203 protein-coding genes and 1 other RNA gene (1 of these 204 running past the window's edge) are annotated in these 229,178 nt (G+C 64.8%); 92 read left to right on the top strand and 112 right to left on the bottom strand.

Features of this window, described 5'->3' with window-relative positions:
• Positions 1 to 538 carry the 3' portion of an AEC family transporter gene (locus tag DOM41_RS04985; protein WP_110685735.1) on the top strand. Its footprint begins 383 nt before the window's first position, so only the last 538 of its 921 coding nucleotides appear in the window; its start codon lies off the left edge, out of view; its stop codon occupies positions 536 to 538.
• Positions 539 to 797: 259 nt separating this feature from the next.
• Here DOM41_RS04985 and DOM41_RS04980 read toward each other — a convergent pair whose 3' ends face one another.
• Entirely contained in the window at positions 798 to 1,754 is a 957-nt protein-coding gene (locus DOM41_RS04980; protein WP_110685734.1) for a LysR substrate-binding domain-containing protein, read from the bottom strand.
• An 84-nt stretch (positions 1,755 to 1,838) separates the two neighbouring features.
• On the opposite strand from DOM41_RS04980, the gene DOM41_RS04975 reads away from it, so the two are divergent.
• Positions 1,839 to 2,759: a DMT family transporter gene (locus tag DOM41_RS04975; protein ID WP_110685733.1), complete on the top strand. Its 921-nt coding sequence runs from the start codon at positions 1,839 to 1,841 to the stop codon at positions 2,757 to 2,759.
• A 68-nt stretch (positions 2,760 to 2,827) separates the two neighbouring features.
• On the opposite strand, the gene trmB is transcribed toward DOM41_RS04975, so the two are convergent.
• The 4 genes from trmB to DOM41_RS04955 form a co-directional block, all read right to left on the bottom strand.
• Positions 2,828 to 3,622 (bottom strand): tRNA (guanosine(46)-N7)-methyltransferase TrmB, encoded by a 795-nt coding sequence (gene trmB / locus DOM41_RS04970; RefSeq protein ID WP_110685732.1) that lies wholly within the window; start codon positions 3,620 to 3,622, stop codon positions 2,828 to 2,830.
• A 61-nt stretch (positions 3,623 to 3,683) separates the two neighbouring features.
• Positions 3,684 to 4,481, bottom strand: a complete 798-nt coding sequence (locus DOM41_RS04965; RefSeq protein WP_110685731.1) for a thiazole synthase — start codon at positions 4,479 to 4,481, stop codon at positions 3,684 to 3,686.
• 56 nt (positions 4,482 to 4,537) lie between these two features.
• Positions 4,538 to 4,738 carry a sulfur carrier protein ThiS gene (gene thiS / locus DOM41_RS04960; RefSeq protein WP_110685730.1) on the bottom strand — a complete coding sequence of 67 codons (201 nt, stop codon included), beginning with the start codon at positions 4,736 to 4,738 and terminating at the stop codon, positions 4,538 to 4,540.
• Positions 4,739 to 4,808: 70 nt separating this feature from the next.
• Positions 4,809 to 6,317 carry an alanine/glycine:cation symporter family protein gene (locus DOM41_RS04955; protein WP_110685729.1) on the bottom strand — a complete coding sequence of 503 codons (1,509 nt, stop codon included), beginning with the start codon at positions 6,315 to 6,317 and terminating at the stop codon, positions 4,809 to 4,811.
• 205 nt (positions 6,318 to 6,522) lie between these two features.
• Here DOM41_RS04955 and DOM41_RS04950 point away from each other — a divergent pair, with 205 nt between their 5' ends.
• Complete coding sequence (locus tag DOM41_RS04950) at positions 6,523 to 6,942, top strand: DUF423 domain-containing protein (RefSeq protein WP_110685728.1); 420 nt, start codon at positions 6,523 to 6,525, stop codon at positions 6,940 to 6,942.
• A 23-nt stretch (positions 6,943 to 6,965) separates the two neighbouring features.
• On the opposite strand, the gene DOM41_RS04945 is transcribed toward DOM41_RS04950, so the two are convergent.
• The 3 genes from DOM41_RS04945 to DOM41_RS17365 form a co-directional block, all read right to left on the bottom strand.
• A complete protein-coding gene (locus tag DOM41_RS04945; RefSeq protein ID WP_110685727.1) occupies positions 6,966 to 7,382 on the bottom strand; it encodes a PaaI family thioesterase in 417 nt (138 codons plus the stop codon).
• Between the two features lie 236 nt (positions 7,383 to 7,618).
• Complete coding sequence (locus tag DOM41_RS04940; RefSeq protein WP_110685726.1) at positions 7,619 to 9,799, bottom strand: malate synthase G; 2,181 nt, start codon at positions 9,797 to 9,799, stop codon at positions 7,619 to 7,621.
• 187 nt (positions 9,800 to 9,986) lie between these two features.
• On the bottom strand, positions 9,987 to 10,130 hold the full coding sequence (locus DOM41_RS17365) for a hypothetical protein (protein ID WP_157956839.1): 144 nt from the start codon (positions 10,128 to 10,130) through the stop codon (positions 9,987 to 9,989).
• Between DOM41_RS17365 and DOM41_RS04935 the strand changes: the two genes are divergently transcribed.
• From DOM41_RS04935 to DOM41_RS04925, 3 genes are read left to right on the top strand one after another with little or no spacing between them, the layout of a single operon-like run.
• A complete protein-coding gene (locus DOM41_RS04935; RefSeq protein WP_110685725.1) occupies positions 10,129 to 11,139 on the top strand; it encodes an alpha/beta hydrolase in 1,011 nt (336 codons plus the stop codon). The genes DOM41_RS17365 and DOM41_RS04935 overlap by 2 nt on opposite strands.
• The gene (locus DOM41_RS04930; protein ID WP_110685724.1) at positions 11,136 to 11,633 is read left to right on the top strand and encodes a hypothetical protein; all 498 of its coding nucleotides are present in this window, start codon (positions 11,136 to 11,138) and stop codon (positions 11,631 to 11,633) included. Before DOM41_RS04935 ends, DOM41_RS04930 begins: the two co-directional genes overlap by 4 nt.
• A 57-nt stretch (positions 11,634 to 11,690) precedes the next feature.
• Entirely contained in the window at positions 11,691 to 12,800 is a 1,110-nt protein-coding gene (locus tag DOM41_RS04925) for an aminotransferase class I/II-fold pyridoxal phosphate-dependent enzyme (protein ID WP_110685723.1), read from the top strand.
• Between the two features lie 15 nt (positions 12,801 to 12,815).
• On the opposite strand, the gene DOM41_RS04920 is transcribed toward DOM41_RS04925, so the two are convergent.
• Complete coding sequence (locus DOM41_RS04920) at positions 12,816 to 14,336, bottom strand: YifB family Mg chelatase-like AAA ATPase (RefSeq protein ID WP_110685722.1); 1,521 nt, start codon at positions 14,334 to 14,336, stop codon at positions 12,816 to 12,818.
• Between the two features lie 109 nt (positions 14,337 to 14,445).
• A complete protein-coding gene (locus DOM41_RS04915; protein WP_110685721.1) occupies positions 14,446 to 14,775 on the bottom strand; it encodes an accessory factor UbiK family protein in 330 nt (109 codons plus the stop codon).
• Between the two features lie 250 nt (positions 14,776 to 15,025).
• On the opposite strand from DOM41_RS04915, the gene DOM41_RS04910 reads away from it, so the two are divergent.
• The 3 genes from DOM41_RS04910 to glnK all read left to right on the top strand — a co-directional run bounded on the left by DOM41_RS04910 (position 15,026) and on the right by glnK (position 17,172).
• A complete protein-coding gene (locus DOM41_RS04910; RefSeq protein WP_110685720.1) occupies positions 15,026 to 15,364 on the top strand; it encodes a P-II family nitrogen regulator in 339 nt (112 codons plus the stop codon).
• A gap of 25 nt (positions 15,365 to 15,389) precedes the next feature.
• Entirely contained in the window at positions 15,390 to 16,640 is a 1,251-nt protein-coding gene (locus DOM41_RS04905) for an ammonium transporter (protein ID WP_110685719.1), read from the top strand.
• 193 nt (positions 16,641 to 16,833) lie between these two features.
• Positions 16,834 to 17,172: a P-II family nitrogen regulator gene (gene glnK / locus DOM41_RS04900; protein WP_110685718.1), complete on the top strand. Its 339-nt coding sequence runs from the start codon at positions 16,834 to 16,836 to the stop codon at positions 17,170 to 17,172.
• A 115-nt stretch (positions 17,173 to 17,287) separates the two neighbouring features.
• Here glnK and DOM41_RS04895 read toward each other — a convergent pair whose 3' ends face one another.
• On the bottom strand, positions 17,288 to 18,064 hold the full coding sequence (locus DOM41_RS04895) for a ferredoxin--NADP reductase (protein ID WP_110685717.1): 777 nt from the start codon (positions 18,062 to 18,064) through the stop codon (positions 17,288 to 17,290).
• A gap of 150 nt (positions 18,065 to 18,214) precedes the next feature.
• On the opposite strand from DOM41_RS04895, the gene DOM41_RS04890 reads away from it, so the two are divergent.
• Positions 18,215 to 19,141, top strand: a complete 927-nt coding sequence (locus DOM41_RS04890) for a LysR family transcriptional regulator (protein ID WP_110685716.1) — start codon at positions 18,215 to 18,217, stop codon at positions 19,139 to 19,141.
• A gap of 15 nt (positions 19,142 to 19,156) precedes the next feature.
• Here DOM41_RS04890 and DOM41_RS04885 read toward each other — a convergent pair whose 3' ends face one another.
• From DOM41_RS04885 to hemE, 10 genes are all read right to left on the bottom strand, one after another.
• Positions 19,157 to 20,980, bottom strand: coding sequence for a methyl-accepting chemotaxis protein (locus DOM41_RS04885; protein ID WP_110685715.1), 1,824 nt, complete (start codon positions 20,978 to 20,980; stop codon positions 19,157 to 19,159).
• 270 nt (positions 20,981 to 21,250) lie between these two features.
• Positions 21,251 to 23,074: a methyl-accepting chemotaxis protein gene (locus DOM41_RS04880; protein WP_110685714.1), complete on the bottom strand. Its 1,824-nt coding sequence runs from the start codon at positions 23,072 to 23,074 to the stop codon at positions 21,251 to 21,253.
• Between the two features lie 96 nt (positions 23,075 to 23,170).
• Complete coding sequence (locus DOM41_RS04875) at positions 23,171 to 23,593, bottom strand: baeRF12 domain-containing protein (protein WP_110685713.1); 423 nt, start codon at positions 23,591 to 23,593, stop codon at positions 23,171 to 23,173.
• A 117-nt stretch (positions 23,594 to 23,710) separates the two neighbouring features.
• Positions 23,711 to 24,439, bottom strand: coding sequence for an amino acid ABC transporter ATP-binding protein (locus DOM41_RS04870; protein ID WP_110685848.1), 729 nt, complete (start codon positions 24,437 to 24,439; stop codon positions 23,711 to 23,713).
• Between the two features lie 106 nt (positions 24,440 to 24,545).
• Entirely contained in the window at positions 24,546 to 25,658 is a 1,113-nt protein-coding gene (locus DOM41_RS04865; RefSeq protein ID WP_188112360.1) for an amino acid ABC transporter permease, read from the bottom strand.
• A 1-nt stretch (position 25,659) separates the two neighbouring features.
• Positions 25,660 to 26,850 carry an amino acid ABC transporter permease gene (locus DOM41_RS04860; RefSeq protein WP_110685712.1) on the bottom strand — a complete coding sequence of 397 codons (1,191 nt, stop codon included), beginning with the start codon at positions 26,848 to 26,850 and terminating at the stop codon, positions 25,660 to 25,662.
• Between the two features lie 116 nt (positions 26,851 to 26,966).
• Positions 26,967 to 27,995 (bottom strand): amino acid ABC transporter substrate-binding protein, encoded by a 1,029-nt coding sequence (locus DOM41_RS04855; RefSeq protein WP_110685711.1) that lies wholly within the window; start codon positions 27,993 to 27,995, stop codon positions 26,967 to 26,969.
• A gap of 315 nt (positions 27,996 to 28,310) precedes the next feature.
• Positions 28,311 to 28,670, bottom strand: coding sequence for a VanZ family protein (locus DOM41_RS04850; RefSeq protein WP_110685710.1), 360 nt, complete (start codon positions 28,668 to 28,670; stop codon positions 28,311 to 28,313).
• On the bottom strand, positions 28,667 to 29,182 hold the full coding sequence (locus DOM41_RS04845; RefSeq protein ID WP_110685709.1) for a thiol-disulfide oxidoreductase DCC family protein: 516 nt from the start codon (positions 29,180 to 29,182) through the stop codon (positions 28,667 to 28,669). The genes DOM41_RS04850 and DOM41_RS04845 overlap by 4 nt, the downstream gene beginning before the upstream one ends.
• A complete protein-coding gene (gene hemE, locus DOM41_RS04840) occupies positions 29,154 to 30,269 on the bottom strand; it encodes a uroporphyrinogen decarboxylase (protein ID WP_110685708.1) in 1,116 nt (371 codons plus the stop codon). Before hemE ends, DOM41_RS04845 begins: the two co-directional genes overlap by 29 nt.
• 178 nt (positions 30,270 to 30,447) lie before the next feature.
• Between hemE and ribA the strand changes: the two genes are divergently transcribed.
• The 7 genes from ribA to DOM41_RS04805 all read left to right on the top strand — a co-directional run bounded on the left by ribA (position 30,448) and on the right by DOM41_RS04805 (position 40,861).
• Positions 30,448 to 31,083 carry a GTP cyclohydrolase II gene (gene ribA, locus DOM41_RS04835; protein WP_110685846.1) on the top strand — a complete coding sequence of 212 codons (636 nt, stop codon included), beginning with the start codon at positions 30,448 to 30,450 and terminating at the stop codon, positions 31,081 to 31,083.
• Between the two features lie 221 nt (positions 31,084 to 31,304).
• On the top strand, positions 31,305 to 32,033 hold the full coding sequence (trhA, locus tag DOM41_RS04830) for a PAQR family membrane homeostasis protein TrhA (protein WP_110685707.1): 729 nt from the start codon (positions 31,305 to 31,307) through the stop codon (positions 32,031 to 32,033).
• A 200-nt stretch (positions 32,034 to 32,233) separates the two neighbouring features.
• The gene (locus tag DOM41_RS04825) at positions 32,234 to 34,090 is read left to right on the top strand and encodes an ABC transporter ATP-binding protein (protein WP_110685706.1); all 1,857 of its coding nucleotides are present in this window, start codon (positions 32,234 to 32,236) and stop codon (positions 34,088 to 34,090) included.
• Positions 34,087 to 35,931 carry a sensor histidine kinase gene (locus DOM41_RS04820; RefSeq protein WP_110685705.1) on the top strand — a complete coding sequence of 615 codons (1,845 nt, stop codon included), beginning with the start codon at positions 34,087 to 34,089 and terminating at the stop codon, positions 35,929 to 35,931. The genes DOM41_RS04825 and DOM41_RS04820 overlap by 4 nt, the downstream gene beginning before the upstream one ends.
• Positions 35,924 to 37,321 carry a sigma-54-dependent transcriptional regulator gene (locus DOM41_RS04815; RefSeq protein ID WP_110685704.1) on the top strand — a complete coding sequence of 466 codons (1,398 nt, stop codon included), beginning with the start codon at positions 35,924 to 35,926 and terminating at the stop codon, positions 37,319 to 37,321. Before DOM41_RS04820 ends, DOM41_RS04815 begins: the two co-directional genes overlap by 8 nt.
• A 231-nt stretch (positions 37,322 to 37,552) precedes the next feature.
• A complete protein-coding gene (locus DOM41_RS04810) occupies positions 37,553 to 38,551 on the top strand; it encodes a TAXI family TRAP transporter solute-binding subunit (protein WP_110685703.1) in 999 nt (332 codons plus the stop codon).
• A gap of 126 nt (positions 38,552 to 38,677) precedes the next feature.
• A complete protein-coding gene (locus tag DOM41_RS04805; RefSeq protein ID WP_110685702.1) occupies positions 38,678 to 40,861 on the top strand; it encodes a TRAP transporter permease in 2,184 nt (727 codons plus the stop codon).
• Between the two features lie 55 nt (positions 40,862 to 40,916).
• On the opposite strand, the gene DOM41_RS04800 is transcribed toward DOM41_RS04805, so the two are convergent.
• The 3 genes from DOM41_RS04800 to DOM41_RS04790 all read right to left on the bottom strand — a co-directional run bounded on the left by DOM41_RS04800 (position 40,917) and on the right by DOM41_RS04790 (position 42,176).
• Positions 40,917 to 41,405, bottom strand: coding sequence for a DUF421 domain-containing protein (locus DOM41_RS04800; protein ID WP_110685701.1), 489 nt, complete (start codon positions 41,403 to 41,405; stop codon positions 40,917 to 40,919).
• 124 nt (positions 41,406 to 41,529) lie between these two features.
• Positions 41,530 to 41,862 (bottom strand): DMT family transporter, encoded by a 333-nt coding sequence (locus tag DOM41_RS04795; protein WP_245391744.1) that lies wholly within the window; start codon positions 41,860 to 41,862, stop codon positions 41,530 to 41,532.
• A complete protein-coding gene (locus tag DOM41_RS04790) occupies positions 41,859 to 42,176 on the bottom strand; it encodes a DMT family transporter (RefSeq protein WP_223160929.1) in 318 nt (105 codons plus the stop codon). Before DOM41_RS04790 ends, DOM41_RS04795 begins: the two co-directional genes overlap by 4 nt.
• A 125-nt stretch (positions 42,177 to 42,301) precedes the next feature.
• On the opposite strand from DOM41_RS04790, the gene DOM41_RS04785 reads away from it, so the two are divergent.
• Positions 42,302 to 42,904 carry a TetR/AcrR family transcriptional regulator gene (locus DOM41_RS04785; RefSeq protein ID WP_157956838.1) on the top strand — a complete coding sequence of 201 codons (603 nt, stop codon included), beginning with the start codon at positions 42,302 to 42,304 and terminating at the stop codon, positions 42,902 to 42,904.
• On the opposite strand, the gene DOM41_RS04780 is transcribed toward DOM41_RS04785, so the two are convergent.
• The 5 genes from DOM41_RS04780 to DOM41_RS04760 form a co-directional block, all read right to left on the bottom strand.
• Positions 42,811 to 43,473, bottom strand: coding sequence for a methyltransferase domain-containing protein (locus DOM41_RS04780; RefSeq protein WP_110685698.1), 663 nt, complete (start codon positions 43,471 to 43,473; stop codon positions 42,811 to 42,813). The two genes, DOM41_RS04785 and DOM41_RS04780, sit on opposite strands and share 94 nt — an antisense overlap.
• Positions 43,474 to 43,639: 166 nt before the next feature.
• Positions 43,640 to 44,413 carry a co-chaperone DjlA gene (gene djlA / locus DOM41_RS04775; protein ID WP_110685697.1) on the bottom strand — a complete coding sequence of 258 codons (774 nt, stop codon included), beginning with the start codon at positions 44,411 to 44,413 and terminating at the stop codon, positions 43,640 to 43,642.
• 34 nt (positions 44,414 to 44,447) lie between these two features.
• Positions 44,448 to 46,433, bottom strand: a complete 1,986-nt coding sequence (gene dxs, locus DOM41_RS04770; RefSeq protein ID WP_188112359.1) for a 1-deoxy-D-xylulose-5-phosphate synthase — start codon at positions 46,431 to 46,433, stop codon at positions 44,448 to 44,450.
• 17 nt (positions 46,434 to 46,450) lie between these two features.
• On the bottom strand, positions 46,451 to 47,422 hold the full coding sequence (gene ispA / locus DOM41_RS04765) for a (2E,6E)-farnesyl diphosphate synthase (protein WP_245391743.1): 972 nt from the start codon (positions 47,420 to 47,422) through the stop codon (positions 46,451 to 46,453).
• Complete coding sequence (locus DOM41_RS04760) at positions 47,382 to 47,681, bottom strand: exodeoxyribonuclease VII small subunit (RefSeq protein WP_110685694.1); 300 nt, start codon at positions 47,679 to 47,681, stop codon at positions 47,382 to 47,384. Before DOM41_RS04760 ends, ispA begins: the two co-directional genes overlap by 41 nt.
• A 435-nt stretch (positions 47,682 to 48,116) precedes the next feature.
• Between DOM41_RS04760 and DOM41_RS04755 the strand changes: the two genes are divergently transcribed.
• Positions 48,117 to 49,283 (top strand): zinc-dependent alcohol dehydrogenase, encoded by a 1,167-nt coding sequence (locus DOM41_RS04755; protein ID WP_110685844.1) that lies wholly within the window; start codon positions 48,117 to 48,119, stop codon positions 49,281 to 49,283.
• 233 nt (positions 49,284 to 49,516) lie between these two features.
• Positions 49,517 to 50,767 (top strand): phosphoglycerate dehydrogenase, encoded by a 1,251-nt coding sequence (serA, locus tag DOM41_RS04750; protein ID WP_110685693.1) that lies wholly within the window; start codon positions 49,517 to 49,519, stop codon positions 50,765 to 50,767.
• Positions 50,768 to 50,916: 149 nt separating this feature from the next.
• On the opposite strand, the gene hexR is transcribed toward serA, so the two are convergent.
• On the bottom strand, positions 50,917 to 51,777 hold the full coding sequence (gene hexR, locus DOM41_RS04745) for a transcriptional regulator HexR (RefSeq protein ID WP_110685692.1): 861 nt from the start codon (positions 51,775 to 51,777) through the stop codon (positions 50,917 to 50,919).
• A gap of 249 nt (positions 51,778 to 52,026) precedes the next feature.
• Between hexR and DOM41_RS04740 the strand changes: the two genes are divergently transcribed.
• On the top strand, positions 52,027 to 52,215 hold the full coding sequence (locus DOM41_RS04740; protein WP_110685691.1) for a PA3496 family putative envelope integrity protein: 189 nt from the start codon (positions 52,027 to 52,029) through the stop codon (positions 52,213 to 52,215).
• A gap of 175 nt (positions 52,216 to 52,390) precedes the next feature.
• Here DOM41_RS04740 and DOM41_RS04735 read toward each other — a convergent pair whose 3' ends face one another.
• The 8 genes from DOM41_RS04735 to pdxY form a co-directional block, all read right to left on the bottom strand.
• A complete protein-coding gene (locus tag DOM41_RS04735) occupies positions 52,391 to 53,737 on the bottom strand; it encodes a sodium-dependent transporter (RefSeq protein WP_110685690.1) in 1,347 nt (448 codons plus the stop codon).
• A gap of 455 nt (positions 53,738 to 54,192) precedes the next feature.
• Positions 54,193 to 54,738: a hypothetical protein gene (locus DOM41_RS04730; protein ID WP_110685689.1), complete on the bottom strand. Its 546-nt coding sequence runs from the start codon at positions 54,736 to 54,738 to the stop codon at positions 54,193 to 54,195.
• A gap of 353 nt (positions 54,739 to 55,091) precedes the next feature.
• The gene (locus DOM41_RS17360) at positions 55,092 to 55,607 is read right to left on the bottom strand and encodes a hypothetical protein (RefSeq protein WP_157956837.1); all 516 of its coding nucleotides are present in this window, start codon (positions 55,605 to 55,607) and stop codon (positions 55,092 to 55,094) included.
• A 270-nt stretch (positions 55,608 to 55,877) separates the two neighbouring features.
• Positions 55,878 to 56,192, bottom strand: coding sequence for a TM2 domain-containing protein (locus DOM41_RS04720; RefSeq protein ID WP_110685687.1), 315 nt, complete (start codon positions 56,190 to 56,192; stop codon positions 55,878 to 55,880).
• 26 nt (positions 56,193 to 56,218) lie between these two features.
• Complete coding sequence (locus DOM41_RS04715; protein WP_110685686.1) at positions 56,219 to 57,145, bottom strand: DUF4339 domain-containing protein; 927 nt, start codon at positions 57,143 to 57,145, stop codon at positions 56,219 to 56,221.
• A 51-nt stretch (positions 57,146 to 57,196) separates the two neighbouring features.
• Complete coding sequence (locus tag DOM41_RS04710; RefSeq protein WP_110685685.1) at positions 57,197 to 57,505, bottom strand: hypothetical protein; 309 nt, start codon at positions 57,503 to 57,505, stop codon at positions 57,197 to 57,199.
• A 921-nt stretch (positions 57,506 to 58,426) separates the two neighbouring features.
• Positions 58,427 to 59,299 carry a DUF72 domain-containing protein gene (locus tag DOM41_RS04705; RefSeq protein WP_110685684.1) on the bottom strand — a complete coding sequence of 291 codons (873 nt, stop codon included), beginning with the start codon at positions 59,297 to 59,299 and terminating at the stop codon, positions 58,427 to 58,429.
• A gap of 5 nt (positions 59,300 to 59,304) precedes the next feature.
• Complete coding sequence (pdxY, locus tag DOM41_RS04700) at positions 59,305 to 60,177, bottom strand: pyridoxal kinase PdxY (RefSeq protein ID WP_110685683.1); 873 nt, start codon at positions 60,175 to 60,177, stop codon at positions 59,305 to 59,307.
• A gap of 201 nt (positions 60,178 to 60,378) precedes the next feature.
• On the opposite strand from pdxY, the gene mltA reads away from it, so the two are divergent.
• A complete protein-coding gene (mltA, locus tag DOM41_RS04695) occupies positions 60,379 to 61,509 on the top strand; it encodes a murein transglycosylase A (protein WP_110685682.1) in 1,131 nt (376 codons plus the stop codon).
• Positions 61,510 to 61,590: 81 nt separating this feature from the next.
• Here the strand turns inward: mltA and DOM41_RS04690 are convergent, their stop codons facing one another.
• The gene (locus tag DOM41_RS04690; protein ID WP_110685681.1) at positions 61,591 to 62,136 is read right to left on the bottom strand and encodes an HdeD family acid-resistance protein; all 546 of its coding nucleotides are present in this window, start codon (positions 62,134 to 62,136) and stop codon (positions 61,591 to 61,593) included.
• Between the two features lie 202 nt (positions 62,137 to 62,338).
• On the opposite strand from DOM41_RS04690, the gene DOM41_RS04685 reads away from it, so the two are divergent.
• From DOM41_RS04685 to DOM41_RS04670, 4 genes are all read left to right on the top strand, one after another.
• Positions 62,339 to 63,256 carry an oxidoreductase gene (locus DOM41_RS04685; RefSeq protein WP_110685680.1) on the top strand — a complete coding sequence of 306 codons (918 nt, stop codon included), beginning with the start codon at positions 62,339 to 62,341 and terminating at the stop codon, positions 63,254 to 63,256.
• A gap of 113 nt (positions 63,257 to 63,369) precedes the next feature.
• Positions 63,370 to 64,287, top strand: a complete 918-nt coding sequence (locus DOM41_RS04680) for a metal ABC transporter solute-binding protein, Zn/Mn family (protein ID WP_110685679.1) — start codon at positions 63,370 to 63,372, stop codon at positions 64,285 to 64,287.
• Positions 64,280 to 65,086 carry a metal ABC transporter ATP-binding protein gene (locus DOM41_RS04675; RefSeq protein WP_157956836.1) on the top strand — a complete coding sequence of 269 codons (807 nt, stop codon included), beginning with the start codon at positions 64,280 to 64,282 and terminating at the stop codon, positions 65,084 to 65,086. Before DOM41_RS04680 ends, DOM41_RS04675 begins: the two co-directional genes overlap by 8 nt.
• Positions 65,087 to 65,175: 89 nt before the next feature.
• Complete coding sequence (locus DOM41_RS04670) at positions 65,176 to 65,973, top strand: metal ABC transporter permease (RefSeq protein WP_110685677.1); 798 nt, start codon at positions 65,176 to 65,178, stop codon at positions 65,971 to 65,973.
• Positions 65,974 to 66,002: 29 nt separating this feature from the next.
• On the opposite strand, the gene DOM41_RS04665 is transcribed toward DOM41_RS04670, so the two are convergent.
• From DOM41_RS04665 to DOM41_RS04655, 3 genes are all read right to left on the bottom strand, one after another.
• Positions 66,003 to 67,082 (bottom strand): GlxA family transcriptional regulator, encoded by a 1,080-nt coding sequence (locus DOM41_RS04665; protein WP_110685676.1) that lies wholly within the window; start codon positions 67,080 to 67,082, stop codon positions 66,003 to 66,005.
• Between the two features lie 281 nt (positions 67,083 to 67,363).
• Positions 67,364 to 69,220: a glutamine--fructose-6-phosphate transaminase (isomerizing) gene (glmS, locus tag DOM41_RS04660; RefSeq protein WP_110685675.1), complete on the bottom strand. Its 1,857-nt coding sequence runs from the start codon at positions 69,218 to 69,220 to the stop codon at positions 67,364 to 67,366.
• Positions 69,221 to 69,243: 23 nt separating this feature from the next.
• Positions 69,244 to 70,029, bottom strand: a complete 786-nt coding sequence (locus DOM41_RS04655; protein WP_110685674.1) for a DeoR/GlpR family DNA-binding transcription regulator — start codon at positions 70,027 to 70,029, stop codon at positions 69,244 to 69,246.
• Between the two features lie 172 nt (positions 70,030 to 70,201).
• Between DOM41_RS04655 and argE the strand changes: the two genes are divergently transcribed.
• Positions 70,202 to 71,350 carry an acetylornithine deacetylase gene (gene argE / locus DOM41_RS04650; protein WP_110685673.1) on the top strand — a complete coding sequence of 383 codons (1,149 nt, stop codon included), beginning with the start codon at positions 70,202 to 70,204 and terminating at the stop codon, positions 71,348 to 71,350.
• On the top strand, positions 71,347 to 72,447 hold the full coding sequence (locus tag DOM41_RS04645) for a DUF1615 domain-containing protein (protein ID WP_110685672.1): 1,101 nt from the start codon (positions 71,347 to 71,349) through the stop codon (positions 72,445 to 72,447). Before argE ends, DOM41_RS04645 begins: the two co-directional genes overlap by 4 nt.
• 15 nt (positions 72,448 to 72,462) lie before the next feature.
• Here DOM41_RS04645 and DOM41_RS04640 read toward each other — a convergent pair whose 3' ends face one another.
• Positions 72,463 to 73,380, bottom strand: coding sequence for an NADP-dependent oxidoreductase (locus DOM41_RS04640; RefSeq protein WP_110685671.1), 918 nt, complete (start codon positions 73,378 to 73,380; stop codon positions 72,463 to 72,465).
• A 95-nt stretch (positions 73,381 to 73,475) separates the two neighbouring features.
• Here DOM41_RS04640 and DOM41_RS04635 point away from each other — a divergent pair, with 95 nt between their 5' ends.
• The gene (locus DOM41_RS04635; RefSeq protein ID WP_110685670.1) at positions 73,476 to 74,237 is read left to right on the top strand and encodes an AraC family transcriptional regulator; all 762 of its coding nucleotides are present in this window, start codon (positions 73,476 to 73,478) and stop codon (positions 74,235 to 74,237) included.
• 67 nt (positions 74,238 to 74,304) lie between these two features.
• On the opposite strand, the gene glmU is transcribed toward DOM41_RS04635, so the two are convergent.
• The 18 genes from glmU to erpA form a co-directional block, all read right to left on the bottom strand.
• Entirely contained in the window at positions 74,305 to 75,684 is a 1,380-nt protein-coding gene (glmU, locus tag DOM41_RS04630; protein ID WP_110685669.1) for a bifunctional UDP-N-acetylglucosamine diphosphorylase/glucosamine-1-phosphate N-acetyltransferase GlmU, read from the bottom strand.
• A 227-nt stretch (positions 75,685 to 75,911) separates the two neighbouring features.
• Positions 75,912 to 76,337 (bottom strand): F0F1 ATP synthase subunit epsilon, encoded by a 426-nt coding sequence (locus DOM41_RS04625; protein WP_110685668.1) that lies wholly within the window; start codon positions 76,335 to 76,337, stop codon positions 75,912 to 75,914.
• A gap of 27 nt (positions 76,338 to 76,364) precedes the next feature.
• Complete coding sequence (atpD, locus tag DOM41_RS04620) at positions 76,365 to 77,744, bottom strand: F0F1 ATP synthase subunit beta (RefSeq protein ID WP_110685667.1); 1,380 nt, start codon at positions 77,742 to 77,744, stop codon at positions 76,365 to 76,367.
• A gap of 80 nt (positions 77,745 to 77,824) precedes the next feature.
• A complete protein-coding gene (gene atpG / locus DOM41_RS04615; protein ID WP_110685666.1) occupies positions 77,825 to 78,703 on the bottom strand; it encodes a F0F1 ATP synthase subunit gamma in 879 nt (292 codons plus the stop codon).
• Between the two features lie 74 nt (positions 78,704 to 78,777).
• The gene (atpA, locus tag DOM41_RS04610; protein WP_110685665.1) at positions 78,778 to 80,322 is read right to left on the bottom strand and encodes a F0F1 ATP synthase subunit alpha; all 1,545 of its coding nucleotides are present in this window, start codon (positions 80,320 to 80,322) and stop codon (positions 78,778 to 78,780) included.
• Positions 80,323 to 80,338: 16 nt separating this feature from the next.
• Entirely contained in the window at positions 80,339 to 80,881 is a 543-nt protein-coding gene (locus DOM41_RS04605) for a F0F1 ATP synthase subunit delta (RefSeq protein ID WP_110685664.1), read from the bottom strand.
• Positions 80,882 to 80,892: 11 nt separating this feature from the next.
• Positions 80,893 to 81,363 (bottom strand): F0F1 ATP synthase subunit B, encoded by a 471-nt coding sequence (locus DOM41_RS04600; protein WP_110685663.1) that lies wholly within the window; start codon positions 81,361 to 81,363, stop codon positions 80,893 to 80,895.
• Between the two features lie 68 nt (positions 81,364 to 81,431).
• Positions 81,432 to 81,680, bottom strand: a complete 249-nt coding sequence (gene atpE / locus DOM41_RS04595; RefSeq protein ID WP_011508579.1) for a F0F1 ATP synthase subunit C — start codon at positions 81,678 to 81,680, stop codon at positions 81,432 to 81,434.
• Positions 81,681 to 81,753: 73 nt separating this feature from the next.
• On the bottom strand, positions 81,754 to 82,620 hold the full coding sequence (gene atpB, locus DOM41_RS04590) for a F0F1 ATP synthase subunit A (protein WP_110685662.1): 867 nt from the start codon (positions 82,618 to 82,620) through the stop codon (positions 81,754 to 81,756).
• Between the two features lie 3 nt (positions 82,621 to 82,623).
• On the bottom strand, positions 82,624 to 82,977 hold the full coding sequence (locus tag DOM41_RS04585; protein ID WP_245391742.1) for an ATP synthase subunit I: 354 nt from the start codon (positions 82,975 to 82,977) through the stop codon (positions 82,624 to 82,626).
• Between the two features lie 255 nt (positions 82,978 to 83,232).
• On the bottom strand, positions 83,233 to 84,162 hold the full coding sequence (locus tag DOM41_RS04580) for a ParB/RepB/Spo0J family partition protein (RefSeq protein WP_110685660.1): 930 nt from the start codon (positions 84,160 to 84,162) through the stop codon (positions 83,233 to 83,235).
• Positions 84,163 to 84,257: 95 nt separating this feature from the next.
• A complete protein-coding gene (locus tag DOM41_RS04575; RefSeq protein ID WP_110685659.1) occupies positions 84,258 to 85,025 on the bottom strand; it encodes a ParA family protein in 768 nt (255 codons plus the stop codon).
• Positions 85,026 to 85,112: 87 nt separating this feature from the next.
• Complete coding sequence (rsmG, locus tag DOM41_RS04570) at positions 85,113 to 85,745, bottom strand: 16S rRNA (guanine(527)-N(7))-methyltransferase RsmG (RefSeq protein WP_110685658.1); 633 nt, start codon at positions 85,743 to 85,745, stop codon at positions 85,113 to 85,115.
• Positions 85,742 to 87,637, bottom strand: coding sequence for a tRNA uridine-5-carboxymethylaminomethyl(34) synthesis enzyme MnmG (mnmG, locus tag DOM41_RS04565; protein WP_110685657.1), 1,896 nt, complete (start codon positions 87,635 to 87,637; stop codon positions 85,742 to 85,744). The genes rsmG and mnmG overlap by 4 nt, the downstream gene beginning before the upstream one ends.
• 800 nt (positions 87,638 to 88,437) lie before the next feature.
• Complete coding sequence (locus DOM41_RS04560) at positions 88,438 to 89,199, bottom strand: amino acid ABC transporter ATP-binding protein (protein WP_110685656.1); 762 nt, start codon at positions 89,197 to 89,199, stop codon at positions 88,438 to 88,440.
• Positions 89,196 to 89,864 carry an amino acid ABC transporter permease gene (locus tag DOM41_RS04555; RefSeq protein ID WP_110685655.1) on the bottom strand — a complete coding sequence of 223 codons (669 nt, stop codon included), beginning with the start codon at positions 89,862 to 89,864 and terminating at the stop codon, positions 89,196 to 89,198. The genes DOM41_RS04560 and DOM41_RS04555 overlap by 4 nt, the downstream gene beginning before the upstream one ends.
• A 101-nt stretch (positions 89,865 to 89,965) precedes the next feature.
• Positions 89,966 to 90,754, bottom strand: coding sequence for a transporter substrate-binding domain-containing protein (locus DOM41_RS04550; RefSeq protein ID WP_110685654.1), 789 nt, complete (start codon positions 90,752 to 90,754; stop codon positions 89,966 to 89,968).
• A gap of 99 nt (positions 90,755 to 90,853) precedes the next feature.
• On the bottom strand, positions 90,854 to 91,207 hold the full coding sequence (erpA, locus tag DOM41_RS04545; RefSeq protein ID WP_110685653.1) for an iron-sulfur cluster insertion protein ErpA: 354 nt from the start codon (positions 91,205 to 91,207) through the stop codon (positions 90,854 to 90,856).
• A 274-nt stretch (positions 91,208 to 91,481) separates the two neighbouring features.
• Here erpA and DOM41_RS04540 point away from each other — a divergent pair, with 274 nt between their 5' ends.
• Genes DOM41_RS04540 through DOM41_RS04520 form a run of 5 tightly spaced genes read left to right on the top strand, consistent with a single transcriptional unit; the run spans position 91,482 to position 97,688 of the window.
• Entirely contained in the window at positions 91,482 to 93,206 is a 1,725-nt protein-coding gene (locus tag DOM41_RS04540) for a chloride channel protein (RefSeq protein WP_110685652.1), read from the top strand.
• A gap of 57 nt (positions 93,207 to 93,263) precedes the next feature.
• Positions 93,264 to 94,088 carry a bifunctional hydroxymethylpyrimidine kinase/phosphomethylpyrimidine kinase gene (gene thiD / locus DOM41_RS04535; RefSeq protein ID WP_110685651.1) on the top strand — a complete coding sequence of 275 codons (825 nt, stop codon included), beginning with the start codon at positions 93,264 to 93,266 and terminating at the stop codon, positions 94,086 to 94,088.
• Between the two features lie 2 nt (positions 94,089 to 94,090).
• Positions 94,091 to 94,780, top strand: a complete 690-nt coding sequence (thiE, locus tag DOM41_RS04530; RefSeq protein ID WP_110685650.1) for a thiamine phosphate synthase — start codon at positions 94,091 to 94,093, stop codon at positions 94,778 to 94,780.
• 10 nt (positions 94,781 to 94,790) lie between these two features.
• Positions 94,791 to 96,074, top strand: a complete 1,284-nt coding sequence (hemL, locus tag DOM41_RS04525; RefSeq protein WP_110685649.1) for a glutamate-1-semialdehyde 2,1-aminomutase — start codon at positions 94,791 to 94,793, stop codon at positions 96,072 to 96,074.
• A gap of 51 nt (positions 96,075 to 96,125) precedes the next feature.
• Positions 96,126 to 97,688 (top strand): bifunctional aminoglycoside phosphotransferase/ATP-binding protein, encoded by a 1,563-nt coding sequence (locus DOM41_RS04520; RefSeq protein ID WP_110685648.1) that lies wholly within the window; start codon positions 96,126 to 96,128, stop codon positions 97,686 to 97,688.
• A gap of 301 nt (positions 97,689 to 97,989) precedes the next feature.
• Here the strand turns inward: DOM41_RS04520 and DOM41_RS04515 are convergent, their stop codons facing one another.
• Complete coding sequence (locus DOM41_RS04515) at positions 97,990 to 98,664, bottom strand: LuxR C-terminal-related transcriptional regulator (RefSeq protein ID WP_110685647.1); 675 nt, start codon at positions 98,662 to 98,664, stop codon at positions 97,990 to 97,992.
• 432 nt (positions 98,665 to 99,096) lie between these two features.
• Here DOM41_RS04515 and rdgB point away from each other — a divergent pair, with 432 nt between their 5' ends.
• The 4 genes from rdgB (at position 99,097) to DOM41_RS04495 (ending at position 102,691) form a co-directional block, all read left to right on the top strand.
• Entirely contained in the window at positions 99,097 to 99,711 is a 615-nt protein-coding gene (rdgB, locus tag DOM41_RS04510; RefSeq protein WP_110685646.1) for an RdgB/HAM1 family non-canonical purine NTP pyrophosphatase, read from the top strand.
• A gap of 8 nt (positions 99,712 to 99,719) precedes the next feature.
• The gene (hemW, locus tag DOM41_RS04505) at positions 99,720 to 100,925 is read left to right on the top strand and encodes a radical SAM family heme chaperone HemW (RefSeq protein ID WP_110685843.1); all 1,206 of its coding nucleotides are present in this window, start codon (positions 99,720 to 99,722) and stop codon (positions 100,923 to 100,925) included.
• Positions 100,926 to 100,994: 69 nt separating this feature from the next.
• Positions 100,995 to 101,693: a YiaD family glycine zipper/OmpA-like lipoprotein gene (locus DOM41_RS04500; protein ID WP_245391741.1), complete on the top strand. Its 699-nt coding sequence runs from the start codon at positions 100,995 to 100,997 to the stop codon at positions 101,691 to 101,693.
• A gap of 146 nt (positions 101,694 to 101,839) precedes the next feature.
• Positions 101,840 to 102,691 carry a 23S rRNA (adenine(2030)-N(6))-methyltransferase RlmJ gene (locus DOM41_RS04495; protein ID WP_110685645.1) on the top strand — a complete coding sequence of 284 codons (852 nt, stop codon included), beginning with the start codon at positions 101,840 to 101,842 and terminating at the stop codon, positions 102,689 to 102,691.
• A 47-nt stretch (positions 102,692 to 102,738) separates the two neighbouring features.
• Here DOM41_RS04495 and ggpS read toward each other — a convergent pair whose 3' ends face one another.
• The 8 genes from ggpS to rpmH all read right to left on the bottom strand — a co-directional run bounded on the left by ggpS (position 102,739) and on the right by rpmH (position 112,517).
• Positions 102,739 to 105,030 (bottom strand): glucosylglycerol-phosphate synthase, encoded by a 2,292-nt coding sequence (gene ggpS, locus DOM41_RS04490; protein WP_110685644.1) that lies wholly within the window; start codon positions 105,028 to 105,030, stop codon positions 102,739 to 102,741.
• A 111-nt stretch (positions 105,031 to 105,141) separates the two neighbouring features.
• Positions 105,142 to 106,437 (bottom strand): MFS transporter, encoded by a 1,296-nt coding sequence (locus DOM41_RS04485; protein WP_188112356.1) that lies wholly within the window; start codon positions 106,435 to 106,437, stop codon positions 105,142 to 105,144.
• A gap of 176 nt (positions 106,438 to 106,613) precedes the next feature.
• Positions 106,614 to 107,708 (bottom strand): lipoate-protein ligase small subunit, encoded by a 1,095-nt coding sequence (gene lplB, locus DOM41_RS04480; protein WP_110685643.1) that lies wholly within the window; start codon positions 107,706 to 107,708, stop codon positions 106,614 to 106,616.
• Between the two features lie 76 nt (positions 107,709 to 107,784).
• Complete coding sequence (locus tag DOM41_RS04475; protein ID WP_245391740.1) at positions 107,785 to 108,684, bottom strand: PhzF family phenazine biosynthesis protein; 900 nt, start codon at positions 108,682 to 108,684, stop codon at positions 107,785 to 107,787.
• 27 nt (positions 108,685 to 108,711) lie between these two features.
• Complete coding sequence (mnmE, locus tag DOM41_RS04470) at positions 108,712 to 110,082, bottom strand: tRNA uridine-5-carboxymethylaminomethyl(34) synthesis GTPase MnmE (protein WP_110685642.1); 1,371 nt, start codon at positions 110,080 to 110,082, stop codon at positions 108,712 to 108,714.
• Positions 110,083 to 110,198: 116 nt separating this feature from the next.
• Positions 110,199 to 111,884 carry a membrane protein insertase YidC gene (gene yidC / locus DOM41_RS04465; RefSeq protein ID WP_110685641.1) on the bottom strand — a complete coding sequence of 562 codons (1,686 nt, stop codon included), beginning with the start codon at positions 111,882 to 111,884 and terminating at the stop codon, positions 110,199 to 110,201.
• 130 nt (positions 111,885 to 112,014) lie between these two features.
• On the bottom strand, positions 112,015 to 112,371 hold the full coding sequence (rnpA, locus tag DOM41_RS04460) for a ribonuclease P protein component (protein WP_110669651.1): 357 nt from the start codon (positions 112,369 to 112,371) through the stop codon (positions 112,015 to 112,017).
• Between the two features lie 11 nt (positions 112,372 to 112,382).
• Complete coding sequence (rpmH, locus tag DOM41_RS04455; RefSeq protein ID WP_104005388.1) at positions 112,383 to 112,517, bottom strand: 50S ribosomal protein L34; 135 nt, start codon at positions 112,515 to 112,517, stop codon at positions 112,383 to 112,385.
• Positions 112,518 to 113,200: 683 nt separating this feature from the next.
• Here rpmH and dnaA point away from each other — a divergent pair.
• From dnaA to DOM41_RS04410, 9 genes are all read left to right on the top strand, one after another.
• Complete coding sequence (dnaA, locus tag DOM41_RS04450) at positions 113,201 to 114,703, top strand: chromosomal replication initiator protein DnaA (protein WP_110685640.1); 1,503 nt, start codon at positions 113,201 to 113,203, stop codon at positions 114,701 to 114,703.
• 142 nt (positions 114,704 to 114,845) lie between these two features.
• Positions 114,846 to 115,949, top strand: a complete 1,104-nt coding sequence (gene dnaN, locus DOM41_RS04445) for a DNA polymerase III subunit beta (protein WP_110685639.1) — start codon at positions 114,846 to 114,848, stop codon at positions 115,947 to 115,949.
• Between the two features lie 284 nt (positions 115,950 to 116,233).
• Entirely contained in the window at positions 116,234 to 117,319 is a 1,086-nt protein-coding gene (gene recF / locus DOM41_RS04440; protein ID WP_110685638.1) for a DNA replication/repair protein RecF, read from the top strand.
• 19 nt (positions 117,320 to 117,338) lie between these two features.
• Positions 117,339 to 119,753 carry a DNA topoisomerase (ATP-hydrolyzing) subunit B gene (gene gyrB, locus DOM41_RS04435; RefSeq protein WP_110685637.1) on the top strand — a complete coding sequence of 805 codons (2,415 nt, stop codon included), beginning with the start codon at positions 117,339 to 117,341 and terminating at the stop codon, positions 119,751 to 119,753.
• Positions 119,754 to 119,856: 103 nt separating this feature from the next.
• Entirely contained in the window at positions 119,857 to 120,408 is a 552-nt protein-coding gene (locus tag DOM41_RS04430) for a YgjV family protein (protein WP_110685636.1), read from the top strand.
• Positions 120,409 to 121,092: 684 nt separating this feature from the next.
• On the top strand, positions 121,093 to 122,373 hold the full coding sequence (locus tag DOM41_RS04425; RefSeq protein ID WP_110685839.1) for an ABC transporter substrate-binding protein: 1,281 nt from the start codon (positions 121,093 to 121,095) through the stop codon (positions 122,371 to 122,373).
• A gap of 63 nt (positions 122,374 to 122,436) precedes the next feature.
• Positions 122,437 to 123,342, top strand: a complete 906-nt coding sequence (locus DOM41_RS04420) for a carbohydrate ABC transporter permease (RefSeq protein WP_110685635.1) — start codon at positions 122,437 to 122,439, stop codon at positions 123,340 to 123,342.
• Complete coding sequence (locus tag DOM41_RS04415; RefSeq protein WP_110685634.1) at positions 123,339 to 124,214, top strand: carbohydrate ABC transporter permease; 876 nt, start codon at positions 123,339 to 123,341, stop codon at positions 124,212 to 124,214. The genes DOM41_RS04420 and DOM41_RS04415 overlap by 4 nt, the downstream gene beginning before the upstream one ends.
• 7 nt (positions 124,215 to 124,221) lie before the next feature.
• Positions 124,222 to 125,385: an ABC transporter ATP-binding protein gene (locus DOM41_RS04410; RefSeq protein ID WP_110685633.1), complete on the top strand. Its 1,164-nt coding sequence runs from the start codon at positions 124,222 to 124,224 to the stop codon at positions 125,383 to 125,385.
• A gap of 35 nt (positions 125,386 to 125,420) precedes the next feature.
• Here DOM41_RS04410 and DOM41_RS04405 read toward each other — a convergent pair whose 3' ends face one another.
• Positions 125,421 to 126,875: an aminotransferase-like domain-containing protein gene (locus DOM41_RS04405; protein WP_245391739.1), complete on the bottom strand. Its 1,455-nt coding sequence runs from the start codon at positions 126,873 to 126,875 to the stop codon at positions 125,421 to 125,423.
• A gap of 172 nt (positions 126,876 to 127,047) precedes the next feature.
• On the opposite strand from DOM41_RS04405, the gene DOM41_RS04400 reads away from it, so the two are divergent.
• Both DOM41_RS04400 and gabT read left to right on the top strand, forming a co-directional pair.
• Positions 127,048 to 128,469, top strand: a complete 1,422-nt coding sequence (locus tag DOM41_RS04400) for an APC family permease (RefSeq protein WP_110685632.1) — start codon at positions 127,048 to 127,050, stop codon at positions 128,467 to 128,469.
• A gap of 131 nt (positions 128,470 to 128,600) precedes the next feature.
• Positions 128,601 to 129,872, top strand: coding sequence for a 4-aminobutyrate--2-oxoglutarate transaminase (gene gabT, locus DOM41_RS04395; protein ID WP_110685631.1), 1,272 nt, complete (start codon positions 128,601 to 128,603; stop codon positions 129,870 to 129,872).
• 156 nt (positions 129,873 to 130,028) lie between these two features.
• On the opposite strand, the gene DOM41_RS04390 is transcribed toward gabT, so the two are convergent.
• Complete coding sequence (locus DOM41_RS04390) at positions 130,029 to 130,502, bottom strand: GNAT family N-acetyltransferase (RefSeq protein WP_110685630.1); 474 nt, start codon at positions 130,500 to 130,502, stop codon at positions 130,029 to 130,031.
• Positions 130,503 to 130,656: 154 nt separating this feature from the next.
• Here DOM41_RS04390 and DOM41_RS04385 point away from each other — a divergent pair, with 154 nt between their 5' ends.
• Positions 130,657 to 131,646 (top strand): threo-3-hydroxy-L-aspartate ammonia-lyase, encoded by a 990-nt coding sequence (locus DOM41_RS04385; RefSeq protein WP_110685837.1) that lies wholly within the window; start codon positions 130,657 to 130,659, stop codon positions 131,644 to 131,646.
• Positions 131,647 to 131,736: 90 nt separating this feature from the next.
• Here DOM41_RS04385 and DOM41_RS04380 read toward each other — a convergent pair whose 3' ends face one another.
• Together DOM41_RS04380 and exaC are read right to left on the bottom strand one after the other, a co-directional pair.
• Entirely contained in the window at positions 131,737 to 132,033 is a 297-nt protein-coding gene (locus DOM41_RS04380) for a hypothetical protein (RefSeq protein ID WP_110685629.1), read from the bottom strand.
• Positions 132,034 to 132,138: 105 nt separating this feature from the next.
• Positions 132,139 to 133,659 carry an acetaldehyde dehydrogenase ExaC gene (exaC, locus tag DOM41_RS04375; RefSeq protein ID WP_110685628.1) on the bottom strand — a complete coding sequence of 507 codons (1,521 nt, stop codon included), beginning with the start codon at positions 133,657 to 133,659 and terminating at the stop codon, positions 132,139 to 132,141.
• Positions 133,660 to 133,849: 190 nt separating this feature from the next.
• Here exaC and DOM41_RS04370 point away from each other — a divergent pair, with 190 nt between their 5' ends.
• Complete coding sequence (locus DOM41_RS04370) at positions 133,850 to 134,278, top strand: hypothetical protein (RefSeq protein WP_110685627.1); 429 nt, start codon at positions 133,850 to 133,852, stop codon at positions 134,276 to 134,278.
• 278 nt (positions 134,279 to 134,556) lie between these two features.
• Here DOM41_RS04370 and DOM41_RS04365 read toward each other — a convergent pair whose 3' ends face one another.
• From DOM41_RS04365 to glyQ, 4 genes are all read right to left on the bottom strand, one after another.
• Positions 134,557 to 136,647 (bottom strand): AsmA family protein, encoded by a 2,091-nt coding sequence (locus DOM41_RS04365; RefSeq protein WP_110685626.1) that lies wholly within the window; start codon positions 136,645 to 136,647, stop codon positions 134,557 to 134,559.
• A 148-nt stretch (positions 136,648 to 136,795) separates the two neighbouring features.
• Positions 136,796 to 137,350, bottom strand: coding sequence for a D-glycero-beta-D-manno-heptose 1,7-bisphosphate 7-phosphatase (gene gmhB / locus DOM41_RS04360; protein ID WP_342588144.1), 555 nt, complete (start codon positions 137,348 to 137,350; stop codon positions 136,796 to 136,798).
• Positions 137,351 to 137,954: 604 nt separating this feature from the next.
• Positions 137,955 to 140,021 (bottom strand): glycine--tRNA ligase subunit beta, encoded by a 2,067-nt coding sequence (gene glyS / locus DOM41_RS04355; protein WP_110685625.1) that lies wholly within the window; start codon positions 140,019 to 140,021, stop codon positions 137,955 to 137,957.
• 2 nt (positions 140,022 to 140,023) lie between these two features.
• Positions 140,024 to 140,986, bottom strand: coding sequence for a glycine--tRNA ligase subunit alpha (gene glyQ / locus DOM41_RS04350; RefSeq protein WP_110685835.1), 963 nt, complete (start codon positions 140,984 to 140,986; stop codon positions 140,024 to 140,026).
• Between the two features lie 167 nt (positions 140,987 to 141,153).
• Between glyQ and rfaD the strand changes: the two genes are divergently transcribed.
• Complete coding sequence (gene rfaD / locus DOM41_RS04345; RefSeq protein ID WP_110685624.1) at positions 141,154 to 142,128, top strand: ADP-glyceromanno-heptose 6-epimerase; 975 nt, start codon at positions 141,154 to 141,156, stop codon at positions 142,126 to 142,128.
• Positions 142,121 to 143,137 carry a lipopolysaccharide heptosyltransferase II gene (waaF, locus tag DOM41_RS04340; protein ID WP_110685623.1) on the top strand — a complete coding sequence of 339 codons (1,017 nt, stop codon included), beginning with the start codon at positions 142,121 to 142,123 and terminating at the stop codon, positions 143,135 to 143,137. The genes rfaD and waaF overlap by 8 nt, the downstream gene beginning before the upstream one ends.
• Before the next feature lie 66 nt (positions 143,138 to 143,203).
• Here the strand turns inward: waaF and DOM41_RS04335 are convergent, their stop codons facing one another.
• A complete protein-coding gene (locus tag DOM41_RS04335) occupies positions 143,204 to 143,893 on the bottom strand; it encodes a polysaccharide pyruvyl transferase family protein (protein WP_110685622.1) in 690 nt (229 codons plus the stop codon).
• A 327-nt stretch (positions 143,894 to 144,220) separates the two neighbouring features.
• The gene (locus tag DOM41_RS04330; RefSeq protein ID WP_110685621.1) at positions 144,221 to 145,177 is read right to left on the bottom strand and encodes a glycosyltransferase family 8 protein; all 957 of its coding nucleotides are present in this window, start codon (positions 145,175 to 145,177) and stop codon (positions 144,221 to 144,223) included.
• A gap of 84 nt (positions 145,178 to 145,261) precedes the next feature.
• Between DOM41_RS04330 and DOM41_RS04325 the strand changes: the two genes are divergently transcribed.
• Together DOM41_RS04325 and DOM41_RS04320 are read left to right on the top strand one after the other, a co-directional pair.
• Entirely contained in the window at positions 145,262 to 146,428 is a 1,167-nt protein-coding gene (locus DOM41_RS04325) for a glycosyltransferase (RefSeq protein WP_110685620.1), read from the top strand.
• Positions 146,429 to 146,573: 145 nt separating this feature from the next.
• On the top strand, positions 146,574 to 147,509 hold the full coding sequence (locus DOM41_RS04320; protein ID WP_245391738.1) for a hypothetical protein: 936 nt from the start codon (positions 146,574 to 146,576) through the stop codon (positions 147,507 to 147,509).
• 24 nt (positions 147,510 to 147,533) lie between these two features.
• On the opposite strand, the gene DOM41_RS04315 is transcribed toward DOM41_RS04320, so the two are convergent.
• From DOM41_RS04315 to DOM41_RS04295, 5 genes are all read right to left on the bottom strand, one after another.
• A complete protein-coding gene (locus tag DOM41_RS04315) occupies positions 147,534 to 149,096 on the bottom strand; it encodes a sulfatase-like hydrolase/transferase (RefSeq protein ID WP_110685619.1) in 1,563 nt (520 codons plus the stop codon).
• A 156-nt stretch (positions 149,097 to 149,252) separates the two neighbouring features.
• Positions 149,253 to 150,347, bottom strand: coding sequence for a D-alanine--D-alanine ligase (gene ddlA / locus DOM41_RS04310; RefSeq protein WP_110685618.1), 1,095 nt, complete (start codon positions 150,345 to 150,347; stop codon positions 149,253 to 149,255).
• Positions 150,348 to 150,474: 127 nt separating this feature from the next.
• Entirely contained in the window at positions 150,475 to 151,587 is a 1,113-nt protein-coding gene (locus DOM41_RS04305) for a glycosyltransferase family 4 protein (RefSeq protein WP_245391737.1), read from the bottom strand.
• Between the two features lie 2 nt (positions 151,588 to 151,589).
• Positions 151,590 to 152,378: a glycosyltransferase family 2 protein gene (locus DOM41_RS04300; RefSeq protein ID WP_110685617.1), complete on the bottom strand. Its 789-nt coding sequence runs from the start codon at positions 152,376 to 152,378 to the stop codon at positions 151,590 to 151,592.
• A gap of 83 nt (positions 152,379 to 152,461) precedes the next feature.
• A complete protein-coding gene (locus DOM41_RS04295; protein ID WP_110685616.1) occupies positions 152,462 to 153,193 on the bottom strand; it encodes a 3-deoxy-D-manno-octulosonic acid kinase in 732 nt (243 codons plus the stop codon).
• Between the two features lie 211 nt (positions 153,194 to 153,404).
• Here DOM41_RS04295 and DOM41_RS04290 point away from each other — a divergent pair, with 211 nt between their 5' ends.
• Entirely contained in the window at positions 153,405 to 154,547 is a 1,143-nt protein-coding gene (locus DOM41_RS04290; RefSeq protein ID WP_245391736.1) for a glycosyltransferase family 4 protein, read from the top strand.
• 27 nt (positions 154,548 to 154,574) lie between these two features.
• Here the strand turns inward: DOM41_RS04290 and DOM41_RS04285 are convergent, their stop codons facing one another.
• Positions 154,575 to 155,249, bottom strand: coding sequence for a glycosyltransferase family 25 protein (locus tag DOM41_RS04285; RefSeq protein WP_110685614.1), 675 nt, complete (start codon positions 155,247 to 155,249; stop codon positions 154,575 to 154,577).
• A gap of 745 nt (positions 155,250 to 155,994) precedes the next feature.
• Here DOM41_RS04285 and DOM41_RS04280 point away from each other — a divergent pair.
• From DOM41_RS04280 to waaA, 3 genes are read left to right on the top strand one after another with little or no spacing between them, the layout of a single operon-like run.
• Entirely contained in the window at positions 155,995 to 157,107 is a 1,113-nt protein-coding gene (locus DOM41_RS04280) for a glycosyltransferase family 9 protein (RefSeq protein ID WP_110685613.1), read from the top strand.
• Positions 157,104 to 158,534, top strand: coding sequence for a bifunctional D-glycero-beta-D-manno-heptose-7-phosphate kinase/D-glycero-beta-D-manno-heptose 1-phosphate adenylyltransferase HldE (hldE, locus tag DOM41_RS04275; protein WP_110685612.1), 1,431 nt, complete (start codon positions 157,104 to 157,106; stop codon positions 158,532 to 158,534). The genes DOM41_RS04280 and hldE overlap by 4 nt, the downstream gene beginning before the upstream one ends.
• A 6-nt stretch (positions 158,535 to 158,540) precedes the next feature.
• Positions 158,541 to 159,824 (top strand): lipid IV(A) 3-deoxy-D-manno-octulosonic acid transferase, encoded by a 1,284-nt coding sequence (gene waaA / locus DOM41_RS04270; RefSeq protein WP_110685611.1) that lies wholly within the window; start codon positions 158,541 to 158,543, stop codon positions 159,822 to 159,824.
• A 192-nt stretch (positions 159,825 to 160,016) separates the two neighbouring features.
• Here the strand turns inward: waaA and DOM41_RS04265 are convergent, their stop codons facing one another.
• Positions 160,017 to 160,925, bottom strand: a complete 909-nt coding sequence (locus DOM41_RS04265; protein WP_223160932.1) for a histone deacetylase family protein — start codon at positions 160,923 to 160,925, stop codon at positions 160,017 to 160,019.
• Positions 160,926 to 161,066: 141 nt separating this feature from the next.
• Here DOM41_RS04265 and DOM41_RS04260 point away from each other — a divergent pair, with 141 nt between their 5' ends.
• Positions 161,067 to 162,062, top strand: a complete 996-nt coding sequence (locus tag DOM41_RS04260) for a 2-hydroxyacid dehydrogenase (RefSeq protein WP_110685609.1) — start codon at positions 161,067 to 161,069, stop codon at positions 162,060 to 162,062.
• Positions 162,063 to 162,161: 99 nt separating this feature from the next.
• On the opposite strand, the gene DOM41_RS04255 is transcribed toward DOM41_RS04260, so the two are convergent.
• The 3 genes from DOM41_RS04255 to rpiA all read right to left on the bottom strand — a co-directional run bounded on the left by DOM41_RS04255 (position 162,162) and on the right by rpiA (position 163,903).
• A complete protein-coding gene (locus tag DOM41_RS04255) occupies positions 162,162 to 162,584 on the bottom strand; it encodes a GFA family protein (RefSeq protein WP_110685608.1) in 423 nt (140 codons plus the stop codon).
• 78 nt (positions 162,585 to 162,662) lie between these two features.
• Positions 162,663 to 163,103 carry a CBS domain-containing protein gene (locus tag DOM41_RS04250; RefSeq protein WP_110685607.1) on the bottom strand — a complete coding sequence of 147 codons (441 nt, stop codon included), beginning with the start codon at positions 163,101 to 163,103 and terminating at the stop codon, positions 162,663 to 162,665.
• A 128-nt stretch (positions 163,104 to 163,231) separates the two neighbouring features.
• The gene (gene rpiA, locus DOM41_RS04245; RefSeq protein ID WP_110685606.1) at positions 163,232 to 163,903 is read right to left on the bottom strand and encodes a ribose-5-phosphate isomerase RpiA; all 672 of its coding nucleotides are present in this window, start codon (positions 163,901 to 163,903) and stop codon (positions 163,232 to 163,234) included.
• A gap of 173 nt (positions 163,904 to 164,076) precedes the next feature.
• On the opposite strand from rpiA, the gene ilvA reads away from it, so the two are divergent.
• The gene (gene ilvA, locus DOM41_RS04240; protein WP_110685605.1) at positions 164,077 to 165,594 is read left to right on the top strand and encodes a threonine ammonia-lyase, biosynthetic; all 1,518 of its coding nucleotides are present in this window, start codon (positions 164,077 to 164,079) and stop codon (positions 165,592 to 165,594) included.
• 496 nt (positions 165,595 to 166,090) lie between these two features.
• Here ilvA and DOM41_RS04235 read toward each other — a convergent pair whose 3' ends face one another.
• The 3 genes from DOM41_RS04235 to DOM41_RS04225 form a co-directional block, all read right to left on the bottom strand.
• A complete protein-coding gene (locus DOM41_RS04235; RefSeq protein ID WP_110685604.1) occupies positions 166,091 to 166,699 on the bottom strand; it encodes a 5-formyltetrahydrofolate cyclo-ligase in 609 nt (202 codons plus the stop codon).
• A gap of 62 nt (positions 166,700 to 166,761) precedes the next feature.
• Positions 166,762 to 166,945, bottom strand: a non-coding RNA gene (ssrS, locus tag DOM41_RS04230) — 6S RNA.
• A 72-nt stretch (positions 166,946 to 167,017) separates the two neighbouring features.
• Positions 167,018 to 167,326, bottom strand: a complete 309-nt coding sequence (locus DOM41_RS04225) for a cell division protein ZapA (RefSeq protein WP_110685603.1) — start codon at positions 167,324 to 167,326, stop codon at positions 167,018 to 167,020.
• A gap of 235 nt (positions 167,327 to 167,561) precedes the next feature.
• Here DOM41_RS04225 and DOM41_RS04220 point away from each other — a divergent pair, with 235 nt between their 5' ends.
• From DOM41_RS04220 to DOM41_RS04205, 4 genes are all read left to right on the top strand, one after another.
• A complete protein-coding gene (locus tag DOM41_RS04220; RefSeq protein WP_110685602.1) occupies positions 167,562 to 168,170 on the top strand; it encodes a UPF0149 family protein in 609 nt (202 codons plus the stop codon).
• Between the two features lie 56 nt (positions 168,171 to 168,226).
• A complete protein-coding gene (pepP, locus tag DOM41_RS04215; RefSeq protein WP_110685601.1) occupies positions 168,227 to 169,594 on the top strand; it encodes a Xaa-Pro aminopeptidase in 1,368 nt (455 codons plus the stop codon).
• Positions 169,595 to 169,672: 78 nt separating this feature from the next.
• Positions 169,673 to 170,899, top strand: a complete 1,227-nt coding sequence (gene ubiH / locus DOM41_RS04210) for a 2-octaprenyl-6-methoxyphenyl hydroxylase (RefSeq protein ID WP_110685600.1) — start codon at positions 169,673 to 169,675, stop codon at positions 170,897 to 170,899.
• A gap of 157 nt (positions 170,900 to 171,056) precedes the next feature.
• The gene (locus DOM41_RS04205) at positions 171,057 to 172,337 is read left to right on the top strand and encodes a UbiH/UbiF/VisC/COQ6 family ubiquinone biosynthesis hydroxylase (protein ID WP_110685599.1); all 1,281 of its coding nucleotides are present in this window, start codon (positions 171,057 to 171,059) and stop codon (positions 172,335 to 172,337) included.
• Positions 172,338 to 172,465: 128 nt separating this feature from the next.
• On the opposite strand, the gene DOM41_RS04200 is transcribed toward DOM41_RS04205, so the two are convergent.
• The 3 genes from DOM41_RS04200 to gpmI all read right to left on the bottom strand — a co-directional run bounded on the left by DOM41_RS04200 (position 172,466) and on the right by gpmI (position 176,860).
• On the bottom strand, positions 172,466 to 173,725 hold the full coding sequence (locus tag DOM41_RS04200) for a S41 family peptidase (RefSeq protein ID WP_223160931.1): 1,260 nt from the start codon (positions 173,723 to 173,725) through the stop codon (positions 172,466 to 172,468).
• A gap of 351 nt (positions 173,726 to 174,076) precedes the next feature.
• A complete protein-coding gene (locus DOM41_RS04195) occupies positions 174,077 to 175,237 on the bottom strand; it encodes a murein hydrolase activator EnvC family protein (RefSeq protein ID WP_245391735.1) in 1,161 nt (386 codons plus the stop codon).
• A 36-nt stretch (positions 175,238 to 175,273) separates the two neighbouring features.
• On the bottom strand, positions 175,274 to 176,860 hold the full coding sequence (gene gpmI / locus DOM41_RS04190; RefSeq protein WP_110685597.1) for a 2,3-bisphosphoglycerate-independent phosphoglycerate mutase: 1,587 nt from the start codon (positions 176,858 to 176,860) through the stop codon (positions 175,274 to 175,276).
• A 393-nt stretch (positions 176,861 to 177,253) separates the two neighbouring features.
• Between gpmI and DOM41_RS04185 the strand changes: the two genes are divergently transcribed.
• The 3 genes from DOM41_RS04185 (at position 177,254) to DOM41_RS04175 (ending at position 179,019) form a co-directional block, all read left to right on the top strand.
• A complete protein-coding gene (locus DOM41_RS04185) occupies positions 177,254 to 177,676 on the top strand; it encodes a rhodanese-like domain-containing protein (protein ID WP_110685596.1) in 423 nt (140 codons plus the stop codon).
• An 84-nt stretch (positions 177,677 to 177,760) separates the two neighbouring features.
• Positions 177,761 to 178,255: a protein-export chaperone SecB gene (secB, locus tag DOM41_RS04180; protein WP_110685595.1), complete on the top strand. Its 495-nt coding sequence runs from the start codon at positions 177,761 to 177,763 to the stop codon at positions 178,253 to 178,255.
• Between the two features lie 38 nt (positions 178,256 to 178,293).
• Positions 178,294 to 179,019, top strand: coding sequence for a 16S rRNA (uracil(1498)-N(3))-methyltransferase (locus DOM41_RS04175; RefSeq protein ID WP_110685594.1), 726 nt, complete (start codon positions 178,294 to 178,296; stop codon positions 179,017 to 179,019).
• A gap of 115 nt (positions 179,020 to 179,134) precedes the next feature.
• Here DOM41_RS04175 and DOM41_RS04170 read toward each other — a convergent pair whose 3' ends face one another.
• Together DOM41_RS04170 and DOM41_RS04165 are read right to left on the bottom strand one after the other, a co-directional pair.
• Entirely contained in the window at positions 179,135 to 180,268 is a 1,134-nt protein-coding gene (locus tag DOM41_RS04170) for an alkene reductase (protein ID WP_110685593.1), read from the bottom strand.
• 149 nt (positions 180,269 to 180,417) lie between these two features.
• On the bottom strand, positions 180,418 to 181,185 hold the full coding sequence (locus DOM41_RS04165) for a glucose 1-dehydrogenase (protein WP_110685592.1): 768 nt from the start codon (positions 181,183 to 181,185) through the stop codon (positions 180,418 to 180,420).
• Between the two features lie 234 nt (positions 181,186 to 181,419).
• Between DOM41_RS04165 and DOM41_RS04160 the strand changes: the two genes are divergently transcribed.
• The 5 genes from DOM41_RS04160 to ruvX all read left to right on the top strand — a co-directional run bounded on the left by DOM41_RS04160 (position 181,420) and on the right by ruvX (position 187,417).
• Positions 181,420 to 182,997 carry an FMN-binding glutamate synthase family protein gene (locus tag DOM41_RS04160; protein ID WP_110685591.1) on the top strand — a complete coding sequence of 526 codons (1,578 nt, stop codon included), beginning with the start codon at positions 181,420 to 181,422 and terminating at the stop codon, positions 182,995 to 182,997.
• Between the two features lie 48 nt (positions 182,998 to 183,045).
• Positions 183,046 to 185,199: a prolyl oligopeptidase family serine peptidase gene (locus DOM41_RS04155; protein ID WP_110685590.1), complete on the top strand. Its 2,154-nt coding sequence runs from the start codon at positions 183,046 to 183,048 to the stop codon at positions 185,197 to 185,199.
• A 107-nt stretch (positions 185,200 to 185,306) separates the two neighbouring features.
• Positions 185,307 to 186,263 carry a glutathione synthase gene (gshB, locus tag DOM41_RS04150; protein WP_110685589.1) on the top strand — a complete coding sequence of 319 codons (957 nt, stop codon included), beginning with the start codon at positions 185,307 to 185,309 and terminating at the stop codon, positions 186,261 to 186,263.
• Positions 186,264 to 186,392: 129 nt separating this feature from the next.
• Entirely contained in the window at positions 186,393 to 186,962 is a 570-nt protein-coding gene (locus DOM41_RS04145) for a YqgE/AlgH family protein (RefSeq protein ID WP_110685588.1), read from the top strand.
• Positions 186,962 to 187,417, top strand: a complete 456-nt coding sequence (gene ruvX / locus DOM41_RS04140) for a Holliday junction resolvase RuvX (RefSeq protein ID WP_110685587.1) — start codon at positions 186,962 to 186,964, stop codon at positions 187,415 to 187,417. Before DOM41_RS04145 ends, ruvX begins: the two co-directional genes overlap by 1 nt.
• A 30-nt stretch (positions 187,418 to 187,447) precedes the next feature.
• On the opposite strand, the gene pyrB is transcribed toward ruvX, so the two are convergent.
• Positions 187,448 to 188,479 (bottom strand): aspartate carbamoyltransferase, encoded by a 1,032-nt coding sequence (pyrB, locus tag DOM41_RS04135; protein WP_110685586.1) that lies wholly within the window; start codon positions 188,477 to 188,479, stop codon positions 187,448 to 187,450.
• A gap of 342 nt (positions 188,480 to 188,821) precedes the next feature.
• On the opposite strand from pyrB, the gene DOM41_RS04130 reads away from it, so the two are divergent.
• A complete protein-coding gene (locus DOM41_RS04130) occupies positions 188,822 to 189,676 on the top strand; it encodes an SDR family oxidoreductase (protein WP_110685585.1) in 855 nt (284 codons plus the stop codon).
• Positions 189,677 to 189,718: 42 nt separating this feature from the next.
• Here the strand turns inward: DOM41_RS04130 and DOM41_RS04125 are convergent, their stop codons facing one another.
• Entirely contained in the window at positions 189,719 to 190,576 is an 858-nt protein-coding gene (locus DOM41_RS04125) for an IclR family transcriptional regulator (RefSeq protein WP_245391734.1), read from the bottom strand.
• Positions 190,577 to 191,118: 542 nt separating this feature from the next.
• Positions 191,119 to 191,916, bottom strand: a complete 798-nt coding sequence (locus tag DOM41_RS04120; protein WP_110685583.1) for an SDR family NAD(P)-dependent oxidoreductase — start codon at positions 191,914 to 191,916, stop codon at positions 191,119 to 191,121.
• Between the two features lie 267 nt (positions 191,917 to 192,183).
• Between DOM41_RS04120 and DOM41_RS04115 the strand changes: the two genes are divergently transcribed.
• The 11 genes from DOM41_RS04115 (at position 192,184) to DOM41_RS04065 (ending at position 207,531) form a co-directional block, all read left to right on the top strand.
• A complete protein-coding gene (locus DOM41_RS04115) occupies positions 192,184 to 194,241 on the top strand; it encodes a TonB-dependent receptor family protein (RefSeq protein ID WP_110685582.1) in 2,058 nt (685 codons plus the stop codon).
• Positions 194,242 to 194,298: 57 nt separating this feature from the next.
• The gene (locus DOM41_RS04110) at positions 194,299 to 194,478 is read left to right on the top strand and encodes a hypothetical protein (protein WP_110685581.1); all 180 of its coding nucleotides are present in this window, start codon (positions 194,299 to 194,301) and stop codon (positions 194,476 to 194,478) included.
• A gap of 209 nt (positions 194,479 to 194,687) precedes the next feature.
• A complete protein-coding gene (gene imuA, locus DOM41_RS04105) occupies positions 194,688 to 195,401 on the top strand; it encodes a translesion DNA synthesis-associated protein ImuA (RefSeq protein ID WP_110685580.1) in 714 nt (237 codons plus the stop codon).
• A gap of 4 nt (positions 195,402 to 195,405) precedes the next feature.
• Positions 195,406 to 196,848 (top strand): Y-family DNA polymerase, encoded by a 1,443-nt coding sequence (locus tag DOM41_RS04100; protein ID WP_110685579.1) that lies wholly within the window; start codon positions 195,406 to 195,408, stop codon positions 196,846 to 196,848.
• A complete protein-coding gene (locus tag DOM41_RS04095) occupies positions 196,845 to 200,144 on the top strand; it encodes an error-prone DNA polymerase (RefSeq protein WP_110685578.1) in 3,300 nt (1,099 codons plus the stop codon). The genes DOM41_RS04100 and DOM41_RS04095 overlap by 4 nt, the downstream gene beginning before the upstream one ends.
• A 336-nt stretch (positions 200,145 to 200,480) precedes the next feature.
• Positions 200,481 to 201,152, top strand: coding sequence for a ZapG family protein (locus DOM41_RS04090; RefSeq protein WP_110685577.1), 672 nt, complete (start codon positions 200,481 to 200,483; stop codon positions 201,150 to 201,152).
• A 231-nt stretch (positions 201,153 to 201,383) separates the two neighbouring features.
• Positions 201,384 to 203,603: a DNA helicase II gene (uvrD, locus tag DOM41_RS04085; RefSeq protein ID WP_110685576.1), complete on the top strand. Its 2,220-nt coding sequence runs from the start codon at positions 201,384 to 201,386 to the stop codon at positions 203,601 to 203,603.
• A gap of 151 nt (positions 203,604 to 203,754) precedes the next feature.
• Entirely contained in the window at positions 203,755 to 204,489 is a 735-nt protein-coding gene (gene phoU, locus DOM41_RS04080) for a phosphate signaling complex protein PhoU (protein ID WP_110685575.1), read from the top strand.
• Positions 204,490 to 204,597: 108 nt separating this feature from the next.
• Positions 204,598 to 205,347 (top strand): sulfate transporter CysZ, encoded by a 750-nt coding sequence (gene cysZ, locus DOM41_RS04075; protein ID WP_110685574.1) that lies wholly within the window; start codon positions 204,598 to 204,600, stop codon positions 205,345 to 205,347.
• A 284-nt stretch (positions 205,348 to 205,631) separates the two neighbouring features.
• On the top strand, positions 205,632 to 206,243 hold the full coding sequence (locus DOM41_RS04070; RefSeq protein ID WP_110685573.1) for a superoxide dismutase: 612 nt from the start codon (positions 205,632 to 205,634) through the stop codon (positions 206,241 to 206,243).
• A gap of 223 nt (positions 206,244 to 206,466) precedes the next feature.
• Positions 206,467 to 207,531 (top strand): siderophore-interacting protein, encoded by a 1,065-nt coding sequence (locus DOM41_RS04065; protein ID WP_110685572.1) that lies wholly within the window; start codon positions 206,467 to 206,469, stop codon positions 207,529 to 207,531.
• Positions 207,532 to 207,629: 98 nt separating this feature from the next.
• Here DOM41_RS04065 and DOM41_RS04060 read toward each other — a convergent pair whose 3' ends face one another.
• The 6 genes from DOM41_RS04060 to DOM41_RS04035 all read right to left on the bottom strand — a co-directional run bounded on the left by DOM41_RS04060 (position 207,630) and on the right by DOM41_RS04035 (position 214,500).
• Positions 207,630 to 208,460, bottom strand: a complete 831-nt coding sequence (locus DOM41_RS04060; RefSeq protein ID WP_110685571.1) for a M23 family metallopeptidase — start codon at positions 208,458 to 208,460, stop codon at positions 207,630 to 207,632.
• A 179-nt stretch (positions 208,461 to 208,639) separates the two neighbouring features.
• Positions 208,640 to 210,331: a methyl-accepting chemotaxis protein gene (locus tag DOM41_RS17860; protein ID WP_280951213.1), complete on the bottom strand. Its 1,692-nt coding sequence runs from the start codon at positions 210,329 to 210,331 to the stop codon at positions 208,640 to 208,642.
• Positions 210,332 to 210,580: 249 nt separating this feature from the next.
• Positions 210,581 to 211,978: a phosphate regulon sensor histidine kinase PhoR gene (gene phoR / locus DOM41_RS04050; RefSeq protein ID WP_110685830.1), complete on the bottom strand. Its 1,398-nt coding sequence runs from the start codon at positions 211,976 to 211,978 to the stop codon at positions 210,581 to 210,583.
• Between the two features lie 7 nt (positions 211,979 to 211,985).
• Positions 211,986 to 212,675: a phosphate regulon transcriptional regulator PhoB gene (gene phoB / locus DOM41_RS04045; protein WP_110685570.1), complete on the bottom strand. Its 690-nt coding sequence runs from the start codon at positions 212,673 to 212,675 to the stop codon at positions 211,986 to 211,988.
• A 160-nt stretch (positions 212,676 to 212,835) separates the two neighbouring features.
• Positions 212,836 to 213,732 (bottom strand): 4-hydroxybenzoate octaprenyltransferase, encoded by an 897-nt coding sequence (gene ubiA, locus DOM41_RS04040; RefSeq protein WP_110685569.1) that lies wholly within the window; start codon positions 213,730 to 213,732, stop codon positions 212,836 to 212,838.
• 198 nt (positions 213,733 to 213,930) lie between these two features.
• The gene (locus tag DOM41_RS04035; protein WP_245391733.1) at positions 213,931 to 214,500 is read right to left on the bottom strand and encodes a chorismate--pyruvate lyase family protein; all 570 of its coding nucleotides are present in this window, start codon (positions 214,498 to 214,500) and stop codon (positions 213,931 to 213,933) included.
• 318 nt (positions 214,501 to 214,818) lie between these two features.
• Between DOM41_RS04035 and DOM41_RS04030 the strand changes: the two genes are divergently transcribed.
• The 3 genes from DOM41_RS04030 (at position 214,819) to DOM41_RS04020 (ending at position 216,946) form a co-directional block, all read left to right on the top strand.
• The gene (locus DOM41_RS04030; RefSeq protein ID WP_245391751.1) at positions 214,819 to 215,970 is read left to right on the top strand and encodes an NAD(P)/FAD-dependent oxidoreductase; all 1,152 of its coding nucleotides are present in this window, start codon (positions 214,819 to 214,821) and stop codon (positions 215,968 to 215,970) included.
• A 161-nt stretch (positions 215,971 to 216,131) separates the two neighbouring features.
• A complete protein-coding gene (locus DOM41_RS04025; RefSeq protein ID WP_110685567.1) occupies positions 216,132 to 216,410 on the top strand; it encodes an HU family DNA-binding protein in 279 nt (92 codons plus the stop codon).
• Positions 216,411 to 216,589: 179 nt separating this feature from the next.
• Positions 216,590 to 216,946 (top strand): hypothetical protein, encoded by a 357-nt coding sequence (locus DOM41_RS04020; protein ID WP_110685566.1) that lies wholly within the window; start codon positions 216,590 to 216,592, stop codon positions 216,944 to 216,946.
• 32 nt (positions 216,947 to 216,978) lie between these two features.
• Here DOM41_RS04020 and DOM41_RS04015 read toward each other — a convergent pair whose 3' ends face one another.
• From DOM41_RS04015 to trpB, 3 genes are all read right to left on the bottom strand, one after another.
• Positions 216,979 to 217,686: a pirin family protein gene (locus DOM41_RS04015; RefSeq protein ID WP_110685565.1), complete on the bottom strand. Its 708-nt coding sequence runs from the start codon at positions 217,684 to 217,686 to the stop codon at positions 216,979 to 216,981.
• Positions 217,687 to 217,809: 123 nt separating this feature from the next.
• Positions 217,810 to 218,703: a tryptophan synthase subunit alpha gene (trpA, locus tag DOM41_RS04010; RefSeq protein ID WP_110685564.1), complete on the bottom strand. Its 894-nt coding sequence runs from the start codon at positions 218,701 to 218,703 to the stop codon at positions 217,810 to 217,812.
• Positions 218,700 to 219,944 carry a tryptophan synthase subunit beta gene (gene trpB / locus DOM41_RS04005; RefSeq protein WP_223160926.1) on the bottom strand — a complete coding sequence of 415 codons (1,245 nt, stop codon included), beginning with the start codon at positions 219,942 to 219,944 and terminating at the stop codon, positions 218,700 to 218,702. Before trpB ends, trpA begins: the two co-directional genes overlap by 4 nt.
• Positions 219,945 to 220,084: 140 nt before the next feature.
• Between trpB and DOM41_RS04000 the strand changes: the two genes are divergently transcribed.
• Positions 220,085 to 220,975 (top strand): LysR family transcriptional regulator, encoded by an 891-nt coding sequence (locus DOM41_RS04000; protein WP_110685562.1) that lies wholly within the window; start codon positions 220,085 to 220,087, stop codon positions 220,973 to 220,975.
• Positions 220,976 to 220,992: 17 nt separating this feature from the next.
• Here the strand turns inward: DOM41_RS04000 and DOM41_RS03995 are convergent, their stop codons facing one another.
• Together DOM41_RS03995 and DOM41_RS03990 are read right to left on the bottom strand one after the other, a co-directional pair.
• A complete protein-coding gene (locus DOM41_RS03995) occupies positions 220,993 to 221,907 on the bottom strand; it encodes an oxygenase MpaB family protein (protein WP_110685561.1) in 915 nt (304 codons plus the stop codon).
• Positions 221,904 to 223,055: an Lnb N-terminal periplasmic domain-containing protein gene (locus DOM41_RS03990; RefSeq protein ID WP_110685560.1), complete on the bottom strand. Its 1,152-nt coding sequence runs from the start codon at positions 223,053 to 223,055 to the stop codon at positions 221,904 to 221,906. The genes DOM41_RS03995 and DOM41_RS03990 overlap by 4 nt, the downstream gene beginning before the upstream one ends.
• 324 nt (positions 223,056 to 223,379) lie before the next feature.
• On the opposite strand from DOM41_RS03990, the gene yccS reads away from it, so the two are divergent.
• The 3 genes from yccS to DOM41_RS03975 form a co-directional block, all read left to right on the top strand.
• Positions 223,380 to 225,596 (top strand): YccS family putative transporter, encoded by a 2,217-nt coding sequence (gene yccS, locus DOM41_RS03985; RefSeq protein WP_245391750.1) that lies wholly within the window; start codon positions 223,380 to 223,382, stop codon positions 225,594 to 225,596.
• Between the two features lie 109 nt (positions 225,597 to 225,705).
• Positions 225,706 to 226,611, top strand: coding sequence for a DUF4123 domain-containing protein (locus DOM41_RS03980; RefSeq protein ID WP_110685558.1), 906 nt, complete (start codon positions 225,706 to 225,708; stop codon positions 226,609 to 226,611).
• A partial coding sequence (locus DOM41_RS03975; RefSeq protein ID WP_223160925.1) for a T6SS effector BTH_I2691 family protein occupies positions 226,608 to 229,178 on the top strand: 2,571 nt, incomplete at its 3' end. The genes DOM41_RS03980 and DOM41_RS03975, both read left to right, overlap by 4 nt.

Genomic DNA, 229,178 nt, shown 5'->3' with positions numbered 1-229,178 from the left:
CGTGGCGCTGATGGTCCCGCTGGCCAACGTGCTCTGCGTGCTGGCCTTTATCGCCTCCGGCACGCTGGGCCGGGCGGGGCTTGGCCGCAGCGCCCTGGCGCTGGCACGTAACCCGCTGATTCTGGCCTGCCTCCTCGGCGTCGCGCTTAACGTCACGGGCCTGGGACTTCCCGGCTGGAGCGCCGGCGCGATCGGTCTGCTCGGCGGTGCGGCGCTGCCGCTGGGGCTGATCGCCGTGGGGGTCGCGCTGCGTCCGCAGGCGCTACTGCGCGCGGGCCGCGCCTTCTGGGTATCGAGCGCGCTCAAACTGCTGGCGACGCCGCTGATCGCCGCGGGGCTCGCCAGTCTCGTTGGCCTGGAAGGGGTGAACCGCGACGTGGCGCTGCTCTTCGCGGCCCTGCCGACGGCGACCTCGGCCTACATTCTGGCGCGTCAGCTCGGTGGGGACGCCTCGCTGATGGCAGCCATCATCACCGGTCAGACACTGCTGGCCGGACTCACGCTGCCGCTCTGGCTTCCGCTACTCGGTGTGGGATGAGGGCGGAATGCAACGCGGCACAGATGCGAATAAAAAATATTCTCGTTTCGCTTGCAAAGCTAAATGAGAATGATTACTTTTAAGACGTGGCGTCGCCAAACGCCACTAACCACAGCAGCGAATGTCAGGTTCCTGCCATGGTTATCTCCTCATCAAGCTAGTCACGGTCCTTAGTGCCGCCCTGCCCAGGGCGGCTTTTTTTCGTCTCGCCGACGCCGCTTTCCGCCGCCGGCAACACTGCGCCCGTGTCGCCCCTCCCTCAGCGACGCGATGCGCCCGGCTTCATTCCGCCACGACCGTTACCATGGCGCTCGCTGAGCGAATCGGTCTGCCACGGGCCACGCCCCAGCAGCCGCTCACGCAATAGCGTGGCCAGCGCTTCGACCGCGGAGCGCGACGTCGCGTCGATAGCGCGGGCGAAGTGCAGCCGAGCCTCGCACTGGCGAAGCGGTGGCATGTCATCGGCCTCACCCAGCGAACGCATCGCCGTGGTCAGACGCTCGCGGTCGATCACACCAATCGCCATGCCGGCTTCGATCGCTTTCTCCACGGCGTGAATGCTGGTGCTGGTGAAGAGCGCGCGCCATGGTCGCTGCTCCGCCTCCAGTGCATCGATCGCCAGTTGCCGATAGGGACACTCCATCGGGTGCACGGCGAGCGGCAGGATGGGGTCGAGATGCAGCACGCCATAGCTGGGGGCGGCCCAGACCGGCTCCGGATGCCACAGCGTCTCGCCGTGGGCCAGCCCTTCGGCACCGTCGAGCACAATGGCCAGATCGACCTGCTGACGCTTGAGCGCGCGTGCCAGACGTCCGCTGGTGTCGGTGGTGACGTCGAGCAGAACGCCGGGGTAGCGCGCCATGAACTGCGGCAGGGTATCGTCGAGCAGCTCGCGGGCGTAGTCCTCGGGAATACCGAGGCGCACCCGTCCGCTTAGACGCTCGCCATTGAACCGACTGACCAGCGTATCGTGAACCCGCATCAGCTCCCGCGCCTCGCGCTGCAGGATCTCCCCACTCGGCGTCAGCGTCACGCCTCGCGGGCCGCGCTCGAACAGCCGCGACTCGAGCTCCGTCTCGAGACGCTTGATCTGCATGCTGATGGCGCTGAGCGTGCGGTGACGAATCTCCGCCGCTGCGGCCAGCGACCCGGACTGCGCCACCACTTCGAAGGTTCTGAGCAGCTCGAGATCCAGCGTTGCGCCGCCTTCAATCATATTGAACCCCTCATTAATATTTATTCGATTTATTGAACGCTCCCTCAGGACCAGACTCAAGCCCTAACGAGAGGGAGGTTCAACATGCGTACCCCAATGTCCACCGTCGGGCTCATGGTCGGTTTCGTAATCTGCTGGAGCTCGGGATTCATCGGCAGCCGGCTGGCGAGCGATGCGCCCATGGCCGCGCTCGACCTGTTCACTTGGCGATTTCTGCTGGCGACCGCCATTGCACTAACGGTCTGTCTGGCGTGTCGAGTGCGCGGCGTGAGTCTTTACGCCGTGGTGCTCGAGATGGGCGTGGGGGCGCTGACGATGGGGGGATATCTGCTTGGGGTACTGCTCGCGGTGGACGCTGGCGTCAGCACCGGCGCCACGGCTCTGATCACCGCCCAGCAACCGCTGCTGGCGGCGGCCATCGCGACAATCTGCCTGCGCGAACGAATTGGCCTGCTGGGCTGGGCGGGACTGGCGGTCGCCGCTGGCGGCGTCGCACTCTGCGTGGTCGGTGACTGGCGCAGTGCCGGCGGCGCGGCAGCGTGGGCGTATGCGCTGCCGCTGCTGTCGGTGGTCAGCGTGACGCTCGGCAGCGTGCTCGCCTCTCGCTTTCCGTCCGGGCTCAGCATGGCGCCCTCGCTCACCGCCCAGCTCGGCGCAGCCAGCCTCGTCTTTCTTGCCGCCGCCGGCATCGGTGGCGACCTGAGCTGGCCGACGGGCATGACGCTTGCCGACACCAAGACGCTCGGCTGGCTGGTCGTGCTCTCCAGCTTCGGCGGCTACGGCTTCTTCACCGCCTGCCTGCGTCGCGTCGGCTTGACCACCGTCTCCAGCGCCATCTTCCTGACGCCGCCGGTGACGCTGCTATGGGCAATGTGGATGTTCGGCGAGCCGGTCGCCATGCTTCAGATGGGCGGTATCGCCCTGGCGATGCTTGGGGTGGCGGCGTCGCTGCTGGCCCGCAACCCGGAGACGCGCCATCAGATTCAGGACGCGGTCACGCCCTGAGCCGGCTGGGAGGGGCGCACCGGGCTGTCACCAGACGCCGATGCGCGCCGCCGGTACGGTCTAGCCCGTTAGACGCGGCGGAAAATCAGATCCCACACCCCGTGGCCGAGTTTCTCGCCACGGGTCTCGAACTTGGTCAGCGGGCGAAACTCGGGGCGTGCAACGAACGGTGCCGTCTCAACGGGGGCGGTGTTGACCAACCCCGGCGCCTCGGCCATCACCTCGGCCATGTGCTCGGCGTAGGCCTCCCAGTCGGTCGCCATGTGCAGCGTGCCGCCGGGCTTGAGCCGAGTGCGCACCAGCTCGACGAACGGTAGCTGCACGATCCGGCGCTTGTGGTGCTTCTTCTTCGGCCACGGGTCGGGGAAGAAGAGCTGCAGGGTGTCGAGACTCGCCGCCGGCAGGCAGTCCGCCAGCACCGCCAGCGCATCTTCTCGATAGACACGCAGGTTGGTCAGCCCGCGCTTGTCCGCTTCGTCCAGCAGCTTTCCCACGCCCGGCGCGTGGACTTCGATACCGATGAAGTCGGTCTCGGGATTCGCCTCGGCCTGCGCGATCAGCGACTGGCCCATGCCGAAACCGATTTCGACCACGCGCGGCGCCTGACGGCCGAAAAGCGCGTCGAGATCCTGCAGGCCCTGGTCGAGCGTTAGCCCCAGCCGTGGCCAGACCTCGCTCAGCCCGCGCTCCTGCGCGGCCGTCATTCGCCCCGCGCGCAGCACGTAGCTCTTGATACCGCGATGCGGCTTGGCCGTCTCGGCGGTGGCGTCGACGCTGTCCGGCGTGACGTCATCGTTCGTCGGTGCGTCGACATCGGTATCGACGCTGCGGGGACGGTTGTCGGGGGTCGAGTTGTCAGTCATGCGGTGGCTGCGTGGCGCTCTTGTCGATAAGGGGGAGGTCGCCGCCGTCGCGGCGACCGCGTCAGGCGTTGATACGCCCGGCGAAGGGGGAGGATGGCGAGGCGCTGGCACGGCGCGGCATACGCTCGGCGAGAAAGGCCTCGCGGCCCGCTTCGATCGCCTTGCGCATGGCGCTTGCCATCAGCACCGGCTGCTTGGCATGGGCGATGGCGGAGTTCATCAGCACGCCATCGCAACCCATCTCCATGGCGAGCGCCGCATCCGAGGCCGTGCCGATACCGGCATCCACCAGCACCGGCACCTCGGCATGCTCGAGGATCAGCGCGAGTGTGGCCGGATTGAGCAGGCCATTGCCGGAGCCGATCAACGAGCCCAGCGGCATCACCGCACAGCAGCCGCGCTTCTCGAGCTCCTTGGCGACGATCGGGTCGTCGCTGGTGTAGACCATGACGTCGAAACCGTCATTGACCAGCGTTTCCGCGGCCGCCAGCGTCTCGGTGACGTTGGGATAGAGTGTCTTTTCGTCGCCGAGCACCTCGAGCTTGACGAGGTTATGGCCATCGAGCAGCTCCCGCGCCAGCCGGCAGGTGCGCACCGCATCCTTGGCGGTGTAGCAGCCCGCCGTATTCGGCAGCAGGGTGTAGCGCGACGGCGGAATCGCATCGAGCAGGTTGGCCTCGTCCGGGTTCTGGCCGAGATTGGTGCGGCGCACGGCGAAGGTGACGACGTCGGCGCCGCTCGCCTCGATGGCAGTGGCCGTCTCGTCGAAATCGCGATACTTGCCGGTGCCGACGAGCAGGCGCGAGGCAAAGCGGCGGCCGGCAACGATCAGCGGCGAATCATGGGGGGCAGATGACATGGAAGAGTCTCCAGACGGCAGCGATAAATGGCGAGGTCGGCGAGGCGATGCGTCGCTCAGCCGCCGCCGATGGCATGAACCACTTCCACGCGATCGCCGTCGCTGAGCGGCGTCTCGGCGTGAAGGCTGCGCGGCACGATCTCCTCGTTGACCTCGATGGCGATCCGGCGCCCGCCGAGCCCCAGCGACTCGATCAGGGTGGCAAGCGTCGCCTCGGGCTCCAGGCGGTGCGGTTCACCGTTGAGCTGAATCTGCATGATGGCTCCGTCGCGGGACTGCGGCGCGTTACCACAGTTAACGCGCCGCATTGTAATCCCTCAGCGCGGCTCAGGCATCCTTGCGCGACTTGGCAGGCTCTTGTGGCTCGCTCTCTCTGGGCGGCCAGACGTCGGCGTCGACCTGCTCGGGACGTTTGAGCACGCCCTTGGGATCGAAGACCGGCTCGCGGATGCCGTCCCGGCGCTGACGCTCGTAGTCCTTGAGCACGCGCAGCGCGATCGGGCAGAGCAGCAGGATCGCAAAGAGGTTGGTGGTCGCCATCAGCCCCATCGCCAGATCCGCGAAGTCCCACACGAACGAGAGCTGTGCGACCGAACCGATCATCACCATCGCCAGCACGGCGATGCGCAGCACCGCGACCGCGAGCTTGGCGCGACGCTGGAACAGATACTCGATATTGATCTGCGAAAACGAGAAGTTGGCGATGATCGAGGTGAAGGCGAACAGGAAGATGGCAATCGCGATAAAGATCTCACCGAAGCTGCCCAGGTGATCGACCATCGCATCCTGGGTGAGCTGGATGCCCACGATGTCCTGACCCGGCGAGTCGCTCATCAGGCGCTCGTAGACCCCGGAGAGCAGGATCACCACCGCGGTGCAGCTACAGATCACCAGGGTATCGATGAAGACGCCGAAGGACTGCACCAGCCCCTGTGCCGCCGGATGCTTGACGTCCGCCTGGGCGGCGGCGTTCGGCGCCGACCCCATGCCCGCCTCGTTGGAGAACAGTCCGCGCTTGATGCCGTTCTCCATGGCGATCTTGATCGAATAGCCGACTGCACCGCCGACGGCCGGACCGAAGCCGAAAGCGCTCTTGACGATCAGCGCGAGCATCGCCGGCACCTCGGAGAGGTTCATGAACAGCACCCACAGCGCCACCAGCAGATAGCCGATCGCCATCACCGGGACGATCTTCTCGGCGGTGCGCGCCACCGACTTCAGCCCGCCGTAGATGACCAGCGCGGCCATTACCACCAGCACCAGACCGGTGACCCAATGGGGGATCGAGAACGCTTTATCCATCCCCTGGGCGATGGTGTTGGACTGGGCACCGTTGAAGGCGAGGCCGTAGGCGATGAGCAGAAAGACGGCGAACAGGGCACTCATCCAGCGAAAGCCGAGCGCCCGCTCGATGTAGTAGGCCGGTCCGCCACGGAAGACGCCGTCCTCGTTACGCTTCTTGTAGGTCTGCGCCAGCGTCGACTCGATGAATGCCGTCGAGAAGCCGACCAGCGCCGTCATCCACATCCAGAAGATCGCCCCGGGCCCGCCGACCCATAGCGCCAGCGCCACGCCGGCGAGGTTACCCGTCCCCACCCTGGCGGCCAGCGAGGTGGCGAACGCCTGGAAGCCGCTGACGCCGTTGCCGGAACCGCGACTGGTGAAAGTGACTCGTGCCATGTGACTAAAGAGCCGAAACTGCATGCCGCGAGTGAGAATGGTGAATAGGATGCCGGCACCCAGCAGCAGGTAGACCAGGATGTAGGTCCAGACGAAATCGCTGACGGGAGTCATGACCGAGTAGGCCGCGTCGCGGAGTGTAGTGATGAATTCCATCTTGGGATCCTTATGGAGGGCGATGACACCGACGCCGGCCCGACGCGTGGGGCGGGCGACTGCCGGGGCGGTTTTTACGCGCTAGACTGTCGGGCGTCAAATGCCGTCATGGCGCGGCTTGCAGCGACGAGCCTCCCTACCTAGGAAGTCCTGGGACGAAAGTCCTGGCGCTTCGAAAGAATAGACCGATTGGAGCGGTATCGACATGCATCGAAGGTGGCGCGAGACGCAAATCTCAGGCCTCGCCCTGGCCGTGAGCGGATTGATGGTGGTAGCGGCGGGCGCTTTTGGCGCCCACGCGCTGAGCGGCCGGGTGTCGCCGGCGTCGCTCGAGGTCTTCCAGACCGGGGTGCGCTATCAGGCATGGCACACGCTGGCGGCACTCGGCGTGTTCGCCTGGCGTCAGCAACGGGCGCTGCGCGGCCAGCTGGTCACGCTGGCGTTCTGGTTCGCCGGCATGGTGCTTTTCAGCGGTTCGCTCTATGCGCTGACCTTCGGCGCGCCTCGCCTGCTGGGCGTGGTGACCCCCGTGGGCGGGCTCTGCCTGATGGTGGGCTGGGTGATGCTCGGGGTCAGCGCCTGGCGCCAACGGCCGGCGGCGCAAGCGGCGCCGCCAGACGCCTGAACAGGGGGGCGCGGTGAGCCGCGTCAGTCATCGCGATCCGGCAGCACGTAGGTCGCGGTGACCAGCGCCACCGGCTCGTCGTCGCCGGTGGAGAAGAGCTGGACTTCACCGACGGCAAGACGCCGCCCGAGCTTCAACAGCCGGGCATTGGCGATCAGGTCGCGGTCTCCCCGCGCCCGACGCAGGAAGTGGCAGTTGATGCTGCTGGTGACCGCCATCGCTTCCGGGCCGATCTCGGCGAGGATCGCGACGTAGAGGCAGACGTCCGCCAGCCCCATGACGCAGGGCCCGGAGACGCTGGCGCCGGGGCGCAGGTGCTCGTCCTCGATGGCCAGGCTCATGGTGGCCCGTCGATGATCCACCGCCTCGATGGTGCCCTGACGGTGCGGGAAGACATCATCGAGAAAGTCCTCGATCTCGGCGGCGGTCATCACGGTCATCGGACTCTCCCGAGCGGCTCGGCAGGCGGGCGACCGAGCGAAGTGGCAGTGGATCAGCAGGGTGGAAACTGGCGCTAACGATAGCCCAAGCGCTCGAGGAGTCCCAGTCAGCCAACCCCGTGACGCCGCCGTCAGGGTGTCCGGCGGATGCGCCTCCCGATGTCTGCGCGTCCGGAGACGCAAAAAAGCCAGCGGACGGGCCGCTGGCTTTCACGTTTGACGCCGACTCCCCGGCCTCAGTGCCTGGCTTTTTCCACCGCCCGCCAGTGATGCAGCAGCGGCTCGGTGTAGCCGGCGGGCTGTTCGCGCCCCTTGAAGATCAAATCCGATGCGGCCTGGAAGGCGCTGGAGTCGTCCAGACGGGTGTGCATTGGCGTGTAGCCGGGGTCCTTGGCGTTCTGCTCGTCGACGACTCGGGCCATGCGCGCGAGCGTCTCCCGCACGCGGGCCTCGTCGACCACGCCGTGATGCAGCCAGTTGGCGATGTGCTGACTGGAGATACGCAGCGTGGCGCGATCCTCCATCAGCCCGACATCGTGGATGTCGGGCACCTTTGAGCAGCCGACGCCGTGCTCCACCCAGCGCACCACGTAGCCGAGAATGCCCTGGCAGTTATTGTCGAGCTCCTGCTGGATCGCCGCGTCGTCCCACTGCGCGTCGGGATCGACCGGCACGCTCAGCAGCGCGTCGAGCAGATCGCTCTCGCCCTTGGCTTCGAGCTCGCGCTGGACCGCTTCGACGTCGATCTGGTGATAGTGCAGCGCATGCAGCACGGCCGCCGTGGGCGACGGCACCCAGGCGGTATTGGCGCCCGCCTTGGGGTGCCCGACCTTCTGCTCGAGCATCGCGGCCATCAGGTCCGGCATCGCCCACATGCCCTTGCCGATCTGGGCCCGGCCACGCAGCCCGCAGGCCAGCCCCACCTGCACGTTATTGCGCTCGTAGGCATCGATCCAGGCGGCGCCCTTCATGTCGCCCTTGCGCAGCATGGGGCCGGCGTTCATGGCGCTATGCATCTCGTCGCCGGTGCGATCGAGAAACCCGGTGTTGATGAACGCCACCCTCGCGGCAGCGGCGGCGATACAGGCCTTTAGGTTGATCGAGGTGCGCCGCTCCTCGTCCATGATGCCCATCTTCAGCGTGTTCTCGGCCAGCCCCAGCAGCTGTTCGACCCCGGTGAAAAGCGCGTTGGCGAAGGCGACCTCCTGCGGCCCGTGCATCTTGGGTTTGACGATGTAGACCGAGCCGGTCCGCGAGTTGCCGCTGAAGTCCGGGTCCTCGCGCTTGAGGTCATGAATCGCGATCAGCGACGTCATCACCGCGTCGAGTATCCCCTCGGGAATCTCGTTGCCCTCGCCGTCGAGAATCGCCGGGGTGGTCATCAGGTGTCCGACGTTTCGCACGAACATCAGCGAGCGCCCGGGAAGTTGCAGAGTGCCGCCGTCGGGCTGGGTGTAGACACGGTCCGGATTGAGCCGTCGGGTGGTGACCTTGCCCCCCTTGTCGATCGACTCCTCGAGATCGCCCTTCATCAGGCCCAGCCAGTTGCGATAGATCAGCGTCTTGTCGTCGGCATCCACTGCCGCCACGGAGTCCTCGCAGTCCATGATGGTGGTGATCGCCGCCTCGACCAGCACGTCCTTGATGCCGGCGCTATCCGTCTTGCCGATGGCGTCGGCGGTGTCGAACTGGATCTCCAGATGCAGATCGTGATGCGACAGCAGCACGGCGTCCGGGGCCTGGGCGTCGCCCTGAAAACCGATGAAACGATCCGGGTTCTCGAGCCCGCTCTCGCGACCGCTCTCGAGCGTCACCCGAAGCCGGCCGTCGCTGATGCGGTAGGCCTTTGCCTCGGTGTGGGACCCCTCCGCCAGCGGGGCCGCGCGATCCAGCACCTGGCGGGCGTAGGCGATCACCTTCGCACCGCGCTGGGGATTGTACTCACGCCCTTTCTCGGCGCCGTCCGCTTCGCTGATCGCATCGGTCCCGTAGAGCGCGTCATACAGGCTGCCCCAGCGCGCATTGGCGGCGTTGAGGGCATAGCGCGCGTTGCTCACCGGGACGACCAGCTGCGGACCGGCCTGCCGGGCGATCTCGGCATCGACCTGGGTCGTGGTGGCGGCCACCGACGTCGGCTGGGGCTCGAGATAACCGATCTTTTCGAGAAAGGCGCGATAGGCGCCCATGTCGCGGATCTCGCCGGGGTGCTCACGATGCCAGCCATCGAGCTCGTCCTGCAGGCGCTCGCGCTCGGCCAGCAGCTCACGATTGCGCGGTGCCAGCTCGTGGACCAGGGCATCGAATCCCTGCCAGAACGTCTCGGACGCGATGCCGGTACCGGGCAACGCCTCGCTATCGATGAAGCGCTCGAGTACTCGGGCGACCTGCAGTCGGTGATGCGTCACACGCTGCGTCATGTCAGCCTCCTGTGCGGGCACGCTGGCCCTAAACGATCAGAGGGGTCCGCCACTGCCGGCGTGGCACGTGGGACAGACCGAAATGGGTGCGCCAGTGGCGCGTCGCGACGCGGCCAGGGAGGGGCCGCGTAACAATAAAACGTCGGACAAACGGCCCGCTATGGAAATCGTTTCCAGAGAGTTGACCTCAGGCCAGATAGTAGGCGTCGAGGCCCGCGATGTCGTGTTCGACCTTGGTCCATGGCGCTGTTCCACCGCAGGACCGGTAGTCAGCCACATGGCCTTGGGACGGCGCGGCGGGTAGCATGGAGATCTCAGGAGATTCGCCCATGCTCGACGTTTCGCGATTGAAGTCCCTCGGCCCGGTTCGGCGCGTCGAGCCCCCTGCCGACCCCGTGCTGCTGGCCTACCTCGACCACTACCAGTTGACCCGCCACTGGCAGGAGAACATCACGCTCTACGCCGGATTTCTGGAAGGGCGTGGTGACGGCGAGCGTCGTTTCGATCTCTGGACGCAGGTGTGGGCGCCCGCCGAGCCCCGGGGCACGATTTTCGTGGTCCACGGCTACTTCGACCATCTCGGTCTCTACGGTCACCTGCTCGAGCGGCTGCTGTCACTCGGCTGGCAGGTGGTGATGTGGGACCTGCCCGGCCACGGGCTCTCGAGTGGCGCGCGGGCGAGCATCGACGACTTTACCGACTACGTGCTCTGCTTCAACGACATCGAGCAGAAGATCGCGGCCCTGGGGCTGGCGCCCCGGCCGTGGCTGGCCGTCGGTCAAAGCACCGGCGGCTCGATCGTCGCCACGGATGCACTGGACCGCGGTGATGCCGCCCCCTGGGAAGGCCTTGTCTTGCTCGCACCGCTGGTGCGCCCCTGGGGCTGGAACCAGTCGCGCTGGCTGCACAGCCTGGCGAGCCCGTTCGTCTCGAGCATCGCGAGAAAGTACCGTGCCAATACCACCAACGTGGCTTTCTCCGACTTTCTGCGTCTGCACGACCCGCTGCAGGATGACCGTCTGGCGGTGGCCTGGGTCACCGCGATGCGCCGCTGGATGCCCCGGCTGCTCAAGCGCCCCCCCAGCGAGCTACCGGTGCTGATTGTGCAGGGAGAGCAGGATCTGACCGTCGACTGGAGCTTCAACCTGAAGGCGCTCAAGCGCAAGTTTCCCCGTGTCGAGATCGTGCGCCACCCGCTGGCGCGCCACCATCTGGTCAATGAGGCCGACGATATCCGCACCGAGCTGTTCGACGCGCTGTCACGCTTTCTGGTCGATTTTGCGGCCACGCACCCCAGTCACCCGCCCCGAGGCGATGACGAGGGAATGCCGCCGCCATGATACGAGGACTACTCGTATCGCTGATGCTGACGATGCTGGCCGGCTGTGCCGGAATCGCCGCGCCGCCGCCCTCGCCGCGTCAGGCGTTGAGCGATCTCGCCGAAAGCGCCGCCAGTGGATTGCTCGCCGAGCCACCCTGGCCCGCCGCGCGCACCCACGACACGGTGGTTCTGCTGCGCCCGGCCAAGGTGGACGCCGATCTGCCGATCAGCGGCGAGGCGCTCAACGAAGCGCTGGGGCGTGCGCTGCTTGCCCGCGAGACGTCGCCGCACGTGCTCGACTGGGCGCCGCGCGGCGAATGGCAAGCGAGTCCCGATCAGTGGGTCCTCCAGGCCACCCTCAGCGCCAACGCCCCGCCGCTTCGCCTCAGTGATCGCACGCTGCAGCCCTACCGTCTGCGCTTCGTGCTCTCCCAGGCCAGCGACACGGAGACGCACTGGCAGTGGCAGGCCAGCGGTGCGCTCGATCTCGACGCGCTGCCCGCACCTCGCTAGCGACGGCGCCGATTGCTCCCCTTTCGTTTCAGACTTTGCCATTCAGGACCCATCACCATGCCCCGCTTCGCTCGTCATCTCGAGAACCAGGACGGCCCCCACAACCCATTTCCCGGCGTCAGCGCACTGGAGCGCAAGCTCGGCCACTCGCTGCCTCACCGCATCGGCTCCAACGAGGGGCTGGACATGCCCCACCGGGCGCTGGCCGCACGCTTCGGCGACGACGTCGTGACACTTGCCCGCGCCTACGGGGACGCCGAAGCGTGGGCCCCCCGTCAGCGTCTCGGTGACACCCTTGCCGTCGCCCCCGAATCGATCGTGATCGATGCCGGCGCCGATAGCCTGATGGCCCTCTGCCTGCGCACGCTCTGCGACCCGGAGAGCCGCGTCATCGTCAGTGCCGGCACCTATCCCACCTTCAGCTACTTCGTGCACGCCGAGGGGCTGCGAATGGTCGAAGTGGCCTACGCCAGCGATGCCGACGCGCTCGCCCCCGACCTCGCCGCCCTGGCCGCGGCGGCCCGACGCGAAGACGCGCGGGCGGTCTATCTGGCCAACCCCGACAATCCGAGTGGCTATCTGCACAGCGATGCCGACGTGCTCGCGCTTCGCGATGCGCTGCCCGAGGGGTGCACGCTGATCCTGGACGAGGCCTATCACGACTTTCGCGACGACGCCTGGACGCCGGCGGCCAATGGCGTCTGGCCCGGCGTGATTCGACTGCGCACGTTCTCCAAGGCGCATGGCCTGGCCGGGCTTCGTATCGGCTACGCGATTGCCGAGCCGGAAACCGTCGCCATGATGATGAAGGCGCGCATCCACTACGCGGTGTCGTCACTGGCGCTGGCGGCGGCAATAACGGTGCTCGACCACCCCGACGAGACCCGGGAGCACGTCGCCGCCGTGGTGGCGCGGCGCGAGGCACTCGCTGGGCTGCTGATCGAACACGGCGGCGACGTTCTGGCGAGCACGACCAACTTCGTCGCGCTCCGCCTGCCGAGCGCGGAACGCGCCGCCCAGTTGCACGCCGCGCTGCTGGCCGAGGGGACGCTGATTCATCGACCGGCTCACCCGGCGCTGGGCCACGTGCTGCGGATCAGTGCACTGGATGACGCCCTGACACCGGGCCGGCTGGAGACACTGACGCAAGCGCTTCGCCTCGACTGAGCGAGGCATCGCCGGTTACGCCCCGGCGGGCCCTCGGGCATTGAGCATGCGGTCGAGCTGGCGATAGCCGATGGCTTCCATCAGGTGCGCCTTGCTCACGCGGCTCTCGCCGCCGAGATCGGCCAGCGTGAGCGCAACGCGCAGCACCCGGTGGTAGGCGCGAGCGGAGAGATTGAGGCGATCGAGCACCTCCGCGAACCAGTGACGCTCGTCGGCGCTCAGGGCGCAGGCGGCTTCGAGCGCCGGCCCCGGGAGATGGGCGTTGAGGGCGCCGCGGGCGGTCTGACGCTCGCGGGCGGCAAGGACTCGCTCACGTACCGTGGCCGAATCCTCCCCGGGCGTGCGGTCGGTCAGCTGGGTCGCCGGCAGCGCCGGGACTTCGACCTGAAGATCGATACGATCGAGCAGCGGCCCGGAGAGGCGCGATTGGTAGCGCTGAATCTGTGCCGGCGTGCAGTGGCAGCGCTGGCGTGGATCGCCAAGATGACCACAGGGGCAGGGATTCATGGCTGCCACGAGCTGAAAGCGGGCGGGGAAACGGCGCTGATGGTTGGCGCGAGAGATCAGAATCTGCGCGGACTCCATCGGCTCGCGCAGCACCTCGAGCACGTGGCGGTCGAACTCCGGCAGCTCGTCGAGAAAGAGCACGCCCTCGTGCGCCAGCGAGATCTCTCCCGGACGCGGCTTCGAACCGCCGCCGACCAGCGCCACGCTGCTGGAGGTATGATGGGGATTGCGAAACGGACGCTGCCCCCAGCGGTCCATGATGGAGAGCCCGCAGACCGACCGCACCGCGGCGACTTCCAGCGATTCGTTTCGTGTCAGCGGCGGCAGAACGCCGGCCAGACGGCTCGCAAGCATCGTCTTGCCGGTACCGGGCGGGCCGGCGAAGAGCAGGTTGTGGCCTCCGGCAGCGGCAACCTCGAGCGCCCGCCGCGCCTGATGCTGCCCCTTGACGTCCGCCATGTCAGGCTGCGGCGGCGGCGTGGTCAGGCGTGCGCCGAACTGGTGCGCAGAAAGTCGCTTCCGCCCCAGTAGATGCGCCACCACCTCGAGTAGATGCCCCACGGCGAACACCTCGACGCCATCCGCCAGCGCGGCTTCATCGGCATTGGCCGACGGCACCATCAGGGCGCGGGCCTCGTCTCTCACGGCCAGCGCCGTGGGCAGGACACCGGTGACGCTCCGCAGGCTGCCGTCCAGGGCGAGTTCGCCAACTACCTCGAGGCGTTCGGCAGCCTCCGCCGGGACCTGGCCGGACGCCATGAGAATGCCGAGGGCAATCGGCAGATCGAAGCGCCCGCCATCCTTGGGTAGATCGGCGGGCGCGAGATTGAGCGTGATGCGCCGGGATGGGAATTCGAAACCGGCGTTGATCAGCGCGCTGCGCACGCGCTCCCGGCTCTCCTTGACGGCGGTTTCGGGCAGCCCGACCAGCGTCAGGCCCGGCAGACCGTTGCTGAGATGGACCTCGATCGTTACCTCTGGCGCTTCGAGCCCGAGACTCGCTCGCGTCCGCACGATTGCCAGCGTCATGCCGCCTCCCATTGATCGTCAGCCTGCGCAACTACCACAGGCGGTGCGGGCATGGGCCCGCCTCCAGTGACTGTCGATTAACGGGTTATCGTCTCGACGGCTTCGAGCTTTAGCGCGGCGTTTCCGGGGTGCCGTTAGAGGAGCCATCCAGATCGTCCTGCGCGGGCGTCGGCGGCGCCGGCTGGCCGGCACGCTCGCTCTCGATGGTATTTTCCATCGCAGAGACCTGCTCTTCGAGCGCTTCGACGCGCTCGCGGGTGCGTTGCAGCACCTCCATCATGATGTCGAAGTCCTCGCGGGAGACGATCTCCATACGCTCCATCGCGCCACGCAGCACACCCTGAACGTTGCGCTGTATGTCAGCGGGCGCACCGGAAGCCCCCTGCAGACGATCCCCGAGCTGCTTGGCCAGACGTTCGAATCGATCCTGTGCCGACATCGCTGTTCTCTCCATGAAAAAGGTCTCTCAATAGCATACGCAATGTGCGGTTATCACGCTTGCGCTCAAAAAGTGCACGCTCTTTGGCCGCCTCACTACTTTGGTGCATAAGCCGATCAAGGGTGTCGCGCCGCCGTGAAGCAATCCCGCGATTTATCGCATAAATAACTGAATAATAAAGATAAAAACTCCAGTGGCACGGCATCTGCCTGTGCTTGGTGGTGCAGGTCGATCAAGGGAGACGCTAGGGATGAAACTCATCACCGCTATTATCAAACCCTTCAAGCTCGATGACGTGCGTGAAGCGCTCGCCGACAACGGCGTTCAGGGCATCACGGTCACCGAAGTGAAAGGGTTCGGCCGTCAGAAAGGCCATACCGAGCTCTATCGTGGCGCGGAATACGTCGTCGATTTTCTACCCAAGGTGAAAATCGAAGTCGCCGTCGCGGAAGATCGTGTCGACGGCGTGCTGGACGCGATTCGCAACGCCGCCAACAGCGGGAAGATCGGCGACGGCAAGCTGTTCGTCACGCCGCTCGAAGACGTCATCCGGATCCGGACCGGGGAACGCGGGGCCGACGCCGTTTGACGGCGCGGAACGAGGAGACACAAGAATGAACGATCAAGTAGTGCAACTTTCCTATGCGCTCGACACCTTCTACTTCCTGGTGTCGGGCGTTCTGGTGATGTGGATGGCGGCCGGGTTCGCCATGCTCGAGGCGGGACTGGTTCGCGCCAAGAACACCACCGAAATCCTGACCAAGAACGTGGTGCTGTTCGCGATCGCGAGCCTGGTCTACCTCCTGTTCAGCTACCACCTGATGTATTCGAGCGATGCCGGCGGGATCTTCCCGAACTTCGGCTTCCTGCTGGGTGGCGAAAACAGCGTCGACGATGTCATGGGCAGCGGTGGTGACATCTACTACTCAGCGCGTGCCGACTTCTTCTTCCAGGTCGTGTTCGTCGCCACGGCGATGTCCATCGTCTCCGGTGCGGTCGCAGAGCGCATGAAGCTCTGGTCGTTCCTGATCTTCGCCGTGGTCATGACCGGTCTGATCTACCCGGTTTCCGGCTACTGGACCTGGGGCGGCGGCTGGCTCGCCGAGGCAGGGTTCTCCGACTACGCCGGTTCCGGCATCGTGCACCTGGCCGGGGCGGCTGCAGCGTTGGCAGGCGTGATCGTGCTGGGTCCGCGCAAGGGCAAGTACGGCAAGAACGGCGCGATCTACGCCATTCCCGGCGCCAACCTGCCGCTGGCCGCCCTGGGCACCTTCATCCTGTGGATGGGCTGGTTCGGCTTCAACGGCGGCTCGGAGCTGATGGTCTCCAACGTCGATTCCGCCAATAACGTGGCTCAGGTTCTGGTCAACACCAACTCGGCCGCTGCCGGCGGTGTCATCGCGGCGCTGATCCTCGCCAAGATCTGGTTCCGCAAGGCGGACCTCACCATGGCGCTCAACGGGGCCATTGCCGGACTGGTCGCGATCACCGCCGATCCGCTCTCGCCCTCCGGCTTGAGCGCGGCAATCATCGGCATGATCGGTGGCCTGCTGGTCGTCGCTGCCATCGTCCTGCTCGACAAGCTCAAGCTCGACGACCCAGTCGGTGCGATCTCCGCGCACGGTGTCGCCGGTATCTGGGGCGTGCTCGCCGTGCCGCTGAACAACGCTGACGCCTCCTTCGGCCCGCAGCTTCTGGGCATCGTCGCGATCTTCGCCTGGGTCTTCCTCGCAAGCCTTGTGGTGTGGCTGATCATCAAGGCGATCATGGGCGTGCGAGTGACCGAAGAAGAAGAATACGAAGGGGTCGATATTGCCGAATGCGGCATGGAGGCCTATCCCGAATTCTACGTCGGCAAGAAATGAACCGACGAACCGAGTGAGCTGGCGTGCTCCCCTGGCCCCTTCGGGGGCCTTTTTTATTCCTCGAATTGGCGATGTATGCTTACACTGAGGGTCACCCGAGAGTCATCGACTATTCCCTACCATGACTCAGGCGGTAGCGACATCAGCGCGACAGCGCACCGCTACTTGTCCACCGCACGCGAGGAAACATTTCATGAAACTGGTTACCGCCATCATCAAGCCGTTCAAGCTGGACGACGTGCGCGAGTCGTTGTCGGAGATTGGCGTTCAAGGTGTCACTGTCACCGAGGTCAAGGGTTTCGGCCGCCAGAAGGGCCACACCGAACTCTACCGCGGTGCCGAATACGTGGTCGATTTCCTGCCCAAGATCAAACTGGAAGTCGCCGTTGACGACCAGATGAGCGATCAGGTCATCGAGGCGATCACCAAGGTCGCCAATACCGGCAAGATCGGTGACGGCAAGATCTTCGTCTCGCCGCTGGAGCAGGTGGTGCGGATTCGTACCGGCGAAACCGACAAGGACGCCGTGTAACGCTCACGGTGGCACTCTCGGCGTTTATCTCACGCCATTGAAAAAGCCCTCGTCGNNCGACGAGGGCTTTTTTCGGGTTGCCGGCGCCGTGGCGGCCGGAACCCTCACATGCCGTTCACTTCTCGACGAAGGCACGCTCGATGACGTAGTCACCGGGCTCGCCCATGCGCGGAGAGATCGCAAAACCCAGCTCGTCAAGCAGGCCGCTGGTCTCATCGAGCATGGCGGGACTGCCGCAGATCATCGCGCGATCCTGCTTCGGGTCCAGCGGCGGCAGACCGGTATCCTCGAACAGCTTGCCGCTGCGGATATGGTCGGTCAGACGTCCGGTCGTGTGGAACGCTTCACGGGTGACGGTCGGGTAGTAGACCAGCTTCTCGCGAATCTCGTCGCCGAGATATTCGTGCGCCGGCAGCTCCTCGGAGATGAAATCGGCGTAGGCGAGTTCGCTGACGCTGCGCACCCCATGAATCAGGACCACCTTCTCGAATCGCTCGTAGACTTCCGGGTCCTGAATCAGGCTCAGAAACGGCGCAAGCCCCGTGCCGGTCGAGAGCATGTAGAGATTGCGGCCGGGCAGCAGGTCGTCGCAGACCAGGGTTCCGGTAGGCTTGCGGCTGACCATGATTTGATCGCCCACTTTCAGGTGCTGCAAGCGGGAGGTCAGCGGGCCGTCCTGTACCTTGATGCTGAAAAATTCGAGGTGGTCTTCATAGTTGGGGCTTGCCACGGAGTAGGCGCGCACCAGCGGCTTGCCTTCGACCTCGAGCCCGATCATCACGAACTGGCCGTTCTTGAACCGCAGGCTTCTCTCACGCGTGGTGCGAAAGCTGAAAAGGGTATCGTTCCAGTGATGAACGCTGAGAACCTCTTCCAACGCGAACTTGCTCATGAAGCCTCCTGTTGACCTATCGGACTCGAATATCGAAACGCTATAAATCGGCGGTTGAATAGATTAACCAATTATATGAAGCCTCCGACCGTTCCGTTAAGTGGATTGTTTGAATAAGCTTTATCGATTCCATCGATATGAGTCGTCGCCATGCGCTACACCTTTCGCCAGCTCGAGGTCTTTGTCGCCATCGCTCAACATCAGAGCGTGTCCCAGGCCGCCAGATCACTCGCCATGTCCCAGTCCGCCACCAGTGCCGCCCTCGCCGAGCTGGAGCGACAGTTCGACTGCCAGCTACTCGATCGCCTCGGCAAGCGGCTCAAGCTCAACGCGCTTGGCTTTCAGCTGCTGCCCAAGGCGGTCGCCCTTCTCGATCGCGGCGAAGAGATCGAAGAGCTGCTCAAGGGGCAACAGGGGATCGGGTCGCTCGACGTAGGGGCCACGCTCACCATCGGCAACTATCTGGCCACACTGCTGATCGGGGATTTCATGCAGCGTCATCCCGAGAGCCGGGTGCGACTGCAGGTGGGCAACACCGCCTCCATCGTCGAACGAGTGGCGCTGCACGAGCTCGATCTCGGATTGATCGAGGGCGACTGTCAGCATGACGCCATCGTCGTGCAGCCTTGGATCGAGGATGACCTCAGCGTGTTCTGCTCACCGCGCCATCCACTGGCGCGTGAAGGGAGCGCGGACGCTGAGCGCCTGCTGCGTGAGGCTTGGATCATGCGGGAGGAAGGTTCGGGCACCCGGCGGACGCTGGAACATGCGATGCGCCATCGCCGCGGGCGGTTCAACATTCTGTTGGAGCTCGAGCACACGGAAGGTATCAAGCGCGCGGTGGAGTCGGGGCTGGGAATCGGCTGTATCTCGAAGCTGGCGCTGCGCGACGCCGTCCGCCGCGGCAGCCTGGTCGCCATCGCCACGCCAGAGCTCGACCTGACGCGGCGATTCAACTTCATCTGGCACCGCCAGAAATACCTGACCACGGCGATGCGCGAGTTCCTGCGGCTCTGCCGGGAGATGACCGCTGCCATCCAGCGAACCGACGAAATCCACTTGCCGACGATCCCCTGACCGTCGGCCGGCGCGTTACCCCAGGCGCGGGCTGTCGCTCTCGACGAGCTTGAAGCGACCGACAACATCCGCCAGATGGAACGCCTGATCGCGCAGATGCTCGGACGAGACCGTCGACTGCTCGACCATCGCCGCGCTCTGCTGTGTGGCGCGGTCGAGCTCGCTCACCGCCTGATTGACCTGCTCCACGCCCTGGCTCTGTTCCGACGCGGCAACGCTGATCTCGCCGAGCGTCGACGAGACCTGCGAGATCGCCTCGACGATCTCCTGCATGCTGCCCCCCGCCGTGCGCATCATCTCTGCGCCCTCTCGGGTCTGGGAGATGGAGCCGTCGATCAGCGACTTGATGTCGGCCGCGGCGCTGGACGCGCGACCGGCCAGCGAGCGCACTTCGCTGGCAACGACCGCGAACCCGCGACCCTCTTCACCGGCGCGAGCCGCCTCAACCGAGGCGTTGAGCGCCAGCAGGTTGGTCTGGAAGGCGATGTCGTCAATCATCTGCACGATTCCCGAGATCTGCTCAGTCCGGTCATTGAGCGACTCGACCGAGGAGAGCGCCTGCGTCATCACCGTGCCACCGTGCTCGGCTTTCTGCACCGCATCCCGGGCGAGGGCGTCGGTCTGACTCGCAGACTCCGCCGTGTTGCCCGCCGTGCCGGAGATCTGCTCCATGGCGCTGGAGGTCTCCTGCAGGCTGCTCGCCGAGGTCTCGGTCTGATGCGCCAGCGTCTGGCTCGCCTTGGCGATCTCGTCAGAGGCCTGTTTGACGCTATCGCTGGTGCGCCGCGCTTCCAGCAGAACGTCACTGATCGTGGCGACAAAGGCATTAAAGGCACCACCGATCTGGGCGATCTCGTCTCGCCCCTCCACCGCCAGCCGCTGGGTCAGGTCGCCGCCGCCCGAGGCGATGTCCTGCATCGCCGTGCGAGCCCTGTCGAGCCGACGGAAGCCGGGCGACACAAGCAGCCACAGCAGCAGCGCGGAGATCGCACCGGCCAGCACCAGGGCCACCAGCGTCGCCTTGAGCAGGCTGTTGGCCCCCGCATCGGCCTCGGCACGATCGAGGGCGATGACCAGCCGCCAGTCCATACCGGGAATCTCGACGCCCCGCAGCAGCACGTCGCGGCCATCGACCGACGCCCCGATCAGACGATCCTCGGTCATCATGCGCTGACGAAACGGCGCATCGAGGTTCGGATCGAGACTCGTGGTCGGCTCCAGGGCCAGCGCGGGGTCGCGATAAGCGACGATGTCGCCGTCGGCATCGATCAGAAACGCAAAACTGTGGGGTGTCGGCCGAACCGAGAGCACGTTGGCGATGACATCATCGAGGGGAAGGTCAGCACCAGCGACGGCAACGGTGCGTCCGTTATCGACGATCGGCGTGGAGAAGGTGACCACCAGCTGGCCGGTGACCATGTCCAGATAGGGAGCGCTCAGCACGGTCTCGCCGGCATCCGCCGCCGCTCCGTACCAGGGCCGAGATGTCGGGTCGTAACCCGCAGGTGGGACCCAGTCGTCATTGGTGATCAGATCGCGGTCGGCTGTCGCCACGTAGACCTGACCGAAGTCGCCGGCGCGGCCAGTCTGGCGAAGCGAATCGACCAAATGATCACTGCCGAAGGCGGGCTTCACCGCTTCCACCAACGTCCGCTTGGATGCGGCCCAGTCCCGGATCGCCGTCACGTGACCCTTGGCGACCGACTGAATCATTTCGTTGTTGGCTTCGGTCTGCTGGCGACTGATCGACCAGTAGTTGAAGCCGCCGGTTGCCATCAGGGCAGCCAGAATCATGGCAACGCAGATCGCCATGATTCGGGTTTTGAAGGAGTGAAGCATGCGTGCGCTCGCCGTCGGGAAAATTGAAATCCCTTTAACGGCGAGCGAGCACCCAGACTTTAAGTTTACTTAATTTTTTAACTCTCAGATGCTCAATGCGGGGCAAGCCAGCCAAGCCCACCGGGGGTCGCGATCTGCCTGGCCTGGAACGGGCGCATCATCAACCCGCCCACTGACCCTGGCGATGCGCGGCAGCCATGTCGAGTGATGACCGGCGCCATACCCCACACCGAGGGTCACTGCCGACGATCGTGACCATCGGCAGGCGCGTTACACCAGGCGCGGGTTGTCGCTCTCGACGAGCTTGAAGCGACCAACCAGATCCGCCAGATGGAACGCCTGATCGCGCAGATGCTCGGACGAGACCGTCGACTGCTCGACCATCGCCGCGCTTTGCTGTGTGGCGCGGTCGAGCTCGCTCACCGCCTGATTGACCTGCTCCACACCCTGGCTCTGCTCGGCCGCGGCAACGCTGATCTCGCCCAGCGTCGAGGAGACCTGAGAGATCGCCTCGACGATCTCCTGCATGCTGCCCCCCGCGGTGCGCATCATCTCTGCGCCCTCTCGCGTCTGCGAGATGGAGCCGTCGATCAGCGACTTGATGTCGGACGCGGCGCTGGACGCGCGACCGGCCAGCGAGCGCACTTCGCTGGCGACGACCGCAAATCCGCGACCCTCTTCACCAGCGCGGGCCGCCTCGACCGAGGCGTTAAGCGCCAGCAGATTGGTCTGGAAGGCGATGTCATCGATCATCTGCACGATCCCCGAGATCTGCTCGGTCCGATCGTTGAGCGACTCGACGGAGGAGAGCGCCTGCGTCATCACCGTGCCGCCATGCTCGGCCTTCTTGACCGCTTCCCGAGCGAGCGCGTCGGTCTGACTCGCAGACTCCGCCGTGTTACCCGCCGTGCCGGAGATCTGTTCCATGGCGCTGGAAGTCTCCTGCAGGCTGCTCGCCGACGTCTCGGTCTGGCGCGACAGGGTCTGACTCGCCTTGGCGATTTCGTCGGACGCCTGTTTGACGCCGTCGCTGGTCCGCCGCGCTTCCAGCAGGACATCACTGATCGTCGCGACAAACGCATTGAAAGCCTCACCAATCTGGGCGATCTCGTCCCGCCCTTCGACCGCCAGTCGCTGGGTCAGATCGCCATCGCCCGAAGCGATATCCTGCATCGCCGTGCGAGCCCTGTCGAGCCGACGGAAGCCGGGCGACACAAGCAGCCACAGCAGCACGGCGGAGATCGCGCCAGCCAACACCAGCGCCACCAGCGTCGCTTTCAGCAGACTGCTGGCGCCCTCGTTGACTTCGGCGCTATCGAGGGCGATCACTAGCCGCCAGTCAATGCCGGGAATCTCGACACCCTGGAGCAGCACGTCGCGGCCGCGAATCGTCGCCTTGATCAGACGATCGCCATCCATGACATTCTGCAGCCACTGCGCATCCAGGCTGGGGTCGAGACTCGTGGTCGGCTCCAGGGCCAGTCCGGGGTCGCGGTCGGCGACGATCTTGCCGTCGGCGTCGATCAGGAAGGCAAAGCTGTGGGGCGTCGGCTGGACCGACAGGACGTTGGCTGTCACGTCATCGAGGGGGACATCGCCGCCGGCCACGGCAACGGTTTGACCATTATCGACGATCGGCGTGGAGAAGGAGACCACCAGCGATTCGGTCACCATGTCCATGTAGGGCGCACTGACCGTGGTTTCACCGGCGTCTGCCGGTGTGCGATACCAGGGGCGCACGGTGGGATCATAGTCTTCCGGCGGGACCCAATCGTCGTTGGTGATCATGCGACGATCGGCGGTGCCAACGTACACCTGGCTGAAATTGCCGGCTCGCGCCGTCTGGCGCAGGGCCGCAACCAGTCGGTCGCCGCCGACGGCAGGCTCGACCGCTTCGATCAAATCTCGCTTGGCCGCCGCCCAGTCCTGAATGGCGGTCACATGGCCCTTGGCGACCGATTCGACCAGTTCGTTATTGGCTTCGACCTGCTGACGACTGATCGACCAATAGTTGAAGCCACCGGTCGCCATCAGGGCAGCAAGGATCATGGCGACGCAGATCGCCATGATTCGGGTCTTGAAGGAGTCAAGCATGCGGGAACTCGCCGTCGGGGAATCGAACCCCGTTTAACGGCCAGCCCGCCGCTAGACTTTAGTTACCCGAGTGCTTGGTCGAGGCCGGAAAGCGGTTCAGGACCAGCCAAGCTTTTTGGCGATTTCGTCTTCGCTTGCCTTCGACACATCCTTGTCGAGCGTCTTGGTCACCAGCGCCTGCGTCGGTTTGTCCAGCTTATCGCGCAGTTCGCCGAGAAACTGCGGCGCGGCGATCAGGATGAACGCCTCGACGTTGTGCTTGGTGCGGGCATCACGCAGGTACTCGGCCACCTCCTTGGCAAAGAAAGACTCGTGCTTGTCCGAGGTGGCGCTATCGTCACCGGTCTGGCGCTGACTGGCGCCGGAGGTCGCTTCACCCTTGCCGCCGGTACGCAGGTCACCGGTGTGCAGGCGAGATTCCGAGTGCGTGAGCGCCTCGATTTCGCGCAGCGCATTCGCTTCGCGTACGAAGATACGTGCCCGAGCGGCATCGGCAGCAACAACGTAGGTTTTTTCCATGATCTGTCTCCTCTCCTTGGATCGATCGTGCCGAGACGTCTGTCTCGGCGCGGACTGCCACCCAAGCGTGGTCGACAGAGGGCCGTTGCTCAAGGCGATCGCCGCCAGACCAGCGAATCAGTGCCCCAGAATCTGACTCAGGAAGAGCTTGGTCCGGTCCGAGCGTGGGTTGTTGAAGAACTCGGCCGGCGGCGCCTGCTCGATAATCTGGCCCTGGTCCATGAAGATGACGCGGTCCGCCACAGTCTTGGCAAAACCCATCTCGTGGGTCACGCAGAGCATCGTCATGCCTTCCTGAGCAAGCTCGATCATGACGTCGAGCACTTCCTTGATCATCTCCGGGTCGAGCGCCGACGTCGGTTCGTCGAACAGCATCACCTCGGGGCGCATGCAGAGCGCCCGGGCGATCGCCACGCGCTGCTGCTGGCCGCCGGAGAGCTGCCCCGGATACTTGCGCGCCTGATCGGCGATCTGCACGCGCTCGAGATACTCGAATGCGGTCTTCTCCGCTTCCGCCCGAGGCTTCTTCTGCACCCATATCTGAGACAGACAGCAGTTCTCCAGCACCGTGAGGTGCGGAAACAGATTGAAGTGCTGAAACACCATGCCGACGTTACGACGGATCTGCTCGATCCGCTTGATGTCGCGGGTCATCTCGATGCCGTTGACGGTGATCGCCCCCTGCTGGTGAGCCTCCAGATGGTTCATGCAGCGAATCAACGTCGACTTGCCCGACCCGGAAGGCCCGCAGATGACGATGCGTTCGCCCTTGGCGACGGTGAGGTCGATATCACGCAGGACGTGGAAGTCGCCGTACCACTTGTTGAGCTGCTCGATCTCGATCATCGGCTTGGCGTCATCGCCGGTGCGGGTATCGGACGCAGTGGCTTCGTTCATCACTCGTTTTCCCCAATCCATTGTTGTTGAAGGCCAGTCGGCGTTGCTGTCCGCATCATGTCCGGTAACTCGTGTTGAGGCGACGCTCGATGTACTGGCTGTAGCGCGACATGGCAAAACAGAAGACCCAGAACATCAGCGCCGCGAAGACGTAGCCTTCGGTGGAGAAGCCCAGCCAGTTGGCATCGGTGAGCCCGGCCCGAATGATCGCGAGCAGGTCGAACAGGCCGATGATCAGCACCAGCGAGGTGTCCTTGAACAGCGCGATGAAGGTGTTGACGATCCCCGGAATGACGAGCTTCAGCGCCTGCGGCAGGATGATCAGCCCAGTGCGCTGCCAGTACCCCAGCCCCAGCGCCTGGCCCGCCTCGTTCTGGCCTCGGCCGATCGCCTGTAGCCCGCCTCGGATCACCTCGGCCATGTAGGCGCTCCAGAAGAACATGATACCGATCAGCGCTCGCAGCAGCTTGTCGAACTCGACGTTGCCGGGAACGAACAGCGGCAGCATGACCGAGGCCATGAACAGCACCGTGATCAGCGGTACGCCGCGCCAGAACTCGATGAAGATGACGCTGACCGCCTTGACGAACGGCATCTTGGAGCGCCGGCCCAGCGCCAGCAGCACACCGAGCGGCAGCGAACCGACGATGCCCACGGTCGCGATCACAAGCGTCAGCATCAGCCCGCCCCAGGCACGCGTGGGGACGGACTCGAGCCCGAAATAACCGCCGCTGAGCAGAATCCAGGCGACGACGGGAAAGCCTACCAGCGCGAACAGTCCCACCCAGCGCTTGTAGGGCAGCCGGGGGATGGCGAGCCACGCCACGAGTATCGCCATCATCGCGAAGACGATATCCACTCGCCAGCGCGCCGCTTCGGGGTAGAAGCCGTAAACGATGGATTCGAAACGCGCCGAGATGAAGACCCAGCACGCGCCGTCTCCGGTGCAGTCGGCACGGGTCGAACCGAGAAAGTCGGCATCGAACAGCGTCCATTTCAGAAACGGCCAGAGACACCACGCCAGAAAGCCGATCACGACCACCGAGACAACGCTGTTGACGGGCCCGTTGAAGAGGTTGGCGCGCAGCCATCCCACCACGCCACGCCGCTGATCCGGCGCCTGGCGGGCAGCGATCATGTCGGTGCGATAAGCGGATTGATCGTTCATCTCATCGCTCCTTCATCAGCGTGCGGGCGTTGTAGAGATTCATCAGAAACGACACCGTCAGACTGATGACCAGGTAGACCGCCATGGTCATGGCGATGATCTCGATCGCCTGGCCGGTCTGGTTGAGCGTGGTACCCGCGAAGACAGCAACGATGTCGGGATAGCCAATCGCCGTCGCCAGTGACGAGTTTTTGATCAAGTTCAGATACTGGCTGGTCATCTGCGGCACAATCACGCGCATCGCTTGAGGAATTACGATCTTGCGCAGGGTAATCGCCCCCGGCAGGCTCAGTGAACGTGCGGCTTCGGTCTGCCCCTGGGAAACCGAGAGAATGCCCGAGCGGACGATCTCGGCGATGAAGGACGCCGTATAGATCGATAGCGCCAGCCACAGGGCGACCAGTTCCGGCAGGATGTTCACGCCGCCGCGGAAGTTAAAGCCCGCCATCTCGGGAATCGTCCACTCCAGCGGCGCCCCCGTGAGCAGAAAGGCTGCCAGCGGTACGCCGACGATGACGCCGGCGCCGATCCAGTAGACGGGCAGCGCCTGGCCGGTGCGACTCTGACGCCGCTTGGCCCAGACCGCGAATGCCACGGTTGCGATCACCGCGAACAGCAGCGCCCACATCGTGGCGGTGAATCCCGGCAGTGGCTGCGGATCCGGCATCACCACGCCACGGACGTTGAAGAAGAAAGCGTCGAACAACGACAGACTCTGTCGCGGCGACGGTAGCGCCCGCAGCACGGCGTAGTACCAGAACAGAATCTGAACCAGCAGCGGGATATTGCGAAAGGTCTCGACGTAGACGGTCGCCAGTCGCGCCAGTAGCCAATTGGGCGACAGCCGCGCGATCCCGATCAGAAACCCGAGAAGGGTTGCCAGCACGATCCCCATCGCCGACACCAGCAGGGTATTCAGCAGCCCGATGACAAAGGTTCGTCCATAGCTCGAGTTGCTGGTGTAGTCGATCAGCGTCTGGGGGATGGAGAAACCGGCACGTCGGTCGAGGAAATCGAAACCGGTCTTGATGCCCCGGGCATCCAGGTTGGCCAGCGTGTTGTGGACGAGAAAGCCGATGAAGACCGCCAGTGCCACGAAGAGCACGAACTGAACGATCAACGCACGTACCGTGGGATTTCGCCACAGCGGGCCATGGCCTCGCCGCAGTAGAGAAGAGGATGGACGCAGCATAGAGGTGTCTATCTTGCCTATCGTGTCGCTCTCGACCCGAGCATTGAGAAGCACTGTGCCCCGGGCTTACCGGGGCACAGTGTTGCGATAACAGCTAACGCCTGGCGAAAAACGCCTCAGCGAACCGGCGGTGCGTACTGGATACCACCATCGCTCCACAGCGCGTTGATACCGCGGTCGATGCCCAGCGGGGAGTCGGCGCCCACGTTGCGATCGTAGACCTCCGCGTAGTTACCCACCTGCTTGACGATGTTGTAGGCCCAGTCACTGTCCAGACCCATCTGCTCTCCGTAGTTGCCGTCCTGACCCAGCAGGCGAGCGACATTCGGGTTCGGCGGGTTGTCGCGCATCTCGTCGACATTGTCCTGAGTCACACCCATTTCTTCGGCATTGATCATGGCGAAGAGTGTCCACTTGACGACGTTGAACCACTGGCTGTCACCCTGGCGAACCACCGGGCCCAACGGCTCCTTGGAGATACGCTCGGGCAGAATCATGGCACTGTCCGGTTCGTCGAGCTGGAGCCGCAGGGCTGCGAGCTGAGACGAGTCGGACGTCAGCACGTCACAGCGGCCGCTGCCGAAGCCCTGAGCCGTCTGGTCAGGGGTGTCGAAAGTGACTAGCTGATAGTCGAGGTCATTCGCGGGGAAGTAGTCGGCGATGTTCAGCTCGTGCGTCGTGCCGGACTGAATGCAGATCGTGGCACCGTTGAGCTCGTCCAGGCTGCTGACGCCCAGATCCTTGCTCACCATGAACGCCTGACCGTCGTAGAAGGTGACGCCGGTGAAGTTCAGGCCCAGGGAATTATCTCGGGTCGCGGTCCAGGTGGTGTTGCGCGACAGCACGTCGACCTCACCGGACTGCAAGGCCGTGAAACGCTCCTTGGCGGTCAGCGGCGTAAACGCAACCGACTCGGCATCGCCAAGCGTGGCGGCGGCAACGGCGCGGCAGAAATCCGCGTCGATACCCGACCACCGACCGTCTTCGTCCGGCGCGGAAAAACCGGTCAATCCGGCGTTGACCCCACAGCGGATCTCGCCGCTGTTACCGATGTCGTCCAGTGTGGCAGCACTTGCCTGGGTGGCCGCGACGGCGCCGAGGGCGACGACGGACAGTAGCGACAGGCTTTTATTCTTGTGATGCATAGTGAACTCCACTCCCTTGCGTGGTTTTAGTGTGCATACAGAGCATGCTCACAGGGTCATAGCAAAGTCCATTCCACATCTGTCTTACTTGCGCTAAAAACTTGTTTTTCAAGAGCTATTCTTGGAGTGTGCGTCTGGCGAACGAGTCGATCTTTCGAGCAAGGCGCCTCATTTCAAGGCAATTTCACCAGCTGAAGCTCGACACGCACCAAAACAGGGCGCCCAGAAACGACGCGATCAACGACTGTGCGAGGGGGGCGGCATGAAGCGTGCCGTCTCGGCCACTTCAGGACAAAGCGGGTCGCGAGAGCCGTATCAACAAGACGCTAGGCGTCGGCGGTAGAGCCCTCGAATCAACATCGCGAAGAGCGTCCCAGCGACGGCACCCAACGAATTGGCGAGAATATCTGCCCAGTCGCCGCCGCTGCGCCCCGGCACTGCGAGCTGCGCGTACTCGACAGCGATACCATAGAGGATGGCGAGACCCACCGCCCAGCGAGGGCGAAGACCGGTCAGACTCAGCCCCATGGCGAGTCCGCCGTAGCCGACGAAGTGGTTGAACTTGTCCCATGGCAGGTCACTCGGCAGGCTGCTGCCCGGGGTCAGGCTGCCCCAGGTGATCGCAAGCGCCCAACCCAGCGTGAGGGCAACGGCAATTAGACGTCCTCGTTTCAAGCCGGCGCTCCATCCGCGAGCGAGGCCGGCAGTCCGAGACGCTGGCAGTGCGTCTCGCCGAGCCGGTCGATCCAGCGTGGGTGCGACTCGAGCCGGTCATCGTCACTGGGGGCAAGCCGACTGCGGTGGCGCCCGACGAAACGATAGACACCGTCGCGCAGCGGGCGAGGCACCTGCTGCATCCGGGCGAGCGCTCCCCAGCTACCGTCGAGGCGTTCGCAAAGTCGCCACAGCGCCTCGCTGTCACGATGACAGCACCCCGCCGTCACATAGCGAATGCTGTCGCCGAGGCTCGGGTCGAAGGTGAAATGTCGGCCCAGTCGCTCGCCGAGGGGCGTCTCCAGCCCGGCGATGGTAAGCCGGCTGTCGCGGCGCTCCCGCGCCAGAAACCAGCGAACCGAGCGCCGGCAGAAGGGGCAGCCGGCGTCGAAGAGCAGCAGCCCGTCGACGCCGGCACTCCTCGGTTCAGCGTTGGTGCTCGACTCAACGATGGTAGGCCGGGCTGAGTTCATGGAGCGCCTCCATGAAGGCGGTCACGTGGTCGGGGTCGGTGAACTGGCTGATCCCATGCCCAAGATTGAAGACGTGGCCGTCGCCCGGGCCGAAGCTCTCCAGCAGGCGGGCGACCTCGCTGCGGATCGCCTTGGGCGGGGCAAACAGCACGTTGGGGTCGAGATTACCCTGAATGGCCACCTGCTCGCCGACCCGACGACGCGCATCGCCAAGTTCCGTGGTCCAGTCGATGCCCACCGCGTCGCAGCCGCTGTCGGCGATCGTTTCCAGCCACTGACCGCCATTCTTGGTGAACAGAATCACCGGCACCCGGCGGCCGTCATGGTCGCGAATCAGCCCACCGACGATGCGCTGCATGTAGCTGAGCGAGAACGCCTGATACGCCGGTGTCGACAGCGCCCCGCCCCAGGTATCGAAGATCTGCACGACCTGCGCGCCGGCACGAATCTGCGCGTTGAGATAGTCGGTCACCGAGGTGGCGAGTACACCCAGCAAGGTGTGCAGGGTCTGCGGGTCGCCGTAGAGCATCGACTTGATGTGGCGGAAATCCTTGCTCGAGCCGCCTTCGACCATGTAGGTCGCAAGCGTCCAGGGGCTCCCCGAGAACCCGATCAGCGGCACCCTACCATTCAGCTCGTGGCGGATGGTACGCACCGCGTTCATGACGTAATCCAGATCGCGCTCGGCGTCCGGTGCCTTGATCGCAGCGACGTCGGCGGCGGTGCGCAGCGGCTTGCGAAACTTCGGCCCCTCACCGGTCTCGAAATAGAGCCCGAGCCCCATCGCATCCGGAATGGTGAGGATATCGGAGAAGAGAATCGCCGCATCCAGCGGGAAGCGCTCCAGCGGCTGAAGCGTAACGTCGCAGGCGAAATCCCGGTTGCGGCAGAGGTCCATGAAGCTGCCGGCCTCGGCGCGCACCGCGCGATACTCCGGCAGATAGCGGCCGGCCTGACGCATCATCCAGACCGGTGTGCGGTCGACGGGCTGGCGCGCGAGGGCGCGCAACAGACGGTCGTTATGCAGCGTCGAGCTTGCCGGCGTGTCGGCGGACGTCTGCGGCGCGGGGTCGTTGAAAGAGGTCATGACGGCCTTCGGGTTACGAGATTTGGCTTCAGTGTAACGGATGGCGCGGCGAGCCTGATACGTTCGATGGGCAACCCTGATACGTTCGATCGGCAACCCTGATATAATGCCCGCCCTCTTTGAACCCCCCGTCCGCTGCGCGCTGGTGGACGGTAGCAGTCCGTCTCGCGAGGTCATCGTGTCCATCCGCTTCATTGCCGCATCGCAACTGCCCACACCCTGGGCGACGTTCATGCTGCACGGCTTCCAGGAAGAGACCACCGGCAAGGAGCACGTCGTGCTCACGCTCGGCGACGTCACCACGGAGGAGCCTGTGCTGGCCCGCGTGCACTCCGAGTGCCTGACCGGCGACGCGCTTTTCTCGATGCGCTGCGACTGCGGTTATCAGCTGCAGGAAGCGCTCAAGCGAATCGCCGACGAGGGGCGCGGCGCCCTGCTCTATCTGCGTCAGGAAGGTCGCGGTATCGGCCTGCTCAACAAGATTCGCGCTTACGCGCTTCAGGACGAGGGCGCGGATACGGTCGAGGCCAACGAGCAACTCGGCTTTAACGCCGACCAGCGTCGCTACGACATCTGTGTACCGATGCTCGAGCATCTTGGCATCGGCTCGCTGAAGCTGATGACCAACAACCCGCGCAAGGTCGAAGCGCTCGTCCAGGATGGGGTGAACATTCGCGAACGCCTGGCGATCACCACCGGCCGCAACCCCTTCAACGAGCACTATCTGACCACCAAGGTCGGCAAGCTCGGCCACATGATGCAGCTCGACGATTTTACGCCCGCTAGCGACGTCGATATCGAGCGCGACGCCTGACATCGAGTGATCGGCCGCCCCGTTTGGCGGCCTCGCTTGCCGGTCGCCCCGCCTGCTGTCTCGGCGTCGTGTCATGCGCGCGTCATCCCTGGCACTCAAAATGAACCCTGACCCCCACTTTGGGTCATAATGGATAGGACCTGCCCCTCGGGCCGCCAGGCTTCAGGGTGTCGCAGGGCTGCTACCGCCGTGTCGCCGCCACTCCGGGAGGTTGCAAGACCATGACCGAACCCCGCACTGCTTCACTCGCCCTGCCGAATCCCACGCACGATGCCGTTGGCGACGCCGCCCCGGCGGCCGATTTCGGCGAATTCTCGCTGCACGAGGAGTGGCTTCATAGCCTGAGCCATGGTGTCGGCGCGGCGCTGAGTCTGATTGGCATGATCGTGTTGATCGCGCTGGCCTCGCTCGCCGCTCAGGTCGACCCCTGGAAGGTCGTCGGCGTCTCCCTCTACGGCCTCTGTCTCGTCACGCTCTACACCGCCTCGACGCTCTACCACGGCTTTCGCCTTCCGCGACTCAAGCGACTGTTCCAGACCTTCGATCACTGCGCGATCTATCTGCTGATCGCCGGCACCTACACGCCGTTTCTGCTGGTCAACCTGCGCGGCACGACCGGTTGGCTGCTGTTTGGCGTGATCTGGGGGCTCGCCGCCAGCGGGATCGCACTGCGCCTGATCTGGCCGCGACGCTTCCACGTACTTCGGGTCATCGTCTATATCGTCATGGGCTGGTTGATCCTGCTCGCCGCTGAGGATGTCGCCGCGAGACTGCCTCCTGCCGGCTTCTGGCTGCTGGTCGCCGGCGGCATCATCTATACCGTGGGCGTGCTCTTCTACGCCGTGCGCGCGATCCCCTTCAACCACGCCATCTGGCATCTGTTCGTGATCGGCGGCAGCGTCTGCCACTTCTTCGCCGTCTACACGGCGGTGCTGCCGTTTCAGGCCTGATCCTCGCCCGCTTGCGCCAGCGCACTCGCACTGGCGGTCTCAGCCCTCCCCGAGACGGTCGCCGCCGTCTCGCGGTCGCCTCCGGCTCCTCTCACGCGTGACGGCTTGCCGGGCGCGTCTGCCGCGCTATGCTCGGTAGGCTCGCTGACCAACCGACGTTGGCCTGAGCCCCTCTTACCTCGCCGTCAGACAGGATTGCCATGTTTCGCTGGTTCGAACAACGCCTCGACCCCTTCCCTGCTGCCGAGCCCGTGCAGCCACCGAACACGCTGATCGCCTTCTGCCTGCACTACACCAAGGGCGCCTGGCCCTATCTGCTGGCAGCCACGGCGATGATGGCGCTGATCGCGGGCATCGAGGTGTGGATGTTCGGCTTTCTCGGCAATATCGTCGACTGGCTCTCCGAGCAGAACCGGGAGACCTTTGTGTCCGATCAGGGCTGGAAACTCGCCGGCATGGCGCTGGTGATCCTGGTGCTGCTGCCGGGCATGGTCTGGCTGCACTCGCTGTTCCAGCACCAGTCGCTGATGGGCAACTTCCCCATGCGCATTCGCTGGCAGGCGCACCGCTATCTGCTGCGCCAGTCGATGCATTTCTATCAGGAGGAGATGGCCGGACGCATTGCCACCAAGGTGATGCAGACATCGCTGGCCGTGCGCGAATGCGTCATCCAGCTGTTCGACGTTCTCAACTACGTCAGCGTCTACTTCCTGGGGACGCTGATTCTGGTGGGCAGTGCGGACTGGCGCCTGGCACTGCCGCTGGTGGCCTGGCTCGTGGGCTATCTGCTGCTGCTGCGGGTGTTCGTGCCGATCATGCGCCGCGTCTCCAAGACCCAGGCGGATGCGCGCTCGCAGATGACCGGACGTATCGTCGACAGCTACAGCAACATCCAGACGGTAAAGCTATTCTCCCACGCCAGTCGCGAAGCGGCCTTCGCCAAGTCGGGGATGAGCGGCTTTCTGACCACGGTCTATCGTCAGATGCGACTGGTCACGGCGCTCGAGGGGTCGCTCTACCTGCTCAACGCGCTGATGCTGTTCGCGGTCGGCTGGCTGTCGCTCTATCTCTGGCTTGCGCAGGCGGTGAGCGTCGGAGCGGTGGCGGTGGCGCTGGGGCTGGTGATGCGGCTGTGGGGGATGTCGCAGTGGATCATGTGGGAAGTGTCGAGACTGTTCGAGAACATCGGCACGGTGCAGGACGGAATGGCAACGCTATCGCTGCCACGCACGATCGACGATGCCTCGAATGCGCCGCCATTGACGGTAACCCAGGGCGAGATCGTCTTCGATCACATCCGCTTTCATTACGGCAAGGGTGGCGGCGTCATCGACGATCTGTCGCTGACGCTCAAGCCCGGCGAGAAGATCGGCCTGATCGGTCCCTCCGGGGCGGGCAAGTCCACGCTGGTCAATCTGCTGCTGCGCTTCCATGACCTGGAGGGCGGCGCGATCCGCATCGACGGCCAGAATATCGCCGAAGTCACCCAGGAGAGCCTGCGCGCCAGTATCGGCATGGTCACCCAGGACACCGCGTTGCTGCATCGCTCGGTGCGCGACAACCTGCTCTACGGTCGCCCGGATGCGAGCGACGAGATGGCCTGGGCGGCGGCCGAGGAAGCGCACGTGGCGGGCTTCGTCGAGTCGCTGCGCGACGCCGACGGTCAGACCGGACTCGAAGCCCATGTCGGCGAGCGCGGCGTGAAACTCTCCGGCGGCCAGCGCCAGCGCCTTGCCATCGCTCGGGTGATGCTCAAGGATGCGCCGATCCTGATTCTCGACGAGGCGACCTCGGCGCTCGACTCCGACGTCGAGGCTGCCATTCAGGAGAATTTCGACCGGCTGATGGCGGGCAAGACGGTGATTGCCATTGCCCACCGGCTCTCGACCATCGCGGCGATGGATCGCCTGGTCGTCATGGAGCGCGGGCGAATCGTCGAGCAGGGCACCCACGCCGAGCTGATCCGTCTCGAGGGCGTCTATGCCAGGCTCTGGCGCCGCCAGTCCGGTGGCTTTCTGGAAGCCGATCAGCGTGCCCCGGCGGCCGTCGTGCCATGAAAGCCGTACTGGCGGCCGGCGTGCTGATCGGCGGCCTGGCCCTGACTGCCTGGCAGGGCGCACTGTTCGCCCGTGATCAGGCGCTGGAGGGCCTCATCCATAGCGCCGGCAACGACCTGCGCCTGTCGCAGGCCAATCTCACCGGCTATCTGACCCGCCACGACTATCTCCCTCACCTGCTCGCCACCCGCGAAAGCGTCCGCCGGTTCCTGGCCCAGGCGCCGGCCGAACGCGATGCGACACCGCTCAACCGGCTGCTCGACCGCACGCGTGCCCGAGCCGGCGTCTACGACGTCTATCTGCTGAACCGTAGCGGCACCACCATTGCCGCCAGCAACTGGCAGCGCCCCGACAGCTTTCTCGGCCACAACTTCGCCTTTCGCGGCTACTACCGACAGGCGATCAATGGCCGTGGCGGTCGCTTCCACGCCCTGGGCACCCAGTCCGGCGCTCGCGGCTACTATTTCTCCGCCCCGGTATGGGACGCCGACAGCGGCCTCGACTCCACCCCCGACGGCGTCATGGTGGTCAAGGTCGGCCTCGATGCCATCGAGCAGGAGTGGCAGCGCCTCAACGCCCGCCTGCTGGTCACCGACATCAACGGGATCGTCTTCATGGCCAGCGATCCGGCGCTGCGCCTGACCGCGCTGCGCCCGCTGTCGGAGAGCGCCCGGCGCGGGCTGCGCGCGACTCGCCGCTACGCCAGTGAACCGCTGCCGGATCTGGGCATCGAGATCACGCAGTCGCTGGCCGGGGGAGCCCTCCTGATCCGGCTGGCGGGTGATGAGTACCTGAGCCTGTCGCAGCCGATGCCACGGTTCAACTGGAGCCTGCGGATTCTCAAGCCACTGACACCGGTGACGCGTGCCCAGTGGCTCGGTGCCCTGATCGCCGGCGGCGCCTGGATGCTTCTGGCGCTGGGCGGGGGCATCGGTTGGCAGCGGGTGCGTCTTCGTCGCGAGCGCGAACGCTTTGCCGAACGCGAGCGCAACACGCTGGCGCGAACCCGCGACGAGCTCGAACGCCACGTCGCGGAACGGACTCAAGAGTTGCTGGCCTCCAATCACCATCTCTCGCAGGAGATCGAAGAGCGCAAGCGCGCCGAAGAGAGCCTGCGCCAGACTCGCGACGAGCTGGTGCAGGCCGCCCGCCTGGCGGTGCTCGGCCAGTTGGCGGCGAGCATCAACCATGAGCTCAACCAGCCGCTGACGGCCATTCGGGCGTATGCGGACAATGCCCGTATTCTGCTCGACCGAGGCCGGCCGGCGGACGCGACCGCCAATCTGGTCCAGATCTCGGAGCTGATCGAACGCATGGCCGCCATTAGCGCGCAGCTGCGCCAGTTTTCTCGCCAGGGCAGCGAGCGACTGACCCAGGTCTCGGTCGAGGAGTGCTTCGACTACGCGCTGCGCCTGTTCCACTCTCGCTGGGCCGATGGCAATCTCGCCATCGACAAGGACTGGGACTCGCAGCAGCTCTGGGTGCATGCCGACCCGGTCCGGCTCGAGCAGGTGTTGGTCAACCTGATCGGCAACGCGCTGCAGGCGATGGAAGGGACCGAGTCGGCCCGCCTCGAACTGAGCGCGAGACAGACGGACGACTGGGTCACCCTGAGCGTCGCCGACAATGGCCCGGGTCTCTCGGCGGAGGGGCTATCGCACCTCTTCGAGCCTTTCTACACGACACGACCCGCCGGCCAGGGGTTGGGGTTGGGGCTCTCGATCTCGCAACGCATCGTCACCGACCTCGGGGGCCGCCTGGAAGCCCGTAACCGCGAGGTGGGCGGCGCCCTCTTCCTGATTCACCTGCCAGCCATCCGTGGAGCGACCGCTCATGAATGACCGCTCGGAGACACCGGTACTCATCGTCGATGACGAACCGCACATGCGTTTCACGACCGGCCAGACGCTGGAGCTCGCCGGCTACCAGCCGATGCCGGTAGCCAGCGCCGAGGAGGCGCTCGCGCTGCTGGGCAAGGACTTCGCCGGTGTCCTGATCAGCGATATCCGCATGCCCGGCATGGACGGCATGGCCCTGCTGCGCGAGGTGCACGGCCGCGACCCCGAGCTGCCCGTCATCCTGATTACAGGCCATGGCGATGTCTCCACGGCCGTCACGGCGATGCGCGACGGCGCCTGGGACTTTCTCGAGAAGCCCTTCGCCGGAGAGCAACTGGTGGAGGTCGTGCGGCGGGCCATCGAGACCCGCCGGCTGGCGCTGGAGAACCGTCATCTGCGCGCCGAGCTGGAGGCTCAGCAGTCGGCACCGGGGCCACGCCTGGTCGGGCGCACCGAGGCCATCGCCCGACTCGCCACCATGGTCTCGCGGATCAGCCAGGTCGAGGCCGATGTCCTGCTTTTCGGCGAGACAGGGGCCGGCAAGGATCTGATCGCCCGCGCCATCCACGAGCGCAGCCGGCGCAGCGGCGCTCCCTTTGTCGCCATCAACTGCGGTGCGGTACCGGAGAGCATGATCGAGTCCGAACTCTTCGGCCACGAGAAAGGCGCCTTCACTGGCGCCGTGGAGCGGCGCATCGGCAAGTTCGAGTACGCCCAGGGTGGCACGGTCTTTCTGGATGAGATCGAGTCGATGCCGATCAGCCTGCAGGTCCGCCTGCTGCGGGTCCTGCAGGAGCGGGCCATCGAGCGGCTCGGCTCCAACCGCGCGGTCGCACTCGATATCCGAGTCATCGCGGCAACCAAGGTGGACCTGAAAGCCGCCGCCGAGGCCGGTCAGTTCCGAGAGGATCTCTATTACCGGCTCAACGTGGTCACCCTTCCCATTCCGCCGCTGCGCGAGCGCCGCGAGGACATCCCGCTGCTGTTTCAGCACTTCGCGGTGGTCGCCGCGACCCGCAGCGGCCAGGAGGCCCCGCCACTCGACGGCGCCGGTCTGTCGGCACTCCTCGCCCACGACTGGCCGGGCAACGTCCGCGAGCTGCGCAATCTGGCCGAGCGCTACGTCCTGATCGGCAGCGCCTGGGACTATCGTCTGGAGGCGTTGATGGACGACAGCGACGATACCCGCGGCGACATGGCGCTTTCTCAGCAGGTAGAGATGTTCGAGAAGAGTCTGATCGATCAGGCGCTGAGCCGCAGCCGGGGGCGCATGAACGACGCCTGCGAACGGCTGGGTGTGCCACGCAAGACGCTCTACGACAAGCTCAAGAAGTATGGTCTGCGGGCCGAGACCTATCGCCGCCGAGAGGACGATACTGCCGAGGGCACCTGATGAGCGCCTGCCGCCGGTGTGCGGATTCCCACACACCGGATGGTGGCGGGCGTGCGGGTAACCGCCATTTGATCCGCCCTCGGCTTGTGACCAAAGTTTAACGCCAAATCAGCAACTTACTGAAATAACACACAATCGCAGGAAGTGGCGCACGGCTTGCCATGACTTCGGTGTAGGACGCGTCGGTTCGGATTCGACGCGCCCGCTATCCCCGACACCGGAGCACGCACCATGCCACAGCTTTCACGCACGACTCTCGCGCTCAGCGTTGCCACCACGCTGGCCACCGTTTCCGTGGTCACCCAGGCAGCCGAGGAGAGCGATCGCAGCGACTGGCCGGACAGCATCACCGTCGCCACGGCCAGCCAGGGCGGCACCTACTACGTCTACGGCTCCGGCTGGGCCAACCTGATCGCCGACGAATTGGGCATCTCCGGCGGCGGCGAGATCACCGGTGGGCCGACCCAGAACATGGCGCTCGTTCACACCGGCGACGTGGCCCTGGGGCTGACCACCATGGGCCCGGCAGCACAGGCATTGAATGGCGAAAGCCCGCTGGCACCCGGCATGGCGATGGACAACGTCTGTGCGCTGTTCCCCATGTACGAGACCCCCTTCTCGATCGCCGCGCTCTCCAGTAGCGGCATCACCTCGATTTCGGAGATCCCTGACGGCGCCCGCATCGGCTTCGGCCCCGCCGCCTCGACCTCGGACACCTATTTCCCGGCCATTCTCGAAACGCTGGGCGTCGACTTCGAGCGTCGCAACGGCGGCTGGTCGGACCTCGGCGGACAGCTGCAGGATGGCCTGATCGACGTGGTGGCCTTCGCCGCCGGGATCCCGATTCCTGCCGTCAGCCAGCTGGAAGTGCAGACCGACGTCAACATCATCGAGTTCACCGAAGACGAGCAGCAGCAGGTGATCGATGCCTTCCCGGTATCGTCGTTCAGCATCCCCGCCGACACCTACAGCACGCTGGACGCCGACGCCCGCGCGGTCTCCATGTGGAACTTCACCATCGCCAACTGTGACCTGCCGGAGAGCTTCGTCTACCAGATCACCAAGCTGAGTCTGGAGAACAACGATCGCATGCGCGATATCCATCGCAGCGCCGCCAACAGCGTACCGGAGAACCTCGAGTACAACACCGTACTGCCTTTCCACCCGGGCGCGGTGCGCTGGTACGAGGAGAATGGCTACGAGATCGACCCGTCCCTGATCCACGAGTAATTGACCGCCGCCCCTGCGGGGCGGCGCCGATATCGACTGCCCGCGGCCCCCCTACCGTCCCCTCGAGCTCCCGCTATCGGGGCTCGGGATCGGCGGCCTGCCGCGGGCTGAACAAGGAAGCGCGCCATGACGCAAGACACCGCCCCGCGGCATGACAAGCCGCACGCCGAGGACGAATTGATCATCGCCAAGGGCGTTGACGAGGATGTCGTCGAGCCCGGCCGTCGTCTCTTCTCGGGTTGGAAGTGGTGGTTATTCGCCGGCCTGGCGGTGGCCTACACCAGCTTCCACCTGATCACCCTGAATCTCTATCCGATCGAGACCTGGACGTTTCGCATCCTGCACGTCTGCGGCGCCTTGATTCTCGGTTTCGGGCTCTACACCGGAGCGCAATTCGTCGACGAGACGCGTCGCGCGTCGCCGCGCTGGCTGGACGGTGTGGCGGCGCTACTGCTGCTGCCCGCCGGCTACGCCCTGCTACAGGTCTTCCTGATGCGCCAGACGATGGCCGCCGGTGCCATGCGCATCGAGCCGGTCGTCGAGACCTGGCACTTCGGTGCTCCGCTGCTCGTCGCCACCGCGGGGGCCATCCTGCTCTCCTGGTGCATCCGTCGTACGCGCGAGATCCTGCCGCTCACCGAGCTGGTACTGATGGTGGCCGCTGCCGCCGCCTCCAGCTACCTGCTGTTGATGTTCAACTCGCCGATGCGCGCGGCGACCGGCACCGCCTTCGCGCCGATCGGCATCTCCTGGGCGGCGATCGCCGGCTCGCTGCTGATTCTCGAACTGACCCGGCGGGTCGCCGGCCTGGCGCTGGTCGTGATCTCGGGCGTGTTCATCGCCTATGTCTTCATCGGCCCATGGCTGCCGGGCTTTCTCGGCTACCCGGGGCTCTCGCTCAACCGCTTCTTCAGTCAGGTCTACACCGATGCCGGGGTGTTGGGACCGACCACTGCCGTCTCCTCGACGTACATCATCCTGTTCATCATCTTCGCGGCCTTCCTGCAGGCCTCCAAGGTCGGCGACTACTTCGTCAACTTCGCCTTCGCCGCCGCCGGGCGGGCCCGGGGCGGTCCGGCCAAGGTGTCGATCTTCGCCTCCGGCCTGATGGGCATGATCAACGGCACCAGCGCCGGTAACGTGGTCTCCACCGGCTCGCTGACGATCCCGCTGATGAAGAAGGTCGGCTACCCCGCCCGCAGCGCCGGTGCCATCGAGGCCGCCGCCTCGACCGGCGGCCAGATCATGCCGCCGATCATGGGCGCAGGCGCGTTCATCATGGCCGAGATTACCGGCATTCCCTACACCGAGATCGCGATTGCCGCAGTGATCCCGGCGATCCTCTACTTCGCGTCGGTCTATTTCATGGTCGACTTCGAAGCCGCGCGCAAGGGGATGCGCGGCATGCGCAAGGAGGAGATCCCGCGCTTCTCGGCTCTCGTCAAACAGGTCTACCTGTTCGCCCCGATCATCATCCTGATCGTGGCCCTGTTCATGGGCTATTCGGTGATTCGTGCCGGCACGCTGGCCACCGCCGCTGCCGCCATCGTCAGCTGGCTCTCGCCGCACAAGATGGGGCCGGTGGCGATCCTGCGCGCGCTGCAGCTCGGTGGGACGATGTCGATTCAGATCATCGCTGTCTGTGCCTGCGCGGGGCTGATCGTCGGTGTCATCGGCTTGACCGGTGTCGGCGCGCGCTTCTCGTCGCTGCTGCTGGGCATGGCGGGTGTCAGTCAGCTGCTGGCGCTGTTCTTCGCCATGCTGATCAGCATTCTACTGGGGATGGGCATGCCGACCACCGCCGCCTACGCCGTGGCCGCCTCGGTCGTCGCCCCGGGGCTGATCGGCATCGGTATCCAGCCGCTGGTGGCACACTTCTTCGTCTTCTATTTCGCGGTCGTCTCGGCCATCACGCCGCCGGTGGCGCTCGCCTCCTACGCCGCGGCGGGCATTTCCGGCGACAACGCCATGGGCACCTCGGTGGCCTCGTTCAAGATCGGCCTGGCCGCCTTCATCGTGCCGTTCATGTTCTTCTATAGCCCGGCGATGCTGATGGAGGGGAGCTGGCTGCAGATCCTGCGCGTGGGTGTCACCGCCACGGTGGGTATCGTGCTGCTCTCCGCGACGGTCCAGGCATGGTTCTTCGGGCCGGCGGGGCTGTGGCAGCGAGTCGTCATGTTCATCGGCGCCATGTGCATGATCTACGGCGGGATCTACTCCGACCTGGCCGGGGCGGTCATCGTGATCCTGCTGATCATGATTCAGCGGCGTGGCGACAACAGCGGCAAGCCGAGGGTTGCCGCGCCGTGACCATAGCGGGGCCGGTGCCAATCGGCCCCGCTCCGCCCCCCCGCGACGTGGCGCGCTATCGCGCCACGCCCAGCAGGGCAGAATTGCTGTCGCCAGACTCGGGGATCACGCTGAAGGTGCCGTCGGTCTCCAGCACCACCGCATGCACGGTCTCCACGTCGGCAATGCCGTTCTCGCGAATCGCGGCGCGTATCTCTGCCTCCACCACGCGCTCTCGACGCATCGCTTCGCCGCGAAAGACCCCCGCCTCGAGCAGCAGCGTCGGTTGCGACTTGACCAGATTCTTGACGCTTGGCGAGCGCACCGACGTGTAGGTGATCGCGAACTGCAGCGCAACGATCAGCACGAACGCCGTGATGCTCTGGGCGAGCGAGACGTCGGTGGAGATCAATGCCGTCGAGAGCGTCGAACCGAGAGCGATGGTGACGACGAAGTCGAAAGCGTTCCACTTCGACAGCGTGCGCTTGCCCGATAGCCGGATCACGACGATCAATGCCAGGAAACTAAGACAACCGATGATGAGCGTATGCACGATGGGATGCATGAGCGGGCTCCGGAGATCGGAAAGATCATGCGGCGTCCGATGGATTACCGGAACATCGCCGCCGCGCGAGGGTTGAGCGTAGGTGCTGACGGCGCCACTGGCGAACCGGCAGACGGGACTCGCCTCAGCTCGAGAGCTTCAGGCCGATGACGGCGGCGACGATCATCGCGACGAAGGCGAGTCGCAGCGGGCGCCGCGATTCACCCCAGGCCAGCATGCCCATCAGCGTGCTGCCAAGGGTGCCGATGCCGGTGAAGACCGCATAGGCCACGCCCATGTCGATCGAGCGCATGGCGATCGACAGCAGCCCCAACGAGCCACCAAACCCGCACACCAGCAGAGCCAGCCCCCACGTACGCTGACCGCGATGCAGTCGTTCGAACCCGGCAACGCCAACGATCTCGAACACCCCGGAGACGATCAGCAACAACCAGTGAAGCGTGGACGTCTCCATCATTCGCTCACCTGCTGGAGTCCGATCACACCGGCGAGCAGGATCGACAGAAAGCCCAGAACAGGCCAGTGGAACGGCACGCCGAACACGACCCAGTCGGCGACCGCCGTGCCGGCGGCACCGAGTCCGACGAAGACCGTGTAGACCGTGCTGACCGGTAGATAGCGAACCGCACGGGAGGCAAGCCACAGGCTGCCTACCGCCAGCACGATCGTCGCCATCCACTCGAGCGGAGTCCCCGCATGCTTGAGCCCCGTCGCCCAACCCACTTCGGCAAGGCCCGCGATCGGTAGAATGAACCACTGTGGCTGCAGCATTACCCACTCCACTGACTAATAGACTAACCAATAGACTAACCAATAGACTAACTAACGGTCGTTAGTTTATTTGTCAGGCGTTTTGTTGGCAAGCTAGGCGGCTCGTCACCCCAAGAGAGTGCTCATTGAATACCCGCAACCGCCTGAAACAGATCGGCCTGTCCCTCTTCGCTCGGCATGGCTACGAAGGCACAAGCCTTGCGCGCATTGCCGACGCGGCCGAGATCAAGAAGCCGTCGATCTACAATCATTTCGAGAGCAAGGCGGCACTGTTTCTGGAACTCGCCGCCGATGCCGACGCCGACATGATTGCGCTGATGGACGAAAGCCTCGCCGAGCAGGCAAAGGCGTCGTTCGAGCAACGGCTGCGCCACCTGCTGCACCACTGTGCGACGTTCGCTTACCGCGAACATCAAGGCGTGTTCTACAAGCGTTTTCTGCTCTTCCCCCCGCAGGAACTCGCCGACGAGGCGAGCCAGATCATGCTGGCGGGTGAGCGCCGTATCGATCAGCGCCTGTCTGCGCTGCTGGCCGAGGGCCGAGCGGCGGGCGCCGTGCGGCAGGATCTCACTGAGGCGGACTTTCTCGCCGCCTTCTACTGCGTGATCGATGGGCTGCTGTCGGAGACCTTTCTTTATCCGCCGGCGGAACTCGCGCGGCGCTTTTCCGGCGTCTGGTCGGTGTTCTGGGCCGGCGTGGCGTCCTCTTCCGGCCGGCGCCAGGCCTGATAGCAGTGCTGGTTACGCTCAAGCGCAACCAGTGAGTGCGCCCCGAGGCCCGGCACCGGCACCGCCTCGAGCCCCTCGAGTGCCGCGATCGTGTCGGGGGCGCAGCCGTTGCGCGGTGCGATGTCGTTCCAGCCAAGCAGGAACAATCCGCCCGGCTTGAGACATCTGACGGCCCCGGCGAAGGCCGCCTCGACGGCACAGGCGTCGTCCAGTCCCCACCCGAGCACCCCGTTACACACGATGGCATCCAGCGACCCCGGCGCCACGTGCTGACGAATCTCCACCATATTGGCCACGAGATGCCGCTCGCCACCGAACGCCGCCTTGGCGGGATCGATCTCCATGGTGAGGACGTGAGTCCGTGGCAGTAAACGCGGGTAGTGTCGCGTATACCAGGCGCAGCCGACGAGCAGCGCCGATGACACGGCCGGGTCACGGTCCAGTGTCGGCAGGATCACGTCCTCCAGCAGACGCCGATCCCCCCAGCGATAGCGCAGTATCCAGCCGGTTCGATCCAGGGTACTCAGAACACGCGCGGCAGTGCGGTAGAGCTCAGCCTTGGCGAGCATGCGGTGACATCCTTGTGGCAACGAGTCATGTCGGCAATCCCTTCAATCTAAGACTTTCCCTCGCCGACAGCCAATAGACGCCACCATGAAAAAAACCGCCGGCGATAGCGTCGCCGGCGGCTTTCCAGTGAGGCATCCGCCACGGCAGCAGCCGCGACGCGGCCGCTCAGACCTCGCCGGCGCGGCGCTTGCGAATCAGCTCGTAGGCATTGCTGATCTCGCTGGTGCGCTCCTTGGCCATCTCGCGCATGCTCTCTGGCAACCCCTTGCCGGCGAGCTTGTCGGGATGGTTTTCGCTCATCAGCTTACGGTAGGCGCGCTTGAGCTCGGCGTCGGTGGCCTCTTCCGAGACCCCCAGCACACGATAGGCATCCTCCAGCGACTGACCGCTGCTCGCCTGGCTACCGCCGGCCTGATGTCCACCACGCAGCATCGCTTCGATCTGATCGATCTCGGCCTCGGAGAAGCCGAGCCCGCGCGCCACACGCAGCAGCACTTTGTGCTCGGCCGGATGCATCTGACCGTCGGCGGCAATCGCCGCCAGCTGGACCTGAAGGAAGACCTGCAGCAGCGCACGCTGACCGCCGGTCACCTGGCGAACCTTCGCCACCTCGGCATCGAGGTCGAAGTCCGCTTCCTTGCCGCGATTGAACGCGGCCTTGGCCCGCTCCCGCTGCTCGGCGCTGAGTTGCATGCGGTCGAACAGCGTCTGGGCGGTACGAATCTCGTCTTCGGTGATGTGGCCGTCAACCTTGCACACACACCCCATCACCGCGAAGGTCGATTCGAGCAGCTGATGCTGGATATTGACCACCTTGCCCAGCAGCGACGCCCGCAGCTTTTTGGTGATCCACCAGCCGACGCCCGCACCAATGAGAAGCCCCGGCAGCTTGCCGATGAGATAGCCAATGAAGGCGCCAACCGCAATCAGAAACAGCATGGATAAGTCCGTTATTCGTTATTCAGAAGGTTCGTTATTCAGCAGCCGCATCGGCCGCGGCCAGACGCTGGCGAATCGCGGCCTCGATACCCTCGGCATCGAGCCCGCAGTCGCGCAGCAGCTCCGCCGGCTTGCCGTGCTCAACGAAGGCATCCGGGATACCGAGGTTGAGCAGGGGAATCTCGACGCCCGCCGCGGCCAGCACTTCATTGACACCGCTGCCGGCACCGCCGGAGACGACGTTCTCCTCGAGCGTCACCACCAGATCGTGGTCGCGGGCGGCGCGCAGGATGGCTTCACTATCGAGCGGCTTCACCGAGCGCATGTTGATGTGGGTCGCGTCGAGACGTTCGGCGACGTCGGCGGCCGGCACGTTGAGGCTGCCGAAGGCGAGTAGCGCCACGCTGGGGCCTGCGCGCTCGCCGACCTCGCTACCGCGACGTTGCCGTCGGCTCTCGGCACGGCCAATGGGGATGCGCGCCTCCAGATCGGTGGGAATCTCGCTGCCCGGCCCCGTCCCGCGCGGGTAGCGCACCGCCGCAGGACCGGCGTGGTGGTAGGCCGTCGAGAGCATCGCCCGGCACTCCGCCTCGTCCGCCGGCGCCAGAATGACCAGGCCCGGCACGCAGCGCAGAAACGAGAGATCCATGGCGCCGTGGTGCGTCGGGCCGTCTTCGCCCACGAGCCCGGCGCGGTCGATGGCGAAGGTGACGTCAAGATGCTGCACGGCAACGTCGTGAATCAGCTGATCGTAGCCGCGCTGCAGGAAGGTCGAGTAGATCGCCACCACCGGCTTCATGCCCTCGCAGGCCATGCCCGCGGCAAGCGTTACCGCGTGCTGCTCGGCAATTGCGACGTCGAAGTAGCGCTCCGGATACGTCTGCGAGAAACGCACCAGGTCGGAGCCTTCGCGCATCGCTGGGGTGATGCCGATCAGCCGTGAATCCGCCGCCGCCATGTCGCAGAGCCAGTCACCGAAGACATTGCAGTACTTGCGCGGCTTCGGCCGAGACACCTCGCTGTTGGGCTGGGGTGTAGCTGCCGGCGCGGAGACGGCATCGACCTTGGGCGCGGGCGGCGGTGTCTTTTCGAGCTTGGTGATCGCATGAAAGCCGATCGGGTCGGACTCCGCCGGCCGAAACCCCCGTCCCTTGCGCGTGCGCACGTGGAGAAACTGCGGCCCTTCCTGGTCGCGCAGCGCCTCGAGTGCCTGATTGAGCGCGCCGAGGTCGTGACCGTCGATGGGACCGATGTAGTTGAACCCCATCTCCTCGAACAGCGTCGCCGGGCTGATCATCCCTTTGACGTGCTCTTCGGTGCGGCGGGCAAACTCGAGTGCGCCCGGCAGATGCGACAGTACCCGCTTGGAGTTTTCACGCATCGCCGCGTAGGGCTTGCTGGTGAGAATCCGGGTCAGATAACTCGCCATACCGCCAACGTTTTCGGAGATCGACATCTCGTTGTCGTTGAGCACCACCAGCAGATTGGCGTTGACGTGGCCGGCGTGGGCCAGCGCCTCGAACGCCATGCCGGCGGTCAGTGCGCCGTCGCCGATCACCGCGCAGACACGACGCTTTTCGCCCTTCGCGCGGGCGCCGAGCGCCATGCCGAGTGCGGCCGAAATCGAGGTGCTGGAGTGGCCAACGCCGAAGGTGTCGAACGCCGACTCCTCGCGCCGCGGAAAGGCAGCAAGCCCCCCGTACTGTCGAATGCCCAGCAGCGCCTCACGCCGACCGGTCAGGATCTTGTGCGGATAGGCCTGGTGGCCGACGTCCCACACGAGCCGGTCGTGGGGGGTCTCGAGGGCGCGGTGCAGCGCAACGGTCAGCTCGACCACGCCGAGACCGGCCCCGAAATGGCCACCGCTGACCCCCACGCTGTAGAGCAGATAGGCGCGCAGCTCGTCGGCGACCTCGCGCAGCTGGGACAGGGATAGCTCCCGCAGCCCTTCCGGGGTCTCGAGCGTGTCGAGCCGCGGCGTCAGCGGGCGCTGGGTGGGAATCTCATCGAACAACTTCATAGACATGTCGTTACCGGTCAGTGATCGCGATCGATCATGTATCTCGCCAGCGCTGCCAGCGCCGTGCCGCGCTCGCCCAGAATGTCGAGCGCCTCGAGAGCTTCGGTCAGCAGCGCCTGAGCGCGCTCGCGCGCCGGCTCCAGGCCCAGTAGCGCAGGATAGGTCGGCTTGTCGCGCTGGGCATCGGCGCCGGAGGCCTTGCCCAGCGTCTGCGTATCGCCGGTGACATCGAGCACGTCGTCCTGAATCTGGAACGCCAGGCCGATGGCGGCAGCGTAGCGGTCAAGCGCGCTGACCCGGGGGTCGCTCTCGTCCACCGCCACCAGCGCCCCGAGCCTCACCGCAGCGCGAATCAGCGCGCCGGTTTTGTGCTGATGCATGCGCTGCAGCGACGCCAGGTCCATCCGCGAGCCCACTGCGCCAAGGTCGATCGCCTGGCCGGCCGCCATGCCATCGCGGCCGGCGGCACGGGCGAGCGTGGTGATCAGGGCACCGAGGCGCGGATGCGGCGAGGCCGCTACCACCTCGAAAGCAAGCGTTTGCAGGGCATCGCCGGCGAGAATGGCCGAGGGCTCGTCAAAGGCGCGATGCACGGTAGGCCGGCCCCGCCGCAGATCGTCGTCGTCCATCGCTGGCAGGTCGTCGTGAACCAGCGAATAGGCGTGGATCATTTCCACCGCAGCCGCGGGCGCGTCGAGCGCATCATCGTCCCCGCCCAGCGCCTGGCCGGCGAGATAGACGAGAATCGGCCGCAGCCGCTTGCCGGTGCCGAGGACACCGTAGCGCATGGCGTCGTCAAGAGAGGCACAGGCGCCATCCTGGCGGTCGAGCCAGCCGGCGAGCACCCGTTCGGCGCGTTCGCGTGCCGCATCGATCGCCTGCGACGACAGGCCGACGTCGCCTGGTGTGCTGGCTGAAGGATTCGCGCGGGCGAACTCCTGCGTGGCGTCACTGCCCATTCCCGGCCCCCCGGTCAGGCTGCGGGGCATCGAAGGCGACTTCCTCGAGGCCGCCATCGGCCTGCTCGAGCAGCGCCTGCACCTTTAGTTCGGCGCCGTCGAGACGCCGCTGGGCGTCACGAGTCAGTCGAATGCCACGCTCGAAGGCCTCGAGGGATGCCTCGAGACTGAGTTCGCCGGATTCTAGCCGGCTAACCAGACCCTCGAGCTGGGAAAGCGTGGCGGCGAAATCCTGCGGCGGGTCGCGGTCGGCCTGAGTCGCTGGCCGGTCGGCGCTGTTGTCGGACATAGGGCTCTCGTGTCGTCGCTCTCGCCAAACCGAGCCGGCATCGAGAGCTGTCGTCTGGGCGAGGCGGCCATGCCGCACGCCGGTTTGCGTTTGACCGATGAGTATACACCGCTGCCCCCCGGGGTCGTCTGCCCTTGCCCGCCCATTCTCGCCGGGCTCGCTGGCTGACGAGCGCTGACGGCGTAAGCGATGTCGTCTGCGCGTTAACACAGATTAATAAATCTTGTTTTTAGCGTCTTTTAACCGCTTATTCGACGCTGATCGCAACCTTTATCTGGCAGGCGCGCCAACAGCCTTCTACTTTCATGGAGTCTGCCCGAGATCGGCATGAGAAGCATCGCGATTTTCCGACGCATTACGGGCAGCACAACGTCAATGATTTCGTCACGGCGCGAGCCGGTCGGGGCGATCACGACAACGATCAAGGAGATGATCTTGAAAGCACTCGTTTATCACGGCGCCGAGGACGTACGCGTCGATAACGTTGACGAACCCCAGCTCCAAGCGGACGACGACATCATTCTGCGCGTCACCGCAACGGCGATCTGCGGCTCGGACCTGCACCTCTACCGGGGCGCCATGCCCGCCACCGAACCCGGTGACATATTCGGCCACGAGTTCATGGGCGTCGTCGAGGAGGCCGGTTCAGCGGTCACCAGCGTGAAGAAGGGCGACCGCGTCGTGGTGCCGTTCGTCATCGCCTGCGGCAGCTGTTTCTTCTGTCAGCACGCGCTCTACGCCGCCTGCGAGACCACCAATCCCGATGACGGCGGTGCCCTGAACAAGAAGTCGATTCCCGCCCCGGCGGCACTCTTCGGCTTCTCGCACATGTACGGTGGCGTCCCCGGCGGCCAGGCGGAGTATGTCCGCGTGCCCCAGGCCAACGCCGGCCCCTACGCGATCCCCGAGGGCTTATCGGACGAAAAGGTCCTGTTTATGTCCGACATCTTGCCGACGGGCTATCAGGCAGTGCTCAACGCGGGCGTTCAGAAGGGCTCCAGCGTGGCGATCTTCGGTGCCGGCCCGGTCGGTCTGCTGACGGCGGCCTGTGCCCGCATGGAGGGCGCCGAGCGCATCATCATGATCGACAACCAGCCCTATCGCCTGGATTTCGCCAAGCAGACCTACGGTGTCGAGACGCTCAACTTCGACGAGGTCGAGGACGTCGCCGACGCCATCATCCAGATGACCGACGGCTACCGTGGTGTGGACGCAGTGATCGATGCCGTGGGCTATGAGTCCAAGGGCCACGGCGGCAAGCTGCCGTCGATGGATCGCTTCGAGGTGCAGAGCAGCGACATCGCTCTACACCAGTGCCTGGCAGCGGTGCGCCGGGGCGGCAACGTCAGCATTCCGGGCGTTTACGCCGGCGCAGTGGATGGCTTCCTGATCGGAGACTTCTTCGACAAGGGTCTGACCATGAAAGGCGGCCAGACGCACGTGCACCATTACCTGCCGACGTTGCTCCAAGCGATTCAGGACGGCACGCTCGCGCCGGAATCGATCATCAGCCACCGCATGAAGCTCGAGGATGCAGCCAAGGGCTACCAGATGTTCGACGCCAAGACGGACGACTGCCGCAAGATCGTGCTGACCCCCTGAGCCAGCAGCTCATCGCGCCTCGGGTGACCGGGGCGCGCCTGCCTTATCGACACCGCCCCTTCATGGCTATGGGCGTCGTTTTCGTCTCGAAACGCGACGCCTGTGATACGCTATGCCCCCCTTGAGACCGCTACCGCCGCGGCCCTAGCGACGGCTCAGCCGGTCCTCTACCCCTGCAGCGAGACTCGCTGCGTCACTGTCGCGCCAAGCCGATGAAGAAAGGTTGATCCCCAATGGCCAAGACGTCTCTGGACAAGAGCAAGATCAAATTCCTGTTGCTCGAGGGCATTCATCAGTCCGCCGTGGATTCGCTGTTGAACGCGGGCTACACCAATATCGAAACGCTCTCGACGTCGCTGACGGAAGAGGCGCTGATCGAGAAGATCCGTGACGTTCACTTCATCGGCCTGCGCTCGCGGACCCAGCTCACCGAACGGGTCTTCGCCGCCGCCGAGAAACTGACCGCGGTAGGTTGCTTCTGCATCGGCACCAACCAGGTCGACCTCGACGCCGCGCTCAAACGCGCCATCCCGGTCTTCAACGCGCCCTTCTCCAACACTCGCTCGGTGGCCGAACTGGTACTGGCCGAGACCATCATGCTGCTGCGCGGCATCCCGGAAAAGAATGCTCGCGCCCATCAGGGCGGCTGGCTGAAGTCGGCCAAGAACTCCCACGAGGCCCGCGGCAAGACTCTGGGTATCGTCGGCTACGGCAGCATCGGCGCGCAGCTCTCGGTACTTGCCGAGGGGCTTGGCTTCGACGTCCTCTACTACGACGTGGTGACCAAGCTCGCCATGGGTAACGCCCGCCAGGTGGGGAGCCTCGAGGAGCTGCTGGCCCGCGCCGACGTGGTCACGCTGCACGTGCCGGATCTGGCCTCGACGCGCTGGATGATCGGCGCCGAACAGATCGCGCTGATGAAACAGGGCGGTATTCTGATCAACGCCTCCCGCGGTTCGGTGGTCGATATCGACCCGCTGGCGGAGGCGCTCAAGAGCGGCAAGCTGCTGGGCGCGGCAGTGGACGTCTTCCCGGTCGAACCCAAGGGCGCAGACGAAGAATTCGCCTCGCCGCTACGCGGGCTGGAGAACGTCATCCTGACCCCGCACATCGGTGGCTCTACGCTGGAAGCCCAGGAGAACATCGGCGTCGAAGTCGCCGAGAAGCTGGTGACCTACTCCGACAACGGCACCACCATCACCTCGGTCAATTTCCCCGAGGTCGCACTGCCCTCGCACCCCGACAAGCATCGTCTGCTGCACATTCACGAGAACGTGCCCGGGGTGCTCTCCGAGATCAATCGGGTACTGTCGGAAAACGATATCAACATTGCCGGTCAGTTCCTGCAGACCAACGATCAGGTGGGCTACGTGGTTATCGACGTCGACAAGGGCTACGGCGACAAGGCACTGGAAGCGCTCAAGCAGGTCAACCACACCCTGCGCCTGCGGGTGCTCTACTCCGAGACCGACTACCGCGCCTGACGGCCGGTCATGGCGGCGAGACCCTGCGCGGGGTCTTGCCGCCGGTCTCGCAGAAAGCGGTCGGGTCTCGGTCTCGATCGCGCTCAAAAAAGGCCACCCGGCNNGCCGGGTGGCCTTTTGTCGTGATCCGCAGGCGGCAAGCCAACGCCTCAGGGCGTGGCACTACCGGATACGCGCAGCGCGCCGAGGCTTTTCTTGATCGCCTTGAGCTGTCCGCTGATCTGGGGGCCGCGGTTCTTGGCGACGCCCACCGCAAGAACGTCGATGGTCAGCAGGTGCGCGATCCGCGAGGTCATCGGAATATAGATCTCGGTATCTTCCTGGACGTCTACCGGCAGCGTCAGCGTCACTTCGCGGGAGAGCGGTGACTCGCTGGGGCAGAGACCGATCACCGTGGCGCCGGCCTTGACCGCCGTCTTGGCGCTGGAGACCAGCGCCCGCGTGCGCCCGGTCTGGGAAATCGCCACCACGACATCGCCCTTCTTGAGCGTTGCGGCGGACATCGCCTGCATGTGCGGATCGCTGTGGGCGGCAGACTGAATCTGCAGGCGAAAGAACTTGTGCTGAGCGTCGGCGGCAACGATCCCCGAGGCGCCGTAGCCGTAGAACTCTACCCGGTTGGCGACCACCAGTGCGGCGATCGCCTGCCCGAGGGCATCGTTGTCGAGTCGATCACGCACCTGGGTGAGGGTGTCGATCGTGCTATCGAAAATGCCATGGGAAAACGCCGAGACACTCTCGCCATCGTTGAGACTGAACTGAGCGTACTGACTTCCCTTGGCCATCATCTGCGCCAGTTTGAGCTTGAACTCCTGGAAACCGGCCATGTTCATCGCCCGACAGAAGCGGATCACCGTCGGCTCGCTGACCTGGGCCTCGCTGGCCAGATCGGTGATGCGCATCAGGATCACCTCCTCCGGATGACGCAGCACGAAGCGCGCCACCTTCTGCTCGGAGCGGCGAAGCTGGTCCATGTGCACGCGAAGTTCATCAAAAAGCGAATGACTCATGACGGATTCTCGGGTTTCGGCATCTCGGATCTCACGCTGGGTTGCTGCCTATCGTGGCGCCGATTATGCCCGACTCCCGTCGCCGCGGACACGCACGCCCCGCCAGGCAGCGCGAAAAGCCCGATTGTGGCCGCGTCGACATCGAGCACATGCCACTTTCGTCGGGAGATTCACACACCTGTAAAGCCGGATATAGTATCAAGGCCGGTATCCACCCAATGGAACCGAGCCTGCCGGGAGATTCCATCAATGAACTCGATTGACGATCTTCACACGCTGAAAAGCGAAATCTTCGACATCTTCATGCATCTCGAAGCCGACGCGCACGAGCAGCGCAAGCGTCGCGCCGCCGTGCGCTATCTCAAGGCCCGACGGGGCATCGAACGTCGTCAGGAGACCCGCAAACTCTCCGACGAGATTGCCGAGCTGCCGAACTGAGGCCGCTCTGATTGTCGTGAACCGCGGCCGGCTCGCATGGCGGTAACCGAATGAGTTGCGGCTGGCATGACAAAAACGGCCGCCCCGGATCGCTCCGGCGCGGCCGCTTCTCGGTGGTGTGGTACGAGCGCCGCTATAGCTCGGCTCGCCCGCAGGACACCGGTCTAGACGCGTCTCACAGGCTGGAGACGAACACCACGATCACGCCGATCGGTGCGACAAAGCGGGAAACGATTCGCCAGATCATCTCGCCGGTGCCGCCGAGTGCCAGCTCTTGGTTGACGCCCTCACTCTTCACGAACCAGCCAACGAAGACGATCGCGCCGAGGCCGGTCAGCGGCAACATGAACTTGGCGGTCAGCGTATCGAGCAGATCGAACACGCCAAGCCCGAACGGGGTGAAGCCTGACCAGAGGTTGAACGACAGCAGCGCCGCGATGCCCAGCGCCCAGGCAGCCAGTGCCGCCACCAGCGCCGCACCGATTCGCGGTAGCGGCGTACGCTCCTCGAGGAACTCGGTGACCGGCTCCAGCAGCGAGATCGCCGAAGTCAGCGCGGCGATGGTCAACAGCGCGAAGAACAGCGTGCCGAAGAGCATGCCGGCGGGCATATCCGCAAAGGCGACCGGAAGCGTCGCGAAGATCAGCCCCGGGCCGGAGCCAGCATCCTGCCCGTTGGCGAAGACCACCGGGAAGATCGCCATGCCGGCAGCCAGCGCGATCACCGTATCCAGGATCACCACGGTGCGCGCGGTCTTGATCAGATCGACGTCCTGACCGAGATAGGAGCCGTAGGCCATCATGATCCCCATGCCCAGCGACAGCGTGAAGAACGCATGCCCCAGAGCGGCCAGCACCACACTGCCATTGAGCTTGCTCCAGTCCGGCGAGAACATGAAGTCGGCCGCCTGACCGAAGCCGGTGGTGGTCGTGCCATAACCGATCAGCACCACCAGCGCGACGATCAGCAGCGGCATCAGCCACTTGGCAGCGCGCTCGAGCCCGCCTTTGACACCGCAGGCGACGATGGCGAAGGTCACGATCATGAACAGCGTGTGCCAGCCGAAGAGCGTCCAAGGCTGCTCGAGCAACGCCCCAAAGTAGTCGCCGAGGGCCACGCCCGCCGATTCACCGACCCCGCCGGTCGCCGAGCCCCAGGTGTAATTGAGCGACCAGCCGCCCACCACACTGTAGAAAGACAGAATCAGAAACGAGCCCAGCACCCCGGCAAGCCCCACCAGTGCCCACGCCGGTGAGCGCCCCTCATCGCGACTGACCTTGAGCATCGAATTGATCGGGTTGGACTGCCCACGGCGGCCCACCAACCACTCGGAGACCAGGATCGGCAGGCCGATCAGCGCGATGCAGCAGAGATAGACCAGCACGAACACCGCGCCGCCGCTCTCGCCCACCATGTAGGGAAACTTCCAGATATTGCCCAGCCCCACCGCCGAGCCGGTCGCGGCCAGCACGAATGCCGTGCGCGATGACCACTGCGCGTGGGTATGCGTCTTGTTCGCCATTGATTCACCGTCACTATCGCTATTGTCGGAGACTGCAAAAGGCGAGAAGCATCGCCTCCCGCACCTTGCCTGCGTTGTTTTCCGCGCCGGATTATAACGACTCATCCCCCCAGGTTCCGCGCCATGGAGCGAAAAAGCCGTCACCTCGAAAAATCCCGCTATCGATTTCGCGTGCGGCAAACGATCCCACTACCTCAGCGTTTCTGAGCAGCCGTTATTGTCTTATCCGGACTGCTGGATATTGCCTCGCTATGGCGTCGTTGCTGTCAGTCCCGTCGCTCGGCAGGCTTCGTGACCGATCGATGGCCCCAGCGCCACCCATCGAGCGAGTCGGTTGTCGACAGACCGTATTGGGCTCGACGGCGTGACGGGCAACGGCGCCAAGGATTCGCCGCAGGAACGGCTCGACAGGCAACGCCCGCCTCCCCACGCCTCGGGGGCAAGCGGGACAAGGCTCAAGGCGTCAGACGGGTGTGCAACGTCGTGGCTAGCGCAACGAACGCGCTTGCCGCCTCTCTTGTCGGTTCGTGCGCGGTCGCATGCGCCACATCGTTTCTCAGACGACGTAGCTCATGATAGAGCGTCACCTGCGGCTGATCGATCAGCCCTGCACGGACCAGCGGTTCCGGTAGCCGAGCGACAGCTACGTGATCCTGACCAGGCTCTCCTTGCTGCTGCGATCGCACGGCTGCGCGAGCCGCCTGTTCCAGCTGAGTCCAGGATTCCAGAATGGCCGTTCGAGGGTGGCGTTTGGCCAGTGTCGTGAGAAACCCGACGTCATCATCTGCCCGCCCCCCAGCAGCGGTGCGGTGCATGGGGAGCAGTGATCGTAACTGCTCCAGGTCGTGTTCCAGCTCCGCCTCGAAAGGGCCCGCCCGCAGCTTCTTAATAAAGGTGCCGAACTGCAGGATCTGATCCCTGAAAAGCAGCGCGAGGATCAGTGCAAACACCGGCCAGGCCAACGACCGGACAAGACTCGAAATGAAGGTCAGCGAATCCATTGTCGATACTCGATTGCTCAAACGAAGCCGGGGGTCCTGCCCGCGTGCGAGCAGCCAGGGGTTAGATTGGCGGAACCGGTAGGAAATTTCGAGCCGTTGGCCCGTTGACTCTCGATTCACTCGAACAACAGCATCGCCCATGATCCGAATCGCCGCTGAGGCGCAGGGCGCTCAGGGCCAATCGCTCACCCCATTCAACGTGGCTATGGAGTGGAATCAGCGGACTGGAAAACGATCCCGCCCCGGATAGGGAGGTGACCTACGGGGTGTGGATAAAACAGTGAGAGGGACTGAGATCGCTTCGCTCGGCCAGCGCGGGCCTGGCCCGCGCCGAGAGTGAGCCGAGTGGACGTTTATTGTCCGTAGCAGGAGAGTTTTCCAAGGGCGTCTGAAAGACCGACCAGGGAGAAAGTATCAATCAGCCGTTCGCCATCGAGCGGATCGATCGCTTCCAGTCGGATCTCACTGCCGGCTTTCGCTTCTTCGGTGAACTGGTCGACGCGGTTCATCCGAATGTAGGACGCTTCATTGCCGACAAGGAGCCGCCAGTACATCTGATCGGACGCTTCCTGCTCGTCGATTCGATAGCGAACGAGAATGTCGTCATCGTCATCGCCGCCATAATAGGTACCGTGCGTATAGATAACGTTGAGGCCATCGCTCATGCATTCCCAGGATAGGCTCGCGTCTCTATCAGAGCTCTCCGTAGGGGTAGAGACAGCGCTTCGATCCGAATCATCGAAGTCGTCGTGATTTTCGAAATAGCTGAAATCACTCTGCTTCGACGTTTTTGCAACGGTGCTGCAACCACTCAACACGATGGCGATGGAGACGGCGGCAACGGCGATAGTTGCGTTCCTGACGATCACTTTGACTTCCCCTATATCAAGGCTGACACCCAATTCGGCGGACGATTCTGCGCGCCATACTTTACGACAATGGCTGGCAAGTTACGACGCTTCGCTGGCCTCGTGAGACGCCGTTAGCCTGGGTGATTATCCAAGCCGTCGACGCGCCGGCCTGATGGCCAGGCCTGCGTGCCGATTCCCAACGAGATCGTTCAGCCGAAACACCGCGCCGCCTATTATGACGCAATGGCCCACTCGAGGACTCCGTAGTGCAAGCTTTCGTCGGCTCGACTACTTGAACCAGTCCTGCTCGAAGGATCCGTTGTGAAGGCGATAAAGCGAGAGTCCGTACTTCAATTCCCTGCCCTGGCTGTCTTTCATCATGCCCTTCTGCTTGCCCAGTGAGTAGAGGAAGGCATCGACAAGCAGGATCGTGGCATCGATGAACCACCAAAGACCGAGCCCCCCGATCGTTATCACCTTGAAGAGCGCGGACTTCCATTTCCCCAGATAAAACCGATCAAGCCCCAAAAACCCGAACCCCATGGAGAGAATCAGGGCAAGGATTCGATTTTTCTGCGGGCCTTGAATATCACTGTTTTCCATTTTTTAACTCTTGGTGAATAGAAAAGTCAGCCCTCGCGGGACCGTAGTTCGACTTCGACACCGCCGTCTACACGGGTAACGCGGTAATCGATCGGCACATCGGGGCCATGGGACGTGGCAACGACCGCCTGACATGAGCGAACCGTTTCCGTTTCCCCCACCTCTTCGACGTCCACGATGTCAGTGGCTTTCGGGCTGGGCATGTAGGTCGAATAGCCATTGGCATAGGGATTGCCATACTCGCCGGCGATCGCATTCTGAAGCGACCGGGACATGGCGCCGTAAGGATTGCTGCTTTGGGCGACTGCCTCATCGAAGAGCGCTTTATTGGTCTCGGTGACCATCGGGCTCGAGCAGGCCGGCAGCGGACGAGAGGACGGCAAGAAGTAGCCGCCATCGACGATACCGAAGACGACGACGCCATAAAGCACCGAGGAAACCAACCACATCCAGAAGAAACGAACGCCTCGCCTGAGCTTGTGCGCCCTGACCGCCAGATAGACCGGGATGACCCAAAACCAGTAGAGGGGTGCCCTGCTGCGGCCGCTGTCTCGGATGCTCAAGGCATCCACCAGCGCAATCAGCGAGTAGACGATCGGCACCGCAAACAGGTAGCCATCGTCAAACACGACAGGGCTATAGTTGTATATCAGCGCGCTATCGATGAATAAGAAAGCGAGCGGGAAGAGTGCCAGTACCCAAGCCAGGGTGTCGCTGACGGGCTGGGGCTGATGTCTCTCTCTTGCCTCATCCGTTAGATAGTCCCCGAGCGCCGTGTCACTCAGCGGCTTTGTCGCGGCATCTTCCGGCCAGCTGGTGTTCCAGACTGCCGTATCCGCGCCAATGTCTCGATCCATGATCGCAACGATCATGCGTTCTTTGGACAAGGGCCCACGGACGTTGCCGCCATCCTGGTAATACCAGTGGTCGTTGAAAGGATCAGATTGCGACACGACGTCTCCTTGCGGCGATACGAGCGCACCCACCGGGTGGCGCCTATGTCATCAGGACTCGAATTTTTCCTGAGCTCGCTGATCCTGTTTCGATTGGCTCATGAGACGTTTCGCACCGAAGACGGCAACGAGCCCACCGGGGACGAAAAGGATCGAACCAACGATCATCAGAATGGGACCCATTCGCCCCTTACGATCGCTGAGGGCAAGGAGAAAACCCACGATCGTCGCCGCCAGGGAAGCAGCCGTCAGCGAGAGGAAGACAGTCGCGGCCGTACCGGATAGATCTTGAGTCACGTTGAAGGCGACGGCCGCCGCTAACAGCACGTTAAGAATGACGCCAGCAGTGGCAAGTCCCATGAAAGAGTCCCCGAGTCGCTTATTTTAAAGTGATGGCTTGAAAAGGAAGCGCGGGAGATTAAGCGATGAATTTTATTTATTCAACCGACTGTCGAGCGGGCGTCGAGGGCACTTTTTGCGTTAGACGACGGCCGTTGGCAGGGCAGTTGAGAGTCGAGTCGGACACGTTCAATATTTGACTTGCGCGCCGTCAAGGCACGATTCACGGGCGCTGCGCGCGCTCACTGGCCCGCTAGAGGCCGTCGTGCCGGTCCCTCCTGCCCGGTGGAATTCCGAGACGATGGCAAGTTTTAACCCAAACTTCATTTAGCGTTTTCCTATAATAATTACTTATCGATACAAAAATTTTAATTCGACTACTTTTCGCTCGAAAGGCGTGCTGGGGTGACTGACGACGACAGGCGGCGCCCCCTTATCCAGTAACCCAACAATGGCTGGCAATCTTCATTGAGGCGCAACGCCCACTGTCATTTCTGATCGTCACGGCAGACTGTCGAATAGCTACTGCCTGACGGTCAGCGACACGCTTCAGTCTCGGTACGCCCGCAGGGGATACTTGAGACGCTGACGAAGAACGCTTGAAAGAAACGCTAGAGAGAAACGCCCGAGAGACTGGCAGGCGCGCTCGCGGTCGATCCGCGTTCTTTCGCAACCTCGGAGGCAGGCAGCCTCGTCGACACCTGAGAGGAATGACACGCCTGGCAGGTCAGTGCACGGGGCGGTCGCCGTTGGCATCGGCCTGTCGACGCGATCGTCGTAACCCGCTTGCGTTTTCAGAACCTGATTTCGCCGACTCGTGACGCCAGGTTCCCACTCTTTGATGCGAGTGGATCGCCCCAGAGGTCGGTTGAAGCCAAGCTGATCATGCCTTTCGGGGTCTCGGGCATGAGATGAATTATCAACAGCCTGATTCAGCAATACCTAAAACAGCGATTCCTGTCGTTCGCCCGCGAACTCCCCGAGTGGCGGTAATTCAACGCGCTCGGCGAGCTGGCGATACAGGTTTCGGGCGAGTTGTGGTGCCTCTCGATTGTCCGGCGTATGCACAAAGAGAAAAGGGGTTTTCCCCTGTTTTATCCACAGGGTAAGGCGTTCTATCCACGGCTCGAAACGGACTTGATTAATGGCCTCGTCGAAGTGGCCGATGAAGCGAACGACAGGGTTGACCGCCGTGGAGAGCACGTGTAACGGGACTTTGGGCTTTTCTCCCTGAGCTGCTGCAAGCTTTTTGTCAAGCCCTGCGGCCGTGGAGAAAAGGGCACGCACGTCGAGCAAAACGCGATTCGCCTCTTGACTTATCAACAAGCGGTTAAATCCCTGTTCGGCGCCCCCTTTGAGGAAGAATTCAGGGGCTCGCACCTCGACCCCGCAGGGGATACCACTAGGCCAGCGAGAGAGCAGATGCTCCAGCGCAGGCAGCTCGGCATGGCCGAAATCCCGAGGTAGCTGGACCATCAGTGGGCCAAGACGGTCATGCAGGGGCGCTAGACGCTGGATGAAGTGAGTGAACGCCTCATCGGTGCCGCGCAGACGTTGGCGATGGGTCAGCTCGCCAGGCAGCTTGAAGCAGAATCGGAAGCTGGCAGGGGCCTGCGCCGCCCAGGCAGCGACGGTGTCGACGCTGGGTGGGCCACTGTAGAAGGTGGTGTTGCCCTCCACCGCATTAAAGATGCCGGCATAGTCGGTCAGGCTCGCATCGCCATGGGCGGGGAGCAGGGTGCCGCGCCAGTCGCTGTTGGCCCACATCGCCATGCCAAGGTAGAGCGGCGGTGCGGGCGCGTCGTTCAGCGTCATCGGTGTCAGCGAACCTTCTCGGCGTGCAGCGTCACCGTCGGAGAGACGATATCCTGCTGGGCGGCGATCATGGCAAGCTCCCGCGTGCCGGCGCGGCGGGTGTGCTCGAACAGCATGTGTACGGCAGCCGCGGTCTGCTCCAGCGCACGGGCAGGGCCTTCGTCGGTGACCCCGGCGCGCAGACTGTGGGCAAGAAACATCGCCGCCGTGAAATCGCCGGCCCCGTTGGGTGGAATGACGAAATCCACCCGGGGCGTGGCGATCCGCCAGCTGCCGGCGGGCGCATCGACCAGCATGCCGATGTGCTCGTCCTCGTCACCCTCGAGTTCGAGGGAGGTCACCAGCACGACCTTTGGTCCCTTGGCACGCAGCGCGCGGGTGGCGGCTAGGGCGTCGTCGAGCGTTTTCACCTCGCGCCCGGCGAGAAAGCCGAGTTCGAACTGGTTAGGCGTGACGATGTCCGCCCGCGAGACGGCGTGATCGCGCATCCATTCAGGAATGCCCTCGCGCACGAAGAAACCGCGGCCAATGTCACCCATTACCGGATCGCAGCAGTAGAGCGCTTCGGGATTTGCCTGCTTGACGCGGTCGACGCTGTCCAGCACGGCCCGGCCAATCCCTTCGTCACCCATATAGCCGGAGAGCACGGCGTTGACGCCGCTGAGCCCGACCAGCGATTCGACGCCGTCGAGCACGTTCTGCAGATGTTCCGGACTGAAGACGTCGCCGGTAAAGGCGCCGTAGCCGGTGTGGTTGGAGAACTGAACGGTATTGATCGCAGTGACTTCGAGCCCCAGACGCTGGAGCGGAAACACGGCGGCGCGATTGCCGACGTAGCCATAGGCGACGTGGCTCTGGATGGAAATAACGTGGGTCATGGAGCGCTCCTGCCGCGAAACGGAAAGCGCCCAGTGTAATGCGCAGGCCGCAGAACTTGCAGCGGGAGTTGGCCGGCAGGGTGACTCGACGCCACCCCACGGCGGGGATATCCTCGCGCAAGCTGACTTCTCGCTTCACGCTCTCTTATCGGACAACTGCCGCGCCCCGGTGCCGGCCGTGTTTTCAAGGATCGACACTCCATGCTCTCAGCCGGGCGGCCTTTCGCGTTCGTTTTCTCCCCTCAGCGGCTCTCTGTTCTGCTCATGGCTCTGCTGACGCTGCTCGTTGCCGGTTGCTCGAGCGCCCCCCGCGCCCCTTCTGTTTCAGGTACCGAGGCGGAAAGACGCGTTGAACAGCCTGCCCGCGAGACGAGCTGGCACCAGCTGCCCGGCTGGAGTCAGGATCAGCCGATGGCGGCATGGAGCGCCTTTCGCGAGAGCTGTTCACGGCTCGAGCGCAAGCCGCTCTGGCGTGAGGTCTGTGCTGATGCCCGCCGCGTCGACCCGCTCAACGCCGGCGCCATCCAACGCTTCTTCGAGAGCCGCTTCGTTCCCTATCAGGTCACCAACGACGACGGCAGCGCCACGGGGCTGATCACCGGTTACTACGAACCGATTCTGCGCGGTTCTCGCGTGCGCGGCGGCCCTTACCAGACACCACTCTATCGCTATCCTCGCTACTGGAAACGTCATACGCACGTGGGCCCTACCCGCGCGGCGCTGATGCAAAGCGGCGATCTCGATGGCACCGAGCTCGTGTGGGTCGACGACCCGGTGGAAGCGGCCTATCTACAGATTCAGGGATCCGGACGTATCGAGATGGCCGACGGCAGCACCATGCGGGTCGCCTACGCCGGTACCAACAACCAGCCGTTCGAGTCCTTTGCCAGGCGCCTGATCGAGCGCGGCGAAATCACGCCCGCCGAAGCCACCCTCGCCGGCGTGAGGGACTGGGCCCGCCACCATCCCAATCAGGTGGAGTCGATGCTCAACGTCAATCCGCGCATGGTGTTCTTCCGCGAGCTGACCGGTAGCGAAGCGCTCGCCGACACCAGCGGCCCGGTGGGCGCACTCGGCGTGCCGCTGACCTCGGAACGCAGCATCGCCGTGGATCCCAGCGAGATTCCACTGGGCGCACCGGTATTCCTCTCCACGACCCAGCCGCTATCCGACCAACCCCTGCAGCGGCTGATGGTGGCACAGGACACCGGTAGCGCGGTGAAGGGCGCCGTGCGGGCGGACTTCTACTGGGGACACGGCGATGCCGCCGGCGAAGCGGCGAGCCGGATGAAGCAGCGCGGCAAGATGTGGGTCCTGATGCCAAAGCCGTAGCCGTCGCGCCTCGCTCGATACCGGCGCCCGCTGGGGGCGTCGGCCGCTCTCATGCGACAGCGCCGGCGCACCCAACCCGCCTCAGGCCGCCGCGAAGCGCTTTTTGACGCGAAGCGCGGCAACGATCTGAATGATCCCATAGAGCAGCGCCACGATGCCGATCCACAGGGCGGTGGCGACCAGGCCGCTGAGCGGGCTTACCACCAGCAGGATACCCAGCAGCAGCGCCAGCACGCCGCTGAGTACGGTCCAGCCCTCGCCCGGCACGCCGCGCCGAAGGCGCAGCCCCAGCAGCAGCCGGTAGACCCCGGCGATGATCAACCAGAGCCCGACCAGTACCAGCAGCGCACTGGCCAGCGAGAGCGGGTCGAAAAGCGCCAGCAGACCGAAAAGCAGTGATATCACGCCATAAGCCAGCAACCAGCGTCGCCCCGCGCCCTGGTACGTCGTCGCGACCATGTAGAGCGTTGCCACGCCTTCTGCCAGCGCCAGTAGCCCCATGATCCAGGTGAGGGCGGCGATCGCCCCCAGGGGGCGGAAGATCGCGATCAACCCGAAGATGACGGCGATCACACCCAACGCCGCCAGAATGCCCCAACTGCGCCCAATCAGACTTCTCGTTGCCATTCGTCGCTCCCGCGCTGGCGGCTCGGCTATCCTGTGTTCGTAACGCGCCACCCCAAGCGGCTGCCGCCCCAGTCAGCGCGTCTCTTCGTCCTTCACCATAGACAGGGATGCCGTCATTTACCCGGGGCTGGGTGATCGATCACCGATGTCGCGCTGCCCGGCGGCGTCGATAGTTTTCCTGACCGAACCAAGGAGCGACTCGATGTCGGATGCATCCTCCCACCTCTCGCGTGCCCCGCTGGCCGTCGTCACCGGCGCCACTGCCGGGCTGGGATTCGAGACCGCGAAGGGACTCGTCGAGGCGGGTTACCGTGTGATCCTGGCGGCACGCAGTCCCGAGAAGGGCGAGATCGCCTGTCAGTCGATTCGACAGCATCACGCCGATGCCGACGTCCACTTCGCGCTACTGAATCTCGACAGCCTCTCATCCGTGCGCGCTTTCGCCGAGGCGCTTCGTCGGGAGGAGTCTTCGCTCGACCGACTGATCAATAACGCCGGTATCATGGCGCTACCGCAGCGCGAGCTCACGGAAGACGGCATCGAGCGTCAGTTCGGGGTCAACTTTCTGAGCCACTTTCTGCTCACCAGCCTGCTGATGCCGCTGCTCGAGGCGGCTGACGCGCCCCGCGTCGTGCAGTTGTCGAGCCTTGCTCACCGCAGCGCCAGCATCCACTTCGATGATCTCGACGGCGGTCGTCATTACGGCGCCTGGCGAGCCTACCGCCAGTCCAAACTGGCCATGTTGCTGTTCGCGCAGGCGCTCGCCCGGCGCAGCGATGCCAACGGCTGGAACGTGCTCAGCGTAGCGGCCCACCCCGGGCTTTCACGCACCGCGCTCTTCGATACCGGGGTCAAGAGCCGGGCGCTGATGGGAAAGGCATTCAAGCTGGTGATGCCGCTGATCAGCCAGACCGCGGCCGCCGGCGCCCGTCCGACGCTGCACGCTGCCCTGAGCGATGAGGCCGAAAGCGGCGATTACTTCGGCCCGGATGGCTTTAGTGAGACCACTGGCAAGCCCAGGCGCGCCCATCGCAGCAAGGCTGCGCAGGATCGCGCGGTAGAGGATCGTCTATGGGACGTGGCTTGCGAGCTGACCGGTGCGGTCTGGCCGACGCCTTAGCGGCACCCCACGCATCGGGCGATGAACGAGACCAGGCCATGCGGGGCTACCTCGCCTCCCTCTTAGATGTTATGTTATAGCATATTATACTTTCCCTGCACTGGATCCCGCTCATGCCTCCTCTTCGCGCCCGCGCCCTGCTCTCCCGACTGCCCGCCTTCGGGCTCCTGCTGGCTGCTGTCACGGTCGCTCAACCGGCCTCGGCGGCCATCGATGCCGTGGCGGCCGAGAGCAGCTACGGCAGCATGATCGAGACCATCGGCGGTGATCACGTCGACGTGGTGTCGCTGCTGAACAGCCCCGACGTCAATCCGCACGCCTTTCGTGCCGATCCCCAGATTGCCCGCCAGCTCCAGAACGCCGATCTCGTGGTCCTCAATGGCCTCGGCTTCGATGGCTGGATGGAGCCGCTGCTCGACAGCACCGCCAGCGAAGACCGCCGGATAGTGCGGGCCAGTGACGCCGGCAGCCACCTGGTCATGGCCGACGAGAATCCACACGTGTTCTATTCACCGCGAATCATGCTGACGACGGCGAGCCGCGTGGCCTCCGCACTCGCCGCCATCGATCCGGAGAATGCCGAGGACTATCGCGCCAATCTGGCGACGTTCCAGCGCCAGCTGGCACCGGTCTACGCCGCCGTTCAGGCATTGATCGCGGACTACCCCGATCTCAGCGTGACCGCGACCGTGCCGGTCTACAGCTACATGATCGCGCTGCTGGGCTACGAGAACCGGTTTCATGACATCCAGTTCGCCTCGATGGGCAACCATCAGCCGAGCGCCCGGCAGGTGGCGACCTTCACCCAGGCACTCGAATCCCGCAAGGTGGACCTGCTGATCTACAACCAGCAGGTCCACAACCGGCTCACCGAGAGTCAGGTGGACACCGCCCGGCAGGCGGGACTGCCGGTGGTCGGCGTCAGCGCGATTCCGCTGAACGGGGAGGACTACGCCGAGTGGCAGATCCGTCAGCTCGAGTCGATCCACGAGGCGCTGGACGACGCCAAGGTCGATGCCGAACGTGGCTGACAACACGACAGTGCCGGCGGTGGAAGCACGCGACATCGCCGCCGGCAAGGGCAGCGATCCGGCCTTCTCAGCGCTGTCGTTTCGGATTGAGCCGGGCAGTTTCACGGCGCTGGTCGGCCCCAACGGGGCGGGCAAGACGACGCTGTTCGAGTCCATCCTCGGTCTGATCGCTCCGCACAGTGGCGAGCTGCGGGTACTCGGTGACAAGCCTTGCCGAATGCGGCGACAGACCGCCTACGTGCCGCAGGCTGCGGGCATCGCGCATGACGATGCGCTGATCGGCCGGGAGTTCGTCTGCGCGGCGTGCAACGCCCACCGGCTCGGCGTCGCACTGCCGCGTGCCCGGCGCCGGGCACGCGAGGCGGTCAACGCCGCGCTCGACACCGTCGGGGCCAGGGATCTCGCCGAGCGGCGGCTCTCGACGCTCTCCGGCGGTCAGCGCCAGCGGCTGCTCATTGCACAGGCGCTGGTCGAACAGCCGCGCCTGATCCTGCTCGACGAGCCTCTCTCTCAACTCGACCCCGCGGCTCGCGACTGGATCGTGACCGTGGCGAGGCGTCTCACCGAGCGCGGCATCGCGGTGATCTTCAGCACCCACGACATCAATCCCGTGCTCGGTGCCTGCGACCGTGTGCTCTACCTGGCACAAGGACGCGGGCGGATCGGCAGCGTCGACGAGATCATCTGCGAACGAACGCTGAGTGAGCTCTACGCCACGCCGATGCGGGTCATTCGTGACAGCGGAAGGCGCTTTGTCTTCGAAGGCGGCCAGAGCCGGGCACTGGCGGAGGCCGGCTAGGGCTTCGCGCCGCCCTGTCCTTTTACGCTCACTTCATTTCACGCTTTCAGCCGGCCGTGTCGCTGCCGGTGTCACGTTGGGTGTCGATCATGCCCGAATTTCTGCAGTTCGCTTTCATGCGGCACGCTTTCGCTGCCACCACCGTCATTGCGCTGATGGGGGCGCTCGTCGGCTATTTCGTCGTCCTCCGTCGCCAGGCCTTTGCCTCCCACGCGCTGAGCAACATCGGGTTTGCCGGCGCCGCCGGCGCGTCGCTGATCGGCGCCGACCCCATGCTGGGCCTGCTCGCTTTCGTGATAGGCGCGGCGCTGGTGATGGCACTGGCGGGACGCGAGATGGGCGAGCGCGATATCAGCGTGGGCATGATCCTGATGTTCTCGCTGGGGCTCGGCGCGCTGTTCATCAATCTCTACAGCGCCAACGCCAATGCCGCCATCGGTATTCTTTTCGGTAGCGTCTTCGGCATCGATGCCGACCAGATCCGCTGGATCATCGTCGTCTCCCTGGTGCTGCTCGGCGCCCTCGCCGCGATCTTTCGACCGCTGCGTTTCGCCAGTCTCAACCCCGAAGCGGCGCGCGCGCGCGGCATCCCGGTGAGGGCAATCGACACGCTCTTTCTGCTATTGGTGGGGGCAGCGGCCGCGGTGGCGGTACCCGTCATCGGCTCGCTGTTGAGCTTCGCCATCTTCATCGGCCCCGCCGCCGCGGCGCAGGCCTGGTGTCCACGAGTCGGCGCGGGTCTCGTGCTCACTGCCGGACTCGCGCTCACTCAGTCGCTGGGCGGGCTAGTGCTCTCCTACTACGCCAACCTGCCGGCGTCGTCATGCATCGGTGCACTGAGTTTCGGCTGCTATGCGCTGAGCCGGCTGACCCGACGTCTCGCCTGAGGCGATGAACCCGCGTCATCAAGGCGTGTTCACTGCGTCGAGGCGAGACCGATAGCGGCGTCTTGATCGTGTGCCGACGGTTTGCCGGCCTGGCGGCGACGAAACTCGCCGGGGGTGATGTGGAAGAACTCGCGGAAGCAGTTGCGAAAGTGGGTGATGCTGATGAAGCCGCTGGCAATGGCGACGTCCGTCGCCGTGCGGTTGGTCTGCTGCAGTAGCTGGCGCGCGTGGGTCAGCCGCAACTCGAGGTAGTAGCGCGCCGGGCCGACATCGACGTGCTGACGAAACAGCCGCTCCAGCTGGCGCCGCGACACGCCGGCGCGCTGTGCGATCGCCTCGACCTCCATCGGCTCCTCGATATGGTTGTGCATCACCGAAAGCGCGGCTTTCAAAGGGTTGGGCAGCGTCGGATTGCAGTCGATGGAGACCACGGAGACATCGAGCAGCTCCTGCGACTTGTCGCAGCTCAAGACTTCGTCGATGGCATCCGCCAGACCGCTCTCGCTGTCGTGGCGGATCAGGTCAAGCATCATGCTCAGCGAGCTGTTGGCGCCGGCACAGGTGACCCGGCGCGGCTCGACGACGTAGGAGCGGTGCGAGAGTCCCACCCCCGGGAAGAGCTCGGCCAGCGTCGCGCGGGAGTCGGGATGAATCGCGCAGTCGTGGCCGTCGAGCAGGCCGGCTTCGGCCAGAAAGAAAGCACCGTTCCAGAGCCCGCCCAGAATCGCTCCCTTGGCATCGGCGCTGCGCAGCTTGTGCCGAAGCACCGGTGTCGTCGCGAGCGGCACGCGAAAGCCACCACAGACCACCAGTATGTCGTGGCCGCTGGCATCGAGATCGGCAAGCGAGCAGTCGGTGGAGATGGCAATGCCCAGATCGCTGGTGACCAGCGCCCCGGAGGACCCGACCACGCTGACGTCGTAGCGTGGCGACGGCGCCATCAGGTTGGCGGTCACCAGCGCATCGGCGGCGCCGGTAAAGGCCATCAGCGAGAAATTGTCGAGCAGCACGAACGCCGCCCGACGCACGCCCACCTGGCCGCTCGGGGAGCGCTGTCGCAGGTGAGTCATGTTCTTGTGCTTCAGAACACTGGCAAAGGAGTCTCGCACGGCTTCTCTCACGGCAGCGCCAACGCGGGTCGGAGACGGTTCGGGCTCGCGTGGGCGACCCCCGCGAGCAGCGTCATTCCCATGTGCCATCAGGTCAATAGTGCTCCGGCCTGAAGATCGCATTCACTACAGAAGACGTCGCATTCGGCTATGGAGCGGGCAACACCCACAGATGACCGGGTCGCCTCGCGTCACGGCACCAGCCGGGCGTCAGCCGATCGCCCACTGCAGCGTTACCCAACCTCCTGTTTCACGCTCACCCATCCCTGACTCGCCCCCGCTTACTCGACAGTGACACTCTTGGCCAGGTTGCGCGGCTGATCGACGTCAGTGCCCTTGAGTACGGCGACATGATAGGAGAGCAGCTGCAGCGGCAGCGTGTAGACGATGGGCGCGAGGAACTCGTCCACCGCCGGCACGTGGAGTACGCGCAGACTGTCGGCGGCGGTCAACGCCACGCCCTCGTCGGCGAAGACGAAAAGCTCGCCGCCGCGGGCACGGACTTCCTGCAGGTTGGATTTCAGCTTTTCCAGCAGCTCGTCGTTGGGGGCGACGGCGATCACCGGCATATCGGCATCGACCAGCGCCAGCGGGCCATGCTTGAGCTCGCCGGCGGGATAGGCCTCGGCGTGGATGTAGGAGATCTCCTTCAGCTTGAGCGCGCCTTCCAGTGCGATCGGGTACTGCGTACCACGCCCCAGGAACAGCGCGTGATGCTTCTCGGCGAAGGCCTCCGACAGCGCGGCGATGGGACCATCCATGGCCAGCGCCTGATCGAGCACGCCCGGCAGCCCCCGCAGCGCCTGCACGAGCGCCGCCTCACGCTCGTCGCCGCGTGAGCGCCGCAGCGCGAGCGTCAGCAACATCAGCGCGACGAGCTGGGTGGTGAAGGCCTTGGTAGAAGCCACGCCGATCTCCGGCCCGGCCTGGGTCATCAGCGACAGATCAGACTCCCGCGTCAGCGAGCTACCCGGCACGTTGCAGATGGCCAGCGTCGCCAGATAGCCCTGGCCATCCTGCTCGGTGAGGTCGTCGGCGCGGCTTGTCGCATAGCGCAGCGCCGCCAGCGTGTCGGCGGTCTCGCCGGACTGCGAGAGTGTCACGAAGAGCGTGTTCTCCGGTACCACGACGTCTCGGTAGCGATACTCGGAGGCGACCTCGACCGTGGTCGGAATCCCGGCGAGTTTCTCCAGCCAGTAGCGCGCCACCATACCGGCGTGATAGCTGGTGCCGCAGGCGATGATGTGCACCTGTTTGACCCGCTCGAACAGCGCCCTGGCGCCGACGCCGAAGCTGCTCTCCAGCACGTGGCTGCCGCTCAGTCGGCCCTCCAGCGTGGCGGCGATCACTGCCGGCTGCTCGTGAATCTCCTTGAGCATGAAGTGCCGGTAGTCGCCGCGACTGGCGGCGCTGTCGCCATGCTCATAGACCTGCACGTCACGCGCGGCCGGCTCGCCGTCAGCGGTCAACACCTCGATGCCGTGACGCGCCGACAGGCGCACCACGTCACCCTCCCGCAGGTAGACGAAGCGGTCGGTGACCTGCAGCAGCGCCAGCGTGTCGGAGGCGAGGAAGTTCTCGTCGATCCCCACGCCCACCACCAGCGGGCTCCCCTTGCGCGCGCCGACGATCTCCCGCGGGGCGTCGACGTGCATCACCGCCAGCGCATAGGCGCCGTCGATTCTGGCCAGAACCGACTGCACGGCCGCCAGCAGATCGTGGCATGTGGCGAAGGCGCGATCGATCAGATGAGCAACGACTTCGGTATCGGTTTCGGACTCGAATACCACGCCGTCGCTCTCGAGCTCACGCTTGAGCGGTTCGAAATTCTCGATGATGCCGTTGTGAACGATCGCGACACGATCGCCTGCAAGGTGAGGGTGAGCGTTCACCTCGGAGGGCTTGCCGTGGGTCGCCCAGCGAGTGTGGGCGATGCCGATGCTACCGGTCAGGGAGCGCTCGGCGAGTTTCTCCTCGAGCGCGGCGACCTTGCCCTGTGCCCGCTGGCGCATCAGCGCGCCGCTCTCCATCACTGCCATGCCGGCGCTGTCGTAACCGCGATATTCGAGACGCTTCAGCCCTTCCAGCAGGATGCCCTGCACGTTGCGCGCAGCCAGCGCGGCGACGATTCCACACATGATCGATGTCCTTGAAGAGAAGATTAGCTATCGATATCGCAGGCCGGCTCGGGCGCGACGACGACCTGAGTGCCCTGCGCTTCGATGGCCGCGGCGGACGCCCCCTCGAGGCGCCAGTCGGTAACCAGCGTATCGATGCGTGCCCACGGCAGTTCCAGATTGGGAATGCGGCGGCCGATCTTGTCGGCCTCCAGCATGACCACCACTTCGCGGGCGACCTCGGCCATGACTCGGGTCAGCCCGAAGAGTTCGTTGTAGGTGGTGGTACCGCGTTCGAGATCGATGCCGTCGGCGCCGACGAAGAGCTGATCGAAGTCATAGGCGCGCAGCACCTGCTCGGCGACCTGACCCTGAAAGGACTCCGAGTGCGGGTCCCAGGTCCCCCCGGTCATCAGCAGCGCCGGTTCGGACTCCAGCTCACGCAGCGCAGCGGCCACCGCCAGCGAGTTGGTCATCACCACCAGTCCGCGCAGGCCGCCCAGCTCGCCGATCAGCGCGGCGGTGGTCGTGCCGCTGTCGACGATGATCCGGTTATGCTCGCGGATGCGTGCCCGCGCCGTCCGAGCGATCGCCTGCTTGAAGGGCGAGAGCGTCTGGGCCGGCTCGCCGAGCATCTCCTGGGGCAGTGGCGCGGCCCCGCCGTGGCGACGCAGCAGCAGACCGCTTCGCTCCAGCGTGTTGAGGTCCTTGCGCACCGTGACCTCGGAGATGGCGAAACGGCTCGCCAGCGCCTCCACCGGCGTCTCGCCGCGGGCGTTGACGTAGGCGAGAATGGCATGGCGACGCTGAGCGGTATCGCGCTTGGGCATGTTTCGAACGACGCCTTTTTGATTTCGAACCGAAAGATAAACGAAACATATCGGAACCTAATTGGGTGAATTCGTCAAGACTGGTGGCGAAACCCGCCGGGCGGTGGTCTCCGCGGCAGGAGCTGGGCATCATGGTTCGCCTACCCAACAATCACAATTGAAGAGATATCGCATGACCAGTCAGGAGATCCTCGGCAAGCTGATCGGCTTCGCTACCGTCAGCCGCGACTCCAACCTCGCACTGATCGAATTCGTGCGTGACACCCTCGCAAGCCATGGCGTCGACAGCGAACTGATCCTCAACGAGGACGGCAGCAAGGCCAACCTGTGGGCGACGATAGGCCCCAGTGATCGCGGCGGCGTCGTCCTCTCCGGACATACTGACGTGGTGCCGGTAGAGGGCCAGCCGTGGACCGTGCCAGCGTTCGACATGACCGAGCGCGATGGCAAGCTCTATGGTCGCGGCAGCGCGGACATGAAGGGCTACATCGCCTGCGTGCTGGCGGCGGTTCCGCACTTCGTCGAGGCGGATCTGAAGACGCCGATCCATCTGGCCTTCTCGTATGACGAAGAAGTCGGCTGCCTCGGCGTGCGGTCGATCCTCTCGATGCTGGAAGGCAAGCCGTACCGACCGCTCGCCTGCGTGATCGGCGAACCCACCGAGCTCCAGCCGGTGCTGGGGCACAAGGGCAAGCTGGGCGTGCGCTGCCACGTGCATGGCGCGCCATGCCACTCGGCCTTCGCGCCGGAAGGCGTCAACGCCATCGAAACGGCGGCGAAGATGATCACCCGACTCACCGAGATCGGCGATCGACTGGCGCATCCGTCACGCCGCGACGAGCGCTTCTATCCGCCGTTCTCGACCGTGCAGACCGGCGTGATCGAAGGCGGCCGGGCGCTCAACATCGTGCCGTCGGAGTGTCGCTTCGACTGGGAAGTGCGCTCGCTGCCGGGCTTCGACGCCAATGAGGTCGAGCGCGAGATGCGCGACTACGCCGACCAGGAGCTCATCCCTAAAATGCGCGCCGTCGAACCCGACACCGACATCGTCTTCGAGTCGCTGCAGGCCTACCCGGGGCTGACCACCGAGGAGAACAGCGACGTCGCTCGGCTGATCGCCACGCTCAGTGATCGCGAGGATTTCGGCACTGTGGCCTACGGCACCGAGGGCGGGCTCTTCCACGAGGCCGGCATTCCCACCGTCGTCTGCGGGCCGGGCTGCATGGACCAGGGGCACAAGCCGGACGAATTCATCGCCATCGATCAGCTCGAGCGCTGCGATGCCATGATGAAACGGCTGGCGGCGCATCTGAGCACATGAGGCAATACTCGCGCCTTCCCGGCCATCGCTTTGCGCCGGCACTCGGGCTGATACTGCTGGCCGGGTGCAGCACCCAGGCGCCGCAGCCGGGCTTCGAACAGCGCCCGGCGAGCGTGACGCAGGAACTCGTCTCGCTGATCCCCGAAAGCGCCAGCGATCGCGACGGCTGGGCGACGGATATCACCGTGGCCTTCTCGGCGCAGAATCTCCCGGCAACGCGGGAGAACCTCTGCGCGGTGCTGGCAGTAGTCGAGCAGGAGTCGACCTACAGCGGCGATCCGGTGGTCCCGGGCCTGTCCCGGATCGCACGGGGGGAGATCGAGCGGCGCGCCGAGGCCCTGCACGTGCCGAACTTCCTGGTACAGGCGGGCCTGAATCTGGAATCGCCCACCGGCGAAACCTACAACGAGCGGCTCAACGCGCTGACCACCGAGCGCGAGATGAGCGAGATCTTCGAGGATTTCATCGACATGGCGCCGCTGGGTCGCGAACTCTTCGGCAGCCTCAACCCGGTAGAGACCGGCGGGCCAATGCAGGTGAGCGTCGACTTCGCCGAGGCGCACGCCGAGAACTACCCCTACCCGATCGATGACTCGGTACGCCACGAGGTGTTCACGCGTCGCGGTGGGCTCTACTTCGGCATCGCGCATCTGCTCGGCTACCCCGCCCATTACGAGGCGCCTATCTATCGCTTCGCGGACTTCAACGCCGGCTGGTATGCCAGTCGTAACGCCGCGTTCCAGGCCGCAGTGACCCAGCTTTCCGGCATTCCGCTGGCGCTCGACGGCGACCTGATCATTCCCGGCTCGCGTCAGGCCGGGCAGACCGAGCTGGCGGTACGCACGCTAAAAGGTCGGCTGGGCATGGACGACGGCGAGATTCGCGATGCGCTGGAAGAAGAGGATTCCCTCGAATTCGAGCAGACCGCGCTCTATGAGAAAGTCCGCTCACTGGCGGAACAGCAGGAAAAACAGCCCATCCCCTACGCTCGCCTGCCGGGGATCAAGCTCGAAAGCCCCAAGATCACCCGCAACCTGACCACGGCATGGTTCGCCAAGCGGGTCGACGACCGCTATCGGCAGTGTCTGGCGCGCTGATCGCCTTCAGGCGCATCAATCATTGACCTGCAAAACGACCTTACCGCTCGCGCGTCCGCTCTCCAAATGTTCGAGCGCCGCTTTGACTTCCATGAAAGGGAAAACGCTCTCGATACGCGGCTCCAGCTTCCCGACTTCGACAAGATCGACAATGGAGCCGAGCTGAGCGGCGTTGGGTTTACAGGTCGCGCGCGCTGAATGGATACCGTCATGCTCACCCTCACCGTCGAGAAACGCGACGATCGTGACCACGAAACCACCTTTCTTGACGGTTTTGAACGCACGCTGGAACACCTCCCCGCCAACCGTATCGAAGACGATATCCGAATTGGCAACCACGTTTTCGAACGGTTGTTTCGTATGGTCGACGAAGACGTCGGCACCAAGGCTCCTCACGTACTTTTCATTCTTGCTTGAAGCCATGGCAGTCACATGAACGCCACGCGCTTTTGCGATCTGTATGGCAAGCGATCCGACACCACCGGAACCATTGGTGATAAATAGGCGCTGACCCTCCACAAGGCCAGCGACGTCGAACATAGCCTGCCATGCCGTGAGTGCACCAAGCGGCAGAGCTGCCGATGAGACAAAATCCAACGTTGAGGGTTTACGTGCCAGCAATGAGGCGTTGCATCGCGCATATTCAGCGAACCCACCAGTGCCAATGATGCCAAAGACGGCATCACCTTCAAAAAAACCTGTCACACCTTCGCCAATGGCGGCCACAGTACCAGCGATTTCACCGCCGAGATGGATTGGAAGTGTCATTCCCATACGCTGACCCGCGCCATTACGAATCTTCCAGTCCACAGGGTTCACACCTGCTGCGTGAATCTTGACTAACACCTCTCCGCTGTCGGGCTTAGGGCAATCAATATCGGCGATCTGGATCACGTCGTTGTCGCCGTACTCATCGATGACAACCGATTTCATCGAGACTCACTCCTTTGCGTCGAACCATTGTCTGCTGAATTATAATCACGCTTATTTACGACGTGACGCCAAACGGCATCGAGGAAACGCCCTTCATGTCACACTCTCAATTTGCCATCACACGGGTGACGAAACGCCAAGGGGCTACTCTGCCCATGCACGCGCATGATGAGGCGCAGCTGACTTTCGCGTTTTCGGGAATGGTTCAGGTAGCCACGGCAGATGGTGTGTGGTTGGTTCCACAAAATCTCGCCGCTTGGATACCGCCAGGCGTACCACACCGTCTGGAGGCGTTAACGGATGCGGAATTGTGGCTAGTACACTGGCAGTCCGCAGCACTGCAATATTGGAGGCCGGCAATATCTCTCGAGCGCGCTTTCGCTCTACGAGTCACACCACTGCTGGGCTCGCTGCTCGACAACGCTGTCTCCAGCGATACGCACCCTGAAAAGATCGAACTGCTCGTCCGGCTCATGCTTCACGAACTCATAGCCATGCCCGACGCACCGACCTTTCTCCCGTTACCCGCCTCACGCGTGGGACAGCGGGTAGCCGAAATTGCGCTTGCCGATCATCGTAATCTCATGACGCTCGAAGCACTGGCAGCGCAAGGCGCTACTTCGGTACGAACGATTAGCAGGCTGTTTCCTGCAGAAACCGGGCTCACACTCAAAGCATGGCGCCAGCGCGCAAGGATCGTGCGAGCCATGCAATGGCTCGCCAAAGGGGAGACGATCGCGAATGTCGCGACGAGAGTCGGTTTTTCCAGCACCGCGGCTTTTTCCTACGCCTTCAGGAAAGTCAGCGGAATGACTCCGACGACGTTTCTCGGCAAGAGAGTGCACGAAGGCAGTTGACCTCATTTGACACGCGAAATTCGTCCGATGGGGCCACATGGCCTGTAACCGTCGTCGCAACAACTAATCAGGAATCGGGATTTTTTACCGGCCGCTGCCAGCCCTGCTTGACGACCTGACGACTCCGCCCAATCGCCAGTTCATCCTCCTCCACTTCACGCGTGATCGTCGAACCCGCGGCGATAGTCGCGCCATTGCCGATGGTGACCGGGGCGACCAGCGAGCTGTTAGAGCCGACGAAGACGTTCTCGCCGATCTGCGTGCGGTGCTTGTTGGCGCCGTCATAGTTGCAGGTGATGGTGCCGGCGCCGACATTGGTGCCGGCGCCGATCTCGGCATCTCCCAGATAGGTGAGGTGGCCCGCCTTGACGCCGTCGGCGAGGCGAGCGTTCTTGGTCTCGACGAAGTTGCCCACGTGCGCCCGCGCGCCGAGCCGAGTCCCCGGACGCAACCGGGCAAAGGGACCACAGTCGCTCTCTTCGCCCATCTCGACCCCCTCGAGGTGGCTGTTGGCCTTGATCACCGCGCCACGCCGGATGACGCTGTCCTTGATCACGCAGTTCGGGCCGATAACCACGTCATCCTCGAGGGTTACCTGGCCCTCCAGGATGACGTTGATGTCGATGTGGATGTCGCGGCCCACGGTCACGTCACCGCGCAGATCGAAGCGTGCCGGGTCGGCGAGGCCAACCCCGGCGCTCATCAGGTGCTCCGCTTGGCGCCGCTGGTAGGCGCGTTCGAGCGCCGCGAGCTGACGGCGGTCATTGACCCCCTCCACCTCGACGGGCGAGCTCGGCTGGCTCGCCCTGACCTCGACGCCATCCGCCGCGGCCATGGCGATCACATCGGTGAGGTAATACTCGGCCTGGGCGTTGTCGGACGAGAGCGCGGGCAACCAGCGTGTCAGCTGGGCGCTGGTCATCGCCATGATGCCGGTATTGCACTCGCGGATATCGCGTTGCGCGGCATCGGCATCCTTGTGCTCGACGATGGCGGTGACCGCCTGCCTGTCGTCGCGAACGATCCGGCCATAGCCGGTGGGATCCTCCAGCGTCACCGTCAGCAGCGCCATGTGCTGCTCGTCCACCTGATCGAGCAGCGTCTGCAGGGTTCGGGTCTGAATCAGCGGCACGTCGCCGTAGAGCACCAGCACCTTGTCATCGCCAAGCCCGCCGAGCGTCTGCGCCACGGCGTGGCCGGTGCCCTTCTGTTCACGCTGCTCGCAGAACGACAGCGCCGAGCCACCGTCCGCCATAGCCAGCGCATCGCGTACGCTATCGCCGCCGTGACCAATGACCACGTGGACGTGGGCGTCATCCAGCGACAGCGCCGTATCGACGACATGACGAACCAGGGGGCGTCCGGCGAGCGGATGCAGCACTTTGGGGGTCTTGGAGCGCATACGGGTTCCCTGGCCGGCGGCCAGGATGACGACGTCCAGTGACATGACGGGGGTCCTTGAGTCGAACGTTGAGAGTTAGCGCTCGCACCGAGGCAGTGCTTCACGGAAGAGCGTTCGCAAGAGGCAGAGCCTAACGTGACGCGGTGCCGGCGAACAGTCGGCCACCGGGCCACCGCGTGAGATAGACGTGCATGAAAAAGGCGGCTCCTAAGAGCCGCCTTGATCGGGTCCTGCCGAACGCCGCAACCGCTGGCGACCGTCGAAGACGTGCGTCAGCCGCGGCCGCCCTTGCGACGTAGCTGCTGTAGCGTCCGCAGCTGGGCGGTGGCTTCGGCAAGCTCTGCCGCGGCACGGGTGTAGTCGAGCTCGGACTGCTTCTCGTTGAGCGAGGCCAGCGCATGCTGACGGGCCTGCTCGGCTTCCGCTTCGTCCAGGTCACTGGCTCGGGTGGCGGTGTCCGCCAGTACCGAGACCAGTTCCGGCTGCACTTCGAGGAAGCCGCCGGTGACGTAGTAGAGCTCTTCTTCACCGTTTTCCTGAACCACGCGCACCGGACCGGGCTTGAGCTCGGTCAGTAGTGGCGCGTGACCGCGCAGGATACCCAGATCGCCGGCCACGCCGGCAGCGGTTAGCTGCTCGACGCTGCCCGAGAAGATCTCCTTCTCGGCACTGACGATGTCACACTGAAATGTGGCCATAGCGATATCTCCCGGGAGTCTGCAGGCTTACTTCATGCTCTTGGCTTTCTCGATGGCTTCATCGATGGTGCCGACCATGTAGAAGGCCTGTTCCGGCATGTCGTCGTGATCGCCGTTGAGAATTCCCTGGAACCCACGGATGGTCTCTTTGAGCGACACGTACTTGCCGGGTGCGCCGGTGAAGATCTCGGCAACGAAGAACGGCTGCGACAGGAAACGCTGAATCTTACGCGCCCGCGATACCGCCAGCTTGTCTTCGTCGGACAGCTCGTCCATCCCCAGAATGGCGATGATGTCCTTAAGCTCCTTGTAGCGCTGCAGCACGTTCTGCACGCCGCGGGCGACGTTGTAGTGCTCATCGCCGACGACCAGCGGGTCGAGCTGACGCGACGTGGAGTCGAGCGGGTCGACAGCGGGGTAGATACCCAGCTCGGCGATCGAGCGTGCCAGCGTCACGGTGGAGTCTAGGTGCGCGAAGGTCGTTGCCGGCGACGGATCGGTCAGGTCATCCGCGGGCACGTAGACGGCCTGCACGGAGGTGATCGAGCCGGTCTTGGTCGAGGTGATGCGCTCCTGAAGGGCGCCCATCTCTTCGGCCAGCGTCGGCTGGTAACCCACCGCGGACGGCATACGTCCCAGCAGTGCCGACACTTCGGTACCTGCCAGCGTGTAGCGGTAGATGTTGTCGACGAACAGCAGCACGTCGCGGCCTTCGTCACGGAAGTTCTCGGCGATGGTCAGGCCGGTCAGTGCGACGCGCAGACGGTTACCCGGCGGCTCGTTCATCTGACCGTAGACGAGCGCGACCTTGTCGAGAACGTTCGACTCCTGCATCTCGTGATAGAAGTCGTTACCTTCACGCGTACGCTCACCGACACCGGCGAACACGGAGTAGCCGCTGTGTTCGGTGGCGATGTTACGGATCAGCTCCATCATGTTGACGGTCTTGCCGACACCGGCGCCGCCGAACAGGCCGACCTTACCGCCCTTGGCGAACGGGCAGACCAGGTCGATGACCTTGATGCCTGTCTCCAGCAGTTCGCTGGAAGCGGATTGCTCGGCGTAGGTCGGTGCCTGACGGTGGATCGGCATCCGCTCGACGTCTTCGCCGATATCACCGGCTTCGTCGATCGGCTGACCGAGCACGTTCATGATACGGCCCAGCGTCTGCGTACCGACCGGCACGGAGATCGGCGCCTGGGTGTTGACCACCTCGATGCCGCGCTGAAGACCTTCACTGGAGCCCATGACGATGGCGCGTACTACGCCGTCGCCGAGCTGCTGCTGTACTTCGAGAACGGCCTCTTTGCCGGAGACCGTCAGCGCGTCGTAGACCTTGGGCACATCGTCCCGCGGGAACTCTACGTCAACCACCGCGCCGATGATTTGTACGATACGTCCGCTCATAGTGGTTCCTCGTAAACCTGCAAATGAAACCTGTTGGCCAAGCCGTACTCGAGGGCGCCGCCACGCAGGCGGCGCCGTCGTCATACCGCCGCGGCACCACCGACGATTTCCGAGATTTCCTGGGTAATAGCCGCCTGACGCGCCTTGTTGTACACCAGTTGGAGATCATCGATGAGATTGCCGGCGTTGTCGGTCGCGTTCTTCATCGCGATCATGCGCGCGGCCTGCTCGCAGGCCGCGTTCTCGACCACGGCCTGATACACCTGGGACTCGACGTAGCGAACCAGCAGGTGATCGAGCAGGGTCTTGGCGTCCGGCTCATACAGGTAGTCCCAGTTGCCGGGACTGGTTTGTTCGTCACCCTCGGTGTCGTCCTCGACCGCTTCGAGCGGCAGGAGCTGACGCACCACGGGCTTTTGCGTCATGGTGTTGACGAATTCGTTGTACACCACGTAAAGCCGATCGAGACTGCCATCGTCGAACGCGTCGAGCATGACCTTCACGCTACCGACCAGATCCTGGGCTTCCGGCGCATCGCCGAGCCCTTTCTTGGCCGCCATGAGGTTACCGCCCTGCTTCTGGAAGAAGCCGGCCGCCTTGCTGCCGATCGCCGCAAAGTCGGCGCCCACGCCCTGGTCATGCCACTCTTTGGCGTGACGCACCACGGACTTGAACAGATTGACGTTCAGCCCGCCCGCCAGACCGCGGTCGCTGGAGACCACGATATAGCCGACGCGCTTGACCTCACGCTCGACCATATAGTCGTGGCGATATTCCGGGTTGGCCTTGGCGACGTGACCGACCACTCGGCGAATCAGCTTGGCATAGGGCTGGCTGGCCGCCATGCGCTCCTGTGCCCGACGCATTTTCGACGCAGCGACCATTTCCATGGCGCTGGTGATTTTCTGCGTGTTCTTGATGCTCCCGATCTGGGATTTGATCTCTTTTGCAGCTGCCATCGCGGATCACCTGATTCCTGTCGCTCAGCTGGCCGGGGCGGCCCGGGTATCCGGGGATATCCGGGCCGCGCCGCTTACCAGGTCTGAGTGGACTTGAACGACTCGAGACCCGACTTGAGACCTTTCTGGATCTCGTCGTCGTAGCCGCCGCTTGAGTTGATCTTGTCGAGCAGGTCGGCGTGCTCGGACTTCATGTAGTCCTGCAGCGCGCGCTCGAAGTCCAGTACCTTGTCGACCGGCACGTCGTCCAGGAAGCCTTCGTTGGCGGCGTAGAGCGTGAGCGCCATCTGAGCCACGGACATCGGCGAGTACTGCTTCTGCTTCATCAGCTCGGTCACGCGCTGGCCGTGCTCGAGCTGCTTGCGAGTCGCTTCGTCGAGATCGGAGGCGAACTGCGAGAACGCCGCCAGCTCGCGATACTGCGCGAGTGCCAGACGCACGCCGCCACCCAGCTTCTTGATGATCTTGGTCTGCGCCGAGCCACCGACACGCGAGACCGAGAGGCCTGCGTTGATCGCCGGACGAATACCAGAGTTGAACAGCCCCGTCTCGAGGAAGATCTGACCGTCGGTGATCGAGATCACGTTGGTCGGCACGAACGCGGAGACGTCGCCGCCCTGAGTCTCGATGATCGGCAGTGCGGTCAGCGAGCCGGTCTTGCCCTTCACTTCGCCGTTGGTCAACTTCTCGACGTAGTCGGCGTTGACGCGCGCGGCGCGCTCGAGCAGACGCGAGTGGAGATAGAAGACATCACCCGGATAGGCTTCACGGCCCGGCGGGCGACGCAGCAGCAGCGAGATCTGACGGTAGGCGACGGCCTGCTTGGAGAGGTCGTCGTAGACGATCAGCGCGTCTTCGCCACGGTCACGGAAGTATTCGCCCATGGTGCAACCGGCATACGGCGCCAGATACTGCATGGCGGCCGGGTCGGCAGCGCCGGCGGCGACCACGATGGTGTGATCCATCGCGCCGTGCTCTTCGAGCTTGCGCACCACGTTGGCGATGGTCGACTGCTTCTGACCGATCGCGACGTAGATACAGGTGATGCCGGTATCTTTCTGGTTGATGATCGCGTCGATCGCCACGGCGGACTTACCGATCTGGCGGTCACCGATGATCAGCTCGCGCTGACCGCGGCCGATCGGCACCATCGCGTCGATCGACTTGAGACCGGTCTGCACCGGCTGATCGACGGACTGACGCGTGATGACGCCCGGCGCCACCTTTTCGATCGCGTCGGTCATCTTGGTGTCGATGTCGCCCTTGCCGTCGATCGGGTTGCCGAGTGCGTCGACCACACGACCGATCAGTTCGGGGCCCACCGGCACTTCGAGGATGCGACCGGTGCACTGCGCGGTCATGCCCTCTTCGAGCTCGAGGTAGTCGCCGAGTACCACGGCGCCAACGCTATCGCGCTCGAGGTTGAGCGCCATCCCGAAGACGCCACCGGGGAACTCGATCATCTCGCCCAGCATCGCGTCGGCCAGGCCGTGGATACGAACGATGCCGTCAGCGACGCTGACGACGGTGCCCTGATTACGGGCTTCGGAGGCGACATCCAGCTTTTCGATACGCTGCTTGATGATGTCGCTGATCTCGGAAGGATTCAGTTGCTGCATGCCATGTCCCTCGAACTCAAGCGGTGAGCGCTTCGCGCAGACGCTGCAATCGACCGCGTACCGAGCCGTCGATGACGGTATCGCCGGTACGCAGGATCACGCCGCCTAGCAGCTCGCGGTCCACTTGAGTGGTAATGGAGATTTCACGATTCAGACGCTTTTTCAGAGCTTCGGCGAGGACGTTCTGCTGCCCATCGTCCAGTTCGTAGGCGGAAACGATAGTGACATCGACCCGCCTCTCTTCCTGGGCGCGCAGACTCTCGAACTCGTCGAGAATGTCCGGCAGCGCGGCGAGACGCCCCTTGTCACCGACCAGGCGCAGAAAATTGCTCACGCCCTCGTCAAAGGATTCCTCGCCACAGATGTCCAGTAGCAGCCGTGTCTTCTCTTCGGCCGTCAGCCGAGGATTGTTCAAGACACGCTCTCCAACCTCGCTGTTGCCGGCTACCTGGGCAGCCAGCGACAGACTCTGCGACCACGCTTGTAGCGCCTGATGATCGCGCGCGAACTCGAACGCCGCCTTGGCGTAGGGTCGAGCGACGGTAGACGATTCAGCCATGGTGCGCCTCCTTAGAGCTCGGCAGCGAGCTTGTCGACGAGTTCACGATGCTTCGACTCGTCGATGGAGGACTCCAGGATTCGCTCGGCGCCGGCCACGGCCAGCAGAGCGACCTGGGAACGCAGCTCTTCCTTCGCGCGGTTGATCTCCTGATCGATTTCGCTGCGAGCGCTTTCGATGATGCGCTCGCCTTCCACCCGCGCATTGTCGCGGGCTTCTTCGACGATCTGATTGGCTCGCTTATTCGCCTGTTCGAGGATCTGCTGCGCCTGCTCTTTGCTTTCCCGCAGGGTCTCTTCGGCCTTTTCCTGGGCCACTTCGAGATCACGGGTCGCACGGCTAGCGGCATCAAGACCGTCGGCAATCTTCTTTTGTCGTTCCTGCAGCGCCTGCATGACCGGCGGCCATACATACTTCATGCAGAACCAGACGAAGACCGCAAAGGCAATGGCCTGACCAATCAGTGTAAGGTTCAGATTCACGCCAGCACCTCTCGCGTCACAAGTTTGGGGTTAGAGTCACCGGGGCCCTATCGGCCAGAACGGTGGCGTTAACCGACAAACGGATTGGCGAAGGTGAAGAACAGAGCGATACCCACACCGATCATGGTCACGGCGTCGAGCAGGCCGGCGACGATGAACATCTTGACCTGCAGCTGCGGAATCATCTCCGGCTGGCGCGCAGCGCCTTCCAGGAACTTACCACCAAGGATACCGAAACCGATGGCCGTACCGAGGGCACCAAGGCCGATCAGCAGAGAAACGGCGATCGCGGTCATGCCCAGAACTTGTGCTTCCATGATTGTCTCCAGTTTTCAGTCGAGTCGTGCTCGGTCGAGTTTTACAAGGGTTAGGGGTTGAAGGGAACGCGTCTCAATGCTGCTCTTCTGTCGCCATGCTGAGATAGACGATGGTGAGCATCATGAAGATGAATGCCTGAAGCGTAATGATCAGGATATGGAACACCGCCCACGGGAAGTGCAGGGGCAGCTGCCACAGACCCACCATGGCGATCAGGATGAAGATCAGCTCGCCGGCGTAAAGGTTACCGAAGAGTCGCAACGCCAGAGAGACCGGTTTGGCTAACAGGGTGACGAGTTCGAGCAGTAAATTGACCGGAATCAGTAGAATCTGGGCAAGCTTGTTGGGCGTATTGAACGGGTGCAGCGTGAGCTCGGCGATGAACCCCGAGAAGCCCTTGCTGCGGATAGAGTAGAACAGGATCAGCCCGAAGACCGACAGCGACATGCCGAGCGTGGCATTGATATCGGTGGTCGGTACGACCTTGAAGTAGACGTGTGCCGGATCGGCACCGAACCAGGCGCCCACTTTCTGCGCCAGCATCGGCAGAAAGTCCACCGGCACCAGATCCATGATGTTCATCAGGAAGATCCAGCAGAAGATCGTCAGCGACAGCGGCGCAACCAGGCGGCTCTTGCCGTGGAAGGTCTCGCGGACGGAACCGTCGACGAACTCCACCATCATTTCGACGAAATTCTGCAGCCCCGTGGGCACCCCCGTCGAGACGCGCTTGGCGACATGCCGAAACAGGGCGAGAAACAGCACGCCCAGGCCGATCGACCACAGCATGGTGTCGACATGGATTGCCCAGAAGCCCATTGCCGAGGCTTCTGCGGAGGAGTGCGCCAGCGACCAGCCATGCTCCGGATGCAGACCGAACGTCATGTTCTGCAGGTGGTGCTGAATGTACTCCGTGCTCGTCGGGTTGTTGCCAGCCATGGTTCAGCCTCGAGTTTGAATGCGTGACGGACGACTCAGGAGCCACGGCCCTAGCCACTGCACCAGCAGTGTCACGACATATGCGCCAAAGAAGAAAGCGGGGTTTGAGGGGGGCACCACCACGAATACCAGCGTGAACGATGCCGCCGTCAAACCGAACTTGCCGGCCTCGGCTTTATAGAAGCTGTTGACGATGTTTCTGGCCTGCGCCGCCCCTTGGTAGCGGAAGGCGCGCCAGGCAAAGAAGGCTGTGGGCACGGCGGCGACGAGTCCGCCAGTCAGTACGGAAAATGCCGGGCCCAAACCCGCGATAACGCCAGCGATCAGTGACAGCCCTGCCACGACGCCGGTTTGCATCAGAATCAGTGCCGCAATTCGCGGTCGGGGTAGCTTGGCCGGTGCCGCTGGTTGCATGGCGTCGGTCTCGCCTCGGATCCTGAATACGTGTTGTTGTCGTCATGCTCGGCGTGAGCCGATAAATCTCGGCGGATTATAGAGAAGCGGTCATGCTGCTTCAACCGGACCTGCACCGATCTGAGGCATCTTGTGGGAAAACAGCGCGTGAAAAGTGCGTATTTTCCATTAACCCGCTAAACACTTTGCCCATCGCACTCAGCGAATGTGCCCGAGGATACCATCCAATTCGTCGAGACTGGTGTAGCGGATAGTCACACGTCCCTTGCCGGAGCTGTTGTGGTGAATCTTGACCGGCGCCCCGAGCAGATCGGCAAGGCGGTTCTCGAGCCGTCCGACGTCCGCGGGCTGGCGCTTGTCATCTCGCTTTGTCTCGCCGCTGGTGATCTGTTTCACCAGCGCTTCCGTCTGGCGTACCGTGAGATCGCGCGCCACAACCTCGTGGGCCGCGTGGCGCTGTTTGGCGGCGGGCAGCACGAGCAGCGCACGGGCGTGGCCCATGTCGAGATCCCCGCGCTCCAGCAGCGTCTGCACGTGAGGATCGAGCGCCAGCAGTCGTAGCAGATTGGCAACCTGGGCCCGCGAGCGGCCCACGGCGTCCGCGACCTGCTGCTGCGTCAGCTCGAACTCTTCGAGCAGACGCTTGAGCGCCATGGCCTCTTCGACCGGATTGAGGTTCTCGCGCTGAATGTTCTCGATCAGCGCCAACGCCAGCGCCACTTCATCGCTGACCTCTCGCACCACCGCGGGGATGGTCTCGCACTCGGCGAGCTGCGACGCGCGCCAGCGGCGCTCACCGGCGATGATTTCGTAGCGGTCCTTGCCGGTCTGGCGCACCACGATCGGCTGCATGACGCCCTGCGCGCGAATCGAGTCGGCGAGTTCCTCGAGCGCTTCGGGCTGAATGTCACGACGAGGCTGATACTTGCCACGACTCAGCTGGCGCAGCGGTAGGTACGCCAGGCGATCGCCAGGCGCCTCGGCGACAGGCGCCTGCGCGCTCTGCGTGGCAGGCTCGGCATCGGGCGTCGCTGAGGCATCGCCCGGCGACAGCGTATCGCGGCGACGAGCGCTAGAACCGATCAGGGCATCGAGACCGCGTCCCAGAGGGCGTTTACGCGTCGTCATGACTTATTCCTCGCAGCGATCGTTGTCTGGTTGATGAAACGCGAACGCTTCGACCGTGCGGATCGAAGCGTCGTTAACGAGTCGTCGGTCGAGCGTCAGAGCTCGAGACGGCGAATCAACTCCTTGGCCAGTACGCGGTGCGCCTGGCTGCCACGAGACAAACGGGCATACTTGGTGACCGGTACGCCGTGGCTCGGCGCCTCGGCGACGCGCACGTTACGCGGGATGGTGGTCTTGAGCAACGCCTCGCCGAAGTACTGCCCCAACTGCTTGCTGACATCGCGGGTCAGACTGTTGCGCGAGTCGAACATGGTGCGAACGATGCCGAAGATCTCGAGCGTCGGATTCACGCTCTCCTGGATCTGCTCGACGGTATCGAGCAGCGCGGAGAGGCCTTCCAGGGCGTAGAACTCGCACTGAACCGGAATCAGCACACCGTGGGCCGCGGTCAATGCGTTGACGGTCAGCATGTTGAGCGAGGGAGGACAGTCGATCACCACCACGTCGTAATCCACGGCGACGCTCTGGATCGCCGACTGCAGGACGCGTTCGCGCCCGTCACGGGAAAGCAGGTCGACTTCGGCAGCGGTCAGATCGCCGTTGCCCGGCAGCAGCGCGTAGCCGGCGACCGCACAGTCGACGATCGTCTCGCTGGCCGTGCGCTCACCCAGCAGGACCTCGAGCACGCTGGAATCGAGCGCGTGCTTGTCGACACCGCTGCCCATGGTGGCATGCCCCTGGGGATCGAGATCCACCAGCAGCACCCGGCGATCCAGTGCTGCCAGACAGGCGGCGAGGTTGACTGCCGTGGTGGTCTTGCCCACGCCGCCTTTCTGGTTGGTCAGGGCGATGATTCTGGTCACTGGCGACTCCCTAGGTCGAAACTGGATCGCGGAGATCGTCGCTGAACCTGCCGCTGTGGCCGTCGGCCATATCGATAGTGTTGGTGCTTAGGCCGCCGCGGTGGCGAGCGTCAGCAGTTGGCGCTCGGCGCCGTCCAACCCCGGTACCTCGAGCGTACGCTGCTGTCGGATGCGCACATCCGCCGGCAATCCGTCACGCTCCTGCGTGTCCAGCGCGCCTTTCATGGCAAGCCACTCGCCACCGGCTGACAGTAACGGCCGCGTCAGGGTGACGAAATCGCCCAGCGAGGCGAAGGCTCGCGAAATGATCTGATCGAAGGTGCCCTCGAATGCCTCCACCCGGGTCTGCGCACAATGCACGTTGTCGAGCCCGAGCTCCATCACGGCCTGGCGCTGAAAGCGAACCTTCTTGCCGTTGCTGTCGAGCAGCGTGACGGTGAGCGAGGGATCAAGGATGGCCAGCACCAGTCCGGGAAAGCCGGGCCCGGCGCCGACATCCAGTAGCGTCGGGCCGTGGACCGATGCCGCGGCGCTGGCGCTGTCGAGCAGATGCCGCGAAACCATCGCCTCGGGGTCACGCACTGCGGTGAGGTTATAGGCGCGATTCCACTTGTGCAACAGCGCCAGAAGCGCCAGCAGGCGCTGGCGCTGGGTGCTGTCGACAGCGATATCGAGCGCGGCGAGGCCACGGTCCAGCAGGCTTTCACAGGCCGGGGTCATGCGTTCATCGCCTGGCGGTCGTCGAGCAAGCGACGTTTCTTGAGGTGGATCAGCAGAATCGAGACCGCCGCCGGTGTTACCCCGGAGATGCGCCCGGCCTGCCCCAGCGTTTGCGGACGCGCGTCGGCAAGCTTCTGGCGGATTTCATGGGAGAGCCCGTCGACGGCGGCGTAGTCGATAGACTCGGGCAGCGCGGTCGACTCGTGGCGGCGCAGCCGCTCGATCTCCTCGTACTGGCGCGCGATATAGCCTGCGTACTTGGCTTCGATCTGCACCTGCTCGGCGACCGTCTCGTCATCGACCGGCTCGCCCTTGAGCGAGGCCACATCGGCATAGCGAAGCTCCGGACGCTTGAGCAGATCCATCAGGTTGTACTCGTGAGCCAAGGGCTGCCCGAGGGTGTCCGCCAGCTGCTCGGCGGCCGGCGAACCGGGCTGAACCCAGGTCGTCCGAAGACGCTCGCTCTCCTGCTCGATGCGCTCGCGCTTGGCCTCGAACGCCGCAAAACGTGCGTCGTCGACGAGTCCCAACTCGCGGCCAACCGGGGTCAGGCGCAGATCGGCGTTGTCCTCGCGCAGCAGCAGCCGGTATTCGGCACGAGAGGTGAACATCCGGTAGGGCTCCTGAGTGCCCATGCTGATCAGATCATCCACCAGCACCCCGAGGTAGGCTTCGTCGCGACGCGGCCACCAGGCCGCTTCGCCACGAGCGCGGCGGGCCGCGTTGATACCGGCCAGAAGCCCTTGCGCCCCGGCTTCTTCATACCCCGTCGTACCGTTGATCTGCCCGGCAAAAAACAGGTTGTGGATAAATTTTGTTTCCAGCGAGTGCTTGAGATCCCTGGGATCGAAGAAATCGTACTCGATGGCGTAGCCCGGACGCGTGATGGTCGCGTTCTCGAGCCCCGCGATCGAGCGCACGACCTGCAGCTGCACGTCAAAAGGCAGCGAGGTCGAAATACCGTTGGGGTAGAGCTCGTGGGTGTCGAGGCCCTCGGGCTCGATGAAGATCTGGTGGCTCGCCTTGTCCGCAAACCGGTGGACCTTGTCCTCGATCGACGGGCAGTAGCGCGGGCCGACACCCCCGATCACACCGGAGTACATCGGTGAGCGATCGAGGTTGGCGAAGATGATGTCGTGCGTCCGGGCGTTGGTATGCGCGATGAAACAGTCGACCTGCCGCGGATGCTGTTCGCGGGAACCGAGATAGGACATCACCGGCAGCGGCGTATCCCCAGGCTGACGTTCGAGCTGAGAGAAATCCACGCTCTTGGCATCGATCCGAGGCGGCGTCCCGGTCTTGAGCCGATCGACCCGGAACGGCAGGGCACGAAGTCGCTGAGCGAGGGCATTGGCAGGCGGATCGCCGGCACGGCCACCGGCATGGTTGTCCAGCCCGATGTGGATAACCCCACCGAGGAAGGTACCTGTGCACAGCACCACGGTGTCCGCCATGAAGCGGATGCCGGTCTGGGTCAGCGCCCCGGTGACGGTGTCCCCCTCGACGATCAAATCGTCGACGCCCTGCTGGAACAGCGTGAGATTGGGCTGATTTTCCAGCAGGTGACGGATGGCTGCCTTGTAGCGAACGCGATCCGCCTGGGCCCGAGTGGCACGAACTGCCGGGCCCTTGCGGGAGTTGAGCACGCGGAACTGGATGCCGGCGAGATCCGTAGCCGTTGCCATGGCACCGCCGAGCGCATCGATCTCCTTGACCAGATGACTCTTGCCGATGCCGCCAATGGCCGGATTGCAGGACATCTGGCCCAGCGTCTCGATGTTGTGAGTCAGCAGCAGGGTCTTGGCACCGCTGCGAGCGGCAGCCAGTGCGGCTTCGGTGCCGGCATGTCCGCCACCGATAACGATGACCTCAAAACGGTCAGGGTACTCCACGTCTCACCTCGTTGAACGCGTTTCGAAGCGTTCGACAGCGAATGAATCTCGACGATCGTCGGGGCGCCAGGGTCTGCCCTTGGCCGGCGGCGATCACTGCGACAGGGCGGGTCGACAACTCGATCCGATATCGCAAGGGCCGAACAGTATAAACGTCCTGTGGGTAACCGTCAGGGGTTTTCCACACTCGGTCGCCTTGGGTCTCAGCCAGTCATCAGTACCAATATTAAATAAAAAGAAAAATATAAAAGAAGTTCTGTAATGGTAATGACTATTGGGGTGGATAGTTTCTGTGGATATGTCAAAAAACCGAATGAAATTCAGCTTTTTGGGCTGTTATTCGATGGAGTTGAAAGCTCTGGCGAGGCTGACGACAAGCGGTCTGGATCCTGTGGATGAAAGCGCTTGTTGTCCACAGTCCTGATTCCGCACGGGTTATCCACCGATGCATACGGTCCTCGTCAGCGTAGTGGTCAACAGATGGGGAAATCGGCTGCAGACACTGGCATGTGCGGGCGCGGACCGATTCCACCAAAAAAACTGTCCACAGGGCAAAAGGCGCGCGATGGATAACCTCAAAAGGGGCAAGCCGACGTCGACAGGCGACAAAAAGCGGAGTGAGGCGTCGTCAGCGCAGTCATTATTGGCGCGGCTGTCGTCAGTCCGAATCGCCGGACGGAGAGAGAGGAACGTGAGAGGCGGGGACGAAAGGGACGGGGACGAGCGAATCCACAATGGATTCGCTCAAACGGCGACTTGAGACGTCGCCGGGATTCGGTACAGACCGGTGTGGCGAGACGTCAGTGTTTCAGCACGCGGGAGAGGAAGGCCTGGGTGCGTTCGTGTTGGGGCTCATCGAAGACGCGCTCCGGGGGTCCTTCCTCGACGATCTCGCCCCCATGAACGAAGACCACGCGGTCGGCGACCTCGCGGGCGAACCCCATCTCGTGGGTGACGATCATCATGGTCATGCCGTCCTTGGCCAGCTCGCGCATGGCGTCGAGCACCTCACCGATCATTTCCGGGTCGAGCGCCGAGGTGGGCTCGTCGAAAAGCATCAGTCGAGGCTCCATGGCAAGTGCCCGGGCGAGGGCCACGCGCTGCTGCTGACCGCCTGAGAGCTGCCCGGGGAACTTGTCCGCCTGGTCGGCGATGCCCACGCGATCGAGTAGCCGGTCGGCCGTCGCGTCCGCCTGCTGTTTCGTCATGCCGCGAACCTTGCGCGGTGCGAGTGTGACGTTGTCGCGTATCGAGAGGTGGGGAAACAGGTTGAACTGCTGGAACACCATGCCGACTTCGGTGCGAACCGCCTGCAGCGACTTGCCACTGGCGCCGTTGGGTTCCAGGGTCTTGCCATCCACTTCGATGCGCCCCCCCTGAAACGGCTCGAGGCCATTGACGCAGCGGATCAGCGTCGATTTGCCGGAGCCGCTGGCGCCAATGATCACCACGACTTCGCCGGGGGCGACGTCGAGGTCGATGTTGCGCATGACGTGCAGATTGCCAAAGTGCTTGTTGACCTTCTGCAGCCTGACGATCGGCCATTTGTCGGTCGTGCTCATCCCACCACCCCCTTGCGTTCCAGCAGGTTCAGCGCCATCGACAGGCTCAGTGTGATCGCCAGATAGAGCAGGGCGATCATGAAGTAGACCTCGAGAGCGGTGAAGGTATTGGCGATATAGACCTGGCCCTGACGAACCAGTTCGCCGACTCCGATCACCGAAAACAGCGAGGTGTCCTTGATGCTCACGATGCCCTGGTTACCCAGCGCCGGAATCATGCGTCTCAGCGCCTGGGGCCAGACGATGTACTGGAAGGTCTGGGTCCCGGAGAGGCCGAGTGACAGCCCCGCCTCGCGCTGGCCGCGCTCGATGGATTGCACACCGCCGCGCACGATTTCGGAGATATAGGCGCCGGCGTTGAGCGCGATGGCAGCAATACCCGCCGTGAGCGCGTTGATCGGTCCGCCGAGTAGCGTCGGCAGCCCATAGAATATGAAAAGCACCTGCACCAGCACCGGCGTGCCCCGGAACACCTCGATATAGACCACCGCGGGAATGCGCAGCCAGCGGGTCGGGCTGATACGCATCAGTCCGAACACGATGCCGACGACGAAGCCGATGGCCAGACCGCCGAAGGAGATGAGCAGGGTATAGGGCAGGCCCTTGAGCAGATACGGCAGCGACGCAATGGCGGCGTGCCAGTCGAACTGGAAATTCAATTCCACGGAGCAGCTCCCTCGATCACGGAAGACGTGTCGTCAGATGTCTGGGCACCCGACGACAAGAGGCCGGGCATCAAAGCCCGGCCTCTTGGCATCATGAGACGTTATTCGGCATCCGGCGCTTCGCCGAACCACTTCTCGTAGATCTCGTCGTAGGTGCCATCTTCATGCATCTCGGCGAGTGCCTCGTTGGTGGGCTCGACCCACTCGCTGCCCTTGGTGAAGGCAATGCCGTACTGCTGGCCCTCGTAGAGGGGGCCGACCGTCTTGACCCGACCCTGGCCTTTCGTTTGAGCGAAGTAGCCGACGTTGGGGGCGTCGTAGAAGACGGCATCGACGTTGCCGCCCATCAGCGCCATATACATGTCGGCGCTGCCCGGATAGGGCGTGATTTCGGCGTCGTCGCCGAGGTTTTCCTGCAGATAGTCGTAGCTGGTGGAACCGATCTTGGTCCCGATCCGCATGCCTTCGAGCCCGTCGAGGGTGTCTACGTCGCTGTCCTGTTTGACCAGGATGCGCAGGCCGGAGTCATAGTAGGGATCGCTGAAGTCGACGATTTCCTGGCGCTCGTCGGTGATGGTGATGCCGGCGATGGCGAAGTCGACGTTGCCCGTCTGGATGGCGGGGATGATGCCGTTGAAGTCCATCGTGTTGATGCTGATATCAAAACCGGCGCGATCGGCAATTTCCTGGATCATGTCCATGTCGAAGCCGACCATTTCGCCACTGTCCGGATCCATCATTTCGAACGGGACGAAGCTCGGGTCGGTTGCCCCGTTGAGGCTGGCTTCCTGTGCCTGGGCAGTGCCGGCGAGCGTGATCGCGGAGAGGCCGATAGAGAGGGCCAGCGCGGACGCCGCCAGCCGGGGAATCGCAGGGGTATTGTTGTTCATAATTGCCTCGAATCTGTCAGTGATAGGGTCTATCACCATCTACAGTGAGGAAATTTGTCGAGAAACGTCAAGTTGATGCGCGCGCGGGCGCCCGAATTATCAGACCGAGAACGAGGCGCCGCAGCCGCAGGTGGATTGGGCGTTGGGGTTTCGAATGATGAAGCGAGCCCCGGCCAGTCCCTCTTCGAAGTCGACGGTGGAGCCGACGAGATACTGATACGACAGCGAATCGACGACGAGGCTCACGCCGGCGTTGTCGATGATGGTGTCATCCTCGGCGAGCTGATCACCGAGATCGAAGCCGTACTGGAAGCCGGAGCAGCCGCCGCCGGTGACGTAGACCCGCAGCTTGAGCGACGGATTGTTCTCCTCGTTGATCAGCGACTGGACGCGTTTGGCCGCGGCGTCGGTGAAAAACATGGGGCTTGGAGCGAAGGACTCCACTGTACTCATCGTCACGCTCCCGGAGGGCGGTCGTCGACCGCTGGGTGGATCGGAAAGAAGTGCGCCACGTCGAGCGTGCCGCTTTTGATGAACGCCATTATCGGTAATACCCAGTAAAAGGGTCAACTTTAGCGGCGTCGTCCCGCGGCGTGCGACGTGTATGATTGTGAGCGGCGCTGACGCTGGGTAGCGACCCGTCGACCGGCGCGCGTCCGATCCATCCACGAGATCCACCCGAGAAGAGGGGGCAGGCGTGACGAGACTGGCTTTTCGACGACCCAGCATGGAGCGATTTCGTCGCCAACTGGCGAGCGTCGATGCCATGCCGCAGCTCTGCCTGCTGGGGATTCTCGCCGGCGTGCTGACCGGCGGGGTGATGGTGGCCTTCCGCTTGCTGCTCCAGTTCGGGGCGTTCTTCTTGATGCCGGGGAACGATCCCGAGGCGTTCGAGGCGCTGCCGCCGTTGACCCGCGCCCTTTTGCCGCTGGTCGCCGTTGCACTCATTGGCATCTGGCTCTGGCCGCAGCCACGACGCACCCTGCGCATGGGCATCGGCCATGTGATCGAACGTCTCGCCTACCATCAGGGAAAGATGCCGTTTCGCAACTGGATCAACCAGTGGTGGGTCGGTGTGATGTCGGTGCTGGGAGGACTCTCGGCGGGACGCGAAGGGCCGGCGATTCATCTGGGCTCGGCGGCGTCGAGCTGGATCGGCACACGACTTCGGCTCCCTCACAATAGTCTTCGCGTACTGGTCGGTTGCGGCACTGCCGCGGCGATTGCGGCGTCGTTCAATACGCCCATTGCCGGCGTCATTTTCGCCATGGAAGTGGTGATGATGGAGTACACCATCGCGGGTTTCATGCCGGTGATTCTCGCCTCGACCATGGGCGCATTGATCTCCTGGGCGGTCTACGGCAGTGAACCCGCGTTCAGCGTGCCGCCACTGGCACTGAGTTCGCTGCGCGATCTTCCGTGGATCGTTCTGACCGCGCTGATCATCGGTGTCATGGCCGGGGTCTTCGTCCGTCTCGCCAAGGGACATGCACTCGTCGCGCGGCTGCCCTTCGCGCTGCGACTGCTGATGATCGGGGGCGTGACCGGTGCCATCGCCTGGTTCTACCCTGAGGTTCAGGGCATCGGCTACGACAGTCTGGCGCAGACGCTGAACTCGCCCATGACCCTGGATACGCTATTGGTGCTGGCGGTGATCAAGCTTTCGCTGACTGCGCTGTGTCTCGCCGGCGGGGTCCAGGTCGGCGTGATCGGCCCGTTGCTGGTCTCCGGGGCTGCCGCCGGCGCGCTGATGGGGATGATCGGGGGGGCATGGCTGCCGAGTGTCGTCACCACGCCTGAGCTCTACGCCGTCCTCGGGATGGCCGCCATGATGGCCGCGGCCCTGCAGGCGCCGCTGGCGGCGCTGCTCGCACTGCTCGAACTCACGCGTAACGCGGCGATCATGCTGCCGGGGATGCTGGCGGTCGTGGTCGCCGTGCTCACGGCCCGGCAGTTCTGCGGCTGCCACGGATTTTTCATGTCGACACTCAATCAACTGGGCCAGCATCCGCTGCAGCAGCCGCTGATGCAGGCGCTCTCTCGGGTTGCCGTGCCGGCGGTGATGGAGCGCAATCTGGTGCGCTCGCCGCGCTATATCGACCATGAACGAGCCAGAACGCTGCTCGGCTCCAAACCGACCTGGCTCGTCATCGTCGACGAGAGTCGTGGCAAGCCGCCGCTGGCGATGAAGGCGGCCAATCTCGCCCGCGTGCTCGACGACGAGGCGTGGCTCGCCGAACACGAGCGTATCGATCTCGAGGAGGTGCCGGGTGAGCGCCTCGATCTGGCGCCGGTCTATCTGGAAGCGACACTGTCGGAAGCCTTCGATACCCTCAACGAATCCAGCGTCGATGCGCTCTATGTCGAGCAGACCACGGCCCCGATGATTCGCAAGATTTCCGGTATCATCACCCGCGAAGCGATCGAGAATTACTATCGGCGAAAGCGCTGACGGCCAGCCGGCCACAGCGCTGACGACGATGCCAACACCAGCCGGGAGGTGAGCGAGATGTCTCATGACGACAAGCCGGTGGTGCTGATTCTGTCAGGCCATGACCCGAGCGGCGGGGCCGGTCTTTTGGCCGACGCAGAGGCCGTACGCGGCTGCGGCGGCTGGGCGGTGACGGTGCCGACGGCGCTCACCGTGCAGTCGACCCAGGACGTCGAAAGTGTCTCCCCGTGCACGGGCGAGTTCGTGCGGCGCGCGGCAAGACACCTCTGTGATGACTTTACGATCGCGGCGATCAAGGTCGGCCTGATCCCCAATATCGACGTGCTCAACGCGGTCATCGATATCGCCAAAGCCTGTCCCGGGGTGCCGCTGATCGTGGATCCGGTGATGAGCAGTGGCGGCGGCACCGATTTATCCACACCCCATTTGGTCGGCACGCTTCGCGAGCGGCTGCTACCCCTTGTGGATATCTTGACGCCCAATCGGGGCGAGCTCGCCCGAATCGCAGCGCGGCCCGGTGAAGGGGAGGTCGCGCAGGTGGTCGAGATCATGTCGCTCGGGTGTGCGGCAGTGCTACTCACCGGCACCGACCCGCTCGAAGGCGAAGCGGCATCGAGCCTGGTGGTTCATACCCTGCACACGCCAGATCTCAATCGCCAGTGGCAGTGGCCCCGTCTGTCGGCCCAGTACCACGGTTCCGGCTGCACCCTCGCCGCGGCGCTGGCGGCCCGTCTGGCCGCCGGCGAGGGGCTCGCCGGGGCGTGTACCCAGGCCCAGCGCTATACCTGGGATACGCTCGACCACGGATTCATGCTCGGGCGGGGCCAGCGACTGCCGGACCGGCTCTGGCGTGCGCCTGACTTCGATGCCACGCTGGAGTGATGATGTCAGACCGTTCTGCCGGCCACGCCCTCAACGGCCTCTATGCCATCACCGACAGCGGCCTGCTGTCGGAGGACTCGCGACTGCTCGATGCCTGTGGACAGGCGCTCGAGGCGGGCATTGCGCTGCTCCAGTATCGCGACAAGTCCGACGACACCGCTCGCCGGCGCCGCCAGACCGAGGCGCTGGCCTCGCTCTGTGCACGTCACGCCACGCCGCTGATTATCAACGATGACCTGGCTCTGGCCGAGTGGCTTCGGGCGCGCTGGGGCGAAGGTGTCGGTCTTCATCTGGGCCAGGGGGATGGGTCGCTGGCGTTGGCGCGGGCGCGCCTGGGAGATGACGCCATCATCGGCGCCACCTGTCATGGCTCGCTCGCGCTCGCCGAGCGGGCTGCCGGGGAGGGCGCCAGTTATCTCGCCTTCGGACGATTTTTCCCCTCCCGGACCAAGCCCGCCGCCGTACCGGCCTCGCTGACGATACTCGCTGAGGCTGCGCGCTTCGGCCTGCCCCGCGTCGCGATCGGGGGGATCGATGGCGAGACAGCGGGCCAGGCGCGAGAGGCCGGCGCCGAGCTGCTTGCCGTGGTGCATGCGCTGTTCGCGGCCGACGATGTGCACGGGGCCACCCGCGAACTCGATGCCGCGATGCGTGCGGCGTCCTTACCGAATTCTGTCACCGAACGCTGTTAGAGAGATATCTATGACCACTTCCGCCGAACTTTTCGAACGTGCCAGCCAGCGAATTCCCGGTGGCGTCAACTCGCCCGTGCGGGCCTTCAAGGGCATGTCGCGCTCTCCGGTCTTCATCGAGCGCGCCAAGGGCGCCTATCTCTTCGACGTCGAGGGCAAGCGCTACATCGACTATGTCGGTTCCTGGGGACCGATGATCACCGGTCACGCCGACCCCGAGGTACTGGCCGCGGTGCGCGACCGACTCGACAGCGGCCTCTCTTTCGGCACGCCGACAGCGATCGAGACGACCATGGCCGATCTGATCTGCGAGATCATTCCGTCGATCGACATGGTGCGCATGACCAGCTCCGGCACCGAGGCGACGATGTCGGCGATCCGGCTGGCGCGAGGCTACACCGGACGTGACAAGATCGTGAAGTTCGAGGGCAACTACCACGGTCATTCCGATTCGCTGCTGGTCAAGGCAGGCTCCGGGGCGCTGACGCACGGTGAACCCAGCTCGCCGGGCGTGCCGGCGTCTCTCGCCGAGCACACCATCACCCTGCCTTACAACGACATCGATGCTGTCAACGACTGTTTCGAGACGCTGGGCGAGCAGATCGCGGGAATCATCGTCGAGCCCGTAGCCGGGAACATGAACTGCATTCCGCCGCAGCCCGGTTTTCTCGAGGCGTTGCGCCAGGCCTGCGACCAGAGCGGCGCGGTGCTGATTTTCGACGAGGTGATGACCGGCTTTCGTGTCGCGCTCGGCGGCGCGCAGGCTCACTATGGCGTGACACCCGACCTCACCTGCCTTGGCAAGATCGTTGGCGGCGGCATGCCGGTGGGCGCCTTCGGGGGGCGACGCGAGATCATGGAGTGGATCTCGCCGCTCGGGCCGGTCTATCAGGCGGGCACGCTGTCGGGCAATCCGCTCGCCATGGCCGCGGGCGTCACCCTGCTCGAGAAGATCCGTCAGCCCGGATTCCACGAGGCGCTGAGTACGCGCGTCGATACGCTCTGCGACGGGCTCGAGGCGCGCGCTCATGCCGCGGGCGTCGAGATGATGACTCAGCGCGCCGGTGGCATGTTCGGACTGTTCTTCACCGCACAGCAGCGGGTGGACAATTTTGGCCAGGCCACGGCCTGCGACGCCCAGGCGTTCCGCAACTTCTTCGCCTCGATGCTCGAGTCCGGCGTCTATCTCGCACCGTCGCCCTTCGAGGCTGGCTTCATGTCGAGCGCCCATACGCACGACGACCTTCAGAATACGCTGATGGCCAGCGAACGCGCATTCGCCGCGATGAACTGAGAGGCGCGATTCCATGATGCAACCGAAGCGCCATCCACGAGGAGAGGGATGATGAGCCGAACGCTGATCCAGGCGCTCCGAGAGAGTGATTGTTTCGATCACCCGGTCGGCGCCATCGATCTCTTCGAAACGCCGATTTCGTGGGTCGTATTGACCGGTGACTTCGCCTACAAGATCAAGAAGCCGCTGGATTACGGTACCTTTCTGGACTTCTCCACGCTCGCCAAGCGCAAGCAGCTCTGCGAGCAGGAAGTGCAGCTCAACCGTCGCGTGGCGCCAGCGCTCTATCTGGGCTGCGTGGCGATCTCCGGCAGCGAAGAGGCCCCGCGGGTCAACGATGACAGTGCGCCGATCGAGTACGCGGTCAAAATGCGCCAGTTCAGCAATCGCCATCTGCTCAGTTCGATTCAGGCGAGCGGCGAGCTGTCGGTGGAGTTGATCGATGATCTGGTGGATCAGCTCGTTGCGCTACACGAATCGGCGGCAAGAGTCGCCGACGACAGCCCCTACGGCACGCCGGACTTCATCCGGCAGATGCTGGTCGAGGAGTTCGAGCTGATCGAGTCGCTGCTCGACACACCCGAAGACCGCCAGGCGCTCGAGAGCGTGAAGACGCTGTCGCTCGAGAGTTTCGCACGGCTCGAGCCGGTGCTTGAGGCACGACGGCGTGAGGGATTCATCCGCGAGAGTCACGGCGACATCCATCTGGGGAATGCCGTGCACTTTGAAGGACGGGCGATCCTCTTCAACGGCATCGAATTCAACGAACGGTTGCGCTGGTGCGATGTCGCCTGTGAGCTCGCTTTTCTGATCATGGATCTGGAAGCTCGCGGCGAGCAGGCGTACGCCCACTACGCGCTCAATCGCTATCTCGAGCTTTCCGGGGACTATCAGGTCGTCAGCCTGATCAGCTTTTACAAACGCCATCGTGCACTACTGCGGGCGCGTATCGAGCTGGTCAGGGATCGGGACGCGGGAGAGATCGATGACCTCCCCGAGGCAGAACCGCTCGAGCGTTTCCGTCGCTACCTGGCGATGGCACAGGACTACAGCGAGTTCCGCTTTCCTTATCTGATTCTGGCGGTGGGGGTTTCCGGCAGCGGCAAAAGTCGTTTTACCGAGGAGACGGTGCGGCGTCTGGGAGGCGTGCGTATTCGCTCGGACGTCGAGCGCAAACGGCTGTTCGGTTTCACCGCAGAACCCGCAGATGTCGATACGGTTTATGGCGAGGCGGCTACCGAGCAGACGTACCGGCGGCTCGCCGAACTCGCGGGCACCGTGCTCGAGGCTGGCCTGCCGGCGTGTATCGACGCGACCTGCCTGCTGGGCGAACAGAGACGGCGTTTACGCTTCGAGGCCGAAAAGCGTGGGCTAGCGGTATTGATGGTGAGCTTCGAGGCGGACCCGGCCACCCTTCGCGCACGGATCGTCAAGCGCGCCAGACGCAGCGGTGAGCCATCCGAGAGGAGTCTGGCCATCCTCGAGCGCCAGCGCGAGCGGTTTGAACCCTTCACCGCCGACGAGACGAGCTATCTCGTTCATCTCGATACGACGGCGCCGGACGCCAATCTGACGCTCGCCTCTCTGGTTCAAGAACGTATGCGCCTCAACTAGCGTGGCAGCCATCGATACGCCAAGGCACCGATGACGTGCCCTGGCGTATTAACGGCCCGGATCGCGTTGACCCTCAGGTTGCTTTTTTAATATTAAACTAAATTAAATTAGCTCTTATTGTTGTAAGACATTACTCCATTCTATTAACCGAAATTTATTGTCTTGCCGTGCGCAAGTGTGACGTTAGTCGTGAAGTTTGGAAATAATTTCAACGCTAAGGATTGCTGGTCATGTGCCATGTCATGGCAACGACTGACGGATTCGCGGTCGGCGATTAACGACACATTACTTCTTTCGACGGTTAACGACGCCCTGCGTAGCGAGAGGCCATGACGGGAATGGTTCCCAGGTTCTGGCGCGCCCAGTTCGTCGCCTGAATGCGATTGTGGACGTTGATCTTGCGAAACAGGTTGTAGAGGTGCGATTTCACCGTGTGCTCGCTGACGAAGAGCTTCTCCGCGATCTCGGTATTGCTGGCACCGGATACCAGCAGGGTGACAATCTCCAGCTCGCGGCGGGTCAGGCCGCATACCGGGCGGTAGGTGTTGACCTGCTGACGCCGGTAGAAGTCGATCAGCATTGCCGAGAGAGGGCGAGAGATCCAGAGCTCTCCCTTGAGCAGCTTGAGGATGCCCTTGCAGATGAGCTCGAGGCTATCCTGGCGGTAGAAGACCCCACGCAGATGGATGCCGATCAGCAGCTCCATCACCTGCTTGTTGTCGCGCACGTTGAAGGCCGACAGGATGATCGACGAGTGCTCCTCGGCGCGGGTATTCCAAGTGAGCAGGTCCTTTTCCTGAACGTGGTCGCCGTCCAGGAGGACGAGCGCACCGCGACCCTCGGCCACTGCAAAGCGCTCTTGCGGGTTGAGCGCAAGGACGCGGCAGCCCGTTTTCTGGTGGATATAATCGAGAAAGAGGACGGACTGTGAATTGCAGTCCGTCACGAGAACGATATCAGTGCTATCGGTATTCACGACAAGGACCCCCCTAGAATGATGAGTCTTCTATATGTTTTGTTGCGCGTCTCGGACGAGTTTCTGATGCCGCCGTGTCGAGAACGCGTGCCCCATAGTGTTAATAAAACCTCTGCCTTGTAAATATAGGATCAAGAGGTTTTCAAACGGTCACCGGTTTGAAATTATTAAGGCTAGATGAAGGTTTAAAATAACTTCAATCAATCAAAGAGTTGCAGCTTGGTATACCAACCGCCTTTTTTACGTACTCACTCACGTATGAGAAAAACCCATCACTGCCGGACGGTCAAAAAGCCATGTGTACACGCTAATTCGCGAGATTTCTGACGAACGTAAGTGGACTTAGGAAGTTGACGACCTGGCGGCGCGAGACGCTATACCCGCTACGGCGTGCACCGTAGAATGACGGTTTTGCCAGGTAGGAAGAGTGTCATGAGCGAACCCCTTGAAGATCTGGTCATCGCCAGCGCCAACCCCGGCAAACTCGCTGAGTTCCAGCAGCTGCTCGGCCCATTGGGGTTTCGGGTTCAACCACAGTCGGCGTTCGGTGTCACCGACGTCGAGGAGACCGGGCTGACGTTCGTCGAGAACGCCATTCTCAAGGCGCGTGCGGTGTCGCGGGCAAGCGGCCTACCCGCACTCGCCGATGACTCCGGGCTGGCGGTGGATGCGCTCAACGGCGCGCCGGGTATCTACTCGGCGCGCTACGCGCAGGCGGTGGGCGATCGTGACACTCGCGATCGCGCCAACAACGATAAGCTCCTCGAGGCGTTGAGGGAGGTGCCCGAGGGCGACCGCGGCGCACGCTACTGGTGCGTTCTGGTCTATCTGCGCCATGCCGACGACCCGGTACCGCTGATCGTCCAGCGAGACTGGGCCGGCGACATCCTCGCCCATCCCCGGGGCGAGGGGGGATTTGGCTACGATCCACTTTTCTGGGTACCCGAGAGCGCCATGAGCGCCGGTGAGCTGAGCGGTGACGAAAAGAACCGCCTGAGTCATCGCGGTCGAGCGCTACAGGCGCTGGTGGAGCAGCTGCAGGCGTGAGCGATGTCATGACACGACGTGGCGCCCACAACGCGGCCGAGTCCCCGGAGACGCTGCCACCGCTGGCCCTGTATATCCACGTGCCGTGGTGCGTGCGCAAGTGCCCCTACTGCGATTTCAATTCGCACGCGCTGGGTGCCAGCCAGCAGCCCCCGGAAACGGCCTACGTGGCGGCGTTACTCGCCGACCTCGATGGCGATCTCGCGCTGGTACAGGGGCGCAAGGTTGTCAGTATCTTCATCGGTGGAGGGACACCGAGCCTGCTCTCTGCCGAGGCGTATGCGCGGCTATTTGCGGGGCTGCGCGAACGGCTCCGCTTCGCCGACGATATCGAGATCACCCTGGAAGCGAATCCTGGCACTTTCGAGCAGGCGCGCTTCGAGGGTTATCGCCGAGTGGGTATCAATCGGCTCTCGATGGGCGTGCAGAGTTTTCACGCCGCGCAGCTCGAAGCTCTCGGACGCATTCACTCGGGCGAAGAGGCCGTCAGCGCCATGGTCCAGGCGCGCCGAGCGGGCTTCGACAACATCAATCTCGACCTGATGCACGGGCTGCCCGGTCAGACGCCGGCGCTGGCGCTGGCCGACATCGAGCAGGCGTTGACGCTCGACCCAAGCCATCTCTCCTGGTATCAGCTGACGCTTGAGCCCAACACCGAGTTCTTCTCGCACCCGCCGACGCTGCCGGACGAAGAGCATCTGTGGGATATTCAGGATGCCGGCCACGCGCTGATCGAGTCCGCCGGACTCAGGCGCTACGAGATTTCGGCCTACGCCCGGCCTGAGCGGCAGGCACGGCACAACCTGAACTACTGGCGCTTCGGCGATTATCTGGGGATCGGCGCCGGCGCCCACGGCAAGCTCACGATGCCCGCGCCCGATAACGGGTTTGGCATCGAGCGGCGCTGGAAGACTCGCCAACCGGAAGCCTATCTGCGTCGGGCCAATGATCCTCGCGGCTTCATTGCCGGTCGGCAGAGACTCGAGCCCGAGGCGCTGGCGCTGGAGTTCTCCATGAATGCGCTGCGTCTGGTCGACGGGGTCGCGATCGAGGATTGGCAAAACCATACCGGTCGCGCGCTGTCGGAGCTGGAAAGCAGACTGCACGATGCCCGCGCTCGAGGATTGCTCGAGGTCAGCGAATCGCGTTTTCAAGCGACACCCCAGGGTCTGTTGTTTCTCAACGACCTGCTGGTGTCGATCGACGAGGCCTGAGCGAATCGCGCTCACGCCATGGAACCCGGCCGCCGTAGGACGGTGGTGCAAGCGCAAGGAGCTAGATGCATGACAATCGCGACGAAGAAGACGGTCTGGATGGCGATCCCGGTCGCCCTGGCCGTAGGCGTTTCCGGCTGCGCGTCCAACGGCTCCCAGCAGGCGTCCTCTCCGCAGCAGGGAAACGGTAACAGCAATACCTGGGGGGGCGCTGGCATCGGGGCCATCGCCGGTGCCGTCGCGGGGGCGTTGACCGGTGACGGCGGCAGCAGCACGCGGGATCGGGCGCTGATCGGTGCCGCGGCAGGGGCCGCCATCGGGGGGGGCGTTGGCGCCTACATGGACAAGCAGGAAGACGAGCTGCGCAACCGTCTCGATGGAACGGGCATCGGCGTCGAGCGTCAGGGCAACGACCTGATCCTCAACATGCCGAGCAGTGTGACCTTTGATACCGACGCCAGCGATCTCAAGACGCCGGCGCGTCAGGCGCTCAACGACGTCAACGCCGTGCTGCGGGCCTATCCGGAAACCCGCATCACCGTTGCCGGCTATACCGACAGCACCGGCGCCGAGAGCTACAATCAGACGCTCTCCGAGCGCCGCGCCCAGTCGGTCGCGACGTATCTGGAACAGGGCAGCGTCCAGGCGAGCCGCATCGACACCGTCGGCTACGGCGAGCGCAATCCGGTGGCGAGCAACGACACCGATGCGGGCCGCGCGCAAAATCGGCGCGTCGAGATCACGTTGACGCCGACCGGCCAGTCCTGAACCGACAAGGCTGAACGCGAGAGGCTCCCGACCTCGGGCACCTCTCGCGTCGACAGTGTTATTCATGGGCGCGGCTCCCTCGGGGCCGCGCCTTTTGTCACCCTGGATCGTCGTGGCCGACGCTCCCTTGTTGCAATGAGTCGCTCATGCTCGCCTACCAGCACGCCTATCACGCCGGCAATTTCGCCGACGTGCACAAACATCTGGGGCTCTTCGCGCTTGTCCGCTCGCTCACCGGCAAGGCCTCGGCGATCAGCTTCATCGATACCCACGCCGGTCGGGGCCTCTATCCGCTCGCCGCGAAGGAGACACAGAAGCTCGGCGAATATCGCGAGGGAGTCGAGCGTATCTGGCGTGAGCGACGAAAGATCCCGGTCGGCTCGCCGCTCGGTGAATGGACGGCGTCGCTCGCGGCGCAGCAGTCGGGGGCCGAGCTGGACTGCTACCCCGGCTCGCCGACCTGGCTCGGCGAGGCGCTCAGGCCGCAGGATCGGCTGACGCTGTTCGAGCTGCACCCCGCCGAGCATCGCTTTCTCGCCGACCAGGCGATGCCGTCGACGAATAACGTGACGCGGCGCCACGCCGATGGTCTCAAGGGGCTGCGACAGCTGCTGCCGGTGTCGACACCAAGACTCTGCGTGCTCATCGACCCGAGCTATGAGCGCAAGGCGGAGTACGATGAGGTTGCGGAAACGCTGGCGTTCGTCGCTCGCAAGGCACGCCATGCCGTGGTCATGGTGTGGTACCCGCTACTGCCGGCGGGCCGGCACCGTGGGATGCTCGAGCGCCTGCAAACGGCCGGCGTCGACAAGCTCTGGCGCAGTGAACTCAGCGTGCGGGCGCCTGCCGCCGAACGCGGTATGTTCGGCAGCGGACTGCTGGTGCGCAATCCTCCCTGGCAGCTCGATCAGCGCCTCGAGGCGGCATTCACCGATCTGGCGCCCAGGCTTGCCGAGGGCGGGACGCATCGCAGCGAGTGGTGGACCGGCGAAATCTAGACGGCTGACGGGCCAACGGGCACGGCCGAGCCGCGCCCGTCGACGTGTCAGGCGAGATGGCCGGTGGGATTGACCGTGCTGATCTCGGTGACGTCGCCATCTTCCGGCGTTTCGTCGCGGATCGCCTCGATGAAGGTCTTGCCCCAGCGGCGTATGTCGTTGTAACTGACGATATCGTTGAGCTGTCGCAGTCGCGCTTCGGCTTCCGCTCGCGGCAGATTGAGCCCCAGATAGCAGGTCCGGGCGAGGTCGTGGATGTCATGGGGGTTGGTCAGGATCGCCCCCTTGAGCTCCGCCGCGGCGCCGGTGAACTCGGAGAGCACCAGGACACCGCAGCCCTGCGTCATCCCTTGGGTGGCGGCAAACTCCTTGGCCACCAGATTGAGCCCGTCGCGCAGCGGCGTGATCCACATCACGTCGGCCATCGCATACCAGGCGACCACCTCCTCGAACGGGAAACCTCGGAAGTAGAACTGCACCGGGGTCCAGCCGACGTCGGCAAAGCGGCCGTTGATGTGGCCGATGGTCTGCTCGATCTGCGTCTGCAACTCGTTGTAGATCGTCATCTCCCGCGCCGCCGGCACGCAGATGCTGACCAGCGTCACCTTGCCCCTGAGCTCCGGGTTCTCCTCGAGCAGCAGCTCGTAGGCCTGGAGCTTCTCCAGAATGCCCTTGGTGTAGTCGAGGCGTTCGACGGAGAGAATCAGTTTGACCCCGCCGAACTCCTGACGGAGCTCGGTCATGCGTGACTCGGCGCCTTCGCGATCCAGCGCGTTGCGGATACGGTCGAGATCGAGTCCTACCGGATGTGCCCCCAGGCGCACGACCCGAGAGCCGGTATCCACGGCGGTCGTCATGGTCTCGAGCCCCACGGCGCAGCCGTAGGTCAGAAAACGAGGCGCGCAGTTCTGTCGGGAGAGCGTTTTCAGCGGCACCACGCCACGCGCGACATCGACGAAGTTCTCGACCTGACGCGGAATGTGGAAGGCGACGTAGTCGCACTGCAGCAGACTCGAGACGATCTCGCGACGCCACGGCAGCACGTTGAAGACGTCCGCCGACGGGAAGTAGGTGTGGTGGAAGAAGGCGATACGCAGGTCTGGACGCATCTCCCGCAGGTACGCCGGTACCATCCACAGGTTGTAGTCGTGGATCCAGATCAGCGCGCCCTCCGCCGCCTCCTCGGCGGTGCGCTCGGCGAAGGCGCGGTTCACGTCGCAGTAGACCTCCCAATCCTCCTCGCGAAACACGGCCCGTTCCCAGAAGGTGTGCAGGGTCGGCCAGAACGCCTCTTTCGAGAAGCGCTTGTAGAAGGTATCGACCTGCGTCTTGGTCAGCGCCACGCGGGCGGCAGTCAACAGCGGATACTGCTTGGCATCGACACTGGTGTGCTTGACGAAGGGCTCGCTATCGTCGGGCTCGTGAATCGACCAGGCGATCCAGGAGCCGCGCTGGTCGGCGAAGAAGCTCAGCAACGTGGGGATGATGCCGTTGGGGGATTTTGGCCGGCGTCGCTGGGTCTTGCCATTGACGCGGTGCTCCTCGTAGGGCAGGCGGTGGTAGACGATGACCAGTTCCGCCTTACCGGTCTGGGTGGCGTCGCGGCGGTTCTCGGCGGCCATGCCGTGGGCGCCGAGAAAGCCGAAGTGGGCAAAGGCTTCGATGATGCCGCCGCAGCCGGGCTCGCTGGCATGCATGACGCGGGTCTGGTTCTGCGTCTGCTCGAGCAGCGCAGGCTCGGAGCCGCCGACACAGACCGATTTGAAACCGACGGTCAGCATCGCGAGATCGTTGAGGGTATCGCCGGCAACCAGCACCTCTTCGCGATCGATCCCCAGCCACCCGACCAGCTTCTCCAGGCTCGAGCCCTTGTTGACCCCACTGGGCAGAAAGTCGAGATAGCGCCCCGAAGAGTAGAGCATGTCGCAATCGAGGGAGGTCGCGAGCTCGGCCAGCGCCGGGTTGTTGGCCTGCTCCGGCGGACAGTAGTAGGAGCAGCGGCGTAGCTGAGGTTCGTCCTGACGAACGACATCGGGGAAACGGCTCATGGCGCTGGCGATCTGTGACTCGCCCGGCCAGCGCTCATCGATGGGGGTCTGCAGCGGCTGGATCGGCTGCAGCGAGTCACCGTGGTAGAGGCTCGCGCCGACGTCCGCCACGATGAAATCCGGCTGCGGCAGCGTCGGGTCCGATAGCAGCGGCAGAATTGCCTCCAGGCTGCGCCCGCTGATATAGGCGAGCTGGATCTCGGGGTGGGCGGCGATGGTTTGATACAGGCTCAGTTTGGCGTCGGCGTCGCCACCCAGAAATGTGCCGTCGAGATCGGTTGCAAGTAGCATGCGTCTTCTCCTGACCGGTCGTTGGACCGGCGATTGTCCCTTGATATGCCTTGTCGCGCGTCGCGCGCCGTCACTCGCTGCGCGGCTTTGTGGTCGACGGGGCGCGGAGGATCACGCCCGGCCGGCCATCTCGACGATTCGCTGGCGCTCGTGCTCCTCGTAGAAGCTGGGATCGGCGAACAGATCCTTCTGCACGTCGTCGTACATCATGGCCAGTGCCTGGCTACTGGTCGGTGTCATTGGCTCGAAGTGTGCGGTATCTCCGCTTACCAGTGTAGAGACTCGGCGGCGTCGGTAGAGCGCGAATATCGCCAGCAGCAGAAGCACGGTGGCGATATACAGCGGAAAGGCCTGCACGCCGGCGATTCCCATCAGTGAACCGGCGACGATGGGCGCAACGGCGCTGCCCGCGCCCTGAACCACCAGCATATCGGCGGAGCCGGCGACGATCTCCTCGGGGTGGAGCTGATCGATCAGCTGGGCGACGGCGATCGGATAGATCGAGAACGCCAGCCCCCCCCAGACGAAGTAGAGTGCCAGCAGGGTCTCCTTGTGCGTCGCCAGCGGCATCACCAGCGCTGTCAGTGCCGCCAGAAAGACCACATACGTCATCACCCGTGAGCGATCGTGTCGATCGGAGAAACGTCCAATCGGGATCTGTAGCAGCGCCCCTCCCAGAATAGCGCAACTCATCAGCACGCCGACGCCCGCGACATCGAAACCGACGCTGCGAGCAAAGACCGGGGTCAGCGTCCAGAAGGCGCCCATGGCGAGCCCGGACATGGCCGAGGCGGCGACCGCCAGCGGGGCAAAACCCAGCAGCGCCTTGAGGCTGCTCTTGGGGCGCTCGGCGATGACCGGCTGGCTGCGGCGGGTCATGGTGATGGGAAGCAGCGCCCAGCAGATCAGAATCGAGGTGATCGAGAAGAGCAGAAAGCCCTGCGAGGTGTCCAGTCTCAGGATCTGCTGGGCGATGGCGAGCGATCCCAGGTTGACCACCATATAGATAGCGAAGACGCGACCGCGTTGATGGCTCGCGGTCTGGCCGTTCAACCAGCTCTCGATCACCGTCATTAGCGTGATGAACGACAGCCCGTAGAGAATCCGCAGCACCAGCCAGACCCATGGATTGATGAAAATCAGATGCAACAGGGCGGCGGAGGCGCAGATGCCTGCGCCGAAGGCGAAGGTGCGAATATGGCCCATACGCCGGATCAGGCGTCCGCTGATCCAGGTGCCGCCGATGAAACCGATGAAGTAGCCCGACATCACCACGCCGAGCAGGGCGGTCGAGAACCCCTCGTCGGTCCCGCGAAGTGTCAGCAGGGTATTGATCAGACCGTTGCCTAGCAGCAGCAGCGCGACGCTGCCGAGCAGGGCACGAATAGGGCGCAGCAATGACCACATGGCACTCTCCCGGAGTCCTGTTTGCCATTACTTATGCAGTAAACGTGCCGGACCTTCGCTGAGAAGCGCGAGACGCGTGTGGCGTCTGCTTTGCGTCGGTGCAGGAAACGTTGACTTTCGTCCAAGGGACGGCGCCGGCTGCACCATTTTGATGCGACCGACGCGGTCCAGTCGGGTCAGGGCACCTTGCCGGTCCATTCGTCGCGGGAGAACTTGGTCTCGGCAAGATGGTGTGCCGCACTCAGCTCGGCATCGGTGAGCGGCTCGGGAGAGAGCGAGAGCCGAGCGGCGAAGGAGTCGATCATTCGCGCGATGATGGTGTCGCGATCGAGACCGGTCTGACGTTTAAGCGGATCGACCCGTTTGCCGGCACTGGTCGTGCCCTTGTCGGAGAGCTTCTCGCGGCCGATGCGCAGAACCCGCGTTAGCTTGTCGGCATCGATGTCGTAGGCCATGGTCACGTGGTGCAGCACCGCACCGCCAAGGCGCTTCTGGGCGGCACCGGCGATCTTGCCGCCGGGGGAGGTGATATCGTTGATCGGCACGTACCAGGCGTTGATTCCCATGTCGCCGAGGGCCTGGATGACCCAGTCATCGAGAAAGGCATAGCTCTCCACGAACGAGAGTCCCTGCACCAGCGACTCCGGCACGATCAGTGACCAGGTGATGGTATTGCCGGGTTCGACGAACATCGCGCCGCCGCCGCTGATGCGCCTGACCACCTCGATACCCTCGGCCGCCGCGGCGTCGCCATCCACTTCATTGGCCAGCGACTGGAACACGCCGATGATGATCGCGGCGCGATCCCACTCCCAGACACGCAGCGTCGGGCCGCGCCGTCCCGCAGCGACTTCCCGCGTCAGCACTTCATCAAGCGCCATGTGCAGCGCGGGTGACTCCGGCTCGCGATGCACCAGACCAAAGCGGTGATCGCGCCAGTCGGTAGTCCTGGCCAGGGCTCGACGCACCACGGTGGCGATCGCCGGGACTGACAGCCCCACCATCTCGGTCGTCGTCGGTAGCGCACTCTGGATACGCTGCTGCAGCGTGGCGGCCTCGGCGCTGACCGGGACACCCGTTAGTGCTGTCTCGATCGCGCCCAGTGCTTCCTCCGGCTCCAGAAAGAAGTCTCCCGAGAGGCGCACGGCACTCAGGCATTCATTCTCGACGTCGAGATCGACGACCAGCAGTTTGCCGCCGGGCACCTTGTATTCGGCGTGGTGACGCTCGGGGGGATCGTGCGGGGGTTCAGGGCTCTTCGTCGCCGCCATCGCGGTGTCTCCTTCAGGCTAACAGTGGGGTCGCGACATTATAGCCACCATGCCACCAGGCTGGCGGTGTGGTGGCTCAGAGGTAGAGCGTGCCCTCGCCGACGATTACGGCGTCACCGCTGATATGGATCGCGGTGACTCGGCCCGCATGGCACTCGACCTGGCCCAGAAGGTGGCTCGGTCGTCCCCTCTCGACACCCTGCGCGATAGACCAGTCGAGCGTGCCTTGGGCCTCGCCCTGCGAACTGAGATAGCCGATCAGTGGGGCGGCGGCGCTTCCCGTGGCCGGGTCTTCGGGGGTACCGGTCAGGGGCGCGAACATGCGGGCGCGCAGCGCCTGTTCGCTTTCGCGGACAAAGACGTAGAGCGCCGAGGTATCGAACCCGGCAGTCACTGATCGAAGTGCGCTGCCATCCACGGTTATCTGCGCCAGCGCCTCGGGGCTGGCGAGTTCGATGAGATGATACGGCGTGCCGCAGGAGGCCATGACCGGCGGTGCCACGAGATTTGAGGGTGAGAGCCCCAGAACCGCGGCGGCGTGATCCATCGAGAGTGAGTGTTCACTAACTTCGAGCGGCTGCGCTGTTGTGAGCTGCACTCGCTGGTCTACGAAGCGGATGGCAACGTCGCCGGCGCCTTGTGCCAGCACCAGCGGCGAGACGCCGTCGTGCCAGTCGAGTGCCCGGATCAGCCAGGCGGTGCCGACCGTCGGGTGACCGGCAAAGGGAAGCTCTACCTCGGGCGTGAATATCCGGACGGTGAAGCGCCCGGACTGGCGTCCGGTGACAAATACCGTCTCGGAGAGGTTCAGTTCGCCGGCGATACGCGCCATGTCCGTCTCGTCGATCGTGGACGCCTCGGGAAAGACCGCCAGCGGATTGCCGCAGAAGGGCTCGTCGGTGAAGACGTCCAGCAGAACGTAGTGATGGGCGGTTCGGCCACCGATCACCGATGTGTCGTGTAAGTAATGACTCACTCTTTATTCTCCCCGCCCCGCAAGGCTTCACTTGCCGATACAGAAGCTGCCGAAGATCTCGCCGAGCAGATCGTCCGCCGTGAATTCGCCGGTGATCTCGCTGAGGGCGTTTTGCGCATCGCGCAGATCCTCGGCGAGGAGTTCGCCGGCGGCGGCCCCCTCGAGCTGGGCGGTGCCGCTGGCAAGCGCCTTGGCGGCACGCTCGAGGGCATCGAGATGACGACGGCGCGCGGAGAAGCGCCCCTCGGTGGTGGCATCGAATCCCATGATCGCCTTGAGATGCTGATTGAGGTTATCCACACCCGCTCCGGTCTGCGCCGAGAGCCGAATCACCGGCGGGGATGTGGATAGATCGGCCTGATCGCCCTCGCCGCTCTCGTCGATCTTGTTGCGGACCAGTGTCAGTCGGGAGCGATCGGGCAGGCGCTCGACGAACTCCGGCCAGATGGCGTACGGATCGGTGGAGTCCGTCTCACGGCCGTCGACCAGCAGCAGCACGCGGTCGGCGCTTTCGATCTCTGCCCACGCGCGCTGGACGCCGATCTTTTCCACCGCGTCCGGCGTGTCTCTGAGTCCGGCGGTATCGATCACGTGCAGCGGCATGCCGTCGATGTGGATATGTTCGCGCAGCACGTCGCGGGTGGTCCCCTCGATCTCGGTGACGATGGCGCTGTCACGCTCGGTCAGGCGGTTGAGCAGGCTGGACTTGCCGGCGTTGGGACGCCCGGCGATCACCACGCTCATGCCCTCGCGCATCAGCGCGCCCTGATTGGCACTGGCGCGCACGCTCTGCAGCGTCGTGACCACGGCGGCGAGCTTGGTCGCGACGACACCGTCGGCGAGGAAGTCGATCTCCTCCTCGGGGAAGTCGATCGCCGCCTCGACGTAGAGGCGCAGTTCGATCAGCTCGCTGACAAGCTTAGAGACGCGCGTCGAGAACTCGCCCTGTAGCGAGCGCAGGGCGTTCTCGGCGGCGGTCCGCGAGCTGGCGTCGATCAGATCGGCGATGGCCTCGGCCTGGGCGAGATCGAGCTTGTCGTTGAGAAAGGCGCGCTCGGAGAATTCACCGGGGCGCGCGAGCCGGGCGCCGAGCTGCACGCAGCGCTCCAGCAGCATGTCCATCAGCACCGGGCCGCCGTGGCCCTGCAGCTCGAGAACGTCTTCGCCGGTGAAGGAGTTCGGCCCGGGGAAATAGAGCGCGATACCCTCGTCGATGACGCTCGTCTCGCCGCGGAACTCGCCGTAGTGGGCGTAGCGGGGCGTGGGCGCATAACCTAGAAAGTCGCCGGCAAGGGTGCTGGCGGCCGGGCCGGAGACACGCACGATGCCGACGCCGCCGCGCCCCGGCGGGGTGGCGAGCGCGGCGATGGTTTCCTGGCGGTAGAGTGGTGCGTTCATCGCGATCTCCATCGGCGAAGAGTCGAAGTCGGTGGCCGGTCATTGTCTTGATCCGGCTCCAGAAACGCCAGACCCCCGCAGGAGCGGGGGTCTGGAGAGAGGCTTGGCGGCTGTGATCAGCTCTTGGCTTTCACCGCTCGGCTTTCGCTGGGTCCATCGACGATCTTGCGCGTGATGAACCACTGCTGAAGGATCGAGATCGAGTTGTTCACGATCCAGTAGATCACCAGACCTGCCGGGAACCAGAGGAAGAAGAAGGTGAAGACGATAGGCAGCATCTTCATGATCTTCGCCTGCATCGGGTCCGGCGGTGTCGGGTTCAGGAACTGCTGCATGAACATCGTGCCGCCCATGATGATCGGCAGGATGAAGTAGGGATCCATCGCCGAAAGATCCTGGATCCAGAGCATGAACGGCGCGTGGCGCAGCTCCACCGACTCCATCAGCATCCAGTAGAGCGCGATGAAGACCGGCATCTGGATGACCATCGGGAGACACCCACCCAGCGGGTTGATCTTCTCCTTCTGGTAGAACTTCATCATCTCCTGCGACATTCGCTGCCGGTCGTCGCCGTACTGCTCCTTGAGCCGCTTCATCTCGGGGCCCATCTTGCGCATCCGTGCCATCGACTTGTAGGCCTTGGCAGAGAGCGGGAACAGCACGATCTTGACGCAGACCGTCAGCAGGACGATCGACCAGCCCCAGTTGCCGACCAGGCTATGGATCTTCTGCAGCAGCCAGAACAGCGGGTTGGCGAGGAACCAGAGCCAGCCGAAGTCGACCGTCAGCTCCAGGTGCGGCGCCACGGCTTCGAGACGGTCCTGGACCTTGGGGCCGACGTAGAGCGTCGCGGCCAGCGTCTGCGATTCACCCGGCGCGAGGGTCTGGTTGGGACCGGCGAAAGCGGCGACGGTGCGATCGCGGCTGTCGACGCTACCGTAGTAGAGGTTCTGCTGATCCGCGTTCGGCACCCAGGCGGACGTGAAGTAGTGCTGGATGATGGCTACCCAGCCGCCTTTGACGTCGCGGTTCTGAAAGTTGCCGTCACGAATGTCGTCGAAGTCGACCTTGCTGTAGTTCTCGTCCGGTGAGGAGAACGCCGCACCCAGGAACGAGTGCATGCCGACGCCGGAGCCGCTCGCGGGATCGTCGCTGCGATCGCGGGCCAGCTGGCCGATGAAGCGAGCGGTGACGGGTTCCTGACTGGCGTTGTCGAGACGGTATTCGACGTCGATGGCGTAGTCGTCGCGATGGATGACATAGCGTTTGACGATGTCCACCCCGTTGAGGCTACCGTGAAGATCGACATTGAGGCTGTCTTCGCCGTCGGCCAGGGTATAGCTCGACTGATCGGCGTTGAAACCGATGCGTCCGGCGTGACCGTCGATCTGCAGCCCGGACTTGGCGACGTAGCTACGCACGTCGTTGTCGCTGAGCAGGACGAAAGGTCTGTCGGAATCCAGCGCGTCGTCATGACCAAACAGCGCGGCATAGACGATATCGCCACCGTTGGGATTGATGCGCAGATCGAGGACGTCGCTGCGAACCTGAATCAGATTGCCGCTCTGGGCCGGTTCGGCGCCTGGTGGCATGTCGTCTTCGATGGGTTCGGCATTGCGGTTGGCATTGCTGGGCGCGGAGAGGGCGCCATCGCTTTCGCCGTCGCTCCCGGGAGCGGCCGTGGTGACTTCCGGCGCCGGGTTGTTGACGACGTTGTGACCGTAGTCCTGATTCCACTGCATGATCAGCAGATAGGCGAGTACCGCCAGCGGAATCACGAATAAGAGTCGTTTGAAATCCATAGAAGGGTCTGCCCGGTAAAGGAATGGGTCGATAGGCGCCGGGCATCGGCGGTGGTCCGGTGGCGATCACCGGCACTCCCCGGCCGTGGGCGCGGGGATGTCCGATCAGGTCGAGGGCGACGAGCCGCGTCTAGCGAGCGGACTTCTCAAGCCGCCGCCACATGCCATGTAACTGGCGTGAGACAGTAGCGTTGTCCAGCTCATTCACCCCGCGTCGCGCGAGCAAGACGATATCCACGCCCGGCAACTGATGCTGACGATGACGAATGGATTCGCGGACGAGGCGCTTGAGGCGATTACGGTCGACGGCACGACGCACGTTCTTCTTGCTGAAGATCAACCCGATCCGCGGATGGCCCAGTGTGTTGGGACGAGCCAGCGCCAACATTCCTTTACCGTGGACCTTGAAGGGAGCGTGGTCGAAAACGTGCTTGTAGTCCCCGGCATTCAGTAGTCGAAGCTGCCGGGGAAAACCTTGATCGAACACCCGAGGTCCGATCAGGCGCTGAGACGCTTGCGGCCCTTGGCACGACGGCGATTGAGGACCTGACGGCCGTTCTTGGTGGCCATGCGTGCGCGGAAACCGTGGTTGCGCTTGCGCTTGAGGACGCTCGGCTGAAAAGTACGTTTCATGGTGGCTGATTCCCAATTGGTTGCGTGTTTAAGCCGCTCACTAGCCGCCCAAGTGGTTGACTAGAAAGCAAAACGGGTTCGAAACGGCACGCCCGATGGGTTCGCAGGGACCGGGCTCGCTCGGCTCAAGAGCGGGAATTCTAGAGAATCCTGGGAAGCGGTGCAATTTTTCTGTGAATTATCCACACCCTGATCGACAACCGTTTCGCCTCGCCCTGTGGGCAAAATTGTGGGCAACACGATGTCGTCCTAGCCAGCGCCATTCGGGTGTCAGCGCGACTTTGGGCCATTAGCGGGGCCGTGATCAAGACACGGCGAAAGGTGCACCGCTCGGCCCGCCACGGGGAGCATGCCGCGCTTGTCAACCGCATCATGTGGTTAAAAGTGGGGACATCATTTGTGATTAACTCCAATTAATACAATTAAATCATGTACCTATACGCAGTTTGTGACTGTGCATAACATGCTGAATAACGGTGGGCCACAGGTGGATGACTTCGCCTGACAGGGCGGGCTGTCCCGTGACCCGTTCCTCCCGATAGTGAGTTGTCCCGAGATCCTCTACCGCTTGTCACTGGGTTATCCACAAGGTGTCGTCTTTCGTACCGCGTGTGGATAACCCGGACGCTGGACGCTACAATGCCCACCGCTTTTCACCACCCTTCAAAATTTCGTGAGGTCGCGTGTCGGTCGCTCTCTGGCAACAATGTCTCAACGCGCTGCAGGATGAGTTGAGCTCGCAGCAGTTCAACACCTGGATTCGTCCGCTGCAGGCGGAGGATGATTCGACGGACGAACTCTGTCTGCTGGCACCCAACCGCTTCGTGCGTGACTGGGTCAGTGACAAGTACCTGAAGCGTATCAACGAGCTGCTGCGTGAGGTCGCCCCCTCCAGCAAGCCACCCAAGGTGCGCCTGGTGGTCGGTAGCCGGCGGACCGGCGCCGTGTCGACGCGCGGGCTGGGGGCACCGGTCTCGGCGCCGACGCCCAGTCAGCCGGCACCGAGTCGGCCGGCGGCGCCCAGCGTGCAGACGACCCCCCGTTCTTCACACGCGAGTGACAACCGCGAAGAGGATCGAGCGCGCGAGCAGGCGCCGGCGCGGGAGGAGTCCAACCGGCGTGGCAACCGTGAACGCCAGGTTCAGGTCGAGGGGAGCCTCAAGCACCAGAGCGGCCTGAATCCCAACTTCACCTTCGAAACCTTTGTCGAGGGTAAGTCCAACCAGCTGGCCCGCGCGGCCTCGCGGCAGGTCTCCGAGAATCCCGGCGGTGCCTACAACCCGCTGTTTCTCTACGGCGGCGTGGGCCTGGGTAAGACCCACCTGATGCACGCGGTCGGCAATCATCTCGCCGGGATGCGCGACAACGCCAAGGTGGTCTATCTGCACTCCGAGCGTTTCGTCGCGGACATGGTCAAGGCGCTCCAGCTCAACGCCATCAACGACTTCAAGCGCTTCTATCGCAGTGTCGACGCCCTGCTGATCGATGACATCCAGTTCTTCGCTGGCAAGGAGCGCTCGCAGGAGGAGTTCTTCCACACCTTCAACGCCCTGCTCGAAGGTGGCCAGCAGATGATCCTGACCTCGGACCGCTATCCGAAGGAGATCGCGGGTGTCGAGGAGCGGCTGAAGTCGCGCTTCGGTTGGGGGCTGACGGTGGCGATCGAGCCGCCGGAGCTGGAAACCCGCGTGGCGATCCTGATGAAGAAGGCGGACCAGGCCAAGGTCGATCTGCCCCACGATGCGGCGTTCTTTATCGCCCAGAAGATCCGCTCCAACGTCCGCGAGCTCGAGGGCGCGCTGAAGAAGGTGATCGCCGACTCCCACTTCATGGGCAAGCCGATCACCCAGGACTTCATCCGCGAGTCTCTCAAGGATCTGCTGGCGCTGCAGGACAAGCAGGTCGGCATCGAGAATATCCAGCGCACCGTCGCGGAGTACTACAAGATCAAGCTGGCCGATCTGCTCTCCAAGCGCCGCTCACGTTCAGTGGCGCGTCCGCGTCAGGTCGCCATGGCGCTGGCGAAGGAGCTGACTAACCACAGTCTTCCGGAGATCGGCGACGCTTTCGGCGGCCGCGACCACACAACGGTGCTGCACGCCTGCCGGAAGGTCGTCTCGCTCAAGGAAGAGAGCGCGGACATCCGCGAGGACTACAAGAATCTCATGCGGCTTTTGACCAGCTGAGCCTGCTCCCTGCTCGTCGCTCGGGGATTGCGGCCCGGGCGCGGTGGGGCAAGAATGGGTCCAATCGCACCGCCCAATAATCATCGAACGTCTCGGTATCGAATCCACCTGACGCCGGATCGACATCTCTAGTGGAGCCTCAATGAAATTTTCCATCTCTCGCGAAGCCCTGCTGCGCCCGCTCTCCCTGGTCGCCGGGGTCGTCGAGCGTCGCCAGACGCTGCCGGTACTCTCCAACGTGCTCATCGAAGTCCATAACGATAGCGTGTCGTTGACCGGTACCGATCTCGAAGTGGAGCTCATCGGCCGTGCGGTCCCGTCGCTGGTCGACGAGCCGGGTTCGGTGACGGTGCCGGCGCGCAAGCTGATGGATATCTGCAAGTCGCTGCCGGACCAGTCCGAGATCACCTTCACGCTTGAGGATGCGCGGGTCGTGCTGCGCGCCGGGCGCTCGCGTTTCACGCTCTCGACGCTGCCGGTGGCGGAGTTCCCCAACATCGAGGACGGGCAGAACGATACCAACCTGTCGCTGCCCCGCGGTACGCTCAAGTATCTGATCGACGCGACGTCGTTTGCCATGGCGCAGCAGGATGTCCGTTACTACCTCAACGGCATGCTGCTGGAGCTGGGCAACCACATCGTGCGTACCGTGGCGACCGACGGCCACCGTCTGGCGGTCTGCGAGCGCAGCGCGGAGATCGAACTCGAGACCAATCGCAAGTTGATCATTCCGCGCAAGGGCGTGCTGGAGCTCGGGCGTCTGCTCGATGGCAGCGACGAGCCGGTCGCGCTCTCGCTCGGCGCCAATCACGTGCGTGCCCACACGGGCGAGTTCACCTTTACCTCCAAGCTGGTCGACGGCAAGTTCCCGGACTACGATCGCGTGATTCCCAAGGGCGGCGACAAGACCTTCATCGCCGAGCGCCAGGAGCTGCGTCAGATCCTCTCGCGAACCGCTATCCTCTCCAACGAGAAGTATCGCGGTGTTCGACTGCACCTGGAGGCGGAAAACCTCAAGGTCATGGCCAACAACCCCGAGCAGGAAGAGGCTGAGGAGAACGTGGGGATCGAGTACGACGGCGATGCGCTGGAGATCGGTTTCAACGTCGGCTATCTGATCGACGTCCTCAGCGTGCTCGATTCCGATCGCATGCAGATGACACTCTCGGACTCCAACAGCTCCGCGCTGATGGAAGAGCCGGGCGGTGGCGATGCGCGGTACGTCGTCATGCCGATGCGCCTCTGAGTGCCGCGAGGTGGCTGCGCTCGACCCTGCCTCGTTAACGATCGGCGAACCTTGCTCACGGATACCCACCTAAGCGTCGCCGGTTCGCCGACTGCGGCGGCGGATCGTCGCTTGCCGACGTCGTCCCCCTCGGCGGGCCCGCTCTTCGGCAGCGGGTCCGCACGTGGCTCTGCGGCTTTCTCGATCGCGGCGACGCCATATCGGGGGCTTCTCGACGCTTGCCGATGGCTCGTTGATGCGAGTAACGCCTCTCTGTCTGATGCCTTCCCCACGTTCGGATTCCCATGCCGCTTGATCGATTGAGCTTCCAGGGTCTGCGCAATCTCGAGCCCCTCGAGATGACGCCGGGGCCGCATATCAATCTGATCAGCGGCGCCAACGGCAGCGGCAAGACCTCTTTGCTGGAGGGGATCCATCTCCTCGGCATGGCGCGCTCCTTTCGCACCCAGAAGCTCAAGTCGGTGATCGGTCACGACGAGGAGGCGTTCACGCTCTTCGGTCGGCTGGCCGGCGATCCGGCGGTGCCGCTCGGTGTCCGCCGACGTCGTGAGACGCCGGAGCTCGAGATCCGGGTCGGCGGTGAGCGGGCGGCACGCATTACCCAGCTTGCCGAAGCGCTGCCGCTGCAGCTGATCAATCCGGATGCGTTCCGGTTGCTGGAGGGCTCACCCGCCTCGCGGCGCGAGTTTCTCGACTGGGGCGTTTTCCATGGCGAGAGCGCGTTTCTCGACGTCTGGAAGCGCACCCGGCGGGCGCTGAAACATCGGAATGCCCTCCTCAGGCATGATAGAATCGACGTCCAGTCGATCCGTGTCTGGGAGCAGGAACTGGCGCACTGGAGCGAGCGGCTCGACGCGCTGAGAGACGCGTACATGGCGCGATTTCTGCCGGTCTTCGAAGAGACGCTGGCGGCACTGCTGCCGCTACCCGATCTGTCGCTTCGCTACTCGCGCGGCTGGGACGGCAAACGCGCACTGCTGGATATCTTCGAAGGCAACCGCGACACCGACCGCCAGATGGGTTTCACCCAGCAGGGGCCGCAACGCGCCGATCTGCGCATCCGTCTGGGGCGTTATCCGGCGGTTGAAGTGCTCTCCCGAGGCCAGCAGAAGCTGGTCGTCAGCGCGTTGAAGCTGGCCCAGGGACGACTGCTGGAGCAGTGGAACGCACGCACCTGTCTCTACCTGATCGACGACCTGCCGGCGGAGCTCGACGGTGACCATCGACAGATTTTCTGCCGCTGGCTGGAAACCCTCGACTGTCAGGTCTTCATCACCAGCGTCGACAGCTCGGCGCTGGCCGACGTCTGGCAGCCAGGCACGGAGGTGACGACGTCGCGCATCTCGAGAGGACGGCTGCACCCGGAATGATTTCACCATGGAGTGAGCAATGAGCGAACAGGCCTACGATTCATCGAGCATCAAGGTCCTCAAAGGATTGGACGCGGTGCGCAAGCGCCCCGGCATGTACATCGGCGACACCGATGACGGCACCGGGCTGCACCACATGGTGTTCGAGATCGTCGACAACTCGATCGACGAAGCACTGGCCGGCCATTGCAGCGAGATCCGCATCGTCATCCACCCGGACGAGTCGATCACCGTCTCCGACGACGGCCGCGGTATCCCCACCGATATCCACTCCGAAGGGGTTTCCGCCGCCGAGGTCATCATGACCGTGCTGCACGCCGGCGGTAAGTTCGACGACAACTCCTACAAGGTCTCCGGTGGCCTGCACGGCGTCGGCGTCTCGGTGGTCAACGCGCTCTCCGAGCAGCTGAAACTCACGGTCTGGCGCAAGAACCAGGTCCATGAGCAGATCTATCACCACGGGGTGCCGCAGGCGCCGCTGGCGGTGGTGGGCGATACCGAGAAATCCGGCACCCAGATCAATTTCAAGCCGTCGAGCGAGACCTTCGCCAACATCGAGTTCCACTACGACATTCTCGCCAAGCGTCTGCGCGAGCTGTCGTTCCTCAACTCGGGCGTGGCGATCCGGCTGATGGACGAGCGCGACGGTCGTGAAGAGCTGTTCCACTACGAAGGCGGTCTTCGGGCCTTCGTCGATCATCTCAACACCAACCGCACCGCGCTCAACCCGGTCTTTCACTTCTCGATGCAGCGTGAAGACGGCATTGGTGTCGAGGTGGCGATGCAGTGGAACGACACCTTTGCCGAGAACGTCTACTGCTACACCAACAACATCCCTCAGCGCGACGGCGGTACGCACATGGCGGGCTTTCGCGCCGCGCTGACGCGTACGCTCAACAGCTACATCGAAGCCGAGGATATCCAGAAGAAGGCCAAGGTGGCGACCGCCGGTGACGACGCCCGCGAGGGGCTCACGGCGATCATCTCGGTGAAGGTCCCGGACCCGAAATTCTCCTCGCAGACCAAGGACAAGCTGGTCTCCTCCGAGGTCAAGACGGCGGTGGATCAGGAGCTGAGTCGCCAGTTCTCCGACTACCTGGTCGAGCACCCCAATGAAGCCAAGTCGATCGTCAACAAGATGATCGACGCTGCCCGCGCTCGCGAGGCGGCGCGCAAGGCGCGCGACATGACGCGGCGCAAGGGCGCGCTCGACATTGCCGGACTGCCGGGCAAGCTCGCTGACTGCCAGGAGAAGGACCCGAGCCTCTCCGAACTCTATCTGGTCGAGGGTGACTCCGCCGGCGGCAGCGCTAAGCAGGGACGCGATCGCCGTACCCAGGCGATCCTGCCGCTCAAGGGCAAGATTCTCAACGTCGAGAAGGCGCGCTTCGACAAGATGCTCTCGTCGGCGGAAGTCGGCACGCTGATCACGGCACTGGGCTGTGGCATCGGGCGCGAGGAGTTCAATCCGGACAAGCTGCGCTATCACTCGATCATCATCATGACCGACGCCGACGTCGACGGCTCGCACATCCGCACGCTGCTGCTGACGTTCTTCTTCCGTCAGATGCCGGAGCTGATCGAGCGGGGCCACATCTTCATCGCCCAGCCGCCGCTCTACAAGATCAAGCGCGGCAAGCAGGAGATGTATCTCAAAGACGAGCAGGCGATGACCGACTATCTCACCGCCACGGCGCTGGACGGTGCGCGCCTCTACGTCAACGAGACCGCCCCCGGCATCAGCGGTGAGCAGCTCGAAGCGCTGGTCACCCAGTATCGCGACGTGATGAAGCGCATCGATCGCCTCTCGCGGGTCTACCCCAACGCCGTGCTGCGCAAGATGGTTCATGCGCCGGCCATCGACGAGACGCGTCTCGACGACCGCGGCACCATGCAGCAGTGGATCGACGGGCTGCAGGTCGCGATGGACTCGCTGATCGCCCATGAGGGTGGCCCGCGTTACACCTTCGAGCTTCACGAAGACGCCGAGCGCGGTCTGTGGCTGCCGAAGGTGGCGCTGACCGCTCACGGTGTGACCTCGGACTACATCTGGGGCATCGACTTCTTCCGCAGCGCCGATTACCGCGCGCTCTCCGGTCTCGGTGAGACGCTGGACGGCTTCATCGAAGAGGGGGCGACGATTGCCCGCGGCGAGCGTCAAAAGTCGATCGGGAACTTCTACGACGCCCTCGAGTGGCTGATGCTGGAAGCCCAGCGCGGCCTCTCCATTCAGCGCTACAAGGGGCTGGGCGAGATGAACCCGGATCAGCTGTGGGAGACCACCATGGACCCGGGCTCGCGTCGCATGCTTCGAGTCTCCATCGAAGATGCGGTCGCTGCCGACCAGATGTTCAACACCCTGATGGGCGATGAGGTGGAGCCGCGACGCGACTTCATCGAGCGCTTCGCTCTGGTGGCGAACATCGATATCTGAGGTCTGGCAAAGCCGGTACTGGAAAGGCGGCCCGAGGGCCGCCTTTTTCATGTCCGGCGCCGAGCGCCGGTGACCTTCCCCTGACCCAGAGAGATCGCCGCCCATGCCCGAGACTGTCAGTGAATTCGCCGGTCAGTTCTTCGGCATCATCTCGCTTACGCTCTGCCTGCTCGCCTTCGCCAGCCGGCGCGACGAACGGCTGATGACCTATCTGATTCTGGCGAACGTCGCCTTCGCGCTGCAGTTCGTGTTCTTTCAGAGCTGGACCGCCGCCGCGCTGACGGTGCTGGTCATCGCGCGGATTGCTCTCGCGCGTCGCTATCCCGGCAGCACTGGCGTGATGGGCGGGGTGCTCGCTGCCAGTCTCGTCGCCGCCTGGATGACCTGGCAGAGCTGGGCCGACCTGCCCGCGCTATTGGCCATGGTGACCGGCACCGTGGGAATGTTTCTGCTCAACGGTGTGGCGATGCGCGTCTTTCTCGGGCTGGCGGCGCTGGGGTGGATGCTCAGCCACCTCCTGGCGGGGTCGGTGGGCGGCACGCTGGCCGAGGCGCTGGTGATCGTCACCAATGCCATCACTATCGTTCGCCTGGTTCGTGCCAGGCGGCGTGACGCCGGGGCGTTCGACGAGGCCGTGGCGCAGGAGCGGCTGTAGCGCCTCGTCCCCCGCAAGCCGTGGCGTCTCTTTGGCAGTCGAGAGGGCGCCTGAACAGCGCGGCTCCTGCCAGTCGCGCGGGCCGATCTTTTCGCGTGCGCTGACCGAAGGCTCTTAGGCCCTTGGGTGTCTCACCCAGGGGCGCGCCGGCCGTTCGCCGGTCAGTGTGAGCGAGCGCCGCTGCCTCCCGTCGGTCCATTTTCCTGCCACTCGCTCACGGATTTTCCTGCCACTCGCCTCGCCGGTTGCCCTGGCTTGGCCGATCGCGAGTCAGCGGCCTCTCGATCCGGCCGACGACACGCTCTCCTCCCGGCTCTCGTCCGGGCGTCATACCGCAAAGCCCATCGTACCGGGCGCAGCAGCTACCGGGCTGCGGCCACCGTGCCTTAACGTGACGCGATGGCGGTGTGACCGGCGTACGTCGCCAGCATGAAAAATCCTATCCCGCGGGGATCTTTCGGCGAGCGGGGGTTGGTCGATACGACCTAAGGCGCGTTCGGGGTGAAGAGACGACACTCGGGCAACCGGGGGCCCGGCGAGTGGCGGCTTGGTCGATGGTTGTATTGTTAGATAAAAGCGGCTGGGTAATAGTCCGTCTCCAACCCGCGCTGCTGCCTGTCACGGCGGGTTATCTCGTAAAAAACCGACATCGGTTTTCACTTCAAGAGACAAGGGATGCGCGCCATGACAACAACACCCAGCCAACGCCTGGCCCGCGGCTTGCTGCCGCTGACCCTGATGCTATCGACGGCGACTTTCGCTCAAGACGCTACCTCGGGCGGTGAAGTGGAGGTGCTCAACTGGTGGACCTCCGGCGGAGAGGCCAAGGCCCTCGGGGCGCTCAAGGACGAACTGGCAGACGATGGTATCGGCTGGCAGAACATGCCGGTCGCCGGGGGAGCCGGCACCAACGCGATGGCCGTGCTGCGCTCGCGCATCACCTCCAACAACCCGCCGACGGCAGCGCAGGTGTTGGGCTATGACGCCCAGGACTGGGCCGACCGCGATGCGCTGAGCTCGCTCGACGACGTTGCCGAGGCCGGCAACTGGGACGAGGTGTTCCCGCAGCCGATTCAGCGCTTTGCCAAGAGCGACGGCCACTGGATCGCCGCACCGTTCGAGATTCACTCGACCAACTGGGTGTGGGCCAACACGTCGATGATGGAAGCGCTCGGCATCGAGCAGCCGGAAACCTGGGACGACTTCATCGCTTCGCTGAAGACCGCGCAGGAGGCCGGCCATACCGGTCTGGCCTACGGGGGGCAGCCCTGGCAGGACGCGACGGTGTTCGAGAACGTGGTGCTCGCCACCGGCGGTGCCGATTTCTACCGCCAGGCGATGATCGATCTCGACCCCGAGGCGCTGGACTCCGACACCATGGTTGAGTCGTTCGAAAACTTCCGCGAGCTTCTCCAGTACAAGGACGACAACTCACCGGGGCGTGACTGGAACCTGGCCACGGCGATGGTGATCAATGGCGATGCGCTCTATCAGATCATGGGTGACTGGGCGAAGGGCGAGTTCCTTAACGCCGACCTGACGCCGGGCGAGGATTTCATGTGCTTCCGCACCCCTGGCACGCAGGAAGCGGTGACCTTCAACAGCGATCTGATGATCATGTTCGACACCGGCGACGAGCAGCAGCAGTCGATGCAGCGCACCATGGCCGAGATCATCGGCTCCCCCGAATTCCAGATCACCTTCAGTCAGTTCAAGGGCTCGGTACCGGCGCGTAACGACCTGCCGTCCGACGAGCTCGATGCCTGTGCCCAGCGTGGCTACGAGCAGGCCAAGGCAGCGGCCGACAGCGATACGCTGCTGGGCAGCATGGCGCACGGCTATGCGGCGCCGGCGAGCGTGAAGAACGCGGTCTTCGATATCGTCTCCTCGTTCGTCAACGGCAACATGCCGAGCGACGTTGCCGCCGAGCAGCTGGCGATGGCGGTGCAGGGCGCCAGCTCCTGATCGAATGTCATCCGACCCACCCGGCCCCGCCCGCGGGGCCATTGGCTTGAACCGAGGTTGATGATGTCGAAACCACCCTCTTCGCGGGGCGCAGGCGCGCGCGAGCGACTGCAGCACTGGCTCCCCAAGCTGGTGCTGTCACCGTCGTTCGTGCTGGTGCTCTTTTTCGTCTATGGCTTCATCCTGTGGACGAGCTACATCTCGTTCAGCGATTCCGGCATGCTGCCGGACTACACCTGGGCAGGGACCCGCCAGTGGTCGCGGCTCTGGTCCTCCTGGACCTGGGGCATCGCGCTGCACAACATCTGGGTGTTCGGGCTGCTCTACATCGTCAGCTGCACGCTTTTAGGGCTGCTGCTGGCGATTCTGCTCGATCAACGCATCCGCGCAGAGGGCACGCTGCGCACCATCTATCTCTACCCCATGGCACTGTCGTTCATCGTCACCGGCACGGCGTGGCAGTGGTTTCTCAATCCCGGGCTCGGGCTCGAACGCACCATGCACTCGCTGGGCTGGGAGAGCTTCAGTTTCAACTGGCTGATCGATGCCAACATGGCGATCTACACCGTCGTGATTGCCGCGGTCTGGCAGGCGACCGGATTCATCATGGCCATGTTTCTGGCCGGGCTTAGAGGGATCGACGGCGAGATGATCAAGGCCGCCCAGATCGACGGCGCGCCGACCTGGAAGATCTACCTGCGGATCGTCATCCCGCAGCTGCGTCCGGTCTTCCTGAGCGCGATCGTGGTGCTGGCGCATCTGGCGATCAAGAGCTTCGACCTGATCGTGGCCATGACCGGCGGCGGCCCGGGCAATGCCACCGCGGTGCCGGCGACCTTCATGTACTCCTATGCCTTCTCGCGCAACGAAATGGGCATCGCCGCGGCCAGCGCCGTGTTCATGCTGGCGGTGATCGCGGCGCTGATCATCCCCTATCTCTACTCCGAACTGCGGGAGCCCCGATCATGAGTGCCGCTTCTCCCGTCGCACGCCGCAATCCCTTCGCTCGCGCCATGCTCTACGCAGTACTCGCGGGGTTCGCGGTGATCTACCTGATGCCGCTCTACGTGATGCTGGTGACCTCGTTCAAGCCGCTGACGGAAATTCATCAGGGCAACATGCTGGCGCTGCCTGATGCATGGACCTTCGCGCCCTGGCGCGAGGCCTGGGGGAGCGCCTGCATCGGTCTCGAGTGCAGCGGCGTTCACGGCTACTTCTTCAACAGCATCAAGATCGTGGTGCCGGCGGTGCTGATCTCGGGGCTGCTGGGAGCGTTCAACGGCTACGTGCTGACCAAGTGGCGCTTTCGCGGCCACAAGATCGTTTTCGGTCTGATTCTGTTCAGCTGCTTCATTCCGTTCCAGATCATTCTGCTGCCGATGGCCCGAGTGCTGGGTATCCTGCACATCGCCAACAGCACCACGGGGTTGGTACTGGTACACGTCGTCTATGGAATCGGCTTCACGACGCTATTCTTTCGCAACTTCTACGCCAGCTTTCCCGACGAGCTGGTGCGTGCAGCCAAGCTCGACGGGGCCGGTTTCTTCACCATCTTCTTTCGCATTCTGCTGCCGTCATCCATCCCGATCATCGTGGTGACGATCATCTGGCAGTTCACCAATGTCTGGAACGATTTCCTGTTCGGTGTCTCCTTCACGTCCGGTGACAGCGCGCCGATCACGGTAGCCCTCAACAATCTGGTGAACAGTTCCACGGGGGTGAAGGCCTACAACGTCAACATGGCCGCGGCGATGGTGGCGGCAGTGCCGACGCTGGTGGTCTATATCCTGGCGGGCAAATACTTTCTGCGCGGTCTGATGTCGGGATCGGTCAAGGGCTGAGGAATCTATGAGCTTTCTACACATCCACAACATCCATAAGCGCTTCGGCGAGACCCACGTGCTCAAAGGGATCGACATTGCCATCGAGAAGGGCGACTTCCTGGTGCTGGTCGGACCCTCCGGCTGCGGCAAGTCGACCCTGTTGAACATGATCGCCGGGCTCGACGACATCAGCGAGGGCGAGCTGCGACTCGACGGTGAGCGGATCAACGATCTGCATCCGTCGCGGCGTGACATCGCCATGGTGTTCCAGTCCTACGCGCTCTACCCGAGCATGACGGTCGCTGGCAACATCGGTTTTGGTCTCGAGATGCGCAAGGTGCCCAAGGCTGAGCGGCGCGCGGCGGTCCAGCGCGCGGCTGAACTTTTGCAGATCGAGAATCTACTCGACCGCAAGCCGGGGCAGCTCTCCGGCGGGCAGCGCCAGCGCGTGGCGATGGGGCGCGCACTGGTGCGCGAGCCGCAGCTCTTCCTGTTCGACGAGCCGCTCTCCAACCTGGACGCCAAGCTGCGCGTCGACATGCGCACCGAGATCAAGCAGCTTCATCAGCGGCTCGGCACCACCATCGTCTATGTCACCCACGATCAGATCGAGGCGATGACCCTGGCGACGCGTATTGCCGTGATGCGCGGCGGTGAGCTGCAGCAATTGGGGACACCGCAGGCGGTCTACGACGACCCCAACAATCTCTTCGTTGCGGGCTTCATGGGCTCGCCGTCGATGAATCTGGTGACCGCGCGTATCGAGCGGCTCGGTGGCGAGCTGGTCGCGCGGCTGACGGCCGGTAGCGACGAGGTGGTGCTACCGGTCGTGCGAGACCGGGCCGCGCTCGAGGCATGGTGTGATCGCGAGGTGATTGTTGGGCTGCGCCCGGAGGCCATCACCGATCCGTCCAGCGCCAATCGCCAGGACGGCGTGATTCACGAGGCGGAGCTGGCAGTGGATCTGGTCGAGCCCACGGGGGCCGATCTCTATGTGGTCACCCAGCTCGGCGGACGCAGTATCAATGCCCGCATGCGACCCGGGTCGACACTCGAGCCGGGGCAGCGTGCGCGGTTTGCCTTCGACGTGTCGCGGATGGTGGCGTTCGAGCCCGACAGCGAACATCGGATACGTAACCCCGAAACTGTCGCGCCCTCTGAACCCGCGGTGGTGACCAGCATCAGTTAGCGCTCGCCAACCTCGTAAGCCCCTGGAATTCTCGATCAGCGCCGCTGGCGGCGGCGCTCACGCGCAATGAAGTGGCGGATCCCCTCCGCCAGTCGGCGTCCGTGATCGATGAGTGCCTCCTCCTTGATCATGCCAATCCCCAGTACCAGCCCCCGGCGCTCGTCGCCGTCGCTGCAGACGCGGCTGAGGGGGCGAACGACCAGATGGTGGCGGCTGAGCAGAGAGTCCGCGAGGCGCTCGTCGTCGATCGTCCCGGAGAGTTCGACACACAGGCTGACGTTGCCGGCGGGGGGCGAGATCGCCTCGATGCCGGGCGTGCCGGCGAGCAGTTCGGCAAGCGTGCGCTGACGCGCGAGGTAGACCGCCGCCGTGCGCCGGCACCAGGCGTCCAGGTCGCCACCGTCGATGAAGGCCGCGAGCACCGCCTGATCGAGCAGCCGTCCCTCCCGAAAAACGCCGCTGCGCAGACGATTGATCGGTGCGCTCAGTGCCCGCGGTACCACCAGGTAGCCAAGGCGCAGTCCGGGGAACATCATCTTCGAGAACGAGCCGACGAGGATGCGGTTGGCGGCCGCGTCGTTGAATAGCAGATCGCGCTGCGTACCGTCCCCGAACTCGTAGTCGTCTTCCAGCACCCAGGTGGGGCAAAGATGCGCCGCGAGCTCACGTTTGTGAGCGCTCACTGTAGCCGTGCAAAGCGGATAATGGTGGCTGCCGGTGAAGTAGAGTAGTGTCGGATGCGGAGCGGGCAGCGGCTCGCGATAGCCGGTTCGGGGTGACCAGGGGGCGTGCTCCAGCCGCAGTCCGCTGGTTTCGAAGACATTGCGTGCGCCCCAGTAGTAGGGCGAGTCCATCACGACGCGATCCCCCACATCGGCCAGCGCCATCGCGCAGAGCTGGAGTCCATGGTGGGCGCCTTCGGTGATCACGATCTGATCGTGGTCGCAGTGGATGCCGCGCCAGCACGCAAGAAAATCGGCAATCGCCCGTTTGAGCGGGCCGTAGCCCCCGGAGGCGTACGACAGCAGCAGGGTGTTGCGGGGCACGGTGATACGCGAGTAGAGGTGACGCCAGCGCGCGATCGGAAAGTGAGCGATGTCGGGCACGCCGGGCACGAAGGCGCCGCTCTGAACATGGCTGGCGCCGATGTCGGCGAGCACGCGCTCGCCGCGCTGGGAGAGCGCGATATCCGGTTCGCGTGTCGCCGTTGCGGTGGAGGGCTTGTGCACCCAGGTGCCGCGCCCGTGATCGGTCATCAGCAGCCCCTGCTCGACAAGCCGCTGGATCGTCCCCGCGAGCGTGTTGCGGGCCACGTTGAGGTGCTGACAGATCAGGCGATGACTGGGCAGGCGCTGGGCGTGGGGCCAGTGCTGGTCGATCGATAGCCGTAGTGCCTGCTCCAGCCGTGACTGTTTGGTCAGATGGGTGGGCAGGGCGCGGTAGCGGCGTTCGAGCTCCGCCAGCGTTCGCAGCGCGTCGTCCGTCGGCAAAACGTCTCTCCGTATGGATCGTGATAACCCCCGAAACGGCAACGAGGACGGGGAATTATGCGACGCCGGAAAGCAGTGGTCCACTCGACCCGAAAAGTGGTCTAGCTCAGGTGGTTGCGCGTGGTGATAGCGTGGCCGCTCTCACCAACAACAACCTCATGAGACATAGCCAATGTCGAAATCCTCGGAACCTCAAGAATTCGTCCGCGTATTGGCGCGCGCTGACGTCTTAGCGCTCGCTTTCGGCGCAATGATCGGCTGGGGCTGGATCGTGCTCACCGGTAGCGCCATTCTCGACGGCGGCAGTGTGGGTGCGATTCTCGCGTTCGTTGTCGGCGGCATCGCCGTACTGCTGGTGGGACTGACCTATGCAGAGCTCGCGGCAGCCATGCCTCGAGTGGGTGGTGAACACGTCTACAGCTACCGTGCGCTTGGCCATGCGGCCTCCTTCATCTGTACCTGGAGCATCGTGCTGGGCTATGTCAGCGTCGCTTCGTTCGAGGCGGTGGCATTGCCCACGGTGTTTGAGTATCTCTTCCCCGGCTACGCCGTGGGGCATCTCTGGACCGTCGCCGGCTGGGACGTTCAGGCAAGCTGGGTCGCCGTCGGTGTGATCGGCTCGCTGGTAATGATGATCATCAACTACTTCGGCATCTCGACGGCGGCGCTTTTGCAGAAAGTCGTCACGGGATTGATCCTGGTGGTCGGCGTGATGTTCGTCACGGGTTCGCTGTTCACCGGTGAAGCGGTCAACATGCAGCCGCTCTTCGCCAGCGGCGAGAGCGGGGCGATCGGCGGCATCGTGGCGGTGCTGGTGCTGGTGCCTTTCCTGTTCGTCGGCTTCGACGTTATTCCCCAGGCGGCGGAAGAGATCAATCTGCCGTACCGCGACATCGGCAAGGTGCTGGTGCTGTCGGTGCTGATGGCGGTGGTGTGGTACGTGCTGATCGTGCTCGGCACCAGTCTGATGCTCGATGGCGAGGCACTCGGTTCAAGCGCGCTGAGCGTGCCGGCAGCGATGGAAGCGGTCTTCGGCGGTGCCTGGGCGGGTAACCTAATGGTGCTGGCCGGCATCGCGGGGATCATCACCAGCTGGAATGCGTTCTATATCGGCGGCTCGCGGGCAATCTATGCGCTGGCCCACTCCGGCATGCTGCCGGCTTTCCTGGGCAAGCTGCATCCGAAGTACAAAACGCCCACCAACGCCATCATCCTGATCGGCGTGCTCTCGACGCTGGCGCCGTTCTTCGGCCGCCCGGCGCTGGTCTGGCTGGTGGACGCGGGCGGGTTGGGTATCGTCATCGCCTATCTGGTCGTGGCGGTCTCGTTCCTCATTCTGCGTCGGCGCGAGCCGGACATGCCGCGGCCCTACCGTGTCTCCTGCGGCATCGTGGTCGGCATCCTCGCGGTGCTCATGTCGCTTGGTATGCTGTTTGCCTACCTGCCCGGCAGCCCTTCGGCACTGGTGCCGGTCGAGTGGCTGATCTTCGGCGTGTGGATGGTCGGCGGTCTCGCACTGTACGGCTGGGCAAGAGGTCGCTACGGTCGAGAGATGGGCGACCGGATCATCCGCGCTTCCTACGAGCAGGACTAGTCGCAACGGTTTTCCGGCTCTGCAGTGGTTTGCAGGGTCGGCCCCCAACAGCGCGCGGCGCCGAGGCACGGCATCGACGGCGCGCAGTCGAGAGTCGCGGCGTCGATGTGCCGCGCCAACAGGAGAGATCCATGACTAACGCAGAACTCAACGAACTCAAGCAGCGCTATGTCGCGAACGGCGCAGCGAGCCCCGCGACGCAGTTCGCGGCCAAGGCGGAGAACGCCGAGCTGTGGGACGAGGATGGCAAGCGTTTCATCGATTTCGCCGGCGGTATCGGCGTGCTCAATATCGGCCACCGTCATCCCAAGGTGGTCGAGGCGGTGAAGGCGCAGCTCGACAAGGTCATGCACACCTGCCAGACGGTGATGCCCTATGAAGGCTACGTGCGCGTCGCTCAGAAACTGAGCGAAGTGACGCCGGTTCGCGGTCACGCCAAGGTGATGCTCGCCAACTCCGGCGCTGAAGCGCTCGAGAACGCGCTGAAGGTCGCCCGCGCCGCTACCGGCCGCTCCGGTGTGATCTGCTTCACCGGTGGCTATCACGGCCGTACGTTCATGACCATGGCGATGAACGGCAAGGTTGCGCCGTACCGCACCGACTTCGGCCCGATGCCGGGGCAGGTCTATCGCGCGCCGTATCCGGTTCCCTCCATCGGTGTCAGCGAAGAAGAGGCCCTTCGCCATCTCAAGATGACACTCAAGAGCGATGCCAACCCCAGCGACACCGCGGCGATCGTGATCGAGCCGGTGCTCGGGGAAGGTGGCTTCCACGCCGCGCCGGCGAGCTTCTTGAAGGCGATCCGCGAGATCTGCGACGAGCATGGCATCCTGATGATCGCCGACGAAGTGCAGTCCGGCTTCGGACGCACCGGCAAGCTCTTCGCCATCGAGCACTCGGGCGTAGAGCCGGACATCATGACCATGGCCAAGAGCATGGCCGATGGCATGCCGATCTCCGCGATCGTGGGCACCGACAAGGTGATGGACGCCTCCGGCGGCAACTCCCTCGGCGGCACCTATACCGGTAGCCCTGTCTCCTGTGCAGCAGTCCTCGCCGTGCTGGAGGTATTCGAGGAAGAGCGCATTCTCGAGAAGAGCCAGGCGCTCGGCGAGAAGCTCAAGTCACGTTTCAACGCCTGGGAAGCCCGTTTCGACTGCGTCACCCGCGGTCGCAACCTGGGGTCGATGGCGGCGTTCGATCTGGTCGAGAAAGACGGTTCGCCGGCCACCGAGCTCACCGGCAAGCTCTGCCGCGAAGCCCGCGAGCGCGGCCTGATCCTGCTGTCCTGCGGCCTTTACGGCAACACGATCCGCTTCCTCATGCCGGTGACCATCGGCGATGACGTGCTCGAGGAAGGGTTCTCGCTGATCGAAACGCTGCTCGACGAAATGACTGCCTGAACGCCTGTCAGACTGGAAGATATGACTGCCTGAATTCGGGCTAGCCCGGGGCACATGAGTCCCCGGCGTCACACACGGTGGTGCCGGGCGAGAAGGCCGATATCCGCGAGGATATCGGCCTTTTTGTTGCCCCCGGGGGCTCACCGGCGAGGAGACTCACGGGATCGGGTGGGCGACAGGGCGATGCATGCCGATGTGGGGTATATCGTCTTCGAGATAGACATCGGTCACGGCCTGAAAGCCGTGGCTGGCGTAGAAGTGTTGGAGATGCGCCTGCGCGGACAAGTAGGCGTCGCGCCCGGGCCAGACTGTCTCGATACGCGCGAGTGCCTCGCGCATCAGTGTGTGGCCCAGCCCCGTGCCGCGATGCGCAGGGGCGATCACGACACGGCCGATGGCGACCGGTCGGTGCGTGTCATCCGGGACGAGCAGGCGCAGCGTGGCAGCGATCTGGCCCTGATGACGCATCAGCAAGTGCTGAGTGGCGGGGAGCAGGTCCTGACCGTCGAGCTCCTGATAGGCGCAGCACTGCTCGACCACGAAGACGTCGACCCGCAGCGCGAGCAGTTCGTAGAGCGTTGCCGCATCGACGGTGGGACCGTCGTGCCATGAGATATCGAAGGGCGTCATGGGTGGCTTCCATCAATCCATATTAGCGGTCATGATCGGTGGCGACGGCGCCTGGTCGCAAGCGCTCGTGTTGCGCGCCGCCCCGGGCCCGATGCCGAGTGTCCACGCGATCCAGGTCGCCGGGTTCGATCCATCGCCAGAGCAGGAGAGATTCATGCAGCACTCAGTCACCGATCGCGTGACACCCGCCATCGACTACGATGACGTTCTCGGAGCACAGCGACGGCTCGAAGGCGTGGCTCATCGCACGCCGGTGTTGCACTCGGCCTGCGCCGACGAGAAGGCTCAGGCGCGCCTCCATTTCAAGGCGGAGCACCTCCAGCGTATCGGTGCCTTCAAGTTTCGCGGCGGCTATAACGCTCTCGACCGTTTCGATGATGCCCAGAAGCGTGCCGGCGTCGTTGCCTTCTCATCCGGTAACCATGCTCAGGCCATTGCCCTTTCGGCCCGGCTCAAGGGGATGCGTGCGGTCATCGTGATGCCCGAGGATGCCCCCGAGATCAAGATCGCGGCGACGCGAGGCTACGGCGCCGAGGTCGTGCTTTACGACCGCTATACACAGGATCGCGAAGCGCTGGGGCGCGCACTGGCCGAGCGCGAAGGCCTGACGGTGGTGCCGCCGTTCAACCATCCACACGTGATGGCCGGGCAGGGCACGGCCGCCAACGAGCTCTTCGACGAAACCGGAGAACTTGATCTACTTCTCGTACCGCTCGGCGGTGGCGGACTGCTCTCCGGCTGCGCCACGGTCGCCCGTGCCCGTTATCCGAACTGCCGAGTGGTCGGTGTGGAACCGGCGGCGGGCAACGACGCCCAGCAGAGCCTGGCGCGGGGGGCGATCGTTGCCATCGACACCCCTCGGACCATTGCCGACGGGGCGCAGACCCAGGCGCTGGGCGAACTCACCTTCAGCGTCATTCGCCAGCGTGTCGACGCCATCGTTACCGTCAGCGACGCCCAGCTGGTCGACGCCATGACGTTCATGGCAAGCCGCATGAAGCAGTACGTCGAACCCACCGGCTGCCTTGGCGTCGCTGCTGCTTTCGCCAATGCCGACGCCTGGCAGGGGCTGCGTGTCGGAGTGATCGTCAGCGGCGGTAACGTCGACCCGTTGCGCTTTGCGTCGCTGATCGCTCCGGCCTGACCCCGGGCGACGTCAGGTAGGGGGCCGACCCGTTGCGGGGCGCGCCCCCGTCGACGCCGCTGCGCGACGGGCGGCACGGTCCCGCAAAGCTCAGTGGCGTTCGATCAGGCTCTGCGTGATGCGCTGCCACTCCTCGTCCAGGCTCTGAGCCGGCAGCGGACGGCCTGCCCGTTGATACCAGTAGCCGGCGTTGTCCATATCGCCCTCCCAGCGATGCAGATAGGCGTGGACCCAGGCGGCGTCGGTGCCGCTCGCGGTATCGACCTGCGCATGGGCCTTCGACCACTCGGACTTGCCGGCCCACCATAGCGCGAGCAGCTCGCGATCGAGATGTGGCGGTGGTTCGGGCGCGTCGAGGCTTAACGTGAACGTGTTGAGGTCCTTCATGGCTTCCCCCCTGAAGACTGAAGCGCAAGTGTCGGCACAGGAAACGGTGACCCGATCGCGCCTCGACGAGCGCGACCGAACAGGACGATCCGGGTCGCCCGGGGCTCAGAAAAAGCCCATGGGATTGATGTCGTAGCTCACCAGCAGGTTCTTGGTCTGCTGATAGTGCTCGAGCGCCATCTTGTGCGTCTCGCGACCGACCCCCGATTTCTTGTAGCCGCCGAAAGCAGCGTGAGCAGGGTACTGGTGATAGCAGTTGGTCCAGACGCGGCCGGCCTTGATCGCCCGGCCCATGCGGTAGGCGAGGTTGATGTCGCGAGTCCAGACACCGGCGCCGAGGCCGAACTCGGTGTCATTGGCAATCGCCAGCGCTTCTTCTTCGTCCTTGAACGTGGTCACCGAGACGACCGGGCCGAAGATCTCCTCCTGAAAGACCCGCATCTTGTTGTTGCCCTTCAGCAGGGTCGGCTGGATGTAGTAGCCGCGGGAGAGGTTGTCGTCGACCGACTCGCGTTCGCCACCGGCGAGGAACTCCGCACCTTCGCCCCGGGCGACCTCCATGTAGGACAGGATCTTGTCGAACTGCTCCTGCGACGCCTGCGCGCCCACCTGGGTGTCGGTACCCAGCGGGTGCCCACGTTTGATCGTTTTGACCCGTTCGATCACGCGAGCCATGAAGTCGTCGTAGATGCTCTCTTGAACCAGAGCGCGGGACGGACAGGTGCAGACCTCCCCCTGATTGAGAAAGCCCATGACGAGCCCCTCGGCACACTTGTCGATGAACGCGGACTCGCCCTGCATGATGTCGGCAAAATAGATGTTGGGCGACTTGCCGCCGAGCTCGACCGTCGAGGGAATGATGTTCTTGGCCGCGCACTGCATGATCTGCGAGCCAATAGGCGTCGACCCAGTGAAGGCGATCTTGGCGATCCGCGGGCTGCTGGCCAGCGCCTGACCGGCCTCTTCACCGAAGCCGTTGACGATGTTGACCACGCCGTCGGGGAGCAGGTCGCCAATCAGCTCCATCACCTTGAGAATCGACACCGGGGTCTGCTCGGCGGGCTTGAGAACCACGCAGTTGCCCGCGGCAAGTGCCGGTGCCAGCTTCCAGGTCGCCATAAGGATCGGGAAATTCCATGGGATGATCTGTCCCACGACACCCAGTGGTTCGTGGAAGTGGTACGACGCCGTCTGCTCGTCGATCTCGGCCGCACTCCCTTCCTGGGCGCGGATGCAGCCGGCGAAATAGCGGAAGTGATCCACGGCGAGGGGAAGGTCGGCGGCCAGCGATTCGCGCACTGGCTTGCCGTTGTCCCAGGTTTCGGCAACGGCAAGGCTCTCGAGGTTCTGCTCCAGCCGATCGGCGATCTTCAGCAGGACTTCGGCGCGCGCTTGCGCGGAGCGCTTGCCCCAGTCAGGGGCCGCGGCATGGGCCGCATCGAGAGCCAGCTCGATATCGGCGTCACTCGAGCGGGCGACCTCACAGAACACATTGCCGGTGACCGGGGTGACGTTCTCGAAGTAGCGACCGCCCACCGGGGCGGCCCACTGGCCACCGATATAGTTATCGTAGCGTTTGGCGAATTCGACGAGGGCGTCGGTAGTGTTGGGATCGGCGTAGCGCATGATCGATACCTCGGAGTCGGGGGAAAGGATCTTTCAATGTGGGCGCTCACGTTCCCCCTCGCCATTACGCTTTAGGCGGCCTACGCTCAGGCGGCCTGCGGCACGCTGTCCCGTGCGACTAAATGGCAACCGGATGTCGTTTCAACGCTTGATAGACTTGAGACGTGTGCAATGGGTTCTGGAGGTCATCATGTCGAATGCCGACGCGCGCCCCGAGCGCGAATCTCCCGCTGAGGTCACCGACTGCTGCCAGATGAGCGCCATCAATCTGCTCGACGACAGCGTCTCGACGCAGAGAGAGGTCCAGGAGCGCAATGTTTTGCAGCTCTATCTGCTGACCGTACAAGTTCGCGCGCTAATGGACGTTGCCTGCCATCAGGGGCAAGCGGCGTTTCTCACCGACCGGCTGCGATTCCACACCCAAGCGTTGAAATCTCAATTCGAGGATCTGGTGCAGCGCCACCGCGGCGCCTCGTTTACTCGCCACTTCTATTCTCAGCAGCAGCGTCGTTTCGAGGAAGAGATCGACAAGTTGATCCAAGCGCTGGATACCCTCGGGGAAGAGTACCGGGCTGGAGCATCAGAAGAGTCGCCGCATCGGGATGAGCGATCGACCTAGCGCCGGTAACTTCGTGTTCAACAGCGCGGAACCCCTTGGATAGGGTGCCGCGCTCTCCTGTTGTTATGTTCAAGTGGTGGTGTTGGATTGGATCGAGGCCGCCCTGGGTCGGTAATCATCGATAGCGCGTCTCGAGTGGGCATAGCGCCGCAAACTCACGCGTTCAGCACTACCGCGCCAGCCAGGTTTCACGTGAAACGCGAGATGCTGTCCTGTCTCGGATTGTTTCACGTGAAACACGCTTAGGGCGTCGCCCCTCATATCGTGCCGTACGCCATTCACTCGGTCTGGACTTCGCTCAGAAAGTCATTACACGGCGTGGTGCCGTCGGCACTCGGCGAGACAAGCGCCAGCAGCGCGGCCGCTGGCGTTGCTACGGTTCCTAGCACGGCGCCAGCCGCCCCTCTCGCCAGAAGCGAGCCGGCGTCCACTCCGGGGGATGGGTTCTTGAACGTCCCCTCGACGTAGAGCGGAGAACGAAGCGTAAAGACCCGTGCGCCCTTGCTCTCCGGTTCGATGGTCAGGTCGAGGCCTTCCGTGGCGAAGTTGATGGTGCCGTCGATATTGATCAGCGCCGTTTCCGTGTCAATGACAAAAAAACGTGTTCGGGCCAACCCATCATCGACCTCGAGGTGGGTCGCGGCGCAGTGGATATCGACCTGCTCGTCGCCAAACAGCTCGCCAACCAGATAGTTGCCGACATTGAGCCCCGCGAGTTCCATCAGGTTCTGGCTGATGACGCCATCGCTGATGAGGGCCTGAAGATTGCCGTCGCTCGACCCGAGAATGGCGGCCACGGAGTTCCCTGTGCCGCTCAGGGTGGCATCACCGTTGAGCTCACCTCGACTGTTCTGCATCAGCTCGACGTCGGGGAAGAGCTGACTGAGCAGAAGATGACGAATGTGCATATCGACTCGGCTCTGCATCGGATTCTGGCTGCCGTCGAGCCGCAGAGTGGTGTTGAGATTGCCGCCAGCGACGCCGAAGCGCAGCGGATCGAGCAGAATTTCACCGTCATCGAGCACCACGTGCGTGTAGAGATCGTCCAACGGTAGCGATTCGCCATGCTCGATGCGTTCGGCGGTGAATTTGACGTCGGCATCCATGGCGCGCCACTGCTCGGTGTCGAAGGTTTCGGTTGGCAGCACCTTGTCTTCGGGCTGCTGAGAGGTTTCGCCTCGATCCGCCTTGTCGGCGTTGGAGTCCGCGCCGATCAGCGGTGCGAGATCGGCGAAGCGCAGCTGGCGTGAAACGACCTCTCCGGTCAGCGAAGGGCGCGGTTCGCCGAGGCGGTAGGTCAGGTCGCCGTGGATGTCGCTGTTGCCGATCTGGCCGTCGAAATCGCGATAGCGGAAGGTCAACGCTTCGTTGCTCGCAAGATCCGCCGTCAGGTGCCCGCGGGTGGAGTAGGGCGGCGTGTCGGGAAGCGTCACGCCGATGATGCCGTAGAGTTCCCCCAGATTCTGCCCGGCGAAGCTCAGATCGAGGTCGATGCGCTTAGGAGCGAGAGGGTCGGTCAGGGTGCCATCGACACTGACCTGAGTGGCGCCGGCTTCGAGTTCTGCCTGGATCGGATAAGGGCTGCCGGTTTGGCGAAGGGCACCGAGCCCCCCTAGACGGCCGCTACCTTCCACGGGGGCATCGCGGTAGGTGCCGCTGGCGCGCCAGGCGAAGGCAAAGTCCACGACATCGCGTTCGGCCGAGGCACCGTCAGCCGCAGGCGTCTCGTCGTTACCGGGGGCGTCCTGTGCCCCATCGGCACCGGACACCTCCTCGAAAGCGATGGGTTCGCCCAGCAGTTCGACCGTGGCATCGATATCGGCGGCGAGAATGGCGTCCCGGTAGTGGATGTCGATGGGATCGAAAGCGATCTCGCCGATATCCACGGTCCAGGTGCTGCCCTCGTCAGAGGTGTCCGACGCCTGGGCCTCGTCCTCGCCGCTAAAGGTCCAGTTGTTCGTTCCGTCCTCGAGTCTGACCAGCGTCGCCTCACCGCCGCTGAGGGCGATCGCCGGGATGGCCACCGTCTGCGACAGCAGCGGCAGCGGCGAGAGCACGACATCGATCGCTTCGAGCGTGGCGAGATCGGCATCGGTGACGGCGTCGGGACTGCCGAGACGTACATCGTTGGCGCGGACATGAGGTTGGGGTATCCAGCGCGCCAGGCCTTCCGCTGCTTCGGGAAGCGCCCACTGCACGTCGAGGTCGCCCTCGATGGCGAAGGGACGATCGAGGGCCTGCGACACTTGCTCGTTGAGGGTCGGTTTCAGCCGGTTCCAATCGAACGTCGCGACGACAATCACCAGCGCCACGAGAAGTACCAGCACGACACCCACGACCCAGAGGGTGACCTTTTTGCCTTTTGTCATGCCAGAAACCTTATTAATGGAATCCTTGAAGCATAGCTCAGGGTGGCGGGGCCGAGTTTCCCCTTCGGCTGTCCGAGTGTCTCGTTGATGTCCGTTCAACGTGTTTCACGTGAAACACATCGAGCTCGTTCGCCCCCAGGACGGGCCGTCACTGAGCGTCGAGGTCGAGTAGACGTGTCACGAAGTCATTCAGATCTGTGCATACCCAGGTCTTGGGAAACGCCGAGCGCACCGGGATTTCGCAATCGGTCCCGTTACCCGTGCGTACCAGCGCGGTCTGACATCCGGCACGAGCGCCGGCGTCGATGTCCCGCAGGCTGTCGCCCACCATCCAGCTCTGTTGGAGATCATCGAGTCCGGCGGCGCGCTGAATGGCGAATAGCATGCCGGGCGCAGGTTTGCGGCAGCCACAGCCTTCATCGGGGCGGTGCGGGCAATACTCGATATGACAGATTGTGCCGCCCGCCTCGACAACCCGCTGGTTCATCCGGTGGTGAATCGCAGACAGCGTGGCATGGTCGTAATAGCCGCGACCGATGCCGGACTGGTTGGTGGCCACGGCGACGCGCCAGCCGGCGCGATTGAGCCTGGCGATCGCTTCCGGAGCGCCGGGCAGCGGCTGCCACTCGGCGGTGGATTTGATGTAATCCTTGGAGTCTCGATTGATGACGCCGTCGCGGTCGAGGATGACGATACCTGGCATGCGATGCTCCGTTCGGGTCGGGAAAGTCGAGGTACTGAGGGGGGCGTAACGGCGAAGCCATGCATGTTTCACGTGAAACGTTGCATCATCGGCGTCGTCCGGTTGGCTCACTAGTGGGCAGTCTATCGCGCTCTAAAGATGCGTTTATCTTGTTCAAGGTCTGCGGGGTCGGCGTGGTGTTACCGCTCGACGTCGGCTCATCGAGTGGTATCGCGCCCGCTATACCCATTGTTGATGGACGTCAGGTAGTCGAGCTGGGTCGATGGGAGGTCTCTCGCCTGTCACGAAAATCGTAAGCGTTACACCCCATCATGCCCGCAATTGAACGTCTCGGCTCCGATAAGAGGGAGCCCCAGCGGTGTACTGTCTCGCTTGCCCGGGCTCGCATGCGACTTCTTCAGGCATTGGCATCTGGGCTTCCAGGCGCGCTCCTGACAGCCTTCCGGCTATCGGCGGTGTCGAACGTTATGAGCGCCAGACAAGAAACCCGGCGCTGGGCCGGGTTTCTTGTTTCACGTGAAACATTGTGGCATCGATCCCGCTGCCTCACAGTTCATCAGCGTTGAGGCTCATGAACGTTGAAGCTCATCAGCGTTGAAGCTCATCAGCGTTGAAGCTCGGCGATGTCGGCAACTGCCAGGAAGAGCCCCTGCAGGGTCGCCAGCAGGGCGAGCCGGTTGGCACGCACGGCTTCATCGTCGGCGGCCACCATCACCTCGTCGAAGAACCGATCCACCGGGGCGCGAAGCGTCGCCAGGATGTCCAGTGCCTGCGCGTAGTCGGCCTCGCGGAAGAGTGGTTCAACCTGATCGCGGCAATCGTTCACGGCGTTGGCCAACGCGATCTCCGCTTCCTCGTTCAGCAGGCTGGCGTCGATCTGAGTACGACCGTCGTGGGCCTGCTTGGCGAGAATGTTGGCGACGCGCTTGTTGGCCGCGGCCAGCGCGGCGGCTTCCTCGCGCTGGGCAAAGCGGTGCACGGCGTGCAGTCGGCGCGCGAAGTCGAGGGGTCGGGTGACAGGACGCGCGCGAACCGCCAGGTAGACGTCAACCGGCAGTCCCTCGTCCTGAGCCCAGGCGCGGAAGCGATCCAGCATGTAGGTCAGAACGTCGTCGACCAGCCCTTCGGCCTTGGGCAGGTCGCGATGCTGGGAGGCGGCGAGTTCGAGCAGCTCGCGCAGGTCCAGGTCCAGCTCGCCCTTGATCAGGATGTTGAGCACGCCAATGGTGGCGCGCCGCAGTGCGAACGGGTCCTTGGCGCCGGTGGGGCGCTGGCCGATACCGAAGATGCCGGTCAGGGTGTCCAGCCGGTCCGCCAGGGCGATTGCCTTGCCGGTTGCGGTCTCGGGGATGGCGTCGCCGGCGAAGCGGGGCAGGTACTGCTCGTGGAGCGCCCCCGCGACCGCTTCGGGCTCGCCGTCGTAGCGCGCATAGTAGGTGCCCATGATGCCCTGCAGCTCGGGGAATTCGAGCACCATCTCGGTAACCAGATCGCACTTGGCGAGCTGGGCGGCACGAGCGGCGGCGGCGCTGTCACCGTCGATCTTGCCGGCGATGAAGCGAGCGATGACCTCGCTGCGCGTGGCCTTGTCGGCCAGCGTTCCCAGCTCGCGCTGGAATACCACATTGGCCAGCGCCTCGCGACGCGCTTCGAGCGTCTGCTTGCGGTCGGTCTCGAAGAAGAAGGCGGCGTCGGCCAGGCGCGGCCGGATCACCTTCTCGTTGCCGTAGATCACCTGCTGCGGATCGGCGCTCTCGATGTTGGCGACGGTGATGAACTGCGGCACTAGATTGCCGGCGTCGTCGAGCAGGTGGAAATACTTCTGGTTGGCCTTCATCGACGACACCAGACACTCCGCCGGCACTTCCAGGAAGCGCTCATCGAAGCTCCCGGTCAGCGCCACCGGCCACTCGACCAGGCCACTCACCTCTTCGAGCAACGATTCGTCGATCACTGCCGTCGCACCGTTGACCTCGGCCTCGGCCAGCACCTGCTCGCGGATACGCTCGCGGCGACGCGCCGGGTCGGCCAAAACGTAGGCCGTTTCCAGTGCCGAGGCGTAGTCGTCGGCGTGATCGAGCGCGATGGCTTCAGGGGCGTGAAAACGGTGGCCGTAGGTCTGTCGACCCGCCTCGAGCCCGAGCAGAGCGGCAGGTACCACCTGGTCGCCGTAGAGCGCTACCAGCCAGTGCACCGGGCGCGAGAATTCGACACGAGAGGCGCCCCAGCGCATGTTCTTGGGCACCGGCAGTGCGTTGACGGCCGCTGAGAGAATCGCCGGCAGCAGCGACTCGACCGGCTCGCCCTGTTGCTGCTCGCGATAGCCCAGCCATGTGCCCTTGTCGGTCTCCAGGTGAATGAGATCGTCGACGCTGACACCGCAGGAACGGGCGAAGCCCTCGGCGGCCTTGGTCGGGGCGCCATCCTTGAAGGCGGCGGCGAGCGCCGGGCCGCGTTTCTCGACCTCGCGATCCGGCTGCTTGTCGGCGAGCTGTTCGATGCGTACCGCCAGCCGGCGGGGCGAGGCGAGCGCTTGCGTGTCGCCCATGGCAACACCGGCATCGGCGAGGCCTTTCTGGACGCCGTCGCGCAGGGCGCCGGCGAGCTCGGTGAGCGCGCTCGGCGGCAGCTCTTCGACGCCCAGTTCGATCAGTAGGGTGTTGGCTGCCATGCTCATGCGTCTCCCGAATTGGTGTCGTTGGTGTCTTGCAGCAGTTCACGACGCAGTGCCTCGGGCGCCAGCGGGAACCCGGCCGCCTCGCGGGAGGCGTAGTAGGCATGGGCAACATCGCGGGCGAGTGCGCGAACGCGCAGGATATAGCGCTGACGCTCGGTGACCGAGATGGCGTGGCGTGCGTCGAGCAGGTTGAAAGTGTGAGATGCCTTGAGCACCTGCTCATAGGCCGGCAACGGTAGGCTCGCAGCCAGCAGCTTGTTGCACTCGCTCTCGCAGTGGTCGAACGCTTCGAAGAGGTAAGGAACGTCCGCGTGCTCGAAGTTGTAGGTGGACTGCTCGACCTCGTTCTGAAGGAAGACGTCGCCATAGGTGACGCGAGTGCCGTCAGGGGCGATGGTCCAGACCAGATCGTAGACGCTGTCCACGTCCTGCAGGTACATGGCGATGCGCTCGAGGCCGTAGGTCAGCTCGCCGGTAACCGGGTAGCACTCGATACCGCCGGCCTGCTGGAAATAGGTGAACTGGGTCACTTCCATGCCATTGAGCCAGATCTCCCAGCCAAGGCCCCAGGCCCCCAGTGTGGGCGACTCCCAGTTGTCCTCGACGAAGCGAATGTCGTGAACCAGTGGGTCGAGGCCGAGCCGCTCCAGCGAGCCCAGGTAGAGCGCCTGAAAGTTCTCCGGCGAAGGCTTCATCACCACCTGGAACTGGTAATAGTGTTGCAGCCGATTGGGGTTCTCGCCGTAGCGCCCATCGGTCGGGCGGCGCGACGGTTGGACGTAGGCCGCGTTCCAGCTCTCCGGACCAATCGAGCGCAGGAAAGTCGCCGGGTGAAAAGTGCCGGCGCCGACCTCCATGTCGAGAGGCTGGAGGACCACGCAGCCCTGTTCAGCCCAGTATTGCTGCAGGGCGAGGATCAGCCCCTGAAAGGTTTTCGCATCTGCCGTCGACTCTGTCATTGACTGCGTACCGTTGCCCATGAATTCGTGAGCCGCCAAGTATACAATTAGCGCTCAATCGGTTATAGGCACGGCGTGCCGGGTCTTGCATGGATCGAGCGGCGCGGCGAATGCCCGCCGACGGTCGTCGCTTCCCGCCCACCGGCTCGAGACAGGAGAATTCGCGCATGATCGTAGTCACCGGCGGTGCCGGCTTCATCGGGGCCAATCTGGTCAAGGCACTCAACGCGCGTGGCCATCAGGACGTTCTGGTGGTCGACGATCTCAGCGACGGCACCAAGTTCGTCAATCTGGCCGACTGTACCCTGGGCGACTATCTCGACAAGGATGACTTCCTCGAGCGCGTGAAAGCGGCGCTTCGCGGCGAGGTCAGCGCCGGGTTGCCGCCCATCGAAGCGATTTTCCACGAAGGCGCCTGCTCGGATACCACCGAGTGGGACGGACGCTTCATGCTGGAAAACAACTTCGAGTACTCCAAGGTGCTGCTCGAATACTGCCAGGCCAAGCGCATCCCGTTTCTCTACGCCTCGTCGGCGGCGACCTATGGCGGCAGTGAGGTCTTCGTCGAGGACCCGCGGTTCGAGAAGCCGCTCAACGTTTACGGTTACTCGAAACTGTTGTTCGATCAGTACGTGCGGGCGCGCTGGGACGAGTTCACCAGCCAGGTCGTGGGCTTTCGCTATTTCAACGTCTACGGACCGCGGGAGTCCCACAAGGGCAAGATGGCGAGCGTGGCCTACCACCACCACAACCAGGTCGGGCGCGGCGAGAACCCCAGGCTATTCGGTGCCTGGGATGGCTACGAGGCGGGCATGCAGAGCCGTGACTTCATCTACGTCGGCGACGTGGTCGACGTCAATTTGTGGTGTCTGGACAACCCCGACGTCTCGGGCATCTTCAATCTCGGTACCGGCAGGGCGGAGCCATTCAAGGCGATCGCCGACACGGTGATCGACTACTACGCCGACAAGACCGACTTCGATGTGGAGATCGAGTACATCGACTTCCCGGACGAGCTCAAGGGGCGCTACCAGAGCCATACCCGTGCCGACATCGCACGCTTGCGCGAGGCGGGCTACGGCGCTGAATTCAAGACGGTGAACGAAGGCGTCACCGCCTACCTGGAATGGCTGAATGGCTGAAACCGGCAACTCGCCGCGTCTGCTGGTCGTCGGCCCCTCCTGGGTCGGCGACATGGTGATGGCGCAGAGCCTGTTCATGACGCTCAAGGCGCGCCACCCTGGCGCCACGCTGGGGGTGCTGGCGCCTGGCTGGTCGCTGCCGATTCTTGAGCGCATGCCCGAGGTCGACGAAGCGATCGCGCTCGACGTGAAACACGGTGAATTCGGCTGGCGGACACGGCGGGAGGTCGCCCGGGGGCTCAAGGGACGCTTCGACCGCGCGATCGTGCTGCCTCGTTCGCTGAAATCGGCGCTGGTGCCGTTTCTCGCGCGCATTCCGCTGCGCACCGGCTTCACCGGCGAGCAGCGCTACGGGCTGATTAATGATCGCCGTCGCCTCGACAAGACCGTGCTCGATCAGACCGTCAAACGTTTCGTGGCGCTCGGATTCTCTTCCGAGGAGGCCGCAACGGGGAAGTTTCCGTTGCCCTCGCCGGCGCTTCGCGTCGACCCGGCTCGCCAGCGTGCGCTCCGCGCCGAGCTCGGCCTCGGTCAGCGGCCGGCCATCGGCATGATGCCCGGCGCGGAGTATGGCCCGGCCAAACAGTGGCCGCTTGCGTACTTTCGCGAACTCGCCGAGACGCTCATCGCCCAGGGCTATGGCGTCTGGATACTCGGCGGGCCGAAGGATGCCGACGCCGGCGAGACGATCAGCGACGGTCTCGACGACGTTCACAATCTGTGTGGCCGAACCCAGCTGGCGGATGCGGTGGACCTGCTCGCCGAGTGCGAGCAGGTGGTCACCAACGACTCCGGTCTGATGCACGTCGCCGCCGCGGTGGGAACGCGCATACAGGCCCTCTACGGCTCCTCCTCGCCGCGTTACACGCCACCGTTGACCGGCAACGCCGACATTCATTACCTGGCGCTCTCCTGCTCGCCCTGTTTCGAAAGAACCTGCCCGCTGGGGCATCGCAACTGTTTAAGGCAGATGCCGCCGCACATCGTGCTGACGAAGATAAAAGACTGATCACCGAGAGGCTTTGCCGCTTATTTCTCTCGGTGCCCGGGGAGAGTGGTTAATTTAGTATTTTTCTCAATTAACGTTATGAAACTGCATCAAAAACGCCATGCCGCTTTTCTTGACGCCGGCAATGTCTATGGTTCGGTTGGAGTCCAGCGTGCCAGGCAGGTCTTCTACCGCTGTGTCTCGTGGTATGATTGGCAGCCCAGTTTCCTGGCCAATCAATCTCGCTCGATGATCCACACTCAGTATGATTGAGCGATTGCCGTAGTGCAGCGCATGTATACCACCATGCAGTCTCGTACCTATGACATCCATACCTCCGCACGCAAGATGGTTGTCATACGCTTCTATATTAGGAGCAATCAATTTGATGCTGTCGGTGTTGATCAATGACTGGAGATAACTCAGATCATTCGATTGCTGAATCCAAAAAGCCAGATTGTCATACTCACTTTTGAGAAACGCGATAATCTCACGGTCTTTTTCTGGGTTTTTCCTATAGTGAGTGAGAGAGAAAGTGGCCCATTGTCGCTGGGCGGGCTGTGATTTTATTTCGTCAGGAAGATCCCATAAAGTATGACAACTTGTATTGATGGCTTCATGCCCACAAGCCCGCACTAGGCTTGCGGCAAGGTTGTCGCGCACCGAGTGTTTGTAATTAGGGTTTAGTAGCCGTTGCCAACGTTTCTTTTGGCGCCGCTCTAGAGTTTGACTTGATCCTTTAGCGCCGACACCATAGAGGACGATTTTCCCCCGCATTGCCTCGACATCTTCCTAAGACATGGGCAAGTGGCCCTTTTTTCCTCGATAGACTGCTGATAGGGCATTGCTACCCAGTAGAAACACCAAGTCTGCTGATGTAGTTAAGCTGCGTCCCCGTCTACCCAGGCCATCATGGCTAGAAGAGGTTGTGAAGTATGCTTCGGGGAACCATCGGCGCAACTGATCCCTAGCATGGCGGACAATGATTTCATCGCCAATGTTATCCGTAGCGACAGAGGTGTCCAGTAAATGGATTTTTTGCATGCGGCGTTCAACAATTGAATTTGTTTTAAGATAAAATCGATAACTTGTTTGGGGCGTGTCTTATTTTGATTGAGGTGTCTTATAGGTCAATGGGCAGGCCTTTCTGCTTCGAAGAAAATTCTTTAGCTGTTTTTCAATTTGAAGAATGCGTTCGACTTTGTCTCGGGACTGGGTGTGAATTTCGCCGACTGCATCAGGAAAAATGATGGCCGCGCATTTCAAATAAGCTTTCTTATAAGGGTGAAATGTCACAGATTTCCATGGTTTGCTTTTTGCTAGAAAATGAATGATCCCAGGTTGTTGTATGGCTTCGACAAATTCATGGCGCGAATACCCGGTTTCAATGGTCTTTGCTTTCTCCACCTTGCTCCAGGCGCTGGGTTGAAGATTCCAGCGAAGCGGTAGACGTTTCCACTGGTTGCGGAGCGTCAAGTTGAGGGCATCCTGGTCTAGGTACTGCAAGCTTTCGTTTTGCGTCCTCATGCACTCAAATAGGGCGGTTTCGACATCGCTAGCCCGCCATGCCGCCAAATCAATTAATAGGATGCCGGCATTGAAATAGCTTTGTCGATCAATGGAGAGTCCTCTAGGCGCGATTCCCAGGTTTTCGACTGCGCCTATAATCTTGCCATCCAGCGCGACTTGCCAAAGTTTAGTGACGTCGTCTGCAACAAGTACATCACAATCGAGATAGATGACTTTATCGATGTGCTTGGGGAGTAAGCTGGCTACAGCCAAGCGATAGTAGGTCGCAATGCCGTAGCGTTTTATTGTAAAGCCTTGAAAGATTTTTTTGTCCGGCATCAGCCAAGTTATTGTCGCCTGATAGCTGGCAACTAATTCTTCCAGTCGCGTTTTCGTGACTGACGCGATCCCCGCATCCAGAATATAAAAATCTAGGCGCTGCGGAATAGGCGTTTTATCCAGACAAGAAAAGATGACCACACCCATCCATGAGGCGTAGTTGTCATCACTAGCCAGCACCAAGCTGATCCTGTCTTGAGCTATGTTGGTCATCGTTTTGCCAAGATGTGCGAAAATGGAAGCGGAGATATATTGCCCGTTCCAAAAACGTTAAGCAAAGGAGTGTAGGCGCTGATAATGACCCAACGAATTCTCTTGGTCGTACGCAAACTCAGCATCGGGGGCATCGAGCGTGTCACCGTCAACCTCGCCAATGTCCTGGCGAGGGAAGGGCATGATGTCCATGTGCTGGTACTCAAGGGCGGTCATGAGCTGGCCCCGGACGCCGGCGTTACGGTACACCGACGGGATTTCGACAAGGCGTTTCGCCGAACGGGAGTGGGGCTCGCCTACGACCTCGTGACCCGGGCACTGCTCAAGCCGCTAATGCCGGGGTCCGGTTTTCTCTGGCGCGGCTGGTACGGCGGTGGTTATCTCAAGCGATTCGTCGAGACGCTCGAGCGCGAGCATGGCCCCGTGGACCGGGTGATCATGCGCGGTCAGGGCGCCTTCGAAACCGTCTGGTCCTGGCGCGATCCGCGGCTATGGCAAGTGACTGTCTCCTGGCCGGGCAGCTACGGCGGTCGGCTCAAGGGGGTCTATCTGCGGCGACTCTACGCGGGCAAGCAGGTCGTCTGTAACACGCCGAACGTGCGTGAGCAGCTGGATAAGCAGCTCGCGCACCACGCCATTCGGCCGGCGCGCTGGGCGACGATCATGAATCCCTGCGATATCGAGTCCATCCGGCGTCAAGCCGACGAGCCCGTCGAGCTGCCGGCCCGCCCCTTCGTGGTCCATGTCTCGAGACTGTCGGATGTCAAACGTCAGGACGTGCTGCTGCGCGCCTACGTCGAGTCGAACATCGAAGAGGATCTGGTGATCGTTGGCGATGGGCCCAAGCGTGAGACGATCGAGCAGCTCATCGACGAGCTCGGCATTGCGCACCGCGTGCATCTGCTGGGGAGTCGCCCCAACCCCTATCCGTGGATGAAGCACGCGCGGCTCTTCCTGCTCAGCTCGCGCAGCGAGGCTTTCGGGATCGTGCTGGCGGAGAGCATGATCTGCGGCACGCCCTGCGTGGCGGTGGACTGCCCCGGTGGCGTGCGCAACGTGCTGATCCATGATCAGGCGCGGTTGATCGCCGACAACTCGGTGGCAGGGCTGGCGACGAAGATCCGCGAGGGCCTGGTCAGGCCGCCGGTACTCGCCGATGACCCGGAACTGGTCGAGCGCTTTCGGGATACCCGCATCATGGCGCAGTTTCTTGCTCTGCCGACCGCGAACGGCACCGGCGCCCCCGCCTGAGACGGGTGACTCGAGGGGGCTACACTCGTTGGCGGCGCGCTCGAGTCGGCGGCCAACTATGTAGCAGGCTTATAAAATGCTAGGATGAAGCCGTTAAAAGAACGCTGTTTGATAACACTCCTTTCACCCAACCCATGAGTTTGTGATGGCGCGCGCTCCCCGTACTGCCACGCCGCCGAGGCTAGCCGCCGACGACGCAGCGTTTCGTGACCTGCTCGACCCCCGCATGAAGTGGGGCGTTCGGCGTGCGCGCTGGCAGGCGGGACTGCGCGATGGGGTCGAGCGCGGTATCGGCCAGCCGCTCGAAGCCTGGCTCTACCGCTGGTGGGCAACGGGTCGCGGTGATCGAGTGGCGGCGTGGGGGTTGCCGCGGCGGCGCCTCGAACGCGAGCTGGGCGAGTCGCTCACCTTGGAGGTCGACCCGCGCTTACTCATTCGGGATTTCAACGCCAAGGGTGTCGGCGGCAAGAAGCCCTCCTCCTCGGCGTTCATCTGGGATGGGGACTGGGATCGCTCGCGCGGCGACCTGCGCCGCGGGTCGCGCTATCGCTTCATCAGCGACCTGGATATCCACCGCGATGACCTCACCCAGACCGAACGCTTTCAGCAGTTACGCTCGCGGCTCGCCTCAGGCCGGCCCTGGTCTTCCTACCAGCAGGGGCTGCTGCTCGACACGGAAGCCAAGATTATCGCCTATCTGCAGACCTATCTCGCTTTTCTCGACGACATGGCCGTGCGTGGCTTCGACGCCGAGCGTGGCAAGGATGAGCTCGGCGTTGCCGTAACTCGCGATGGGCGTCTGCTCAAGATCAATCGTGGCCTGCATCGACTCGCTATGGCCCAGCGCCTGGGGCTTCCCCGGGTGCCGGTGCGCGTACGCGCGGTGCACCGCCAGTGGTGGGATCAGGTCACCACGGGCGCCCGGGGCGAGACGGCCTTGGCACGGGTGCGCGCGGCGCTGCCGAGCTGCGTGCCCGAATCCGAGCCGGGGGATCTTCACCCGCTCGCCGATGCCGGCCCCTTCGAGTGGCCCGCGCCGCGCCATGCCTTTGTGACCGATCCCCCTGACGGCCAGACGTGATTCGGTAACGGCGCGCCCGCGCCCTCAGTTGACGCCGTTCCAGAGCCGTTCCTGAAGCCGATTTTCGTCGCGGACCCGGCGGTTCATCGTCTCCAGCGAGTGGCGCTCGATCAGCGTCGGCGCCGCCGAGAAAAGCGAGACACCAAGTCCGGCGCGATGCTCCGGCACGCTGAAGCCCATCGCTTCGAGTACCGTCGGCAGCACGTCGACCATGGTCGCTCGGCGTTCGATCACCCGCGAGTTGAGCGAGTCGCCGAGCATGATCAGCGTGTTCTCCCGCGGCTCGTTGACCAGCGTCTCCCACGCTGAGTTCTTCATCGACAGGTGGTCGCTGGCGACGACGACGACGGTGTTGTCGAGCAGTCCCTCGTCGTCCAGGCGATCGATGAAGTTCTTCACCAGCCAGCCGGTACACTTCACCGAGTAGAGAATGTCGGTGCCGTCGAAGGCTCCCTGATTGTCGATGCAGGACTGGGAGGGGTTGCCGAACGGCGGATGAGCGGCGAGCGTCAGCCCGAAGAAGGCGTAGGGCTGGTCGCTGTCGTGCAGGCGGCGAATGCGTGTCTCCGCCAGTCCCAGCAGGGTGTCGTCATACAGCCCCCAATCGTTGAGATAGCCCGGCGGCGCCTTGTCCTCGAGTTCGTCCTTGCCCAGCACGGTATCGAAGCCGTGGTCGGCGTAGAACTTGTTCTTGCCGGCGAAGCGGGTACTGGCGCCTCCCATGTAGGTCAGGTGGTAGCCACGATCATGGAGCAGGTCACCCAGGCAGTCCGCGCCGGGCAGCACCTTGGAGAGCGGCTCGAACTGGTTGTCGTGCATCAGCCCGGCCGGCATCAGCGGGGTGCCGCACTGACTCGCGACCATGCCGCCCATGGTCCAGCCGGTGTTGTCGAGCTGCTTCACGCCCTTGAACACGACGCCCCGGCGACCGAGGGCGGTGAGATCCTCGTAGACGTCGCCGAACTTGTCGGTATCGGCGTAGGTGCGCTCGGTGCTCTCCAGGTAGAGGTAGATCAGGTTGGGCGGATTGGCCGGCTCCGACTCGATCGCCGGCGAGAGGTAGCGGTCATTGAGCCAGGATTCGTCGTCATCGATCGCTGAGGCGCCGCGGAGCGACAGGCCGAACAGTAGCGGATTGAAAGCGATCAGTAAGAGCGTCAGTACGCGCTCCCAGAGTCGCCAGCGATGATCGGCCCGCACCAGCCACGTCACCGACACGAGCATCACACTCGCCGCCAGGGCGTAGAGTACGCCAGCGATCTGTCGGTCGGTGCTGCCGTTCTCCTCGATGCCTGCCTGCAGATGGAAGATGACCGCGCCGAGATCGAGCTGGCCGAAGCTGTCGTCCAGATAGACGTAGACCCACCAAAGCACCAGCGGCACCAGCGACCAGGGCAGCGGTCGGCGCGTGGCGCTACGTTGTGACGAGTGACCCCAGCGAAAGCCGTAGGCGAGCGCCAACCAGGCAAGGGTAACGGCGACCGGCGTCCACCAGGGGAAGACGCCAATCACCATGATGGCGTAGCCGATGCACAGGCCGATATAGGCGAGCGCGCACCAGCGACGGGTATTGCGGGATACGGTCATGACGCGATTGGATCCATGAACATCTCATTGCCTCGGCAGCAGGCGCCGAGGGTCGAGCTTGTGTGACGTTAGCATCACGCAATCCAGACAGGTCAGCGGGCACAAGGTTCCGCCGACCGGCTCACTGGAGGGCGCTCGGCACCGCGTAGGTGACGTTCAGCGAGCGTGGCGAAGGGCAACGTCGGCGTCGTGGCGCTCGAGCGCGAGCTCGATCAGCCGTGAGACCAGCGCCGAGTAGCCAAGGCCGCTGGCCTGCCAGAGCTTGGGGTACATGCTGATGCGGGTGAAGCCCGGCAACGTATTGATCTCGTTGACCACGATCTCGCCGCTGGCGGTCAGAAAGACATCCACGCGGGCGAGGCCGGCGCACCCGAGCACCTCGAATACGCGCACCGCCAGCGCCCGGATGCGTTCGCTGGCGTCTTCGTCGATCGCCGCCGGCACGGCAACGCGGGCGGCGTTCTCGTCCAGGTACTTGGTGTCGTACGAATAGAAACCGTCGTCGACGACGATCTCGCCGCACACGCTCGCCTCGGGCGTCTCGTTGCCGAGCACCGCGCACTCGATCTCGCGCCCCGACACGGCGGCCTCGACCAGCACCTTGTGATCGAAGGCGAGAGCCAGCTCCAACGCCTGCTTCAGCGCCTCGGCGCTCTCGGCGCGACTCACGCCCACTGACGATCCCTGATTGGCGGGTTTGACGAACAGCGGCGTACCCAGCTCGGCGACGAGGGCGCTAAAATCGGCATCGACAGCGCTGCGGCGGGTAAAGGTGACGAAGGGTGCCACCGCGATGCCCGCATCGCGCAACAGGCGCTTGGTGACATCCTTGTCCATGCCAGCGGCGGAGCCGAGCACGCCTGCGCCGACGAAGGGTAGATTGGCCATGCGCAGTAAACCCTGGAGCGAACCGTCCTCGCCCAGCGTGCCGTGAACGATGGGGAAGATCACGTCGAACTGGCCGAGCGTATCCGGGGTGTCCAGCGCCACCAGCTGCTCGTGCTCGCGCCCCGGCACCAGCGCGAGGCTGCCGGGCGAGGGCGCCAGCGCGATATGGCGCGGGTCATCGGCGTCGACGAGAAAGTTGTCGGCATCGTTGATATGCCACGTTCCCTGCTTGTCGATGCCGATCACGGTCACCGCGAAACGCTCGCGATCCAGCGCATCGACGATATTCTTCGCCGACTGCAGCGATACCTCGTGCTCGGCGGATTTGCCGCCGCAGATCACTCCGACCCGAATTTGACTCATGAAACCGCTCCGCTCATTGATGACTGGCGATGCCGTCGAGACGCGATGTCGTCGCGACAATCCGATGGGCGACATCTTGCCATGTTCGCGATGGGGCGTGCCGCTGTACTGATCGGCTCGCCAGGGCTCATACGTCGCGTCCGGCGACGATGGCCCGGTAGTGTTCGAGATAGCTCGCCGCCATGGCCGCCGGCGTGAAGGCTGTCAGGCGCCGACGCGCCGTGGCGGCAAGACGTACACGTCGCGCGGGGTCGTCGAGCAGGGCACTGAGCGCCTCGGCCAGCGCCGCGGCGTCGTCCGGCGCGACCAGCAGCCCGCTGGCATCGTGCTCGATCAGATCCGGAATGCCATCGACCTGGCTTGCGACGATGGGAACGCCGTGATCCATGGCGTCGAGCAGCGTCGAGCCGAGCCCCTCGTTGCGCGACGGAAAGGCGAACAGCGTCATGATCTCGAGATAGTCGCCGACGTGGGGGGTGAATCCCTCCCACACCACGTTGTCCAGATCCTCGCTCTCGGCCTTCAGCGCCTCGGCGTCCTCGCCCTCGCCGAGCAGCAGAAAGCAGAGCTCGGGGCGGCGGGACTGTAGACGTCTGGCAGCCTCGAGCAGTACCCGCTGGCCCTTGTGGCGATCGACCAGTGCGCCTACATGTCCGATCACCACACGGCCCGCGAAGCGCTCGCGCAGCGCCGCGACCCGCGCCGGGTCGCTCGGTGCCCCGGAGAGCACGCTGGGTATCCGGGCTACCGGGCACCAGTGGCGCTCGCGCAGGTGCGTCTCGATCACCGAGGAGATGGCGACGGCCAGCGCCGCGCCGCGATAGGTGAGCCGGTTGAACGCCTTGTCCTTGACCGGCTGCGGCACCCGCCGGGTCAGTAGATAGGGCGAGCCTTTCAGACGCTGCTCGAGCCATGCCCAGTGCACGGCCTTTGCCTCATGGGCGTGAACCACGTCGGCCCGGGGCTGGCGGTGCCCGGCAAGGGCATGATCGGCATCGATCAGGGTGACATCGGTGGCGCCGAGCGCGTCACGCAGGGGGGAGTCCCGTCGGCAGACCAGGCTCTGGGTAATGCCTGTGTCACTGGCGTCGCTGGCCAGCGCCTCGATCAGCAGCAGCGTCTGGCGCTCGCCGCCGCGAAAGCCGCGGGCCAGATTGACGTGGCGCACGTGGAGGGGGGAAGGCCCGTCTCGAGTCGGTGTGCCCGGCGGCGGGCCATCCTGTGAGGAATCTAGGGTCACGCTCACCACACCTTGTCGAAGTCGGTGGCCTCGCGGACCTTGGCGTCGCGTTGGAGTTCAAGCAGCTTGGCGTACTTGAGATAGGCATTGACCCCGGCGGAGAGCGCCACCGACATCCCGTCGAGTCCGCCGACGAAACCGCGCTGGAACAGGTACTTGCGTACGAAGGCGTTGGCACCGTGCAGTGCCGGCGAGGCCGCATTGGCACGTTTGCCCTTGGCATACATGATTTTGGCGGCGCGGTTGGAGAAGCGTCCGCTCGCCTTGCCGAAGAGTTCACCCAGGTTGGCAAAGGAGTAGTGTTCGAGATCGGCATCGAGACGCGCCGGTTGGCTCGCCGGAATGGAGGCATGCTGGCGGCTCTCGGAGAAATTGCAGCGCTCGCGGTCAAACAGCCGCAGGCAGTAGTCCGGATACCAGCCGCAGTGGCGCACCCAACGGCTGCCGATGAAGTTGCGCCGGCGCAGGGCGAAGGCATCGTTGGGGGTGGTTTCGAGATCGAGCGCGGCGATCGCCGCGACGGCGCCGTCCGTCAGCCGCTCGTCGGCGTCCAGCGAGAGCACCCAGCGGTGAGTCGCCGCCACGGGGCCCACCCGCTTCTGTGGGCCGTCGCCCAGGTAGGGCTGGTGAATGATGCGGGCCCCTCGGGCTTCGGCGCGGGCAACGGTCGCGTCCGTGGAGCCGGAGTCGACCACGATCAGCTCCTCGCATACCCGGGCGAGCGAGTCGAGACAGGCCTCGATGTTGTCGGCTTCGTCGAGGGTGATCACCACACCGGTGATGGCGGCCATGGACACTCCTGGTTCGCTGGCGGGTAGAAGGGTGGGATAGACGCCGGAACGTCGGCTCATTGTACGCGCCCGGCGGGGGCGTGCTAGCCGCTGGCGGCAGCGTCAGCCTGATAGCCGTCACGTAGCGCCTGGTACAACGAGGCGGCTCGCGCCGGCGCGAAGCGCTCGAGCGACCGGGCCAGACGCGCGAGATTGCGCTCCCGCCAGGCGCCTTGCCGGCGTAACCGGCAGCGGTCGAAGTCGATCAGCCACACCCTGTCGTCAGCGTCGATCAGCACGTTGCGGGCATTGAGGTCGACGTGGTCGAGGCCGGCGTCATGGAAGCGGCGGATGGTGCGGCCGACCTCGGCGAGCAGCGCCGGCGACGCGGTCTCGAGTCGCGTCTCCAGCGCCTGCGTTTGCGGCAGGCGAACGGTGATCAGCGCGCCGCGATAGGTCGCGCCGTGATGAATCACCAGGGCGGCGACCGGCGCCGGCACCGGCAGCCCGCGCGCATGCAGGGTGCGGGTCAGGCGCAGCTCGCGAAAGGCGCGGGTGCGCTCCCGGCCCGGCCAGACGTAGCGCGCTCGGCTCACTCGCGCCGCCATCCCGCCGCGGCGGTAAGGACGAACCACCCACGCCTGCTCGGCGACCTGAAGGAACAGGCTGTCGCCGCGCCCCGGCGCGGAGCCGGTGACGAGGCCGCGTGCCTGCCACGCCGCCGGCTCGAGCCACGCGGGGCCGGGCGGTGGCAGCGTCGGGTCGTCGGGCTGAGCGAGACGCTGCGTATCGTATAAGATGTGTGTGCCGTGGCAGCGGTAGGTCGTCAGCGACATGCTCAGCGTTGGCCTGGTTCGGTAAAAGGAAGTCGTCGCGCCAATGCGCGTGCAGGCGGGGGACAAAGCGCCTCGACCGGGTCGTTGGCCACTGTTCAGAGGCGCTGGCATTATAACGGCGACCATCGCGTCTGACATGTCTTGCGACCGCCGATGCCGACTCACACCGAGTGATCCGTTGCCACTCATCTCGAACTCGAAAGGAAGCCCCGTGACCGACGACTCCCAAGCGCCGCTGGCGGTGATCGCCATTCGTCAGGTGGAGAAGAGTACCGGCGCGAGCCGCAATGCCTTCGAGCAGGCGAGAGCCCTCAGGACGTTGGGCTATCGCGTGGTGATTCTCGCCGAGCGCGGGCGGCAAGCGCTCGCCGAAGGCGCTGGCGCACGGCTGGTTCGGCTCTGGCGCTGGCCGCTCAAGGGGCCGTTCCGGCGCTTCTGGTTCAACCGCCGGGTGACGGCGTGGTGCCGCCGCCATGCCCCGGCACTGCTGATAAGTCACGGCGATGTCGAGACGCCGGATACGGTCTACATGCACAATTGCGTGCATCTCGCCAGCCAGTTGATTCACGGCCGCGAGCTGCCGGCGGGGCACGAGGTCGCAGCGATTCATGACCATGTCCTGAGCGGCGGTCGGTTTCGTCAGGTCGCGGTCAATTCGCGGCTGATGGCCGAGGAGTTTCAGCGCCGCTACGCCATCGACCCGGCCAAGATCGAGATTAGCTACCCGGGCTACGACCCGGAGGTCTTCAACCCCGACAGGGCACGGGCGGGGCGGGACGAGCGCCGCCGCGAACTTGGCGTGGCACCCGGTACGGCGCTGATCGGGCTGATCACCTCCGGCAATTTTCCCAAGCGCAATGTCGCCGGCTTCGTCGAGATGGCCGCCGCGCTCGAGGCCCGCCGGCCGGGACACTATCACTTTCTGGTCGTCGGCAAGGACGATGCCACCCCTTACCAGCGTCAGGCGGCGCAGGCCGGCCTGAGCGAGCGTTTTCTCTGGCGCTCGACCATCAGCGACGTCGAGACGCTCTACGGGGCGCTCGATCTCTTCGTGCTGCCGGCGCACATCGAAGAGTTCGGGCGCGTATCGCTGGAGGCGATGGCCTGTGCCACGCCGGTGCTGCTCTCGCGGACCACCGGTGCCGCCGAACTGCTGGAGGGTGAGCACGCCGACCTGATCATCGATAGCCACGATACTCAGGGCTTCGTCATGCGTATCGATGCTCTGATCGCAAGCGGCGAGGGCGAGGCGCTCGGGCAGAGGCTCGCCAGTCTGGTAACGCCTTACTCCTATGCGTGTCAGACAGAGAAGCTGAAATCGTCATTTTCGAAAATCAGGGAAAAGCGTGGTTAACACGCGAAGCCTTGCAGGCTATTGCGTTTAGAGAAAGCGCATAAAAAGCGTTCTTGCCCAGCCTCTTCGAAGGGCGGCTTTCTGAGAGCTATAGTTCTGGCTCCAGTAGGCTTCGTCTTTGACGCGTTTTGACTTTTTCTGCGCTCTGAAGTCCATGATGTCGCTGGAGGCTACAGACTCTGGTTGCTGTTGAGAGATCATGGGATAAGTGCCATAAGCTTTGAAGTTGCGGCAATAAAACCCATCAATCGCCTGCCCTTGATAGCGGGCCTTACTCAGCCTTTGGCAGCCTTTGCGCGACAGGATGTAAGCTTGTGTCCCCGTCAGTCGACACCGAACCACGTTCAAGAAGGGGATTGCCCACATCCTGCCTAGCATGCCTCCAAGATAAAAAATCTGAGGCTTTCTGAGTCGAAGGAATGCGTTGATTCTTTCGACTTGTTTTCGTGGTGTGGGCAATAAAGTCGCATCGTCTTCCAGGATTAGTACGTTTTTATAGTTTCGCTCCAGAGCAATCTTGGCACACAAGACATGAGAGTCGAAACACCCTCTTTCTCCGTTTTCAACGTCGCGCTCAACCAGTACGAACTCGACGTCGTTTTCCAGTCGAGAAAATTCCTCACTCAGAATTTTCCTGCGATCCTCTCTCTCCTTAAGGCTGATACAGAGAACGCCGTCGACATCTAGCTTGAGTGAATTCATATTAATACTTTCACGAAGTGGGGGTTGGAGGGTTTTTCATTTGAGTATGCTATGTTCTTCATAGTCTCTAATGGTATCACGCGCCGCAAGCTCAAGCAGTCGTGTTGTGAATGACCGGTTTTCGCCGCACTTGCACCTCGAGATAGGCCTATATCGTCGTTTTTTCTGATCACGTCGGGGTGGTTGATGCGTTGGTTTGGCCGCGCCTTTGGGTTGGGTTGATAGGGTCAAGTAAGGCGGTAGGGTGAAGTTTGTCTAAAAATTGTTTATCGCCCGGTGATGTGTGGAGCGGGGAGGCAGATAATAAGAAAGCCGTTGTCTCAGGTGGTGTGGTCTGTGTTTTTAGGCTTGAGTCGGGGACTGTTACTTTGCAGTCTAATGGGAAGCGTCGTTTTCTTGGCTGGCCAATCCCGGATCTATCGCTTCTCGCCATAGCCAAGCCCGTAGGCGATGTTTTGAAAGAGAAGTGTTGTGAAATTACCTTCGGCGATGCTTGCTGTTTCTATCGCCTACCGGTTTTGCCATTGGTGTCGTTAATCACGATTTTCGACGTCTCCGTAGAGAAGCGGTGTTTGACTATTGAACGCACTAAATTCTTTACAATGATTTGTGGATCGCTTCCAGTCGCGCTGGCATGGATATTGCTTTTGCGGGGTTTCCTTCGTCACCAGAAAGGGTATGAAGGCGCTCGTATCAATCGATCTGTTAGAATGCCTTCCCGATCACCAACAGTTCAACGACTCCCATGAAGCATCCCCTGCCCGAGCGTCCCCGACACATCGCTATCCTGCGCCTTTCAGCGCTGGGCGATGTCTGCAATCTGGTGCCGACCGTGCGGGCGCTGCAGCGTCAGTGGCCCGAGGCGCGTATCACCTGGATTGTCGGCAAGACGGAGGCAGCGCTGCTCGACGGCCTCTCCGGGGTCGAGTTCCAGGTCTACGACAAGGCGACCGGCATCAAGGGGATGCGGGCGCTGTGGCGCCAGCTTGCCGATCGGCGTTTCGACGTGCTGCTGCACATGCAGCAGGCGATCCGCGCCAGTGTGCTGTCGCTGGGGCTGAAGTGCGACGTGCGCATCGGCTATGACAAGGCCCGCGCCAAGGACTGGCAGCATTGGTTCACCCAGCGCCAGCTCGCGCCGCACCCCAGGGCCCACGTGCTCGAGTCCTTCATGGATTTCGCTCGCGCGCTCGGCGTCGAGGACACACGCCTCGAGTGGTCGCTGCCGATTCCCGAGGCGGCGTTCGACGAGGCGCAACGGCTGACCGGCGACGCGCCCTATCTGGTGATCAGTCCCTGCGCCAACCCGCGGCTGCGCAACTTTCGCAACTGGTCCGCCCAGGGCTATGCCGCGGTCATCGAGCACGCCTGGCATCGGCATGGCCTGAAGACGGTGATGAGTGGTGGCGGCAGTCCTCAGGAGCGGGAGATGGGCGAGCAGATTCGGCGGCTCTGCCCGGCCGATATCGAGATCATCGATGCCATTGGCCGCACCTCGCTGAAAGGACTTCTGGCGCTGCTCGACCGGGCGCGGGCGGTGATCGCCCCGGACTCCGGCCCGGTGCACATGGCCAACGCGCTGGCGACGCCCACGCTCGGCCTCTATGCGACCACCAACCCGTCCCGCGCCGCGCCTTATTGCTGGCGTGAGCATGTCGTCGACCGCTATCCCGATGCGGTGGCGCACTATCTTCAGAAATCGCCGGAGAGCGTGACCTGGGGAACGCGGGTGCGCCACAGCGATGCCATGTCGCTGATCACCCTCGACGATGTGGTCGGCCATCTCGATGCGCTGCTGGCGGCGACACCGCCCGCCGCCGACACGCCCGAACCCCCCTCGATGGAGCCCGAATCATGAAGGTCGATCTCTCTCAGCTGGAGAACGCGCGCGTCCTGGTCGTGGGTGATGTCATGCTCGACCGTTACTGGCATGGCGGCACCTCGCGCATCTCCCCGGAGGCGCCGGTGCCGGTGGTCAAGGTGGAAGACGCTGATGACCGTCCGGGCGGTGCTGCCAACGTCGCGCTCAACATCGCCTCGCTTGGCGGGCGAGTGGGCCTTGCCGGGGTGGTCGGCGATGACGACAACGCCGAACGTCTCGCGAGCGCGCTGGCTCAAGCCGAAGTCAGTGCTCACTTACAGCACGCCGCAGAAGTGCCGACGATCACCAAGCTGCGGGTGATGAGCCGCAATCAGCAGCTCATCCGGCTCGACTTCGAGGCGCCGCTCTGGAACGTCGACACTACGCCGATGCTCGAGCAGGTCGAGCGCCAGCTCGACGGCACTGACGTAGTGATCCTCTCCGATTACGGCAAGGGCAGCCTCAATCGGGTCGAGACGCTGATCGTTCAGGCCCGACGCGCCGGCAAACGGGTGCTGGTCGACCCCAAGGGCAGCGACTTCACCCGCTACCACGGTGCCAGTCTGATCACCCCCAACTTTGCCGAGTTCGAAGCCGTGGTCGGCCCCTGCGCCGACGATGACGAACTGGCGACGAAGGGCGAAGCGCTGCGCGCCCGTCTCGAGCTCGAGGCGCTGCTGGTGACCCGTAGCGAGCGCGGCATGACGCTGATCCGCGAAGGACATGCGCCGTTGCACCTGCCGACCCACGCCCGCGAGGTGTTCGATGTGACCGGCGCCGGTGACACCGTGATCGGCGTGCTGGGGCTGGCGCTCGCCGCCGGCCACGGTTTCGACGAAGCGGTGGTACTCGCCAACCTGGCCGCCGGGCTGGTAGTTGCCAAACCCGGCACCGCGGTGCTGTCGGTGGCCGAGCTCTACACCGCGCTCCATGGTGACCGGCTCGCCGAGTTCGGTGTGATTCGCGAGTCGGCGCTGGTCGAGTCGGTGCGCGCCGCGCAGGCCCGGGGGGAGACAGTCGTCATGACCAATGGCTGCTTCGACATCCTCCATGCTGGCCACGTCGCCTATCTCGAACAGGCGCGCGCCCTCGGTGACCGGCTGATCGTTGCGGTCAACGATGACGCCTCGGTGGCCCGACTCAAGGGGCCGAAGCGGCCGATCAACACGCTGGCTCGGCGCGCTCAGGTGCTCGCCGGGCTCGCCGCGGTGGACTGGGTAGTGCCCTTCGGCGAAGAGACGCCGCAGCGGCTGATCGAGACGGTGCTGCCGGATCTGCTGGTCAAGGGGGGCGACTACCGCCCGGAGGAGATCGCCGGCGGCGAAGCGGTCATCGCCCATGGCGGCGAAGTGAAAGTGCTCGGCTTCGAGGACGGGGTTTCGACTACCACGATGATCGACACCATTCTCGACCGCGAGCGCTGAGCGACGATGCCCCCGGATCTGGCTCGCGCGCTTTACACACTGCTGCTCATTCTGCTGTCGCCCCTTGTCTGGCGGCGCGTGTGGCGTGAGTGGGCGCCCACCAACCCCAGGCGAGAACGGCTGGGGTTGATCGCCGAGGTCGACGACCCCCGCCCCTGTCTGTGGCTCCACGCCGCCTCGGTGGGCGAGGTCGCTACCGCCACGCCGCTGATCGAAGCGCTGCTCGCCGATCATCCCGGTCACCGACTGGTGATCACCACCATGACCGCGACCGGCGCCGAGCGGGTGCGCGAGCGCTTCGGCGAGCGGGTCCGTCACCACTTCCTGCCGCTCGACTTCCCCGGCGCCACGCGGCGGTTCGTGAGGCGTCTGGCGCCGGCGCTGGCGATCATCGCCGAAACCGAGCTCTGGCCCAATCTGCTGGCCGCCTGCCGGCATCGGCACGTGCCGGTCGCCATCGTCAACGCACGCTTGAGTAATGGCGCCTTCTCGCTCTACCAGCGTTTTCGCCCGCTCACCGCGGGCATGCTCGCCGATGTCGCCTGGGTTGGCGCCAAGTCGCCGAGTGATGCCGAGCGCTTCATCGCCCTCGGCGCCCCTGTGGATCGGGTGACGATGACCGGTGCGCTCAAGTTCGACCTGGCGGTCGATGACGAGGCCGAGCGTGAAAGTGAGCGCTTACGTCGGGAGTGGGGTGAGCGGCCGGTGTGGATCGCCGGCTCCACCCAGGCCGGTGAGGACGCGCAGATTCTCGCTGCTCACGCGGCGCTCAGGGCGCGTTTCCCCGAAGCCCTGCTGATCCTGGTGCCGCGCCACCCGCAGCGCTTCGAAGAGGTGGCCGCGCTCTGCCGCGACGCCGGCGAAACCGTCGTCCGCCGGAGCGAAAGGCGTCGCGAGGTCACCGCCAGCACTACGGTGCTGCTCGGCGACACCATGGGCGAACTCACCATGCTCTACGGCACCGCCGATGCCGCCTTCGTCGGCGGCTCGCTGGTGCCGATCGGTGGGCACAACCTGCTCGAGCCGGCTGCGCTCGGTGTGCCGGTACTCAGTGGGCCGCATCTGGATAACCTGCGAGAAATCGCCGACGCCCTGGCGCAGAACGACGCCCGGCTCGAGGTCGCCGACGCCACGGCACTGGGCCAGACGCTGATCGCGCTGTTCGACGACGTCTCCCGTCGGCACCGGTTGGGCGAGGCGGGCCGCGCCGTGGTAGCCGCCAATCGCGGCGCGCTGGCCAGCACCCGCGAGCGACTCACTGCCCTGCTCGACCCCTCGACTCGCCGCTGAGCGGGCAATCCCCGAGGCGGACTCGTCCCTGAGCCGCCTGTCTCCCCGAGCGGCTTTTCCCCCCGAGTGATTTTTCCCCTGAGTGCCTTTGCCCATGGGTGAGGACGTTCTCTATGAATGGGGACGTTTTCCATGAGTGAGTGACGTTTCCGCTAGGAGAGTCGTCCTCAAGTCGTCTGGCGCGTCGACAATTTATTCCGTGAGCGATAGGGCGGCCAGGAACAGCTGGGCGTGACGCTCGGCGAGGGTGTCGAGGTCGCGGTCGTAGCCGCCGCCGATGACCCCGGCCACGGGGATGCCGCGCGCGAGACAGCGGCTGAGCACGTGGTGCTCGCGGCGGTAGAGTCCTCGAGTCGTGAGATCGAAGTGGCCCAGCCGGTCGCCGGTGTGAACGTCGGCGCCGGCATCGAAGAGGACAAATTGCGGTTGCACGCGCTCGAACGCTGCCTCCAGCTCCGTGGCGAGCGTCGCCAGATAGGGCTCGTCTTCAGTGCCGCTGGGTAGCGCCACGTCGCGGTCGCTCTCGCGCTTGTCGAAGGGGAAGTTGGCCTCGCCGTGGATCGACAGGGTGATCACCCGTGGCTCGTGGCGAAAGAGCGACGCCGTGCCATCGCCCTGATGGACGTCGCAGTCGACGATCAGCACGCGCACAAGGCCGTGCTCGACGAGCAGGTGCCGTGCTGCCACCGCGAGATCGTTGAGCAGACAGTAGCCGCTGGCGCGATCGGCGTAGGCGTGGTGAGTGCCGCCGGCGGTATTGAGCGCCAGCCCGTGGGTCAATGCCGCCTCGACAGCGGCGAGCGTGCCGCCGACCTCCAGCAGCGTGCGCGCGACCAGCTCGGGCGACCAAGGAAAGCCGCTCGGCGAGCGCCTCGCGGTGGTGATCTCGCCAAGGGCAAAGCGCTGCAGATAGTCGGCGGTGTGCGCGCGCAGCAGCGCCTGGCTGGTGGCCGGCGACGGTGTGATCCAGTGCACGTCGTCGCGATCGTCGAAGCCGAGTGCGGCGAGGTGGCGGCGCAGCACGCCGAACTTGGCCATCGGAAACGGATGTCGTTCGGGCCAGTCGATGCTGTAGCCGGGGTGGTGAACGAGAGGCAGCATCACGGCGTTTTCCTGTTCGCGGTGGCCCGACGGTGCGGCAAATGATCGCCGGCGACGTCGAGCCGCTGATTCGTGAGGGGGAAATCGCTAGGCTGAACGGGTCCGGTGTTTCGGCCGATTGCCCCCGAGAGCGATTCCATCATGAAGATCACGTTGTTCAGTGCCCAGCCCTACGACCGTCGTTTCTTCGAGGAGGTGCGAAGAGAGCGCTTCGCTGACGCCGACCTCCACTTCATCTACCAGGACGCGCGACTGGATGCGCAGAGCGCCGCCCTGGCGGAGGGCAGCGACGCCGTCTGCGTGTTCGTCAACGACCGGCTCGACGCCGACACCCTGGCGGTGCTTGCCGGTCTCGGCGTGCGCGCCGTGGGACTTCGCTGCGCCGGCTTCAACAACGTCGATCTCGACGCCGCGCGCCGGTTGGGACTCTTCGTCGCCCGGGTGCCGGCCTACTCGCCCGAGGCAGTTGCCGAGCACGCCCTGGCGATGATCATGACGCTCAACCGCAAGACCCATCGGGCATTCAACCGCGTACGCGAGGGTAACTTCGCCCTCGACGGTCTGCTCGGCGTCACCCTGAACGGCAAGACTGCCGGCATCGTCGGGACCGGGCGCATCGGCCTCTGCATGGCGCGTATTTTCCAGGGACTCGGCTGCGAGGTGATCGGCTACGATCCCTATCCTGCGCAGGCCTTCGCCGATTACGGCGAGATCGTCTCCCGCGATACGCTGCTGGCACGATCCGATATCGTCAGCCTGCACTGCCCGCTGACCGAGCAGACGCATCATCTGATCGACGAGACGTCGCTGGGACAGATGAAGCCCGGCGCCATGCTGGTTAACACCTCCCGCGGCGCACTGATCGATACCCCGGCGGTGATCGAGGCGCTCAAGTCGCGCCGACTCGGGGCGCTGGCGATCGATGTCTACGAGCAGGAGAGCGAGCTCTTCTTCCACGACCACTCTGCCGAGATCATTGCCGACGACGTCTTCGCGCGCCTATCGAGCTTCCCCAATGTGCTGATCACCGGACACCAGGGATTCTTCACGGCGGAAGCGCTCACCGAGATCGCGACGGTGACCTGTGCCAATCTGATGGCGTTCGGGGCCGGTGACGCCTGTCCCAACGCCCTATAGCCGTGGGCTTGCGTGGGCCGTGTCGAGGCACCGCCCGAAAACAGAACGCCCGCGAACGAGTCGCGGGCGTCAGGGAGAAAAGCGGTGGCGTCGGCGCTATCAGAGGCCGACCAGCTCGCCGCCCTGGGATTTCTGCAGATCGTCGGCGACGTCGAGCACCCGGTCGCCGTAGAAAAGGTGCATCGTCGGTGCCAGCGGCTGCGGCAGTTGGCCGCCGTGGGCCTTGCGAAAGACGCCGTGCGGAACCACCGGCATACCCGGTTTGTGGCGTCCGTAGAGCGTCATGCCGCACTCGGCACAGCCGTAGCGGGTCATCTCCCGATCCGGCAGCTTGTGGACGATGAGCTGGGACGCGTCCGGCAGGTCGATGTTGTCGTCCGACCAGGCGGTCAGCGAGGCAATGTCCACTGAATAGAGGGCGCGGCAGCTCGGGCAGTGGCAGTAGAGCGACAGTTCCGGTTCGCCGCGTGCTGTCAGGGTCGCTTTGCCGCAGTCGCAGCTCAGCTCATAGGTCTGGCTCATGTCGATCTCCTTGACGTGAATGGCCACCTATCAGCGTAGACGTCCTTCGACGCCGGACCCTCGACCGCGCCTAATGGCCTAGTTCTCCTGCGCGACCAACTCGTCGACGGCCAGGCGGACGAAGTCCACCGACGACACGATGCCCACCAGGTGCTCGCCATCCACCACGGGGAGCGCCCCGACGCGCAGTGACAGTAGCTGACGGCCGGCGTCAGCGAGCGGCTTGTCCATGGCGATGCTATGGCACTCGCCGCCAATCAAGCCGGCGAGCGGCACCTGATCGAGATGTTGGCTGAGCGCCTGGGTGCCGTGCTCGCCGGCAATACGCATCGCTTCCCGCAGCACCACCTTCTGATTCAGCAGGCCGACCAGACGCCCCTCGTCGTCAACGACGGGAAGGTGGCGCACACGATGCTCGCGCATCAGCTCGTTGCCGTCGTGGAGCGTCTGCTCCCGGCGTAGCGTGACGACGTCACGGCTCATGATGTCCGCGACAATGGCGGGACGGGAAGCGGGCATGCGGTTACTCCTTCGAAGTCGACCGGGGCAAGAGCCGACCCACTGCCGGCTTTGCACCTATTATCGGCGCCACGACGCAGAAATTGACCTCGCGCGCGTCGCGCCAGCGTCGTCTTCGACACGATCGCCTAGCGAGTCAGTCGCTTGACACCCTGTGCGTCGCCGAGCAGCAGCACATCCGCCGGGCGCTTGGCGAACAATCCGTTGGTGACCACGCCGACGAGGGCATCGAGCTGGGCCTCCATCGTCTCCGGCTGTTCGAAGAGCCGGTCGAAGCCATCGAGGATTCGGTTGCCGTTGTCGGTGAGCACGCCGTCGCGATAGACCGGCGTGATGCCGAGCTTGACCATCTCGCGGGCGACATAGGAGCGCGCCATGGGAATCACCTCCACCGGTAGCGGGAAGCCGCCGAGGGTCTCGACGAACTTGCTGGCGTCGGCGATACAGACGAAGCGTTCGGCGCAGGCGGCGACGATCTTTTCGCGGGTCAGCGCCGCGCCGCCGCCCTTGATCATGCGAAGTTGCGAGTCGATCTCGTCGGCGCCGTCGACGTAGACCGGCACGGTGCCCACGTGATTGAGTTCCAGCACGTCGATGCCGTGGGCCGTGAGGCGCTCGGCGGTCGCTTCGGAGCTCGCCACGGCACCGCGGAAGTCCTGACGACGGGCGGCGAGCAGATCGATAAACTGGTTCGCGGTGGAGCCCGTGCCCACGCCGATGACGGCATCGGGCGTCAGCAGGCTATCGATGTCTTCGAGGGCGGCGGCGGCAACGGCGCGTTTGAGATCGTCCTGGGTCATGTCGGCTCTGGGGGGGCTGGAAAAGGAAGGCGCCAGTATAAGCCAAGGGCGGCGTGCTGCCGATGGTGCTGGACGCTCGGGGCGAGCGTCTGCTAACAATACCGGTCCCCCCGATATCAGTGATCTTCCCCCGATATTGGCCGCAGCGGCCCGTTTTACGTCAGGACACACGCATGCAACTCGAAGACCTCGTTAAGAAGATTCTCCAGGCCCGCGTCTACGAAGCGGCCCGCGAGACGCCCATTTCCCCGGCACCTTCGCTCTCGAGGCGTTTCGACAACCGTATTCTGATCAAGCGCGAAGACCTTCAGCCGGTGTTCTCGTTCAAGATCCGCGGCGCCTACAACAAGATGGCGCAGCTCGACGCCGACCAGAAGGCCAAGGGCGTGATCGCGGCCTCGGCGGGTAATCACGCCCAGGGGCTCGCCATGGCGGCGCGCCAGCTCGGGGTGAAGGCAGTCATCGTGATGCCGCGAGTGACGCCCGAGATCAAGGTGTCCGCGGTGCGCGGCTGGGGCGCCAAGGTCGTGCTCAAGGGCGATGCCTTCGGCGAGGCGCTCGCCCACGCCCGCGAGCTTATCAGTGAGCATGGTTATACCTACATTCCCCCGTACGATGACTTCGACGTCATCGCCGGCCAGGGCACAGTGGCGATGGAGTTTCTGCGTCAGCAGTCCGGGCCGCTCGATGCGGTCTTCGTCCCGGTCGGTGGCGGCGGTCTTCTGGCCGGGGTCGCGGCCTACGTGAAGTATCTGCGCCCGGAAGTGAAGGTCTACGGCGTCGAGTCGGAAGACTCGGCCTGTCTCAAGGCGGCACTGGAAGCCGGGGAGCGAGTGACGCTCGACCAGGTTGGCGTCTTCGCCGAGGGCGTGGCGGTCGCGCAGATCGGCGAAGCACCGTTCACGATCCTGCGCGACAACGTCGACGGCGTGATCACCGTCAATACCGATGAGATGTGTGCTGCGGTGAAGGACACCTTCGACGACACCCGCGCCGTCTCCGAGACGTCCGGGGCGCTGTCGCTGGCGGGGCTCAAGAAGTACATCCAGCAGACCGGCGCGAAGGATCAGACGCTGCTGAGCATCAACACCGGCGCCAACATCAACTTCGATCGCCTGCAGCATATCGCCGAGCGTACCGAACTCGGCGAACAGCGCGAGGCGATTCTCTCGGTCCAGATTCCGGAGCGGCCCGGCAGCTTCAAACAGTTCTGCCACGCGCTGGGCCGGCGCATGGTTACCGAATTCAGCTATCGCTACGCCGATCCCCATCACGCACACATCTACGTTGGCGTGCAGGTCAAACCCGGCGGGGACGATCGCGCCGAGGTGATCCGGCGGCTACGCGAGGCAGATTATCCGGTAGAGGATCTCACCGACAACGAGCTGGCCAAGCTGCATATCCGGCATCTCGGTGGTGGTCGGCCGCGGGAGGAGTTCCAGGAGGAGGCGTATCGCTTCGAGTTCCCCGAGCGCCCCGGCGCGCTGATGAACTTTCTCACCCACCTGCCGGCGGACTGGAACATCTCGCTGTTCCACTACCGCAACCACGGTGCCGCTTACGGCCGGGTGCTGGTCGGTCTGCAGATGCCCAACGACGACCGTGCCCATGCCGAGGAGCACTTCGACCGCATCGGCTATCGTTACTGGAAAGAGACCGACAACGTCGCCTATCGCCTGTTCATGGCGTGACGCCAGGGCGGGACGACACTCACGCGCTATCCACGCTAAAGCCCATGCCCGCGCCGCCGGCCGCTAACGCACCGGCGGCGCGTTGACGACTAAGATCAAAGGTTGAAATTACTGGTGTTTTGGGTGTCTTCTTACGTCACGCTTTTTTTGTAATATGCGTTATCGTTTGGTTACGAAAAAAGCCCGACAAGATGTGAGTTTCGCGCTTGTCAAGTTTTTAACCTGACCCTATAGTCGTGCCCGTCGCTACGGGATTAGCGACTTGGCGAACGCAATGGAGTCGAGATGAAACGCAAACCCGATCTGGTGATGGCACTGGTACTGATCTTCGGCGTGGGCGTCGTGGCGACGGGGTATGCGCAGACGCTGCTCGGCGCCTGAAGCGTTTCAGACGACAATTCGCTAAGCACAGACTCCAGAAGGCCGGCCGCGCAATGACGCGGCCGGCCTTCGTCGTTTCAAGCGTCGCGACATGGCGAGTCGTGCGCGATTCGGCTCAGGGCCTGACGACACGCGCGTTGCTGGCAATGGCGTCGAGCGGCACGTCCCAGGGGGCTATCGGCAGCGCATCGACTCGCTGGCAGTCGTGGGCCAGGCCGATCAGCGCCGGTGCCGGTCGCCGGCGGCGGGCGAAGGCAAAGGTCCGATCATAGAAGCCGCCGCCCATGCCGATACGGTTGCCGGCATCGTCGAAGCCCACCAGCGGCAGCAGAACCGTATCCAGCGCCCAGGCGGGCAGGCGGTTGGCGCGCGCGGCGCCGAAGCGGGTGTCCGGCTCCTGGATGCCGAAACGATTGCGCGTCATGCGGGTCGCGGCGTCGTAGCGTACGAACCAGAGACGATTCTCGACCAGCGGTCTCAGCACCGGCAGGTAGACGCGCGCACCCCGTGCACGCAGCCAGTCAATCAGCGGCGTCGGATCGATTTCGCCATCGTTGGGCAGGTAGAGCGCGACACGACGGGCCCGTTGCAGCTCGGGGAGTCGCTTGAGACGGCGGCAGAGCGAGTGTGACGCAAGGTGCCGCTCGCGCAAGGAGAGGCGGCGCCGGCGGCGGCGCAGCTCGCGGCGCAGAGCGCGTCGGTCACTGTCGATGCCTGAGAGCACGTCGCATCCATGGTGGAGGGAGGCGGCGGGCGAGGCGGTATCGAGTGACGGTGAAGACAAGAGAGTTCCCCAGAGTGCCGCTGTCATTCTGGCCCTGAACCTACTGGTTCAAGGTGGAGGCCGCAGACAGGCCTTTAGGCTTTCCGACGCGCGGACATGCACACGGGACTGTCTAGCATTTGGCCCCCTGGGTACTGCGCATAGGCTCGAGGGACTTGTAACGACTGGCGTACACCCCAGGGAACGACACCATCCTAGCAGAGCCGGCCCGGATGCCCAATCCGCAATCGACTTAGGGCACAACGAGCCGCCCGCTGGCTAGGAGGCGTCCGGCGTCTTGATGTCGGCCATCGCCCGCTCGAGACGTTCACCCAGGTCGTTGAGGCTCTGCTCGCCGGCGCGGTTGGCGTCGAGCGCGCCCAGCAGCTCATGAGTGATGTTGAGCGCGGCCATGATCGCGACCTTCTCGGCGCCTAGCACCTTGCCGCGGGAGTGAATGCCGTGCATGGCTCGGTCGAGGTAGCGCGCCGAACGCATCAGCTGCTCCTGCTCTTCCGGCGGACAGGCGATCACGTAGGGCTTGCCGAGCAGGGTCACTTCGGTAGTGGGGCGAGACGTGTCGCTCATGGTTCGCTCCGGGATGGGCGTCGGGGTGGGCGTGAGGTTCCGATGCGCTAAAATGGCGGGTATTCGCGCCGTTCTCGACCGGGCGTTCACACTCGACGAATCGGTCGCGACCGGTTGGTCAGCCACTATAGAGAGCCGCCTGAGGGCGGTCAACGCAGCGCCGGGCCGCCCGGGATCTCGCTCGCGGCCCAGCGCCATCGGCCAGCCCGGCGCGGCTCTCCCCATGGATATTGTCATGTCGATCATCAACGAACAGCTCGATTTCGCCACTGTTGCCAACGTCTTTCTCGCTCACGGCAGCATGCAGTCGCCCGCCTTCTACGATGGCCGGCTCTGCGCCGAGCTCGCGCTTGCCGATCTCACCGCGGAGCGCTGGCTGGAAGAGGTGAGCCTGGCACTCAACGTCGACCAGCCCGACAGCCGCGACGATGCCGACGTGCTGCTCGGCTGGCGCCGCCAGACGCTCGACGCCCTGGGGGCGGCCGAGCTCAACTACGAGCCGCTGCTGCCGGACGAGCTCTTCTCGCTCTCCGAGCGTGCCCAGGGGCTGCGCGACTGGGTTCAGGGCTTCACCGAGGTGGTCAACGAGACCGACGGCGAGACCTACGAGACGTGGTCGGCGCCGCTTCGCGAAGCCCTGGAGGATCTCGGTCCGCTCACCGCCATCGAAGTCGATATCGCCGACGACCCGGAGAACGAAAACGATCTCTTCGCGCTCACCGAGCACGCCCGCATGGCGGCGATGCTGCTCTACACCGAGCAGCACCCCGGCGATCCTCAGGTCGAGCAGGTCGACCAGGAGAGTGCCGAGGCGGCCAATGATGAGACGCCGCCGCATCACTGAGCGTTGCCGCCGCCGGGGCGTCCGACGCTCCTGACCCGACCCCTTGGAGAGACTAGATGTCAGTGGAACACCCGCAACTTGCCGTGCACGACCTGGACGCCCCCCTGCCTGCGCCCATCGCCTTCGATGAGTACGCCGCCCGCCGCGAGCGGCTAATGGCCGAACTGCCCGATGACGCCGCGGTGATCCTGCCCGGTGCCGCGCTCAGGACGCGCAACCGCGATAGCGAGTACCCCTTTCGCCAGGACAGCGACTTCCACTATCTCTGCGGGTTTCCCGAGCCCGACGCGCTGCTGGTGCTGCTCCCCGGACGGGAAGCGGGCGAAGCGGTGCTGTTCTGCCAGGAGAAGGATCCGCTCAAGGAAGCGTGGACCGGCATCCGCATCGGTCCGGAGGGCGCGGTGCGCGACTACGGCGTCGACGAAGCCTTCAACAACGCCGAGCGTTCGCGGCTGACGGCGCTGCTCGACGGCCGGCGTTCGCTCTACCTGCCGCTGGCCGATGCCTCGGCCATGGCGCTCGCCGAAGACGTCCGTCAGCGCCTGAGTGCGAGGGCGCGCCGCGGGGCGGTGGCACCGGAGCACTTCGGCGATGTCAGCGCCGTGCTCCATGAGCTGCGCCTGACCAAGAGCGAGGGGGAGCTCGCGCTGATGCGTCACGCCAGCCGGATCAGCGCCGCGGCGCACCGTCGCGCGATGCGAATGAGTCGCCCCGGGCGCTTCGAGTATCAGCTGCAGGCCGAGATCGAGCATGAGTTCGTCTGGCACGGCGCTCGCGCGCCCGCCTACGGCACCATCGTCGGCGGCGGCGCCAACGCCTGTGTGCTTCACTATGTGGAGAATGCCGCTCCCCTGGTCGACGACACGCTGGTGCTGATCGACGCCGGCGCCGAGTACGCGCTTTACGCCGGCGACATCACGCGCACCTTTCCGGTCAACGGGCGTTTCAACGACGCCCAGCGTGCGCTCTACAACGTCGTTCTCGCCGCCGAGGAGCGCGCGGTCGCCGCCGTGGCGCCGGGCGTGACGCTGGATGCGATTCACCAGGGCGTGGTGCGAGATCTCACCGCCGGGCTGATCGAACTCGGTCTGCTCGACGGTGAGCTCGAAGCCAATCTCGAATCCCAGGCGTATCGTCGCTTCTATCTGCACTCGACATCGCACTGGCTGGGCCTCGACGTCCACGATGTCGGCAGCTACCGCGTCGACGGCGAGCCCCGCGCGCTCGAGCCGGGTATGGTGCTCACCGTCGAGCCCGGGCTCTACGTGCCGGACGCCGATGACATTCCCGCGGCCTATCGCGGTATCGGCATTCGCATCGAGGACGACGTCGTCGTCACCGCCGACGGGTTCGAGGTGCTCACCGGCGGTGTGCCCAAGCGCGCCGACGAGATCGAGGCCCTGATGCGTGGCGACCACGTCTGAGCGATGGCGCTCGCCGTCGGCGCCGTCGAGTGTCGCGTAGAACCGCGCCCATCGCGCCAATCAACAGGAGGCAAGTCCATGGATGATTCCCGCCCCGCCGACCGGGTCGACGTCGCCATCATTGGTGGCGGATTGGTCGGTGCGAGCCTTGCCTGCGCGCTGGGCGAGCTTGCCACCGAGCACGGGCTGCGCGTCGCCATCATCGAGCCGCGCGCGCTGCCCGCGGCCAGCGAGCGCTCGTATCAGCCGAGCTTCGACGCCCGGGCCAGCGCCATCGCCTACGGGTCGCGGCGACACTTCGAGCGCCTCGGCCTGTGGAGCCACGAGGGTCCCAGCATGGCCCGCGAAGCCACCCCGATCCGCCACATCCACGTCAGCGAACGCGGCCGGCTCGGCGCAACCCGGCTGCACGCCGAAGAGCTCGGCGTCGAGGCGCTGGGCTACGTGTTGCCCAACGCCTGGATGGGCCAGGTACTTCACCGCCGGCTGGATGCGCTGCCGATCGACTGGCGCTGCCCGGCGAGCGTCGAGGCGCTGACCCCGCAAGCCGATGGCTACCGCCTCACCCTCGACGACGGCAGTGCGTTGACGGCGGGGCTGACCGTGCTCGCCGACGGCGGCCGCTCCGGTCTCAAGGCACGGCTGGGGATCGACAACGCGCATCAGAGCTACGATCAGACCGCGCTGATCGCTAATGTCGAAGTGAGTCGGGATCATGCCGGCTGGGCGTTCGAGCGCTTCACCGCGGATGGCCCGATGGCGCTGCTGCCCCTGGGCAATGGACGGATGGAACTGGTCTGGACCTTCGACAAGGATGACGTGGAAGAGGCGCTGGCGCTCAGCGACGGCGACTTTCTCGCCCGCCTGCAGCGTGCCTTCGGTGATCGGGCAGGGCGCTTTCGCCGTGTCGGCGAGCGCCACACCTATCCGCTCTCGCTGGTCACCGCGCGGGAGACCGCACGTCCGCATCTGGCGGTGCTCGGTAACGCCGCCCACGCGCTGCATCCGGTGGCCGGGCAGGGCTTCAATCTGGCGCTGCGCGGGGTGATGGATCTGGCCGACGAGATCGCGGCCGCCCACACCGCCGGTGACAGGATCGGCTCGCCCGCCATGCTGGCGGCGTTCGAGACGCGCCGCGCCCGGGACACGCGGGCGATCGTGCGCTTCAGCGACGGCCTGATCCGGCTATTCGGGATCGACCACCCGGCCATGGGCCATGCCCGCGCGGCCGGTCTTGTCGGTCTCAATGCCGTGGGACCGCTGCGGCGCACGCTGGCGCGGCGCGCCATGGGGATCGAACGATGAGAGTTGCGGCGCGCCATGGGGATCGAGCGATGAGAGCCGCGTTGCGCCAGGGACATCGGGTGATGAGTGGCCGTTCGGCCTCATCGACCTTTCCGGCACCGGATTACCCGTATCGCGCGCCGTTACCCGGTGCCAGCCAGTCAAGGAGTCGCGCAGGATGACCCAGGAAACTCGAGACGTCGCCATCATCGGTGGCGGGCTGGTGGGCACCACGCTGGCGCTATTGCTCGGCGAGGCGGGCTGGCGCGTCGACCTGTTCGATGCCGGCCCGCGCCCCGACGGCATGGCGCCTGCCGGGGACGGCCCGCCGGCGCTTCGCGTCAGCGCGTTGACCGCTGCCACCGAGCGTCTGCTGACGTCGCTCGGTGTCTGGCCGTGGCTCGCCGCGCGTCGCGTCGCGCCGTATCGCGGCATGGCGGTGTGGGACGCCGAGGGGAGCGGCGAAATCGGCTTCGACGCGGAGGATGTCGGCGTCGCTTCGCTTGGCACCATCGTCGAGAACGACCTGCTGCTGGCGGGGCTTCGCCAGCGACTCGGTGACCTGCCGAGCGTGACCTGCCATTTTGAGGCGCGCCTGAGCGGCTACCGTCGCGAGGCCGGCGTCTCCACGCTCCTGTTCGAGGATGGCAGCCGCTGGCGTACGCCGCTGGTGGTGGGGGCCGACGGCGGCCGCTCCGTGCTGCGCGGGCTGGCGGGCATTGCGGTCAGTGAACGCGACACCGGGCAGGTGGCGCTGGTCACCAGCGTACGCACCGAGTGGGGGCATGGCGGCATCGCCCGTCAGGCGTTTTTGCCCACCGGCCCGCTCGCCTTTCTACCGCTGAACGTCCCGCTGTCGCCCGGCGGCGAGCCGGCGCTAGCCGGTCAGTCCAACGATCACCACTGTTCGATCGTCTGGTCGACCACGCCGAGCGAGGCCAAGCGGCTGACCCGGCTGGCCGACAACGATGCCGGGCGTGAAGCGCTCGCTCGCGAGCTCGAGGCGGGCATTGGCGAGCGGCTGGGGCAGGTGAGGGTGATCGACGCGGCACCGCACTTCCCCATCGTGCAGCGCCACGCGCAGCGCTATGTCGACGACGGCCTGGCGCTGGTCGGTGATGCCGCGCACAGCCTGCACCCGCTGGCGGGGCAGGGGGTCAATCTCGGCATGATGGATGTGGCGGTGCTCGCCGAAGAGTGGGTTCGTGCCCGCCAACGCGGCGCCGATCCGGCGGATGCGCGGATACTGGCCCGCTACGCACGGCGTCGGCGTGGCGACAATGCCGTCATGCTGGGGGCGATGCAGGGCTTTCAGCGGCTCTTTGGCAGCGCACAGCCGGCGCTGCGTCTCGCCCGCAACTGGGGGCTCGGTGGCGTCGACCGGCTGATGCCGGTAAAGCGGCTGATGATCCGCCAGGCGCTGGGCGAGGCCGGCGATCTGGCCGAGCGCTGCCGCTGAGCTCCATCCGACGTGCGCCCTTCGCCTTCTGTCTGCAGACGGCCCAACGACAACGGCTNNAGCCGTTGTCGTTGGTGGCTTTCGATGCTGGCCATTGCCGGGCGGCAGGGGCGGCGTGATGCCCGGCATCAGGGCGTAGTCGCCGCCTCGGCCTGGGGGCGCTGGATCACGTTGAGCGCCTTGAGCAGATTGAGGGCTTCGCCGAGCTGGTAGTCGTCGGCGGCGACCGGCGTGCCGTCCGGGCGACGCGCCGTGTCGCCGTCGGCGTTGATCAAGTGGCCGCGCAGGTCGGATTCGCGCAGCTGGAAGTCCGCGCCGTCCTCGACCTCGAGACGGCCGCGAACGACGCGCACGTCCGGCGAGATGCCCTCGGCCTGGATCGAGCGACCGCTGGGCGTGTAGTAGCGCGCGGTGGTGAGCTTGAGGCCGTCACCGTTGCCGAGCGGCAGCACCTGCTGCACCGAGCCCTTGCCGAAGGTCTGCGTGCCCATGAGTACGGCGCGTCGTTGATCCTTGAGCGCGCCGGCGACGATCTCCGCCGCCGAGGCGCTGCCGCCATTGATCAGTACCACCATCGGGACGTCCGGTGCCACGGTGGCGGCGTTGGCGGTGAAACGCATGTCATCGCTGCCGAGGCGTCCCTCGGTGTAGACGATCAGTCCCGAGTTCAAGAAGGCGTCGGCGACGTCGGTGGCGCTGGAGAGCACGCCGCCGGGGTTGTTGCGTAGATCGAGCACCAGGCCGTCGAGGGCGCCGTCGGCCATGAGTGCCTCCAGCGCCTCCTGGGTCTCCTCACCGGTCCGGCTCTGGAACTGGCTGATGCGCAGATAGCCGAAACCCGGTTCCAGCAGACGGCTGGTGACGCTCTCCGACCGGATCGACTCCCTGTCCAGCGTGACGGAGCGCGGCTCTTGCTCGCTGCCGCGCAGCAGCGTCAGCTCGAGTTCGCTGCCGGCCTCGCCGCGCATCAGCTCCACCGCTTCCTGCAGCGTGAGGCTGTCTGTGGGCGTGCCATCGATGGCGAGAATGCGATCGCCGGGCTGAATACCGGCACGGGCGGCGGGGGTGTCGTCGATGGGTGCGATAACCGTGAGCTGATCGTCGCGCAGCCCGACTTCGATGCCGATGCCGCTGAACTCGCCCTCGGTGGACTCCCGGAGCGCGTCGAAGGCGTCGGCGTCGAGATAGGCCGAGTGCGGATCGAGCTCGCTGAGCATGCCGCGCATGGCGTTGCGCAGCAGCGTGGTGTCGTCGACTTCCTCGACGTAGGCGCGCTTGATGCGCTCGAACACCTCGGCGAAGGTCTGAACGTCCTCCACCGGCAGGCCACTATCGTCCGCGACCGTGTCGCCCATGGGCGCCGTCGACTCGAGGGGGGATGGCGGCATCTGTGCCGGGGCGACGGACTGGGCGCGAGCTACCGGCAGCGCGACAAACGGGGCGAGGGCGAGTAGCAGCGACCCCGCGATGGCCGGGCCCTTGAGCCGGCGGCGTGACGAGGGCCGGGTCTTCGATCGGCTGGAAGTCATGCGGTCTCCGCAAGGCGTGCTGGTGGGGTCGACGGCGGCGGCGTGAGCGCCCCGCGCGAGTGACAAAACGGCGTTTGATAATCCAGCATAGCGCCTAGCGCGGCGCAGAATCCAGCGTCGCCGACATTCCGGAGCGGGATGTCTGTCGCGCAAAGCCCTTTCACGCACTGCCGCCTGCTATGGGGCGTCGTTATCGCCCCACCGGGAGGGTCAGCGCCGCGCGATCCAGCGACTGGGATCGATGGGATCGCCATCCTGGCGGACTTCGAAATAGAGCGCCGATTGCGACTGGCCGCCGCTGTCACCGACGGCCCCCAACGTCTGGCCGTTGCCGACCTGCGCGCCGGGGGCGACGCTGAACTGCTGCAGGTGGGCGTAGAGCGTGAGCACGCCGTCGCCGTGATCGACGATCAACAGGTTGCCGAAACCGCGCATCCAGTTGGCGAACACCACGCGCCCGGCGTGTACCGCCTTGACCGCGGTGCCGGCTGGCGCCCCGATGAGGATACCGTTGCGACTGACGCCATCGCCGCTGCCGTAGCGCGACAGCAGCGACCCCTGAACCGGCCACGGCAGCTGGCCTCGGGTCTGTCGGATGTCGGTGGAGGGCGGCGGCTGCTTCAGCGCCGAGAGCTCTCGCTGCATGCGATCGAGCAGGCGCTCGACGTGGGCACGATCCTGGTTGAGATCCTCGAGTCGCGACTGTTCGCTGTCGTAGCGATCGTCGAGCTGGGCCACCAGCGTCCGGCGTTCGCTGAGACGCTCGGCGAGCTGCTGGCGCTGGGCCTCGAGATCGGCTTCGACCTCATCGAGTCGGGTGCGTCGGCTCTGGATGTCGGCGAGGTTGTCGTCGAGCGCGCGATTGAGATCGCGCAGGGCATCGAGGCGCTGCTGGCGGGCATCGCTCAGCGCATTGAGATAGTGCTGCAGCCGATCCACCTCGGCAGGATCGTCCTGATTGAGCAGCAGCTTGAGCTGCGGGGTGGTGCCGAGCCGGTAAAGCGCATCGAACTGTTGCGCCAGCGCCTCGCGCTGGCGGTCGCGGCTGGCATTGAGCCGTTCGCGATCGTCGCTGAGTGACGTGACCTCGTCGTCGAGCCCACGTCGCTCGCGCTGCAGGTCGTCGAGTTTGCGGTGCGTCTCGGCGATTGCCGTCTCCACGCTCTCGAGCTCGGAGCGGGCGTCGCTGCGGGCGCTGCGGGTGTCGTCGAGCTTGCCCTGCAGCGCTTCGATGTCGGTGGCGAGGCTATCCAGCCTCGCCTGCGCCTCCCGCGGGTTGGCCTGAGCAAACGCCGGCGCCGGCAGAGCGCTGGTCGCCAGACCCGCGGCAACGAGCAGCGCGGCGGCATACGCGTTCCTGTTGCGCCTCACGAGCGCGCGTGGCCGTCATGCGTCGACATCATGCCCTCAGCTCCGCTCGATCAGCACGTTGCCGGTCATCTCGTCGGGGGCGTCGAGCTGCATCATGTGCAGCAGCGTCGGTGCGAGATCGCACAGTCGGCCGTCGGCCTTGAGCGTGGCACCGCCCTCCTGCGTGTCCGCGTCGCGGCAAACATAGACCAGCGGCACCAGAAAGGTGGTGTGAGCGGTGTGCGGATTGCCGGTCTCGGGATTCACCATCAGCTCGGCATTGCCGTGATCGGCGGTGACCAGACACTCGCCACCGGCGCGCTGGATCGCTTCGACCACGCGGCCGAGGCAGATGTCGACGGCTTCGATCGCCTGGGTCGCGGCGGCGAGATCGCCGGTGTGACCGACCATGTCGCCGTTGGCGTAGTTGCAGACGATGAGGTCGAACTTGCCGGCGTCGATCGCCTCGACCAGCGTGTCGGTGAGTTCAAACGCGCTCATCTCCGGCTTCTCGTCGTAGGTCTTGACGTCCTTCGGCGACGGAATCAGCGCGCGCTCTTCGCCGTCGAACTCGCTCTCGCGACCGCCGGAGAAGAAGAACGTCACGTGGGCGTACTTCTCGGTCTCGGCGATGCGCAGCTGGGTCCGGCCGTGGCTTTCGACGACTTCTCCGAGCGTGTTGACCAGATCCCGCGGCGGAAAGGCGACCGAAGCGTCGATGTCGTCAGCGTACTGGGTCAGCGTCACCAGCCCGTTGCCGGCGAAAGTCAGGCGTTCGCCACGGTCAAAACCGTCGAAGTCGGCGTTGACGAAGGCGCGGGTCAGCTCACGGGCGCGGTCGGCGCGGAAGTTGAGAAAGAGGGCGGCGTCGCCATCGCTCATGGCCAGCGTCTCGCCGTTCGGGCGCACCGCGGTGGCGGTAACGAATTCGTCGGTCTCGCCGCGTTCGTAGGCCGCCTCGAGCCCGGCCTCGGCGCTGTCGGCGACGTGCTCGCCCTCGCCGAACCGGACCACGCGATAGGCCTGCTCGACCCGGTCCCAGCGGTTGTCGCGATCCATGGCGAAGTAGCGCCCGACCAGGGAGGCGACAAAGCCATTGTCGGCGCCGACCAGTGCGGCGAGGCGCTCATTGGCGCGCGCGATCGACTCCCCGGCGCTCTTGGGTGCGGTGTCACGGCCGTCGGTAAAGGCGTGCAGATAGATGCGCTCGGCACCGCGGTTGGCGGCGAGCTCGGCGACGGCCAGCAGATGGTCCTCGTGGCTATGCACCCCGCCTGCCGAGAGCAGTCCCATCAGATGCACGGCACGCCCGTTGGCGACGGCGTCGTCGATGGGCTGGGTGAGGGCGGTGATGCTGTCGAGTTCGCGCTCGGCGATCGCCTTGGTGATACGGGTGAAGTCCTGATAGACGATGCGCCCGGCGCCGATGTTCATGTGCCCGACTTCCGAGTTGCCCATCTGGCCGTCGGGCAGACCGACGTAGGGGCCGTCGGTGTGGAGCAGCGTGTGTGGAAATTCGCGCTGGAGCCGATCCATGACCGGTGTGTCGGCATTGGCGACGGCGTTGTTGGCGCTGTCGTCGTTCTGACCGTAGCCGTCGAGAATCAGAAGCGCGACGGGACGCGGCGTGGAAGTTTCTGCCATGACAAGCCTCGGTGAAGTCGGATGAACGAAAGAGCGAGGGGCGGTGCGCGTGGCCGTTGGCCTGCGCTCGCCGAAAGCGGTCGGTGCGGGCGAGCCACCTCCCGAGAGAATAGCGTAACCGCCGGGTCGGGTCAGCCGGCGTGCCTCGTTTCGCGGCGTGCCTTGTGTATAATGGCCCGCGCCCGAAAACGGACCCCGTTTTACAGCGGTGCGTGGTTTCCGACGCCAGGGAAGACAGGCCCTGCGAGACTGACCCGGCAAGCGCCGAGCAGCCCAGAAACCCGCGTGACGCAGCGGTGTCGAAGCGCCGTGTCGAGTGTCGGCGCATGAGGCCCTTCGGCCACCGACCCAGAACCCCTTGGCCCGATTCAAAACGGGAGTATCGGCAGATCCATGATCGATCAGTTGTTCGAATTCATCGAGAATCACCCGCTGCTGGTCAGCGCCTTTCTGCTCGTGCTGCTGGCGTGGCTGGCCTTCGAGGCCAAGCGCGGCGGTAGCGCCGGTGTCTCCACCACCGAAGCCACTACGCTGATCAATCGCGAGGACGGCCTCTTGCTCGACATTCGCGAGAGCGCGGAATTCAAGGCGGGCCACATCGCCGGCGCCAAGAACGTGCCGCAGTCGCGCTTGAAGGAGCGTCTGCCCCAGCTCGAGAAGCACAAGGAGAGCCCGGTGATCGTGGTCTGCAAGCAGGGCCAGAACGCCGGCGCCGCCGTGACCGAGCTTACCCAGGCCGGCTTCTCCCGCGTCTACAAGCTCAAGGGCGGCATGGCGCAGTGGCAGGCCGACAACCTGCCGGTGGTCAAGCGCTAGCCCCCGCAGCACCCCTCGGATTCGCAAACGCCGGCGCGACGCCGCGCTCGGCAGGCAATGCTCAGCACGCAGAGGAAACGCAACATGGCGGAAGAGAACAATCAAGCCAACGCGCAGCAGGACACCCAGAAGCCGCAGCTTCAGTTTTCGCTGCAGCGTGTCTACGTCAAGGACATCTCCTTCGAGTCGCCCAACGCCCCGAGCGTCTTCCAGCAGCCGTTCAAGCCGAAGGTCGGTCTCGATCTCGATACCACCAGCGAAGCGATCGGCAACGACCTCTACGAAGTCGTAGTGAAGGTGACCGCCCAGGTCTCCAACAACGAAGACGACACCACGGCGTTTCTCGCCGAGGTGGAGCAGGCGGGTCTGTTCCGTATCTCCGGCATCGTCGGCGATCAGCTCGACCACACCCTGGGTGCCTTCTGCCCCAACGTGCTCTTTCCCTACGCGCGTGAGTGCATCGACAGCCTCGTCGGTCGCGGCAGCTTCCCGCCGCTGATGCTGGCGCCGGTCAACTTCGAAGCGATGTATGCCCAGCGCAAGCAGCGCGCCGCCCAGGCGAGCGAAGCCGCGGAATAACCCGGCGACACCGCCCCATCGATCACGGAGCCTTCGCGATGGCGAACCCCCGTATCCACGTCGCCGCCGGCCTTGAGGTCGGCGGCGACGTCGTTCTCCCCGACGGCGCGGCGCGCCACGTCGCTGCCGTGCTCCGGCTCAAGGCGGGAGCGGTGCTGTCGCTGTTCGACGGCGCGGGTCTCGAGGCGACGGCGACGCTGGTCGAGGTCGGGCGCAAGCGGGTAGTGGCCCGGATCGAGACGGTCACGGTGGGCGCCGGTGAGTCACCGCTGGCTGTCCATCTGGGGCAGGCGATTTCCAAGGGCGATCGCATGGACTACGCGATTCAGAAGGCGGTGGAACTCGGGGTGGCCGCGATCACCCCGCTCTATGTCGAGCACGGCGACGTGCGGCTCAAGGGCGAGCGCGAGGCGAAGAAGCTGGCCCACTGGCAGGGCGTGGCGACGAGCGCCTGCGAGCAGTGCGGTCGCGCCACGGTGCCGCCGGTGCACTCGCCGCAGACGCTCTCGAGCTGGCTGGCCGCGCGCAAGGAGACGCTGCGACTGGTGCTGCACCCCGCCACGGACGCGCGCTGGCGGGAGCAAGGGCAGGTCGACAGCGCCGCGCTGCTGATCGGCCCGGAGGGCGGACTGAGTGCGGTGGAGGTCGATCAGGCCCGCGCCGGGGGGTTTCTGCCACTCACCCTCGGCCCACGTGTTCTGCGCACCGAGACGGCGCCGGTGGTGGCGCTGACGCTCCTGCAGCATCACTTCGGCGACCTCTAGTCGTGTCGTGAGCGGATCGCCAGTCCGCGAGGCGCTCAGCCCGATCACTGCCTGACAACGCGAACGCCCCGGCCATGATGGCCGGGGCGTTCGTGTGTCGGACAGGGCGTTGGCGTCAGGACTTCTCGGCGATCGCCTTCTCGCGGGCGATACGGGCCTGCTCCTCCGGGTAGGTGGGGAAATCGACGTAACCGCGAGCGTCGCCGCCGTAGAAGGTGGTCGGGTCGAAGTCCGCCAGCGGCCAGTCGTTCTTCATCCGCTCGACCAGATCCGGGTTGGAAGTGTAGAGGCGCCCGAATACCGGCAGGTCAATGGTGCCCTCGTCGACGAGCTTCTGCGCCTCGGCCTGATCCAGATTACCGGCCAGCAGCAGATTGCCCTGGTAGACGTCTCGGAACTGACGCAGGTACTCCCGCGGCATCGGCGGCATGCCCTGACCGCCCTGATCGTGCAGGTGGACGTAGGCGAGGCCGCGCTTGTTGAATTCACGCGCCAGGTAGAGATAGGTCTCTCCGTTGTCGTCGTACTCCGGCATGTCGAACAGGGTGCCGAAGGGCGACAGCCGCACGCCGACGCGGTGGGCGCCGATCAGCTTGCTCGCCTCGTCGACCGCTTCCAGCAGCAGCCGGCAGCGATTTTCCCGCGAGCCACCGTAGGCATCGTTGCGGTCGTTGACGTGGGGGTTGAGGAACTGTTCGAACAGATAGCCGTTGGCGCCGTGCACCTCGACGCCGTCGAAACCCGCTTCCCGCGAATTGACCGCCGCCTGACCGAAGTCACGCACGATCTCGCGGATCTCCTGGGTCTCCAGCCGGCGCGGCTGGCTCGCCGAGAGCATGTCGGCGATGCCATCCTCGTTGTAGCCGAACGCCATGCCGCCCTGCTGTTCACTCGGGCCGACCGGCTTGTCACCGGCGACCTGGATCGAGGTGTGCGAGACGCGCCCCACGTGCCAGATCTGGGCGAAGAAGATGCCGCCGCGCTCGTGCACCGCCTTGGCGGCCTTGGCCCACCCGGCGATCTGATCCGGACCGAAGATGCCCGGGTTGTAGAGGTAGCCCTGGCCCTGACGCGAAATCGGCGTGCCCTCGGAGATGATCAAGCCGGCGGAGGCGCGCTGGCGGTAGTAGAGCGCGCCCATCTCGGTGGGGATATCGTCGGGCGCGCGCGAGCGGGTCATCGGCGCCATGACGATGCGATTGTCGAGTCGCGTGCCGTTGAGGTCGAACGGTTCGAAAAGCGATGCCATCGAGAACTCCTGTCTGGAATGGCTGCCGGTATCGGCAAGTGGCACCCAGTCTAGGAAATGATTAGCGGTCCAACCATTGCCTGCATTAAGCGTCTCGATAAGCCTGAACTATCTGTGATTTAGGCGGCAGGACCGGCAGGAGCCGGGCGTCACACCACCGAGGTCATGCCGCCGTCGACCAGAATGTTCTGCCCCGACACGAAGTTGGAGGCCGACGAGCAGAGGTAGATCAGCGTGCCGACCAGCTCCTCGACCTGCCCCCAGCGTGCCGCCGGCGTCCGCTGTTCGATCCAGGCGTCGAACGATTCGTCCTGCCACAGCGCGCGGTTCATGTCGGTCTGGAAGTACCCCGGCGAGAGGCAGTTCACCTGGATGTTGTAGCGGGCCAGATCCGCCGCCATGCCCTGGGTCAGCATCGCCACTCCTCCCTTGGAGGCTGCATAGGGGGCGATCGTCTCTCGCGCCAGCCGCGACTGCACCGAGCCGAGATTGACGATCTTGCCGCTGCCGCGCGCGGCCATCTTCGGCGTCAGGGCTCGCGCCACGTAGAACGCGCTGGAGAGATTGGTGGCGATGACCGCGTCCCATTCCCCCGGGTCGAACTCGGTGAAGGGCGCCCGCTTCTGCAGCCCCGCATTGTTGACCAGAATATCCGGTACGCCGTGGCGCTCGACGAGCGCCTCGAGTGCCGTGGCGACGGCCTGGCTGTCGGTGACATCGAACGCCACCGCGCTCACCGTGGCGCCGGTTCGTTCGCCGAGCTCGGTGGCGGCAGCCTGTACCGTCGCCAGATCGCGCCCGTGGAGCACGACCCGCGCCCCGCGCTCGGCGAGGCCGTGGGCCAGCGCGTGGCCCAGCCCGCGCGTCGAGCCGGTGACCAGCGCCAGCCGGTCTCGAATATCGAAGAGATCCTGCATCGGTTCGCCTTAGGGATCGGGAAAGGGGAAGCGTGGCGGTGTCTGACGGGCGCGGCCTTGGCAACGGGCGCCAGCGAGATCCTTGCCCCGTCCAAGGTTGCATGCCGGTGGGGTCGGCGACATACGACGTTGGTTTGGCGCCGCGCGATGGTCTCGCGACAGCGCGACGACATTTGAACTATCCCCCGGCGCGACCAACACTTGAGGCGGACTCACGCGCTCAGGAACCCTTCCATGCATCGTCAAACCTTTTACATCGCCGCCCCGGTCACCCTGGCGGCGATTCTCGTTCTCGGGGCGCTGTGGCACCCGGTGCTCTGGCTACTGCTGCTGTGGCTGCCGCTCGCCGTGGTCGGCTGGCGCGATCTCAGCTCGACGCAGAACGTGCTCTACAACTATCCGATCATCGGGCACCTGCGCTATCTGCTCGAGTTCGTCCGCCCGGAGCTTCGCCAGTACTTCTTCGAATCCGAGACCAGCGGGCGGCCCTTCTCCCGCGAGCAGCGCAATCTCATCCAGGCGCGTGCCATCGGCGCCGGTGATACCTCGCCGTTCGGCACCGTGCGCGACGTCAGCGCCCCCGGCTACAACTTCTCCTATCACTCGATCCAGCCGGGGGAGGTTCCCGAGAGCGAGCGCTGGATCACCATTGGCGGGTCACAGTGCACACGGCCCTATCGCTCCTCGCGTCTTAACATCTCGGCGATGAGCTTCGGGTCGCTCTCCGGCAACGCGGTGGAGGCGATGAATCTCGGCGCGCAACAGGGCGGCTTCGCGCACGACACCGGCGAGGGAGCGATCAGCCGCTATCACGAGAAACACGGCGGCGACCTGATCTGGGAGCTGGGCACGGCCTACTTCGGCTGCCGCCAGAAGAATGGCCGTTTCGACGCCGACACGTTTCGGGAGAAGGCCCGCCGTGAGCAGGTCAAGATGATCGAGATCAAGATCTCCCAGGGTGCCAAACCCTCTCACGGCGGCCTGCTGCCGGGGAGCAAGGTCAATCAAGAGATCGCCGAGACCCGCCAGATCGCGGTGGGTGAGGACTGCGCCTCGCCCGCGTCCCACCCCGAGTTCTCCACCCCGCGGGAGCTGCTCGCCTTCGTCGCCCAGCTTCGTGAGCTCTCTGACGGCAAGCCGGTGGGGATCAAGCTGGCACTGGGGATCCGGCGCGAGTTTTTGAGCATCTGCAAGGCGATGGTCGAGACCGGCACGCGGGTCGACTTCATCGTCATCGATGGCGCCGAGGGGGGCACCGGCGCCGCCCCGCAGGAGTTCTCCGACAGTCTCGGGGTGTTCATCGACGAGGCGCTGCCGTTCGTCGACAGCGCGCTGCGCGGGGCCGGCCTGCGCGACGAGATTCGGCTGGTGGCCAGCGGCAAGGTGGCGCTGGGCTACGACATGGTGACCAAGATCGCGCTCGGCGCGGATCTCTGCAACGCCGCGAGGCCGTTCATGTTCGCCGTGGGTTGCATTCAGGCGCGGCGCTGCCACACCAACCACTGCCCGACCGGGGTCGCCACCCAGGATGCCAGGCGCGCCGGCGCCATCGACGTGCCCGAGAAGGCCGAACGCGTTGCGCGCTATCACAGGGCGACGCTCGACGGTTTCGCCGAGCTGGTGGGAGCGATGGGGCTGTCGCGCTTCGACGCGCTGACCCCGGACCACATTCGCCATCGCATCAGCTACGCGCCTGCCGAGGGGCATACCGCCTTCGAGTGGCCGCGGCTGGCCACCGGACAGTTACTCGGCGATGATCTGCCGCCGGAATGGCAGGCCGAGTGGGCGGCGGCCGCCGTCGACCGCTTTTGAGCCACGCCGCGATATCCTCTCTGCGCCACTTTCTTCTGGAGAACCGCCATGCGCCGCCTACCTGCTCGTTCCCTGCTGGCTCCCGACGCGATAGCCGGCGGCTCGGCTCGCACCGATGACGACGCCTACCGCTGGCTCGAGGCCGTCGACAGCGAGGCGGCGCTCGCCTGGGTCGAAACCCGCAATCTGGAGACGCTCGCCCGTTTCAAGGACGCCGACTTCCAAACGCTCGAAAGCGGCCTGCGCGAGATATTCGATGCCGACGACCGCATCCCCTTCGCGGTCAAGCGCGGCGGCTATGCCTATAACTTCTGGCAGGACGCCGAGCATCCCCGCGGGCTGTGGCGGCGCACTCCCTGGGCCGAGTATGCCGACGCCCGACCCGCGTGGGAGGTGCTGATCGATGTCGATGCGTTGAACGCCGAGGAGGGCGAGAACTGGGTCTGGCACGGGGCGCGCTGTCTCGAGCCCGCCGACCCGGACGCGCCCTGGGAGCGGGCGCTGGTTGCGCTCTCTCGCGGTGGCGCCGACGCCGACGTCACCCGGGAGTTCGACCTGCTGACGGGCACCTTCGTCGCCGGCGGCTTCGAGCGCCCGGAGGCCAAGGGGGGCGTTGGCTGGATCGCGCGGGATCGTGTCTACGTCTACTCCGATTTCGGTGACGGCACGCTGACCGATTCCGGCTACCCGCGTATCGTCAAACGCTGGCAGCGCGGCGAGCCGCTCGCGGCGGCCGAGACGGTGTTCGAAGCGGCGCCCTCGGATCTGATGGCAGTGGCGTTTCACGACGACACACGCGGCTTCGCGCGCGATTTCATCCACCATGCCCTGGGCTTCTATGAACAGCGTCTGATCGAGCTTACCGCCGACGGCCAGCACCTCACGCTCGATCTGCCGCTCTCTGCCGAGGTGGACGTTCACCGCGAGTGGCTTCTGGTGCTGCTGCGCGAGCGCTGGAACGGGCTCTCTCGGACGGAGGGGGTGAGCGACGGCAGTGACGAAGCCGACTATCCCGCCGGGGCGCTGCTGGCCATCGACTACGCCGACTTCAAGGCCGGCGAGCGGGACTTTCGGGTGCTCTTTACACCGACCGCACACCGCTCGCTGGAGGGGTTCGAATGGACGCGCCATTTTCTGGTGCTCGACGTGCTCGAGGACGTCAAGCACCGCTTCGAGCGGCTCCAGCCGCGTGCGCACGGCGAGTGGCCGCGTCAGGCCCTGAGCGCGCTGCCCGAGACCGGTGACGTGGGCCTGGAGGCGATCGACCCCGACCAGAGCGACGAGGTGTTCGTCACCGTCACCGACTACCTCACGCCGACCACTCTCTCGCAGTGGGATCTGGCCGGCGATGCGTCGCCGCAGCCACTCAAGCAGGCGCCGCAGTTCTTCGATGCCGATGGCATGCAGGTCGAGCAGCGCTTTGCGATCAGCGCCGATGGCACGCGCATCCCTTACTTTCTGGTGCTGCCCGCCGGCCGCGACGAGACGGACGTTTCACGTGAAACCCGGCCGACGCTGCTCTACGGCTATGGCGGCTTCGAAATCTCGTTGACGCCCCACTACGCCGCCTCGGCCGGGCGCAGCTGGCTCGCCCGGGGCGGCGCCTACGTGGTCGCCAACATTCGGGGCGGCGGCGAATACGGTCCACGCTGGCACCGCGCCGCGCTTCGGGAAAACCGGCACAAGGCGTTCGAGGACTTCGCCGCCGTCGCCGAGGCGCTGGTCGCCACCGGCGTGACCCGCGTCGATCAGCTGGGGATTCAGGGCGGTTCCAACGGCGGACTGCTGGTGGGCAACATGATCACCCGCTACCCCAACCACTTCGCCGCCGCCGTCTGCGAAGTGCCGCTGCTCGACATGCAACGCTATCACCAGCTGCTCGCCGGGGCGTCGTGGATGGCGGAGTACGGCGATCCGGACAGCGACGACTGGGAGCACTTTCTCAAGGACTACTCGCCCTACCATAACCTGCGCGATAACGCGGTGTATCCGGCGGTGCTCTTCACCACCTCGACACGGGACGACCGCGTACACCCCGGCCATGCCCGCAAGATGATGGCGAAGATGGAGGCGATGGGCTGCGACGTGCACTACTACGAGAACACCGAAGGCGGCCACGGCGGCGCGGCGGACAACGCCCAGCGAGCCCGCCTCGGCGCACTGGCCTGGCGCTTCCTGTGGGATCGGCTCGGCGGCGCGTAACCGGCGAGTGACCGATGCGATGACGGGCACCATCTTGGTGCTCGCCCGCCGGCTGCGTCATACTCGCTGCCACTGTATTTATTCTCGCTTTGGGGAAGACCGAACCGATGAGTCAGAACGCGATCAAGCTCGGCGTAGTGATGGACCCCATCGCCGACGTCGCTTACAAGAAGGACACCACGCTGGCGCTTTTGTGGGCGGCGAAGGCGAAGGGCTGGACGCTCTACTATCTGGAGCCGTCGGATCTCTACCTCTACGAGGGGCGTGCCATGGGCAGCGTGCGCGCGCTCGACGTGTACAAGGAGGCCAGCCACTGGCATGACCTCGGCGAGCGCGAGGCGATGCCGCTGAGTGAGCTCGACGTGATCCTGATGCGCCAGGACCCGCCGGTGGACGAACACTTTCTCAATGCGGTGCACCTGCTCGGCTTCGCCGAGCGCGAAGGCACGCTGGTGGTCAATCCCACCCAGGCGCTGCTCACGTGCAACGAGAAGCTCTTCGCCCAGCAGTTCGCTCACTGCATTCCGCCCACGGTGGTGTCGTGCAACGCCGACGTACTGCGGGCGTTTCAGGCCGAGCACGGCGATACCATCTTCAAGCCGCTCGACGGCATGGGCGGCAGCGGCATCTTCCACATCGGCCCGGACGGCCGCAATCTGGGGTCGGTGATCGAACAGCTCACTGAGCGCGGGCAGCGTCAGATCATGGCCCAGCGCTATCTTCCCGAGATTCAGGCCGGCGACACTCGCATTCTGCTGATCGACGGTGAACCGATCCCGTTCGGGCTGGCCCGTATCCCCAGCGCCGGCGAAACCCGGGGCAATCTCGCCGCTGGCGGCCGCGGCGTCTCTCGCGAGCTCACCGACCGTGACTACTGGCTGGTCGAGCAGGTCAAGCCGATGATCCGCGAGAAGGGGCTGATGTTCGTGGGGCTCGACGTGATCGGCGACTTCATCACCGAGATCAACGTCACCAGCCCGACCTGCGTTCGCGAGATCGACGATCAGCGCGGCACCGACATCGCTGGCGAACTGATGGCCGCGATCGAATCTCGCCTTGGCTGAGTGCCAGCGCGCCTGGCCGACCGCGAGGCCGTCGGGTCAATCACCGGCGGCTAAGCTGATACACTGAACGTCTCATTATTCTTACCGGTAGCGCTCGGCTGCCGGGCGTCGCGACGCCCCTGGAGTCCCATGCAACTTTCCACGCAAAGCCTCAAGCACCAGTTTTTGATGGCGATGCCGCACCTGGAAGATCCCAACTTCGCCGGCACGCTCACCTATCTCTGCGATTACGACGACGACGGCACCCTCGGCGTGGTCGTCAATCGTCCCTCGGACTTCACGCTCAAGGGGCTGTTCGAACAGCTCGAGATCGAGTCCGAGCCCGGCCCGCACAACGAGGTGATCGTCTATAACGGCGGTCCGACCTACCGGGATCGCGGCTTCATCCTGCATCGCGGCAATGCCGATGACTGGGATTCCAGCATTCAGGTCGCCGACGATATCGCGCTGACCACCTCGATGGACATGCTCCACGCCATCGCCAAGCGGAAAGGGCCCGAGCACTACATCGTCGCCCTGGGCTGCGCCAGCTGGAAGCCCGGCCAGCTCGAAGACGAGCTCAAGCAGAATACCTGGCTGACGGCCGACGGCGCGGCGGGCATTCTCTTCGACCAGCCTGCCGAGCAACGCCTCAGCGCCGCCGCCGGCAGTCTTGGCGTGGATCTCAACCTCATGACCCGTGACGCCGGGCACGCCTGATGGCGAGTCTCGGTGGCAGCCCCAGTGCCCAGACCGGTCAGCGGCAGGTCCTGGCATTCGATTACGGCACCCGGCGTATCGGCGTGGCGGTGGGGAACGAAATGCTGGGCTCCGCCAGCGGGCTGGAGCCGCTCACGGCCCGCGACGGGATCCCCGACTGGAAGGTGATCGAGCGGCTGCTGGCCGAGTGGGGGCCGGATCTGCTGATCGTCGGCCTGCCGATCCACGATGACGGCAGCGAATCGGACATGAGCGTGCGAGCGCGCAAGTTCGGCAACCGACTCCATGGGCGCTTCGGCAAGCCGGTGGAGATGTTCGACGAGCGCGGCACCACTCGCGCCGCCAAGGCGATCGCCAAGGCCGAGGGGCATCGCGGCAACTACCGTGACCACGGCGTCGACGGCATCGCGGCCCAGTTGATTCTGGAGCACTGGTTCGCGCGCGATATCGGCTAGCGGGGCATCCGCGCTAGCCGACGATCCGCCCTATAGCGCCGGATCGTCTACCCCGAAGGTCTCCGGCACGTACCAGCGCACATCGCGTAGATCCCTGTCGATCTCCTCTTCCACCTTCAGCAGGTGGGCGAAGATCGCCATGCGCATGGGAATGCCGTTGTCGGTCTGGCGGAAGATCGCCAGTCGCGGGTCGCCGTTGAGATCGACGGAGAGGTCGTTGGCACCGGGGCGGCTGTCGCGGGGCAGCGGATGCATGACGAAGGTCGAGGCGTTGCAGCGCCGGTCGAGAAAGCCGCGGTCGACGACGTAGTCGGCGGTCAGTTCCTGAAAGCTCTCGGTCATCTCGGTGGTGAAGCGCTCGCGCTGGATGCGCGTGGCGTAGATGACGTCGACGTCACTGAAGTCGTCGGCGAGGCTCGGCCGGATCTCGATGCGATGCCCGCGAGAGGCAACCCGGTCGATCAGCGGCTGCGGCATCTCCAGCCCCGGCGGCGAGACCAGCGTGATCCGCAACGGATCGAACAGCGACAGTAGCTTGATCAGCGAGTGCACCGTCCGCCCGTACTTGAGATCCCCCGTCAGCAGCAGATGCGCGCCCGCCAGCGGCTTGCCGAGCCGCGCAAACTCCTTGGTGATGGTGTAGACGTCCAGCAGCGCCTGACTCGGGTGCTCTCCCGGGCCGTCGCCCCCATTGATCACCGGCACTCGCGTGGCCTCGGCGAATTCCGCCACCGATCCCTGCTCCGGGTGACGCATGACGATGGCGTCGACGTAACCGCCCATCACGCGGCTGGTGTCGTAGAGCGACTCGCCCTTGGCCATCGAGGAGAAGGTGAAGCCGGTGGTATCGCAGACGCTGCCGCCGAGTCGGCAGAAGGCGGCGTTGAAGCTGATGCGCGTCCGGGTGCTCGCTTCGAAGAAGAGGTTGCCGAGCACGGCGCCCTCGAGCACGCGGGTCACCTTGCGGCGCTGGGCGATCGGTTCCATGCGGCCGGCAATGCGGATCAGGTGGTCGACGGCATCACGGTCGAGGGCGTCGATGGAGAGCAGGTGCGAAGGCATCACGAACCTCTTTAGCGGCGGATCTGTGGCGGCGGAGCCTGGATGATAGGACGGCACGGCCAATACCGCGGCGGCGGCCCGGCTCGACCGGGCGACAGTGTAGCGCCGTGGACGGCACGCTTCACGTGCCGATGCCCCGATCTCCGCCTCCGCGCCGGCGCGAGGACAAAACTTAATCCAGGTTAAGTTTAATCGCGAGGGTTTGGCGAAAAGCCACGCCGCTCTCTATGCTCAGGAGCGCGGCCGACTGGCGATGGCTGTCAGGCCAGCGAGCGCCTGACGCTGGTCCTTTCCGCCATGTGTCGCGTCCTACCCGCCCATCACCGTCAGGAGAGCGCCAGGATGGCAGAATCTCAGAATCCTCCGCAGCATCAGGACCACCAGCCCGGCGACGAGCATCGCATGACGCCGGCGCCGGAGTTCATCCGCGCTGACTATCAGGGGACCGGCAAGCTCAAGGATAAGGTCGCCATCATCACCGGCGGTGACAGCGGTATCGGCCGCGCCGTGGCGGTTCACTACGCCCGCGAAGGCGCCGACTGCGCCATCGTCTATCTCGACGAACAGCGCGATGCCGAAGACACCCAGGCGCTGGTCGAGGCCGAAGGGCGTCGCTGTCTACTGATCCAGGGGGATGTGGGCGACTCCAGCTTCTGCCGCGAGATTGTCGAACGCACCCGCAGCGAACTCGGTGGGATCAATATTCTGGTCAACAACGCCGCCGAGCAGCACGACTGGGACGATGTGACCCAGATTACCGACGAGACGCTGCAGCGGACCTTTGCGACCAATATCTTCAGTCACTTCTATCTGATCCGCGAGACGGTCCCGCATCTGAGCGCCGGCGATACCATTATCGCCACGTCCTCGGTGAACGCCTTCAAGGGGAACGCCACCCTGATCGACTACTCCTCGACCAAGGGGGCCATTCAGGGTCTGGTGCGCTCGGTGGCGCAGTCGCTGGTGGGGCGCGATATCCGCGTCAACGCGGTCGCCCCGGGGCCGGTGTGGACGCCGCTGATTCCGGCGAGCTTCGATGAAGAGAAGGTGGAAGGCTTTGGCGAGCAGGTCCCCATGAAGCGAGCCGGCCAGCCCAGCGAAATGGGGCCTGCCTACGTCTATCTGGCGAGCCAGGAGTCGTCCTACATGACCGGGCAGACGATTCACCTGAACGGTGGCGTGATTCTCAACACCTGAGGCGACGGCGATCAGCACTCGCGACCGGCCAGGGATTGACCCTCATCGCGGCGGCTGGCTGGGAAGCTTGCCACCGATCCTCGCCGTGATCTCGCGGGCGGTTGCCGCCACCGTTTCCGCGAGTTCGGGCAGGCGCGCGTCGTCGATGCGGGCGACAGGCCCCGACACCGAGATCGCCGCCAGCGGAAGGCCGCTCTCGTCGTGCAGCGTTGCCGCCACGCAGTTGAGACCGATGGCGTGCTCCTCACGGTCGATGGCGTAGCCTTGCTCGCGAACCGCCACGAGCTGCTCTCGCAGTCGGTCCAGGTCGGTCAGCGTATTGGGGGTTTCGCTCTCCAGATGACGGCCGCTCATGATCCGCTCGAACTCCTCCGGCGGCATCCACGCCAGCAGCGCCTTGCCAACCCCGGAGGCGTGCAGCGGCGCACGTGAGCCGAGCCGAGTGATCATGCGCATCATCTGGCGCGACTCGCTCTGCGCGAGATAGACCACCATGCCGTTGTCGCGGATACCCAGGTTGGCGGTCTCGCCGGTAGCGGCGGTGAGCTGGCGCAGAAAGGGCCGCGCGGTGGCCACGAAGTCTCGGGCTTCGAGAAAGCTGTTGCCGATGCGAAACGTCTTCACATCGATCTTCCACAGGCCGCTCTCCACGTCCTGCGTGATGAAGCCCTGATGATGCAAAGCCTGCAGGAGCCGGTGGGCGGTCGACGGCGCGAGTTCGACGCCTTCGGCCACCTCCGACAGCGCCAGCCCCTCCGGGGCCGCTGCCAGCCCCTCCAGAATCGAAAGCCCCCTGACCAGCGACTGGCTGTGACCGCCGGCGCTCTTGGCGCTACCCGCCGGACGCCCGACGCCTCGGCGTTTCGGTTCGCTCTCCCCGGTTTGCTTCTGTTCGCTCACCCGGTTCCGCTGCTGTTCAGTCGCCCGGTTCCGCTCTTGGTCCGTCACCCGTCGCCGCTCTCGTATCCGTTTGCGTGAAGCGCCAAGGATAACCATTCCCCTTGGCGCTGTCTGGTAGCGGTAGGTCGAGCAGGGGGCTTGTGAAGTGAACCGACAAGGCTGATTCCAAAAGTGGAAATATTTTCCACAAATATTGACGCTCGCCGGTTGCTCGCTTAATTTGGCACGCACAGACGGCGCGCAGGGTCTTATCCCTGGCCTGTCGACCCTATCCACGAGTCGCCGTGATCGGTATCGATCGGCGGCTCGGCCCGAGCGCTCTTCCGTCGGGTAAGAGATCGTATTGATCGACGGAAGCTTGGCGAGCCATTGGCTCGCCATTTTTTTGTCCGTCTTTCACGTCTTTCGCCCGGTGACTAACCCCGCCCGTTGCAGCGCCATGCCGGCAGAGGGGCAAAGTCGCACGCAAAAAAACGCCGGCGCCCCGCAATGGGAGGCCGGCGTTCTTGAGGCAAACGGCAGAGGCCGTTGGGAGTGTCGCTTCAGTTCTGAACCGACATGACCGCGCCACCGTCGACACGCAGGTTGCTGCCGTTGATGAAGGAGGCGTGCTCCGAGGCGAGCATGGCGATGACGAAAGCGACCTCGTCCGCTTCGCCGCGGCGTTTGGCGACGATGCCCGGGCGCTCCTCGTCGAGAAAGCTTTCGATCGCCTCCTCGAACGAGCAGTCGAGCGCCTCGGCGCGCTTTTCCATCATGCCGTCGGTCATCGGCGAGGCGACGAAGGCGGGGGCGACGGTGTTGCAGAGCACGCCGTGTGCCGCTTCCTTGTAGGAGAGGTTCTTGATGAAAGCACTCAGCGCGGCCTTGGCGCTGTTGTAGACCGCCTCCTCCCAGTAGGGCTGGACGGTGTTCTCGGAGGTCAGGCAGATGAAGCGTCCCCAGCCGCGCTCGCGCATGGCGGGGATGGTGGCGCGTGCCAGGCGGACGGCGGAGAAGAAGTCGATCTTCCAGGCGTGCTCGTAGTCGTCGTCGGAGAGCGCGAGCGGGTCGCCCTTGGCGCCGGTGACGCCGGCGGTGTGAATCACGATGTCCACCACGCCGAAGCGCTCGATGCCCTTGGCGACCAGCGCATCGACCTCGCCCTGGTCGGTGACGTCGGCGGTCACCAGCAGCGGGTCGCTCTTGAGTTCCTTCGTGGCCTCTTCGAGCGACGCCATCTCCCTGTCGCTCAGAATGAGATTGACGCCCTCGGCTTCGAGTTTCTGCGCCGTCGCCAGGCCGATCCCGCCCTGGGCGCCGGTGATGAGTGCGGTCTTGCCGCGAATGGCCAAATCCATGGTCGATTCTCCGTGCTCTCTTGCGAGTGCGCCGCCGGAGTCGGCAGCGTGACACTGAGCATGGCCAAGAACGCTGCGGCGCGCCAATGACCGCCGGATCGGCGCCGCCGCAGCGCATCGCCGCTTGGTCGGACCCCGGCACTCGGGCATAGTGGTCGCAATAAGGCTTTGGCCCGATCCGCGGGCCGGAGAACCTCAATGAGGCTCCGCCGAGAGCCACCGTCGATACGCCGCCTCGTGGCGGCGTTAGAGATCGCAGGGAACGCCATGATCATTCGCTATTTTCCGCTCGCTCTCGGCCTGGGGGCGGCGCTGGTACCGCTCGTCGCACAGGCGCAGAGCGACTCCGCCACCGTCGCCGAGACGCAGCCGGTGGTCGAAGTCACCGCCCCCAGGCTCTCCCGCGAGCTCTACGCCACGCCGGCGGCGGTGTCGGTGGTCGATCAGGACGCGATTCAGCAGGGACAGCAGCGCGTTCGGCTCGACGAGTCATTGGCGACCGTGCCGGGCCTTTTCATCCAGAACCGGGACAACTTCGCCCAAGGCCAGCGAATCTCGATTCGTGGTTTCGGCGCGCGGGCGCCGTTCGGCGTCCGCGGCATCACCGTCATGGTCGACGGCATTCCCTATACGCTGCCGGACGGCCAGGCCCAGCTCGACGCCATCGATCTCGACAGCGCCGAGCGGATCGAGGTGATTCGCGGGCCGTCGGCGGTGCAGTACGGCAACGCCGCCGGCGGCGTGATCAGCGTCACCACCGCCGACGGCCGTGACGATCCCGGCAGTCGGATCCGCATCGGCGGCGGGAGCGACGGCTACCGCAAGCTCTCCGTGAGCAACGGTGGTGAGAACGGCCCCTGGTCGCACCACGTCAGCGTGTCGGCGCTGGGGATCGACGGTTATCGCGATCAGAGTTCGACAGAGAAATACCTGCTCAACGCCAAGCTGCGTCGCGATCTCGGCAGCGATCGCGCGCTGACTGCCATCGTCAACCTGCTGGAGAACCCGCGTTCGGAGGACCCGGGCGGACTGACCCGGGACCAGGCCCACGCCGATCGCGAGCAGTCCGGACGCTTCACCCAGGAGTACGACACCGGGCAGAGCGTCGACCAGCAGGTGATCGGGCTGCAGTACGAGGACCTCTCCGCCGGGCCGGGTGAGTTCTACCTCAAGGGCTTCTATCTGCAGCGCGACTTCGAGCAGCAGCTGCCGTACCCCGGTGACAGCCTGATCGACTACGACCGCGACTACTATGGCGCCAGCGCTGAATATCATCAGACGCTGACGCTCGGTGACATGCCGCTGCGCTACGTGGCGGGTGTCGATGCGGCCCATCAGAAAGACGATCGCGGGCGCAGGGACGTCGCCTTTAGCGGCGACGTCACCGGCACGGTCGCCGACGAGACCCAGGAAGCGACGTCACTGGGTACCTTTCTGCAGGGGGACCTCGACCTCACCGAGCGCTGGACGCTGTCGCTCGGCGGGCGCTATGACCGGGTCGCGCTGGATATCGACGATGACTACCTGAGCGATGGTGACGACAGCGGCGATCGAACGTTCCACGAGTGGAGCGGCTCGGCCGGTCTCAGCTACCGTTACCGCCTGACCCACCAGGTCTATGCCAATACCGGGACCGCTTTTGAGACGCCGACGTTCTCCGAGTTCGCCAGGCCCTCCGGCGCCGGCGGCTTCAACGGCGATATCGAGCCGCAGAAATCCTGGAACCGCGAGCTGGGGCTGCGCGGTCACTTCGCCAACGGTGTCGACTACGACGTGGCGCTCTTCTCGATTCGCGTGCGCGACGAGCTGGTGCCCTACGAAGGCCAGAGTGGCCGCACCTTTTATCAGAACGCCGGTGACAGCGACCGCGATGGCCTCGAACTCTCTCTTGGCTGGCAGTTCGCCGCCGACTGGCGTGTCGATAGCGCGTTGACGCTGGCGAAGTACGAGTTCGACAGTTTCGACGCCCAAGACGGCGACTACGGCGGCAACCGGATCCCCGGCCTGCCGGAGCAGACCTGGGTCAATCGTCTGACCTGGGAAAGTCTCGCGGGGCGTTTCGTGACCGTCGAGTCGCAGTACGTCGGCGACATGGTGGCGGACAACGCCAACGACGTGCACGTTGGTGATTACTGGCTGTTCAACCTGCGTGGCGGCAACGGCTGGCGGCTGGGCGGCGAGACCGACCTCCAACTCTATGCCGGCATTCGTAATCTGTTCGACATCGAGCACTATGCCAACGTGCGCATCAACGCCAGTAACGACCGTTACTTCGAGCCGGCGCCCGGACGAACGGTCTACGCTGGTATGGGCATCAACTTTTAATGACGGCGGGCGACGACCGGTTCGTCACCACCGCCGGGATCGGACAAGGAACGACTCATGCGCACGCTGCTAACGCTCACGCTCGCCGCCGGCCTGCTCGCAGGGATGGCTGGCTGTACCGTCAACACCTACGGCAACGGCCAGCGTGAGATCGAGCCGGGGGTGTCCCAGCAGGGACCGACCAGCAACCCGGCGGATGCCTCTCGCGGGCAGAACGGCTCCGGTGCCCTGCCCTGAGCCGCGCTTTCAACCGCAATAACGCCGGCAGACGTCGGCGTTTTTTTGGCTCTCGAATACTGTATATATAGACAGTAGTTAGCGATGTGAGTGACACTGACGACTCGTCGAGTCCTTCGGATCGCCACCATGTCGCCATGCCTTCAACTGCCGCCGCTCTCTCCCCAGCGCCTGAATCGCTGCCCCTACCGATTTCTCGGGCGCGGCCGATGAGCGGGCTCGAAACGCTGCTCGACAGTCGCCGCGTGTGGCGGGCGCAGGAGATCGCCACCGACTCCGGTCCGACGACGCTCGCGACCGGGCATGCCGCGCTGGATGCCGCTTTGCCGGGACACGGCTGGCCCCGCGATGCAGTCAGCGAGCTGCTGAGCGGCGGTGCCGGTAGCGGCGAGCTTGGCCTGCTCTGGCCGCTGCTGTCGCGGCTTGGCGGGGAAGCAGGGCCGGTGGTGCTGATCGCGCCGCCGGGCGTGCCCTATCCGGCAGCGTGGCGTCGCGCGGGGGTCGCGCTTGCGCAGTGTTACTGGCTCGATGTCGGCGGTCGCGAGGCGCTCTGGGCCACGGAGCAGTCGCTGCGCGCCGGCTGCTGCGCGGCGGTCGTCGCCTGGCTGCCCCAGGCCGATGCCCGCGCCCTGCGTCGGCTGCAGATCGCCTCGGCAAGCGGCGAGACACCGGGATTCGTGCATCGCCCGCTCGGTCGTGCGAGCGAGGCCTCGCCGGCGGCGCTGCGCCTGCGACTCCACCCCGGCGCCGAGCTCGAGGTGCTCAAATGCCGGGGCGGGCGCCCCCCGTCCGGTCGAATTCGCTATGGTCGTCCGGCCGGCGAATCCATGACGTCAGACCCCGTCACCTCTCGGCGCCGGGACAACCCGCGGGGCGCCCCCACTCAGGCCGGCATCGCCCGCGCGGCCCCGAGGGAACGGTGACGCCATGCGCTGGGTCTGTCTGCTGTTGCCGCGGCTGGCGCTGGAAGGGGCGCTGCGTGAGCGTCGCGACCCCGCCTCGCCGTTTGCGCTGACCGAAGGGCGCGCGCCGCGACAGATCGTGCGTGCTGCCAACGCGGCCGCGCGGGCGCTTGGCGTGAAGCCCGGCCAGGCGCTGGGTGTGGCCGAATCGCTCTGCCTCGGCGCGGAGCGCGGCGGTGAGGGCGTCGAGAAGGGCCTCGCCAGCGATGCCGTCGATCCCGAGACGACGAATCGCTGGCGACGGCATCTCGCCGACTGGGCCTATGGCTACAGTTCCCAGGTGAGCCTGCACTATCCCCACGCGCTGGTGTTCGAGGTCGAGAGCAGCCTGAACCTGTTCGGCCCCTGGCCGCGTCTCGAGGCGCGGCTGCGCGCGGAGCTCGAGGCGCTGGGCTTCACCCACCGGCTGGTGATCGCGCCCAACCCGGCGGCCGCCTGGGCGCTGGTCAACGCCCATGACGCGCTGGCGGTGGATTCACCCGGGCTGGAGGCCGCGCTCGGTGCGCTGCCGCTTGGCCGCGCCGGCCTCGACGCCCACAGCTTAAAGACCTTGAAACGCAGCGGCTTTCGGCGCCTCGGCGAGCTCTTCGCGCTACCCCGCAGTGCCCTCTCGCGACGCTTCGGCGGCGCGCTGCTGCGCCATCTCGGCGAGCTGCGGGGCGAGTGGCCGCTGGCGCTTGAGTCCTATTGCCCCGCGCACGGCTTCTCCCGCGGATTCGAGTTCGACACACCGGTGCAGGCCACCGCCGGACTCGCCTTTCCGTTGAAGCGGCTACTGCAGACGCTGGCGGTGTTCCTGCGCGGTCAGGATGCCGGCGTCACGCGTTTCCGGCTGGCATTGACCCTCGAGGATCGTTCGACGCAGCACGTCGAGGTCGGCCTGCTGGCGGTACAGCGCGACCCCGAGACGCTGCTCGAGCTGACACGGGGGCATCTCGAGCGGGTGCGACTCGATGGCCCGGTGTCGGCGCTGACCCTGACGGCGGCGGAGCTGACGCCCTATGCTCCCGTTCGCCGTGAGCTGCTCGACGGCCCGGCGCAGCAGTCGCAGGCGTGGGCGGCGCTTCGCCAGCGACTGGTGGCACGACTCGGCGAGGCGTCGTTGAAGTCGCTGGTCGAGCACCGTGAGCACCGCCCGGAGGCGGCGGTACTCGGCGGGGCCGGCCCCGAAGGCGTCGCCACCCCCGAGAGGCGCGCGCGCCCCGGCTGGCTGCTCCCTGCACCGACGCGCTGCGACAGCGAGATCGCCGAGCTCCTTGCGGGACCGGAGCGGATCGAGAGCGGCTGGTGGGATGGCAACGATGTCCGTCGTGACTACTATCTGGTGGCGTGGCACGACGGCCGCCGAGCCTGGGTCTGGAGTGATCCCGCCGGAGCCGGCTGGTATCTCCACGGCTGGTTCGGATGAGCCGCGGCGCTTCACCGCGGCCCGATACCGCCGCTGGCGTTTTATCGCGACCCGACACCGACGCGGGCGCTTCACCGCGGCCCGATACCGCCGCTGGTGTTTTATCGCGTCCCGCTCCCGACGCGGGCGACGATGTCGCGCCGAACGCCGACGGATCGGGTGGCGCCGTCGACACTGACGCAGCGCCTGCCTACGCCGAGCTCCACTGTCTCTCCGCCTTCAGCTTTCAGCGTGGCGCGTCCACCGCCGACGAACTCTTCGCGCGGGCGGCACGGCTCGGCTATCGGGCGCTGGCGATCACCGACGAGGCGACGCTCTCGGGCATCGTGCGCGCCTGGCAGGCCGCGAAGACACATGGCGTGCCGCTGGTCGTGGGCAGCGAGCTGCACACCGACAGCGGCCTGGGGCTCGTGCTGCTGGTGGAAGACCGGCGCGGCTACGAAGCGCTCTGTGGCCTGATCACCCGGGTGCGCGGCCGTGCGGACAAGGGCGAGTATCGGCTGTGGGAGAGCGATCTCGCCGAGCTCGACGGCGGCGAGGGACTGTTCGCGCTCTGGCTACCCGGCGCGGCGCCGGATCGCGAGGCCGGCGCACGCCTGGCCGGTTATTTCCCCGGTCGGCTGTGGCTGGCGGTGGAGCTGCACTACGGCTTCATCGACGGCTGCGATGACGCCACGCGTCTCGCCCAGCTCCTGGCGACGGCGGAGGCGCTGGGGATCCCCGCGCTGGCGGCGGGCGACGTGCACATGCACGCCCGCGGGCGGCGCGCGCTGCAGGACTGCCTCACCGCGATTCGCCACCGCCATAGCGTGTTCGAGGCCGGTGACGTCCTCTTCCCCAACGGTGAGCGCCATCTGCGCCCGCGCGAGGCCCTGTCGCCGATCTATCCGGCGGCACTGATGCGCGAAACCGCAAGGCTGGCGGCGCGCTGCACGTTCGATCTGGGAGAGCTCGAATACACCTACCCCCGCGAGGTCGTGCCGGCGGGCAGCACCCCCGCCAAGTGGCTGCGCAGTCTGACCGAGCGCGGGGCGGCCTGGCGCTGGCCCCAGGGGGTGCCGGAGAACGCCGCCAGACAGATCGCCCATGAGCTCGCGCTGATCGAGTCGCTTGGCTACGAGCATTACTTTCTGACCGTGCATGACATCGTCGCTTTTGCCCGTGGCGCCGGCATTCTCTGCCAGGGGCGAGGCTCGGCGGCGAATTCGACGGTCTGCTACGCCCTCGGCATCACCTCCATCGACCCCTCACGGATGTCGATGCTGTTCGAGCGCTTCATCTCCAAGGAGCGCGACGAACCGCCGGATATCGACGTCGACTTCGAGCACGCGCGCCGCGAGGAGGTGATCCAGTACATCTTTCGTCGCTACGGACGCCATCGCGCCGCCCTCACCGCCGTGGTCAGCCATTACCACGCCGCCGGGGCGATTCGTGACATCGGCCGCGCACTCGGTTTCGCCCCCGAGCGTATCGACCGGCTCGCCCGCTGCGCCGGGCGCTGGAGCGACGAGATTCCCGATGCCGCCCGGCTTGGCGAGCACGGTTTCGACCCCGAGGAGCCGGCACTGAAGCGGCTGCTGACGCTGGCGGCCTCGCTGGTCGGCTTCCCGCGCCATCTCTCCCAGCATCCGGGCGGTTTCGTGATTTCGGATGCACCGCTCAGCTCGCTGGTGCCGGTGGAGAACGCGGCCATGGCCGAGCGTACGGTGATCCAGTGGGACAAGGACGACCTCGATCTGATGGGGCTCCTGAAGGTCGACGTGCTCTCGCTCGGCATGCTGACGGTGCTGCGCCGTAGCCTCGACCTGCTGCGGACTCACCGCGGGATCGACTACGGTCTCGCCGACATTCCTGCCGAGTGCCCGACGACCTACGCCATGATTCAGCGCGCCGATACCCTGGGGGTCTTCCAGATCGAGTCACGGGCGCAGATGGCGATGCTGCCGCGACTGAAGCCGGCGACCTTCTACGACCTGGTAATCGAAGTGGCGATCGTGCGCCCGGGGCCGATCCAGGGCGACATGGTCCATCCCTACCTCAAGCGGCGCAGGGGCGAGGAGGCGGTCACCTTTCCCTCGAAGGCGTTCGAGAGTGTGTTCGCGCGGACTCTCGGCGTGCCGCTGTTTCAGGAGCAGGTGATGGCGCTGGCGATCGAGGCCGCCGGCTACAGTGCCGGCGAGGCGGACCAGCTGCGCCGCTCGATGGCGGCGTGGAAACGCCACGGCGGGCTCGAGCACCACCGCAGCCGCATCGTCGAGGGAATGCGCGAGCGCGGCTACGCCCCGGCGTTCGCCGAGCGCATCTTCGAGCAGATCAAGGGCTTCGGCAGCTACGGCTTCCCCGAGTCTCACGCCGCAAGCTTTGCGCTGCTGACCTACGCCAGCTGCTGGCTCAAGTGCCACGAGCAGGCGATCTTCGCCTGCGCGCTGATCAACAGCTGGCCGATGGGCTTCTACACCCCGGATCAGGTGCTGCAGGACGCGCGTCGCCACGGGGTCGAAGTGCGCCCGGTCGACATTCGCACGAGTCACTGGGAGAGCACGCTGGAACCGGCCATCGAGAGTACCGGTGAACTGGCGATCCGCCTGGGACTGCACATGATCAAGGGGCTCGCCGAGACGGACGCCCGCGCCCTGATCGCCGCGCGGGGGCTCCCTGACTGTGACAGCGTCGAGCGACTGGCCGCACGCGCCGGGGTGACCCACGCGGTGCTGTCGACGCTGGCCGATGCCGGCGCGCTGGAGGCGCTGGCCGGGGATCGCCACCGTGCCCGCTGGGCGGTCGCGGGGATCGAGGCGCAAAAGCCGCTTTTCGCCGACCTCGAGGTCAGCGAGGAGAGCGTGGCGCTCCCCGCCATCGAGGCGGGCGAGGCGGTGAAGGCGGATTACGCCACGCTCGGCACGACCCTCGGCCCCCATCCCATGACACTGCTGCGCGAGGCGAATCGTGCAGGCCAGGTGCGAGGACTCGGGGGCGCGGTGGATACGCAGCGTCTGAAGACGCTCGCTGGGGATATCAATGTGGTGGTGGCCGGGCTGGTGATCGGACGTCAGCGTCCGGGCTCTGCCAAGGGGGTAACCTTTCTCACGCTCGAGGACGAATTGGGTCTGGTCAACGTGGTGGTCTGGCCCCATCTCGCGGCGCGCTACCGGCGTGTTCTGCTCGAGGCGGATCTGCTGAAGGTCGCCGGGCGGCACGAAAGCCGCGACGGAGTGCATCACGTCATCGCCAAGCGACTGACGGATCTCAGCGGGTTGCTCGAAGGGCTCGACCCGCGCAGCCGTGACTTTCACTGAGTTTTCCCCGCGAGTGGGCTGGCGGCGTGCGTTCGACCGGAAATGGCCGCCGGCAACGCTGGCCCCCGGGCGCTGACCTATGCTTAGGTACGTTTCGGGGCTTGAGGTATGCCCAATGTCATCAATGGCCCCGTGACGGCGGGAATCCCTGCCCCCGGCCAGCGTCTGATCGGAAACACGCCGGGTCGCGAGGGACCCTGAATCCGACAGGCAGGGGCAGGGGCGATTGTCAGCCGGGGAGTCCGCGTGTGCCATGCGCCGATTCGCTGTTTTTCCGGCCGACGGATTTCACCCAGTGGACTTCACTGAGATAGAGACAGCTACCAGGAGCGAACGATGGAGAGTATGGGCGTGGGAGAGTGGATCGCGATCGTGGTCGCGGTGGGCGTCGTGGCAATTCTTCTCGGCTACTGGCTGGGCACCAAGCTTGGCGGTCACAACACCGAGCCGATGCGTAAGCTCAACAGCGAGCACAACGAGTACAAGGACGAGGTCCGCGAACATTTCGAGCAGGTATCGGCGACCATGACGCGGATGGTCGAGGACTATCGCGAGATGTATCAACACGTCGCCAAGGGCGCGGAAAAGCTCGCGGACATGCACCATGAAACCGTCATCACGCCGCCCCCCAAACCGGAGGCGATCACCCGTCAGGCCCCGGAAGCGGAGGAGGAGACGAGCGATCACCCCGATGCCAAGGCTTCGATAACCGAGCAGCAGGAGTCGACCATGTCGCGTTCTTCACGTGATACCGACCCGTCGGCGTCCGCCGACCGTGGCGACACCCCGTGGGAGAACGCCGCCGAGGAGGACACCCAAGCCGGCGGTGGCAAGGCGACTTCCCGCTCGAGCGGCGCGCCGAACGGGCGGCCCACTGCGTCGACGGGCGCGGCGCTCGATGACGACAAGCAGGCCGCCGGCTCGCAGCAGCCCTCTGACCTGAAACGTCCGCAGGATGCCGCCATTCGCGCGGCCGCCGAAGACGCGGCCCACGACACCAAGCGCTGAGCGCCCCCGGACGCCAAGCCTTGACGCGCCGGCCTCGTGCCGGCGCACGCCGTTGTCAGACGCCTGTCACCCATTCGGCCTCATCAACGGTCGGTGGCGCCTCTCCGGTCGCCGCCGAGGCTGCGGGCCGGCCGTGTTAAGCTGGCCCGCAGGCTTTTCTGGTCCTCCGTGTCTCTCGGCCGCTCTCCCATCGCACTCTCAATCGACAACCTGCAGGTCTCGCAACTCTCCATGGACGACGTCTCGGCTCTCATCGACTCCCTCAACGCCCATCAGCGCGAGGCCGTCGCCGCGCCTCCCGGCAACATGCTGGTGCTTGCCGGCGCCGGCTCCGGCAAGACCCGGGTGCTGGTCCACCGCATCGCCTGGCTGATGCAGGCCGAGGGCGCCTCGCCCTACGCGATCCTCGCCGTCACCTTCACCAACAAGGCGGCCCGCGAAATGCGGACCCGGCTCGAGGCCCTGCAGGGGGCGTCGCTGCGCAACATGTGGGTGGGGACGTTCCACTCCATCGCGCATCGACTGCTGCGCACGCACTGGCACGATGCGCGGCTGCCGCAGCACTTTCAGATCATCGACAGCGACGATCAGCTACGCCTGGTCAAACGCCTGCTGCGTGACCACAACGTCGATGACGAGCGCTATCCGCCGAAGCAGGTGCAGTACTTTATCGGCGGCTGCAAGGAGGAGGGCCTGCGCCCGCAGCAGGTACCGACCCACGGCGACGCCTACATGGCCAAGATGGTCGAGTTGTACGAGCTCTATCAGCTCACCTGCGAGCGCGGCGGGCTGGTCGATTTCGGCGAGCTCCTGCTGCGTAGCCTCGAGCTGCTGCGCGATACGCCGGCGCTGCTCAAGCACTACCGTGAGCGCTTCGGACATATCCTGGTCGACGAGTTTCAGGACACCAACACCCTGCAGTACGCCTGGCTCAAGCTGCTGGCCGGCGCCGAAGAGGACGACAATCGCGCCTGCATGACGGTGGTGGGGGACGACGATCAGTCGATCTACGGCTGGCGCGGCGCCAAGGTGGAGAACATCCGCCGTTTCGAAAGCGAGTTTCCCGGTACCCAGACCGTGCGCCTGGAGCAGAACTACCGCTCCACCAGTGCGATTCTCGACGCCGCCAACGCCCTGATCAGCAACAACAGCGGACGCATGGGCAAGGAGCTCTGGACCGACGGCGACGCCGGCGAGAAGATCTCCGTCTACGCCGGTTTCAACGATCTCGACGAGGCGCGTTTCATCGTCGATACCATTGCCGAGCAGACGCGCAACGGCGTCTCTCGCCGCGAGATAGCCGTGCTCTACCGCTCCAACGCCCAGTCGCGAGTGATCGAGGAGGCGTTGATCCGTAGCGGTGTGCCGTACCGGATTTACGGCGGTCAGCGCTTCTACGAGCGCCTGGAGATCAAGAACGCGCTCGCCTATCTGCGGCTGCTGCTCAACCGCGAGGACGACGCATCGCTGGAGCGGGTGATCAACGTGCCCGCTCGCGGCATCGGCACGCGCACGGTGGAGATCCTGCGCGGTCGCGCTCGTGATACCAATGTGTCGCTGTGGCAGGCGCTCCACGATAGCCTCAGCGACGCCTCGCTCAAGGGGCGCGCGGGCAATGCGGTCAATGCCTTCGCCGAGCTGATCGAGCGGCTCGACAACGATACCGCCGGGATGTCGCTGCACGAGATCATCGATCACGTCATCAGTGTCACCGGGCTCGTCGAGCACCACCGCAGCGAGAAAGGCGAGAAGGGCCAGGCCCGGGTCGAGAACCTCGAGGAGCTGGTCAACGCCGCCCGTGCCTTCTCCCAGGGAAACCCGTTCGAGCTGCAGGAGGCCGGTGAGGGCGCCGCGGCGCTGGAGCCGTTTCTCGCCGAGGCGGCGCTCAACGCCGGGGATCACGAGGGCGACGACTCCGAGGAGTGCGTGCAGATGATGACGCTGCACTCCGCCAAGGGCCTCGAGTTCCCGGTGGTGTTCGTCGCCGGCATCGAGGAGGGGCTCTTTCCGCACAAGATGTCGCTGGAGGAGCCGGGGCGACTCGAGGAGGAGCGCAGACTCTGCTACGTCGGCATGACCCGCGCGATGCGCAAGCTCTACCTGACCCATGCCGAAATCCGCCGTCTCCACGGCCGCGAGACGATGGCCCGACCGTCGCGCTTTCTGCGCGAGGTGCCTGAGGAACTGCTCGAGGAGGTTCGCCTGCGCGGCCAGGTGTCGCGGCCTGTTTCCTCGCGGCCGAACGTGAGCGCGGCGCGTCAGTCCGGGGTCGAGGCCAACGGCGATCTCCCCTCGCTGTCGCTGGGTCAGCGCGTCAGCCATCCGCTGTTCGGCGAGGGAGTGATTCTCGACGCCGAGGGCGAGGGCCCCCGCGCCAGGGTTCACGTCAGCTTCGAGGGCGAGGGCGACAAGTGGCTGGTGCTCGGGTTTGCCAACCTGACGCCGCTGTGACCGCTTCCGGCTCGGTGGTGGCGTGCCAGCGCCGCCACTGACGTCGGGTCGCCGCCGTCACGGTTTTGCAATATCGTCGTGACATGATCATGCGTTGCGCGCCGTCTTACTTCCTTGCTTAGCGGACCCACCGTCCCGCCCCGGAGTTTTCATGGATATCACCAGCGATACCCACAGTCAGCATATTTCGCAGCAGTTCAATCAGGACCTCGAAACGATCAAGACCCAGCTGATGGCAATGGGTGGGCTGGTCGAGCGTCAGCTACAGGAAGCCGTGACAGCGCTGCTCGAGGGGGATGGCAAGCTGGCAACGCGGGTTCGCGACAACGACACCAGCGTCAACGAGATGCAGCTGCGGATCGACGAGGATTGCACCGGCATTCTGGCCCGCCGCCAGCCGGCCGCCTCCGACCTGCGTCTGGTGATCGCGGTGATTCGCGCCACCAACGATCTCGAGCGGATGGGTGACGAGGCCAACAAGATCGCCCGCAACGCGCTCGACCTGATCGATGCCGGCCGCATTCCCCAGGGCAGTGTCGAGATTCGTCACATCAGCGAACACGTGCGCAACATGCTGCGTGACGCGCTGACCGCCTTTGCTCGCTTCGATACCGATCTCGCCTTCAAGGTGGTGCAGGAAGACGCGGCGGTGGATAGCGAATACACCACCGCCATGCGTTCGCTGGCGACGCTGATGATGGAAGACTCGCGCTCCATCGGCGGTGTTCTCAGCGTCATGACCGTGCTGCGTGCGCTCGAGCGTATCGGCGATCACGCCGATAACCTCGCCGAGCACGTGATCTATCTGGTCAAGGGCCAGGATATTCGCCACACCTCTATCGACGCGCTCAACCCAGACGATATCAGCAGAACCGAGCGCTCCTGAGCCCACGCCGGGCGCCACGGATTCGCGCTCGATTGAGCGGTCGCCTCGCCTCGACCCGACTGTGTTAGCTTGTCGCTTTTGCCATGCACTCTCGGGTCGCACAATCACATGATCTACTCTCTTCAGGCCATCGGCCGCGGTACGCGGCTGGTACTCGAGCCCGGGCTACGGCGTTTCGTCATCGGCCCGGTGCTGGTCAATCTGCTGCTCTACGTCGCCACGATCTACTATCTGCTCGAGCACTTCGGCGGCTGGCTCGACTACGGCATGGCCAAGGTGCCCGACTGGCTCGACTGGCTGGAGTGGCTGATCTGGCCGCTGCTGGTCATCGGCCTGGTGCTGATGGTCTTTTTCACCTTCACGCTGGTCTCGAACCTGATCGCCGCTCCCTTCTACGGCTTTCTCGCCGAAAAGGTCGAGACGCGCCTCACCGGGCGTCCGCCCGCCGATGAGCGGGGTTGGTTCAAGACCGGCGTCGATGCGCTGGGCCGGGAACTGGTCAAGCTCGGCTATCTGCTGCCGCGCATGGCGCTGCTCTTCGTGCTCGGCTTCGTGCCCGGGCTCAACGTCTTCACGCCTTTTCTGTGGGCGCTGTTTTCGGCCTGGATGATGGCGATCCAGTATCTGGATTACCCGATGGACAACAACGCGGTGGGCTTTGGCGACATGCGTCGACGGCTGCGTTCGCGCTGGTGGCCGACGTTGACCTACGGCGGACTGATGTCGCTCGCGACATGGGTGCCGGTGCTCAATCTGCTGCTGCTGCCCGGCGGCGTCGCTGGCGGCGTGATGCTGTGGGATCGCTATTACCGCGACACGCCGGCGAGTGCCAATCGCCGGCTGGCGCGCGGTCGCTGAGGCCATCGGCCCTGCTGATCGTGACGAATTCGCGTTGCGGGGTTGAAAGCGGCCTTCACGCGCGCCATCTAGACTAGAACGGTCAAATGACGGGCGGGCCGTGGCATCGCCGCATTGGCGGCACATGGCCTGAAAAGTCATTTGGCATCAAGGTGATACGTGACAGGGCGGCGATGTTGCTCTTGCCTGTCGGCTTGACACTCGAAAGCGCCGCTCACTATTTTGGTTCACCCGCGAGGCGCCCGTATCGGGCAACGCCTCCTCCATGAAAGGGAGTTTTGATCATGGCTCATAACCTACCGTCGCTGCCCTACGCTTACGACGCCCTCGAACCCAAGATCGATGCAATGACGATGGAGATTCACCACACTCGTCACCATCAGACCTACGTCAATAACCTGAATGCCGCGCTGGAAGGCACCGGGCTCGAAGACGTGCCGGTCGACAAGCTGATGGCCGATATCGACAAGGTGCCGCAGGACAAGCGTCAGGCTGTCATCAACAATGGCGGCGGTCATGCCAACCACTCGCTGTTCTGGACCGTCATGTCCCAGGACGGTGGCGGCGAGCCGACCGGCAAGATCGGTGAAGCGATCGAGAGCGAGCTGGGCGGCTACGAGAACTTCAAAGAGGAGTTCAAGAAGGCAGCCACCGGGCGTTTCGGTAGCGGCTGGGCCTGGCTCGTGGTCACGCCGGAGAAGAAGCTCAAGGTGATCAACACCCTGAACCAGGACAGCCCGCTGATGGAAGGCAATACGCCGGTGCTGGGTCTGGACGTCTGGGAGCACGCTTACTATCTGAAGTATCAGAACAAGCGTCCGGACTACATCGCGGCATTCTATGACGTGATCAACTGGGACGAAGTGAACCGTCGCTACGCTGAAGCGACTGCCTGAGCCGAGACGGATCGTCCGATCCCGGTCATGCAGGAGGCGCGCTGATTCATGAGCGACGCCTGACACCGATGCCTCCGCCCGTCTCGACGGTCGGAGGCATCGTCGTCTCGACGGGCGGTTCACGTCGTCTTGAGAGACTTTCTCATTGCCTCATTTCTGATAGGCTGTGATTTCGGCCTGCCGGCCGCCCCGCCCGACCACTTCCGCTGAACGAATCGAGATCATGACTGCACTCAGCTGCGACGCCACACTGACGCTTACCGATGCCAATGATTTTCAATCGCGATTGAGAGCTTTCCTAGAAGAGTATGACGTCGAGTATCGCGACGACGACCAGCGCATCGTCATCGCGCTGCCGGGCGGCGAGGCGACCTTCAAGAAGAGTCGCGTCGGCCTCCACATGAAAGCCGAAGCGGCGTCGCGGGATGGACTGGAGACGCAGCGTGCGGTCATCGAGCACTACGTGACGCTGTTTGCCGGTGACAATGCGCTGCCGCTGCACTGGCATGGCGACGTCGTCGCTGCACCGACCTTCGCCAACTTTCGCGAGATGCGCGTTACGCGGGTGGAGGATATTTCGCCAAGCATGCGCCGGCTGACCCTGACCGGGGAGGATCTGGCGCGCTTCGACCATCCCGAGGAGTGGCACGTGCGGCTGCATCTACCGCCGGAAGGGCTTGCCGAGCCTCAGTGGCCGCGCCCCACCGCGGAGGGTGGCACCCACTGGCCGCCGGCAGAGAAACGCGCCGAGATCCGCTATTACACCATTCGCCGCCTCGATCTCGCCCGCGGCGAGGTCGAGATCGACTTTCTGCTCCACGAGGCGCCGGGACCGGGGGGCAATTTCGCCCGCCGCGCTCGCCCCGGTGACCGCTGCGGCATGGCCGGGCCCTTTGGCCGCGGCGTGGCGCCGGCCTCGCACTACCTGCTCGGCGGCGACGAAACGGCGCTACCGGCGATTGCTCGACTGCTGGAGACACTGCCGGCGAGCGCCCGAGTGGAAGCGTGGCTGGAAGTGGAGACACCGGCGGACGAGCTCGAGCTCGCGGTTCCGGATCACTGTCAGGTGACCTGGTGCCACCGCCAGCACCACCGGGCGCCGAGTGAACGCATCGCCGAGGCCGTCATCGCGGCCATGCCCGAATCATGCGACGACCTTTTCGTCTGGTTCTCCGGCGAAGCCGAGCCGACCCACGCGCTGCGCAAGCGGCTCAAGCAGGAGTTCAAGCTGGAGAAGGGCCAGCACCTGGTCACCGGCTACTGGCGCCGCGACGACGAGGCCGCCTGACGCGCCCCCGCTCGCCGCTTTCCCGTTCTCGCCGCTTTCCCTTTCACGCGCGCCCCCCGTCTGGGGAGGCGTCCCGCTCGGTGCGGCCAGGCATCGCGTCATTCGCCGCGTTCGAGCACCAGAAGCGGGTCGATCCGGGTGTCGAACCAGTTCATGCCCCAGTGCAGGTGCGGTCCCGTCGCGCGGCCGGTGGCCCCCACGAGTCCGATCACCTCGCCCTGTTCGACGCGGTCGCCCACGGCGACGTCGAGACGTGACAGATGCAGGAAGTTGGAGCTGATGCCGTAGCCGTGATCGAGCAGCACGGTGCCACCCGTGAGATAGAGATCATCGGCGAAGGTGATCACCCCGCTGGCCGGCGCCTTGACCGGCGTGCCGGTGGCCGCGGCGATATCCATTCCCGAGTGCGCCGAGCCCGGCGTGCCGTTGTAGATACGCTGATTGCCGAAACGCCCGCTGATCCGCCCCTCGACCGGCCAGATGAACGCCTCCGCGAAGCCGACGCGCGCGTCGTCACGGGTCCGCTCGGCGCTGACGGCGGCCTGCTCGCGCTGAATGCGCGCGGCGATCTCCGGCGGCGGCGAGACGCTCTTCGGCGGGACGCCATCGACACGTTCGATGGGCCAATCCCGCGGGGTGATCTCGATCGCCACCGTCTGCGCCGGTCCGCCGGGTGGCGTCACCGCGACACGCTGTGCACCGGTGGCATCGCGGCCGACGCCAAACACCACCGTGCCGTAATCGGTCACCCGCAGCGCTCGCTCGCCGACGCGCACCTGACTGGCAGGCGGTACGCGGCCGACCACCATCGACCCTTGCGGCACGTGCGACGGGAAAGTGACCGGAATCGTCTCGGCGATGACCGGCGTCGGGGTAAGCAACAGGGTCGACGCGAGCGTCAGCATCAACGCAAACGTGCGGTTCGGCATCGACGATCGACGACGCGCGGGGCGCGGACGCGCTGACAGGAAAGGAAGACGTGTGGCGCGATGGCAGTGAGAGGCGACGGTCACAGGCGGACGCTCGGCGGGGGAAAGTCTCACCATAACGCGCAGCGCCGCGCGTGCCTATGCACGACGCGGCGCCGGGGGGAGTGGAACGGGAGCCGTTAGAAAGACTCCCAGTTGTCCTCGCTGCTGCTGGTCTCAGTGCGGCTGAGGCTGACGGTAGGCGTCTTGGGGGTCTGTGACATGCGGCGGGGTGCCGGCGCCGTCTCGCGAGCCCCGGATGTCGCGGGCTGGGCATGGCGGGAGAGCATGCCGCCGTAGCTCTCGTCGGCCACGCGGAAGCCGGAGAGGGCGCGTTCCAGCATGCCGATCTGCTCGTTGAGCGTCTCGGCGGCACTGGAGGCCTCCTGGACCAGCGTCGCGTTCTGCTGGGTCACCTGATCCATCTGCACCACGGCATTGTTGACCTGATCGATGCCGTTGGACTGCTCGCCGGAGGCGACCGAAATCTCCTCGATGAGGTCGGTCATGCGAGTGACGGACTCGACCGCCCGGCGAATGGTCTCGCCGGCTTCGGCGACGGTCTCGGAGCCGGCATCGATCTGGCGATTCGAGGCGTCGATCAGCTCGCGGATCTCCCGCGAGGCATCGGCGCTGCGGCTGGCCAGCGTGCGCACTTCGTTGGCGACCACGGCGAAGCCGCGACCCTGCTCGCCGGCACGTGCCGCTTCCACCGAGGCATTGAGTGCCAGAATGTTGGTCTGGAAGGCGATGGAGTCGATCACGCCGACGATCTCGGTCACCTTGCGTGAGCTGTCGGTGATGCCCTTCATGGTGGTGACGACATGATCCATCTTCTGGCCGCCCTCGGTGGCGGTGGTGCGCGCCTCGCCGGCCAGGTTATTGGCCTGACGCGCATTGTCGGCATTCTGACGCACGGTCTGTGTCAGCTCTTCCATGCTGGAAGCGGTTTCGCTGATCGAGGCCGCCTGCTGCTCGGTGCGTGCGGAGAGATCCTGGTTACCGCTGTGGATCTGACTGATGCCCACGGTGAGCGTGCTGGAGGCGTGGCGCACGTCGGTCATCGAGGTGGCCAGGCGCGAACGCATGCCTTCGATCGCCGCGAGCACGCTGCGGTCGTCATTGGGCTGCACGGCGATGGCACGGGTCAGATCGCCATCGGCGATGAGCTTGACGCTGTCGCGTGCCTCGCGCGGGTCACCCCCGAGGTCGGCGAGGACGTTGCGAATGATCCAGGCCATGACCAGCGTGATCGTCAGGCCGATGAAGAAGGTGACCAGCCCCATCCGGAAAACACCGCTCCAGAAGGCCTGCTGGATGTCGGAGATGTAGACGTTGGAGGCGAGATACCAGTCCCACTCCGGAACGTAACGCACGTAGTTGAGCTTCGAGACGTCGTCGCCATCGGCGTTGGTGGAGACGTACTCGAGCATTTCGTCTTCGGGGGAGTCCGCGACCGCCTTGAGCTCGCGATAGAAGTACATGCCGTTGTCATCGCGAAAGCTGCTCATGTCGCTGCCGATTTCGCGCTTCGGGTGGTAGACGAGATGGATATCGCTATCGAAGGCGTAGACGTAGCTGCCGTCGAGATCGAGCGCCGAAAGATTGCGGCGCGCGAGATCCTGCGCCTCCTCGGTGGAGAACTCACCGTTGTCGGCGCGTTCGGCGTAGCGCTCGACCAGCGTCTGTGCGCTGGCGACGAAGCTCTTGAGACTGGTCACACGTTCGTTCATCAGGGTGTCGCGTTTCTCGAGCGCCATCCAGCCCACGAGAACCATCATTCCGACCCACATCAGGCCGACTGTCATCCAGAGCTTCTGGCGCATCGTCATTATTTCGCATCCCGTCGTCTTGCGATGCGGCGGCGGGGTGAAGACGAACGCCGCCGGGCATCACCAATAGAGTTAGAGGAGTATATGTCTCCTATCCCGCCTCTCTATCGGCGGCGCCGGGGCGAAATTCAGTGGAATCCGTGAGAAAAGCGTGACGCCAGCGGTGGCGTGGGCGGCGCAGCCCGGGCGGGGCGAGCGTCATGCCGTGTCGGATGGACGCCGGCGCCGCCGGTATCGTGCCTCGCAGGCTCAGACGTTGCGGGGCGGCATCTCGGGAACCGCGCTGTCACTCAAAGGCCTGCCGTTGGCAGAAGGGGCGTCTGCAGAAGGGGCGTCGGCCGGGAGGAGGCGAGCGCCGGCGAACGCGCAGCGAAAGCGCGCGCCCCTGCCGGGGCGACTGGCGATGTCGAGCTTGGCGCCGTGTCTCAGCAGCACGTGCTTGACGATGGCGAGGCCGAGCCCGGTGCCGCCGGTCGCAGTACTTCGACCCTTGTCGATGCGATAGAAGCGTTCGGTCAGGCGTGGAATGTGGACTGGATCGAAGCCATCGCCGTCATCCTCGACCTCGATGGCGCTGCCGTCATGCCAGGTCTTCCAGCGCAGGGTGATCTGACTGCCCTCGGGGGTGTAGCGCACCGCGTTGAAGACCAGGTTGGAGATCGCGCTTCTGAGTTCGTGGGCGTTGCCGAGGAGCTGGCGACTCTCCTCGAGCTCCAGCGTCAACGTCTGACGGCCGGCGCTCAGTTCACGCGCATCCTCGAGAATGCGCTTCAGCAGTGTCCCGACATCGAGCGGCAGGTCGTCAGCGCCGGCGCTGTCGATCTCCAGGCGCGAGAGCAGCAGCAGATCGTCGACCAGATGCTGCATGCGAGTCGTCTGCGCCTGCATTTGATCGAAACCACGCTGCCAGCGCGACGGCAGCTCACCGGCGTGTTCGGCGTAGGTCTCGAGGTAGCCGGCCAGCACCGTCAGCGGTGTGCGCAGCTCATGGGAGACATTGGCGACGAAGTCGCGGCGCATCATCTCCAGCTGGTGCAGTCGCGTGACATCGCGCGCCATCACCAGACGCTCATTGTCGCCGAACAGCGTGATCTGGAACTGCAGCATCTGGGAGTGATGTAGCGGCGATGGGATCAGCAGCGGTTCGGCGTAGTCGCCGGCGTTGAAGTAGTCGATGAAGCGCGGGTCGCGCAGCAGATTGGTAATCGGTCGACCGCGGTCGTGGTCCGGCTTGAGGCCGAGCATCTCGGAAGCCGCGCTGTTCCACCAGTCCAGATCGCCGCGGGGGTCGAGCATGACGACGCTATCGCGCATCGCCTCGCAGGAGTCCTGAATGCGTCGGAGGATGTCACGCAGGCGCTGCTGCAGCTGACTCTGGGCTTTCTGGTAGCTGTAGAGGCGGTCGAACAGATCGCCCCAGACGCCGGTACCCGGCGGCGGCGCCTCACGCGGATGGCGCAGCAGCCAGACGTAGAGCCGGCGGACGTGAAGCAGGTGCAAAAAGACGTAGAGACCGAGTCCGGCGGCAATGCCCCAGCCCAGCCCGGCGAACAGCGCGTCGAACAGCGTGCCGAGCAGCCCGCCCATCGCGCCGAGGCCGAAAAGCATGTAGCCGAGTCGCCACAGTTCGTTGATCCAGTAGCGCACGCGCAAATCACTCCCGGGTCGAGAAGCGGTAACCGGTACCGCGGACGGTCTGGACCAGATGCTGGTGTGTCTCGCCAAGCGACTTGCGCAGACGACGAATGTGCACGTCGACGGTGCGCTCCTCGACGTAGACGTTGCCGCCCCAGACCTGATCGAGCAGCTGGCTGCGGGTGTAGGCCCGCTCCTGATGCGTCATGAAGAACTGCAGCAGGCGGTATTCGGTGGGGCCGATCTCCAGCGCACCGCCGTGGGAGGTGACCCGGTGACTGGCGGGATCGAGCTTGAGGCCCTCGACCTCGACCGACTCCTCGACCCCCGCCGGCGTGGCACGGCGCAGCACGGCCTTCAGCCGCGCGACCAGCTCCCGCGGCGAGAACGGTTTGGTGATGTAGTCATCGGCGCCGGCTTCGAGCCCCTGAATCTTATTGTCCTCCTCACCCTTGGCGGTGAGCAGGATGATCGGCATCTCGGCGGTGGCCTCCTCGCGCTTGAGTCGCCGCGCCAGCTCGATACCGCTGGTGCCGGGCATCATCCAGTCAAGCAGTACTAGGTCGGGCTTGTTATCCAGCGCCATGGCATGGCCGGTCTGGGCGTTTTCCGCTTCCAGCACGCGGTAGTCGGCCATTTCCAGCGCCACGGCGATCATCTCGCGGATGGCGGGTTCATCGTCGACGATGAGTACGGTCTTGGAGCTCATGGACGGGCCTCGAAGAATAGAGAGGGAACGACCGAGGGTCGTGTTCTCCCGAGCCGGCGGCGCTGATGGCGTACCCGAAAGCACCGCGCTGGTCGTGACAGAACCGTGACGATTACAGCGCGAACAGATGACAGAAAAGTGACAGCGGCGTTCGCGGCGGTCAAGCGACCGGCCACAGGGCCAGTGCCAGCCCGGCAAAAAGCACCAGCCCCGACCAGAAATTGTTGAGGAAGGCCTGGAAGCAGGGCTCGCGCTCGCGACTCTGGATAAGCCACTGCTGATAAACGAATGTCGCCGCCATGGCCGCGAGCCCCAGCCAGAAGAAGCCGCCGAGTGCCAGCCGTGCCCCCACCCCGGCCAGCAGGGCGAGCGTTGTCAGCTGCAGCAGGCCAATCATGAGTTTGTCGGCGCGGCCGAAGAGTCGTGCGGTGGATTTGACCCCGATCTTAATGTCGTCGTCGCGGTCGACCATGGCGTACTGGGTGTCGTAGGCGACCGTCCACGCGACGTTGGCGACGAGCAGCAGCCACGCCTCCAGAGGGACTTCACGGCTGACGGCCATGAACGCCATCGGGATCGCCCACGAGAAGGCCAGTCCCAGTACCACCTGCGGCAGATGGGTGTAGCGCTTCATGAACGGGTAGGCCGCCGCCAGCGCCACGCCAACGAACGACAGCAGCACCGTCGGCAGGTTGGTGAAGCAGACCAGCACGAAGGACCCTGCCACCAATACGGCGAACAGGATCTTGGCCTCGCCCTCGCCGATACGTCCGGTGGCGAGCGGACGGGCTCGGGTGCGCTTGACGTGGCCGTCGATCTTGCGGTCAGCGTAGTCGTTGACCACGCAGCCCGCGGCCCGCATCAGATAGACGCCGAGCACGAAGATGATCAGGTTGGCGCGATCCGGCACGCCGTCGGCACCGAGCCAGAGTGCCCATAGCGTCGGCCACATCAGAAGCCAGGTGCCGATCGGCTTGTCGAGCCGAGTCAGACGCAGGAAGTCGGGCAGGCGGGCGAGCCCCCGGGGGCGGGCGGCGGCGGAATCGGCGCTGGGCATGACACTCTCCGAATGGGCGGGGCGCGACGGCAAGCCGGAACCTTAACGCAGATGCGGCGGCGCTTCGACAGCGGGTCACGGTGACACCACCGACCGAGCGAGACCGGCGATTGAGCGAGACCGGCGATCCAACGAGACCGGCGATCCAACGAGACCGGCGATCGCGCCAGACGGACGGTGGCGAAGCGATGAGGGGGATCAACCCGATGCAGGCGGCGAGTGCGCCAGTCCCAGATCTTCTGCCATGTCGCGCTGAAAGCCCTCCTGTACCAGCAGGCGAATCCCACCATGGCGAAAACGCGAGCGGCGAAGCCAGAGCGTCTCGCCGTCGGGCGCGACCGGCGCGATCTCGATCGGGCCGCGCTCGAGATCCGGCTGGGCGAAGAGCCAGCTGCCCAGCGAGCGCTCGCCCAGCGCGCGCAGCTGGCGATGCCCCCGTCGCGTCAGCGGCGCCACCGAGCGCGCCACCACCCAGCAGCGCTCGCCGCTCATCAGCGCCACTTCGCGAACCCAGGCGACGCGCCCTGCGGCCAGCCCCAGCGCCTGCGCCTCGTCACGGCGTGGCACCTTCACCCCCTGGGAGACGAGGCGAACGTGAAAGGGGCGCGGCGACGCCGCGATCAGGCGGGCGGTGAGTGAGTCGGTCGAGGCGAGCCATTGCCACCAGGGGGCCTCCATCGTGGCGCGGCGGGCGGCGAGCGGTACCCAGCGCAGGACGCGCTGGCGCTCGTCAGGGGGAAACGCATGACAGTGTTCAGCTGGGGACACGCAGGGCTCCACGTCGTGTGATCACCCGGGCAGCGGGCGGGAAGCGGTGGACAAGTGGCGACGTAGTGTAGCATCGAGCCCCCGTTCGTCCTGACACAAGAGGCTGACATGACCGCACCTGTCACGGGGCCCGAAGCCGCGCCTGTCACGGGGCCCGAAACCGCGCCTGTCACGGGTCCCGACGCCATCGGTTCATCTTCCGTCACGGCGCCGCCTGCTGGCGCTGCCTCGTCCTGTCGCGTCGCCGCGCCCGCCGATACGACCGAAGCGAGCACGAGCAGCAACGCGGCGCCGGGGCTTGTGGTCGTAGGTACCGGCATGGCGGGGCTGGCGCTGGCCCGCGGCGTACGCGCCCGCGACCCTGAGCGACCGATCACCCTGATCACCGCCGACAGCGGCGACGAGTACGCCAAGCCGCTGCTCTCCAGCGCCTTCACCAAGGGCCAGACCGCCGCCGACCTGTCGACCCGAAGTGCGCTCGAGGTGGCCGAGGCGCTCGACGCGCGTCTGCGTATCCACACTCGGGTCGACGCCATTGACCCGGCGGCGCGCTGTCTGCACCTTGGCGCCGAGCGGCTGCCTTATGCACAGCTGGTGCTTGCCTCGGGCGCGGCGCCGTATCACCCCTTCACCGTCAGCGCGGCGCTGGCGGATCGTGTCTTCCAGATCAACGATCTCGATGACTACCGCCGGTTCCGCGCGGCGCTGACCCGCCACGGCCCTGGACCGGCACGGGTGGCGATCATCGGCGCGGGGCTGGTCGGCTGCGAATACGCCAACGATCTCCACGCCGGTGGCCACCGGGTCACACTCATCGCCCCGGAGGCGACGCCCCTGGCGCGGCTGCTGCCAACGCGTCTGGGGGAGGTTCTGGCGGCAGCGTTCGCGCGGGGCGGCATCACGACCCGCCTCGCCCGCGAGGTCATCTCGCTCGAGGCGGTGTCGGATGACGCGGTACTCACCCTCGACGATGGCGAGCGGCTGGGCGCCGATGTCGTGTTGATTGCCACCGGCCTGCGCCCGCGAACCGCGCTGGCCGACGCAGCGGGGCTTGCCGTTTCGCCGGCGGGCATTCTCACCGACCGCTATCTGGCGACCAGCGCGCCCGGAATCTACGCCCTTGGCGACGTTGCCTGCGTCGACGGCCTCGGGGCAGCCGAGCACGGCGTCAGCGCCCGGTACGTGCAGCCACTGCAGGCGAGCGCCCGCGCACTTGCCGCGACGCTCACCGGCACGCCGACGGAAGTCATTTACGGCGCCTGGCCGGTGGTCGCGAAAACGCCGCTGCTGCCAGTCGTGGCGCTACCGCCCGCCGAGTCGCCAGCGCACTGGCGCGTCGAAGGCGAGGGCGAGGATCTCGCCGCCATTGCCGACAATGCGGCAGGAAAGGTCATCGGTTTTGCGCTCATCGGGCGCTGCGTTCGGCGTAAAGTCGCACTGGCGCGTGCGGCACCGGCGTTGCTAGGCTAGCCTCGGTAACGGCGGGGCGCCGAGCGCGCTTGCGCGCGCTTTATACATCGGGTCTCGAACGGCCTATCATGCGCTCGACGGGATCGATCCCCGTCGAGAACAACAACGTAGTTTCGATACAGGCGTATCAATTAACGCCATTGCCAAACCAGGAGGGCTTTATGCGTAAGCCAGAACTCGCTACGGCCATCGCCGAGCGTGCGGATCTTTCGAAAGACAAAGCCAGCCAGGTGCTCAACGTCATTCTCGACGAGATCACCGGGACGGTCGCCAAGGGTGACGACGTGACGCTGATCGGCTTCGGCTCGTTCACCGTTCGCGAGCGCGCGGCGCGTACCGGCAAGAACCCCCAGACCGGCAAGCCGCTGGACATCCCCGCCAGCAAGACCGTGGCGTTCAAGCCCGGCAAATCGCTCAAGGACTCTCTCGGCAGCAAGTAACGCCGCCCGCGAGCGAAACGTCACTCATCACCGAGTGCAACGATGACCGATCCGCCCGTCGGGTCGGCATTTCTGTCATCGGGCTTCGAACCCCTCCTCCATGCGGGGCGGTGTTCGCGCCCTACGACACTGGCGGAAGGCGCTCGATGCCGAGAGCCCGCCGCGTACGAGAGGCAGTCATGAAGCTCAAATTGATGCTGTGGTGGCTCGGCGTGATGCTCAAGCGAGCCCGTGCCCGCAAGGCCGAATTCCGCGATACCCTGGCGCGTCTCGAGCGCTTCGACTGGGGAGTGGCCACCGAGGATCTGGCCGTCGCCCGTCACTATCGGATGCGCCCCCAGACGATCGAGAGCCATCCCGGCCTGCCGGTGGATCTGGCCCTCGAGCTGCGCTTTCGCGATGCCGAGAGTGCCACGCAGTTTCTGCGCAAGCCCTCTCAACGCGCTTTTCGCAACGGACTCTTCGACGGCCGGCTGCGTCTGGTCGGCGACTCCCGCGATCTCGAACGGCTGCAGAGCCTGCTGAAGCATCTCTGAGCCGCGTCAGTCTGATGGCCGGTGCGAGGTGACTACGTCAGCACCGGCAGATCGAATACCAGCACTTCGGCATTCTCGCCGCTTTCCAGCGTCACCCCAGACTCACCCGTCAGCATCAAGGCATCGCCGGGTGCCAGCCGCTCGCCATTGACCGTTAGCGACCCTTGCGCCACGTGCACGTAGGCTTGCCGCCCCGTCTCCAGCCCAAGTTCCGCCCGCTCCGCTGCGTCGAACAATCCCGCATGGATGAACGCGTCCTGCGCCAGACTCAGCGAGCCGTCGCGTCCGTCCGGCGAGAGAATCAGGCAGAGCCGACCGCGTTTGTCGACATCACGAAAATCCTTCTCCGCGTAGCGGGGTTCGAGATCGCGTGCCCACGGGAATAGCCAGATCTGCAGAAAGTGGACCGGCGCATCCGCCGAGTGGTTGAACTCGCTGTGCTCCACGCCCTTTCCGGTGGTCATGATCTGGACTCGACCCGGGCCGATCGCGGACCCGTTGCCCAGGGTGTCGCGGTGGGCGAGCTCGCCGCTCAGCACGTAGGAGAAGATCTCCATGTCGCGATGGCTATGCCTGCCGAAGCCCTCACCCGGTGCCACCCGGTCTTCGTTGATCACCCGCAGCACGCTGAAATGGACGTGTGCCGGGTCGTGATACCCGGCAAACGAGAACGAGTGATAGCTCTTGAGCCAGCCGTGATCGGCATAGCCGCGTTCGTTGCCGCGTCGAATCGTCTGCATTCTCTCTCTCCTGTCAGGGCTGTCAGGAGGCCCCTCATGCGGGGCCGATGAGCGCAGTTTAGCGGCAATGGAATCGAACAAAAGCGGTTAAAACCGCACTCACCCGTGTAAAAAAACGAACGATCATCCCTGCCGGCGGGCCTGGGCGATCGCGCCTGCCAGCGACGTCGTCAGCTCAAGCGCCCCCTCCACGCCGGACTCGACGAGCCGTTCGACCAGCGCGCTCCCGACGACGACAGCATCGGCGACCCGGGCAACAGCGGCGGCGCTCTCGGCATCGCGAACGCCGAAGCCGACGGCGATCGGTAGGGGCGTCTGCTGCTTGAGCTGGGCCAGGGCGTCACCCAGCGGCCCCTCGAGGTCGAGGCTCTGACTCCCCGTCACGCCGTTGAAGGCGATGCGATAGACGAAGCCGTCTCCCTGGGCGAGCAGCGCCGGCAGCCGCTCCGCCGGGGTGGTCGGTGCCACCAGTGGAATCCGAGAAAGCCCCAGGTCCCGCGCCTTGGCGGTGAGCGTGGCCGCGTGTTCCGGCGGCAGGTCGACCAGGATCAGGCCGTCCACGCCGGCGGCGCTGGCGGCTTCGAGAAACCGCGTCTCGCCGAAGCGCTGGATCGGATTGAGATAGCCCATGAGGACGATGGGGGTGTCGTCGTCCTGCTGACGAAAGTCGCGGACCTGATCGAGGGTGCCAGCCAGCGTCTGGCCGTTCGCCAGGGCCCGCTGACCGGCGCGCTGAATCGCCACGCCGTCGGCCATCGGATCGCTGAACGGCATGCCAAGCTCGATGACATCGGCCCCGGCGGCCGGCAGGCGCGCCATCAACTCCCGGCTGGCCAGCGGGTCGGGATCGCCGGCCATGACGTAGGTGACCAGCGCCGCGCGGTTGGCCTCATGCAGTGCCGCAAAGCGTCGTGCCAGACGGGAATCGCGAGTCGAACGGGCGCCGGGGGCTTCAGTGGCGAGCGTGTCGGCACGTGAACGCTCGGCGAACGAGTGGGACGAATCAGGCGCGCTCATGCGGCAGTCTCCTCTGACGTGGGATGCTCGGGCATCAGGTGGCGGGTGATGGTGGTCATGTCCTTGTCGCCGCGACCGCTGAGGCAGACCACGATGATCTGGTCAGCGGGCTGTGTCGCCGCCAGGCGGCCGGCTTCGTGCAGCGCGTGCGCCGACTCCAGTGCCGGCAGGATGCCCTCCAGTTGGCAGCAGAGTGAGACCGCCGCCAGCGCCTCGTCGTCGGTCACCGCGACGTAGCTGGCCCGCCCGCTGTCGTGCAGGTAGGCGTGTTCCGGCCCGACGCCGGGATAGTCGAGCCCGGCGGAGATCGAGTGCGCATCCTGTATCTGGCCGTCGTCACTCTGCAGCAGATAGGTGCGGTTACCGTGAAGAATGCCGGGCGTGCCGCCGTTGAGGCTGGCGGCGTGGCGGCCGCTCTCGAGACCGTCTCCCGCGGCCTCCGTCCCCACCAGCGAGACCGTCGCATCGTCGAGAAAGGCGTGAAACATCCCCATGGCATTGGAGCCACCCCCGACACAGGCGATCAGCGTGTCCGGCAACCGGGCGTGGCGCGTCAGCATCTGCTCGCGGGTCTCGCGGCCGATCACCGACTGGAAGTCGCGCACCATGCGCGGGTAGGGCGCCGGGCCGGCAACGGTGCCGATGATGTAGAAGGTGTCGTCGACGTTGGCGACCCAGTCGCGTAGCGCCTCGTTCATGGCGTCCTTGAGCGTCGCGGTGCCGTTGTGCACGGGAACGATCTCGGCACCGAGTAGGCGCATGCGCTGAACGTTGGGCTGCTGACGCTCGATATCGGTCGCGCCCATGTAGACCACGCAGGTCAGACCGAGTCGCGCGGCGACCGTTGCCACCGCGACCCCATGCATGCCGGCGCCGGTTTCGGCGATCAGCCGGCGGCGGCCCATGCGCAGCGCCAGCAGCGCCTGGCCGAGGGCGTTGTTGATCTTGTGCGCACCGGTGTGAGTGAGGTCTTCGCGCTTGAGGTAGATCTGCGCGCCGCCGAAATGCTCGGTGAGACGCTCGGCGAAGTAGAGCGGCGTCGCTCGGCCGACGTAGTCCTGCTGTAGGGCTTGAAAGCGAGCCTGGAAGTCGGGGTCGACACGCGCGGCATCGTAGGCCGCTTCGATCTCACCGATCAGCGGCATGAGTGTCTCGGCCACGTAGCGCCCGCCATAGCGCGGTCCGGGCTCACCGTCACGGGCGTCGCCGAAGAAACCGTTGGCGTCGGGAAAGTCGGTCATCGTTTGGCTCCTGGTCAGCGCGAGCGCCGAAGGGTCCGGCGGCGCGTTTCGATGGATCCAGACTAGGCCGCGCGCGGGACGGAGAAAATCGATAAACTTTCCGTAACGTGTGAGAAAAGATCACAGATCAGGAGGGCGCCATGACCCCGCTGCCATCTCTCAACGCGCTGCGCGCGTTCGAGGCGACCGCTCGTCTGGGTAGCGTCAGCGCTGCCGCCGAGGAGCTTAACGTCACTCACGGTGCGGTAAGCCGTCAGCTTCGTACGCTGGAACATCACTTCGGTGTCGCGCTGTTCGACAAGCTCGGGCGCGGGTTGGTACCGACCGCTCACGGTCGTGCGCTACAACCCGAGGTGAGTGAGGGATTCTCACATCTCGCCGCGGGGTGTGCGGCGCTGAGCCGACACCTCGATGAGGCGCCGTTTACCCTCGCCTGCCCCGGCAGCCTGCTCGCGCGCTGGCTGATTCCGCGTCTCGACCGACTCAACGCCGAGCTGCCCGACCTTCGCCTGCGGGTGGTCTCGAGCGAGAACGAGCTCGACCCGCGCCGCGAGGATGTCGATGCCACACTGCGCTTCGCGGCGCCGCCGTGGCCGGATGACATGCCGGTGTTCGAGCTGCTGCCCGAGCGGATTGTCGCGGTGGCGACGCCGGGCCGGTGGACACCGGCGTCCCGTGGCTCGCCCACCGCCATGCTTGAGTCGCTCACCCTGCTGGAGACGGCGTCGCGGCGGCAGGCGTGGCCGGCGTGGGCCGCTGCGATGGGGGTCGATGAGGCAACGCTGGCCGCGGCCCGCGCCGGCGGGCGCAGCTTCGAGCATCTCTACTATCTGCTGGAGGCGGCACTGGCGGGGCTGGGGGTCGCCATCGCCCCCGAACTGCTGGTGGCCGCCGAGCGCGAACAGGGCCGGCTGGAGGCGCCGTGGCCGGCGATCGAGACCGGTGGCGCGCTGGGGCTGTGGCTATCGCCGCGGATCGATCCGCGTCGCGGGGAACGCCTCGCCGCCTGGCTGCGTCGCGAGCTGGGATAAAACCGTCGCGCCGTGGATCAGGCCTGAGTCTTCTTCTGGGCCTGTTCGCGGACCTGCATGCGCTCCATGGCGCGGCGGTAGGAGCCGTTGCGCACTGCCCACCGCACGACCGGCGACAGCGCGCGCACGCCGCTGCGCACGCCGCTGCGCACGGCCTGACGCTCCGCGCTGGACATCTCCAGGCTCAGCAGGGTTGCCGCCCACGGTGGCAGCAGGTCGATCCCCGCCCGCATGAAGAGCTTGCCCACCGGGCGCACGACCGGGCTTGGCGGCAGTGCGTCGAGCAGCACCTCGATCACGTCTCGGGTGCGCGCATCGCAGACCAGATAGCGCCGCTGGCGTTCCAGGTAGGCGTCGATCGCCGCGCGACTGCTGGGCACGTTCGTCGCGCCGAGCGCTTCGGCGACGCGGGCGGTTTCGGCGAAGTAGCGATCCTGATCGGCGAGGCTCAGATGGGGGTTGCGGTAGCGCTGGTGCGCGGCGAGAAAGCGGCTCATCTCGGCGACGTGCACCCACACCAGTAGCGCCGGATCGTTGGCAGCGTAGGCTCGGCCGTCGGCGGTGACGCCGTGCACGCCGTCATGCACCCGACGCACCCGCTCGAGAATCTGCTCGGCGTCGTCGCGGGCGCCAAAGGTGGTCACGGCGATGAATTGGCTGGTCCGGCGTAGCCGGCCGATCATGTCCTGACGAAAGTTGGAGTGATCCCACACCCCGGCGAGCGCCAGCGGATGAAGCATCTGCAGCAGTAGCGCGCTGATGCCGCCGCACATCATCGGCGTGAACTCGCCGTGCACTCTCCACGCCACCGTGTCGGGACCGAAGAGTCCCGGGTCGCCCCTGGGTTCGGTGTAGTCCACGCCGCCGAGGGTGCGTCCGGTGAGATGGGCAATACGATTCTCGATGGCCTGGCGCACTGAACTCGGCGTCATGATGTGGCGGGGCCTCCGTGGGTAGCGTCGTCTTCGGCGCTTTCGCCGGTCGATTCATCGTCCGTTTCAGCGGGCGTCGCCTCGGACGCCTTCTCCGCCGCCTGGCCGGCAACCGGCACGCCATCGCGGATAGCGCGTGAGAAAGCGCGGGAGCCGTCCTCATACGGGATGGCTTGGGCGCGGGCATTGATATGGCCGCGCTGGCGCAGCGTCTCCAGTGACACCCCCGACGCCAGCCCGCCGACATCGTGCACGTAGGCCGGTAGATACCCCGAAAGAATCAAACGCACGTCCCGTGGCAGGCCGTCGACGATCCGGTCGACCATGTCGAAGACGAGGGTCGTGCAGTTGCTGGTCAGGGTGTTGTAGAACGCCGGTTCCCGCCTGAGCTTCCTTGCCTCGTCGAGATAGGCGAGAAAGAGCTCGCGACGGGCGTCGGGCGCGAGCGCTACGCTGTAAAGATAGACGTCCTCGCCTCGGACGTTGCTGCGAAGGCGCAGGATATCGTTTTCGTCGGCGGCGATCAGGTTCAGTTCGAACTGCTTGAAGACGCCGCCGACGATGGAGAACGCCTCGTCGCGCTCGCGGCGAATCTCGACCGAAAAGGTGAGGTAGCGGCCGTCCGCGAAGCCGAAGCTCACCAGCGTGTGAGCGATTGCCGGGCCCATCCAGTAGGAGACGATCATGTCGACGCTTGCAAGCGTTGTGAGATCGTAACTCCGGGTCTCCCAATGTGGCGTGGCCTCGCTCGGCGAGTGCCACTCGAAGTCGCGTACATTGTGCAGCGTTACCCGATCACCAACCCGCTCGACGGCGAGCTGGCGCGCCACATCCGGCGCCCAGTCGCGGTCACTGCGTGGCGCCAGGCTCTGCCACCAGAGCACCAGTGCCACGAGGCTCGCGGTAAACAGCAGGCGAATCACCCGCGCGCGCCGCCGTGGATGCCATCGCGGTGCCACCAGGGCGGCGAGCCCCAATGCGATCCAGACGACGAGCGTGGCGTCGACCTGCCAGCGTGGCCCCGGCAGCTCGAGAAAGAGCGCGACGCTACCCCAGACCACTGCCAGCAGCAGGAAGAGGGCGCGTAGCCCATGGGCGAGAAAACGCCCGCCGCGGCGCCAGCGGGATGAAGTCGCGGTGTCGGTCATCGGCAAGGCGTGGATGTCATGGCTGGGCGGGTTCCGGCGTGGCGAGGTCGACGAGGGTGGCGAAGTCGACGGTGGTGGTGAAGTCGACGATGGTGGTGAAGTCGACGATGGTGCCGCAGTCGCTGCGTGCCGACCAGTCATTGCCAGTGGCGAACGGGTCGTCTCGCCTGCAGCCGTCGATAGATGCAGCGCTATCGCGGGCCGCCGCGGCGGTGCCACGTGGGTAAGCCTGATAGAATTCCGCGACAGTTAACGCGCCGTGCCACCGTCGATGGCGGTCGTCAGTCGCTCCGTCATCAGGCGACGAGTTCAAGGAGATCCGACATTTCCGAGCCGCTTTCCCACTCCCTGCGCCGCCTCTGGACGCTCGACAAGTTCGCCTACAGCTTCCGCGTCTTTCTCGCCTTCAGCGGCGCTATCGCCCTGAGCTGGTCACTGGATCAGATCGCACTGGCGATCCCGCTGTTTCTCGGCATCATCGCCAGCGCCCTGGCCGAGACCGACGACAGCTGGGAGGGTCGAGTCCGGGCGCTGCTGGTGACGCTGCTCTGTTTTCTCGTTGCCTCCGCCTCGGTGGAGCTGCTCTTCCCCTGGCCATGGCTCTTCGCCCCGGGGCTTGCGATTTCCGCCTTCCTTTTCATCATGCTGGGGGCGGTCGAGCAGCGCTACGCGACCATCGCCTCGGCGACGCTGATTCTCTCGGTCTACTCGATGATCAACATCGAGCAGCACGGTGGCGCCAGCGGTGAGCACTTCTGGCGACAGCCGCTGCTGCTGGTCGGCGGTGCCGCCTGGTACGGGGTGATTTCGGTGATCTGGTGCGCGCTCTTCTCGCGCCAGCCGGTCAAGCAGAGCATGGCGCAGCTCTACCGCGAGCTGGGCGAGTACCTGCTCATCAAGGCGACGCTGTTCGAGCCGGTGCGCGGGCTCGATGTGGAGTCGCGACGGGTGGCGCTGGCGCGCCAGAACGGACGGGTCGTGACCGCGCTCAATCAGGCCAAGGAGATGATCTTTCGGCGCCTCGAAGGCCAGCGGGGCAACCGCAAGCTCAACCGCTACCTCCGGCTCTACTTCATCGCTCAGGACATTCACGAGCGGGTGAGCGCCTCGCACTACCCCTACTCGGCGCTGGCGGAGACGTTTTTCCATCACGACGTGCTGTTCCGCTGCCAGCGCCTGCTCGATCAGCAGGGGCGGGCGTGCAAGCGTCTCGGCAAGGCGCTGCTGCTGCGCCAGCCCTTCGATCACGATCTCAGCGAGCAGGCGCTGGAGGATCTGCGCGCCTCGCTCGTCTACCTGCGCGCCCAGCGAAACCCGGCCTGGACGCCGCTGCTGCGCTCGCTGCAGGCGCTGGCGCGGAATCTGGCGACGCTCGAGAACCAGCTCTCCAGCGCCCATAATCCGGACGCCGTGGCCGACGAGCGGGATGCCAGCCTGTTCAATCGCTCGCCCCGAAGCATCAGGGATGTCTGGGAGCGTATCCGGCTCAACCTGAACACAGGGTCGCCGACCTTCCGCCACGCCCTGCGACTGCCCACGGCGCTGCTGGTGGGCTATGGCGTGCTGCATCTGGTCCATCCGACCCAGGGCTACTGGATCCTGCTGACCACGCTCTTCGTCTGCCGGCCCAACTTCGGCGCCACGCGGCGCTTTCTGCGCCAGCGTATCCTCGGCACCGTACTGGGGCTAGTCGTCGGCTGGGCCCTGATCAGTCTGTTCGTCGACCCCCTGGTGCAGTCGTTGATCGCCATCGTCGCCGGGGTCACGTTCTTCGCCAACCGCGAGAAACACTACGTGATTGCCACCGCCGCGATCACCACACTGGTGCTGGCGAGTTTCAATCAGGTCGGTGATGGCTTCGATCTGATTCTGCCTCGATTGATCGACACCATCATCGGCTCCGTGATCTCGGGCCTCGCCGTCTTCTTCATCCTGCCGGACTGGCAGGGGCGACGGCTCAACAAGGTCGCCGCGACGGCGCTCTCCCGCAGCAGCGACTACCTGCGCGAGATCGTGCATCAATACGAAACCGGCAAGCAGGACGATCTCGCCTACCGGCTGGCGCGGCGCAACGCCCACAACGCCGACGCCGCGCTCTCCACGGTGCTCTCCAACATGCTGCAGGAACCCGGGCACTACCGTAAGCGCGACGCCGACGATGGGTTTCGCTTTCTCGTCGTCTCTCACACGCTGCTGGGCTACCTCTCTGCGCTCGGCGCGCATCGCGGGGTGGTGACGCCCAGCGACAACGACGCCGAGATCTACGCCGCCGCCCGACGTGTGGCCGAGGGCTTCGATGCCATCGCCGCCAGTCTGGCCGCGCGTCAGGCGATCCCCGACCTCAGAAACGAGCAGGCCGCGGTGACGGCAATCTTCGAGCAGGAGCCCGCCAGCGCCCAGGACGAGACCGACGACGAGCGCCGCGTGATCCAGACGCAGCTACTGCACATCAGCCGTCAGCTCGGCGCGATGCGCGAGGCGGCGGGTAAGCTGGTGACCCTGTCGCCCTCCGCGATAGAAGGCGAGCAGTCCAAGGCATGAGTTACATAACAATACGCAATTAACGATTTGTAAATGGAGTGTTTCAGGAGCATCGATTAGTCTCGTTTTTATTATTCAAGACAAGAACTTTTAAGATGCTCTTTGCTCCATGTCCGCGTTACTGACGTCCGATTACGTCCCGTTTACCGAAAGTCGGTATTGCAATTATCTGCTTTTGGATCCGCTGGTTCGCGACCCGCAAGGGTTGGGGGCGACGCCGGGCGCGCTCAAGCAGTGGCTCGAGCAAAAGCCACCCGTCGGCAAGCTGGTGGGTGACCGCAGCGGGGCAAGAGACGCCGACAGCGCCTTGCGCCTCATGGCGTTCGGTCATGACCCGGCGCTGGTCGAGCAGAGTCGATCCTGGGCGCAAGACCCCAGTTTCCAGCACGTTTCACTCTGCGGCTGGCTCCACAGTCCCCAGCCGTTACTGGCCGTGGCCCGCCATCTCGAGCGTGCCGTCTCCCAGCAGACTCCGGCCGGCGGGAATATCCTTCTTCGTTTTCACGATCCTCGCGTCATGAACCAGCTGCTGACGATTCTGGCGCCAGCGCAATGGAGCTTGCTCCTCGGGCCGATCAAACAGTGGATTTTCGTGGATCACAACGGGCGCTTGAAGCGTCTTCAGCATCCCGGCGTCTGGCAGCGGCGGCTCGATCTCAGCGCCGGCCAGATGGCGGCCATCTCGCGCATCGAGCGGGTCAACCTGTGCCTGGAAGCGTGGAAGCGTGAGCAACCCGGCGTCGTGCTGCCGGATGACGCCAATACGGTCATCGACCGCCATCTCGAGCGTGCCGAACGATACGGCATTCAGGATCAGGCCAGTCGGATCGCTTTCGCGCTCCAGGGCGCCTGGACGCGGCCGGCCTTTCACCGCCACCCATTGATACAGGATGCACTGCGAAAGATGTCTCACTCGCAGCGACGTTACATCACGCTGACCGACGCCCTGAGCGAGGCGGACTGGCAGAGAGTCGTCAGTAGTCCGCAGGAAGATCTCGAGGAACCCCTGACATGAGCGCCACCCATCCCGCCAATGCCAATGCCGCCGCTCGCGAGAGCAGTTGCCCGGGGACGTCGTCGGGGGACTGCCGCTACTGCCAGCGGCCGAAGGGCATTCCAATCCTGCCGGTTCGCTACAGCGTGTGCCGGATCGAGGACAATCCCAATCTGCGCGCCTTGCCCGACGATCGCGTGTCGGCGTTTACGCAGATCGGTCTCGACAAGCAGACCGTCGACGGTGTCGAGCAAACGAAGGCGCCGGTCAATCAGTACATCCTGCGCCGGCTCAGACAGGGCTATCTCTACGTTTACGACGAGGGAAATGGCGACTGGTATGGCTTCGCGGTGGCCTCCACCGGCGAACTGCAGCAGTTTCCGGTGGCGGAACCCCCGGATGAGCCGCCCGGGGATTTCGCCTGCGTGCATGAAGGCCACAGCGACAAGGCGTCCTTCTTCACGCTGACCAATGCTGAATCCGTGACTCGCGTCTTCATCGCCTACACCGAACACGCCTGGCCTCGGGCGCACCTGCGTGAGAAAGGCAACGACGCCGCCTGGCGAGAGCAGCACATGCAGTGCCTGGATGCCTCGGCCTGGGTGGCATCGCAACAGGCGCGTCACGCCTTTCCCAAGGAGGCGATAGAGCAATACCTGCCCGAGCTCGGCGAGTCCGAAGCCGTCTATCAGGCGAGTTGCCACTATAGCGGCGTCGGGTCGAGCCGCGTCGCGCAGTGTGACGGGGCACCGCAGCTGGTCAGATGCATGGTCGAGCGGACCGGCAGCCTGCCCGAGAGCGTGCCGCTCATGTTCGCTGTGAATGACGAAGCCGGCATCATCGAAGAGCTGAACGCCTACCGTCACGAACCGGCACAGCGGATGCAGGATTTTCTCGAACAGGGTGACAACGCGCGCAAGGTGCTTTGGCTCTCGGCGCGGGAGCGTCTGAAAAATGGTTTTGAAGCCAGCAACGCAGAAAGACGCCAGCAGATCGAAGAGAGCACAGCGCCACGAATCGAGCGCGAGAACGACGAAGCCCGGAGAATCACCGAAGCACGCCATCGCAATTTTCAGAGAGCCATCGATAACGCTGAATCGGAAGCAGAGCGTGCTCGCCTGCGCGAAGAGCGAGATCAGTACGATGCGCTTTATGCCGATGGCTACTCTCAGCTCAAGGGCGGTGAGTGGGAGCGACAGAATCAGCTGGCCAGGCTCGAACGACATTCGGACAAGCTGGAAGACGAGTTCGAGGGTCTTTATCGGGATGAAGCCGACGGCTTCGAAAGCGATTATGTCGACCTGAGGGACCTCTGCTCGGAGCAGACCAAACGGTTTGATGCGGACTACGCCCGCTGGGTGGATCAGCATCTCGAACGATGCGTCTCTCGCTACAGCGACAGCGACCTGCACCACGGTATCGGCGCCTCGTCGATCATCGCCGATACGCTGCAGGGCGGCATTCTGGGTGAAGACAGCCTTGCGCTATGGCGCAGACTGGTCGAGCTCGACGACAAGAATGCGCTACTGATCCGGGCGTTCGCCGCCAATTTGGCGTCTCTCGGCGAGCAACTGCTGGAAGCGATCCGCGACGTCGACACCGAGCAGGATGCGCTCGACCGCATGACGCTCGGCAACTGGTTCAGCCTCTACAACCTGGCACGCACCTCGAGCGTCAATTTCCGCGATGTCGACACCACGCGCCGCACCATGGCCAACGCGTGGAGGAACCTGCAGAACGTGGTCAGCGACGTGAGTGTCGCCCTGGGGATGCGCGACCAGGCGCTCAGTCGAGGGTCGGCACAGACTCAACCCGTGCCGATGATTCGTCTGGGGCGCTTGCTGCAGATCGGCGCCATGGGAGACCCGGACGCGCCGGACTGGAAAAGCCGTGCTTCCTATCTGGTCGAGCTGGATATCGAGGTAGGTGACTATCGCGAGATAGTGCGCTACGTCGCCGAAAACAGCGGCGAGCCGAAACTCACGAAAAACGACGCCTACCAGTTCGTCGACCCGGAGATCGACACGCCCAATCGCAGCGGTAATTTTGCCTCGGTCGCCGGAGAAGACACCGCTCGCGTCCGGATTCTCTGGCAGCTCCGTGAAACGGACCTGGACCATCTCGCGGGCTATCTGGATTGCGAGCGCGTCAGAGAAAGCGGCAGCTTCCTGCACGCGCGGGTCGAGGACGGGATGGCCCGTGAGCTAGCCCGTCAGAAGGTCAGCGCCATGAAGAGTGCCAACCCGGCACTGACCGGAATGGCGCGGCTCTTTTTGGTCATGGGCGTGATCGGGGCGCTGCGCTCGGCCAATGCCAACGACTGGCAACCGGAGAGCTGGTGGAAACTGCTCTCACCGACGTTGGCCGTCGCCAGCCTCGGTGCCGGTATGGCCTCAGGGCGCTATGAGCGCCGGGCGGCCAGGCAGGGTATCGCCGCTGCCAATCAGTCCCTGGAGACCGCCAAGCGGCTAGCGCGCTTTGGTCAGATCACCGGCGCCGTCGGTAACGTGATCGGCGTTATCGACGCCTTCAGCATGCTGGCGGATGCGGAGAAGGCCGAGCGGCAAGGCGAGCTGTCACAGTTCACG

The sequence above is a fragment of the Salinicola aestuarinus genome (assembly GCF_003206645.1).
GTDB classification, from domain to species: Bacteria; Pseudomonadota; Gammaproteobacteria; order Pseudomonadales; family Halomonadaceae; genus Salinicola; species Salinicola aestuarinus.
Note: the sequence above shows the minus strand (reverse complement) of the source record. Positions and strands in the feature narration are given on the sequence as shown.

Coding starts and splice junctions, on each gene's coding strand:
- DOM41_RS04980 (WP_110685734.1), bottom strand. CDS start 1,754: ATGATTGAAGGCGGCGCAACGCTGGATCTCGAGCTGCTCAGAACCTTC.
- DOM41_RS04975 (WP_110685733.1), top strand. CDS start 1,839: ATGCGTACCCCAATGTCCACCGTCGGGCTCATGGTCGGTTTCGTAATC.
- trmB (WP_110685732.1), bottom strand. CDS start 3,622: ATGACTGACAACTCGACCCCCGACAACCGTCCCCGCAGCGTCGATACC.
- DOM41_RS04965 (WP_110685731.1), bottom strand. CDS start 4,481: ATGTCATCTGCCCCCCATGATTCGCCGCTGATCGTTGCCGGCCGCCGC.
- thiS (WP_110685730.1), bottom strand. CDS start 4,738: ATGCAGATTCAGCTCAACGGTGAACCGCACCGCCTGGAGCCCGAGGCG.
- DOM41_RS04955 (WP_110685729.1), bottom strand. CDS start 6,317: ATGGAATTCATCACTACACTCCGCGACGCGGCCTACTCGGTCATGACT.
- DOM41_RS04950 (WP_110685728.1), top strand. CDS start 6,523: ATGCATCGAAGGTGGCGCGAGACGCAAATCTCAGGCCTCGCCCTGGCC.
- DOM41_RS04945 (WP_110685727.1), bottom strand. CDS start 7,382: ATGACCGTGATGACCGCCGCCGAGATCGAGGACTTTCTCGATGATGTC.
- DOM41_RS04940 (WP_110685726.1), bottom strand. CDS start 9,799: ATGACGCAGCGTGTGACGCATCACCGACTGCAGGTCGCCCGAGTACTC.
- DOM41_RS04935 (WP_110685725.1), top strand. CDS start 10,129: ATGCTCGACGTTTCGCGATTGAAGTCCCTCGGCCCGGTTCGGCGCGTC.
- DOM41_RS17365 (WP_157956839.1), bottom strand. CDS start 10,130: ATGGGCGAATCTCCTGAGATCTCCATGCTACCCGCCGCGCCGTCCCAA.
- DOM41_RS04930 (WP_110685724.1), top strand. CDS start 11,136: ATGATACGAGGACTACTCGTATCGCTGATGCTGACGATGCTGGCCGGC.
- DOM41_RS04925 (WP_110685723.1), top strand. CDS start 11,691: ATGCCCCGCTTCGCTCGTCATCTCGAGAACCAGGACGGCCCCCACAAC.
- DOM41_RS04920 (WP_110685722.1), bottom strand. CDS start 14,336: ATGACGCTGGCAATCGTGCGGACGCGAGCGAGTCTCGGGCTCGAAGCG.
- DOM41_RS04915 (WP_110685721.1), bottom strand. CDS start 14,775: ATGTCGGCACAGGATCGATTCGAACGTCTGGCCAAGCAGCTCGGGGAT.
- DOM41_RS04910 (WP_110685720.1), top strand. CDS start 15,026: ATGAAACTCATCACCGCTATTATCAAACCCTTCAAGCTCGATGACGTG.
- DOM41_RS04905 (WP_110685719.1), top strand. CDS start 15,390: ATGAACGATCAAGTAGTGCAACTTTCCTATGCGCTCGACACCTTCTAC.
- glnK (WP_110685718.1), top strand. CDS start 16,834: ATGAAACTGGTTACCGCCATCATCAAGCCGTTCAAGCTGGACGACGTG.
- DOM41_RS04895 (WP_110685717.1), bottom strand. CDS start 18,064: ATGAGCAAGTTCGCGTTGGAAGAGGTTCTCAGCGTTCATCACTGGAAC.
- DOM41_RS04890 (WP_110685716.1), top strand. CDS start 18,215: ATGCGCTACACCTTTCGCCAGCTCGAGGTCTTTGTCGCCATCGCTCAA.
- DOM41_RS04885 (WP_110685715.1), bottom strand. CDS start 20,980: ATGCTTCACTCCTTCAAAACCCGAATCATGGCGATCTGCGTTGCCATG.
- DOM41_RS04880 (WP_110685714.1), bottom strand. CDS start 23,074: ATGCTTGACTCCTTCAAGACCCGAATCATGGCGATCTGCGTCGCCATG.
- DOM41_RS04875 (WP_110685713.1), bottom strand. CDS start 23,593: ATGGAAAAAACCTACGTTGTTGCTGCCGATGCCGCTCGGGCACGTATC.
- DOM41_RS04870 (WP_110685848.1), bottom strand. CDS start 24,439: ATGATCGAGATCGAGCAGCTCAACAAGTGGTACGGCGACTTCCACGTC.
- DOM41_RS04865 (WP_188112360.1), bottom strand. CDS start 25,658: ATGAACGATCAATCCGCTTATCGCACCGACATGATCGCTGCCCGCCAG.
- DOM41_RS04860 (WP_110685712.1), bottom strand. CDS start 26,850: ATGCTGCGTCCATCCTCTTCTCTACTGCGGCGAGGCCATGGCCCGCTG.
- DOM41_RS04855 (WP_110685711.1), bottom strand. CDS start 27,995: ATGCATCACAAGAATAAAAGCCTGTCGCTACTGTCCGTCGTCGCCCTC.
- DOM41_RS04845 (WP_110685709.1), bottom strand. CDS start 29,182: ATGAACTCAGCCCGGCCTACCATCGTTGAGTCGAGCACCAACGCTGAA.
- hemE (WP_110685708.1), bottom strand. CDS start 30,269: ATGACCTCTTTCAACGACCCCGCGCCGCAGACGTCCGCCGACACGCCG.
- trhA (WP_110685707.1), top strand. CDS start 31,305: ATGACCGAACCCCGCACTGCTTCACTCGCCCTGCCGAATCCCACGCAC.
- DOM41_RS04825 (WP_110685706.1), top strand. CDS start 32,234: ATGTTTCGCTGGTTCGAACAACGCCTCGACCCCTTCCCTGCTGCCGAG.
- DOM41_RS04820 (WP_110685705.1), top strand. CDS start 34,087: ATGAAAGCCGTACTGGCGGCCGGCGTGCTGATCGGCGGCCTGGCCCTG.
- DOM41_RS04815 (WP_110685704.1), top strand. CDS start 35,924: ATGAATGACCGCTCGGAGACACCGGTACTCATCGTCGATGACGAACCG.
- DOM41_RS04810 (WP_110685703.1), top strand. CDS start 37,553: ATGCCACAGCTTTCACGCACGACTCTCGCGCTCAGCGTTGCCACCACG.
- DOM41_RS04805 (WP_110685702.1), top strand. CDS start 38,678: ATGACGCAAGACACCGCCCCGCGGCATGACAAGCCGCACGCCGAGGAC.
- DOM41_RS04800 (WP_110685701.1), bottom strand. CDS start 41,405: ATGCATCCCATCGTGCATACGCTCATCATCGGTTGTCTTAGTTTCCTG.
- DOM41_RS04795 (WP_245391744.1), bottom strand. CDS start 41,862: ATGATGGAGACGTCCACGCTTCACTGGTTGTTGCTGATCGTCTCCGGG.
- DOM41_RS04790 (WP_223160929.1), bottom strand. CDS start 42,176: ATGCTGCAGCCACAGTGGTTCATTCTACCGATCGCGGGCCTTGCCGAA.
- DOM41_RS04780 (WP_110685698.1), bottom strand. CDS start 43,473: ATGCTCGCCAAGGCTGAGCTCTACCGCACTGCCGCGCGTGTTCTGAGT.
- djlA (WP_110685697.1), bottom strand. CDS start 44,413: ATGCTGTTTCTGATTGCGGTTGGCGCCTTCATTGGCTATCTCATCGGC.
- dxs (WP_188112359.1), bottom strand. CDS start 46,433: ATGAAGTTGTTCGATGAGATTCCCACCCAGCGCCCGCTGACGCCGCGG.
- ispA (WP_245391743.1), bottom strand. CDS start 47,422: ATGCCCCGCAGCCTGACCGGGGGGCCGGGAATGGGCAGTGACGCCACG.
- DOM41_RS04760 (WP_110685694.1), bottom strand. CDS start 47,681: ATGTCCGACAACAGCGCCGACCGGCCAGCGACTCAGGCCGACCGCGAC.
- serA (WP_110685693.1), top strand. CDS start 49,517: ATGGCCAAGACGTCTCTGGACAAGAGCAAGATCAAATTCCTGTTGCTC.
- hexR (WP_110685692.1), bottom strand. CDS start 51,777: ATGAGTCATTCGCTTTTTGATGAACTTCGCGTGCACATGGACCAGCTT.
- DOM41_RS04740 (WP_110685691.1), top strand. CDS start 52,027: ATGAACTCGATTGACGATCTTCACACGCTGAAAAGCGAAATCTTCGAC.
- DOM41_RS04735 (WP_110685690.1), bottom strand. CDS start 53,737: ATGGCGAACAAGACGCATACCCACGCGCAGTGGTCATCGCGCACGGCA.
- DOM41_RS04730 (WP_110685689.1), bottom strand. CDS start 54,738: ATGGATTCGCTGACCTTCATTTCGAGTCTTGTCCGGTCGTTGGCCTGG.
- DOM41_RS04720 (WP_110685687.1), bottom strand. CDS start 56,192: ATGGAAAACAGTGATATTCAAGGCCCGCAGAAAAATCGAATCCTTGCC.
- DOM41_RS04710 (WP_110685685.1), bottom strand. CDS start 57,505: ATGGGACTTGCCACTGCTGGCGTCATTCTTAACGTGCTGTTAGCGGCG.
- DOM41_RS04705 (WP_110685684.1), bottom strand. CDS start 59,299: ATGACGCTGAACGACGCGCCCGCACCGCCGCTCTACCTTGGCATGGCG.
- pdxY (WP_110685683.1), bottom strand. CDS start 60,177: ATGACCCACGTTATTTCCATCCAGAGCCACGTCGCCTATGGCTACGTC.
- mltA (WP_110685682.1), top strand. CDS start 60,379: ATGCTCTCAGCCGGGCGGCCTTTCGCGTTCGTTTTCTCCCCTCAGCGG.
- DOM41_RS04690 (WP_110685681.1), bottom strand. CDS start 62,136: ATGGCAACGAGAAGTCTGATTGGGCGCAGTTGGGGCATTCTGGCGGCG.
- DOM41_RS04685 (WP_110685680.1), top strand. CDS start 62,339: ATGTCGGATGCATCCTCCCACCTCTCGCGTGCCCCGCTGGCCGTCGTC.
- DOM41_RS04680 (WP_110685679.1), top strand. CDS start 63,370: ATGCCTCCTCTTCGCGCCCGCGCCCTGCTCTCCCGACTGCCCGCCTTC.
- DOM41_RS04670 (WP_110685677.1), top strand. CDS start 65,176: ATGCCCGAATTTCTGCAGTTCGCTTTCATGCGGCACGCTTTCGCTGCC.
- glmS (WP_110685675.1), bottom strand. CDS start 69,220: ATGTGTGGAATCGTCGCCGCGCTGGCTGCGCGCAACGTGCAGGGCATC.
- DOM41_RS04655 (WP_110685674.1), bottom strand. CDS start 70,029: ATGCCCAAGCGCGATACCGCTCAGCGTCGCCATGCCATTCTCGCCTAC.
- argE (WP_110685673.1), top strand. CDS start 70,202: ATGACCAGTCAGGAGATCCTCGGCAAGCTGATCGGCTTCGCTACCGTC.
- DOM41_RS04645 (WP_110685672.1), top strand. CDS start 71,347: ATGAGGCAATACTCGCGCCTTCCCGGCCATCGCTTTGCGCCGGCACTC.
- DOM41_RS04640 (WP_110685671.1), bottom strand. CDS start 73,380: ATGAAATCGGTTGTCATCGATGAGTACGGCGACAACGACGTGATCCAG.
- DOM41_RS04635 (WP_110685670.1), top strand. CDS start 73,476: ATGTCACACTCTCAATTTGCCATCACACGGGTGACGAAACGCCAAGGG.
- glmU (WP_110685669.1), bottom strand. CDS start 75,684: ATGTCACTGGACGTCGTCATCCTGGCCGCCGGCCAGGGAACCCGTATG.
- DOM41_RS04625 (WP_110685668.1), bottom strand. CDS start 76,337: ATGGCCACATTTCAGTGTGACATCGTCAGTGCCGAGAAGGAGATCTTC.
- atpD (WP_110685667.1), bottom strand. CDS start 77,744: ATGAGCGGACGTATCGTACAAATCATCGGCGCGGTGGTTGACGTAGAG.
- atpG (WP_110685666.1), bottom strand. CDS start 78,703: ATGGCAGCTGCAAAAGAGATCAAATCCCAGATCGGGAGCATCAAGAAC.
- atpA (WP_110685665.1), bottom strand. CDS start 80,322: ATGCAGCAACTGAATCCTTCCGAGATCAGCGACATCATCAAGCAGCGT.
- DOM41_RS04605 (WP_110685664.1), bottom strand. CDS start 80,881: ATGGCTGAATCGTCTACCGTCGCTCGACCCTACGCCAAGGCGGCGTTC.
- atpE (WP_011508579.1), bottom strand. CDS start 81,680: ATGGAAGCACAAGTTCTGGGCATGACCGCGATCGCCGTTTCTCTGCTG.
- atpB (WP_110685662.1), bottom strand. CDS start 82,620: ATGGCTGGCAACAACCCGACGAGCACGGAGTACATTCAGCACCACCTG.
- DOM41_RS04585 (WP_245391742.1), bottom strand. CDS start 82,977: ATGCAAACCGGCGTCGTGGCAGGGCTGTCACTGATCGCTGGCGTTATC.
- DOM41_RS04580 (WP_110685660.1), bottom strand. CDS start 84,162: ATGACGACGCGTAAACGCCCTCTGGGACGCGGTCTCGATGCCCTGATC.
- rsmG (WP_110685658.1), bottom strand. CDS start 85,745: ATGACCCCGGCCTGTGAAAGCCTGCTGGACCGTGGCCTCGCCGCGCTC.
- DOM41_RS04560 (WP_110685656.1), bottom strand. CDS start 89,199: ATGAGCACGACCGACAAATGGCCGATCGTCAGGCTGCAGAAGGTCAAC.
- DOM41_RS04550 (WP_110685654.1), bottom strand. CDS start 90,754: ATGAACAACAATACCCCTGCGATTCCCCGGCTGGCGGCGTCCGCGCTG.
- erpA (WP_110685653.1), bottom strand. CDS start 91,207: ATGAGTACAGTGGAGTCCTTCGCTCCAAGCCCCATGTTTTTCACCGAC.
- DOM41_RS04540 (WP_110685652.1), top strand. CDS start 91,482: ATGGAGCGATTTCGTCGCCAACTGGCGAGCGTCGATGCCATGCCGCAG.
- thiD (WP_110685651.1), top strand. CDS start 93,264: ATGTCTCATGACGACAAGCCGGTGGTGCTGATTCTGTCAGGCCATGAC.
- thiE (WP_110685650.1), top strand. CDS start 94,091: ATGTCAGACCGTTCTGCCGGCCACGCCCTCAACGGCCTCTATGCCATC.
- hemL (WP_110685649.1), top strand. CDS start 94,791: ATGACCACTTCCGCCGAACTTTTCGAACGTGCCAGCCAGCGAATTCCC.
- DOM41_RS04520 (WP_110685648.1), top strand. CDS start 96,126: ATGAGCCGAACGCTGATCCAGGCGCTCCGAGAGAGTGATTGTTTCGAT.
- rdgB (WP_110685646.1), top strand. CDS start 99,097: ATGAGCGAACCCCTTGAAGATCTGGTCATCGCCAGCGCCAACCCCGGC.
- hemW (WP_110685843.1), top strand. CDS start 99,720: ATGACACGACGTGGCGCCCACAACGCGGCCGAGTCCCCGGAGACGCTG.
- DOM41_RS04500 (WP_245391741.1), top strand. CDS start 100,995: ATGACAATCGCGACGAAGAAGACGGTCTGGATGGCGATCCCGGTCGCC.
- DOM41_RS04495 (WP_110685645.1), top strand. CDS start 101,840: ATGCTCGCCTACCAGCACGCCTATCACGCCGGCAATTTCGCCGACGTG.
- ggpS (WP_110685644.1), bottom strand. CDS start 105,030: ATGCTACTTGCAACCGATCTCGACGGCACATTTCTGGGTGGCGACGCC.
- DOM41_RS04485 (WP_188112356.1), bottom strand. CDS start 106,437: ATGTGGTCATTGCTGCGCCCTATTCGTGCCCTGCTCGGCAGCGTCGCG.
- lplB (WP_110685643.1), bottom strand. CDS start 107,708: ATGGCGGCGACGAAGAGCCCTGAACCCCCGCACGATCCCCCCGAGCGT.
- mnmE (WP_110685642.1), bottom strand. CDS start 110,082: ATGAACGCACCACTCTACCGCCAGGAAACCATCGCCGCGCTCGCCACC.
- yidC (WP_110685641.1), bottom strand. CDS start 111,884: ATGGATTTCAAACGACTCTTATTCGTGATTCCGCTGGCGGTACTCGCC.
- rpmH (WP_104005388.1), bottom strand. CDS start 112,517: ATGAAACGTACTTTTCAGCCGAGCGTCCTCAAGCGCAAGCGCAACCAC.
- dnaN (WP_110685639.1), top strand. CDS start 114,846: ATGAAATTTTCCATCTCTCGCGAAGCCCTGCTGCGCCCGCTCTCCCTG.
- recF (WP_110685638.1), top strand. CDS start 116,234: ATGCCGCTTGATCGATTGAGCTTCCAGGGTCTGCGCAATCTCGAGCCC.
- gyrB (WP_110685637.1), top strand. CDS start 117,339: ATGAGCGAACAGGCCTACGATTCATCGAGCATCAAGGTCCTCAAAGGA.
- DOM41_RS04430 (WP_110685636.1), top strand. CDS start 119,857: ATGCCCGAGACTGTCAGTGAATTCGCCGGTCAGTTCTTCGGCATCATC.
- DOM41_RS04425 (WP_110685839.1), top strand. CDS start 121,093: ATGACAACAACACCCAGCCAACGCCTGGCCCGCGGCTTGCTGCCGCTG.
- DOM41_RS04420 (WP_110685635.1), top strand. CDS start 122,437: ATGTCGAAACCACCCTCTTCGCGGGGCGCAGGCGCGCGCGAGCGACTG.
- DOM41_RS04415 (WP_110685634.1), top strand. CDS start 123,339: ATGAGTGCCGCTTCTCCCGTCGCACGCCGCAATCCCTTCGCTCGCGCC.
- DOM41_RS04410 (WP_110685633.1), top strand. CDS start 124,222: ATGAGCTTTCTACACATCCACAACATCCATAAGCGCTTCGGCGAGACC.
- DOM41_RS04400 (WP_110685632.1), top strand. CDS start 127,048: ATGTCGAAATCCTCGGAACCTCAAGAATTCGTCCGCGTATTGGCGCGC.
- gabT (WP_110685631.1), top strand. CDS start 128,601: ATGACTAACGCAGAACTCAACGAACTCAAGCAGCGCTATGTCGCGAAC.
- DOM41_RS04390 (WP_110685630.1), bottom strand. CDS start 130,502: ATGACGCCCTTCGATATCTCATGGCACGACGGTCCCACCGTCGATGCG.
- DOM41_RS04385 (WP_110685837.1), top strand. CDS start 130,657: ATGCAGCACTCAGTCACCGATCGCGTGACACCCGCCATCGACTACGAT.
- DOM41_RS04380 (WP_110685629.1), bottom strand. CDS start 132,033: ATGAAGGACCTCAACACGTTCACGTTAAGCCTCGACGCGCCCGAACCA.
- exaC (WP_110685628.1), bottom strand. CDS start 133,659: ATGCGCTACGCCGATCCCAACACTACCGACGCCCTCGTCGAATTCGCC.
- DOM41_RS04370 (WP_110685627.1), top strand. CDS start 133,850: ATGTCGAATGCCGACGCGCGCCCCGAGCGCGAATCTCCCGCTGAGGTC.
- DOM41_RS04365 (WP_110685626.1), bottom strand. CDS start 136,647: ATGACAAAAGGCAAAAAGGTCACCCTCTGGGTCGTGGGTGTCGTGCTG.
- gmhB (WP_342588144.1), bottom strand. CDS start 137,350: ATGCCAGGTATCGTCATCCTCGACCGCGACGGCGTCATCAATCGAGAC.
- glyS (WP_110685625.1), bottom strand. CDS start 140,021: ATGGCAGCCAACACCCTACTGATCGAACTGGGCGTCGAAGAGCTGCCG.
- glyQ (WP_110685835.1), bottom strand. CDS start 140,986: ATGACAGAGTCGACGGCAGATGCGAAAACCTTTCAGGGGCTGATCCTC.
- rfaD (WP_110685624.1), top strand. CDS start 141,154: ATGATCGTAGTCACCGGCGGTGCCGGCTTCATCGGGGCCAATCTGGTC.
- waaF (WP_110685623.1), top strand. CDS start 142,121: ATGGCTGAAACCGGCAACTCGCCGCGTCTGCTGGTCGTCGGCCCCTCC.
- DOM41_RS04335 (WP_110685622.1), bottom strand. CDS start 143,893: ATGCGGGGGAAAATCGTCCTCTATGGTGTCGGCGCTAAAGGATCAAGT.
- DOM41_RS04330 (WP_110685621.1), bottom strand. CDS start 145,177: ATGACCAACATAGCTCAAGACAGGATCAGCTTGGTGCTGGCTAGTGAT.
- DOM41_RS04325 (WP_110685620.1), top strand. CDS start 145,262: ATGACCCAACGAATTCTCTTGGTCGTACGCAAACTCAGCATCGGGGGC.
- DOM41_RS04320 (WP_245391738.1), top strand. CDS start 146,574: ATGGCGCGCGCTCCCCGTACTGCCACGCCGCCGAGGCTAGCCGCCGAC.
- DOM41_RS04315 (WP_110685619.1), bottom strand. CDS start 149,096: ATGACCGTATCCCGCAATACCCGTCGCTGGTGCGCGCTCGCCTATATC.
- ddlA (WP_110685618.1), bottom strand. CDS start 150,347: ATGAGTCAAATTCGGGTCGGAGTGATCTGCGGCGGCAAATCCGCCGAG.
- DOM41_RS04300 (WP_110685617.1), bottom strand. CDS start 152,378: ATGGCCGCCATCACCGGTGTGGTGATCACCCTCGACGAAGCCGACAAC.
- DOM41_RS04295 (WP_110685616.1), bottom strand. CDS start 153,193: ATGTCGCTGACGACCTACCGCTGCCACGGCACACACATCTTATACGAT.
- DOM41_RS04285 (WP_110685614.1), bottom strand. CDS start 155,249: ATGAATTCACTCAAGCTAGATGTCGACGGCGTTCTCTGTATCAGCCTT.
- DOM41_RS04280 (WP_110685613.1), top strand. CDS start 155,995: ATGAAGCATCCCCTGCCCGAGCGTCCCCGACACATCGCTATCCTGCGC.
- hldE (WP_110685612.1), top strand. CDS start 157,104: ATGAAGGTCGATCTCTCTCAGCTGGAGAACGCGCGCGTCCTGGTCGTG.
- waaA (WP_110685611.1), top strand. CDS start 158,541: ATGCCCCCGGATCTGGCTCGCGCGCTTTACACACTGCTGCTCATTCTG.
- DOM41_RS04265 (WP_223160932.1), bottom strand. CDS start 160,925: ATGCTGCCTCTCGTTCACCACCCCGGCTACAGCATCGACTGGCCCGAA.
- DOM41_RS04260 (WP_110685609.1), top strand. CDS start 161,067: ATGAAGATCACGTTGTTCAGTGCCCAGCCCTACGACCGTCGTTTCTTC.
- DOM41_RS04255 (WP_110685608.1), bottom strand. CDS start 162,584: ATGAGCCAGACCTATGAGCTGAGCTGCGACTGCGGCAAAGCGACCCTG.
- DOM41_RS04250 (WP_110685607.1), bottom strand. CDS start 163,103: ATGCCCGCTTCCCGTCCCGCCATTGTCGCGGACATCATGAGCCGTGAC.
- rpiA (WP_110685606.1), bottom strand. CDS start 163,903: ATGACCCAGGACGATCTCAAACGCGCCGTTGCCGCCGCCGCCCTCGAA.
- ilvA (WP_110685605.1), top strand. CDS start 164,077: ATGCAACTCGAAGACCTCGTTAAGAAGATTCTCCAGGCCCGCGTCTAC.
- DOM41_RS04225 (WP_110685603.1), bottom strand. CDS start 167,326: ATGAGCGACACGTCTCGCCCCACTACCGAAGTGACCCTGCTCGGCAAG.
- DOM41_RS04220 (WP_110685602.1), top strand. CDS start 167,562: ATGTCGATCATCAACGAACAGCTCGATTTCGCCACTGTTGCCAACGTC.
- pepP (WP_110685601.1), top strand. CDS start 168,227: ATGTCAGTGGAACACCCGCAACTTGCCGTGCACGACCTGGACGCCCCC.
- ubiH (WP_110685600.1), top strand. CDS start 169,673: ATGGATGATTCCCGCCCCGCCGACCGGGTCGACGTCGCCATCATTGGT.
- DOM41_RS04205 (WP_110685599.1), top strand. CDS start 171,057: ATGACCCAGGAAACTCGAGACGTCGCCATCATCGGTGGCGGGCTGGTG.
- DOM41_RS04200 (WP_223160931.1), bottom strand. CDS start 173,725: ATGCCGCCATCCCCCCTCGAGTCGACGGCGCCCATGGGCGACACGGTC.
- gpmI (WP_110685597.1), bottom strand. CDS start 176,860: ATGGCAGAAACTTCCACGCCGCGTCCCGTCGCGCTTCTGATTCTCGAC.
- DOM41_RS04185 (WP_110685596.1), top strand. CDS start 177,254: ATGATCGATCAGTTGTTCGAATTCATCGAGAATCACCCGCTGCTGGTC.
- secB (WP_110685595.1), top strand. CDS start 177,761: ATGGCGGAAGAGAACAATCAAGCCAACGCGCAGCAGGACACCCAGAAG.
- DOM41_RS04175 (WP_110685594.1), top strand. CDS start 178,294: ATGGCGAACCCCCGTATCCACGTCGCCGCCGGCCTTGAGGTCGGCGGC.
- DOM41_RS04170 (WP_110685593.1), bottom strand. CDS start 180,268: ATGGCATCGCTTTTCGAACCGTTCGACCTCAACGGCACGCGACTCGAC.
- DOM41_RS04165 (WP_110685592.1), bottom strand. CDS start 181,185: ATGCAGGATCTCTTCGATATTCGAGACCGGCTGGCGCTGGTCACCGGC.
- DOM41_RS04160 (WP_110685591.1), top strand. CDS start 181,420: ATGCATCGTCAAACCTTTTACATCGCCGCCCCGGTCACCCTGGCGGCG.
- DOM41_RS04155 (WP_110685590.1), top strand. CDS start 183,046: ATGCGCCGCCTACCTGCTCGTTCCCTGCTGGCTCCCGACGCGATAGCC.
- gshB (WP_110685589.1), top strand. CDS start 185,307: ATGAGTCAGAACGCGATCAAGCTCGGCGTAGTGATGGACCCCATCGCC.
- DOM41_RS04145 (WP_110685588.1), top strand. CDS start 186,393: ATGCAACTTTCCACGCAAAGCCTCAAGCACCAGTTTTTGATGGCGATG.
- ruvX (WP_110685587.1), top strand. CDS start 186,962: ATGGCGAGTCTCGGTGGCAGCCCCAGTGCCCAGACCGGTCAGCGGCAG.
- pyrB (WP_110685586.1), bottom strand. CDS start 188,479: ATGCCTTCGCACCTGCTCTCCATCGACGCCCTCGACCGTGATGCCGTC.
- DOM41_RS04130 (WP_110685585.1), top strand. CDS start 188,822: ATGGCAGAATCTCAGAATCCTCCGCAGCATCAGGACCACCAGCCCGGC.
- DOM41_RS04120 (WP_110685583.1), bottom strand. CDS start 191,916: ATGGATTTGGCCATTCGCGGCAAGACCGCACTCATCACCGGCGCCCAG.
- DOM41_RS04115 (WP_110685582.1), top strand. CDS start 192,184: ATGATCATTCGCTATTTTCCGCTCGCTCTCGGCCTGGGGGCGGCGCTG.
- DOM41_RS04110 (WP_110685581.1), top strand. CDS start 194,299: ATGCGCACGCTGCTAACGCTCACGCTCGCCGCCGGCCTGCTCGCAGGG.
- imuA (WP_110685580.1), top strand. CDS start 194,688: ATGAGCGGGCTCGAAACGCTGCTCGACAGTCGCCGCGTGTGGCGGGCG.
- DOM41_RS04100 (WP_110685579.1), top strand. CDS start 195,406: ATGCGCTGGGTCTGTCTGCTGTTGCCGCGGCTGGCGCTGGAAGGGGCG.
- DOM41_RS04095 (WP_110685578.1), top strand. CDS start 196,845: ATGAGCCGCGGCGCTTCACCGCGGCCCGATACCGCCGCTGGCGTTTTA.
- DOM41_RS04090 (WP_110685577.1), top strand. CDS start 200,481: ATGGAGAGTATGGGCGTGGGAGAGTGGATCGCGATCGTGGTCGCGGTG.
- uvrD (WP_110685576.1), top strand. CDS start 201,384: ATGGACGACGTCTCGGCTCTCATCGACTCCCTCAACGCCCATCAGCGC.
- phoU (WP_110685575.1), top strand. CDS start 203,755: ATGGATATCACCAGCGATACCCACAGTCAGCATATTTCGCAGCAGTTC.
- cysZ (WP_110685574.1), top strand. CDS start 204,598: ATGATCTACTCTCTTCAGGCCATCGGCCGCGGTACGCGGCTGGTACTC.
- DOM41_RS04070 (WP_110685573.1), top strand. CDS start 205,632: ATGGCTCATAACCTACCGTCGCTGCCCTACGCTTACGACGCCCTCGAA.
- DOM41_RS04065 (WP_110685572.1), top strand. CDS start 206,467: ATGACTGCACTCAGCTGCGACGCCACACTGACGCTTACCGATGCCAAT.
- DOM41_RS04060 (WP_110685571.1), bottom strand. CDS start 208,460: ATGCCGAACCGCACGTTTGCGTTGATGCTGACGCTCGCGTCGACCCTG.
- DOM41_RS17860 (WP_280951213.1), bottom strand. CDS start 210,331: ATGACGATGCGCCAGAAGCTCTGGATGACAGTCGGCCTGATGTGGGTC.
- phoB (WP_110685570.1), bottom strand. CDS start 212,675: ATGAGCTCCAAGACCGTACTCATCGTCGACGATGAACCCGCCATCCGC.
- ubiA (WP_110685569.1), bottom strand. CDS start 213,732: ATGCCCAGCGCCGATTCCGCCGCCGCCCGCCCCCGGGGGCTCGCCCGC.
- DOM41_RS04030 (WP_245391751.1), top strand. CDS start 214,819: ATGGCGGGGCTGGCGCTGGCCCGCGGCGTACGCGCCCGCGACCCTGAG.
- DOM41_RS04025 (WP_110685567.1), top strand. CDS start 216,132: ATGCGTAAGCCAGAACTCGCTACGGCCATCGCCGAGCGTGCGGATCTT.
- DOM41_RS04020 (WP_110685566.1), top strand. CDS start 216,590: ATGAAGCTCAAATTGATGCTGTGGTGGCTCGGCGTGATGCTCAAGCGA.
- DOM41_RS04015 (WP_110685565.1), bottom strand. CDS start 217,686: ATGCAGACGATTCGACGCGGCAACGAACGCGGCTATGCCGATCACGGC.
- trpA (WP_110685564.1), bottom strand. CDS start 218,703: ATGAGCGCGCCTGATTCGTCCCACTCGTTCGCCGAGCGTTCACGTGCC.
- trpB (WP_223160926.1), bottom strand. CDS start 219,944: ATGACCGACTTTCCCGACGCCAACGGTTTCTTCGGCGACGCCCGTGAC.
- DOM41_RS04000 (WP_110685562.1), top strand. CDS start 220,085: ATGACCCCGCTGCCATCTCTCAACGCGCTGCGCGCGTTCGAGGCGACC.
- DOM41_RS03995 (WP_110685561.1), bottom strand. CDS start 221,907: ATGACGCCGAGTTCAGTGCGCCAGGCCATCGAGAATCGTATTGCCCAT.
- DOM41_RS03990 (WP_110685560.1), bottom strand. CDS start 223,055: ATGACCGACACCGCGACTTCATCCCGCTGGCGCCGCGGCGGGCGTTTT.
- DOM41_RS03980 (WP_110685558.1), top strand. CDS start 225,706: ATGTCCGCGTTACTGACGTCCGATTACGTCCCGTTTACCGAAAGTCGG.